Here is a 220,879-nt window from a genome sequence, read left to right on the forward strand (position 1 = left end):
CTGTTCCATGATCACCGCGGACAGCAGCAGTGCCGTGAGCGCCATGGTGCCGTTGAACGCCTGGAGCTTGACCATCACCTCCACCCGCGTCAGCCGGGCGAAGGGACCCACATGGTCCGTGGCGGCGAGCGTGGCCATGACCGAGGTGAAGAGCGCGCAGAGCATGCTGCCGGCCAGCTCGAAGCGGAGTGCCGCCCAGATCAGCAGCGGATAGACCAGGAAGAGCACGCTGACGGGGCTGCGGGTGGCGATCGGGACGACGGCCAGGCAGATGAGCGCGAGCCCGACGGCCTCCTTCCAGCGGGCCAGGTGCAGCGCCCGCTGCGCCCGGTGGAGCAGGAGCAGCACCGGGGTGACGATCAGGACGCCCATCGCGTCCCCGACCCACCAGGCCAGGAACACCGGCCAGAAGCTGCCCGCGTCCAGCCGGTCGCCGTAGACCAGGAGGCCCACGCCGATGCCGGAGCTGATCAGCATGGCGGTGAGGGCGCCCAGGAAGACCAGGGCGAGGCCGTCGCGTAAGCGGGCGAGGTCGGTGCGGAAGCCCACCTTGCGCAGCATGAGGCAGGCGCAGACGGGGGCGAGCGTGTTGCCGACGACGGTCACCAGTCCCAGGGGCCGCAGTGTGGTGATCGTCAGGAGGACGAGGAGGACGCCGAGGGAGATGCCGGGCCAGACCCGGAGTCCGAAGATCAGCAGACAGGCGACCGCCACGCCGGTGGGCGGCCAGATGGGGGTGAACACGGCGCCCTCGACCGTGAGCTGACGCATCAGTCCCAGGCGCCCGGCCCCGTAGTAGCAGACGGCGACCGCGAGCACCTGGACGGCGTAGAGCGCCGCCCGCCGCAGCTCCGATTCCGGGGTACCCACCACAGCAGCCATCAGACACCGCTCCGTCCGCCGCGGCGAGGTGAGGGGCCCGCCGTCCGGCCCTATGGCTGAATCCGGGGCGGTCCGGTGAGCAGTCCGTCGTGTCCCACGACGAGGACCGCCGCGTCGTCCTCGTGGCCGACCCGCTCGGCGCCCTTGATCACGGCGGAGGCGAGCGACCCGGCCTCCAGGCCGGCCACGGCGGCGATGCCGGCCAGCCGTACGACCTGGTCGAGGCCCTCGTCCACGGACATCGACGGTCCCTCCACCACGCCGTCGGTGAGCAGTACGAACACCCCGCCCTTGGTGAGCCGGTAGCGGGTGACCGGGTAGGTGACGCCCGCCGCGACGCCGAGCGGGGGTCCGCCCTCGTCCTCGGCTATGCCGGACCTTCCGTCCGCGGTGGCCCAGACGCAGGGGATGTGTCCGGCGCGGGCGCTCTCCAGGACGCCGGTGGCGGGGTCGAGCCGCATGAAGGTGCAGGTGGCGAAGAGGTCGCCGCCGAGGGAGAGCAGCAGGTCGTTGGTGCGGGCGAGGAGGTCGCCGGGTTCGCCGGTGACGGAGGCGAGGGCGCGCAGACCGACCCGCACCTGGCCCATGAAGGCGGTCGCCTCGATGTTGTGGCCCTGAACGTCGCCGATGGACAGGCCGATCCGTCCGTCGGGCAGGGTGAAGGCGTCGTACCAGTCGCCGCCGACGTTGAGGCCGTAGCAGGCGGGGGCGTAGCGGACGGCGAGCCGGAAGCCGTCCGCCACGGGCAGGTCGCGGGGCAGCATGCCGCGCTGGAGGGCGAGGGCCAGTTCGACGCGTGAGCGTTGCAGCTCCGCGCGCTCGCGCGCCTGGGCGGTCAGCGAACCGAGCCGGGCGAGCAGCTCGTCGCTTTCGTCCGGGGGGCGCTTGCGGGACACGGGGGGCCTTTCCGACGGCACGCTCGACTCTCGACAGACCTCCATGAAACTCGACAAACCCCGTGTTCACACCTGAAAGGACCGCGAGGAGAGCGGGGGCGCCCCCGGACGTCAGCCGCCCAGTGCCCGCATCACCACGTCCTTCGCCTCCTCCTGGACCCGGCGCAGATGGTCGGCGCCGAGGAACGACTCGCCGTAGATCTTGTAGACGTCCTCGGTGCCCGAGGGCCGGGCCGCGAACCAGGCGCTGTCGGTGGTCACCTTGATGCCGCCGATGGCCGCGCCGTTGCCGGGCGCCTCGGTGAGGACGCCGGTGACGGGCTCCCCGGCCAGGGTGTCGGCGGTGACCTGCGCGGGCGAGAGCCTGGCGAGGAGCGCCTTCTCCTCGCGGGTCGCGGGGGCGTCGATGCGGGCGTAGGCCGGTGAGCCGAACCGGTCGGTCAGCGCGGCGTAGTGCTGGGAGGGCGTCCTGCCGGTCACGGCGGTGATCTCGGAGGCGAGCAGCGCCAGGATGATGCCGTCCTTGTCGGTGGTCCACACGGAGCCGTCGCGGCGCAGGAAGGAGGCGCCGGCCGACTCCTCGCCGCCGAAGCCGAGGGAGCCGTCGACCAGGCCGTCCACGAACCACTTGAAGCCGACGGGCACCTCGACCAGCGGGCGGCCGAGGTCGGCGGCGACCCGGTCGATCATCGAGGAGGACACCAGCGTCTTGCCGACACCCGCCGCGGCCGGCCACTGCTCGCGGTGGCTGTAGAGGTAGGCGATGGCGGTGGCCAGGTAGTGGTTGGGGTTCATCAGGCCCCCGTCGGGGGTGACGATGCCGTGCCGGTCGGCGTCCGCGTCGTTGCCGGTGGCGATGTCGAAGCGGTCCCGGCGCTCGATGAGCGAGGCCATCGCGTACGGCGACGAGCAGTCCATGCGGATCTTGCCGTCCCAGTCGAGCGTCATGAACCGCCAGGTGGGGTCGGTGAGCGGGTTCACCACGGTCAGGTCGAGGCGGTGCTGCTCGGCGATCCGGCCCCAGTAGGCGACCGAGGCGCCGCCCAGCGGGTCGGCGCCGATACGGACGCCGGCGGATCGGATCGCGTCCAGGTCCAGGACGTTCGGGAGGTCGGTGACGTAGGCGCCGAGGAAGTCGTGGCGGCCGGTGGTGGTGGCGGTGAGCGCCCGGGTGTACGGCAGACGGCGGACGTCCTTGAGGCCGGCGGCGATCACGTCGTTCGCCCGGTCCTGGATCCAGGAGGTGGCGTCGGAGCCGGCCGGGCCGCCGCTGGGCGGGTTGTACTTGAAGCCGCCGTCGCGGGGCGGGTTGTGGGAGGGGGTGACGACGACGCCGTCCGCGAGGCCCGTCGTGCGGCCGCGGTTGTACGTGAGGATGGCGTGCGAGACGGCCGGGGTGGGGGTGTAGCCGTCGGCGCTGTCGAGGAGCACGGTGACGTCGTTGGCCGCGAACACCTCCAGGGCGGTGACCCGGGCGGGCTCGGACAGGGCGTGGCTGTCGGCGCCGAGGAAGAGCGGACCGTCGATGCCCTGGGCGGCGCGGTACTCGCAGATGGCCTGGCTGGTGGCGGCGATGTGGTCCTCGTTGAACGCGGCGTCGAGGGACGAGCCGCGGTGTCCCGAGGTGCCGAACGCGACGCGCTGCGCGGGGTCGGACGGGTCCGGGTGCAGGGCGTAGTACGCGGTGACCAGCCGGGCGACGTCGACGAGGTCCTCGGAGCCTGCCGTCCGGCCCGCTCGCTCGTGCTGCATGTGCCCGCTCCTCCGTGTCGGTTGACCCTTGGCTTGCGGGGTCCATCTTCCCCCGCCGGGCGGTCACACGGCAGAAGACGTCGGCGGATCGGCCCCACGGACCGTCGGATCGGTCGTCGGGTCGGGCAGCAGCAGGCGGAAGGTGCAGCCGTGGCCCGGGCTGTTGTCCAGTTCGAGGCGGCCGCCGTGGGCGGCGGCGATGGCGGCGGCGATGGCCAGTCCGAGGCCGGAGCCGGGTTCCGCCGGCTGTTCGCGCGGGGTCGCGCGGTAGAAGCGGTCGAAGACATGGGGTGCCTCGTCGGGCTTGATTCCGGCGCCGTCGTCGGCGACCTCGACGACGCAGACGGGTGTGCCGGGCGGCGGCGGAGGACCGCTGCCGAGGCACGTCCTCGTGGTGGTGCGCGTGGCGCCGACCCGGACGCGGATCCGGCTGTCGGCGGGCGTGTGGACACAGGCGTTGGACAGCAGATTGCCCAGGACCTGGGCGAGTTGATGCGGGTCGCCGGGTGTCTCTATGACGTCGAGACCGCGTTCGGGACCAGGAGGGCCAGGAGGGGCGGGAGGGCCAGGAGGGCCGGGAGGATGGGTCGCCAGGGGTTCCAGGCCGATGGCCCGGTCGGGGTGGCGTACCGCGGTGGTCGCGATGGCGTCGGCCGTCAGGGAGAGCAGGTCGACGGGTTCCCGGTGCGACACTGGGGTGTCGCCGAGCTTGGCGAGGAGGAACAGATCGTCGACGAGACGGCTCATGCGGTCGGCGTTGTGCGCGATCAGGGCGTGCGCCTCCTGCCGCCGCCGGTCCGACATACCGGTGTCCTCCAGGAGGAGTTCGGCGAAGCCCTGGATCGCGGTCAGCGGGGTGCGCAGTTCGTGGCCGGCGTCGGCCATGAAGTGGCGTAGCTGCGCCTCCGAGGTCTTGGTGCGGTGCAGGGCGGTGCGCAGACGGTCGAGCATGGTGTTCAGGGCCAGGCCGAGCCGGCCGACCTCGGTGTCCGGGTCCGTCACGGGGACGTTGAGTTCCAGCGCGCCCCGGGTGATGTGCTGGGCGGTGTGCTCGACACGGGTGAGCGGGCGCAGCCCGAGGCGGACGGCGCCGTTGCCCAGGACGACGACTCCCCCGGCGGCCGCGGCGCCGAGGGCGAGGCCGAGCCAGAGGAGCTTGGTGGTCGCGCCGTCCACCGTGTCCAGGGGGAGGGCGACGACGGTCCTCGTCCCGTCGGGCCCGGAGTGGGCGATCACCCGCCAGCCGGAGCCGTCGCCGTCGCCCTCGGCGGGAACGGTGCGCGGGCTCCCTTCCGGCAGGTCCAGGTCGGCAGCCTGCCCCGGCAGCCGGGGCCCGGGGCGGTCGTCGCCGCCCAGGGAAGCGGGCAGCAGCCGGCCGTCGTTGTCGTAGAAGTAGACGCGGTAGTCCGAGGGCAGGGCGCCGTCCGAGGCCGGCGGCGGCAGCGTTCCGTCGGCCGCGATGTCCTCGTAGACGCGGCTCGGCGGCCGGAAGTGGGAGAGCCGGTTGTCGACCTGGTCGGTGAGCCAGCCGCGCAGCACGGTGAGACCGGCGAGCTGGCACAGCAGGACGGCGCCCGTGGCGAGCAGCCCGGCGATGAGGACGAGACGGCTGCGCAGGGACCGCGGGCGCAGTCGGCGGGGCCAGGTCACCGGTCGGCCGTACGGGTCTCGTCCCGCGGCAGGCGCAGGCAGTACCCGACGCCGCGCACGGTGTGGATCAGCGCGGGTGGATCGCGGTCGACCTTGCGGCGCAGGTTCTTGATGTAGGTGTCCACGATGCGGGTGTCGCCGGAGAAGTCGTACCGCCAGACCTGCTGAAGGATCTCGGCCTTCTCCAGCACGTGTTCGGGGTGGGCCAGCAGACAGGCCAGGAGCCGGAACTCGGTCGGCGACAGCTTCAGCGGGCGGTCCGCGCGCCGTACGTCGTGCGTGGTCTCGTCCAGTGTGAGGTCGGCGTAGCGCAGGGGCGGGCGGCTGCCGGTGGTGGACGCCGGCGCGCTGCTGCGGCGCAGGATGGCACGGATGCGCAGCAGCACCTCCTGGACGTGGAACGGCTTGGTGACGTAGTCGTCGCCGCCGGAGCTGAGGCCGATGATGCGGTCCTCGACGCCGGTCCTGGCGGTGAGGAACAGCACCGGTGTGTAGACGCCCTGGGCGCGCAGGTCGCGGGTGAGCCGGAACCCGTCGGTGTCGGGCAGCATGACGTCCAGGACGATCAGGTGGGGACGGCGGTTGCCCGCCTCGAACATGGCCTCCTGACCGCTGGCGGCGCTCGCCACGGCGTAGCCGGCGGCGCTGAGCGCGGAGGTGAGCAGGGTGCGGATGCTGGCGTCGTCCTCCACGACCAGGACGGTGTATCCGGCGGCGGGCGGACGGGTGAGGCTGTGCGGGTCGATCACGTTCGGGCACCTCGGGGTACGGCGGGGCAGGTCACGGAAGCGCTGATCCGGCGTCCCGGGCCGCCGCCCTGTAGGGGGGCGGCCCGGGACGCCGGGTGTCAGCCGGTCACGTCCTTGTCCTCGGCCAGGGCCGCGGTGCGGTCGGTGACCGTCTTCGTGAGCCGGGTGACGGCGGTGTCCAGTTCCTCGGAGCCGGCTCCGTTGGAGCGTGCCTGCTCCGCGACGGCCTTCAGCTCCTTCGCCGCCGTACCCGAGCCGTAGAACTTCCGGTACAGCTCCCGGTACGCCTCCTTGTAGACGTCGTCGAAGGCGTCGGCCGCGAGGAACTTGGTCTTGAGGGCGTGCTGCATGGAGCCCCCGCCGCCACCTCCTCCTTGCCGGCCGCCGGGCATTCCCTCGGGCATGCCCTCGGGCGCACCCTCCGGCTGTCCTTCGGGGAATCCCTCCGGCGCTCCTTCGGGGAGCCCCTCCTGGCCGGCGCCCCCGCCCGGCATGCCGCCGCCGCCCATGCTGATCGAGTCGTCGGGCCCGGCCGTCGCGTCTCCGCTGAAGGTCAGGTTGTAGTCCCAGCCCAGGACGGAGAACTTCTTGGTGTCCAGGTCGTACCAGAGCAGGTAGTTCTTGCCGGGGCCCGCCATGTCGTCGAAGTTCAGCAGCAGGTTCTGCGCCGCGAGGTAGGCGGCCAGCGACTCGACGTCGACGTACTGGTCGAGATCGCGGGCGAACTCCTCGTCCGAGGCGCTGTCGACCCACTTGATGAGCTTCATCACCGGTTCGAGGTCCTGGCTGCCCTTCTTGTTGAGCTGCTTGAAGGAACTCTCGTACTCGGTGGGGTCGTCCCCGCGGTACTCGAACGAGCCGCTCGCCTTCGCCTTGTACAGCACGCCGTTGCCGTCGGCGACGTCGTCGGCGTAGTCGGTGTCGGGCGCCTCGACCATGAGCCGGGTGACGGCGGGGCGGTTGTTCACCTTCAGCTCGGTGAAGCCGTACCGCTCGGCCTTCTGCCCGCTCTTCTCGGTCAGGGACAGGGAGAGGGCCTCGTTGAGGGGCACTTGACCGTTGCTGCCGGGGCGCAGGGAGATCTCCCGCTCGCCCTGGTAGGCACGCCCCTCGACATACTCGTCGATCTTGACGAGCCAGGGCAGCTCCTCGGGCTTCTCGGCGGACAGGTTGTACTGCACCATCCCGCCCATGCCACCCATGCCACCAGCACCGCCGGCACCACCCGCGGCAGCGCCGCCCTGCGCGCCCTCCGGCAGTTCCCGGCCGCCGCCGAACCCGCCCTCACCACCCCCGGGCATGCCCCGCCCGCCGCCACGCAGGGACGACAGCGTGGAGTTGCCCTTGAGACGGATGCCGACGTCGTTGAGGTAGACGCCGTCGATGACGAGGTCGGCCTCGATGTAGTCCTTGGTGCCGTCCTCCTTGAACTCCTTCATCATCTTGTCGAAGTCGGTCTGCTGGTACGTGAGTTGGATCGAGTGCTCGGCCGAGGTGTCGTAAAGGTCCACCGTGCCCTCGACGTTCTCCGTGATGGCGTCCGCCTCGACCCGCGAGGACGACGTCACGTACGGGGAGATCCGCGCGTCGCCCAGGAACCAGACCATCGAGGCGAGCCCGACGCCCAGCGCCGCGGTCGGCCTCCAGTGCTGGCGCAGCCGGACGGGCAGCCGGTCCCGCAGCCGCCGCCCGCGCCGCACGGTGCCCTCGCCGCTCATCACAGGTCCGTCGTGTCGTAACCGGTCAGTACCGTCACCCGCTGGCCGGAGGTCCGTTCCTGCAACGCGCTGACCAGGTCGCCGGGTTCGGCGCCCTTCTTCAGGCGCACCGCGTAGAACACCTCGGTCAGTGCGCCGCCCCGGATCGTCTCGGTGCTCACCAGCTCGAACTCGCTGGTGTACTTGATCAGGACGTCACGGATCTGCGGGGTGTAGTCGTCCCCGGCCGGGACCTGGACCTTGACGACCTGCCGCTGGACGTTGAGGGCGAACCAGTTGAACTTGAACATCACCAGGACGACGGCGCAGATGACCACGGCACCGACCGCGGCCAGCGTGTAGAAGCGGGCGCCGCAGGCCATGCCGATCGCCATGGCGAGGAAGATGAAGCCGACGTCCCGGGTCTCCTTGACCGCGTTGCGGAAGCGGACCACGGACAACGCGCCGACCAGTGAGAAGGCCCGGGCCAGGTTGGAGCCGACGACCAGCATGATCAGGGCGACGATCATGCCGACGACGACCAGGGTCTGCACATAGGACTGGCTGTAGGAGACGTTGCGGTGCGTGTACCGGTACACGTAGCCGATCAGCGTGGACAGAATGAACGACAGCGCCATCGCCGCCACCACGTCGGCCACGCTGAACGTGCCGCTGAGTTCCTGTAGTTCGAAGTTCACTTGGCTCCTGCCTTCAACGACGCGTCGTGGCGCGCCGGCAGCCGCACCGGCTGCTGTTCCGTGGGGGTGGGTGGGGGGCAGTCCGACTCGTGGACGTGGAACACCGAGCGCGGGGCCAGGCCGAACGCCTCGATGGACTGAACGTACTTGGAGATCCGGACGAGGTTGAGGTTGCGCCGGGCGGCCAGGTCGGTGATCCAGTGCGGGGTGCGCTCGTTCACCTTGATCTCCATGACCGACATGTGCGGCGGGATCGTGAAGCGGTTCTCCGGCGTCTCGACGCCGAAGTGGAAGTCCCGGTCCCTGCCGCGGACGCGCCGGTCGAAGGTGACACGCAGACCGGTGTCCGCGTCCCGCCCGACGAGCGCCTCGCGCTGGTACCCGGTGACGGCGGTGGGCTGGAGGTCGAGCCGGACGACGAGTTCGAGCACCTCGTGGAGGAAGGCGCGCTCCTTCGCCGAGTGCTCCACCAGTTCCCGGCCGTCGCACAGCCGGCGGGCCGTGCCGTAAGGAAGGGTGATGCGGCGCTTCTGCGTGACCCGGTTGACCCGCTGTTTGATCTCCACGCAGACCGGTGAGTCGTCGGTGACGCCGTCGAGATCGCCGTAGTGGCGGATGCGCAGCTTGCGGCGGAACTTCAGGCCCTCGATCTTCTCCCAGTAGAAGCGGAGCTGAGGGGTGTCGTAGTACAGGCTCCACACGCCGTAGCCGCCGACCGGGCTGTGCAGGTCGCGGTCCATCCGTTCGGCCAGCTCGTCGCGGATGTCCGCGGCCTGCTCCACCGGGACCAGGTACTTCAGCTCGAACCGGTTGAACGCGTGCAGCCGGCTGGCCACATGCAGCGGTTCCTCGTCCTCCCGGTCCCCGCTCTCGTGTGCCCGGGCCTCGCGCGCCGCGACTGCCTTCGACAGGAACACCATGCGCCTCCTTGCTCGTACGTTGCGGTCCGACCGGCCTCGCACAGGCAACCAAGGGCGCATGAGGACGCCATGAGAATCACGGGTTGATTCCACGAGTCTTCGACACGACGCCCAGGTGAACGGAGAGCGACAGCCGAGGTGGACGGAGAGCGACGGGGGGTGGCCGGTCGCGCCGCGCGTGCGTCGCGCTAGTCTGGAGATCTGCGGCCGTGTGAGCGGCCGCGCGGCGGTGGGGCCCGCCGTACCCGAACCGCGGCACTGTCGCCGCCAACGGTCCCTGCTTGCGATGGAGTGCGCCCGGGCTGTGCCGTGGCGCCGTGCGAGTAGGAGACCCACGTGGCGGAGAAACGTTCCCCGGTGTTCGACGAGGCCACCGATCCCGATGTCGATCTGCATGTGGCCGCGCAGCGGCGCGAGGCCCGGCGCGGTCAGGGACCGGTCGTCGCGGCCGTGGCCGTCGGCGGTGCCGTCGGCGCGAGCGCCCGCTACGGAGCGGCCCTGCTGTGGCCCACCCCGGTGGACGCCTTCCCGTGGACCACGTTCTGGGTGAACGTCGTCGGCTGTGCCGTCATCGGTGTGTTCATGGTGGTCATCACCGACGTCTGGGCGGCGCACCGGCTGGTGCGGCCCTTCTTCGGCACCGGGGTCCTGGGCGGCTTCACCACGTTCTCCACCTACGCGGTGGACATCCAGCGGCTGGTCGACCACGGCCGGCCCGCCACCGGCCTGCTCTATCTGGCCGGCACCATGCTCGCGGCACTCGCGGCCGTGTGGACGGCGGCACATCTCACCCGCCGTGCGATCGAGTGGAGGCAGTCATGACGAGGCTGACCGGCACCGCCCTGCGGGTGACGATCTTCATCGGCGAGAACGACACCTGGCACCACAAGCCCCTGTTCTCCGAGATCGTGCACCGGGCGCACCGGGCGGGCCTCGCCGGGGCCAGCGTGTTCCGGGGCGTCGAGGGCTTCGGGGCGTCCTCGCTGATCCACACCAGCCGGATCCTGTCGCTGAGCGAGGACCTGCCCGTGGCGATCGTCATCGTCGACACCGAGGACAGGGTGCGCGCCTTCCTGCCCGAGCTGGACGAGCTGGTCGGCCAGGGGCTGGTGATCCTCGACGACTGCGAGGTCGTCCGCTATGTCGGCCGCGGGAAGCGGGAGGGTGCGTGAACTGGCTGCTCGTCGTGGCCGGCGCCGTCGTCGGTGCCCCGCTGCGCTATCTGACCGACCGCACCGTGCAGTCCCGGCACGACACCGTCTTCCCGTGGGGCACCTTCACCGTCAACGTGGTCGGCTGCCTCACGCTCGGCCTGATCACCGGCGCGGTCGCCGCGGGCGGGGTCTCCTCGGACGTCCAGCTCCTGATCGGTACGGGACTGTGCGGGGCGCTGACCACGTACTCCACCCTGTCCTACGAGACGCTGCGGCTCGCGGAGCAGGGGGCCCGGTTCTTCGCCGCGGCCAACGCCGTCGCGAGCATCGTCGCCGGGCTCGGGGCCGCCTTCACCGGAGCCGCGTTCGCGGAGGCGATCTGGACCTGAGCGCGGCGCCCGACGCTCCGGAGCCCGACCACCCTGGAAGCCGACGCCCCGCAGCCCGTCGCCCGTCAGCCCGTCCCGCCGCCCGGCGGCGCCGTGCTCTCCCGCAGCACCAGCCGGGTCGGGACAAGTGTCGTGCCGTGCTCCGGGTCGTCCTGGCGCATCTTGCGCAGCACGGCCTGGACGCACAGCCGGCCGACCTCGGCGAAGTCCTGGTGGACCGTGGTGAGCGGGGGCAGGAAGGAGCCGGACTCGGGTATGTCGTCGAAGCCGATGACGCTGACGTCCTGCGGCACCCGCCGTCCGCGTTCGTGCAGGGCGCGCAGCAGGCCGAGGGCCATCTGGTCGTTGGCGGCGAAGACGGCCGTGCAGTCGTCGTGGGCGGCGAGTTCGAGGCCGGCCCGGTAGCCGGACTCGGCGGACCAGTCGCCCCGGATCAGGGGCGGCGGGGTGCGGCCCGCCTCGGTGAGCGCGGCGCGCCAGGCGTCGGTGCGGCGCTGCGCGGCGAAGGAGTCCTCGGGCCCGCCCAGATGCCATACGGTCTCGTGGCCGAGGCCGAGCAGATGCTCGACGGCGGTCCGGCTGCCGCCGGCCTGGTCGGTGTCGACGACCGTGTAGTGGTCGCCGGCGTCGGAGTCGACGACCAGGACCTGGACGTAGGGCGGGAGCATGATGGTCGCGGCGTCCAGGAGGTGCACCTCCATGATGACGATGACCGCGTCGACGGCCAGCTCCTCGAGGCGGGTGAACGCGCCGCGCACCTCGTCCTGGGTGGGGACGGCGACCGGCAGCAGGGTCACGGCGTAGCCCTCGGCGGCGGCGGAGGTGGCGATGGCCTCCAGGGTGCGGACGTTGCCGGTGCTGGAGAGCGAGAAGGTGATCACGCCGATGGTGCGGAACTCGCCACGTTTGAGGGCGCGGGCGGCGCTGTTGGGGCGGTAGCCCAGCTCCTTCATGGCGGCGAGGACCTGTTCCCGGGTCTCCGCGTTCACGCCCGCGTAACCGTTGGAGACCCGCGAGACGGTCTGCGAGGAGACCCCCGCGAGCCGGGCCACGTCGGCCATGGAAGCGGTGGTCCGCGAGCGTCTCTTTCCCTTGGCCTGGGCTGTTTCAGCCATGTCCACCGGGCGTCCCCACCTCTCTGTCCGCGCTGTCCGGGCGGGTGTCACGGCACCGCGGACGACCCTTGACCACCGTCATCAGGGCAGTGTAGACATGCCGCCATCAGATGTTTACGTAAACATAACAGCTCGGTCCCGCTTCTTGCGTGACTGATGTTTGCGTAAACATCATGGGTGCGGCGCAGCGCTCGCCAGCAGAGCGCGGCACCGCCCGGTTCCAGGACTTCTCTAGCGAGGACCGACATGACGACGCTGCAACCGCCGGCCGCCGCCGAGCCGCGGCCCGCACCGCCTCCGGCGCGACGGGACCGCCGCTCGTGGACCGGATGGGGGTTCATCGGACCCTTCGTGGCCGTGTTCGCGCTGGTCTTCCTGGCCCCGATCGCGTACTCGGTCTATCTCAGCCTCTTCCGTGACCAGCTCATCGGCGGCACCACGTTCGTCGGCCTGGACAACTACACGCAGGCGCTGAAGGACGAGCGGTTCTGGGACTCCCTCGGCCGGGTCACCCTCTTCCTGCTGATCCAGGTGCCGATCATGCTCGGCATCGCCCTGCTGGCGGCCCTGGCGCTGGACAGCGGACGCCTCTACGGCAAGAGCTTCTTCCGCATCACGATCTTCCTGCCGTACGCGGTGCCCGCCGTGGTCGCCACCCTGATGTGGGGCTTCATGTACGGCACGAAGTACGGCCTGGTGGGCGACATCAACGGCGCCTTCGGGGTCACACTGCCCGACCCGCTCTCCCCCGACCTGGTGCTGGCCTCCATCGGCAACATCGTGACCTGGGAGTTCGCCGGCTACAACATGCTGATCTTCTACTCCGCGCTGCGGGTCGTGCCGCACTCGCTGTACGAGGCGGCGGAGATCGACGGCGCCGGGCAGTTCCGGGTGATCACCGCGATCAAGCTGCCCGCGATCCGGGGCGCCCTGGTCATCGCGACGATCTTCTCGATCATCGGCAGCTTCCAGCTCTTCAACGAGCCGAGCATCCTGCGTCCGCTGGCCCGCAACGCGATCACCACGGACTACACCCCCAACTTCTACACGTACTCGCTGTCGTTCAACGGCCAGCAGCACAACTACTCCGCGACGGTGGCGATCATCATGGGCCTGATCACGATGGTGATCGCCTACGTCGTGCAGCTTCGCGGCATGCGCAAGGGAGCGTGACCCGATGAGCACCCCACTCACCACCGCCTCCCCCGCCGCCCCGGCCGAACCCGCGGGCCCCGGCAGGCGCGCCCCGCGACTGCGCCGCCCGCGCGGCGGACACCACCCGGGCCGGCCGAAGCGCAGTGTGCTCCTGACGGTGCTGGCCTCCCTCGTGGTCCTCTACACCGTGGTCCCGCTGATCTGGCTGGCCGTCAACGCCACCAAGACCCAGTCGGGCCTGGCCGACTCCTCCGGCCTGTGGTTCGCCCGCGACTTCGCCCTCTGGGACAACATCCGCGAGACGTTCACCTACGACGACGGTGTGTTCACCCGCTGGCTCCTGAACACCCTGCTGTACGTGGTGCTCGGCGCCGGCGGCGCGACCCTCCTCGCGGTCCTGGGCGGCTACGCGCTGGCGAAGTTCGCCTTCCCCGGCAAGCGCGGGATCTTCGCCCTGGTCATCGGCGCCGTCGCCGTCCCCGGTACGGCGCTGGCGGTGCCCACCTTCCTGATGTTCAGCAAGATGGGCCTCACGGACACCCCGTGGGCGGTGATCATCCCCTCGCTGGTGTCGCCGTTCGGCCTCTATCTGATGTGGGTCTTCGCCACCGAGGCGATCCCCACGGAACTCCTGGAGGCCGCCCGGATCGACGGCGCGGGCGAGGCGCGCACCTTCTTCCGGGTCGCCCTGCCGCTGCTCGCCCCCGGCATCGTGACCGTGCTGCTGTTCACCACGGTCGCCACCTGGAACAACTACTTCCTGCCCCTGATCATGCTCAAGGACCCGGACTGGTACCCCCTGACCCTGGGTCTGAGCGCCTGGAACTCCCAGGCGGAGACCATCGGCGGCGACGTGATCTTCAACCTGGTGATCACCGGCTCGCTGCTCACCATCCTCCCGCTGATCGCCGCGTTCCTGCTGCTCCAGAAGTACTGGCAGTCGGGTCTGTCCGCGGGCAGCGTCAAGGAGTGATCCGGCGGCCCGGCCGCCCCCTCAGCCCCACGCTCGCGCACCACCCCCGCCCTCACCCGTCCCACCCCTGCCCTGTCCCACCCACGAAGAAGTGGAAGCATCCTCATGCGCAGAAAGACCGGCCGCCTGCTGCGCGGCCTCGCCCTCCTGTCGACCCTCGCCCTGGGCGCGACCGCCTGCGGCGGCTCGGACGACTCCTCGGACACCAAGGCGGTCTCCGCCGGGGACATCCAGGCGGCCCTGAAGAAGGGCGGCTCGGTCACGGTCTGGGCCTGGGAGCCCACGCTGAAGTCGGTCGCCGCGGACTTCCAGAAGAAGTACCCCAAGGTCAAGATCAACCTGGTCAGCGAGCGGTCCGGCGACAAGCACTACACCGCGCTGTCGAACGCCATCTCGGCCGGCAAGGGCGTGCCCGACGTCGCGCAGGTCGAGTACTTCGCGCTCGGCCAGTACGCCCTCACCAAGGGCCTGAGCGACCTCGCCCCCTACGGCGCCGACAAGCTCGCCTCCAAGTACACGCCGGGCCCGTGGAACGCGGTGACCGAGGGCGACAAGGTCTACGGCCTGCCGATGGACTCCGGCCCGATGGCGCTGTTCTACAACAAGAAGGTCTTCGACAAGTACGAGATCGCCGTCCCGACCACCTGGGACGAGTACCTGGAGGCCGCCCGCAAGCTCCACAAGGCCGACCCGAAGGTCTACATCGCCAACGACGCCGGTGACGCCGGCTTCACCACCAGCATGCTGTGGCAGGCCGGTTCGCGCCCCTACCAGGTCGACGGCACCAAGGTGAAGATCGACTTCTCGGACGCGGGAGCCACCAAGTTCGAGGCCGTCTGGCAGAAGCTGATCGACGAGAAGCTGCTGGCGCCGGTCAACGGCTGGACCGACGACTGGTACAAGGGCCTGGGCGACGGCACCATCGCCACCCTGGCCACCGGCGCCTGGATGCCCGCCAACTTCGTCACCGGTGTCCCGGACGCGGCCGGCGACTGGCGCGCGGCCGCGCTGCCGGCCTGGACCGCGGGCGAGAAGGCCGGCGCGGAGAACGGCGGCAGCTCGCTGGCGCTGCCCGCCCTGGGCAAGAACAAGGAACTGGCCTACGCGTTCGTCGAGTACGCCAACTCCGGCGACGGCGTCGCCACCCGTGTGAAGGAAGGCGCCTTCCCCGCCACCAAGGCCGAGCTGGAGTCCCCCGGCTTCCAGAGCACGAAGTTCGAGTACTTCGGCGGCCAGGAGGCGAACAAGATCTTCGCCGAGTCGGCCGCGAACGTCGCCGACGACTGGTCGTACCTGCCGTTCCAGCAGTACGCCAACTCGATCTTCAACGACACCGTCGGCAAGGCGTACGTCTCCGGCACCACCCTGGCCGACGGCCTCAAGGCATGGCAGGACGCCTCGGTGAAGTACGGCGAGGAGCAGGGCTTCACCATCGAGAAGTAGCGCTCCGCGCAGGACCGGCATCACACCGGGCGGCGCGGCACCCGGGCCGCGCCGCCCCACGGCACCACCTTCGGAAGGACCGCCATGATCTCCACCCTCCAGTCCCGCATGCTGCGCGGGGCGGACGGTGACCCCGCTCCGCGTCTGGCCTACGGCGCCGACTACAACCCCGAGCAGTGGCCCCGGGACGTGTGGGAGGAGGACGTCCGGCTGATGCGGGAGGCCGGCGTCACCATAGTCTCCGTGGGGATCTTCTCCTGGGCCCGGATCCAGCCGGGCCCGGACACCTGGGACTTCGGCTGGCTCGACGAGGTCATGGACCTGCTGCACGCGGGCGGGATCGGCGTCGACCTGGCCACCGCCACCGCCTCCCCGCCGCCGTGGCTGACCACCGCCCACCCCGAGATCCTCCCCGTCACCGCGAACGGCGAGACGCTCTGGCCGGGCGCCCGCCAGCACTGGCGGCCCACCTCCCCCGTCTTCCGCGAGCACGCCCTGCGCCTGGTCCGGAAGATCGCCGACCGCTACCGGGACCATCCGGCGCTCGTCGCCTGGCACGTCAACAACGAGCTGGGCTGCCACAACGTCTACGACCACTCCGACGACGCGGCCCGCGCCTTCCGCCTCTGGCTGCGCGCCCGCTACGGCACGCTCGACGCCCTCAACCACGCCTGGGGCACCGCGTTCTGGTCGCAGCGCTACAGCGACTGGGAGCAGATCCTGCCGCCCCGGCTGGCCGCCTCGCACCCCAACCCGACCCAGCAGCTCGACTTCAAGCGGTTCTCCTCGGACGCCCTCAAGGACCATCTGACCGCCGAGCGCGACATCCTGAAGGAGATCACGCCCGGGATCCCGGTCACCACGAACTTCATGGTGATGGGCAACACCAAGGGCATGAACTACCCGGACTGGGCGGGCGAGATCGACTTCGTCTCCAACGACCACTACGTCCACCCCGGCCCGCAGGACCGCGACGAGCTGTCCTTCTCCGCGAACCTCACCAGCGGGATCGCGTCGGGCAAGCCGTGGTTCCTGATGGAGCACTCCACCAGTGCCGTCAACTGGCAGTCCGTGAACGTCGCGAAGCGCCCCGGCGACCTGGCCCGCGACGCGCTGCTGCACGTGGCGCACGGCGCCGACGCCGTCTGCTACTTCCAGTGGCGGCAGTCGGCGGCGGGCGCCGAGAAGTACCACTCGGCGATGGTTCCGCACGCCGGCCCCGACAGCGAGGTCTTCCGCGCGGTCACCGACCTCGGCGCCACCCTCAAGTCCCTTGCCCCGGTGGCCGGTTCGGAACGGGAGAGCGCCGCCGTCGGCATCGTCTACGACTGGGACTCGTGGTGGGCCAGCGAGCAGGACTCGCACCCGACCGCGCTGCTGGAGTACCGGCAGGAGGCGCTCGACTGGTACTCGGCACTGCTCGCCCTCGGCGTCCGCGCCGACCTCGTCACCACCCGCGCCGACCTCTCCCGCCACCGGGTGCTGATCGCGCCCGTCCTGCACGTCGTGCCCGCCGGTCTCGCCAAGGACTTGACGTGCTACGTCGAGCAGGGCGGCCACCTGGTCACCACGTACTTCTCCGGGATCGTCGACGAGAACGACCATGTCTGGCTGGGCGGTTACCCGGGCGCCCTGCGGGAGCTGCTCGGCATCCGTGTCGAGGAGTTCGGGCCGCTGCTCGCCGAGGAGAGCGTGGAACTGGACGACGCCTCCACCGGCACCCTGTGGACCGACCGGATCACCCTCGCCGACCCCGACACCGAGGTTCTGGCGCACTACCGCACCGGCGTCCACGCGGGCCGTCCTGCGGTCACCCGCCGTTCCACGGGGGCCGGTTCGGCGTCGTACGTCTCCACGCGGCTCGGCGTCGACGGGCTGCGGGCGCTGCTGCCCCGGCTCCTGGAACCGGCCGGGGTGCGCAGCGAACTCCCCGAGGGCGTACGGGGATCGGTGGAGCTGACCGTGCGCGCCGGCGAGCGGGGACGGTTCCTGTTCCTGGTCAACCGCACCGACGGCACCGTGCCGGTGGCCGGTCTGGCGGGCGAGGTCCTGGCCGGCGGCACCGCGGGCGCGGACGGCGCGCTGGTTCTCGGCCCGCGCGAGGTCGCCGTGCTCCACCAGCCGGCGGAGCCCACGCCGTAGCCCTCGCCGGCCCTCAGTGGTCCCGGTGCTCCGCCCGTGTCGCGATCGTCGTGACGCGGGCGGAGTCGCGTGCGGCCGGGATCCGTTCGAGGACGCCGCCCGCGAAGACGTCGTACAGCGGCAGCGTCTCCAGATGGACATAGCCGATGTGGCAGTCGCAGACGGCGAGCGGGCAGGCGCGCGGGCGCAGCGCGGCCCGGTAGGAGCCGTCGTAGAGGTTGCCGAGTTCGGCGCGGACGAAGTGGCAGCGGCGGACGGTGCCCTCGCCGTCGACCGAGATCACGGACTCGCCGGTGCGGCAGGGCAGTCCGGCGCTGCGGTGCGGATGGCGGCTGTAGGGGAAGAGCGGGTCCAGGGCCGTCCAGGTGCCGGCCTCCGCGTCGGTGTAGGTGTGCCCCTCGGCGGCGTTGATCCACAGGTAGACGTGGCCGGGCAGCTCGGCGCGCAACCGGCGGGCCGCGTCGAGGTGTTCGGGCAGACCGACGACACCGACGCTGAAGCGGACACCCCGGTCGGCGAGGTCGCGGCACTTGCCGAGGAAGCGGTCGTACGGCGTCTGCCCCGGATGGTAGGTGCACCACAGGGCGAGGGTGTCGGGGTCGGCGCCGTCCAGCCAGTCGGTGCGGCAGCTCAGACTGGTCTGGACGGCCAGTCGGCGGATGTGCGGGAGGTGGGACAGCTCGGTGAGCGCGCGCCGGTACCAGGAGCGGACCAGGGCCTCGCCCCACGGCGTGAACAGGACCGAGAGACGGTCCCCGGTCTGCGCGGCCGCCCACCCGGCGAAGCGTTCGAGGGCGGCCCGGTCGGCGCGGAGCTGGGCGGTGGAGTCGCGGCGCTTGGCGAACGGGCAGTAGGGACAGTCGTAGTCGCAGGAGGCGAGCGGCCCGCGGTAGAGGAGGGTCAGGTCCATGGCGGGCCGGTCACTTCCGTTCGTAGGCGGCCATCAAGGCGCGCACGGCCGGGGAGAACAGCTCGGGGCCGATGGCGTCGGAGTGGGCGAGGCCCTCCGGGGTGAGGCGCAGGACCATCCCGTCACTGCCCGTGAGCCAGTCGTGGTCGGTCAGCCGGGCCAGTTCGGGGCCGAAGTCCTCGGCGGGGGTGGCGCCGAACCGGGCGCGGTAGTCCTCGACGGGGAGGCCGTCGGCCTGGAGCAGGGACTGCAACAGATGGCGGCGGCGCGCCTCGTGGGCGTCCATGGCGAAGCCGACCTCGGCGCGGGAGAAGTCGGCCGTGGTGACGTAGGTGTCGATGATGCCGCGGACCTCGTGCATGCCGACGGCGTAGTCGAAGGAGTAGTGCAGCCCGGCCGTGTAGGAGCGGGCGCCGCAGCCCAGGCCGATCATGCCGTCGGTCTGGCAGGCGTAGTCGTCGGCGCCCTGGGCGGGGGCGTCGGCGCGGCGGAACATACGCATCGACTGCTGGGTGTAGCCGTGCGCGAGGAGATGGTCGCGCCCCGCCCGGTACAGGCGCAGCCGCTGCTCGTCCCACGCCGGGTCGGGGCCGGGGCCGGTGTCGGGGTCCTGGCCGCGGCGGCCGAGGCCGGTGAGGGGGCGGACGTAGAGCGGGTAGAGGTACAGCTCCTCGGGCCGCCAGGCAAGCGCCGCGTCCAGCGACTGCCGCCAGGTGCGCTCGGTCTGGCCGTCGATGCCGTAGATGAGGTCGATGTTGAGGACCGGGATCCGCGCGTCGCGGACCCGGCCGAGGGCGGCCTCGACGTCGGCGCGCCGCTGCGGGCGTACGGCGGCCCGTGCCTCGCTGTCGACGAAGCTCTGGACGCCCAGGCTGAGCCGGGTGGCGCCCCGGTCGGCCAGGACGGTCAGCCGGTCGGCGGTCGCGGTGGCGGGCGACGCCTCCACGGACAGCGGGATCGCGCGCAGGTCGGCGCCCATACGGTGTTCGGCGATGTCACAGAGCCGCTCCAGTTCGGCGGCGGTGAGGAAGGTGGGGGTGCCGCCGCCGAACGCGGCCGTGGCGAACCGGACGTGGTCCGACTCCCCCAGCGCCTCCCGTACCTGGACGGCCTGGCGTTCCAGGGCGTCCAGGTAGGCGCCGGTCAGTCCGTCGGGGGCGCCTACGCGGGTGAAGAGGTTGCAGAAGCCGCAGCGCACCTCGCAGAACGGTATGTGCGCGTAGAGGGAGAGGGCGTCCTTGGGCTCGTCCGCCCACAGGCCGGCGAGCGCGGGGCGGTCCGGCAGCGGACGGTAGGCGGTCTTGTGCGGGTAGGCGTAGACGTAGTGCTGGTAGGGGCTGGTGCGTTGGGCGGTGGTCATCGGGCGGCCTCGGCGGGGTCCAGGAAGAAGTGGGCGTACGGCACGGTCCACACGCACTCGTGGCCGAGGCGATGGCCCGTGTAGCCGTCGTCGCCGTAGGCGGTGCCGTGGTCGGAGCAGACGATCGCGAAGCAGCGGCGCCTGCTGCTCATGGCGTCGAAGAGGCGGCCGATGTGCCGGTCGACGTACTCCAGGGCGGCGGCGTGCGTCTCCCGGCTGTCGCCGGCCTCGCGGGTCGCGCCGGGCAGGTGGAACCAGTTCGGCTGGTGCAGCGCGGAGACGTTGACGAAGAGGAACAGCCGCTGCTCGGCCGGGAGTTCGCCGATGACCTGCTCCGCGCGGGCGATCTGGTTCTCGAAGGAGTGGGGCGAGGTGACGCCGAACTCCGGTTCCCAGTGCGCCTCGTGGAACAGGCCGGGCAGCACCGAGCCCAGCGGGCCCTGCCGGTTGAAGAAGCCGACGCCGCCTATGCACACCGTGTGGTAGCCCTCCTTCGCGAGGCCGGAGACGAGGTCCGGGGTGTCGTACACGAAGGTGCCGTCGGCGGTGGACTCGCTGCCGGCGAAGCTCGCCGCGAAGAGCCGCGGGTGGGGGCCGGGGGCGGCCGGGGTCGGCAGGAAGCCCGCGAAGATCGCCTGGTGGGAGGCGTAGGTGAAGCTGCCCGGGGCGTGGCGCTTCTCCCAGCGGCCGTGCGGGAGCCGGCGGGCGAGGTGCGGGATGCGGCCCGCCTCGGCCAGTTCGACGGCCACGTCGTGGCGGAGGGTGTCGAGGGTGACGAGGAGGATGTCGTGACGGCCGACGACCTCGTTCATGTCGACCGGGTCGAGGGGCACGGGCATCTCGGGCTCAGGCATGGGGTGTTCCTGTTCTGTACTGGTCGTGCGCGCCGCGCTCGCGGCCGAGGTGCGCGCCGCGCAGCACCGCCGCCACCTGGGTGGCGTAGGTGTCCAGGCCCTCGGCCCCGCTGCCGGGCAGTCCGGTGAGCCGGGGCAGCAGATCGCCGAAGGCGTTGACCTCGCCGACGGCGGCGCCGCGCCAGCCGACGGCCGGGAGCAGGTCGACGCCGACGCAGAGGGTGCGCGGGAAGCAGGCGGCCGCCCGTTCGCAGATGCCGAGCAGGTCGCTCCAGCGGGCGCCGGCCGTCTCGACGGCGTGCCGGGCGGCGTCGAGGTCGCCCCGGCGGCCGCCGAGGTGGAGGTTGGTCAGGGGCGAGCGGCTGGTGCGCAGCACGGCGTGGGTCGCCCGGCCCGCCACGACGACGACCCTGAGGTCGGCGGCGCGGCCCTCCTGGGACGCCTTGGGCAGCCAGCGTTCGAGGTGCAGGCCGTCCGGGGCCAGCGCGTCGACGATGGCGGCGAGGTCGCTCTCGCGCTCGTAGCGGCGCACCTTGAGGGAGTTGTGCAGCCGGCCCTCGGGGGTGAGTTCCACGGAGGTGGTGGCCCGGATCCGGCCGCCGCCCGTCTCGACGGCGAGGACGCCCGACGCGGACGAGCCGTGCGCGGGCTTCACGAAGAGCCGGGGCAGCCGGTGCTCGCGCATCAGCGCCCGTACGTCGTCCCAGCCGCGCACCGGCGCGCCGGCCGGGCCCGAGGTGGGCGACTTGGGGACCGGGACCCCGGCCGTGTCCAGGACGGCGTGACAGAGCCGCTTGTCGAACAGCACGGCCAGGTCGTCGGGGTCGTCGAGGCGGACACCGCCGCGCAGTCCGCGCAGCGCGGCGGTGAAACCGGCGTACCAGCGGCCGGAGCCCTCGACCCGGGTGGGGTCGTCGGTGCCGCGCCAGGCGTGGTCCACGCGCGCGTTCTCCCCCGGGGAGTCGACGCGGAGGATCTCGTCGGGCGCGAACTCGGCGCCTCCCTCGCGCAGGACGTCCGTCCAGGCGACGACCCGCGGGGCGGGCAGCCCGGCCGCGCGGACGGCGTCGGCGAAGAGGGTGACGCGGCGGTTCTCGGGGTTGCCGACGACCGCGAACCTCGGCGGCCGGTGCGGGCCGTCGAAGGGCGGGGCAGCGGCGGGCGGTGCTGCGGGCATGTGCGGGGTGTTCACTCGCCCACGGCGACCCAGCGCCAGACCGTACCGTCGTCGTCCACGTCCTCGTCGACGCCGTCGCGGTCGACGTCGAGTTCGACGCCCGCCGGCTCCAGGGTGGCGCGCAGCCGGTCCAGCAGGGGCTCGCTGAGGTAGTGGTGGTGCAGGTCGAGCTTCTTGAGGTGGGTGAGGGGCTGGCCGCCGAGCAGCGCGGCGGCACCCTCGTCGGTCAGGACGCCCATGGACAGGTCCAGCACCTCGAGCCGGGCGACCACGGGCGCGGAGGCGACGGCGGCGGCGACGGCGTCCTGCATCTCGCTGTTGCGCAGCGCCAGATGACGCAGCTTCGGCAGCCGGCCGCCGGACAGCAGGGGCTCCAGGTCGGCGGCCTCGCTGTCGCCGCCGTACTCGGGGGTGCCGAGCCACAGGTCGAGGTGCTCCAGCGCGGGCAGGTCGCTGCCGCCGACCCCGCGCACGACGTCGGCGGGCAGGCCGCCGCTCTCCAGGACGAGGCGGCGCAGCGCGTCGTGCCGCACGGCGGACAGGCCCAGTCCCGTGCCGCCGCGCACACCCAGCTCCTCCAGCTCGGGGAAGCCTTCGAGGAGCGGGGTCACATCGGTCTGGTTGATCCAGGAGATCTCGCACTCCTCGGACTCCATGTCGCCGAGGAACAGCGCGCGCAGCGCCGGGAAACGGTCCTTGGCGGCCAGCAGGGCCTCGATCACGTCGGAGGGGTCGGTGTCGTACGCCTCGCCCCAGGCGCCCACGATCAGGGCCTTCACCCGGGTGGTGTCAACGGTGTCGCAGAAGCGGGCGAAGGCCGTCGTCCACTCCTCCTCGCCGTCGTAGACGTCGCTCGCGATCCGCCAGGCGCGGGAGTCGGCGGCGGGCAGGTCGTCCGTCTTCCCCTCGGGCCCCGGGAAGGTGTGGGCGGGCAGCCGGTACAGCGAGGTGAGGTGGATGGGGTAGGACATACGGCTGCTCCTGTGCGGAAGGGGTCTGCGATCCCCGATGTGCGATCCGTGACGTGCGATCCCTGACGCCCGCAGTTCTACCAACAGCCACTGACAACGCCGGTCGGCGGGGCGGTCTTCGGGGCGTTGTCAGTGCCGGGTCGTACGGTCGTCGTCATGGGGCCGGCGCGTTCGGTGCGTCCGGCGGTGAGGGGAGAGCCATGTACCGGCAGGGAGATGTGCTGATCGTGCCCGTGGCCGAGGAGGCGGTGCCGGCGCATGTGGCGCGGGCGCCGAAGGAGCGGCGGGACGGGCGGGGCCGGCTGGTGCTGGCGCTCGGCGAGGTCACGGGGCACGCCCACGCGGTGGTCGGTCCGGGTGATCTGGTGCGGGAGCCGGGGCCGTTCGGTCCGCTGCTGCTGCATGTGCCGCAGGGCGGGCGGGTGGTGCACGAGGAGCATGCCGCGATCACCCTGCCGAAGGGCTGGTACCGGGTGATCAGACAGCGGGAGTACGTCCCCGGGTCCGTACGGATCGTGGCGGACTGAGCGGCGGAATCGGGCAGCGGTCGGGATCAGGTGGAGAGCGAGGGGCAGGGCACGTGAACGGCACGGTGGATACGGGGAGTACGGCGGTGGCGGAGTCGTCCGACGAGCTGCGCGGGTGGCGGGAGTGGGCGTCGTCGACGGCTCCCGCGGACCGCGCGGCCGCCGAGGAGGGGATCCGCCGGGCGTACCGGCGGGCGGGGCTCGCGGAGCCGGAGCGGGTGGTGTGGGCCGGTTCGCCGCGTGCGGCGGTCGCCCTGGTGCGGGAGCTGACGGACGCGGGGCCCTGTGTGCGCGAGGCGGTCCGCAGCGCTCCCTGGGCGCGTGAGCGCGGCCGGCTGCACGCCGAACTGGGCGCGGCGGGCTGGTCGGCGCACTGGGCGGCGACGGGCGGCCGGCTGTGGGAGTCGGCGCAGTCGCTGGTGGACCGGATCCGCGCCGGGGTCGTCGCGGAGCTGGCGGGCCGGGAGACGGGTCCTGAGGCCGCGGCGGTCCGGCTGGTCCTGCTGGACGCGGTGCTCGGGCAGCACGACGCGCCGTGGCTCGCCGCGTTCGGCACACATGACGCCATGCCGGACGGGCCGTTGGACGGGCTGGCCGCGGTGTGCCGCAGCGCCGGCTGGTGGTGGCCGTTCGCCCGGGTGGCGGTGGTGTGCGAGCGGCCCGTTGCCCTGCACCGTGACGAGGCTGGGCGGCTGGACCACGGGGACGGTCCGGCGCTCGCCTATCCCGACGGGTTCGCGCTGTACGCGTGGCGTGGGATGCCGGTCCCGGCGGAGTTCCTCGCGGAGCTGCCGGCGCTCACGCCGGAGCGCATCCGCTCCGAGGAGAACGCGGAACTGCGCCGGGTCATGCTGGAGTACTACGGCTACGACCGCTATCTGGCGGACTCGGGCGCCCGCCCCGTCCACCGGGACGGGACGGGCACGCTGTGGCGGATCGACCTCGCGAACGACGAGGCGGTGGTGATGGTGGAGGTCCTCAACTCCACCCCGGAGCCGGACGGCACGCACCGCACGTACTGGCTGCGCGTGCCGCCGTCGACCCGTACGGCGAAAGAGGGAGTGGCATGGACGTTCGGTCTGGACGCGGACGCGTACGCGCCGGTGCGCGAGACCTGAGCCCGGCGGGCGCCCGCCCGGTCCGGTGGCTCAGCCGGCGGCGCGCGCCAGGACGTCGGTGATCTGGGCGCGGACGGTGTCCCGGGCCTGGGCGGGCAGTCCGCCCAGGTCGGTGCGCTCCAGCGCGGTCCAGGCCCGGTCCGCGTCGGGGTCGTACGGCGTGCTCTCGCTGAGCACCTCGTAGCCGTCGCGGACGGCCACCCTGAGCCGGCCGGGGCCGGTCCCCCCGGACTGCACGGCAGCAGCCACGACCAGCGGGGGCGGGCCGCCCGGGTCGCCCTCCAGTTTGGTGTAGCCGCTGGTCAGCGGGGTGTTCCAGCGCAGCCCCAGCAGGAGCTGCCGCTTGGCGACGACCTCCGACAGGTCCGCCTCGAAGACGCCGTCGGACTCCAGGACCGTCGCCCGCGCGTCCAGGACGAGCGCGGCGGGGAGCAGGTCGCGCAGGGTGCTGCCGACGATGTTGCCGCCGACCGTGGCCGTACGGCGCACCGCGCCCGTTCCCACCTGGGAGGCGGCCCGGTGCAGGGCCTCGGGCACGGTGGCGTCCACGCGGTGCAGGAGGACGGCCCCGCCGACCTCCTCGGGCCCGACGGCGGTGGCCTCGGGCAGATTGCGCAGGGAGACGGCCTGCTCGGGGAAGCCGTCCCGCTGCCAGGCGGCCCACACCAGCGTGGCCCCGCCGATCGGTACCGCCCCCTCCGCGAGACACCGCTGTGCTTCGGATATGGAGGTGGGAAGACGCAACTGCACGACAACCGACCTGCCTTCCCGGGTAGTTCGGGGCGGGGGGCCTGAAACACCCCGCCCGCATGATCACTGGCAGAACGGATTCTGCCCAGGCACGCGGGGGCGCATACAGGGCTCACGGCGGCACCTCGCACGACCTCAAAATGCGTTGCGGCGAAACCCCCTCCCCCCGGAGGCTGGGGCTCATGTCCTACGTCCTTCGCCCCGCCGGTCTCGCCGACGCGCCCGCCGTCACCGCTCTGCTCAACGAGATCGATGTGATCGAGATCGGCCGGCCCGAGACCGATCTGCACACCGTCGAGGCAGATCTGAAGCATCCCGAGACCGATCTCGACCGCGATTCCTGGCTGGCCTTCGACGGCGACCGGCTGGTGGCCTACGGGCTGCTGTGGGACGAGTCGGGCGGCGAGCGCATCGACATCGACCACTACGTGCTGCCCGACCGTCAGGACACGGGACTGGCCGTGCTGAAGGCGATGGAGGACCGGGCCCTGGAGAAGGCGCGGGAGAACGGCGCCGAGCGGGCCGTGGTCCATCTGCACCTCAACGTCCGCCCCACGCTGGACACTTCACTGCTCGGCGAGCGCGGCTGGTCGGCCGTGCGCCGCTATCACGTACTGCGCCGGGCGGTCGACGCCGACGCGGACCGGGCGCCGGAGCCGCTCCCCGGGGTGCGGCTGCGGCCCTGTGCCGACGAGGCGGACCGCAGGCGGGTGCACGCGCTGTACCAGGCGTCCTTCGCCGACCACTTCGACTTCCAGCCGCGCGCGTACGAGGCGTGGCTGCACGACCTGGACGCCGGGAAGCTGGACTGGTCGCTGGTGTGGATCGCCGAGACGGACGACCTCGGGGACGCCGGGTTCCTGATGGCCCGGGACGACCGCGAGGCGATGGGCTGGATCCGGGGCATCGGGGTGCTGCGCGAGGCCCGGGGCCGGGGGCTGGCCGGGCTCATGCTGCGGCACGCGTTCGCGGTGTTCGCCGCCCGCGGCCGGGACGTGGTCGGGCTGGGCGTGGACACCTCCAACGCGACCGGCGCGCCCCGGCTCTACGCCCGGCACGGGATGACGGTCCACTACGCCGTGGACACCTGGGAGGCCGTCCTGCGCTGACCGGGAACGCGAAGGGGACCCGCCGCCCGTGCCGGGCGGCGGGTCCCCTTCGCGATGTGTCAGCCGACGACCACGAGCAGGTCGCCGCCCTCCACCTGCTGGATCCGGTTGATGGCCAGACGGCTCACCCGGCCCCCGGCCGGGGCGGTGATGGTGGCCTCCATCTTCATCGCCTCGATGGTGGCCACGGTGGCGCCGGCCGCCACCTCGTCGCCCTCCGCGACGGCCAGGGTGACCACGCCCGCGAACGGGGCGGCGACATGGCCGGGGTTGGCGCGGTCGGCCTTCTCGGTCACCGGGACGTCCGAGGCCGCCGCCTTGTCACGGACCTGGATGGGCCGCAACTGGCCGTTCAGGGACGACATCACGGTCCGCATGCCGCGCTCGTCGGCCTCGCCGATCGCCTGGAGCTCGATCAGCAGCCGGACACCGGGCTCCAGATCGACGGCGTACTCCTTGCCCGGGCGCAGCCCGTAGAAGAAGTCCTTGCTGTCCAGCACGCTGGTGTCGCCGAACGCCTGGCGGTGCGTGTCGAAGTCGCGCGTCGGGCCGGGGAAGAGCAGCCGGTTGAGGGTGGTGCGGCGGGACTTCTCCAGGCCCTCGCGGTCCTCGGTGGTGAGGTCGTTGACGGGCTTGGCCTCGGCGCGGCCCTCCAGGGCCTTGCTGCGGAAGGGCTCCGGCCAGCCGCCGGGCGGGGTGCCCAGTTCGCCGCGGAGGAAGCCGATGACCGAGTCCGGGATGTCGTAGCGGGCGGGCGCGGCCTCGAAGTCCTCGGGGGAGACACCGGCGCCGACCAGGTGCAGGGCGAGGTCGCCGACCACCTTGGAGGACGGGGTGACCTTCACCAGGTGGCCGAGGATGCGGTCGGCGGCGGCGTACATGGCCTCGATGTCCTCGAAGCGGTCGCCGAGGCCGAGCGCGACGGCCTGGGTGCGCAGGTTGGAGAGCTGGCCGCCGGGGATCTCGTGGTGGTAGACGCGGCCGGTCGGGGCGGCGAGGCCCGCCTCGAAGGGCGCGTAGACGCGGCGGACGCCCTCCCAGTAGGGCTCCAGGTCGCCGACGGCCTGGAGGTCGAGGCCGGTGGGGCGCTCGGAGTGGTCGGTGGCGGCGACCAGCGCCGACAGCGAGGGCTGCGAGGTGGTGCCCGCCATGGAGGCCACCGCGCCGTCGACCGCGTCCGCGCCGGCCTGGATCGCGGCGAGGTAGGTGGCGAGCTGGCCGCCCGCGGTGTCGTGGGTGTGGAGGTGGACCGGCAGGTCGAACTCGCGGCGCAGCGCGGAGACCAGCTTCGCCGCGGCGGGGGCGCGCAGCAGGCCCGCCATGTCCTTGACGGCGAGGACATGGGCTCCGGCGTCGACGATCTGCTCGGCGAGCCGCAGGTAGTAGTCGAGCGTGTAGAGGCGCTCGTTCGGGTCGGACAGGTCGGAGGTGTAGCAGAGGGCGACCTCGGCGACCGCCGTGCCGGTCTCGCGTACGGCGTCGATGGCGGGGCGCATCTGGCCGACGTCGTTGAGGGCGTCGAAGATGCGGAAGATGTCGATGCCGGTGGCCGCGGCCTCCTGCACGAACGCGTCGGTGACCTCGGTCGGGTACGGGGTGTAGCCCACGGTGTTGCGGCCGCGCAGCAGCATCTGGAGGCAGATGTTGGGCACGGCCTCGCGCAGGGCGGCGAGCCGCTCCCAGGGGTCCTCGGCGAGGAAGCGCAGCGCGACGTCGTAGGTGGCGCCGCCCCAGCACTCCAGGGAGAGCAGTTCGGGCAGGGTGCGGGCGACCAGCGGGGCGGAGGCGAGGAGGTCCTTGGTGCGCACCCGGGTGGCGAGCAGCGACTGGTGGGCGTCGCGGAAGGTGGTGTCGGTGACGCCGAGGGTCGGCGACTCGCGCAGGGCGCGGGCGAAGCCCTCGGGGCCGAGCCGCACCAGCCGCTGCCGGGACCCGGCGGGCGGCTCGCCGGCGGGCAGCGCGGGCAGCTTGGCGGTGGGGTCGATCAGGTCGGGCCGTTCGCCGTGCGGCTTGTTGACGGTGACGTCGGCGAGGTAGGTGAGCAGCTTGGTGCCGCGGTCGGCGGAGTGCCGGGCGGTGAGCAGGTGCGGGCGCTGCTCGATGAACGAGGTGGTGACCCGCCCGGCCTGGAAGTCGGGGTCGTCCAGGACGGCCTGGAGGAACGGGATGTTGGTGGCCACGCCGCGGATGCGGAACTCGGCGACGGCACGCCGGGCGCGGCCGACCGCGGCCTGGAAGTCCCGGCCCCGGCAGGTCAGTTTGACCAGCATGGAGTCGAAGTGGGCGCTGATCTCCGTACCGGCGTGGGTGGTTCCGCCGTCGAGACGGATGCCGGAGCCGCCCGGGGAGCGGTAGGCGCTGATCCGGCCGGTGTCGGGGCGGAAGCCGTTGGCGGGGTCCTCGGTGGTGATCCGGCACTGGAGGGCGGCGCCGCGCAGGGTGACGGTGTCCTGGGAGAGGCCGAGGTCGGCGAGGGTCTCGCCGGAGGCGATCCGGAGCTGGGCCTGCACCAGGTCGACGTCGGTGACCTCCTCGGTGACCGTGTGCTCGACCTGGATGCGGGGGTTCATCTCGATGAAGACGTGGTTGCCGTCGGGGTCGAGGAGGAACTCGACGGTGCCCGCGTTGCGGTAGCCGATCTCGCGGGCGAAGCGGACGGCGTCGGCGCAGATGCGGTCGCGCAGCGCGGGGTCGAGGTTGGGCGCGGGCGCCAGCTCGATGACCTTCTGGTGGCGGCGCTGGAGGGAACAGTCGCGCTCGAAGAGATGGATGACGTTGCCCTCGCCGTCGGCGAGGATCTGCACCTCGATGTGGCGGGGGTCGACGACGGCCTTCTCCAGGAAGACGGTCGGGTCGCCGAAGGCGGACGCGGCCTCGCGGCTGGCCGCCTCGATGGACTCGCGCAGGACGGCCGGGTCCTCGACCCGGCGCATCCCGCGGCCGCCACCGCCGGCGACGGCCTTCACGAAGACCGGGAAGCCGATCTCCTCGGCGGCGCGCACCAGTTCGTCCACGTCGGTGGAGGGTGCGGACGAGCCGAGCACGGGCACCCCGGCGGCGCGGGCGGCGGCCACGGCGCTCGCCTTGTTGCCCGTCAGTTCGAGGGTACGGGCGTCCGGTCCGACGAAGGTGATGCCCGCCTCCTCGCAGGCGCGGGCGAGTTCGGGGTTCTCGGAGAGGAACCCGTAGCCGGGGTAGACGGCGTCGGCGCCGGCCCGGCGGGCGGCGCCGACGATCTCCTCGACGGAGAGGTAGGCGCGCACCGGATGGCCCGGTTCGCCGATCTCGTACGCCTCGTCGGCTTTCTGCCGGTGCAGCGAGTTGCGGTCCTCGTGCGGGAAGACGGCGACCGTGCGCGCGCCCAGCTCATAGCCGGCGCGGAACGCACGGATCGCGATCTCGCCACGGTTGGCGACCAGCACCTTGCGGAACATCCTGGACCCCTTCGGCCTGCGGGTGACGGGGTCCATCGTGGCGGTGAGTGACCGGGTTGGCCATGTGAGTCGGGCCACTCACCGCATGTCTCGCTCGTTTGGACCGTGATCTGAAAGGCTGCCGGGTCGGGGTCCGTGATCCGCCGACGACCGGTCAGGTCACGGAGGCGCTGAGGGTCAGGTCGCGGTGGCCGCCGCCGCGGCGCGGCCCGCCTGGCGTCCGGAGAACAGACAGCCGCCGAGGAACGTGCCCTCCAGGGACCGGTAGCCGTGGACCCCGCCGCCGCCGAAGCCGGCGACCTCCCCGGCCGCGTACAGGCCGGGCACGGGGTTCCCGGATCTGTCCAGGACCCGGCCGGAGAGGTCGGTCTGGAGGCCGCCGAGGGTTTTACGGGTGAGCACGTTGAGCCGTACGGCGATCAGGGGCCCGGCGCTCGAGTCCAGGATGCGGTGGGCGGAGGCGGTGCGGCTGAGCGAGTCACCGGTGTAGGCGAGGGCGTTGCGGATGCCCATGACCTGGACGTCCTTGGTGTAGGGGTTCTCGATCTCGCGGTCGCGGGCCTCGATCTGCCGTTTGAGGTCGGCCAGGTCGACGAGGTTCGTGCCGGTGAGCTTGTTCATGCCGGCGACGAGGTCGGTGAGGGTGGTCGCGACGACGAAGTCCTCCCCCTTGTTCTTGAACTTCTCGATCGGCTCCGGGGTCTGCCAGATCCGGGACAGGAGCTGCCAGACGTTCTTGTTGGTGAGGTCCGGGTTCTGTTCGGAGCCGGAGAGCGCGAACTCCTTGGCGATGATCTTCTGGGTGGTGACGAACCAGGAGTAGTCGTAGCCGGATTCGGTGATCGTCTTGAGGGTGTGGAGGGTGTCGTAGCCGGGGATGTCGGGGGTGTCGAACCGCTTGCCCTTCGCGTCGAACCACATCGAGGAGGGGCCGGGGAGGATGCGAATGCCGTGGCCGGGCCAGATCGGGTCGTAGTTCCTGAGGCCCTCGGTGTAGTGCCACATGCGGTCCGGGTTGACGATCCGGCCGCCCGCCCGCTCGGTGATGGCGAGCATCCTGCCGTCGACGTGCGCGGGCACTCCGGTGACCATGTACTTGGGCGGGGTGCCCATGCGGGCGGGCCAGTTCTGGCGGACGAGGTCGTGGTTGGCGCCGATGCCTCCGGAGGTGACCACGACGACGGGGGCGCGCAGTTCGAAGTCGCCGACGACCGTGCGGGAGCTGGGCTTGCCGCGGGCCGCGCTGCTGGGCTCCAGGATCGCGCCGCGTACACCGGTGACGACGCCGCCGGTGGTGACGATCTCGTCCACCCGGTGCCGGAACTTGAAGGTGACCTTGCCCGCGGCGACCGCGGCGCGCACCTTCTTCTCGAACGGCTCCACGACGGCGGGGCCGGTGCCCCAGGTGACGTGGAAGCGGGGCACCGAGTTGCCGTGCCCGGTGGCGAGGCCGCCGCCGCGCTCCGCCCAGCCGACGATCGGGAACCACTGCACGCCGAGCCCGGAGAGCCAGGACCGCTTCTCGCCGGACGCGAACTCCACGTACGCCTTGGCCCAGCGGCTCGCCCAGTAGTCCTGGCCGGACGGGTCGTCGACGCCCCGGTCGAAGCCGGCCGTGCCCTGCCAGTCCTGCCAGGCCAGGTCGTAGGTGTCCTTGATGCCCATCAGGCGCTGTTCGTCGGAGTTGACGAAGAACAGCCCGCCGAAGGACCAGAACGCCTGGCCGCCGAGGCTCGCCTCGGGTTCCTGGTCGAGGAGCAGTACCTTGCGGCCGGCGGCGGCGAGTTCGGCGGTGGCGACCAGGCCGGCGAGGCCGTGGCCGACGACGATCGCGTCGGCCTGCTGCGACTCGGCGCCGAAGGCGGGGAAGGCGTGGGCGGCGAGGGTCGCGCCCGCGAGGACTCCGCCGGTCACGGTCAGGGCGCGGCGGCGCGTGACACCGGAGGCGGCGTCGGGGTGGTCCATGGCGGCCCTCCTGGGCGAGGCGTGGGGCATGGGGGTGGCGTGCGCGAGGGGTGGGACATGCGTGGGGCATGGGTGGGGCACGGGGCGTGCGCGAGGGGTGTTCCTGTGACACCCCCGCTGTTACCGTCGGTAGCCCAACAGGTAACCAGGCCGACACGGCTCTGCGATAGTGCGCGGCAGCCAACGCGGCGCCCGCCTGCTTGTGGCCCGGCGACAGCGGCCGGGCGGGAGGGGGACCATGACGGTCGTTCACGGCCCGGAGCAGGTCACCGCGGTCCTGCGGGACATGGCCGGCGACCCGGACGTGTGCGGGGAACTGGTCCGGGTGGCCCGCAGCCGCTCCCCGGAACTGTCCCGGCTCACCGAGGAGGCGACGCGCTCGCACGTGACGGCGATGATCCGGGCGGCGGGCCCCTGGTTCGCCGCGCTGGAGCGGTCGGGTTCGGTCGAGGAGCAGGACTTCACCGCCGCGCTGCTGCTGGGCGCCGACCGGGCCGTGCAGGGGGTGCCGATGACCGCCGTCCTGCAAGGAGTGCAGGCGGCGCTCGCCCGCGCGGCCGAACTGGCGGTGGACCGCTGCCGGTCGGCGGGGGTGGCGGACGGCGTCCTGCTCTCCGTGGTGCTGCGGCTCCAGGAGTACGGCAACGCCGTCGAACGCCATGTGATCAACGGCTACCGCGCGGCCGAGCACGACTCCCCGCGCGCCCTGGACGCCGTACGGACCCGGCTGCTGCGTCAGGCACTGTTGGGGGAAGTGCCGCCGCGGGCCGAGGAGTTGGCGCGGGCCGGGGTGCGGGCGGACGCCGCCGGGCACCACCGCTGCCTCGCCGCGCTGCCGGCCGAGCGGCCGGCGCTGCGGTCGCCGCACGTGGTGACGGCGCTGATCGACGGCCGTCTCGCCGGACTGTGCCCGCGGCCGCCCTCGGGCGACGAGATCGACGCCGGGGCCCTGGTCGTGATCGCGCCCGCCGCTCCGCTGCCCGAACTGCCCGCGCTGTACCGGCTGTGCGCGCGTGCGGCCGCGCTGGGCGCGGAGCGGGGGCTGCGCGGGCTGTACGACGTCACGGACCTGGCCGGCCGGATCGCCCTGTCCGAACAGCCGTTACTGGCCTCGCTGGTGAGCCGCCGGCTGCTCGGCGCCCTGGATCCGGACAACGACTTCCACCGCCAACTCGCCCGCACCGCACTGACGTTCCTCGACAACGGGCGCCGGCTCGACCAGACGGCGGCGGCGCTGTTCACCCACCCCAACACCGTGCGCTACCGGCTGGGGCGGCTCCGGCAGATCACCTCGGCGTCCCTCACCGACGGCGACACCGGCCCGCTGGACACCCTGCACTGGTGGTGGGCGCTCACCTCCTGGCTGCACGCGGACGGCACCCCGCCCCCCGGCTGAGCAGGGCCGCGACGGTTAAGGTCATGGGTCCCCCGCCCTAGGCGGGGACTCGTACGCCGTCGTGGAGAACCGGGGGAACCGACCGTATGCCCACACCCGATCAGATCTGGAACGAGGCCGACCTGCCCACCCGCAGGCTCGCCGGGCTCGCCCTCAATCCGTCCGCTGCGGACGAGATCCTGCTGCGGCTGCTGGCCGACGCCCCGCTCGCGGTGCGGATGGTGCTCTGCCGGGACCGGGATCTGCCCGGGGCGGTGGCCGACGCGGCGATCGCGCACCCGGACCGCTACACCCGCAGCTTCCTCGCCCGCAATCCGCACATCGACCCGGCCGTGCGGGCGCGGCTGGTGGACGACCCGGACTGGTTCGTCCGCGCGCATCTCGCCGAAGGCCCGAGGACCGTCGACCCCGTCGGCCTGCGGCCGCTGCCGGACGAGACCGTCGTCCGCATGATCACCACCTACTCCGGGGACGACCTGGGCTTCAGCCTCCACGGGCAGATGTCCGCCGCACTGCGCCGGGCGCTGCCCACCCACCCGGTCGCCCGGCTGCGGGTGTGGGGCACCGGATCGTTCGGGTCGCTGCCCGCCGCGACGCGGGCCGCCCTGCTCGCCGACCCCGACGACGAGGTGCGGGAGTCGGCGCTGCGGCATCTGCGGCACGAGGACCCGGCGTGGGTGGAGAGCACCCTGCCCGCCCATCCGTCGCACGCGCGCACCGGGGCGCTGCTGCACGACGCCCTCAGCCGGGCCGTCGTGGACCGGGTCCTCACCGGTCCGGCCGGTCCTGACGAGCGGGCGATGATCGCGGGCAATCCGAGCCTGCCGGCCGACGTGGTGGTCCTGCTGGCCGGGGACGCCGACCCCGAGGTGCGGGAGCGGATCGCGCACCGCGCGGACCTCGGGCCCGCCGAACGACGGGCCCTGGCCGAGGACGCCGACCCGAGGGTGCGGCTCGCCGTGTCCGTCCATGCGGCGTGGAGCGAGGAGGAACGCGCCCGGATCGACTACACCGTCCCGCAGGACGAGCTGTTCCTCTACTGCCCGCCGCCCCTCACACCCCGGGATCCCGACGCGGTCCGTCGGGACGCGCTCTCCGCGCATCCGCTGCTGCGGCGCCGGGCGGCGCGGGACCACACCCTGCCCCCGGACCTGCTGGAGCGCCTGGCCGCCGACGACGACCTCGGCGTCCGCGTGCTGCTGGCGCAGAACCATCCCGCCGCCCCGCCTTCCCTGCTGCTGCGCGCCTTCCTCGAATACACCGGCCCCGGGCGGGAGGACCTGCTGCTGCGGCCGCGGTTCCCGGCCGACGGGTTGTCCGTGCACGCCGACGACGCGGACCCCGCCGTCCGCGCGCTGACCGCCCGGGATCCGGGGTGCGCGCCGGAGACCGCGGCGCGCCTCACCCGGGACCCGGACCCGTCCGTCCGCGCCGCCCTGACCCGCCACCCGAACCTGCCGCAGGACCGGCTCACCGAACTCCTGGACGACGAGGAACTGGCCCACCACGCCGCCGCCAACCCGGCGTTGACGGCGGACACCGTCCGACGGCTGATGTCGGATCTGCCGGTCAGCCCACGCTGAGCAGCTCCGCGAGACCCCGCGCCGGCCCCGGGGCCGGATAAGGAGTCCCGCCCCGCCGACGGCGGGGTCACGCCGTCCGCCAGTGCCGTCGCAGGGTGGGTCGCTGTGCCCGTCAGCCCACGCCCAGCAGTTCCGTAAGGTCCCGCGCGGTCGCCGGGTGCCGGGTGAGGAGGGCCGCACCGGTGACGGCGGGGCCCGCCGTCTGCCAGGTGCCGTCGCAGCCCAGCAGGTCCGCCAGCGCGTCGCAGGTCGCCGGGTGGGCGGCCGGCAGCGCGGCACCGGCCGCCCGGCCTGTCGGCTCCGGGCGCGCGCTCGGCTGTTGCGGGAGCCGCCACGGCGGCACCCAGGCGTCCAGTTCGGCGAGCCGGGCGGGGAAGACACGGCCGGCCTCGCGGATGAGGAGGGGGGCCAGTTCGGTGCCGCTCGCCCGCAGGGTGGTGATCAGGGTCGGCAGCCAGGGCAGCAGGACCGGGTCGGGCAGCCGGGCGAACGCGTTCGACACCGCCTCGACGACGAAGTCCGCGAGACCCGGCACCGGCTCCAGCGCGTGCACGAAACCGCTGAGATAGCGCGGGTAGGCGGGCACCACCAGCGGGTTGCCGAGCAGCTCGTCGCAGCGCTCGCGCAGCTCGGCCCGGGACAGGGTGCCCAGGTGCGTGCGCGCGGCCCACAGCAGCGCGATGCGGTCGGGCTCCTCCGGATGCGACTGGGCCAGGGCCAGTTCGAGCTGGGTGCGGTCGCAGCCGAGCGAGAGGGCGAGCCCCTCCATGCCGAACAGGAAGCCCAGCATGGCCGCGACCTGCCGCACGGTCGCGTCCTCGTCGGTGAACGCCGTCGGCAGCAGCGTGCAGTAGTGGGCGTAGCCGGTCTTGACGAACGACTCGATCCACGGCGGCAGCACCGGCTCGGCGGTGCGGTAGTGCGCGAGCAGCCGCCGGATGCGGCGCAGCACCTCGGGCGCGCCGTCCACGCTGCGTTCGCGCGCCAGCACGTCGAGGGCGTGGGTGCCCAGTTCGTCGGCGAGGCGGCGGCTGCGCAGATGCAGGATGGCGTCCTCGACGGCTTCGAGGACGACGGCCGCGGTGGCCTGCGGCGCGTACGCGGCGCGCCGCAGCCGCTGCTCCAGCACCTGTTCGATGCTGACGCCCTCGTAGCCGAGTTCGATCAGGGCGCGCTGGTGGGTGCCCAGGGCGAGGTCCCAGGACTCCTGGATGGGGCGTTCGCCGAGCCGCCGTTCACCCATGATGGGCCGGGCGGCGCCGTCGGGCATCAGCCGGCGCAGCATCCACAGGACGTCGGAGCAGCGCTCCAGTTCGGGCCGGGAGGCGATGTCGAGCAGGGCGCGCTGGACACCGCGCTGCTGGAGGCGCAGGCCGAGCGGCTCAAGGCGGTCGTGGACGTCGCGGGCCAGCGGCGGCAGCGCGTCGTAGCCGACCTGGCCGACGCGGTCGCCGCCCATCATGATCTCGACCAGCCGCCGCACGTCCCGCCGCCCCGGCACCCGGTCCTTCTCGATACAGGTGACGGCCGCGTCCTGGAAGTCGTACGGCGTCGGCTTGGCGCGCTCGCGCATCCCGGCCAGCAGGATCGACGTCTCGAAGACGGCGATGGCGTCGGCGGTGGAGGCGAGGTAGCCGTTGCGCCGGGCGGCGCGCACGATGTCCACGGACCAGCCGAGCAGTTCCGCCTCGTCCAGCCCGTCGAGGACGGGCGGGCGCTGGAGGAAGCCGGTGAGCCGGTCGGCGGCCGGTGCCTCGGCGGCGGGCAGCGCCCGGACGGGCTGCACCGCCTTGGCGGGCTTCTTCGTGCCGGCCTGTCCGGCGAGCCGGTACGGCTTGACGCGGGTCCGCTTGAGGTTCTTCTGCCATTCGGTCGCGGCGATGGACACCGAACCGGCGGCCAGGCCGAACTGGGCCTCGATCGCGGCGTGGCTGGACGGGATCAGCCCGTGCCGCCACTTGGTGCCGCTGGGCGGGCTGATGGTGAAGGTGTCGCTGCCGTGCACCCCGAACTCCTCGACGCGGCTGGCCGCGTGGAAGGCGCCGCACACGTACAGGCAGTCGGCGGGGTCGGTGCCGGTGGCGGCGAGGTGTTCGCGCATCCGGGTCCACATGTACCGCTCGCGGTCCTCGTCCACCTGCACGCGGTGCGTGTCGCCCGGGGCGAGCCGGCGGAACAGGCTGCCGATGAGCAGCATGACCTGACGGTAGGTGTCGTGGTCGCTGTCGCCGAGGGGGAGTTCGACGAACTGGTGCCACCACTCCGACCAGTGCCGGACCCGGCCGTGCCGCAGCAGGTGCTCCTCCAGTTCGGCGAAGCGGGGGCGCAGGTCGCCGATCTCCACGCCGACGGCGTCGCCGTGCAGGGCGCTCTCCTCGTCGGCGGGGGCCGTGTCGGGGCCGGTCTCGCCGTCCTCCGCCGGGACCGCCGGAAGGTTCTCCCGCCGCTTCTCCCACTGGAAGACATGGTCGGAGGACCGGTCGACCAGGACGAGTTCGACGCCCGGGGTGTCGAGGGCGTAGGCGATGGCCTGGTACTCGGCGGACGCCTCGGTGACCGGGGCGACCACGGACAGCGGCGTCCAGTCGGCCGGGAAGCCCTCGACCTCGCTGGCGAACGCCTGGACCGCCACCGGCAGCCGGCAGTTGCGCAGTTCGGTCAGGAGCGGGGCCATGTCCTCGCACAGCTCCAGGTACACCACCTTGGGCTGCTTCTCGCGCAGCCGGCGGGCCATCGCGATCGCGGAGGCCGGCGAGTGGTGGCAGACCGGGAAGATCTCCAGCGGTTCGCGGACGGCGCGCTCCACGTCGTCCACGATGCCCCGCAGGATGCCTTCCAGGGCGCCGGGTCCGTCGGCGAACGCCGTGGCCGCCTCGTGCAGTTGGCCGCGCAGGGCCTCGAAGGTGCCGCCGCTCATGACAGGGTCGCGATCGCGTCGCGGCCGCCCTCGAGGAACTCCGGCCAGGCGCCGCCCTCTTCCTTGCCGCGCGGCTCGACCACGCCGTGCAGGTACTTGTTGAGGATGGCGAGGTCCTCCGGCTCGCGGCGGGCCAGGGAGCCGACCAGGGAGGAGGCGAGGGTCCGGGCGGTGAGGGCGCGTTCGCCGAAGAAGTTGCTGTGCAGGATGGCGTCCTCCAGGACACCGATCTGCTCGGCGGTGGACAGGGCTGACTCCAGCTTCTCGTCGTCGCTGCCGGCCGCGGCGGCGGAGGCGCGCAGGTCGGCGAAGCTCTGGAGCAGCACGTCGAGCAGGGTCGGCGGCACGTCCAGTTCGATCTGGTGGCGGCGCAGCAGTTCCTCGGTGCGGAAGCGGACGATCTCCGCCTCGCTCTTCTTGTTCGTGATGACGGGGATGCGCACGAAGTTGAAGCGGCGCTTGAGCGCGGAGGACAGGTCGTTGACCCCGCGGTCCCGGCTGTTGGCGGTGGCGATCACGGAGAAGCCGGGCTTGGCGAAGACGATGTTCTCGCCGCCCGCGCCGTCGAGTTCGGGCACGGAGATGTACTTCTCGGAGAGGATCGAGATCAGCGCGTCCTGGACGTCACTGGTCGAGCGGGTCAGCTCCTCGAAACGGCCGATGGTGCCGGTCTCCATCGCGGTCATGATCGGCGAGGGGATCATCGACTCCCGCGACTGGCCCTTGGCGATCACCATGGACACGTTCCACGAGTACTTGATGTGGTCCTCGGTGGTGCCGGCCGTGCCCTGGACGACCTGGGTGGAGTTGCGGCAGATCGCGGCGGCGAGCAGTTCGGCGAGCCAGCTCTTGCCGGTGCCGGGGTCGCCGATCAGCAGCAGACCGCGGTCGGAGGCGAGGGTGACGATGGACCGCTCGACGAAGCTGCGGTCGCCGAACCACTTCTGGGCCACCTCCCGGTCGAGACCGTCGGCGCGCTCGGCCCCGAGGATGAAGAGGCGGACCATCTTCGGCGACAGCCGCCAGGAGAACGGCTTGGGGTTGTCGTCGATCGACTCCAGCCAGTCCAGTTCCTCGGCGTACTTGATCTCGGCGGGGGCGCGCAGCAGGTCGGACATGTCGGAACCTTTCTCGGAAGTTCAGAAGTTCACAAAGTCGGGGGGAAGTGCGGAGGGGGCGCGGCGCGTCAGCCGAGGAACGTCTTGAGTTCCTGGACGAGCTTGCGGATGTGACCGGAGAGCACCGGGGTGCCCTGGTCCTTGAAGCGCTCCCGGAACCACGGGTTGACGCTGCCGCGCCCGGAGCTGGTCACCGAGCCGACGGGGATGAACTTCACCCCGGAGCGGTGGAGGGCGGCCATGCTGTCGAACAGGGGCTGGCTCCGCCATTCGTAGAAGTCGGATATCCACACGACGACCGTGTTGCGCGGCTCGGCGATCTTCGGCTCGGCCAGCGCCATGGCGACCGTCCCGTCGGTGCCGCCGCCGAGCTGGGTGCGCAGCAGCGTCTCGAAGGGGTCATGCACCCAGGGGGTGAGGTCGAGGGCCTGCGTGTCGTACGCGATCAGGTGGACGTCAACCTTGGGCAGTCCGGCGAAGATCGACGCCAGGATGGTGCAGTTGACCATGGAGTCGACCATCGAGCCCGACTGGTCCACCACGACGATGAGCCGCTGCGGGGTCGTCTTGCGGGCGGTGTGCCGGTAGTAGAGGCGGTCGACGTAGAGCCGCTCCTCCTCCGGGCTGTAGTTGGTGAGGTTCTTCCAGATGGTGCGGTCGAGGTCGAGGTTGCGGAAGACGCGCTTGGGCGGGATCGAGCGGTCGATGGCGCCGACCGTGGCCTTCTCCACCTGGGTGCGCAGGACGTCGGCGACCTCGTCCACGAACCGCCGGATCAGGTCCTTGGCGTTGGCCAGGGCCACCCCGGAGAGGTTGTTCTTGTCGCGCAGGAGCTGTTCGACCAGCGACATGCTCGGGGTGAGCCGGGCCGCGAGCTGCGGATCGGCCAGCACCTCGCGCAGATGCATGCGCTTGACGAGGTCGGCCTCCAGGGCGCCCAGTTCGGGTCCGATCGCCGGGATCAGCCGGCTGAGGTCGGGGGTCCTGCCGCCGCCTCCGGTGCCGGTGGGGCCGACCCCGCCGGGCCCGCCGGGTCCGCGGCCGCCGCGCAGGTCGCCGGGGGCGCAGCCGAGGGCGCGCTCCAGCCAGCCGGCGTCGGACTGCCAGCGGGAGAGCTGCCCGGCGCTGACGGCTCCGCTGCCGGTCGAGAAGACGTTGAGCAGCACCTTGGAGACGAGCGCGGCACGACGCACCTCGGCGGCACCGGCGCGGGCGACCTCGGGGCCGGGGTCGGCCTCCGGGCCAGAGGGCTCGGAGTCCGCCTCCGCGCCAGAAGGCTCAGGGTCCGCTCCCGGGCCAGAAGGCTTGAGGTCCGCTTCCGGGCCAGAGGGGTCGGGGTCCGCTCCCGGGCCGGAAGGCTCGGAGTCCGCTCCCGGGCCGGAAGGCTCGGAGTCCGCTCCCGGGTCAGAGGGCTCCGGGTCGGCTTCCGTGACCATCAACCCGTCGAACTCCGCCGCCAGTTCCGGGTGGCGCTGGACGATCGAGTCGACCGACGCCTGCGGGTCCAGCAGGGCGGCCGGCAGGCCGATGTCCTCGACGACGGCGAGCCCCGCCCGCTCCAGCGCGGGCTCCTCCTCGGGGTCGAAGAGCCGGGCGAGGAGCCGCCAGTACAGCACCTGACGGCGGTTGTCGTGGGGCAGGGCCTCCACCTGGTCGTCACTCCGGTGTCCGCTCACTTCCGCAGCAGCCTTCCCGCGCGCTCCCGCAGGACGGTGACGGCGTCGGTGGCCGCCTTCTCCGCCCTGAGGCCGGCCTTGTCGGTGGTGCCGCCGGCCCACGCGCCCGCGTGCAGGGCGACGGGCTTGCGGCGTACGGTCGTCTCGACGGCGAGCGGCTGCACCCGGAACTCCCCGTCGTCCCAGCGCAGCAGGGCGATACAGGCACCGGAGGCGGCGACCGCCTCGGGGGTGAGGGGTCCGGCGGCCGGGATGCGGTCGGTGTCGACCGTGTACGGCTGTCCGGCGACCGTGAAGGTGAGGGTGTCGCCGTCCCGCCGGACCTCGTAGCCCTCCAGGAACACCGGCTCGGCGATGCGCGCGGGGTGGCGGTCCAGGGGGGCGACGGGCGGTGCGACGGCCGTGGCGAGGGCGACGCGGGCGGTGGCGAGGGCGTCGGCGGGCTCGCCCGCGCGGGCCAGCGTGTCGTCCCAGAGGAGGTCGCCCTCCTCGGTGAGGGGCATGCCGTCGAGGTCCACGGTCCGGCCCTCGCCGAGCGCCGCGAGCAGCGAGAGGTGCGGCCGCAGCAACTGCCAGACGCCCGCGGCCACGACGGTGTCCGGCTTCGGCACGGAGACGCTCGCGCGGACCAGCCGGGGCGCGGTGCCGTCGGCGGGTTCGAACACGGCGTGCACCTGGGCCTGCGCGGCGGTGGCGTGTTCGTGCAGGTCGACGCCGAGCGGCAGCAGCCGGCCGGTGGCGGGCACGGTGGCGGCCGGTTCGGCGGCGCCGGGGCAGGTCAGCAGCAGGGCACGGGCCCACAGGTCGCCCCAGCGGCGGGCCGGGATCCGGTCGAGGGCGGCGCCCGGGCAGGAGGCGGCCAGTTCGGCGGCGAACCCGTCGAGCAGCGTGGCCAGGCGGCGCAGTCCGGGCTGGGGCAGCAGGGCGGAGACGATCGGGGCGGCGCCGCCGACGAGTTCGTGGTCGATGCCCTGCCAGCCGGTGCGGGCGAGGTCGGAGAGCCAGGTGCGGGCCGCCGCCAGCAGGTTGACGGTCTGACGGTCACCGGCGGCCGTCGGTGCCGGTTCGCCGCGGGTGCGGCCGGTGGTCTCGTCCAGGACCGCCGTGAGCGCGTCGTGGGCGGCGCCCAGGAGGGCGGTGCGGCCGGCGGCGAGGGCGACGAAGTGGTCCTCACCGGCGGCACCGGCGCCGGCCTTCTCGGCGGCCTCGGCGACCACTCCCGCCAGCGGGCTGCCGGCCAGGGCGTCGGCGAGTTCCACCAGGTCGGCGGCGCGCTCGGGGCGGGGGCGCAGCAGCCCCGTGGCCAGCGCCCGGTCGAAGGCGTCCACCGCGGCGAGCGCCTCGTCGAGACCGTCCACGGGCGTGGCCGCCGTTTCCTCGCGCTCCCCCACAGGTGCCCCGGGCTCCGCCGCGCGGGTCGGCGGGAACCAGTGCATCTCCGGCAACGGCGTGGTGACCGGGGCGAGTTCGAGGTAGGCGAGGTGGCGCAGGAACCTGCTGAAGACGGGTGCGGCGAGTGTCTTGCCGTCCGCCTGCGGCGGCCGGCCGGCCGTCATGACGGCGGTGAGGGCCGCGGCGTCCGTGCCGGCTCCGGCGCCGGGCTCGACGCGCAGATAGCGGGCGACGCGATCACCGCCGTACTGGAGCACCGCCTCGGTGACCAGGGCGCGGATGTGGTTGCAGAACGAGCCGCGGGCGCCGCCGCAGGGGCGGTTGTTGTTGGTGCTGCACGCGAAGGCGTACGTGCCGGACGCGACCGACGAGACGTACACCCGCTCGATGTCCGAACCGCTGGAGACGACGCCCTGGAGGCGTCCGTCGGCCAGTTCGACGAAGGGGACCTTGGCGAGCTTGCGTGTCCGCGCGGGTGGCACCACCCGGGCCGTGCTCGACTTCTCCCAGTCCGACAACGCACCATCTCCTTCGCGGCGCAGGGCTGCGCACGCCGGATCGGCGCAGCACAGGGGGGTTGTCGCGGGCTGATCACCCCGACGCCGAAAAACCTACCGGCGACCACTGACAACGCCCTCTGGCGTCGGGCTCACGAAGGCCACGGACGTGGGCGGGAGGGTGTCTCCCGCCTCACCAAGGCCCCTCTGTCCCCAGCCCCCTGCGCTCAGCCCAGCGGCGAGCAGCCCCGGCGGGTGCGGGCGCGGCCGGCCGACCAGGCGCACAGCAGGACGACGCCGGTCGCCGCGGCCGCTCCGGTGAGGACGCCGCCGCGGGAGCGCCAGGCGAGGACGGAGCCGGTGGACAGGGCGGACAGCGCCGATCCGGCGCTCAGCCAGGACCCCACCGACACGGCGGACGCGGCGCTGCCCACCGAGCCGATCGACAGGAAGCTGCCCACGGATCCGACGGACAGGAACGAGCCCACCGAGGCGATCGACAGGGCCGAGTCCTTCGACCACAGCGAAAGCCAGGAACCGTCGGCGCCACCTCGCATCGTCATGCTTCGAGCCTACGCCGGGCCGGGCTCAGGTGCCGCTCTTCGGCCAGTCCCGGTAGGCGATCCGGGCCAGGTCACGCACCTCGCCGACCGTCCCCCACTCGTCGCGGCCCAGCCGGGCGAGCGGCTTCAGCCGGCGGATGTCGGGAAGGCCGTCCACGACCGCGTCCTCGCGCACGGCGGCGTGCACGACCTGCCCGAGGACCAGGGTGGAGTTCCCGATGCCGAGGGTGGAGTGCAGCCGGCACTCCAGGGCCACCGGCGAGGCGGCCACCCGGGGCGGCTTCACGCGCGCGGAGGGTTCCGGCTCGATGCCGACGGCCTCGAACTCGCCCTCGTGCGCCGGAAAGTCGGTGGCACTGGCATTGATCTGCTCGAACAGCGGTTCGGGCGCGAAGTTGACGACGAACTCGCCCGTCGCCTCGACGTTGCGCAGCGAGTCCTTGCGGCCGACCGACGTGAACTGCACGATCGGCGGGTCGGTGCACGCGACGGTGAAGAAGGAGTGCGGGGCGAGGTTGGCGGTCGTGCCGTCGGCGGCGAGGGTCGACACCCAGGCGATCGGCCGGGGGACGACGACGGCGGTCAGCAGCCGGTAGAAGGCTCCCGAACCCAGGGACTCGGGATCGTAGTCAACGCGCATACCGGCCATTCTCCACCCCGGGGCGGCACTGGAGACGAAGGTCACGAATTCATATCGGACATTTAACACGTCAATCTTCACACGGGCCACACACGTTCGTTAGTTTGACGCCAGGGCCGCACGACCGACTCCGGCGAACCCCGCCGACCGCGCGGCCTCCGCCGAGTCCATGGCACTCTTGTGTGCGGCCGGGTCCCGGAAGTGACCAGCACCCGGTGTGGACAGCACAACCGCCCGGCAGGGCAGGGAACTTGAGGCGTGCCCGAACCGCGGGCCGTCCGGGTCCACCGCCCCTCGGCCGGCGGAGCACGGAAGGAGTACGTCTTCCATGGCGACGGAGGTCGGCGAGCCTAGCCGGGCGGAGATCCAGCAGGCCGTCAGCGCGTTGTACGACCGGGCCGAGAGCGACACCGGGAAGTTCAACGCCACTCGCGCCAGGTCGAACGCGACCCGCAGGCCCGCCGGCGGCGCCCGGGGTTCCGGCGACGCCGCCACTGACTCCGTGGCCCGCCAGTGGTTCGACATGGTCCGCGACAACGTCGGCCCGACGCTCGCCGCCACCCTGCCCGCCGACCGGATGCCCGAGCGGCCCGCCCTGGCGGCCCGTCCGCCGCGGGAGGAGCGCCCGGCGGGCGGCGGCGGACCCCGTGAACTGGAAGCCGGACGCCGCCTCGAACTGGAGGCGCCCGAGCGGCGCGCACCCGAACTCCCCGGCGGGAGCGGAGCCGTCGCCGCGCTGCCCCCGGCCGCGCCCGCGGCCCTGCCCGCCGCCGCACCCAGCCCGTCCCGCCCGCCCCAGATGCCCGCGGGCCAACCCGGCGACACGGCCGAGCAGTTGGCGTACCGCGCGGAAGCCGCGGCGGCCTGGTCGGGCAACCCCTCCCCCGCCACCACCGGCACCGACCCGCTGACCGACACCGGCGGCATCCCCCAACTCACCGGCGGCGGCGCCCCGATGCCGAACTCCGTTGCCGCGGCGCCGACTTCGGAATACCTGACACAGGGCGGCTTCGGCACGCCGGCGGTCGCCATGACGGCACCGATGGCGGTCATCCCCTCCCCCACGCAGGCACAGGCTCCGCCGGCCGAGTACGCGACCCCGGCGGGCGGCGTCATGGCACCGACGGGCGGCTTCGCCACGGCGGCCGCCGGCTACCAGGGCGCCTCGGGCGAGTACGGCGCCCTCGCGGCCGGCATACCGACCCAGCCCGGCGGCATGGACGACATGCTGGGCGGCGGCCCGATGATCCCGGAATCCACGCTGATGTCCCCCGGGGCCGCCTCCACGGCACCGACGGCCGAGTACCTCACCCAGGGCGCGGGCTTCACGGTCCCCGTCACCGACTACGCGATGCCCGCGACGGCGGCGCCCGTCCCCGACTACGCGCCCTCGGCCATGACCGCACCGGTCACCGACTACGCCGCACCCCTCACCGACACCTTCGCGGCGCCCGCGCCCGCGCCCACGCCTTCACCCGCGCCCGAGTTCGGTGGCGCGCTGCCCGCCACCGGGTTCCCGCCGTCGGAGTTCGGCTACGCCTCCCCCGTGGTGGCGGCCTTCCTCCAGTCCACGGCGGCACCAGCACCCGCACCCGCGCCTCCGCTCGGCCAGCCGGACCCGCTCGGCATGCCCGTCACCGAATCCGGTCTCCCGTACCTGCCGTACGAGTACCCGGCACCCCAGCAGACCGCCGCCCCGGCACCACCGCCCCCTCCCATGCCCGCCCCGACACCGCCCCCCGCCCCAGCCGCACCCCCCGCCCCCACGGGCGCCACCTTCAGCGTCGGCGGCACCGCGTACCTCGGGAAGGCGGACAAGGCCCTCGCCTTCGCCCGCGCCCAGATCGGGCGGCCCTGCGTCTGGGGCGCCACCGGACCGGAGTCGTACGACCCCTCCGGCCTCAACCAGGCCGCCTGGCGGGCCGCCGGCGTCTCCCTGCCGCGCGCCACGCTCGACCAGGCCAAGGACTTCCCCCGGGTCGGTCTCGACGAACTGCGCCCCGGTGACCTGGTCTTCTTCCACGACGACCTCAGCCACACCGGCCTGGTCTCCGGCAGCGGCATGATGATCCACGCCCCGCGCCCCGGCGCGCCCATCAGCGAGGAACCGATCATGGCGGTCGGCGAGGGCACCCTGCGCGGCGCCGTACGCCCCTCCTGACACCCGCCCCGCCCCGCGCGTGTGTGGCCGAAAGCCGCGCATCGCCGGACCCGTCCCCCCGGTCACACTGGCGTCCGGTCCGTCGAACGGAAGGGTGGTCGGGGTGGGGGACGCTCAGGAGCGGTGGCGGCGCGGAGCGTCGCAGCGTGGTTCCGGCGGAGCCGGGGAGTGCCGAGGCCGGTGACATCTCGCGCACATGTTCCCGGCGACAGTGGGTGTTCGAGCTCTCTACAGTGAGCGCCATGCAGCTCCGGTACGCGTTTCGGCTCTCCCCGGATGCCGGTCAGCGCACCGCGCTGGCCAGGGCTTTCGGATGCGCCAGGGTGGTGTTCAACGATGCGGTCCGCGCCCGTGAGGACGCCCGCATGGCCGGGCAGCCGTTCCCGACGGCCGGTGAATTGTCCCGCAAGCTCATCACCGAGGCGAAGCGGACGGCCGGGCGGTCCTGGCTGAGTGAGGTCTCCGCGGTGGTGCTCCAGCAGTCCCTGCGGGACGCCGAGACCGCGTACCGCAACTTCTTCGCCTCCCTCAAGGGCACCCGCAAGGGACCGAAGCTGGGACCGCCACGGTTCAAGTCCCGTAAGGACCCTCGGCAGTCCGTCCGGTTCACCACCAACGCCCGCTGGAGCATCACCGGCAGCGGTCGGCTGAGCCTGCCGAAGATCGGCGCGGTGAAGGTGAAGTGGTCCCGCTCCCTGCCCTCCACCCCCACCTCCGTCACCGTCGTCAAGGACGCGGCCGGCAGGTATTTCGCCTCCTTCGTCATCGACACCGACCCTGCCGCTGACCAGGCACGGATGCCCGATACCGACCAGATCGTCGGCATCGATCTCGGCCTGGCTCACTTCGCCGTCCTGTCCGACGGCACGAAGATCTCCTCCCCGCGTTTTCTGCGGCGGGCGGAGAAGAAGCTGAAGATGGCCCAGCGGGAGCTGTCCCGCAAGCGGAAGGGATCGAAGAACCGTGCCAAGGCCCGTCTGAAGGTCGCCCGTGCCCACGCCAGAGTTGCTGATGCGCGCCGCGAGTTTCACCACCAGCTCTCCACCAGGCTGATCTCCGAGAACCAAGGGATCGCCGTGGAGGACCTGTCGGTGGCGGGGCTGGCCCGTACAAGACTGGCCAAGTCCGTGCACGACGCCGGTTGGGCATCCTTCATCAGCATGCTCGAATACAAAGCGGAACGATACGGGCGGACCCTGGTCAGGATCGGCCGGTTCGAGCCGACCTCCCAGACCTGCTCCACCTGCGGCACCGTAGACGGGCCCAAACCCCTCAACGTGAGGGAATGGACCTGTAGTGCCTGCGGCACCCTCCACGACCGGGACCACAATGCCGCGATCAACGTGAAGACGGCCGCCGGACTGGCGGTATCGGCCTGCGGAGCGTCGGTAAGACCGGGAGCGATCCCGGCACAGCGCGAAGAAACAGGAAGCCACGGATTCCCGACCGGAAACCGTGCCGCGTAGCGACACGGCACCCGGCCTGGAAGGCCAGAATCCTCGGGCTTCAGCACGAGGAGCAAGTCAAGAGATCAGGGACCTGACGGTGGTCCTGCCCACCGACGGGTGAGCCGGTCGACGGCGGCGGGCCGGGTCAGCGCAGGGCGGTGCTGCCGGAGCGCATCTGGGCGCGGCGGGCGTTGTTGTAGGCGCGCAGGAGGAGCTTGGAGACGGCGCACGGGGCGTTGTCGTAGTGGCACTGGCGGCAGGTGCGCAGGTGCTCCTCGTAGGCGACGCGGGCCTCGTGCAGGGCTTCCTCGGGCGAGGGCATAGGGATCCTCCGAAGGGTACGACGAATCGCGGCGGCCTTTGCTACTTGCGAGTAGGCCACCCATCAGACGGCAGCAGATCATGTTACTTACGGTAGTGGAAACTCGGATTCCGGCCGCCCGCGGAATCCGTCGTCCCGCGGGCGCCGCGCATCGGCGCACCGGTCCGTGCGCGCCAAGGACCGCACGGGGGACGCGTGATGTGGTGGAAAACCGAACTACGGAGGGACGCGGGCCGGCGGGGAGCGGTCGTTCCGGTGGCATCCGGAGAGTTGCGCTGCGTAGCGGAAGCGGCCGGGAGGCGGCGGTCGCGCGGTGGTCACCCGGCGGGTGAGGGCGCCGTTGTGAGAGGCCGTCAGGGATGCGAGGATGCGCGCGAGCCGAGGCCCGTCCGGTGCCTCGTCCCGTGTACGACCCCTGGAGGACCAGCGTGAACCACGAGGACGACGGCCCGCGGGCGGCGGCGGTGTTCGACGCGCTCGGCCCCGCCTACGAGAAGGCGTTCGCGCACTCCTCGGCCCACCACGCCTCCCTGGACCGGCTCCTGGGCCGGCTCGCGCCGGGCAGCCGGGTGCTGGACGTCGGCAGCGGGACCGGCCGGCCGACCGCGCAGACTCTGGTGTCCGCGGGCCACCGCGTGCTGGGCGTCGACGTCTCCCCGGTGATGGTGGAGCTGGCCTCCCGGCAGGTTCCCGGCGCCGAGTTCCGGCTCGCGGACGTGAGCGAACTCACGCTGGAGGACGGCTCGTTCGACGCGGTCTGCGTCTATTTCTCGCTGCTCCAGATGGACCGCCCCGGGCAGGCCGGGCTGATCGCCCGGCTCGCGCGGGCGCTCGCGCCGGGTGGCGCGCTGGTGCTCGCCACGGTGCCGCTGGACGTGGACGGCGTCGACGCCGTCTTCATGGGGCAGCCGGTGCGGGTGACGAGTTTCACGGCCGAGGACCTCCTCGGCGTGGTGCGGGACGCGGGCCTGACCGTACTGGCCGAGGAGAGCGTGCTGTTCACCCCCGACCACCCCGAGGCCGTGCCCGAGCCCCATCTCTTCCTGCACTGCGAGAAGCCGTAGCGGCACCCCGGGCCGTCGCCTAGACGTCGGCCCGCGACGCGAGCGCCACCACCAGTGCGGCGGATCCGGTGCCGAGGAGCGCCCCGGCGACCACGTCGCCCGGGTAGTGGACGCCCGTGTGCACCCGGGAGTAGCCGACCGCGCAGGCCAGCAGGCCCAGCGGGACGGCGGCGACCGGGAAGGCCGGGCCGACGGCGGCCGCGAAGGCGACGGCCGAGGCGGTGTGCCCGGAGGGGAAGGACGCGGAGTCCGGCATCGGCACATGGCGGCCCGGGAACGGCGAGTCCTCCGCGCGGTGCGGCCGGGGCCGGCGCACCAGCCGCTTGCCGAGCAGGTTGGCGGTGGCGGAGGCGACCCCGACGGCCGCGACGCCCATCGCCGCGGCCCGGCGCGGCCGGCGCCCGCACAGGGCGAGGCCCGCGGCGACCGCGAAGGAGATCTTGGAGTGGTCGGCGGCCGCGGAGAGCCGGCGCAGCGCGGTGTCCAGGGCGGGTGTCCTGGTGACCGTGACCGTCTCGTACAGGGCCTGGTCCATGGTGGCCAGGTCGCTGACGAGACTCAGCGCGGAGATCTTCTGGCGGCGGTCAGACATCGTAGGCATCCTTGATCGTACGGGGGTCGGGGCGGCCGAGCGCGAGGCGGACGATCCGCCGCCAGTCGACCGTGGGAGGCGCGTAGGCGGCGCCCGGGCGGTGCCGCGGCACCCGGACCCGCAGCGCGCCGGGGCGGACCGTGCACACCACGGGGGTGGGCAGGTCGAGGGCCTCGCCGTCCACGGCGACCGGCACGGTCTCCCGGTCGGCCTCGACGACCACGCGGCGGGCGGTGAGCGAGGTGATGCCGCTGGCCCGCTCGCCGAGCAGCGCCAGTTCGGCGGCCTGGGCGGCCCCCTCGACCCGGACGCCGATGACACCGAGCAGACCGGTCTCGAGGCGGGGCCGGCGGCCGCCGCCCAGCGGATCGGCGCGGGCGTAGGGGTTGTTGCTGACGAGGAGGGCCTGCGGGGCGTGGATCGAGGAGTCGTCGGCCCGGACGTCCAGGGTGGTGCCGGCCTGGCCCTGGAGCAGGTCGGGCAGGTGTTCCAGCGCGGTGGTGGCCTTGGCGTCGCGGTACTCGGGGCTCTGCACTATCTCCGCGTACGCCCCGAAGGAGACGGTGTTGACGAAGGCGCGGCCGCCGACGTCCCCGAGGTCGACGCGGAGTTCCACGCCGTGGGTGAGGGCGTCGAGGCTCAGCACCGGGTCGCTGCGGTCCAGGCCGAGGTCCATGGCGAAGTGGTTGCGGGTGCCGGCCGCGACGACCAGGAACGGCAGGTCGTGTTCGGCGGCCACGGCGGCCACCAGGGCCTGGGTGCCGTCGCCGCCCGCGACCCCGAGCAGGTCCGCGCCGTCGGCGACGGCCTGCCGGGCCTCGGCGACGGGGTCGGTGTGGCCGTCGTCGGTGCCGAGCAGCACCACGCGGGCGCCCAGCGCCTCCGCGCGTTCCACGAGGTGGTGCTTGACGACCTTGCCGCCGCCCGACTTCACGTTCATGATCAGCACCGGGCGGCGGGGCGGCAGCGCCTTGCGTCCGTGGTGGCCCTTGGGGCGGCGCACGGTGCGCAGGGCGGCGCGGGCGGCGGCGAGGGCGGCCGCCCAGAGCGCCAGCGCGCCCACCGCGACGACCCACAGGCCGGACGCGGCGTACAGCACCAGCACGGCGACCGGCGCGGTCACCGCGAGGAGGGCGCCCAGCAGCCGGGCGCCGCCGCGGTGCGCGAGCATCCACCACACGCCGGCCCCGGCGAGGCCCAGTCCGGCGAGCCCGACGAGCAGCACCAGCCAGCCGCCGGAGCCGGAGCCGCCCGCGACGACGGCGGCGCATCCGGCGACCATCAGCAGCGCGACCCGCGCCCAGAGCCGGGCGCGCGCGACGAGGTCATGACCGGTGCGTTCGTCCGGCCAGGGTCTCGTCGGAGCGGATCCGCGTGTCTCGTTCACCGTGCGTCCGCCATGCCCCGGGACTCCTCGTCGTGCGGTCGGTTGCTCGTCCTGCGGTTCGTCGTCGGTCAATTGTCCATGCCGCAGCAGCCTGATGTGCCGGCGGAGTCCCCGGGCACCTCCAGTCGGCAGAAGCAGGACGCCCGGACGGGTACGTCGGCCAGCGCGGCGGCGAACTTGAGCTGGTGGGCGACGATCCGGGCCTCGTCGTCCTTGCCCTGCCGGACCAGGCACTCGTGGAGTCCGTGCAGCGACCAGACGTTGCCGGGGTGCTGGGAGGGGCGCGGCAGGCTGTCGTCGAGGCCGAGGTCGGCGCGGTAGACCGCCTCGGCCTCCGCGATCCGGCCCTGCTCCAGCAGCAGGGCGCCGTAGGCGTGCCGGGTGGGCTGCATCCAGCCCCACGGCTCGTCGTAGGGCAGGGCGTCGTCCAGGGCGATCGAGCGCTCCAGGGCGGCGAAGGCGAGGTCGTGGTGGCCCTTGCGGTACTCCAGTTCGCCGTCCAGCATCGCGGCGGCGACGGCGAGGATGTCGTGGCAGGTGTTGTTGAACAGCATCCGGGTCTCCGGGACCCGGTCCACCGCCGCCCGGAACAGCGCGCGTTCGGCCTCGGCCTCCTCGACCCGGCCGGTGGCGGACAGGGCGACGCCGCGCGCGTAGTGGAAGAGGGCGGTCGTCATGCGGTACAGCCCGGGGTCCGCGGGGCGCGGCAGGGCGAGGATGTCCTGCCAGCGGCCGAAGCGGATCAGGACGTGGAAGCGCATCCCGAGGAAGGCTTCGAGCCAGTCGGCCATCGGCGGGCTCGGCACCCGCAGCAGCTCCTCGGGGATCGACTCCTCCAGCCGGTCCGCGGCCTCGAGGGCCGTCTCGTACCGGCCGAGGAACAGGGCGCCGTAGATCTTGAAGTGGTGGTTGTGCGACCGGTACAGCGTGTAGAAGTTCATCGCGCCGGCCCGCGCGAGGTACTTCTCGTCGGCGGCGATCGCCGCGGTGTTGTCGGTGACGACGCGCCGGTAGTCGCCGCAGAGCACGTCCAGATGGGACGGCATGTGCTGGAGGTGCCCGGCGTCGGGCACCAGGCCGCGCAGCCGGTCGGCGACCCGGAGGGCGGCCTCGGGGGTCGGGGACATCTCCATCAGGTGGATGTAGAAGTGCAGGATTCCGGGGTGCCGGGCGGCGGGGGCGGTGGCGAGCGCGCGGTCGAGGACGTCCTCGGCCTCCCGGGTGCGGGCGCCCTCGGCGGGCGCACCGGTGCGCAGGTCCCAGAGCTGCCAGGGGGTGAGGTTCATCAGCGCGTCGGCGTACAGCGCGGCCACGTCCAGATCGTCGGGGGCGAGGTCGTGGACGGCGCGCATGGCGTCGGCGTACGGCTCGTTCCACACCGAGCAGTCCTTCGCCGGGCCGGACTGCGGGTAGCGGGCGCGCAGGGCGCCGATCAGGGCGCGTTCGACGGGGGTGGCGTCGGCGGCCTTCTCGTGCGCCCGTTCCACGGCGGCGTGGGTGCGGGCGACGGTCCGGGTGAGGTCCTCCTCGTCGAAGAACTCCCAGGGCTTGTTGTAGTTGGGGCCGAGCGCGTAGGCGATGCCCCAGTGGGCCATCGCGCAGTCGGGGTCGGCGCGGACGGCGGCCTCGAAGCAGACGACGGCCTCCTCGTGGTGGAAGGCGTACGACCACACGAGGCCGCGGTCGAACCATCGCTGGGCCTCGGGCGAGGTGGTCGTCACGGGCCAGCCGTGGCTGCCGAGGTCGTAGGGGTACTCCGTGGATTGCATGGCTCTCCCGTCGTCGCGCGCGCTTCGAGCGACGTATACCGCGCGGGCCGGGTCCCTGGGGGGACTTGGCGGGCGGAGCACCCGTACGGGAGGCGGGCGGGACGCACGAAGGGGCCCGTCGGCACTGCTGCACAGTGCCGACGGGCCCCTCACCCGCATACGGGTCCTGCTGCGGGGTCAGTCCTTGCGGAAGGCCGTGCGGCGCAGGAGGACGAAGCCGCCGATCAGGAGCAGAGCGCCGGCCGCGGCGGGCCAGAGCTGGGCGCCCGTCTCGGCCAGGCTGCCCCCGACGGCCTGCGGCTGGGTCTGGGGCTGCGTCTGCGGGCCGGTGTCGTCCACGGGAGTGGTCGACCCCTGGTCGCCCTGGGCTTCCTGACCGCCCTGGTCGTCCTGGCCGGCCGGTGCGGCGGACTGCTCCGGGGGCGCGGTGGCGGCGTCGCCGACCTCGCCCTTGCCGCCGTTGCCGGCACCGGCGCCGGGCTTGGTGTCGGCCTTGGCCGACGCCTTCGGGGACGGCTTGTCGTAGATCTTCGGGTCCTGGGTCACGGGGGTGTCGCCACCGGCGTTGTCGTTGCCGGCGTTGTCGTTGCCGCCGTTGTTGTTCCCGTTGTCGTTGCCGCCGTTGTCATTGCCGCCGTCGGCCGGGGGCTCGGGGGACTGGGCGGGCGGGTTCTCGGCGCCGTTGTCGCCACCGGCGTTGCCGCCGTTGCCGCCGCCGTTGTTGTTCCCGCCGCCGTTGTTGTTCCCGTCGTCGCCGCCGCCGTTGCCGTTGTCGCCACCGCCGTTGTCGCCACCGCCGTTGTCACCGCCACCGGTGCCGGCGCCGCACGTGCGGCCCTCGTTGATGCAGGCGACCATCTCGCGCATCAGGTCCTCGCCGAAGACGTTGATGAAGTCGCCGTGGTCGGTGACCGGCTTGTGGAGCTGCTCGGGGAAGGAGTCCACCGCGAAGAGCGGAGTGGTCCGGCCGCCGTCGGCCAGGCTCGGCGCGTCGACGTCGTACACGATGCGCTGGACGAGCTGCGGGATGGCCTTGAAGCCGTTGGCGCAGCTTCCGTCGGCGGCGGCGAAGGCCACGTGGGTGCGGTGGTTGGCGCTGTCGATGTTCGAGCCGTCCCAGCAGCTCTGGAAGCGGAAGGTGCGCACCACGTCGCTGCCCTGCGGGCAGAGCGGGTACTTGTCCTTGACCTGCCGGTCCTCGAAGCCGGTGCAGCTCCAGGAGGCGTTGGCGTTGACCGGGCCGTTGACGAACGCCTTGGCGTCGCCGGTGATGATGCGCAGCAGCCGCGGCATCTCCGTGACCTTGGACTGCGCGTTGCCGACGAAGGTCATCGTGACGGCCTTGGGCGTGACGATCTCGCCGGCGTTGCCCTCGACGCCGCCGCCGGGGCTGTTCGCGTCCTTCTCCTGGGTGCCGTTCTGGAGACGGATGACGGGCCAGAAGTAGCTGGACTTGTCGTCCTGGTCCACGCAGGACGTCTGGGCGTTGGCCAGGTCCTCGTCCGAGGCGAAGGCGTCGTTGGACTGGTTGCCGACGTAGTCGTGGAAGTGGTGGGCGCCGTTGGTGACACCCGGGGCGACGATCACGTTGTCCGAGTTGAACAGGCCGTTCTCGTTGACGCCGCAGCTCGTGGCGAAGGTGCCGCGGGAGGGGCCGGAGGCCGGGTTCGCGCCCTGGCCGCCGGGCTGGACGGACTTGATGTCCACGTAGTCCGCGGCGACGGGACCGTTGCCGGCCTGACCGCCGTTGCCCTGCTGGCCGCCACCGTTCTGGCCCTGGTCCTGACCGCCCTGGCCGCCCTGCTGGCCGTCGTTCTGGCCCTGGCCCTGGTCGCCCTGGTCGCCCTGGTTCTGGCCGCCCTGGTCCTGACCGCCGCCGCCCTGCTCGCCGTTGCCCTGCTCGCCGGCCTGGTCGTCGGCCGTGCGCAGGGTGCAGGCGGCGAACTCCTCGAGGCCCTGCGGGCGGTCGCCGACACGGTCGATGGCGATCGAGATGCGCTCGATGGTCGCCGCGCGCTTCTCCTTCAGGGGGTTCATGACCGCGTTGTCGGCGAAGCCGGCGTCCTCGCGCACGGACTGGGCCGAGTCCTGGAGCTGGCGGTAGGCCGCGGCTATCTGCTGGTCCAGGTTGGCCAGTTCGCGGTCGACCTCCTCGCCGGCCTGCTGCGGCACATCGGTGAGCCGGGTGCCGACGTCGGGGCAGTCGATGGTGACGGAACCCGAGGTCCAGGGCTTTCCACCGTCGTCCTCCGTGGCGGAGGCGTAGACGTTGGCCGCCATGAGCCCGCCACCGCCGAGCATGAGCGCGACCGCCGCGAAGGTCGCGCGCCGTCCGCCCGTGGGGCGTCTGCGCCTGTTGTGTACCAAGGGTTGCTCCTACGCGTCGTGGTCGGCGGCGGACAATAAATCCCCCCGGTCCCATACGCGGCCCGGTGCGGAAGTGTTCAACCGTCCCGGAAATTCATAGCAACATCTCAGATCGCGCCTCTCACCTGGGTACATGGAGCCGCACCCGGAGCCACTCCCGCAACAGGCGTCGCAGACGCACCCCCTGACCGTGCAGCAGCCCGAGGGCGACGGCGGCGGCCACGGCGATCAGATGCTCGCGTCCGGCGAGGTTGGGTCTGACGACGGACTCCACGAGCATCGAGCCACCGGTGAGCGTGAACAGTACGGGGGCCCGGCGCAGGACCGCCAGATAGGTGAAGAGGCCGACGACCGCGGCGGACGGCCCGGTGTCCAGCACCTGCCCCGCCTCGGGCGGCAGCCCGAACCCCCACCCGTCCGGTCCGGCCGCGAGCATGAGCCGCACCGTGAGGGTGCCGGCGAGCGTGGCGGCGTAGGCGACGGCGAGGGTCCTGGCGCGTCCGAGGGTCAGCTCGGCGAGCGCGAAGGCGAGGAAGAGCTGCGCGATACCGCCCCACACGGGCAGATCGAGCGCGGGCACGTAGAGCGAGACGGGAGTCCGCAACAAGGCCACCCACAACGGCAGATCCCCCTGCACCCCACCGAGCGTCCGCACGACCTCGGCCCCACCGGGCCGCTGGGCGAGGGCATGGAAGAAGACGACACCCCCACAGGCCACGAACGCCAGCACCAGCCCCCCGGGCCCCCGCCGCCGCAACCTCCGCAACGGATCGACGACGATCCCCTCCCACTCCCCCCACACCACCCGCCGGACGAACCGAAGCCCACGCCACCGCCGCGCTCCCCCCGGGGCCGCGGCCTCCACCACGACAAGCTCGTCCCCGTCCGCCCGCTCCACCTCCGGACTCACGACACTCACGGCTACCCCCACACTCCTCTCACCGACCCACCCGCCCCGCCCCGGCACGGCCCACCGACAAAGACGCGAAGACGCCCCGCGAGGATCACTGACGCGCCCTACCACCCGGTAACCACCACTCCCCTCCCCTCGGTTAAAGTTCCCCGCCGGTACCGAAGCCGGCTGGGGTCATGTCACGAGGGGGAGATTCAGGTGCGTGCAGGGGTGGGGAACGTGGGGCGGGGGCTCGTCGTCCTCGGGATGGTGGCGGGGCTGGCCGCCGTCGCCGGGTGCTCGGGTGGGGAGAGCGGGGGATCCGAGAGTGTGGGGGCCTCGGCGAGTCCCACCGTCGGTGTCGCGAAGCGTGGGGCGTCGGTCGGGGCGGACGGGTCGGCGTGTGAGCTGCCCGTCACCTTCGACACCGCCGAGTTCTGGAAGCCGAAGGCGGTCGACGCGGCGGCGGCGACGGAGGAGGGCGGTGACCTGGGGGAGCTGGCGGACGCGTTCCTGCGGCAGGGGCCCGTCACCGTGGCCTGTGAGATCGACGCCAAGCCCGCCGGGAAGATCGGCTTCCTGCGGGTGTACACCGGCGAGGCGGGCGACGCCGAGCCGCGCGCGGTGCTGGAGGAGTTCGTGGCCGCCGCCGAGGATGTGAGCGGAGCCGAGTACCGGTCGGTCGAGGCCGGCGAGGTCGACGCCGTCGAGGTCGAGTATCAGACCACGAGCGAGCTGCTGGAGGAGACGAAGAAGGAGCGCGCCCTCGCGGTCGGGACGCCGGACGGGACCGTGATCCTGCACCTGGGCGGCATGGACACGCAGGAGCACGAGGCGATGCTCCCGGCGTACGAGCTGGCCAGGAGCACCCTGCGCGTCTCCGGCTGAGGCTCCCGCGCGGGCCGGTGCGCGGCGCCGTTCGGCGGCCCGCGGGATGCAGACCGGCCCCGGTGTGGCGCATTCTTGCTGTGTCGCCCACGCGGCGGCACGGACGAGGTAGGGCCGATGACTGGGAGCGCCGGGGACGACGAGCTGAGGCCGCCGGGACCGCCGCCCGCGCTGCTGACCGGGGCCGCGGTGGACGCCCTGCGGGCCGGGAACGGCCGCGCCGGGGGCGTCTACCTGCGCTCGGGCACGCCCGGCGTCCTGCGTCTCGCGGTCGTCACGGGGCTGCCCGGGCTGCTGTTCAGGCCGTGGTGGCGGGTGCATGTGGACCGGCCGTTCCCGGTGGCCGACGTGCACCGCACCGGCACCCCGGTGGTGCTGGCGAACGCCACGGACGCGATGCGCCGCTATCCGCAGTTCGCGGCGGGCCTGCCGTTCCAGTTCGCCGCGCTGAACGTCCCGGTGGTGGCGGAGGGCGTGTCCTTCGGTGTGATGACGGCGCTGCGCGACGCGGTGGCGGACGCCGGGGAGGTGCTGGCCGAGCGCGAGCGGCTCGCCGAGGCGGCGAACGCCCTGGCGAAGGCCCTGCTGCGGCTGGAGACCGAAGGCGGGGGCGAGGGCGGGGGCGGGGGCGGGGGCACGTTCTGGGACGACGAGCCGCTGTGCGTGCGGCCGCCGGCCACCGCCTCCCCGCCGGGCCGGGTGGGCCGGTTCTCCTGGGATCCGGCGAGCGACACGGTCCTCGCCGACGACCAGGCGCGGGCCCTGTTCGGGCTGCCGCCCGGCGCGCTGCCGCACACCCTGGACGCGCTGGCGCGGGCCGTGGACCCGGCCGACGCGCACCGGCTGCCCGACCTGCTGCACCGTACCGCCGAGGGCCGGCCGCCGACCGTGCCGATCGAGGTGCGCAGCGCGGCGGGCGGGCTGCGGCTGCTGGAGCTGTGGCCGGCCTCCGACGGCGCCCCGGGGGCCGTCACCGGCGTCCTGCTCGATCCGGGGCCCGGCGCGCTCGCCGACGGGGCCGCCGACCTCCTCCCGGAGGGCGTGTTCTGCCTCGACCGGCTCGGGCTGGTCGTCTACGCCAACGCGCGGGCCGCCGAGCTGCTGGGCGTGGAGCGCGCCCGGCTGGTGGGCCGTCCGCTGTGGGACGCGGTGCCGTGGCTGAGCCAGCCGGCCTGCGAGGAGCATCTGCGGGGCGCCCTGCTGTCGCCGGAGCCGGTGCACTTCCATGTGCGCCGGCCGGGCGGCGAGCCGGGCCCCTTCGAGGGCGACTGGCTGAGCATGGCCGTCTACCCCGGCGCCGACCTGCTCACCTGTACGGCGGTCCCGGCGACCCGGATGCCGGACGACTCGGCCCCCGCGCCCGAGGACTCCGGGGCGCCGCCCGCCGAGGACACCTCGACGGCCCCGCTGTACCGGCCCATCCTGCTGGCGATCGCGCTGACCGAGGCAGTGACCGCCCGGCAGGTGTCCGAAGTGGTGATGCAGGAGCTGCTGCCCGCGTTCGGCGGCCGCCGGCTCGCCATCTACCTGCTCCAGGAACGGCATCTGTACCTGGCCTGGGAGAGCGGCTTCCCGGAGGGCTTCCTCGCCCCGTTCGAGGGCGTCGGCCTCGACGCGCACCTGCCGGGCGTGGAGACGCTGACGACGGGCCGCCCGCTGTTCTTCGACTCCATGGAGGAGCTGGCGGCCGCCTATCCGGGGATACGTCTCGACGCGACCGTGGGCGCCCGCGCCTTCCTGCCGCTGATCGCCTCGGGCCGCCCGGTCGGTTCGTGCATCCTCGGCTTCGACCGCCCGCGCAGCTTCAGCTCCGAGGAGCGCACGGTCCTGACCGCGCTCGCCGGGCTGATCGCCCACGCGATGGAGAAGGCCCAGCGCTACGACACCGAGGCCGCCCTCGCCCGCGGACTCCAGCAGGCCCTGCTGCCGCGCCGGCTGTCGCAGCACGCGCGCGTGGAGACCGCCGGACGGTATCTGCCGGGCACCGAGGGCATGGACGTCGGCGGCGACTGGTACGACGTCGTGGGCGCCGGCGACGGCCTCGCGCTGGTGATCGGGGACGTCCAGGGACACGGCGTGCAGGCGGCCGCCACGATGGGCCAACTGCGCAGCGCGGTCCGGGCCTTCGCGCTCGGCGACCACCCGCCCGAGCAGGTCATGAGCGGCACGAACCGGCTCCTCATCGACCTGGACCCCGGCCAGTTCGCGAGCTGCTGCTACGTCCGTCTCGACCCCGTCACCGGCCGGGCCAGGGCCGCCCGCGCGGGCCATCTCCCGCCGCTGCTGCGCCACCCCGACGGCCGTACGGACGTCGTCGAGCTGCCCGGCGGGGTGGTCCTCGGCGTCGACGCGCGCGCCCACTACCCGGTGACCGAGCTGGTCCTCGAACCGGGGGCGATCCTGGCGCTCTACACGGACGGGCTGGTCGAGCGGCCCGGGCACGACATCGACGACGGGATCGCCGTCCTGCGCGCGGCCCTCGCGGAGGCCGGGTCGCGCCCGGCAGGACCGCTCGCCGACGTCGCGGACCGGCTCACCGTGACGGCCCGGCATCTCGTGGACCGGCCCGACGACATCGCCCTGCTGCTCGCCACCCGTCCCGAGGACCCGGAAGATCGTCCGCGGACCGGGTGACGGCGCGTTCCGTGACCGTCGGTGACGCCCCTCGCCTCACCAGGCCAAGCAGTGTAGACATGGCACATGGTCCGACTCCTGGGGCGCTCGGACGCCCAGCCGGCCCGTCGACCCCGGGGCCCGCGGGTCCTGCGTACGTCAGAGTCCGCGCTGGGCGGACGCAGTCTCGCCGCGCAGGTGTTCGTCCTCCAGGTCGTGATCGTGCTGCTGGTCGTGGTGGCCGCGGTGGTGGCCCTGCTGCTCCAGGTGCGGCACGACAGCGCCCAGGAGGCCCGCAGGCGTTCGGTGGCCGTCGCCCAGACCTTCGCGAACTCGCCGGGGATCGTCGCCGCGCTGCGCAGCCCCGATCCCACGGCGGTGCTCCAGCCGTCGGCCGAGGCCGCCCGCAAGGCGTCCGACATGGACTTCATCGTCGTACTGAACACCGACGGCATCCGCTACACGCACCCCAAGCCGGACCGGATCGGCAAGCAGTTCGTCGGGAACTACCAGCCGGCGCTGCGCGGCGAGACGGTCGTCGAGGAGGTCGACGGGACGATCGGGCGGCTGGTGCAGGCCGTCGTACCGGTGAAGGCGCCGGACGGCACGGTCGTCGGGATGGTGTCGTCCGGCATCACCACCGAGCACGTCGGCGGGAACGCGGACCGTCAGCTCCCGCTGGTCCTGGCCAGCGCCGCCGTGGCGCTGATCCTGGCGACCGCGAGCACCGCGCTGGTCAGCCGCCGGCTGCTGCGCCAGACGCACGGCCTGGGCCCGCGCGAGATGACGCGGATGTACGAGCACCACGACGCGGTGCTGCACGCGGTGCGCGAAGGGGTGATCATCGTCGGCGGGGACGGCGATCTGCTGCTCGCCAACGACGAGGCGCACCGGCTGCTCGATCTGCCGCCGGACGCCGAGCGCCGGCAGGTCCTCGACCTCGGTCTGGATCCGGGGACGGCGGAGCTGCTGGCGTCCGGGCGGATCGTCACGGACGAGGTGCATCTCGTCGGGGACCGGCTGCTGGCGATCAACCAGCGGCCCACCGACCTGGCGGACGGCCCGGCCGGCAGCGTCGCCACCCTGCGCGACTCCACCGAGCTGCGCGCCCTGTCCGGGCGGGCGGAGGCGGCCCGCGAGCGGCTGGACCTGCTGTACGCGGCCGGGGTCGGCATCGGCACCAGCCTGGACGTGACGCGGACCGCGGAGGAGCTGACGGAGCTGGCGGTGCCGCGGTTCGCGGACTTCACGACCGTCGACCTGTTCGACGCCGTGCTGGACGGCGAGGAGCCGGAGGCGCGGGGCGCGCTGCGGCGCACGGCGGTGGGCGGGATCCGCAAGGGCGCGCCGCTGTACGCGGTGGGTGAGAGCATCCGGTTCGTGCCCAGCTCGCCGCAGGCGCGCAGTCTGGCCGGATCGCGGCCGGTGCTGGAGGCGCGGCTGGCGGAGGCGCCGGGCTGGCGGGCCCAGGACCTGGAGCGCACCGAGCAGGTCGTGGAGTTCGGCATCCACTCGCTGATCACGGTGCCGGTGCGGGCCGGGGCGCTGGTGCTGGGCGTGGTGAGCTTCTGGCGTTCGGAGCGGCCGGACCCGTTCGACCCGGACGAGGTGGTGCTCGCGGAGGAGCTGGTGGCGCGGGCCGCCGTCTCCATCGACAACGCGCGCCGCTTCACCCGCGAGCACGGCATGGCCGTCACGCTCCAGCGCAGTCTGCTGCCGCGCACGCTGCCCGAGCAGAACGCGCTGGACATCGCCTACCGGTATCTGCCGGCGCAGGCGGGGGTCGGCGGCGACTGGTTCGACGTGCTGCCGCTGTCCGGGGCGCGGGTGGCGCTGGTCGTCGGGGACGTGGTGGGGCACGGGCTGCACGCGGCGGCGACGATGGGCCGGCTGCGCACCGCCGTCCACAACTTCTCCGCGCTGGACCTCGCGCCGGAGGAGCTGCTCGGTCTGGTGGACGAGCTGGTGGCCCGCATCGACCAGGACGAGGAGGCCGACGGCACCAGCGCGCCGGTCTCCGGGGCCACCTGCCTTTACGCGATCTACGACCCGGTCTCGCGGCGCTGCACGATCGCCCGGGCCGGTCATCCGCCGCCGGCGCTGGTGCATCCCGACGGGCGGGTCGAGTATCCGGACGTACCGGCCGGGCCGCCGCTGGGGCTCGGCGGACTGCCGTTCGAGACGGCGGAGCTGGAGCTGCCCGAGGGCAGCCGGCTGGTGCTGTACACGGACGGGCTGGTGGAGGACCGGCAGCGGGACATCGACACCGGCCTCGATCTGCTGCGGGCCGCGCTGGAGCGCGGGGCGGACGGCACTCCGGACCAGATCTGCCGGACCGTGCTGGAGGCCATGCTGCCGGCCCGGCCCAACGACGACATCGCCCTGATCGTGGCCCGCACCCGCGGGCTGGGCACGGACCGGGTCGCCGAGTGGGACGTGCCGATGGATCCGGCGGCGGTGGGCGTGGTGCGGTCCGCGGTGGTGCGGCAGCTCGACCTGTGGGGCCTGGAGGAGCTGTCCTTCACCACGGAGCTGATCCTGAGCGAGCTGGTCACCAACGCGATCCGGTACGGCGCGGCCCCGGTGCGGGTACGGCTGCTGCGGGACCGGACGCTGATCTGCGAGGTCGCGGACAGCAGCAACACCTCGCCGCATCTGCGGTACGCGGCGATGACGGACGAGGGCGGGCGCGGACTGTTCCTGGTGGCGCAGCTCACGGACCGCTGGGGGACCCGGTACACCCCGACCGGAAAGATCATCTGGGCGGAACAGCCGCTGCCCTGACGGGAGTCGGGCGAGGGCGCGACCGGAGCCTGCGGGCACCTTCGAGTCATACATCACGCTTATGAGTTCATAGACCGGACCCGCGTACCGGGTAAGGCATGCCTTAGTTTAGGCTTCCCTCGAGTCGATCTGTCGCCGCTCGAAGGGAAACTGATCATGCCCCGCCCCCTGCGGGTAGCCATCGTCGGAGCCGGCCCCGCCGGGATCTACGCCGCCGACGCGCTGCTCAAGTCCGATGTGGCCGCCGACCCCGGTGTCTCCATCGACCTCTTCGAGCGGATGCCGGCCCCGTTCGGACTGATCCGTTACGGCGTGGCTCCGGACCACCCCCGGATCAAGGGCATCATCACCGCCCTGCACCAGGTGCTCGACAAGCCGCAGATCCGTCTCTTCGGCAACGTCGACTACCCGACCGACATCAGCCTCGACGATCTGCGCGCCTTCTACGACGCCGTGATCTTCTCGACCGGTGCGACGGCCGACCGCGAGCTGCCGATCCCGGGCGTCGAGCTGGACGGCTCGTACGGCGCCGCGGACTTCGTGTCCTGGTACGACGGCCACCCGGACGTGCCGCGCACCTGGCCGCTGGAGGCCGAGAAGGTCGCCGTCCTCGGCGTCGGCAACGTGGCGCTCGACGTGGCCCGCATCCTGGCCAAGACGGCCGACGAGCTGCTCCCCACGGAGATCCCGCCGAACGTCCACGACGGCCTGAAGGCCAACAAGGCCGTGGAGATCCACGTCTTCGGCCGCCGGGGCCCGGCCCAGGCGAAGTTCTCCCCGATGGAGCTGCGCGAGCTGGACCACTCCCCCACCATCGAGGTCATCGTCGACCCCGAGGACATCGACTACGACGACGGCTCGATCGCCACCCGGCGCGGCAACAAGCAGGCCGACATGGTCGCCAAGACGCTGGAGAACTGGGCGATCCGCGACATCGGCGAGCGCCCGCACAAGCTGTTCCTGCACTTCTTCGAGTCGCCGACGGAGATCCTCGGCGAGGACGGCAAGGTCGTCGGCCTGCGCACCGAGCGCACCGCCCTGGACGGCACCGGCAACGTCAAGGGCACCGGCGAGTTCAAGGACTGGGACCTCGGCGCGGTCTACCGCGCGGTCGGCTACCTCTCCGAGAAGCTGCCCAAGCTGCCCTGGGACATCGAGTCGGGCACGGTTCCCGACGAGGGCGGCCGGGTCATCCAGGAGAGCGGCACCCACCTCCAGTCCGTGTACGTCACCGGCTGGATCCGGCGCGGCCCGGTCGGCCTCATCGGCCACACCAAGGGCGACGCCAACGAGACGGTCTCCAACCTGCTGGACGACCACGCGAACGGCCGGCTCCAGACGCCGTCCGCGCCGGAGCCGGAGGCCGTGGAGGCGTTCCTCGCCGACCGCGAGATCCGGTACACCACGTGGGAGGGCTGGTACAAGCTCGACGCCGCGGAGAAGGCGCTGGGCGAGCCGCAGGGACGTGAGCGCGTGAAGCTCGTCGAGCGTGAGGACATGCTGCGGGAGAGCGGGGCGTAGGCGCTTCGCGTGAGTGACGTGGGGGCGCGTACCTTCGGGGCGCGCCCTCCGTGTACGGGCCGCTTGTGGGCCGTGCGGGGGCCGTGTGCGGGCGGTGCGTGGGCCGGGGCCCAATTCGCTTGCGGCGTACGGACGTTGCGGCTGATCCGCTGGTCAGGACAGTGATCGGCTGTTAGCGTCCCGGAGTGTTCACCCTCCACGAACCTCCCCTGTTCACCCGGCTGCGCGACGCGCGCCGGGTGCTCGTCGCCGGTGCGGGCGGCGGCTTCGACGTGTACGCGGGCCTGCCGCTGGCGCTCGCGCTGCGGGCGGCGGGCAAGGACGTCCACCTCGCCAACCTCTCCTTCGCCGAGCTGTACGGGCTGCCCGCCGAGGTCTGGCTCGAACCCGATGTCGCGGCCGTCCGCCCGGACACCCCGGCCCGCGGCGACTACTTCCCCGAACACACCCTGGCCACCTGGCTCGACGGGCACGGTCTGCCCGCCACGGTGTACGCCTTCCCGCGCACCGGTGTGAAGCCCCTGCGCGACGCCTACCGCGCGCTCCTCGACCATGTGGGCGGGGTCGACGCGATCGTCCTGGTGGACGGCGGCACGGACATCCTGATGCGCGGCGACGAACACGGACTCGGCACCCCCGAGGAGGACATGGCCAGCCTGGCCGCCGTGCACGGCCTGGACGAGGTCCCGCACCGGCTGGTGGCGTGTCTGGGCTTCGGCGTGGACGCCCACCACGGCGTCAACCACGCGCTGGTCCTGGAGAACCTGGCCGCGCTGGACCGGGAGGGCGGCTATCTGGGCGCGTTCTCACTGCCGCGCGACAGCCGGGAGGGTGCCCTGTACCTCGACGCGGTGGCCCACGCCCAGACGTCCACGCCGGGCCGGCCGAGCATCGTCAACGGCTCCGTCGCCGCCGCCGTACGCGGGGAGTTCGGGGACGTACGGTTCACCGAGCGGACCAGGGACAGCGAGCTGTTCGTCAACCCGCTGATGAGCGTGTACTTCTGCGCCGACGCGCCCGCGCTGGCCCGCCGCAACCTGTACCTGGACCGCTTGGAGGACACCGTCCTGATGCGGCAGATCAGCTCCCGCATCGAGGACTTCCGCGACGGCCTCCCGGTGCTCCGGCAGCCGCGCGCCTACCCGCACTGACGGCGACCGCGACGGCAGGGTCAACGCGGCCCAGGTACTGAGGGTGTCCTGGGGGTGTCCGCCAGGAGGGGCACAGCGCGCAGGGTCCGCCGGGCCGTGGGCATGGCGGGGCCCGGCCACGGGCATGCTGTGAACGAGGTCACTTCCGGCGGGCCGAGCCGGAACCGTTCCCGGACTCGTCGCCCTCCCCCCACGAAGGACATGTGCTTTGGCTCTTACGTACCCTGACGCCCCTTCAGCCCGTCGCCCCGGCCGTTGCTGGACGATCCGTGTCGTCGGGCACCGGGACCGTACGGCGTCGGTCACCTGTTCGTCGACGTGCGCGATGCCGCCGCGCTCCCGGGACCTCGCGGCGCTGCGCCGTTTCGCCGAGGCCCATGTCGCCGCGCACGCCAGAGCGGCCGCCGTGCACCATGACGCGGCGTGCTGGTGCCGCCGCCAGCAGTGCGCGCTGCACGACGGCACCCGGGTCAACTGCGCGGGCGGTGTGGTCCTCGTCCTGCGGCACGATCCGGCGGTGGGCCAGGTGTGGACGCTCACCGAGGTGTGCTCGGCGTGCGCCCCGCTGATGCCGCACGCGCGCGTGATGAGCCGCGCGGTACCGCCACCGGCGGCCCCCCGGGAGCCGTACGAGCGGCCGGCCGCCGCCTCCGACAGTGGCGCGCCGCGTCTCGTGCCGGGCGGCTTCAGCGCGCCGCCGGGCGGTACGGGCCAGGTCCCCGTCCCGGAGCGACGCGGCGGCGGCCGACGGCACGGAACGGCGAGACGGCGTGGTGGGCGTACGGCGCGGGGTGGCGCGGGGGCGTGAGGCACGGTGCCGTGAGGCACGGTGCGCCGGGGCTTGACGCGCGGCGCTTCGGGCGGTTCCTTTGTGCGGTCGCTTCGGTCAGTGTTCGCGGCGGGACTGCGGTGGTATCCGGACCGGCAGTGCGCCGAGCGTCGGACCACGGGTGGCGGCGGGCGCGGGCCGGTCGGCGAGGAGGGGTCTCTCCGGGAGGAGAGGCCGGTCGGTCGGAAAGCGGCCGGTGAGGAGGTCGGCTATCCGGCTGCCGCCGCGCCGCCCCTCCAGGTGCAGCCGGCCGACATTGACCCGGTCGTCGGCGACGAGCGTCAGTACGGCGGTCGGCCCTGCCGCGTAGGTGGCGATGTAGCCACCGGCCCCACGGACCAGCAGCTCACGGAAGCCTCCGCCTCCGGCGAGGTCGGTCATCCGCCGCCCGATGCCGAGCGCGGCCGCGGTGAGCGCGGCCAGCCCCTCCGGCTCGACGTCCGGCATGTCCCGCGCCAGGACCAGCCCGTCGGCACTGGCCGCCAGGACGCCCGTCACCTCGGGCATGCACGCGCGCAGTCGGCGCAGTTCCTTCAGAACCTCGGCCTCGACGGCCATGACCGTGTCCTTTCGGCGCGCGGGCGAGCGAGCGGTGGAGAGCGACGGAGACGGATCAAGTGCGGTACGGGAGAGGGGCTTTAGCGTGACACCGAGACTACGGAATGTGGTGGGGCGCGGCGAGGTTTTTGGCACATTCACCTGGAACATGCGGGGGTGGGCGCACAGGACCCCGTCTTGACGACCCGTCGCCACGCCCTGAACACTTACCGACCAGTCGGTTTGAAGGAGCGGATCGTGGTTGATGTCGACGAGTTGAGCATCCCCACGGCGGCGGGAGTGTTCGACGCGCTGGCGGCGGGCCCGCCCGAGGGCCGCCCGGTGCTCCTGCTGCACGGCTTCCCCCAGACGGGCCTGGCCTGGCAACGCCAACTGACGTCCCTGGCCGCGAAGGGCTACCGCGCGGTGGCCCCGAACCAGCGCGGCTACTCCCCGGGGGCCCGCCCACCGCACCCTTCCGACTACGACATCGACGCTTTGGTCGACGACGTCGTATCCATCACGGAGACGCTCGGCTGGACGACGTTCGACCTGGTCGGGCACGACTGGGGCGGGGCGGTGGCCTGGTGGACCGCGGACGCCCACCCCGGCCGCGTCCGCACGCTGACCGTCGTCTCGACCCCGCACCCCGGCGCCCTCGCCGTCGCCCTGCGCATCGACGAGGACCAGCGCACGCGGTCGCACTACATGCGGGACTGGCGCGAGACGCCCGCGACGGAGGACCGCCTCCTGGCCGACGACGCCCGTCTCCTGCGCACCCTCTACGCGAACAAGGTCCCTCGGGCCGCCGAGGACGCGTACGTCCGCCACCTGTCCCACCCGGGCGCCCTCACGGCGGCACTGAACTGGTACCGCGCCGGCCGCCCGTCCCACCCGATCGGCACCATCGACGTACCCACGCTGTACGTCTGGAGCACCCAGGACACGGCCTTCGGCCCGACGGCAGCCCAGGAAACGGGCCGCTGGGTCACGGCCCCGTACCGTTTCGAAACCCTCCCGGACACCACGCACTGGATCCCGGAGGAAGCCCCGGACGCCCTGAACCGCCTGCTCCTGGAACACCTCAACGGGGAGGGTGGGTAGGGATTTCACTCACCTGTAGCTCGGAGAACACGAGGGTCAGCGTGTGCGCGTTGGTCTCCATGCGCACCTCGTGAAAGTCGATCCCGAGCGCCTCCGACCACCGACGCGCCACGTCGGACACCGGCAGTACGGTGGCTCCTGGGTACAGACCGTGCCACTTCACACCCCACACGTATCCGTCGAGGTCGGCGGCGGTCTCATGCTCGATGAGCCGGTCGTCCAAGGACTCCCGCCAGATGCCCGGCGGCACGGACGTCTCACACCGGGCCTCGACGCAGTACCGGAAGAGATACCGCAGGTAGGCGGGCGCAATTCCGGTACGGGGATCAGCCGTTGCGTGGACGACGACCTCGTAGTCGCGCATGTAGTCGGTGTATCCGTGGTGCACGACGGCATGATCAAAGGCTTCGTCCAGCAACTGCTCAAGTACGGCGGTGTCCATGCCGCGTTTCTACCTGACCCCGCGACCGGCCAACGACGCGTGACCCGCACATGACTATCGTGTAGCCGACAGTTCCGGACGATCATGTGAGGTGCGCGCGTGGGCGAGGGGGGACGACTGCCCGCGCCCCTGCGGGACGACGGCCGACGTTGGAGCACGGTACTCGCCGAACGCAGTGTCCTGGGCGTCGTACACAACATCGCCTCTGCCACGCGGTTGCTGGATGTGCTGTCGGTTTTCGAGGGCGATGAACGCGTGCAGGTCTTCTTCTCCTGCACGGAATCCTCGGCACTCGATGAGGGGACGAGGGAATTCCTCTCGTCACGAGGGGCGATCACCCTTCCGTGGGACCAGGCTGTCTCCCTTCCCTTCGATATCGCGATTTCGACGAGTCGGGGCGGAGACCTGCACAAGATACCGTTTCCGCTTATATTCACCCCTCATGGCGCCGGGTATAATAAACAATTGAGCCGGGAGCCGGGAGCCGGGAGCCGGGAGCCGGGAGCCGGGAGCCGGGAGCCGGGAGCCGGGAGCTTTTGGGCTGACCGATGAGTGGTTGATGCATGAGGGGCGGCTCATTCCCTCGGCGATCGTGCTGTCCCACACCGAGCAACTCGCCCGCCTGGCCGAGGGTTGCCCCACGGCCCTGCCCATCGCCCACGTCGCCGGCGACCCCTGCCTCGACCAACTCCACGCGGGCACCGCCTTCCGCGAGACCTTCCGGCGGGCGCTCGGCCTGCTGCCGGGCCAGCGTCTGGTCGTCGTCTCGTCCACCTGGGGCCGCGACTCCGTCATGGGCTCCCCGCAGACCGATGTCCTGAGAAGAACCCTCGCCGAACTACCCGCCGACGAATTCCGCGTAATGGCGGCCATACACCCCAATGCCTGGTACGGACACGGAGCCTGGCAAATACACACCTGGCTCGCCCCACTCACCGAGGCGGGCCTCATTCTCCCGCCCCCGGAAACAGAATTCTGGAAAGCGGCCCTCTGCGCGGCAGATTTCCTGATCGGCGACCACGGATCACTGACGATCTACGGAGTAGCCCTCAAAATCCCGACCCTTCTCGGCTCATTCCGCGATTCCGTGGTCGCCCCCGATTCCCCCATGCACCGCCTGGGAGAACTCCTCCCCCGCCTCACCCACACCCGCCCCCTCCCCACCCAACTCACCCTGGCCGCAGACACCCAACGGGACGCCCCGGAACTGCACGCCCTCAGACGGAGCGTCACCTCGGAACCCGGCAGATCGGCCACCCTGATCCGCCGCCTCCTCTACACCTGGCTGAACCTCCCGGAACCGTCCCACCCGGCCGCGACCCGAGCGATCCCCCGGCCCTCACCGTCGTCCACCCGCAACCCCCGCCTACCGCACCTGCCGGCCACGCTCACCACGGCAACGACAACCGACACCGGCACGACACCGTCCATCTCCCTACGCCGCTTCCCCGGCGCTCTCCAACGCACCACGGAAGGCCCTCACCTCACCGGCGCCCACCTGACCGCGGACCCGGACGACCCGGACCCCCGCTGGCCGAGATCAGCCGACGTACTCCTGCTGCCCCGCGAGAGATACCCCCACCCCGAGACAGTGAAGTGGTCCGCCTTCACACCCCGATTCCCCGGATGCTCACTGCTCGCGGTGGAAGAGGCGGACCACGGCTGCACGGCACTGCTCCCCGACGACACACGGCTCCAGGCCCGTTGGGTCGATCCCCCGGCCTGGGTGTCGTTCGGCACAGCGGCCTCGGCCGTCCACGCGTGGCTGGAGACCTCCCCCACGCGCACCCGACTCCGCATGACGGTCCGCGCGGGCGACCACCTACCGTCGGCCCTACTGGAGGTCTCCCCCGTCGTCTGACAGGGCCAGCCGTGCCCGCGCCTCCTCCGCACGACCGCTGCGCACCTCGGTGAACAGCGTCCGCGCCCGCTCCCAGTCGGCCACGGCGCGACCGTCGTCCCCGAGACTCCGAGAGACGTCACCCCTCAACAGGTGAGCCGTCGCGAGCACGTACGCCGCGTCGGCCTTGGCCAGTCGGAGATCGCCGACCCCAAAGCGAGGACGGCTTCTCGGGGTTGCTCACACGCGACCCGATCCTGCGCGTATCTCATCCACGACTTCCCGATGTTGAGGGCGATGTCCTTGCCCTGCCCGAGAGCGGCGAAGCCCTCCCGCGCCTCCCGCAGGGTGCGTTCGGCGTCGTCGTGGCGCCCCAGGGCCGTAAAGGCGGGAGCCCGGTGATAGGCGAGAAGGGCCAGGCCACGAGGATGGGTGACACCGTCGAGCGCCGCCTCCGCCTGCTGGAAACGGTCGAGCGCATACCGCGGACGCCTGAGCTTCTGTTCGAGAAGTCCGAGGCCCTCCATCACGCTCGACTCCGTGCGCCGTTCCCCTTCGCTCCGGCCGGGAGTTCCGGACCGTACGAGACCGAGCGCCGCGTCGAACTGCTCGCGCGCCCGGCGCGGATCGTCCTCCTCGACGCTCCACCGGTCCAGGTACGCGAAGCCGAGCTGATAGTGCATCCGGGCCGTCGCCAGCCGGTCACCGCACGCCTGAGCGCCCGCGAGCCCGACCCGGTGCGACTCGATCCACTCCGCGTGGCTCGCCGTCCGCAGATAGAACGTCCACAGCCCCTGACACATCCGCCACGCCTCGGCATGCAGCCCGCTGTCCTGGGCGAGATGCACGGCGGCGAGCAACCCCGCACGCCGACGGGCGAGTTCGCGCTCGGTGTCCGCACTCCCTCCCGCCGGTTGCACGGCGGACGCGTAGACGCCCATCGGGTCGTGCCGCCAACGCGAGGACAGCGCGGCCTCACCGGACTCCGCTGTACGGAGGTAGTACCGGACGATCCGCTCGCACACGACCGCGCGCTCCGCCTCGTCCTCATCCCTCTCCGCGACGGTCGCGGCGTGGTCGTGGACGAGCGGGTGCAGACGGTACGTGTCCACGCCCTCCCGCTCGACGAGCCGTGCCGAGATCAGCGCGTGCAGGGCACGCCTGGTGGCCGTGGGCTGCCGGTCCGTCGTGAGGGCGAACACGGTGTCGATCTGGAAGTCGACCCGCGCCAGGATGCCGAGACGCCGGTAGAGCAGGGCGGCCTCGGCGGTGAGACGGTCGTAGGTGGCATCGAGCGCGCTGGGCAGATCGTGCGCGTCGTCCATGGTCAGCAACTCCTGCCGCGAACGCCGGTCCGTGAGCAGCACGGTGATGTCCTCGAGTACCCCCGGCACAGGCGACTTCAACTGCCCTGCGATGAGCCGCACCGCGAGCGGCAGCCCGCCCAACTGCTGCACGACAGGCCGAAGTCGATCCGGGTGTTCGGTACTGCGGCTGACTTTGACGAGGAGTTCGAGGGCGTGCTCGTCCTTCAGCGGCTCCACGACGACGAGTTCGAAGTCCAGCACCGACTCCAGCGCGGCCGGCGCCTGCTGCCCGGTCATCAGCAGAACACTCTGGGGCGAGTCGGGGAGCAGAGGCCGAACCTGCGCGAGCCTGGTGACGTTCTCCAACAGAACGACCATCGGCCGCTGACGCAATTGCCGCCGCACCTCGGCCGCCTTGTGCTCCACATCGGCGGGACGGTCCTCCCTCGGCACCCCCAACTGATCCAACCAGCGCTCCAGAACCGCGGCGAGATCGGCCGGACGCCCCCGCTCGTCGGACCCCAGGTCGGCATGCAGCACATCCCCCGGCAGGGCGCCCTGATGAGACTGGAGCCAGTGACGCGCGGTGGTGCGCTTGCCCACGCCCGGCAGGCCGGACAGATACATGGCGGTCATACTGCGCGCGGCGGTGCAGCGGGCCCAGTAGTCGTTCATCGCCTGAAGTACGGCGGAGTTGTTGACGTAGTGCAGGATGTTGGCGAAGGCGACCGGCGCGGGGCTCCGCTCAACAACCTCCCCCACAACGGCACGCACCCGAGCGGCAGCCTCGGGATCCCGCTCCAGCAACTCCTGAAACCGCCGCACCCATTCCTCTTCGACGCCGGCTTCCGCGTCCTCGTCCCCGCTACGCCGCGCGTCGAGCAACTCCCGCCGCAGCCCCTCCAACTCGTCCTCCCTCCCCAACAGAGAGGCGAACCGCTTCTTACCCCACCCCCACAAGTCCTGTAGAGCCAGTCCAGTGAGGCTGCTGACACACATGACGGCCAACGCCATCATCTCGGCTTCCACACACTCCCCCGTCCCGGTCGCCCATCCACACCGAGCACCACCGTAGAGATCACGCGCGCCCCATGACACACGATCAGAGAAGGAACGACCGAATCAAGCCGCCGACTTCGCATGCGATGGACGTCCCGGCGCTGGTCAGGTGCCCTCGAGATCAGCGACAACGGGGCGCCTTCGGGCCGGTCGTCACGTGTGTTCCGGGGCTCCTTCGATCAGAGCGGAGCGGTGGTGAGGCGTCCGGCTAGAGGTTGTAGCCGCCTGATGCCTCGATGTTCTGGGCCGTCACCCAGCGGCTGTCGTCGGAGAGCAGGGTGGCGATCAGGGCGCCGATGTCGTCGGGTTCGCCGACGCGGGCGAGGGCGGTGCGGGCGGCGAGGAGGGGGACGACCTCGGGGTGGCGGGTGAAGGCGTCGTCGGCGAGGCGGGTGCGGGTCGGGCCAGGAGAGACCGAGTTGACGCGGATGCCGCGGGCGCTGAACTCCTTGGCCATGTAACGGGTCAGCACGTCCAGGCCGCCCTTCATCGACGCGTAGACCGAGTAGCCGGGCTCCAGGCCGCCCGACGTCGAGTTGCTGCTCGTGTTGACGATGGCGCCGCCGTCCGCCATCAGGGGCAGGAGCCGCTGGGTCAGGAAGTACGGCCCCTTGAGCAGAACGCGCATGAGCGCGTCGAAGGTGTCCTCCGTGGTGTCGGCGATCGACGACGTCCGTACGAAGCCGGCGTTGTTGACCAGGTGGTCGAACGTGTCGCGCCCCCAGGTGGTGCGCAGCACGTCGGCGACCGTGTCGCGGAAGGCGTCGAAGCCGGCCGTGTCGCCCAGGTCGAGGGGCAGCGCGACGGCCGTGCCGCCCTCCTTCTCGATGGCGGCGACCGTCTCCAGCCCGCCCTCCCGGTTGGAGCCGTAGGTCAGGATGACCCCGGTTCCGCGCCGGGCGATCTCGATCGCGGCGCCCTGTCCGATGCCGGAGCTGGCGCCCGTGACGACGGCGATCTTCATGATGTTCCTCCCGGAGAGTGGATCCGTATGTGCGAACTTCCTCCATTCAAGCCGCCTGAACTGCGGATATGTTAGAACGATGCTCGCCGGCACTTGCACGATCCTCTCGAATCCGGGAGTCGTCGCACGCGACCGTGCTGCACTGTCCGTATGCCTCTGGACGAGCTGCGCACCCTGCTGGACCGGCACGCCCGGCCCGACTGCACGACCGCCGTCGACGGCGTCCTCATCTCGAAGGTCGATCGGTCGGATCCACCGGCGCCCTCCATGTCCGGCACGGTCCTGGCGGTCATCGCCCAGGGCGCCAAACGGCTCGCGCTGGGCGACCGGGTGTTCGAGTACGGGGCCGGGCAGTATCTGGTCGCGTCCGTCGATCTGCCCGTCACCGGGCAGTTCCTCCGGGCCGAACCCGAGCGGCCCGCGCTGGGGTTCGGGCTGACGCTCGAACCGTCCGCCGTCGCCGAGCTGCTGATCGAGGCGGGGCCGGGGGCCGGGGCCGCTCCGCGCGGAGGTGCGGGCGCGTCGCCCGGGATCGCGGTCAGCGACGCCCCCGCAGCGCTGCTGGACGCCGTGGTCCGGCTGTTGCGTCTGCTCGACGAGCCGCGCGACCGGCCCGTCCTGGCCCCGATGATCAAGCGCGAGATCCTGTGGCGGCTGATCACCGGTGAGCAGGGTGCCACGGTCCGCCAACTCGGCCTCGCCGACAGCGGTCTGAGCCATGTCTCCCGGGCCGTGCGCTGGATCCGCGAGCACTACGCGCAGCCGTTCCGGGTCGAGGACGTGGCGCGGCTTTCCGGGATGAGCGTGTCGGCCTTCTACCGCAACTTCCAGACGGTGACGGCGATGAGCCCCATCCAGTTCCAGAAGCAGATCCGGCTCCAGGAGGCCCGGCTGCTGCTGGCCACGCGGCCGGGGGACGTCACCGGGGTCGGGCAGCGGGTCGGGTACGACAACCCGTCGCAGTTCAGCCGCGAGTACCGGCGGCAGTTCGGTGTTCCGCCCAGTCAGGACGCCGTTCGACTGCGGCGGGCCGCGGGTGGGATTTCCTGAGGCCGGGGCGGTGTGAGCAGGGCTCGCCCCGACGCCAATGGTGGGCGGGCCCTGCCGTGCGTTCGATTGTGGGGGGAAGCGGGTGGCGGGTACATGTGTGCGGGGTGTCCTGCCGTGGTGAAGCGGTCACACCCCGTGTGCGGCGACCGCGCCGACAGTTGTGCGGGGTCAGGACGCGTGCGGGGGCGGGCTGCGGGGAAGGCACCCCTCTGCCGGGGACCCTCGGCACCCGCCGAGTGACCCGGCACACCGGGACCCTCACGCCCGGACCCGCCTGGTCACGCACACCCCGCGGCGCGCGATACTGGGACATACGCCCATCGCCCCGCCCGTCTTCCACCGAACGGACCCATGCTCATCTCCGCGACCGTCCCGCCCCCGTCTCCCGCCACGGTCTGGCTCGGCCGTGGCCGTCACACCGGTCCCGCCGCCCCGGACGTCCTGCGCGGGCACCTCCAGGAACTCAAGGACGCCGGGACGCTCCTCGACTTCGTCGAGCTGCCCGACGCCGACACGCCCGAGGGGGAGCTGGCCTTCGAGGCGCGGTGGCTGCTGCCGGAGGACATCACCGTCCGGGCCCGGCTGAACCTCGCGGAATGGTCCGGCCGGGGGCAGGAGTGGACGCTGGCCGCCGAGGCCGAGCGGGCCTGGGACGCGCGATGGCCGTCGCCCGTCACCATGTTCTGGCCCTGGGACACGGACTCCGCCTGGGGTCACGAGACCGACACCGGACTGCGCTTCCTCGACACCAACCCCCTCCCCGCCGACGACAAGGAACTGCGCCGCACCCTGCGGGGCGCCCTGCGCGACACCTGGACCATCACGCTCGTCGTCCACGAGGCGATGACCCCCGACGAACGCGGCCGCCGTTCCCTCGTCCCGCTGCTCCCGCCCGGCCTCCACCACCGCGTGGTGGAACTACGCGCCGCACCGCACCAGTTGCGTACGGTGAACTGGGCGCTCAAGGAATCTGGCGTGGAAGTGCCGCGCGGCGGCGCGCTCGTGCTGCCCGCCTCCCCGGCCCTCGACGGCTACGACCCCGACGACTTCTCCGTCCGCAGCGTGTTCCTCGACGGCAGTCACCCCACCGAAGTGCTCGACGCGGTACGGCGGTTCGCGGCCCTGCCCCGGCCGCTCCCGGAGGGCGGCGAGGACGCGCTCACCCTGCTGCGGGAGCAGTGGCGGCTGCTGACCCCGGATGAGGAACTCGCCCGGGCCCGTGAGCTGATCGCCATGTACAAGGAGGCCCTGGAGGCGATGACGCAGTCCCGGGACCTGTACCGGGAGGCCGCCGAACAGGCCCACGAGGCGCTCACCTACTACCGCGAGGCCGCCGCCGAGGCCGGGGACCCGGTTCCGAGCCGGCCGCAGTCCAAGCGGGGCGGCTCGCCCTTCCAGCCGTTCCAGCAGTTGGGCCGCACCCTGGAGCGCTTCAAGGAGTCCACCAAGGGCAAGGGGCTCATCCCCGTCGTCCCCGGTCCGGCCAAGAGTTCCCAGGAGCCGGCCGACATCGAAGCGGCTACTGAAGCCGCTCCGGACGCGACCGCCTCCTCCGACGCCACCAGCCGCTAGGGCTGGTCTGACGCGGCAGCCGGGCCGCCGACGAAAGGTTTCGGCGGCGGCCCGGCCCGGACCGTGAGCGGACGTCAGTCCGTCGCACCCGCCTCGGGCACCAGCCCCCCGTCGCGCGGCTCGGCGTCCCGGTCACGCCGGTCACCGAACACCGGGACCAGCAGCACACACAGCGCCGTCAGCGCCGCGCACACCGCCGTCGCCGCCCCCGCCCACGGCGGGGCGAGGGCCGCCTCCGGCAGCCCGGCCAGGGCCGCCACGCGACCGGACAGGAGCTGCGCCGCCAGCAGGGCGAGCGGCACCAGCACCCCCGCCACGGCCGCCGCCGTCCGCAGCGGCGCCTGCCCGCGGGGCAGTGGCACCGCCGCCAGCAGGCACAGCACCGACAGTGCCCAGGCGATCACGAGGGCGGTGAGCGGGACGCCGTCCGGGTGCACCGGGATGTGAGAGATCCCACAGACGGTCAGGGCCGATGCCGCCGTCCACCTCGTCGCCCGAGCCGGCTCGTCGGAACGGCCGGGTCGTGACGCGCCGATGTCGGCGGCCGTCGGCGGCGGGCCCATCGGCCGACGCCCCGCCTCCTCCCTCTCCCTCTCCGTCTCCCTCTCCCTCGTCAGCCGTCCGACGAGTTCCGCGACCTCCTCCACCGGACGGTGTTCGGCCGCGGCGCGGATCATGTGGCCGGTGTGGTCCGCGGGGTGCGGTGCGCGGGAGAGGACGGTCACCAGGCGGGACACGTCCTCCAGGGAGCGGGTGGTGCCGGCGGCGCGCAGGACGCCGGCCGCCGCATCCGTGCACTCCTCGGACTGTTCGAGCATGGTGATGAGCCGGGCGACGTCCTCCAGCGGCCGGTGGGCCGCGGCGGCGTGCAGCAGGCCGTCCACGGGGTCGGGGTACGGGGTGGCGGCCGCCGTGGGCGTGCCGGGGAGGGGCGGAACGGCTCGGGCCGTGGCCGGGTGAGTGGAGCCGGTGGGACGGGTGGTACCGGTGGAGCGGGTGATCATTCTGTGCTCTCTCTGAAGGCTGCGGTCGCCCCTGCGCCCCCGAGGTGCGACACGCGATGTGACGTGACCATTACTACGGGCACAGGGCACCCCCCGCCACTCGGCCGGAGCGCACGTGTGAGGGGGCGCGTACCGACCGGCGTGCGCCTCGCTCACGCGTACGATGCGGTAATCCCGGCGGAAGCGGGAGTTCGGGGGCCCAAAGCGGGGAAACCGACAACGGGGAGCACAACACCGTCGGACGACCCCGCAGCGGAAGGAGAGGGCACGTGGACACGACCACCACGCTCGTCGTCATCGGCGCCGCGCTGGCCGCGGCCCTGCTCGGCGGGGCCGTGCTGGTGCTGGTGCGGCTGGTCCGGGCCCGCCAGAACCTGCGGCGGGCCGGGCTCCCCACCGGGCCGCGCTGGATCTTCTGGGGCGCGGTCGCCTATTTCGTCCTCCCGGCCGATGTACTGCCCGATCCGGTGTACCTCGACGACATCGGAGTCCTGCTGCTCGCCCTGCGCTCGATGCGCCGTACCCCCGGGCGCGCGGAGTCCCTCAACTGACCTCAACCGAGCTCAACTCACGTTCGCTGAAGTCGTTTTCACGCTCCAACCGGTACATCTCCCCTGCTCCGAGCCCTGCTTGGGTCCGAACTCGACCGTGATCACGGAGAGTAAGGAAACCAATCACCCGTTCGATCCGTATTAATGACTGAAGGTCGCACCAAGGCAGCGGGCCCGAGTGACGTCGCACAGCGGCACCGCTTGATCGAGGCAGTACCGACGAGGGAGAGAACATGCAACCGTTCGCGCTCAACTACGCACGCCCCGCGGCGGAGTTGGAGTTCGCCACGCCGTACGCGTACGACCCCGGAATGCAGTTGAACGTGCTCCTCGACGGCCGGGTCGCCGCTCGCGACCACGCCCTGCTCAGAGAACTGGGGACGACCACCTCGACGGCGGGGTCCAAGACCCACTTCGACGACTGACCACGGGTCGCGAACATGACCGTGCTCATCCTGACCTGTGAAGAAGACGTCACGGCGGACATGGTGGTCGTGCACCTGAACGCCGCGGGCGTCCCGGTCGTCCGGCTCGATCCGGCGGATCTGACCGGCACCGTCGCCCTCTCCGGGGAGTACGTCCACGGTGCCTTCCGGGGCCATCTGTCGTCCGCAGGGCGGCTGGTGAGCCTCGACGGGCTGCGGTCCGTCTGGGTTCGCCGGCCGGGCACCGCGGCGGCCCGGGCGGCCGAGCCGTCCCCGTGGCTCACGGAGGAGTCCTCACAGGCGCTGTACGGCATGCTCCGGGGCACCGGGGCACGCTGGATGAACCATCCCGACGCGGCCGTGCGGGCCCGGCACAAGCCGTGGCAGCTACGGCTGGCGCAGCTCAGCGGGCTGCCCGTGCCCGCCACGCTCATCACGTCGTTCCCGCAGGCGGCGCGGGACTTCGCCGAACGCTTCCCGGACCTGGTGGTCAAGCCGGTGTCCGGGGCCCATCCGCAGGATCCGCCGCGCGCGGTGCCCACCACCCGGGTCCCGCCGGGCGCCGACTTCGCCGCCGTGGCCTACGGTCCGACGCTGCTCCAGCGCCGGGTGGCCAAGCGGGCCGACATCCGGCTCACGGCGGTGGGGGACCGTCTGCTCGCGGCCCGCAAGGAGACCGTGCCGGGCGGTGACCCGGAGGTGGTGGACGTACGGTTCGCGCCCTCGGCCACGCCCTGGCAGCCGGCCGAGATCGCGCCCCGGCTGGCGGAGGCGGTGCGCACGTATCTGCGGGAGGCGCAACTGTCCTACGGCGCCTTCGACTTCGCGGAGGACGCCGACGGGACCTGGTGGTTCCTGGAGTGCAACCAGTCGGGGCAGTTCGGGTTCGTGGAAGTGGACACGGGCCAGCCGATCGCCCGCACCATCGCGGAGTGGCTGTCGGGGCCGCCACCCGCGCGGCGGGACTTCCGGCGGGCCGACCACTGCGGCACCGTGGCCCCCTGAACCCGCCCCGGACATACCGGACTCGACAGCGCACCGGCGCCGGCCGAAGCCCGAGGGAAAGGCTTCGGCCGGCGCCGGATCAGGTCTCTCACACGGCCAGGGACAGCCCCGGGCCGGCCGTCGTGACCGCACCCGCCGGCGCGAGCAGCGCGTCGGCGGCGGCGACCGCCTCCCCGACGTCGGACGTCCCCATCAGCACGCACAGCGTGTACGTCACGTCCTGGAGTTCACGGGCCGTCTCCGGCCGTTCCCCCTCGGACTGAGCGATCCTCAGCGTCGCGTACCGGGTCAGCAACGTCCTGGCGACCTTCGGGTCCGGAACGATCACGGGCGCCCCTCTCTACGGTTGTTGCGCAGCGTGTGCCCGGACCTGGGCGCTTCATGCACGCCGGGCGGAGATGTCACCCGCCGGGGGCATGATCCCGCCATCGGCGCCGTCACCGTGCGCGACACGACGTACGACGGTGCGTGACACATGACCGTAACGGTGTGTCACGCGACCTGTCCGCTGTGCAGTTCCGTGTACGGGCCGCCGCGGCGCAGGAGTTCGTCGTGGGTGCCGGTCTCCAGGATGCGGCCCTCGCCCATCACCACGATGCGGTCCGCGCCGCGCACGGTGGACAGCCGGTGGGCGACGACGAAGGTGGTGCGGCCGTGCAGCAGTCGGGCGAGCGCCTGTTGGACGAGTGCCTCCGAACGGGTGTCCAGGGCGGAGGTCGCCTCGTCGAGGACGAGCACCTTGGGGTCGCGGATCAGGGCGCGGGCGATGGCGAGCCGTTGTTTCTGCCCGCCGGACAGCCGGGCGCCGCGGTCGCCGACGAGGGTGTCGAGGCCCTGCGGCAACCGTTCGACGAACTCCAGCGCGTTGGCGTCCCGCAGGGCGGCGCGGACCGCCTCGTCGTCGGCCTCGTCCTCCTTGCCGTAGACGACGTTCTCGCGGATCGTGCCGTCGAAGAGGATCGACTCCTGGGGGACGACCGACACGAACCGGCGGTAGGTGCGCAGGTCGAGGGTGCTCATGTCGGTGCCGTCGAGGAGGAGCCGTCCGGTGGTCGGCCGGATGAAGCCGATGACGAGGTTGAGGACGGTGGACTTGCCCGCGCCGGACGCGCCGACCAGGGCGATGGTCTCGCCGGGGGCGACGGTCAGGGTGAAGTCGCGGACGGCGGGCCGGTCTTCGTCGTAGGCGTGGCCGACGTCCTCGAAGGTGACGGCGCCGCGCAGGGTGGTGACCTCGGACTTGCCCTCGTTGTCCTCCAGTTCGGGGGCCTGGAGGACCTCGCCGACCGAGCGGACCGACTCCAGCCCCTTGGCGATGACGGGGGCGAGGCCGGTGAGGGTGGTGGTGGAGTTGGTGAGGGTGGTGAGGAAGGCGCTGAGCATCACGACGTCGCCGGCGGTGACACCCCAGACGCCGTAGTACGAGATCAGCGCGGCGCCGGCGAGGACGAGCACGCCGATCACGTTGAGCAGGACCCAGGCCAGCGAGCCGACCCGGCCGTTGAGGAGGTCGAGGCGCATGCCGGAGGTGAGCAGCCGGCTCAGGGTGCCGTCCATCCGGCGCAGGGCCTTGCCCTCCAGGCCGTGGGCGCGGGTGACCGGGATGAGCCGGGTCATCTCGGTGACGCGGGAGGAGAGGGTCTCCACCTCGTGGCGGAAGTTCTCGTTGTGGGCGCGCAGTCGGGCCCGGAGGCGGTCCACGAGGAGGGCGGCGGCGGGGACGACGAGCAGGAAGACGGGCACGAACTCGGGGGTGCGGACGGCGATGATGACAAGGCCGCCGGTGAGCACGGTGATCGCGCCGAGGCCCTGTTCGGCGGTCTGCTGGACCATCTGCTCGACGGTCTCGACGTCCCGCACCACCTTGGCCTGGAGGACTCCGGCGCTGACCCGGGAGTGGTAGCCGATGGACAACTGCTGCATCCGGGTGCACAGGGCGGAGCGCAGCGCGGTGCCCATGCGGCGGACGCTGCCGTAGAGGAGGCGGACGTAGAGCAGGTGCAGGGGGTAGTTGACGAGCAGGATGAACAGGATGACGGCGGTGCTGGTCCACAGCCGGTCGACCGGCTGGTGCTGGACGACGGTGTCGATGATGGACGCGGTGATCAGCGGCAGCAGCCAGATGGGGCTGTGCTTGACCGTGAAGACGACGACCGCGGCGGCCAGGCTGCGGCGGTCGGCGCGGAGGAGGTAGGCGAGAGTGCGGATCGGGTGCTCGCCGCGGTAGCGGTGGTCGAGCGGTCGTTCGTACGACGACGCCATGGGCGGCGGTCCTCCTGAGGGTGTCGCAGGTCGGCAAGCGCTTGCGCCCCACCAGCCTGGCCCCGGCGCCATCGGGGGTCCAATACACAGGAGTGAACGCATTCAGCAGTGCGGCCGCTGAATCGCGAGAGGGGCGTGCCGCGGCACGCCCCTCTCCCCCGTTCATGTGCGATCGGTCAGCCGCGGCCCGCCAAGTAGTCGGCGACGCCCGGTGCTTGGTGCGCGTCCTCCACGCCCACCAGACCGCCGACCGCCTTCGCGTCCGGCTTGAGGATGTACGACGCGAGGGCGGCCGGCTCGGAGACGTCGGAGAAGTCCTGCGGGGAACCGAGGCCGGTGTCGGCGTTCTTCGTGGCGCGGTGCGCCTTGACCACGTCCTCGCGGGCGAGGCTGCCGTCCGCGCACGCCTTCTTCAGGTCGCCGCCGAGGAGTTGGGCCGCGTTGTAGCCGGAGAGCACGCCGGAGTCGACCGGGGAGTCCGGGTACTTCTTGCCGTACGCCGCCACCATCTTCCGCACGCCGGGCAGGTCCGAGCTGACCGCGGGCGCGGCGCTGACCACGTGGAGCAGGGCGGTGAGGGCGGGTGCGGCGGGGGTCTTCATGAGCTGGGGCGCGAAGCCGGGGGCGCTGCTGACCACGGGGACGCGCAGTCCGCGGGAGGCGGCGACGCCGACCAGGGAGGCCGTCTGGGCCGGTCCTGCGCTGATCAGGACGGCCTTGACGCCGGCCTTGCGGAGCGCCGACACCTGTGCGGACAGGTCCGTGTCGGTGGCCTTGATCTTCTGTCCGACGACCTTCATGCCGGCCTGCTTCGCCGCCCAGGTCGAGCCCTCCAGGGCGTTGGCGCCGTAGTCGCCCTCGAAGTAGACATGGCCGATCGTGTCGCCCTTGGCGAGGCCCTTGGTGCGGATGAGGAAGTCGACGGCGGCGATCATGTCGACGTCGTAGGTGGTGCCCATGACCTGTACGGAGTCCTTGCCGAGCAGGGAGGCCGCCCATGCCTGCGGGAAGGTCAGCAGATGGTCGCGTTCGATGTCGTCGAGGAGGGCGGCGACCACCGGCGATCCGATGACCTGGGGCAGCGCGACGACGTCCGGGGAGACGTCGGCGTACGCGGTGACCGCCTTCTGCACGTCGTAGCCGTGGTCCTTGACGACGATCTCGACGGTGCGGCCGCAGATCCCGCCGTCGGCGTTGGTCTCGTCGGCCCACATCTGCTGGGCCTGGACGATGGACTTGCCGAGGGTGGCGTAGGGGCCGGTGAGGTCGGTGAGGGCGCCGAGCCTGATGGACTTCTCGGTGACTCCGGGGCCGGACTTGACGCCGTCGGCGCCCGCCGAGCCGCCCTTCCCGTCGGCCTTGGAGCTGCATCCGGTGGCCGCGGCCAGCAGGACGGCGAGGGAGGCGGCGAGGACGGCGGCGGACGGGGTGCGGTGTCTGTGGTGCGTGCGCTTCACGGGGTGGGCTCCTTGGCTCGGGCGGCGGTGGCCGAAGTGGGGTCGATGGGAGGGGACTTCGGGCTACGGGTGCGTGCGGCGGGCCACGGCCGGGCGCGGATCCGGGCGCGGGCGCGGCGGACCAGGCCGTGCAGTCCGTCGGGGGCGTACAGCAGGACCAGGACGATGGCCGCGCCGTAGAGGTAGCGGGCGGCCTCGGTCGGGCCGACGCCGCCGTCGGTGGTGCCGGGGGCGGCCACCAGGGGCAGTTGGTCGGCGTAGCGGGTCATCAGCAGGGGCAGCGCGGTGACGAACACGGCGCCCGCGGTGGCCCCGGCGACCGAGCCGAGGCCGCCGATGACGATCATCGCGAGGTAGTCGACGGAGAGGGTGAGGCCGAAGTAGTCGGGGACGACCCGGCGGAAGGCCAGCGCGAGCAACACCCCCGCAAGGCCCGCGTACATGGAGGACACGACGAAGGCCGCCGAGCGGTAGCGGGCGACGTCGACGCCGAGCACCGAGGCCGCGGTCTCGCTGTCGCGCAGGGCGGTCAGGGCGCGCCCGGGGCGGCCGCGCAGGATGCCGCGCGCGGTCCACCAGGTGCCGGCCAGCAGGGCGAGGCCGAGGTACCACAGCCGTTCCTCGGCGCCGAACGGCACGCCCAGCACGAGGAGTTCGGATCCGTCGCCGCCGAACGAGAAGCCGCCCAGGGTCAGCGGGGGCACCGAGCGGCCGTTGAAGCCGCCGGTGACGGAGTCCGCGGTGAGCAGCACGTGGTGGCCGAGGAAGACCAGCGCGAGGGTGGCGACGCCCAGGTAGATGCCCCGCACCCGGCCGGCGACCGGGCTGAACAGTCCGCCGGCCGCGCCGGCCAGCAGCACCGCGAGGAACGCGGCGAGCGCGGGCGGCAGCGCGGGACCGGGGTCGCCGGCCAGCCAGGTGTAGCCGTAGGCGCCCACGGCGAGGAAGAAGGCGTGGCCCAGGGAGAGTTGGCCCGCGGTGCCGGCGAGCAGTCCGAGGCCGACGGCGCCGATGGCGGCGGCCATCGCGAACAGGCCGACCCGCAGCCAGAACGCGTCCAGGTAGAAGGGCGGCGCGCACAGCAGCAGCGCGGCCAGGAGCGCCGTGACGCCCTTGGGGATCCGGTCAGACACGGGCCGCTCCCTTCGCTCCGAACAGTCCGGTGGGCCGTACCAGGAGGACGGCGACCATCACGGCGTAGGGCGCGACGTCGCCGAACCCCTCGCCGAGCACGTGCAGTTCGGACTGGTAGCCGGCCGCGAGCGCCTCGGTGAGGCCGATGAGCAGGCTGCCCGCGAGGGCGCCGGGCGGGGACGCGAGGCCGCCGAGGATGGCCGCCGGGAACGCCTTCAGGGCGATCTGGCCGGTGGTGCGTTCCAGTCCGGGGGCGGGGAACGCGGCGAGGAACACGGCCGCCAGGGCGGCGAGCGCGCCGGCCAGGCACCAGGCGAGGGTGCGCACCCGGCTCAGCCGGACGCCCATCAGGGCCGCCGCCTCGGTGTCCTCGGCGGCCGCCCGCAGGGCGAGACCCCAGGAGGTGTACCGGAACAGGGCGAAGACGGCGGCGATGGCGACGGCGGAGACGACGATCGCGGCGATCCGGCTGTCGGCGACGGTCACCGGCCCCAGCCGGGTCACCGCGTCGCCCCAGGGGTCGCCCAGCGAGAGCAGGTCCCCGCCGATGCGCCGGGACAGGTCGGTCAGCAGGACGATGTCCACGCCGATGGTGACGATGGTCTGGACGTGGGCGGCCCGGGGGTCGGGGTCGCCGCGCTGGAGCAGCAGCCGGTCCAGCGCGCCGGCCAGGGCCGCGGTGGCGAGGACGGCCAGGGCGAGGGCACCGGCGAAGCCGAGGTCGTCGTGGAGGACGGCGACCAGGTAGCCGCCGAACAACAGCAGGGAGCCCTGGGCGAAGTTGAGCACGCCGGACGCCTTGAAGACGACGACGAAGCCGAGCGCGACCAGGGCGTAGACCGCGCCGAGGGCGAGGCCGGCCAGGACGCTGTCGAGGAGGGCGGTCATACGGGGTCCTCTCCGGGGGCGGTGGTCCGGCCGGGGGCCGTGAACTCGCCCGGGGCGCCGGTCTCGCCGGGGGTGCCGAGGTAGGCGCGGAGCACCTCGGGGTGGTGGCGGATCTCGTCGGGGGTGCCGTGGGCGACGGTGCGGCCGAAGTCGAGGACGGTGACCTCGTCGGCGATCCGCATCACCAGGCCCATGTCGTGCTCCACCAGCAGGACGGTCAGGCCGAGTTGGGTGCGGACCGTGCCGATCACCTCGGCGGTGCGGTCGCGTTCGGCGCCGTTCATGCCGGCCACCGGTTCGTCGAGCAGCAGCACGCGTGGCTCCAGGCAGAGGGCGCGGGCGAACTCGACGCGCTTGCGGTCGCCGTACGACAGGAGGGCGACGGGTGTGTCGAAGTGGGCGCCCAGGCCGGTGAGTTCGGCGATCTCACGGGTCCGCTCCCGGTGTTCGCGCTGTTCGCGGACCGCGCCGGGCAGCCGGAGCGCGCTGGCGGCGAACCCTGCGCGGGTGAGGGCGTGCCGGCCGAGCATGAGGTTGTCGGCGACGGTGCCCTCGGTGGTGACGATGTTCTGGAAGGTGCGGGCCACCCCGAGCGCGGCGACCTTGTGCGGGGCGAGGCCGGTCAGTTCGGTGTCGCCGAGCCGGACCCGCCCCGACTCCGGGCGGTACAGGCCCGACAGGACGTTGAAACAGGTGGACTTCCCGGCACCGTTGGGCCCGATCAGGGCGTGCACGGAGCCCGGGGCGACGGTGAACGAGACGGCGCCGAGGGCGGTCAGGCCCGCGAACCGTACGGTGACGTCCTCGAAGCGGAGTTCTGGCGGCGGTGCCGGGAGGTTCACGCGGCCCCCTGGTCGCCGGCCGTGCCGCCGAGGTAGAGCCGGCGCACCTCGTCGGTGCGGGCGAGTTCGTCGGCGGGACCGGACAGCCGCACCTCCCCCACCTCCAGCACATGGGCGTGGTCGGCGAGGGAGAGGGCCATGCCCGCGTTCTGCTCGACCAGCAGGACGGCCGTGCCCTGCTCGTTGATCTCGCGGATCACCTCGGCGATCCGGAACACCATGCGCGGGGCGAGGCCGAGCGAGGGCTCGTCGAGCAGCAGCAGCCGGGGCGCGGCCATCAGGGCGCGGCCGATGGCCAGCATCTGCTGCTCGCCGCCGGAGAGCAGTCCGGCGGCCTGCCGGCCGCGTTCGGCGAGCACCGGGAAGAGGGTGTACACCCGGTCCCGGGCCTCACGGACCTGCTCGGGGGCGCGGCGGCCGAGCCCGAGGCCGCCGCTGCGCAGGTTCTCCTCGACGGTCAGACCGGCGAACACCCTTCTTCCCTCGGGGACTTGGACGACCCCGGCGCGGACGGCGGCGACCGGGTCACGGCCGTCCAGGGCGGTGTCGCCGTAGCGGATCAGACCGGCGGTGACGGTGCCGCGGTGCAGACGCAGGGTGCCGGACACCGCCCGCAGCAGGGTGGTCTTGCCGGCGCCGTTGGCGCCGAGGAGGGCCACCACCGCGCCGTGCGGGACGGTCAGGGACACGGAACGCAGGGCTTCCTGGGCGCGGCCGTACGTGACGTCGAGCCGCTCGACGTGCAGCGCGGGCCGCTCCTGCGGGGGTGCTTCGGGCATCGCGGCTCCTCGGATCCGTACCGGCGGCGGCACGTGTGTCGGGGGAAGGGGGAGCCACGACAGCACGGCGGGCGAGGGGCGGTACAGGCGAGGAGGCGGGCTCGCTGCGCGGAACCAACGGGAGGTCGGAGGGGTTGTGCGGGTGCCCAGGGGGTGGCCCGGGGGCGGCCCGCGGTGTCTCAGGCGGTGCCGCGCAGGCCCCGGGACGTCAGCGCGAGGCTGATCTCGACCACGTCCGCGGGGCGGGACAGTGAGCGGCCCGTCAACTGCTCGTAGCGGCGCAGCCGGTTGAGGACCGTGTTGCGGTGGCAGTGCAGCCGCTCACCGGCCCGCTGGGCGGAGCCGTCGCAGGCCAGCCAGGTGGCGAGGGTGTCGAGCAGGACGGCCTCGTCGGCGGGTTCGAGGGCGCCGAGCGGGCCGAGGACGCGGTCGGCGAGGGCGCTGCCCAGTTCGGGGGCGGAGACCACCAGCGCGGCCGGCAGGTGCTCGGTCAGCCGTATCGTGCCGCCGCCCCGCGGGCACAGGCCGAGCGCGAGGTCCGCGAGCCGGCGGGCGTCGCCGACGGCGGCCAGCCCGGTCACGGCCGTGCCGACGCCGGTACGGGTGCCGCCGTGGGCGGGGGCCGGACCGCCGTCCGCGCCGGCGTCCCGCCCGGGGTCCGGGTCGTCGTCGCCGAGCAGCACGATGCCGTAGTCCACCTCCACGCCCGTGTGCCAGTACACGCGTGTACCGCGGCCGTAGGCGGCCCGGACCGCGGCGGTGTCGGCGGGGCAGCCGCCCGTGACGGCGACGACGGCGTACCGGCCCTGTTCGGGCAGGTCGAGGGCGTGAGCCGTCTCCGGCAGGTCGGCGATGCGGCTGGTGCCGTCGAGCAGGGCGGCGGCCAGCAGTCGCAGCCGGTTCTCGCGCCGCCAGGCGAGCTGCCGTTCGACCTGGCGGTAGGCGTCGGCGACGAGGGTGCAGTGCTCGTCGACGAAGTTCCACACGTCGGCGGCGACATGCACCAGCAGCCGTACGTCCTCCGGGGCGGTCCGGGAGGTCTCCTCGACCAGGCCCTGCCAGACCAGCGAGCCGCCCAGCCGGAACGCGTGCAGCAGGGCGTCCAGCGGCAGGCCCTGTTCCGCGCGGTTCGCGCCGATCTTCCACGAGCACCGGCGGGCCGCGTCCCGGTGGCCGCGCGGGTCGAGGAGCGAGGACACGCTGTGCCGCAGGGACCGGTGCACCTCCTGCCAGGTCGCGCTCGGATCGCTCGCCACGGCCGCGCGGTAGGCGGGCTCCTCGTCCTGGAGCGCGGCGACCAGCCGGTCGGTGAGGTCGGGCAGGTCCGCCAGGAGCACCCGGGCGGCCCGGTGCAGGACCTGGAGGGCGTCGGCGTCGATCAGCGACCGGACCCGCTGCGGGCGCGGCCGGTGCGCGGGCACGGCCGACGGGGCCGGTGCGGGGCGGGCCACGGTCCGTGACCGTAGGGCGTACTGCATCGCGGTCTCCCCCCGGGGCGGGTTGCGTGCCTGCCGGCTCGTCCTGCCCCGAAGGATGGCATACCGTCCGGTCGGTCCCTAGGGGTGTGCACGGTCGATTTCGGTGTGCCCGCCGCTCGTGCCTATCTCAGTGCCGGTGCCGTCCGGGGGTGGCTGGGCGCGTTCGACCAGCCGGGCCAGCTCGACGCGGGAGCGCACGCCGAGCGCCGCGAACGTCTTCCGCAGGTGGTAGTCGACCGTGCGGGTGCTGACCGACAGGGCCAGCGCGACCTCCCGGTTCGTGGCGCCCTCGGCGACCCAGCGGGCGATCCGGAGCTGCTGCGGGGTCAGCCCGGACAGTCCCGGCGCCGTCCCGGTCCGGGCGCCCGCGGAGACGCCGAGGGCGCGCAGTTCGGCTCGCGCCTGCTCGGCCCAGGCGCGGGCGCCGCAGCGTTCGAAGCCCACGAGGGCGGCCCCCAGCCGGTCGCGCGCCTCACGCAGCCGGCGTCTGCGCCGCAGCCATTTGCCGTACGACAGCTCCGTACGCGCCCGTTCGAAGTCGCCGTCGGCCCGGTCGTGCAGGCCGAGCGCGGACCGGTAGAGGGCGTCGGTCCGGTCCGGCGGGGCCAGCAGGGCACGGCAGCGCAGGAGTTGGGCGGGGGCCTGCGGATCGGCCCCGAATCCGGCCCAACGGGCGAACTCCTCGATGACGGCGACGACTTCGGCGGCCTCGCCACCCTCTCGCTGACGGCCGTCCCCTCGCTCGCGGCCTCCCCCTTGGCCGCCATCGTCCCGCCGGTCGCCTCCGTCGGCCCGGCCCGCCGAGACCGTGGCCTCCACATAGCAGGGCACCGCCGACATCCACACCGCGAAGTGCCCGCGCCGCGGCCCCGGACGTACCAGGGGGCCGAGCCGGTCGGCGGCCTCCCGGGGCCGCCCGTGCCCGAGGTCGGCCCGGGCCGTCGCCCACTCCGCCAGGGTCGCCGCCTGTACGAGCCCGTGCCGTCGGGCGACGGCCAGCGCGGCACGCGCGTGTACGGCGACCTCGGCGAGGCCGCTGTCGACGGAGGCGGCCAGGGCGAGCGCGGCGTGGTGGTGGGCGGCGGTGTTGCGCCGTCCCGTCCGGTGCGCGGCGCGCAGCCCTTCCTCCGCGTGGGTCCTGGCCACGGCGTGCCGTCCGGCGCGCAGTTCGGTGTAGGCGAGGTACTCGCGGGCCAGGGCGGCGACACCGCCGCCGGTCCCGTGATCGGCGGCCAGAGCGCGCGTCCCGGCCCGCCGGGCGGCCGGCAGGTCGCCGAGCATCAGGGCCGCGGCGGCGGCGCGCAGGGAGGTCTCGGGGACGTCCGGCAGCTCTCCGGTCTCCGTGTCCGCCACCAGCCGCCCGAGCCGCCGGGCCGCCGCCGGGAATCGCCCTTCGAGCAGGGCGCGCAGACCGTGGGCGTAGTCGGCGGCGGACGGCACGGCGTCACGCCCGGCCGGATCCTCACCCCGCGGCAGGGCCTGGAGGCAGCCCGCGGCGTCGCCCGCCGCCCATGCCGCGTCCGCCGCCGCCAGGGCCGCCGTCCGGGCCGGCCGTGGGTCGTCCGCGCCGGCCAGCAGTCGGGCGGCCAGGAGCAGGGAGGCGCGGGCCTCGTCGACCGGGCCGTCGTGCAGGATCGTGGTGCCGCGGGCCAGTTCGATTCGGCCGCGCAGGGCCCGGGGCACGGCGTGGTCGCGGGCCGCGTCGAGCAGCCGCCGGGCCCGGTGGGCGCGTCCGGCGAGCAGGGCGTGTTCGGCCGCCGCCGTGTACCACTCGGCCCGCCGGGTGGGGTCCGCCGCGAGTTCGGCCGCGCGGGTGTAGGCCGCGCAGCGCGGGCCGTGCGGGCCGGGGCCGGCGGCGGCTTCGGCGAGGGCGTCCGCCGTCCCCGGCGGGGGCGTCGCCGAGGCGCGGGCCCGGTGCAGCAGGGCGCCGAGTCCCTGGGAACCCTCCGCCTCCAGCGCCTCGGCCAGCGCGCGGTGGGCGGCGCGGCGCCGCTCGGGCGGGGCGCTCTCGTAGACGGCGCGGCGCACCAGGTCGCTGTGGAACCGGAGGGTCCCGTCGGTCGAGGCGAGCACTTCGGGCACCGGGACGGCGGTCCGCGCGTCCCGCAGCACGAGGCGGGCGTCGGCCCGCTCCTCCTCCCCGTCCAGGTCCGTCAGGGCCGCCGCGACCCTCAGCACCAGGTCGCGCTGGGCGTCGGTCAGCCCCGTCAGGCAGCCGCCCGCGAGGCCGGTCAGCGAAGCGGCGTCGGCCGGCGGGCGCGGTGCGCGCCGGTGTCCCCGGAGCTGGGCGGGCGTGAGCCGCCGGGCCATGGCCAGCAGCAGGGCCGGGTTGCCGTCGGCGGCGTCCACCAGATCGTCCCGTACGGCCGGGTCGGCGTCGCCGCCCGTGACCTCGTCCAGCAGCGCGGCCGCCTCCGCAGGGGTGAGCGGGTCGAGGCGGATCACCGGCAGTCCGGCGAACTCCGGGTCGACCGGGCGGTGTCCGGCCACGCTCAGCAGCAGGCTCACCCGGGCGGTGCCGCGCAGGCGCCGCGCCGCCTGGCCGAGCACGGCGCGGGAGGGCGCGTCCCACAGATGGGCGTCGTCCACGCACACCAGCAGGGGCGCGTGCGCCGCGGCGGCGTGGAGCGCGTCGAGCAGCACGGCAGGACCGGTCCCGTCCGCCGCCTCCACGGCCCGCAGCAGGGCGCGCAGTCCGGCGTCCGGTACGGCGAGGTCGGCCGCCACCGACACGGCGGCACCGGCCCGGTGCGCCCGGGCCGCTCGCGCCAGGAACGTCGTCCGCCCGCAGCCGGGTTCACCGGTCACCACCCGTGCGGGAGCCGTGATCGTCTGTCCGGTCATGTCCACGACGCTACGGACGGGCCCGGGGAGCCGGAAGCCGTGCGTCCGGCCCCGGTTCCGGCCGTCCCGGGGCTGTCACCTGGGGGTTCGCCGGGGCCGGGAGCCCGGCGCCTTGTGCGGGTGCCCAGCGGCCATGGCCGCGCCGCGTGCACGGGCACAGGGGCGGGCAGGCGGCGGACGAGGACGTACGGCGTCCCGGGGGTCACCCTGGAGGTGCAGCACCGACTCAGCGCCCCCGCCCCGAGGAGACCGCGACGTGTCGTCCCGCACCCGGAATCTGGAGATCGCGCTCCGGCAGGCCGTCGCCGACGGGCTGCTCGGGGAGGAACGGCCGGTGGCCGGCTTCGTCGACGTGCGGGGCGTACGGGACAGCGTGGCCGGGCTGCACGCGGCGTTCGCGGGGGTGCCGGACGTGCTGCACGCCTTCGCGGCGAAGGCGTGCCCGCTGGTGCCGGTGCTGCGGCTGCTCGCGGACGCGGGGACGGGCTGCGAGGTGGCGAGCCCCGGGGAGACCCGGCTGGCGCTGGACGCGGGGTTCGCGCCGGAGAGGATCGTGCTGGACTCCCCGGCGAAGACCCGCGCGGAGATCCGGGAGGCGCTCGCCCTCGGCATCGCGCTGAACGCGGACAACCTCGCCGAGCTGGAGCGGATCGACGCCCTGCGCCCGGCCGGCTCCGCGTCCGTCGTCGGGCTGCGGGTCAATCCGCAGGTGGGCGAGGGCTCGATCGGCGCGATGAGCACCGCGACCCCGCACTCCAAGTTCGGCGTGGCGCTGCGGGACGAGGGCGCCCGGGACCGGATCGTCGACGCCTTCGCCCGCCGCCCCTGGCTGACCCGGCTGCACGCGCACGTCGGCTCGCAGGGCTGCCCGCTGCCCCTGATCGCCGAGGGGCTCGCGACGCTCCACGGACTCGCCCAGGAGATCGACACGCGTCTCGGGCGGCGCCGGGTGACCAGCCTCGACCTGGGCGGCGGACTGCCGGTGAACTTCGCCGACGACACGGTCACCCCGACCTACGACGACTACGTGGCCGCCCTCACCGCGGCCGAGCCGGCCCTGCTGGACGGCCGCTACCAGGTGGTCACCGAGTTCGGCCGCTCGCTGCTGGCGAAGAACGGCTTCACCGCGGCGGTCGTCGAGTACGTCAAGGACGCCGGGGGCCGCCGGGTGGCGCTCACCCACGCCGGCGCCCAGGTCGCCACCCGCACGGTGTTCATGCCGGAGTCCTGGCCGCTGCGGGTGTCGGCGTACGGCCCCGACGGCACGCCCAAGCGCGGGCCCAGGGTGCCGCAGGACATCGCGGGGCCGCTCTGCTTCGGCGGGGACGTCGTGGCGCACGCACGCCCGCTGCCGGAACTCGCCGAGGGCGATCTGGTCGTCCTGCACGACACCGGCGCCTACTACTTCTCGGCGCCCTGGGCCTACAACAGCCTGCCCCGGCCCGCCGTGTACGGCTTCCTGGCCGAGGACGACGGCAGCGCCTCCTTCGCCACGGTGCGGGCCGCGCAGTCGGTGCGGGAGGTGTCCGAGGAGAGCGGGCTGGCACAGGCGGACGCCCTGCTGACGGGGTTCACCGCTCCCCCGCCGCCTTGAGCCGCTCTCCCGCCGCCCTGAGCCGCTCCCCCGCCGCCCTGAGCCGCTCCCCCGCCGCCCTGAGCGGGGGTACCGGCGGGCGCGCCCGGTGTGCGAGGCTCGGCCCGATCGACATCGTCCCGCGACGGCACAAGTCCCCCCACGCCAAGGAGAGTCCCCGGCATGCGCATCGGTCTGCTCGGAACCGGCCCCTGGGCCCGGATGGTCCACGCCCCCGTCCTCGCCGCGCACGAGGGCCTCGACCTCGCCGGTGTGTGGGGCCGCCGCCCGGAGGCCGCGAAGGAGCTGGCGGACCTGCACGGCACCCGGGCCTACGACGACGTCGACGCGCTGTTCGCCGAGGTGGACGCGGTGGCCGTCGCGCTGCCGCCGGACGTGCAGGCGGAGCTGGCGGTGCGGGCGGCCCGGGCGGGCTGCCATCTGCTGCTGGACAAGCCGATCGCGACCACGCCGGAGGGCGGCCGTGCGGTGGTGCGGGCGGCCGAGGAGGCGGGGGTCGCGTCGGTCGTCTTCTTCACCACCCGTTTCGTACCGGAGGCCGCCGCGTGGATCGCCGAGCAGACGGCCGTCGGCGGCTGGTTCACGGCGCACGCCCAGTGGCTGGGGTCGGTGTTCGTCAGCGGCAGCGACTCCCCCTTCGCCACGCCGTGGCGCGGGGAGAAGGGCGCGCTGTGGGACGTCGGCCCGCACGCCCTGTCCGTGCTGCTGCCGGTCCTCGGCGACGTCCGCCGGGTGACGGCGGCCGCCCCGGGACCCGGCGACACCGTCCATGTGGTCCTGGACCACACCGGCGGCGCCTCCAGCACGGTGACGCTGAGCCTGACGGCGCCGCCCGCGGCGTCGGGCGCGGGCGTGGAGCTGCGCGGCGCGGCCGGGACGGCCCGGCTGCCCTCGGGCGGCCCGGACGCGTTCGCCGCCCTCACCCGGGCCGCCGACGCCCTGCGCACCGCCGCCGCGACCGGGCGCCCCGACCCGTGCGACGCCGCCTTCGGTCTGCGCGTCACCGAGATCCTCACCGACGCCCAGACCCTGCTGGACGCCGGCCGCCCCTGACTCAGCCCTCCTCGAACGGTTCGTCGCTCCACCGGAACCACGCCTGGTCGCCCTGGACGTGCAGCAGGAACTCGGCGACGGGACCGCTCGGCGACACCAGTCTCACGCGCCGCCGCACCTCGTCGTAGGCACGCTCCCACTCCTGCCAGTCGTACCCCTCCGCCTCCAGGCCGGCCTCCAGCAGGGCCAGCTCCCGGGCGAAGTAGGGTGCGACGGCGGCGAACCCCGGGCCGGGGCCGAACCGGCCCGACAGCCACGGGAAGTCGGCGTCGTCGATCCTGATCTCCCCCACCCGCTCCTCGCCGTCCGCGCCGCGCACCTGCCAGATCTCCCCGTCGCGTCCCATCGCGCCCCCGTCTCCCTCCGTCACGGTCCTCACCCCGCGTCCCAGGATGGCACCCGGGTCTGACAACGCGGCCGGGGCAGGGTCCGGGCGGGCGTCACCCCGGGAAGCCGTCCCGGCGTGCGCCGGTCCGTGGCGGGGTGGAGCGTGGGGGTGTGGCAGGAGCGGCGGAAACGGACAGGGAGCGACGGGGCTGGTTGCGGGGCGCGCCCCCGCCGCGGTGGGTGCGGGCGCTGCCGCTGCTGCTGATCGTCGGGGTGTGCGTGGCGACGCTGATCAGCCCCGATCCGCTGGACATCGGCTTCCTGCTGGGCGCGATCCCGCCGCTCGCGGTCCTGTCGTACGGTCCGCTGGCGACCGCGCTGCTGGGCACGACCGTGATCGTGATGCTCAACGTGCCGGCGTTGCAGCTCGACCGGCCGGGCCGCACCGACGTCCTGACGGTGGGCTTCGTCGCGGTGCTGAGCGTGTTCGTGGCGTTCGTGCGCAGCCGCCGGGACGTGCAGCTCGACACCGAGCGCACCATCGCGGAGGCGGCGCAGCGTGCCGTGGTGCCGCCGGTGCCGGAGCGGGTCGGCGCGGTGCGCTGCGCGGGGCTGTACCGGGCGGCGGAGCGCGGCACGCTGGTGGGCGGCGACTTCTTCGACGTACGGGAGAGCCCGTACGGGGTGCGGGCGGTGCTGGGGGACGTGCGCGGGCACGGGCTGGCGGCGATCGCCACGGTGGCGTCGCTGATGGGCGCGTTCCGGGAGGCGGTGCTCGACCGGCCGACGCTGGAGGACGTGGCGGCCCGGCTGGACCGGCGGCTGACGGTGGACTCGGCGCGGAGCCCGGACACGGAGCTGTTCGCGACGGCCGTCCTGCTGGAGTTCGCGCCGGGCGCGGACCGGGTGCGGATCGTGGTGTGCGGGCATCCGCCGCCGCTGCTCCTGCGCGACGGTACGGCGGCGGAGGTGCCCGCGGTGCCGTGGACGCCGCTGGGTCTCGGTCTGCCGGGGGCGGCCCCGGCGACCGGTCTCGACGTGCCGCTGCGGCCCGGGGACCGGGTGTTCCTCGCCTCGGACGGGGTGTGGGAGGCGAGGAACGCGGCCGGTGCCTTCTATCCGCTGCCGGAGCGGCTGCCTGCGCTGGCCGAGGACGCGGGCCCGGCGGTGACGGCCGACCGGGTGTGGGCGGACGTGCTGCGGCACTGTCCCGCGGTCCGGGACGACGTCACGATGCTCGTCCTGGCGCCGGGGCGTCCGGAGGCGGAGGCGGCCCCGGAGACTCGGTGAGCTTCTCGTCGTCGCCCTCCGCATCGATGTGCGGCAGGATCCGGTCCAGCCACCGGGGTGTCCACCAGGCGTGCGGGCCGAGCAGGGTGAGCACGGCGGGCACCATCAGCAGCCGCACGACGGTGGCGTCGATGAGGACACTGACCGCGAGGCCGAGCCCCAGCATCTTGACCACGATGTTGTCGCTGATGATGAACGCCGCGAACACGCTCACCATGATCAGGGCGGCGCAGGTGATGACCCGGGCGGTGATCTCCAGGGCGTGGGCGACGGACCCCTTGGCGTCGCCGGTGCGCACCCATGCCTCGTGGACGCGGGAGAGCAGGAAGATCTCGTAGTCCATGCTCAGGCCGAAGATGATCGCGAACATCATCATCGGTACATAGCTCTCGATGGGCACCTTGCCGTTGACGCCGAGCGCGGGCCCGCCCCAGCCCCACTGGAAGACGGCGACGACGACGCCGTACGAGGCCGTGATCGACAGGACGTTGAGGACGGCGGCCTTGACGGCGACCAGCAGGCCGCGGAAGACGGCGAGGATGATCAGGAAGGCGAGGGCGACGACGACGCCGATGATCAGCGGCAGCCGTTCGGCGACGATGTCGCGGAAGTCGACCTGGGCTGCGGTGGTGCCGGTGACGTACCCCTTGGCGTCGTAGCCGGAGACGGCGGCGGGGAGGGTGTCGTCGACGAGCCGGTTGGTCAGATCGGTGGTGGTGGCGCTCTGCGGGGACTGCTGCGAGTAGACGGTGGCGAGCAGCACGTCGCCGTCCTGGGTGGGCGTCAGCGGGGTGACCGTGGCCGCGCCGGACACCGCGTTCAGGGTCTTCTGGGCCTGGTCGGAGAGGTCGGAGCGTTTGTCGGAGGGGACGGACGTCTGGTCGATGACGACGGTGAGGGGCCCGTTGGAGCCGGGACCGAAGGCGTCGGTCATCAGGTCGTAGGCGCGCCGGTCGGTGAAGGACGTCGGGTCGGCGCCGTCGCCGATGTGGCCGAGCTGGATGGAGAAGACCGGGATGGCGAGGATCGCGATGACGGCGATCCCGCCGCCGAGGAACTGCCAGGGGCGGCGTTCGACGCGGCGGGCGTAGGTGTGCCAGGTGCCGTGCGCGGGGGCGCCCGGTTCGGCGTCGGTCTCGGCGACGGGCTTGCGCACGTGGTAGCGGTCGATCCGGCGGCCGATCAGCCCGAGGAACGCGGGGACAAGGGTGAGGGCGCCGACGACGGCGGTGACCACCGTGACGGCGGCGGCGACACCGAGCTTGCCGATGAAGGACACCCCGGACGCGTACAGACCGGCCAGGGCGATGATCACGGTGGTGCCGGAGACGAGGACGGCGCGGCCGCTGGTGGTGTTGGCGTGTCCGGCCGCCGCGACGGGGTCGGCGCCGTTCATGAGGTTCTGCCGGTGCCGGGTGATCTGGAAGAGGGCGTAGTCGATGCCGACGCCCAGACCGATCATGGTGGCGAGGGTCGGTGAGACGGTCGCGAAGGTGAAGGCGGCGGCGAGCAGACCGAGCAGCCCCAGTCCGCAGATCACGCTGATCAGCGCGGTGACCAGGGGCAGTACGGCGGCGATGACACTGCCGAAGCCGATCAGCAGCACGATGATGGCGACCGCGAAGCCGATGAGTTCGCTGACCCGGTCGTCCGGGGCGGGCCGGGCGAGTTCACCGAGCGAGCCGCCGTACTCGACGTCGGCGCCGGCGGCCCGCAGCGGCTGGACGGCGTCGTCCACGCCGTCGAGGTAGGCGTCGCCGAGGGTGGACGGCTGCACGTCGAAGCGGACCGTGATGTAGGCCGTCTTGCCGTCGCCGGAGACCGGGCCGACCTTGGTGGAGCTCTGCGAGAGCGGGTTCTGCGCCGAGAGCACATGGGGGAGCTTCTGGAGGCTGGCGACCGTCGTGGACATCGGGGAGGCGAGCCCGCTCACGGCGTCGTCGTCGTGCAGGACGATCTGGCTGCTGTAGCCGCCGGCCTGCGGATCGTGCTTCTCGAGCACGTCCAGGCCCTTCGTGGACTGCACGTCCGAGAGCTGGAAGTTGTCCTCGTACTCCCCGCCGAACTGGCGGTCGAGCACCTGAACGGCGACCAGCGCGACCAGCCAGGCGGCGATGACGACGACGAAGTGGCGGGCGCACCAGGCGCCGAGCCGCCTGAGTCCCCCGCCTCGCGGTTCCCCGGCACCGGTGGGTTCCATGTTCTGGGCCTTCTGTGCCGCGCGTCGTCCGCGCTGTCCGTTCGGGCGTCCCGGGCAAGCCGGTTGTGCCCTGAGTAAGCCCATTACACGCCCCGCCGATCATCCCGGCATCTCGACGGAACGCCCCCTTCCGGATGCACGCTCCGCCGTCAGGATGAATGGTGTTAGTGGACCCGTTGACCGCACCGGGCCCGTGCAGCCCTTCGGACGCGAGGAGCGGACACCATGCCCACGTCACAGCCCGGCGACTCCCAGCCCTCCCGGGAACGCGCCACCCCGGACAACCTGCTCCACACCCGCACCGGCACCGAGGTGTCGCCCGAGGACATGGTCCTGGCCACCGGCCGGGACATCACCCCCCGCAATCTCGCCTGGGCCAAGCGCAAGCTCGACGAGGAGGGGCCGGCGGCGATCGAGAAGCTGCTGCCCTGACCCACCGGCCCGGGGCCGCCGTACCGACGGCCGGGCGGCCGCGCCGTGCCCTGCCACGGGCGGCCGCCCCGCCGTTCGCCCATTCCTTGCCCGTTCACCCTTTCGCCCCGGGCCCCGGCACTGACAGACTCCGGAGGATGCCCGACTTCGACATGCTCGTCCTCGGTTCAGGTCCCGGCGGTCAGAAGGCCGCCATCGCCGCGGCCAAACTGGGTCGCCGAGCCGCCGTCATCGACCGCCCCGACATGGTGGGCGGGGTCTCCCTGCACACCGGCACCATCCCCTCCAAGACCCTGCGCGAGGCGGTGCTCTATCTCACCGGACTCACCCAGCGCGATCTGTACGGGCAGAGCTACCGGCTGAAGGAGGACATCACCGTCGCCGATCTGACCGCGCGCACCCAGCACGTGGTCGGCCGCGAGACCGATGTCATCCGCAGCCAACTGTCCCGCAACAACGTCCAGTTGTTCTCCGGCACCGGCCGGTTCGTCGATCCGCACACCGTCGCCCTGCGCGAGGCGGGCGGGCAGGAGCGGCGGATCAGCGCCGAGCACGTGGTGATCGCCACCGGGACCCGGCCGGCGCGGCCGGACAGCGTGGAGTTCGACGGCCGGACCATCCTCGACTCCGACAACGTGCTCACCGTCGAGCGGGTGCCCCGGTCCATGGTCATCGTGGGTGCCGGAGTGATCGGCATGGAGTACGCCTCGATGTTCGCCGCGCTCGGCAGCAAGGTCACGGTCGTCGAGAAGCGGGCCGGGATGCTCGACATGTGCGACGTCGAGGTCATCGAGTCGCTCAAGTACCATCTGCGGGACCTGGCGGTGACCTTCCGGTTCGGGGAGACCGTCGCCGCCGTGGAGCGGCATCCGCGGGGCACGCTGACCGTGCTGGCCAGCGGCAAGAAGATCCCGGCGGACGCGGTGATGTACTCGGCGGGCCGGCAGGGGCTAACCGACGAACTCGACCTGGAGAAGGCCGGGTTGGCCGCCGATCCGCGGGGCCGGATCGAGGTCGACGAGCACTACCGCACCGCGGTCCCGCACATCTACGCCGTGGGGGACGTCATCGGCTTCCCGGCGCTCGCGGCGACCTCGATGGAGCAGGGCAGGGCGGCCGCGTACCACGCCTGCGGGGAGCCGGTGGCGCGGATGCACCACCTCCAGCCCATCGGCATCTACACCATCCCCGAGATCAGCTTCGTGGGCCGCACGGAGGACCAACTCACCGAGGACAGCGTGCCGTTCGAGGTGGGCATCGCCCGCTACCGGGAGCTGGCGCGCGGTCAGATCATCGGCGACGCGCACGGGATGCTGAAGCTGCTGGTCTCCCCCGTCGACCGGACGCTGCTCGGGGTGCACTGCTTCGGCTCCGGCGCGACCGAGCTGATCCACATCGGCCAGTCGGTGATGGGCTGCGGCGGAACCGTCGACTATCTGGTGGACGCCGTCTTCAACTACCCGACGCTGGCGGAGTCGTACAAGGTCGCGGCGCTGGACGCCACCAACCGGCTGCGGCAGCTCGACCGGATCGGCGACTGACGAAGCCCCCTCGCCCGCACCGGCAAGTGCCGTGCCCGTCACGGCACTTGCCGGTCCTGTCGGACGCGTCACGTTACCCGCAAGTCAATCTTGAAACCTCAAGTGTGCGGGCTATCATCACTCGCGACTGGGTGTGACCGTCCGCCGACGCTGTGGTGGCCGGTGTCTCCACCGCGTTCGCCCGACCGGCGCTTTCGCGGGCCGTGTGCACGACGGAAAGCAGCGCAGGCATGAGCAAGGGCACCGGACGCGGGCTCCAGGCGAACGCCCTCGGAACCTTCGACACCGTGGTGATGGCCGTCGCGGGCAGCGCCCCGGCGTACTCCGTCGCCGCCACGACGGCGGTCCTGTTCGGTGCCGTGGGACCGGCCGGTCCGGCGGCGCTGCTGTACTGCGCGCTGCCGATGGCCGGCATCGCGATGGCCTACAGCCGGCTCGGCCGGATCGACGTCAACGCGGGGGCGGGCTACTCGTGGGTGGGGCGCACGCTCCACCCCTTCCTGGGCTTCCTCAGCGGATGGGCGCTGGTCGTCTCGGCCACCCTCTTCATGGTCGCGGGATCGCTTCCGGCCGGGGCGATGACCCTGGCCCTCTTCGACGCGGAGCTGGCCGGCCACACGGCGCTGTCGACGGCGGTGGGCGCCGGCTGGTTCGTCCTGATGCTGGCGGTGGTGCTGGGCGGGGCCCGGCTCACCGTGCGCGCCCAGATCCTCATGTCCGGCGTCGAGTTGGCGATCCTCGCCCTGTTCGCGCTGCTCGCGCTCTTCCACACCGGCGGCCGCGGGCAGCCGTTCGAGTGGTCCTGGCTCGGCCTCGGACACTTCGACGGGGTGGCCGGGTTCGCCTCGGGCGCGCTGGTGGCCGCGTTCTACTTCTGGGGGTGGGACGTCACCGGCAACCTCAGCGAGGAGACCCGCGACAGCCGCCGCACCGCCGGGCTCGCGGGACTGCTCGGACTGGGCATCGTCTTCCTGCTGTTCGAGGTGTTCACCATCGCGGTCGGCGTGATCCTCAGCGGGCCCGAGATCAGCGCGAACGGCGCCGACGTGCTGGCGGCGCTCGGCGAGGCGGTGTGGCCGGGGACCGGCGGGAAGCTGCTGACGGTCGCCGTGATGCTGTCCACCATCGCCACCCTGGAGACCACGCTCATCCAGGTCACCCGCTCCCTGTTCGCGATGGGCCGGGACCGTACGATGCCGGCCGCGCTGGGCCGGGTGCACCGCACCTGGAACACCCCGTGGGTGGCGATCGTGGTGGTCGGCGGGGTCGCGCTGGTGATGTTCGTGGCCTCCAACGCGCTGGGCTCGGTCGGCGACATCCTCGCCGACGCGATCGCGGCGATCGGCCTCCAGATCTCCGTCTACTACGGCCTGGCGGGGCTGGCCGCGGTCGTCGCCTACCGCAGGACCCTGCTGAGGTCCCCGGCCGACTTCGTCCTCGGCGGGCTGTGGCCGCTGTTCGGCTCGGTCTTTATGTTCTGGATCCTCTTCGAGTCGCTGGGCGAGCTGGAGCCGGCGGCGGTCGCCATCGGGCTCGGCGGGCTCGCCGTGGGGCTGGTGCCGATGCTCTGGTACTGGCGGCGGGGCAGCGACTACTACCGGCCCGCCCGGCTGGACGCCTCGCGCACCGTCGAGGCGGACTGTGTGCCCGTACGGCACCCGGCGGGCACGGCGACGGGCCACGAGGGCCCGCCGACCGACTTCTGAGGGGGAGCGTGAGGGCGCGCAACCGTTTCGTTCCCGGCTTCGACCCCGACTGCGGGGACGCGGCCCTGTCCTCCGTCCGCCACGACATCGTGATCGGCCGCTGGCAGGGGGTGCGCGATCTGCTGCGGACGACCGGCGCGGACTGGCTCGCCCGCGGGCACCGGGTGCGGCAGCTCGCCCAGGCGTGCGCGGGCAGTTCGACGGTGGAGACCTGGCTGGCCGCGGAACCGCACAGCGCGGACGCGCTGGTGCTGCGCGCCGCCACCGAGACGGTCCGGGCGTTCCACCTGGCCATCGCCGCGGGCCGGGGCGTGCCGATCGACCAGCGGCGCGTCGACGCGGCGGTGGCGGCCTGTCTGTCGGCGACCGAGTCCTATCTCGACGACCCGACGCCGTGGATCTCCCTGATCTCCGTGGCCCGGCTCTATCCGGCCGGGGTGCGGCGGCAGGAACTGGCGCGCTGGTGGGACGAGTTGCACCGGCGCGACCCGTACAGCATGGAGGGGCATCTCCAGGTGCTGCACTACTACTCCGCGCGCTGGCACGGCTCGCACGGCCTGATGTACGACTTCGCGCGGGACGCGGCCGGGGTGGCGCCCCGGGGCTGTCCGCTGCCGGTGCTGGTGCAGTACGCGCGCGTGGAGGAGTACCGGTACGCCGTCGACACCACCGCCGGGCGCTCCGCGACCGTGGGGCTCGGCCAGCACTGGACCGACGACGCCGCGGCGAGCGACGTACGCCGCACCTGGGAGCGGTGGTTCACCGGCCGGGTCCGCGGCACCGTCGCCCCCGGCGCGCTGCGCGACTGCAACTATCTCGCCCACGCCGCGTGTTCGGCCCGCGCCGAGGACATCGCGGGCCCGCTCCTCACCCACCTCGGCACCCGCTTCACCCGCACGCCCTGGTCCTGCACCGGCGACCCCGCCCAGCAGATCACGCGCTGGCGCAAGGAGTACGTCCGCCGCTGACGTCCGTCACCTCATGACCGCCCCCGCCCCGGCGCCGGTGCGATGTGCAGCCGCAGCATCGGGGAGCGGTGGACCGCCCAGTCGCGGGCGTACGCGGGCGGGGTGCCGTCCGGGCGGGTGAGGGCGGCGGTGGGGATACGGCGGGCCGTGCCGCGGACGGTGGCCTCCGTGGCGTTGGCGTTGTGGCCGCGGACGGCGGCGGAGGAGCAGCCGGCGTAGTAGGCGACGGGGATGGCGTCGGCGCCGGTGAGGAGACAGGGCGGGCGGACGCCGAGACGGTGCAGTTGGGCGGCGGCCCGGGCCCAGTCGCGGTGGTGGGCGGTGGTGCGGTCCACGGTGCGGTCCAGGACCGCGTACTGCACGGCGAGATGTCCGGCGACGGCGAGCGCGGTGAGGGCCGCGACGACCGGGCGCGGGCGGCCGTCCGGACGGGTGACCAGGTGGAGCAGGGCGTCGGCGACCGGGATCGCGAGGAGGGCGTAGACGGGCAGCAGGAAGCGCGGCGCCGCGTAGCCGATCATGAACAGATAGGGGACGGCGGCGGTCGTGGCGCAGGCCAGCGGGAGCAGGGTGGGCGCGGTGCGGCGGGCGCGGACCGCGATCACCAGGCCGAGGGCGGCGACCAGCGGCAGCACGAACCACCAGGCCATGATCACCGGGTGGGGCAGGGAGCCGGTGCAGGGGCGGCACAGGGTGCGGCCGACCAGGCCGCGCAGTTGGTCGTCGACGGCGAGGTTCCAGCCGAGGCCGCCCTGGATGCGGGACGCCTCGGACAGCCGCCGGCCCAGGCCGCCGTGGGCGATGTACGCCTCGATCACCCACTGGACGCCGCCCGCGGCGAGGCCCGCCAGCAGGAGCAGCCCGAGGCCGCGGTGGCGCAGGGCGGCGAGGACGAGGAGGGGCAGCGCCAGCCAGACGGCGTCGGTGGGCCGCATCCACGCCATCAGCGCGGCGCCGGCGGCGAGGCCCGCGAGGGCGGCCGGGTCGCGGCTGCCGGCACGGGCGCGCAGGAAGCAGCCGACGCAGACGAGTCCGCCGAGGGCGACCCAGAGGTTGGGCATCGCCTGGGGGCCGTAGAAGAGGGTCACCCACAGGGAGGCGAAGAAGGCGCCGGCGACGGTCAGGACGCGGTCGGGGAAGAGGGGGCGCCAGATCCGCAGGGCGAGGTAGAGGCCGGTGCCGGAGAGGAGGGCGAGGTAGATCCTCAGCAGTTCCGTCGACGTCGACCAGGAGACGACCGGTGCCGTGAGGAGGGAGACGCCCCGGGCGCGGGGGGCGCTGAAGAAGGCGGGGGGTGCCTGGGCGGCGTACTGGCTGACGTACACCGTCTCGTCCCAGCCGAGGCCGAGGCCGGGGCGGACCAGGAGGAGCTGGGCGAGGGTGAACGCGGCGGCCACGACGGCGAGCGGCAGGGCGCAGCGCTCGCGCCAGGTGGTGCCGGACGCGTGCGCCGGGGTGCCTCGCCGGCCGCCGACGAGCAGGGCGTTCGCGCCGTTGGACATGACCCACCCCTTGCCCGGGATCAGCGGAGAGAGAAAGCACGGAGAAGCACGGAGAGAAAGCGGGGCGAAACGTAAGAAAATCTTTAAAACACGGTCAAGCTAGCCCACTTGCGCGCCGGGCGCGGGGCCGGATACGCCCACCCGGGTCAGCGGCCGGGCTGGGACACTCGGCGGTGTGCTGACTTTCGACGACCTGTGCCATCGCGCCCGCTCCCTCGTCCGGGACGGCGGCCCGCGCGTCCTGCTCGGCATCGCGGGCAGTCCGGGCGCCGGGAAGACGACCCTCGCCGAACGCCTCGTCCGCGCCCTGGAAGGGGAGCGCGGCGAGGGGGCGTGGGCTGCGCACGTGCCGATGGACGGCTTCCATCTGGCCGACGCCGAACTCGACCGGCTCGGCCGCCGCGACCGCAAGGGCGCCCCCGACACCTTCGACGCGGCCGGGTACGCGGCCCTGCTGCGCCGGCTGCGCGAGGAGGGCGACGGCGAGGACATCGTGTACGCGCCCGGTTTCGAACGGGAGCTGGAGCAGCCGCTCGCGGGCGCGCTCCCGGTGCCGCCGACGGCCCGGCTGATCGTCACGGAGGGCAACTACCTCCTCCTCGGCACGGGCGCGTGGACGCGGGTACGGGCCGCGCTGGACGAGGTCTGGTTCTGCGAGACCGACGAGGAGGAACGGCTCCGCCGCCTGATCGCCCGCCACGAACGCTTCGGCAAGGCCCACACCGAGGCGGTGGCCTGGACACACGGCACCGACCGACGCAACGCCGCCCTGGTGGCGTCCACCCGGGAGCGGGCGGATCTGGTGGTGCGGGTGGGGTGACGGCGGGCCGTTCGCGGGCCGTTCGAGCGCGTCGGGATGAACTCCTGCGCGCCTCGCGCCGTACCCGTGTGCACAGATGGCGGTTCGGGGGCGCGATCATGGTGTACCGGCGGTAACTGCAAGCGGGACGGCGGTTGCCGGGCTTTCGGGCACGGTGGCCGGGACGGGCCGTGAGCTATGTTGAGCTGCGTGGGAGACAAAGGAGGCGCACCGGTGCCATCGCCCCAGCAGGCACGCGCACAGGCATCCGCCATCACCTCGGGAAAGACCGCGCCGGAGGCGGAGGTGTCCCCGACCTCCCGGTTGCGGGCCCTCTTCGACGGGCCTCATCTGTCCCCGGGGCAACGGCGCATCGCCCAGTATCTGATCGAGAACATCACCGAGGCGGCGTTCCTGTCGATCACCGACCTCGCCGATCGCGTGGGGGTGAGCCAGCCCTCGGTGACCCGGTTCGCCGCGGCCGTCGGGTTCAGCGGGTACCCCGCGCTGCGCGAGCGGCTCCAGTCGATCGCGCTCGGCACCCTGGCGGGCGGCCCGGCGACGGCCGAGGTGAACCGGAGCAACGAGCTCCAGGCGGCGGTGGACGCGGAGATCGAGAACCTGGAGAACCTGCGGCGCGACTTCGCCGACCCGGACCAGGTCATCGACATCGGCCGCAAGCTGTCGCAGTCGACACCGCTGACCATCCTGGGCCTGCGGATCTCGGTCTCGCTCGCGGAGTACTTCGCGTACGCGGCCCGGCGGGTCCATCCGGACGTACGGCTGGTGACGCGCGGCGGCAGCGTGGCCTACGACGCGCTGCTCCAGTCCCGCGAGGCGGGCGGCACCTGGGTGCTGGCGTTCTCGATGCCGCGGCACGCGACGGAGACCCTGACCGCGGTCCGGGTGGCCCGCAGCGCCGGACTGAAGGTCGCCCTGATCACCGATCTGGCGCTGGGTCCGGTGGCCGACGAGGCCGACGTCACCTTCGCCACCGGTACGGGCTCCCGGCTGGTCTTCGACTCGTACGCGGCCCCCGGGATGATGGCCGCCGCGGTGCTCCAGGCCATGACGGACGCCGGCCCCGAACGCACCCAGGCGCGGCTCGAGGAGTACGAGCAGATCGCCGAGCAGCACCAGTTCTTCCTGCGCGACTGACCCGCGACCGACCCACCCCCCTCCCTGAAAAGCGACACAGGGATCATTGCGGCCAAATCGCGCATGAATGTTTTCATACTCCTTGCAAAGCAGACGGCATATATAAATACTGCGTACGCCGCACCCGCCCAGCAGGGCACCCGGTACGAGCGCCCGAAGCCGCCGTCCCCTACCCGCGTCGGCGCCCAGGGCACTCGGGGCTCTCCTGGCGAGAGCACCGTGGCGGCCCCGGTCATCCCCTGGACCGGGGCCGCCCCGAACTGTCGGACCACCCGTCCCGACGCCACCCTCCCGGAAGCGATGATCATGACCCTGACGACGACGACTCGCATCAGCCCGGACTGGCCGTGCCAGGTCAAGAACCCGGGGAGCTACGACTGGGAGCGCTCGGCCGCCAAGTGGCTGCGCGAACTGGTCCCCGCGCGCTACGCGAGCTACCCGGCGCTGCTGCGCCACCCCGTGCTGCTCGCCCGGCACGCGCAGCTCCAGGTGCAGCAGGAGGTCCGGGTGGCCCGTACCGCCCTCCAGACCGCCCGCGCCGATCTGCCCCGCCTGGGCATGCCCGAGTCGGTCATCGAGCACACGATCAAGCTCTACGCCGCCGAGGTCATGCAGCTCCAGCACATCGCCCGCAGCGTCCGCGCGGTCACCCAGGCGCTGGTGGAGCACGGCACCACCCGCTGAACCGCGCCTTCCGTCCCGGGTGTCCTCCCCGCCGGGGAGGCTGGTCGAAGGCCCTGATCACCGCGGCACGCCTGTGCCATGCTCAGGGCGTGACGACAGAACCCGCCCCGCCCGCGGGCTCCGGCGCCGCGACCGACCTGGCCGCGCTGGCCCGGGTCGTGGCGCGCCAGCGCGCCGAACTGGACCGGATGCAGGACCTGGCGGCCACCTCCGCCGTCCTGGAGCGGGCCACGGGTGTGGTCATGGCACGGCTCGGCTGTTCCGCGGACGCGGCACAGGAGGAGCTGCGCCGCCGTGCGTCGAGCGCCGGCCACACCCTGCTGGAGGAGTGCTGGATCGCACTCGGCGGGGTGACCGCGCCCGACCGTTCCGCCCCCGGGTCACCGGGGGCCGCGGCCCTGCCCCGGCCGCAGCCGGTGCCCGCCGAGGAGTCCGACGCCCTCGGTCATCTGGCCCGGGCGCTGGCCCGCGTCGGCTCCCCGCAGGACCTGGCCCGCTGTCTGCTGGACCGGCTCGCCGCGGACACCGGCACCGACGCCGTCATGATCTACGTCCGGCTGCCCGTCGGCGGACTGGAACTGGTCGGGCACGCCGGGATCGACGACACCCTCGCCGACCGCTGGAGCCGGGTGCCGCCGCTGGCCGGAGTGCCTCCGCTGGACGCCCTCGACGCGGGACGGCCGTGCTGGCTGGAGGACCCGGCGACCGACCGGGCCCGCCATCCGCGCACCGCGGACGACGCCGCGGAATGGCACTCGCGCGCCTGGCTGCCCGTGGCCGCCGGGGAACCCGCCGAGGCCGTCCTCGGCGTCCTGCGCCGCACCGCAGGACCCTTCCCGCCGCACGTACGGGAACGGCTGCTGGCGGTGGCCCGGCTGTGCGCCGGCCCGCTGCGCGGTGTCGGACCCCTGCGGGAGGCCGAACCCGCCCCCGGCGCCGCCGCGGACGCCGTGCAGAGCGTGTTCGACCGGATGCCGGTCGCCGCGGTGCTGCTCACCCCGCTGCGCTCCCCCGCGGGCGAGGTCGAGGACTTCCGGATCACCGCCGCGACCGCCGGCACCCGTGACACCGCCGGCCGGCACGGCCGCGACCTGATCGGCCTGCGCTTCCTGGAGTGCTGGCCGGACACCACCGACGAACCGCTGTGGCGGGGCTGTCTGGAGGCGCTGTCCGGCGCCGAGCCCTTCGAGAGCGAGCCGTTCGCCCGGCAGCAGACGGTCGCCGGGGTCAGCGAACTGTCCACCTACTCGGCCCGCGCCGCCCGGCTGGGCGACGCGCTGGTGGTGAGCTGGGTCCGGCACGACCCCTCCGACCGGCAGGAGCAGCGGCTCGCCGACCTCCAGCGGCTGGGCGACCTCGGCTGGGCGCACTGGAACCTCGTCACCGGCGAGGCCGCCTGGTCCGCCCAGGCGTTCGCCGTCCTCGGCCGCGATCCGGCCCGCGGCGCCCTTCCGCTCGCCCGGCTGCCCCGGCTCGCCCTGCCCGAGGACGGCCCGGCGCTGACCCGCGCGGTCGACGAGCTGACCCGGCACGGCCGGGCGTGCGACGTGCCGTTCCGGCTCGCCGCGCCGGGCGGGGTACGGCATCTGCGGGCGGTCGCCGAGGCGGTGACGGACGGCCGGGGTGTCCCCGTCGAGGTGCACGGCTTCGTCCAGGACGTCACCGCGCAGCGCAGCACGGAACTCGCGCTGGTCGCCACCGAGCGCGCGGTCCTCACCCAGCGCGGGGCGCTCCGGGCGGAGCGCACGCTGGCCGCCCGGCTCCAGGACGCGCTGCTGCCGCTGCCCAAGGAACCGGTCCGGCTGGCCGGGCTGCGGGTCGACGTCGTCTATCTGCCCGCGCAGTCCGGGCTCAACGTGGGCGGCGACTGGTTCAGCGCCATCGAACTGCCGGACGGCGACGCCCTGTTCGTGGTGGGCGACGTCGCCGGGCACGGCATGGACGCGGTCGCCGCGATGGCCCTGCTGAGATTCACCGCCAAGGGGATGGTCATCACGGGCTCCACGTTGACGGGCGCGCTCAGCCGGCTCAACGCCCTGCTGCTGCACTCCCGGGACCCGCACGGCACGGCGACCATGGTGCTGGCCCGCTACCGCCCCGCCGACCGGCGGCTGGTGTGGGCCCAGGCCGGCCATCCCCCGCCCCTGCTGGTGCGCGACGGCACGGCCCGCTATCTCGACCGGCCCGGGGGCATGCTGCTCGGCGCGAGCGACACCCCGCGCTACACGGAGGCGGAGTGCGTGCTGCGCCCCGGCGACCGGCTGCTGCTGTACACCGACGGGCTGGTGGAACGGCCCTCGGAGAGCATCGACCGGGGCCTGGACCGGCTGGCCGCCGCCGCGGCCGGACCCGCCCCGCTGGGACGGCTGCTCGGCCCGCTGCTGGACCCCGAGGGACGGGACGACGTGTGCGTCCTGGACATCCAGGTGCCCGAGGACGCCTGAGGGCGGGGCGGGTTCAGTCGTCGCGGTGCCGCCAGTACCAGAGCGCCCCGACGACGAGGGCCAGCAGGAAGGCGACGGGCAGCACCAGGCCCGGGAGGCGGGAGACGTTCATACGGGCGGCTTTCGGCTCGGCGGACCGACGCGCCTGATCGCACCCCGACCCGCCGAGCATTGTGACACGCGCCACATTGCCGCTCGGTCCACTTTTCCGATGCGTTACGCGTCATCCGGTGGCGGTGCGCGCCTCCAGTGCCTCCCGGGTGTCGTCGCCGTAGACGCCGTCCTCGTCGCCCCGTATGCCGTACCAGAGCTGGAAGCGCGCCACCGCCTCGGTGAGGACGGTGTCGTACCGGCCGTCGGTGCCGCCGCCGTCGTACACGTTCGGGATGCGCAGCAGCCGCTGCTGGAGGTCGGTGACCTCCGGGCCGCTGTCGCCCTCGCGGAGGGTGCCCGCGCCGTCCGGGTCGGGGCCGGTGCCGGGTGCGGGGGCGGCCGGGCTCGGGGCGGTCGGCGTGGGGGCCGGGGCGGCGGCCGCCTCGCCGTCGCGGCCGGGCAGCAGGAGGGCGCAGGCGAAGCCGACGAGCGCCGCCGCGGCGACGGCGACGACCACGGCGGCCCGGCGCAGCCCCGCACCCGATGCGGCGGCCGGCAGCCGGCCCGGCACGGCCGGGTGCGGCGCCGGGACGCGCGGGCGGCTCATCTGCCGCGTGGCGCCCGCCTCACCGGGCGGCGACGGTGCGGGCACGCCCCGGGTGCGGCGGCCGTCGGCGCGCCGGAACGTCGCGCCCGTCCTGAGGTGGCGGCCGGCGGCCGGCGCGGGGGCGCCGTCCGTGCCGAAGAAGTCCGTCCCGCCCGCCGGTACGGCGGGCAGTTCCTCGGTCGCCTCGTCGGAGCCGGCCGCCCGGTCCCCCACGGGCACGGCCTCGTAGGAGCCGGTGTCCTCGGTCAGCTCGCGGAAGAGTTCCGCGAGGGCGTCGGTGTTGCGGGGCCGCAGGACCCGGATGGGTTCCAGGACCGGTCGTTCGTCGGGCTCTTGCCCCGGTTCGGCCGGTGTCGGCACGCTGCTTCTCCCTCCGTCCGTTCCCCCGGAGAGATACGGGCGGCGGGGCGGCGGGGTTCAGGCGGCCAGGAACCCGTGCAGGGAGCGGCAGGTCGCGGCGACGAACGCGTCCCGCCCGGCGTCGTCGAGGATGTCCAGGGAGAGATACGGGTTGAGGTCCTCCAGCTCCACCAGGAGCAGTTCGCCGTCCGGCGCCCGGCAGGCGTCCACCCGCTGGATGCCGTGCCCGAGGTCGTTCCACTCGATGAAACGGCCGGCGAACTCCAGGTCCGCCACGGTCGGTTCGTACGGCCGGAGCTGCCAGCGGCGCTCCGGGTCCGGGGCGTACAGGGCGTACTGGAAGTCGTGGTCGACGTAGTAGAAGGAGACCTCGTAGGAGAACTCCACCCGGGGCTGGATCAGGACCGTCCCGTCGGCGAGGCCGGGCAGCCGGTCGGCGGTGACGAACTCCAGCCCTATCGAGTCGGCGCCCAGCTTGGGCTTCACGGCGTAGCGGTCCGCCGCGGGGAGGCGGTGCAGGTCCTCGGCGCGGTCCACCGTCGGGATGACCGGGTAGCCGGCCCCGGTGAGATCGAGGAGGTACTGCTTGCCGGCCATGTCGGCCTTCCCGGTGAGCGGGTTGTAGACCCGCGTCCCGCTGCTCAGCGCACGCTCGCGGAACGCCCGGTAGGCGTCGGCGTACGCCAGGACGGGGCCGCTGTTGCGGACCACGACCGCGTCGAAGCCGTCCATCAGCCGGGCCGCGTCGAGCGGATGGCACAGGGCGAGGTCGAACTCGGCGCGCAGCCGGGCGGTGAGCGCGATGTCCTCGTCGCAGTAGCGGCGCCCGCGGGCCGGGTACGCCAGGTCCGTGACATAGAGGAGGCGGGGACGGGCGGCGGCGGACATGCGGGGCTCCTCGGACCGGGTGTGACGTGCGGAAAGGTTACGTCGGGGCCCTGGGCCCGCCGCGCCGGGGCCTGCCCTCCGTACAATTTGAGGCCGAACGACCGTCGAACGACCGCCGAACGACCACCGGGGTGCCGTGCCCCGGCGCCATGCGAAGGAGCCGCCCGTGCCCGGCCAGCGTTCCATCACCGAAGCCGAGCGGCTCGCGTCGGAGAAGCTCGGCGGCGCCCCGATCCGCCGGGAGCAGATGGCGGCCGTGGCGAACATCTACCGGGCCGCCTCCGCGGTGCGCCAGCATCTGGAGAACTCGGTGCTGCGCGGCTCCGACCTCACCTGGACGGCGTTCGTGGTGCTGTGGGTCGTCTGGATCTGGGGCGAGTCGGAGACCCGGCACGTGGCGGAGGAGGCCGGGATCTCCAAGGGCACGCTGACCGGCGTGGCGCGCACCCTCCAGACCCGGGGGCTGCTGCGCCGGGCGGACCATCCGACCGACGGCCGGCTGGTGCTGCTGAGCCTCACCGACGAGGGCGAGGAGCTGATGGGGCGGCTGTTCCCCCGCTTCAACGAGGAGGAGGCGTTCGTGACCGGGCGCCTGGACGCCGAGGAGTGCCGGGGGCTCGCCGAGGCGCTGCGGCGGGTCGTGCTCCAGGTGGAGGAGGACGGCGAGGAGCGCCGCCGCGCCCTGCTGGACGGCGCCGATCCCACGCCCCGGCGCAGCGGCCGGCGGCCCCGGGCCTGAGCGAGGGCGGGAAGGACGCGGGAAAGAAGGGGGACGGTCGGGTCGTACGATGGAACGACCGTCGTTCTCTCCCGAACCCGAAGGGCTCGTCCACCCGTGACCACCGCAACGCTTCTCGACGGCAAGGCCGCCGCGGCCGACATCAAGAACGAACTGGCCCTGCGGGTGGAGGCGCTCAAGGAGCGCGGTGTCCACCCGGGGCTGGGCACGATCCTCGTCGGCGACGACCCGGGCAGCCGTTCCTACGTGGGCGGCAAGCACCGGGACTGCGCGCAGGTCGGCATCGCCTCGATCCGGGTGGAGCTGCCCGCCGACGCCTCCCAGGCCGATGTGGAGGCGGCCGTGCTGCGGCTGAACGCCGACCCGGCCTGCACCGGTTTCATCGTGCAGCTCCCGCTGCCCGCCCATATCGACACGCACGCGGTGCTGGAGCTGATCGACCCGGTCAAGGACGCCGACGGACTCCACCCGACGAACCTCGGCCGGCTGGTGCTGGGCATTCCGGCGCCGCTGCCCTGCACCCCGCGCGGCATCATCGACCTGCTGCGCCGCAACCGGGTGGAGATCACCGGCCAGCAGTTCTGTGTCATCGGCTGCGGGGTGACCGTGGGCCGTCCGCTGGGGCTGATGCTGACCCGCGCCACCGAGCACGCCACCGTCACGCTGTGCCACGAGGCCACGCAGGACACGGCCGCGCACGCCCGGGAGGCGGACGTGGTGGTGGCCGCGGCCGGGGTGGCGCACCTGGTGCGGCCGGACTGGATCAAGCCGGGCGCGACCGTGCTCTCGGTCGGTCTGACCCGCACGGTGGAGGGCGTCCTCGGGGACGTCCACCCGGACGTCGGTGACGTGGCCGGTTCCTTCGCGCCGCCGATCGGCGGGGTGGGCCCGATGACCCGGGCGATGCTGCTGACCAACGTGGTCGAGGCCGCCGAGCGGATCTGACGTCACCGGCGGGCGGCGGCCACCAGGGCGTCGAACAGCCCCTGCTGGGCGGGGTCCTGGCGGGCGGTGTCCTCCGGGTGCCACTGCACGGCCGTGAACCAGCCGCGCGCCGCCGGGAGTCCGAGCGCCTCGACGGTGCCGTCCTCGGCGGTGGCGGTGACGGTGAGTCCGGTGCCGGGGCGGTCGACGCGCTGGTGGTGGTAGCAGGAGACGTCCGCCTTCTCCTGGCCGACGGCCGCCGCGAGCGGGGTGCCGGACGTGATGCGCACGGGGTGCGTGCGGTGCCGGTGGTCGAGCCCCGGACCGCCCATGTCCTGCTCCAGGGTGCCGCCGAGCGCCACGTTGACGACCTGGAGACCGCGGCAGATCGCCAGCAGCGGCAGCCCCGCGGCCAGGGCGGCGCGGGCCGCGGCGAGGTCGAAGGCGTCCTGGTGGTCGTCGACGTCGTAGACGGCGGCATGGGTGCCGGGAGCGCCGTAGCGGTGCGGGGCCAGGTCGCCGCCGCCGGGGAGCAGCAGGGCGTCGAAGCGGGCGAGGCGGGCGGCGGCGCCGTCCGGGTCGGCGGGGTGGAGGGTCACGGGTTCGCCGCCGGCCCGCCAGACCGCCTCGGCGAGGGCGCGGGCGGTGACCTCGGCGGCGTACCGCAGGGCCGAGGTGGTGGCGGAGAACCGGGCGGGGATCGCGACGAGCGGCCGTGGGGGTTTGCGGGGCGTGGTCACAACTGGATCCAGGTGGTCTTCAGTTCGGTGTACTTCTCCAGGGCGTGGGCGGACTTGTCGCGGCCGTTGCCGGACTGCTTCATCCCGCCGAAGGGCACGGTGAGGTCGCCCTCCTCGTAGCAGTTGACCCAGACCGTGCCGGCCCGGAGCGCGCGGGCGACCCGGTGGGCGGTGGACAGGTCGGCGGTCCACAGGCCGGCCGCGAGGCCGTACTCGGTGGCGTTGGCGAGCCGTACCGCCTCGTCGAGGTCGTCGAAGGCGAGCACGGACAGGACCGGGCCGAAGATCTCCTCGCGGGCGAGCCGGCTGCCGGGTCCTACCCGGTCGAAGACCGTGGGTTCCAGATAGCTGCCGCCGCTGTCGGCGAGGGTGCGGGCGCCGCCGGTGAGCAGCCGGGCGCCCTCGGCGAGACCGGTGTCGATGTGGTCCCGCACCCGGCGCAGATGGCTTTCGCCGACCAGGGCGCCCATCTCGGTGGCGGGGTCGAGCGGGTCGCCGACGCGGACCTCGCGGGCCCGGCGCACGACGGCGTCGGTGACGCGTTCGGCGATCGAGGAGTGCACGAGGAGCCGGGAGGGCGCGGTGCACATCTCGCCCTGGTTGAAGAAGATCCCCCAGGCGGCGGTGGCGGCGGCGCGGTCCAGGTCGGGGGCGTCCGGCAGCACGATGTTGGGTGATTTGCCGCCGAGTTCGAGCCAGACCCGCTTGAGGTTGGAGTCGGCGGCGTAGCGCAGGAAGTGGCGGCCGACGGGGGTGGAGCCGGTGAAGGCGAGGACGTCGACGTCCGGGTGGAGGCCGAGTGCGCGGCCGGCGGTCGGGCCGTCGCCGGTGACGACGTTGAGGGCGCCCGGGGGCAGCCCGGCCTCGGTGCCGATCCGGGCGAGCAGGAGCGCGGAGAGCGGGGAGGACTCGGAGGGTTTCAGGACGACCGTGCAGCCGGCGGCGAGCGCGGGGGCGACCTTCCAGGCGGCCAGGGTGAGCGGGAAGTTCCAGGGGACGACGGCGCCGACCACACCGGCGGGTTCGCGGGTGACGAGGGCGAGGGCGTCGGGTGCGGTGCGCGGGGCCTCGTCGGTGAGCTTGTCGGCGAGTTGGCCGTAGTAACGGAAGGTGGCGATCGCGGCGCGCAGTTCGATGTCGTGGGCGTCGGTGAAGGGCTTGCCCATCTCCAGGGTGATGGTGAGGGCGAGCCGTTCGCGCCGCTCCTCCAGCAGGTCGGCCATGCGGAGCAGGACGCGGCCGCGGTCGGCGGGGGCCAGCCGGGGCCAGGGTCCGCCGTCGAAGGCGCGGCGGGCGGCGGCCACGGCGTGGTCGACCTCGGCCTCGCCGGCGTCGGCGACCCGGGTGAGGGTCTGTCCGTCGCGGGGGGAGACGACGGCGAAGGAGGGACCGGCGCCGGGTTCGTCGGCGCCGTCGATGTGATGGTGGGCGGGGAACTCCAACTCCTTGGCGCGGTGCAGGAGTTCGTCGTGGGTGAGGGCCGGCATGAGTGTCCTTCGGGGTGTGCGGGGGCCCGCCGGGGAGCGGGCCCCCGCGCGGGGTGCGTCAGCGGGCGCGGACCAGTCGGGCGGCCGTGGCGCCGAGCAGCAGGACGGCGGGGACGGCGAGCACGAGCCAGGTGGCGGTGGTGCTGTCGCCGCCGATGAGGGTGGTGAAGTTGGCGAGGACCACCCAGATCACGGCGGCGATGCCGAGGGCACCCAGGGCGGGGGCGATCAGGGTGTTCCAGGGCCGGGTGTCGAGGCGTTCGCGGCGGAAGAAGACGATCACGGAGACCGAGGTCAGGAAGTACAGCAGCATGCAGGCGAGGACGCCGACGCCGCTGAACCAGGAGAAGAGGGTGAGCACCGGGTCCTTGCCGGTGACGGCGAACGGCACGACCAGGACGGCGGCGATCGCGGTCTGGACGAGCCCGGCGGCCCAGGGGGCGTGCCGGGAGTTGACGGCGCGCAGCCGGGCGGGCAGCAGGCCCTCGCGGCTGAGGGAGAACAGATAGCGGTTGGCGGAGTTGTGGAAGGCGAGGATGCCGGCGAAGAGCGAGGTGGCGAGCAGCACCGGCAGCACGTCGTTGACCCAGCCGCCGAACTGGTCGGCGATGGGGCCGAAGACGAAGACCGTGGAGTCGCCGCCGGCCAGGGCGTCACCGGCCGCCGCGGTGGCCTTCGAGGGGCCGTAGGAGGAGATCAGCATCCAGGAGGTGAAGGCGAAGAAGCCGGTGACGACCGCGACCGAGAGATAGGTGGCGCGGGGGACGGTCCGGTGCGGCTCGCGGGCCTCCTCGCCGTAGATCGCGGTGGCCTCGAAGCCGAACATGGAGGCGACGGCGAACATCAGGGCCACGCCCGGGGCGCCCTGGAGGGCGGCGCCCGGGGAGAAGGTGTCGGTGAAGGCGAGGCCCTCGGGGCCGCCGCCCTTGACCAGGGTGACCAGGGCGAAGACCAGCAGGATGCTGAACTCGGCCAGCACGAACACGGCGAGCACCTTGGCGCCCAGTTCGATCCCGGCGGCGCCGAGGATCTGGACGGCGGCCATGGTGACCAGGGACCACACCCACCAGGCGACGTGGACGCCCGCGTAGTGCTCGACCAGACCGGCGACGGTGAAGCCGTAGAGGCCGTACATCGCGGCCTGGACCGTGCAGTAGGCGAAGAGGGCGACGGCGGCGCTGCCGCTGCCCGCGGTCCGGCCGAGGCCCTTGCCGATGTAGGTGTAGAAGGCGCCCGCGTTCACGACGTGCCGGCCCATGGCCACGAATCCCACCGAGAACAGCAGGATCACCGCGCCGGCCAGGGCGTAGGCGGCGGGGGCGCCGGGGCCGTTGCCGACGGCGACCGCGATGGGGACCGCGCCGGCGATGCCGGTCAGCGGCGCCTGGGCGGACAGGACGAAGAAGAGGATGCCCAGGACACCCAGGGCGTTGCGTTTGAGGGTCGCCGCGGGGCGGGCGGCCTCCGCGGTCGGCGGAGCTGTGTCGACCGTCTGACTGTCCACTCGGATCACCTGCTGGGAGGAAGGGAGAGGTTTCGTTTAGAGCCAAACGAGTTGCCCTATGGTGGGCCGGAACTATCCATCTGACAAGGGGGTGGAGACGGCGAATTCGCGGCGGGGATGCCAGGGACGACGGACCCCCCGCCGCGGGACGCGACGGGGGGCCGGAGGCGGGTGCTCAGCCGTCGTCCCCGGGCGGGCGTCCGACCGGATGCCGCAGAAGGGTGTGCAGTTCGGCGAGGGCCGCCTCGGTCTGCGCACGGTCGCCGATCCCGGTGAGCTGGTGCAGCACGAGCCCGTCGAGCGCGGCGAACACCAGCCGGTTGAAGGCCGGGCTCGCGCCCTGCGGCAGGATGCGGTCCAGCTCCCGCTGGGAGGCGCCGAAGTACTCGTCGTACAGGGCCCGGACCTGGGTCAGCAGCTCGGGCCTGCGGCGCGCCTCCAGCAGCAGTTCGTACTGGTACGCCTGGCCGTCGGGGTCGCCCTCCACCATGTCCGTGAGCCCGGCGACGAAGTCCTCGGGGCGTCCGGTGCCGGACTCCAGGAGACTGCTGCTGAGGCTGGTGCGCACCGCGTACGCGAGGGACTCCTCGATCAGCGCGTCGCGCGAGCCGAAGTGGTGCACGACCAGGCCGTGGGTGACCCCGGCCTCCTCCGCGACGGCCCGGTAGGTCAGGTGCCGCAGCCCGCGCCGCGCCACCACCCGCACCGCCGCCTCCAGCAGCGCCTCGCGGCCCTCCCCGTACCCGACCCGTTTGCGGCCGCGGGGGCGCGGACGCGGGCGGGGGGCCGACGGGGTCTCGGCGGGTTCACTCATGACGGCGACCCTACCGGCCGCCGGCCGGAGCACCGCGGGGCCGGTCGGGGCACCGCGGGGCCGGCCGTCGTCGCCGGTCCCGGTCAGTTCCGGCGCGGCGGGCGGATGCCGCGGAACTCCCAGTCGCCGCCGAGGGCGGTGGAGAGGACCTCCTCGGACTCGGTGGGCTGGGCGCCGACGTCGGTACGGATCGCGGTGGGGCCGGTCACGATGTGGTTGGTGAGCCGGCCGAGGCCCTCCACCTCGACCTCCACGACGTCCCCCGGCCGCACCGGGCGGGAGTTGGCGGGGGTGCCGGAGAGCAGCACGTCACCGGGGTGCAGGGTGATGGTGCGGGCGATGTCGGCGACGAGGTAGTGCATGTCCCACTGCATCTCGTCGGTCGAACCGTCCTGCACCACCTCGCCGTTGACGTACGTCTTCAGGCTCTTGCCGCGGAAGTCCCAGTCGGTGACGAGGCCGGGGCCGAGCGGGCCGAGGGTGTCGGAGCCCTTCACCCGGAGCATCGAACCGGCGTCGGTGTCCCGGAAGTCGTGCAGGCCGTAGTCGTTGGCGATCGTGTAGCCCGCGATGTGGTCTCCCGCCTCGGCCGGGGAGATGTTGCGTGCCGTCCGCCCGATGACGATGGCCACCTCCCCCTCGTAGTTGAGCCACTTGCAGCCCTCGGGGCGGACGACGGCGCCCTTGTGGGAGTTGAGGGAGGAGGTGGGCTTGTGGAAGTACGTCGGGGTGCCGGGCAGGGTGATCCCGAACTCCTCCACACGGCTTCGGTGGTTGAGGTGGACGGCGATGATCTTGGAGGGTACGACCGGGGGCAGGTGCCGGGCCTCCTCGGTCCTGACGCGGCGGCCGTCCCCGGCGACGAGTTCGTCCCCCTCGACGGTGACCTGGACGGCGGCGCCGTCCAGGAGGATGCGGCGGTACTCGGGCATGGCGGCTTCCTAGGGACGTCGGTGCGGGTGGTGGGGTGCTGCGGCCGCGGGTGTTCCCGTGCCGGTCCAGCCGTCGGCCGGGCGGTCGAACCAGAGATGGACCTGACCGGTGCCGATCGAGTTCTCGTAGTCGCCGTACTGGCGGGCGCGGGCGACGCAGTCCCCCTCACCGAGGGCGCCGGCCATCATCAGGTAGTGGAAGAACTTCGCCTCGGGCCGGTACCTCCAGAACTCCTCCATGGTGTCGAGGACCTTGTCGTGCCGGCCCTCCTTGAACCAGGCGATGCGCTCCAGGTCGGCTTCCCGGGCCTCGGGGGTGAAGATGTGCGCCGGGTCGCTGGACTCGTGGTCGCGCAGTTCGCGCAGCGGCCAGAAGGTGTGCGACAGGGCGCCCGAGGCGATGATCAGCACCCGGCGGCCGGGGGTGGCGGCGATGCCGTCGGCGAGGGCCCGGCCGAGCCGCAGATGGTCCTCGGCGTCGCCGGTCTGGCACACCCCGACGGTCACCCACCGTTTGTCGGGCAGGCCCTCGCCGAGGAACTTCCACAGGTTGATCGTGGCGTAGTAAACGGGCAGGTAGGCGTCGTCGATCGCGGTGATCCAGGTGCCGTGCCGGTCGGCGAACTCCGCGATGTTGTGCGCGAGTTCGGGGTCCCCGGGATAGTCGTAGGGCATCCGGCTCATACCGCGCGGCAGTTCCTCGGAGGTGAAGAGGCCGGCCCTGCGGTCCTGGGCGGTGACGACGAACTCGACGGTGGTCGCCCAGTGCGAATCGAGGACGACGACGGTGTCGTAGTCGTCGCGTTCGAAGACCTCCCGGCGCAGCTCGCGCAGTCCGGTGACGAGGGTGATCTCCTTGCCGTCGTTCAGCTCCCGGCGGGTCTCCTCGGGCAGCACGATGGTGGGGACGTGGGCGAGCAGGCCCGCCCCGACGATCTCACCCATGGTCGTTCCAGCCCTTCGGCGCGGTGACGGTGTTCTTCAGGTCGCAGTAGAAGTCGAAGCTCCAGGTGCCGCCCTCCCGGCCGACCCCGGAGTGCCGGGAGCCGCCGAAGGGGGCCCTGAGGTCCCGGACGAAGAAGCAGTTGACCCAGACGGTGCCGGCGGTGAGCCGCCCGGTGACCCGGTCGGCGCGCTCGCGGTCGCCGGTGACGAGCGTGGCGGCGAGTCCGAAGCGGGTGTCGTCGGCGAGCCGTACGGCCTCGTCCTCGTCGGCGAAAGTCTGGAGCGTGAGGACGGGTCCGAAAACCTCCTCCTGCACGATCTCGGAGTCCTGGGCGACCCCGGTGAGCAGGGTCGGCGCGTAGTACCGCTCGTCCACGCGGTGACCGCCGACGACGGCACGGGCCCCGGCCTCCACCGCACGGCGCACGAACCCGTCGATCTTCTCCAACTGGCGGGGGTGGATGGTGGGCCCGATGTCGGTGGCCTCCTCGCGCGGGTCGCCCTGCACCAGCGCGCCCGCCTTCTGGGCGAATCGGCGGGTGAACTCCTCGGCGACCGTCTCCTCGACGAGGATCCGGGTGGCCGCGAGGCACACCTGGCCGGCGTTGTCGTACTGCTCCACCGCGAGGTCGACGGCGAGGTCCAGATCGGCGTCCGCGAACACCAACAGCGGTGATTTGCCGCCGAGTTCGAGGCTGAGCGGGGTGAGGTGGGGGGCGGCCGAGGCCGCGATGCGGCGGGCCGTGGGGACCGAGCCCGTGAAGCTGATGCGCCGGACGTCCGGGTGCGAGGTGAGGGCGTCGCCGATCTCGGAGCCGTAGCCCTGGACGACGTTCAGCACTCCGGCGGGCAGTCCCGCCTCGGCGGCGATGTCGGCGAGCAGCGAGGCGGTCAGCGGGGACCACTCGGCGGGCTTGAGGACGACCGTGTTCCCGGCGGCGAGGGCCGGTGCGATCTTCCAGGTGGCCAGCATCAGCGGCGCGTTCCACGGGGTGATCAGCACGCAGGGTCCTGCCGGGTCCCAGGAGACGTGGTTGGTGTGGCCGCGGGTCTCGAAGTCCTCGTGGTCCAGGGTGAGCGACCGGTCGGCGAAGAAGCGGAAGTTGTGCGCCACGCGCGGCATGACACCGCGGCGGTGGGAGCGGAGCAGGGCGCCGTTGTCGGTGGTCTCGACGATCGCCAGCTCTTCGAGCCGCTTCTCGACCCCGTCGGCGATCGCGTGCAGGATCCGGGCGCGTTCGGCGCGGGGGGTGGCGGCCCAGGCGGGGAAGGCGGCCTTGGCGGCGGCCACGGCGGCGGCGGCCTCGGCGGGGGTGCCGCGCGCGATCTCGCCGAGGGCGCGGCCGTCGACGGGCGAGACGTCGGTGAACGTGCCGGCGGAGGCGACGCGTTCGCCGCCGATCCAGTGCCGGGGGTCGACGGCGACGCCGGCCACCGTCAGGGTGTGCTCGGTCATGTCGGGACTCCAAGTCCTCTGATGGATACGGTGGTCGGGGTCACTCGGCGTCGGAGGTTCCGGACTCCAGAAGACGTCCGCCGTCCCAGACGACGCCGACCTGCCGGTAGTAGGCGGCGATCGGTTCGCGGATCTCCAGTCGGGCCAGCTCCTCGGTGGGCGCCTCGAACAGCTCCAGGTCCGCGTCGCCGGTCCAGGGCTGTCCGCCTTCGAAGGAGGCGGCGCCCGTCTCGATCAGTTCGTCGAGCGCGAGGCCCTTGCCCTTCTCGACGGAGGGCAGCCAGCGGTGGTGGGCCATGGGGTGACCGTTCACGAACCCATTGGTCCCGGAGGGCTCCCGCAGGGTGACCACGGCCTGGGCGAGGCGCCGGTCGGCGGCGGCGAGGGTGGCGCCGAAGCGGGCGCCGGCCTCGATGCGCGGGGCCGGACCGTAGGGGTGCGGCCGGGTCTGGTGGAGGGAGCCGAGCTTCTTCGGATAGCCCTGGTGCAGACCGCGCGCGATCGCGAAGTCCTTGTCGACCCAGATGTACACGCACCGCGAGTAGGTCCGGCCCCGGTAGGAGCAGCGGACGACCGCGAACGCCTCCTTGTACTGGGCGCGGACGGGGTCGAGGAGTTCCTCCCCGGTCGCCGAGCAGGACTGCCAGTCGGCCCAGATCAGCGCGACCGCGCCCGGGTCCTCGTCCGCCAACTCCAGCGGCGCGGGCAGGAGTTCACGCACGCGCGCGGGGTCCGTGCGGTACTCGACGGTGAGCAGGTCGCCGGAGTAGCGCCACGGCGGGGCGGGGATCAGGGACGAGGCGCCGCTCGCCGTCTTGGGGTGGAAGTAACCACGGACGGTGGTCATGTCGAATGCTCCTTGCGCGGTGAGGACGGGGTGCGTCACGCCGTGACGGCGGGCCGCGCCAGCAGCGCGGGGCGGTGGCGGGCGGCGGCCGACGCGGCGCCGGGGCCGCCGAGGGCGACGACGCCGACCAGCAGGCCGTCGCGGTGGTAGCCGACGACGAGGTCGCCGTCGCCGTCGGGCGTGCCGTCCAGGACCCGCACGTCGTCGGCGCCGTAGGAGGGCGCGCCGAAGGACTGGAGGCGGAAATCGTGCTGGTCGCTCCAGAAGGTGGGCAGCGGCGCGAACGGCGCCGGCTCCTCCCCCGTGCCGTGCAGATGCGCGACGAGCGTCCGGGCGGCCTGCTTGGCGGTGTCGCCGGGGATGGACCAGTGCTCGACCCGGCGGGGTACGCCGTCGTAGCGGGCGTTGGGGAAGCGGGCCACGTCGCCGACCGCGACGGCCTCGGGGCGGCCCCCGGCGCGCAGCAGGGCGTCGGTGCGGACGCCGTCGGTGAGGTCGAGGCCGTTGCCGTCGAGCCACTCGGTGTTGGCGACCGAGCCGACCGACTCGACCACGACGTCCGCCGCGAGGACCCGCCCGTCGGACAGCTCCACGCCGGTGACGCGGTCCTCGCCGGTGAATCCGGCGACGCCGGTGCCGAGGGCGAAGCGCACCCCGCGTGCCTCGTGGCGGCGGAGCAGGGCGCGGCCGAGGAGCGGGCCGAGGGGGCCGGTCATGGGCAGCGGCAGCGGGTCGACGACGGTCACCTCGCGGACGCCGAGCGCGACGGCGGTCGCGGCGACCTCGCAGCCGATGAAGCCGGCGCCCACCACGACCACCCGGGCGCCGGGCCGGGTGAGGGCCTCGCGCAGGCCCCGGGCGTCGTCGAGGGTGCGGACGGTGTGCCGGCCGGACAGCGGTCCGGGGCAGGTCAGCCGGCGGGGGCGCATACCGGTGGCGACGACGAGTCCGTCGTACGAGAGGGAGGTGCCGTCGTCGAGGACGACGGTGCGCTCGGGGAGCCGGGCGGTGACCGCGCGACGGCCGAGGAGCCAGGCGGCGTCGGCGACGGCGGGGCGGGGGCGGAAGGCGAGGGACGCGAAGGGCGCCTTGCCGGCCAGGACCTCCTTGGAGAGGGGCGGCCGGTTGTAGGGCATGTGGGGTTCGTCCCCGACGAGGGTGATCGCGCCGGTCCAGCCCGCCGCGCGGAGCTGTTCGGCGGCGCGCAGGCCGGCCATGGAGGCGCCGACGACCAGGACGCGTCCGGTGCTCTCGGATGCGGTCACGGCGTCAGTCCTCGATCCGGATGGCCTGGAGCGGGCAGACGTCGGCGGCTTCCTCGACCTCGTCGCGCAGGGCGTCGTCGGGGTCGGGGACGTAGAGCAGCCGGCCGTCGGCGTCCAGCGAGAAGACGTCCGGGGAGGCGAAGACGCACTGGCCGTGGTCCTGGCACTTGTTCATGTCGACGACGACCTTCATGGCCGGTCCTCCTGGGGGACGGGGGCGAAGGGGGAGGTGAGGGAGGGGATCGGGGCCCGGCCGCGGACGGCCGGGCCCCCGCCAAAGGTGTGCGGCGACCGCGGCGCGGGGCCGCACACCCAACTCGTTTGGCTTCAAACAACGTAGGGACGCGCCTCACCCTGGTCAAGACCTATCCACATGGATAAATTATTGGTCCGCACCCCTTGCGGAGCCCCCGGCCCGTGCCTAGCGTCTGTGCTCGTACAACGGCCCCGGCCGCCGTCCCTCCCGGACCGCGCGGCCCGTCCGGCGCCGTTCCCACCCCGCACGCCACCCGCCTCCCCGGCTGCCCTCCGGCGCCCCGGAGGTGCCCCGCCGTCCCCCGAGGAGACACCGGTGAGCGCTCAAGATCCCGGCCAGAACACCGCGCAGGACCCGGCGGCGGTCCGCCGTCGCATGGAGCGGCTCGCCGCCGACGGCATCGACGTCGTCCGGGTGACGTATCCCGATCTGATCGGCACCGAGCGGGCCCGCGACGTGCTGCTCGAAGAGCTGCCCCGGGCCGTCGAGCACGGCCTCGCCTTCTGCCGGGCCGTCTACCACACCACCCCGCAGGGCGATGTGGTGCCGGTGGCCGGCGGCCTGGACGCGGGCCTGCCCGACATCTGCGTCCGCCCGGACCTGTCCACCCTGACCGCCCTGCCCTGGGAACCCGGGGTCGCCACCTGTCTCGCCGAAGTGACCGACCCGGCCACCGGCGCCCCGGCCCCCGAGTCGCCCCGCGACCTGCTCCGTTCCGTCCTGGACCGCTGTCACGAGCACGGACTGCGGCCGGTCGTCGGCCCCGAGCTGGAGTACTTCCTGTGCGAGCCGGACCCGGCCGGCGGCTGGCGCCGCTACGGCGCCGTCCCCGGAGTCGTCTACACGGCCGGGCTGCGCGCCGACCCCGACAACCATCTGCTGCGCACCCTCCGCCAGGTCCGCGGCCTGGACATCGGGGTGCTCAGCGGCAACCACGAGTTCGACGGCGGGCAGTTCGAGATCAACCTGCTGCACTCCGAGGCGCTCTCCGCCGCCGACCGGGCGTTCCGCTTCAAGGCCGCGATCAAGGAACTGGCCCGCCGGGAGGGCCGGCTCGCCACCTTCATGGCCAAGCCCTTCAACGACGCGGGCGGCTCCGGCTTCCATCTGCATCTGTCGGGCACGGACCCGGACGGGCGCAACGTCTTCGCCGACCCGGCGGCGCCGCACGGACTGTCCGCCACCGCCCGGCACGCCGTGGCCGGTGTCCTCGCGCACGCCCCGGCCCTGGCCGCGCTCGCCAACCCCACCGTCAACTCCTACAAACGGTTCGGCCCCGACACGCTCGCGCCCTGGCTCGTCGACTGGGGCCTGGACAACCGCAGCGCGATGGTCCGCGTCCCGCCGGAGCGCGGCGCGGGCGCCCGCCTGGAGCTGCGGCTCGGCGACGCCGGCGCCAACCCCTATCTGCTGACCGCGGGCGCCGTCGCCGCCGCGCTCCTCGGCGTCCTGGCCGGCGAGGAGCCGCCCGCCCCGCTGGAGGGCTACGGCTACGACCCGAGCGCCGCCGCCCTCCTGCCCACCAGCCTGTCCGCCGCCCTCGACGCCTTCGAGGCGGACACCGCCCTGACCGGCCTCCTCGGCAAGGACTTCGCCACCGCGTTCCTCAGCTACAAGCGGGACGAGGTGGAACGCTTCCAACGGCACGTCACCGACTGGGAGTTCACCGAGTACGGCTACCACCTGTGACGACGACCGGGAGACCCGCCACCATGACCGCCTCCGCCCATCTGCCTTCCGCCCCCGCCGCCCCTTCCGCCCCTTCCGTCCGGGAGGCGCTCCAAGAACCGCTGCCGCTCGCGGAGGTGGACCTCGCCGACCTCGACCGCTTCACCGACGGGATCACCCCCTGGCGGATGTTCCACACCCTGCGCCACGAGGACCCGGTGCACTGGCAGCCCGAGGAGGCGCCCAACTCCGGCTTCTGGGCGGTGACCCGGCACGCCGACATCGCCCGCGTGGACCGCGACGCGGAGACCTTCACCTCCACCCGGTTCGTCAACCTGGAGGAGGTCGACGACGACCAGATCAAGAAGCGCGCCTCCATCCTGGAGCTGGACGGCGTCCGCCACCGCGCCCTGCGCAGCGTCATCCAGCGGCAGTTCGGCGCGGGCGTCATCAACAGCTACACCGACTTCCTGCGCGGTCTGACGGCCAGGACCCTGGACACGGCGCTGGCCAAGGGCCGTTTCGACTTCGTCGCCGACGTCTCCGCCGACTTCCCCATCAACGTCCTCGCCCGGCTGCTCGACGTCCCGCCGGAGGACAACCAGCGGCTGATCGACTGGGGCAACCGGATCATCGGCAACACCGACCCCGACTACGCGGACGTGCTGCTGCACAGCGCGGAGAGCGAGCGGTACCGCGATCTGCCGTTCCGCTCCCCCGCCTCGCTGGAGGTCTTCGAGTACGGCCGCGACCTGGCCCGGCGGCGACGCGGCGGCGCGGGCACCGACCTGGTGTCCAGGCTGGTCAACACCACCCCGCGCGACGGCGTCCCGCTGTCCGCGCAGGACTTCGACAACTACTTCCTGCTGCTGGTGGTGGCCGGCAACGAGACCACCCGGCACACCATCTCCCACTCGATGCTGGCGCTCCTCCAGCACCCCGAGCAGCTCGCCCGGCTGCGCGACGACCCCTCGCTGATCCCGGCGGCGGTCGAGGAGTTCCTGCGCTGGGCCTCCCCCGTCTACCACTTCCGCCGTACGGCCACGCGGGACGTGGAGCTGGGCGGCAAGCGGATCAGGGAGGGCGACAAGGTCGTCATGTGGTACGCCTCCGGCAACCGTGACGAGGAGGTCTTCGGCGACCCGTACGCCTTCGACGTCACCCGGGAGAACAACGACCACGTGACCTTCGGCAAGGGCAGTCCGCATCTGTGCCTGGGCAATCTGCTGGCCCGCACCGAGATCCGGATCATGTTCGAGGAGCTGATCCCCCGGCTCGCGGACATCCGGCTGACCGGCGAGGTGCCGCGGGTGCGCTCCAACTTCGTCAACGGCATCAAGAAGCTGCCCGTCGAGGTGACCCTGGCCTGATCACGACACGGGGTACTCGGTTCCCTCGGAGCAGGGAACCGAGTGCCGTTCCGCGTGTAACGTTCCGGGCATGAGCAGCACCACCAGCAGACCCGAGGCCGCGAAACCGCCGATGCGGGAGGCCCTGGTCGCGGCGGCCTTCCAGCTCTTCCTGGAGCGGGGCTACGAGCAGACCACCGTCGACGACATCGTGGCCCTCGCGGGTGTCGGCCGGCGCTCCTTCTTCCGCTACTTCCCCTCCAAGGAGGACGTGGTCTTCCCCGACCACGAGCGGTGCCTGGCCGACATGACCGCGTTCCTCGCGGCGAGCGAGCCGGACCACGAGCCGGTGCGGCGGGTCTGCGACGCCGCCCGGCTGGTGATGCTGATGTACGCCGAGAACCCGTCCTTCTCCGTGCAGCGCTACCGGCTCACCAAGCGGGTGCCGGGGCTGCGGGCGTACGAACTGTCGGTGGTGTGGCGCTACGAGCGGGCGCTCGCCGCCTATCTGCGGGACCGGTTCGCCGGGACGCCGGACGGCGATCTGCGGGCCGACGTGATCGCCGCGGCCACGGTGGCCGCGCACAACAACGCGCTGCGCTCCTGGCTGTGGTCCGACGGCCAGGGCGACGCGGCCGAGGCGGTGGACCACGCGCTGGGGTCCGTGCGGACGGCGTTCGGCGCGGCACCGGAACCCTCGGCGGACGCTCCGGCGGGTGCTACGGCGAGCGCTCCGGCGGGCACTCGGGCGGGCGTGGCCCCCGGGCTGCCGCTGGTGACCGCCCTGCCGGACGAGGACGACGTCGTCGTGGTCGTCTCCCGGCGCGGAGCACCCCTGTGGCGTGTGGTGCAGGAGATCGAGACGACCCTCGCCCGGAAGTGAGCGGCGGGACGCGCATCTGAGCGATCCCCGCAATTTAGGGGTACCCAGTGCCTTTACGCATGGCACTGAGTGCCATACGCTGCACGTGTGCGCGGCGGCACGGTGAGCCGCGCATGTGCGTGCACGGGTGAGCCGCGCCCGTGGCATTCCGGCCCAGCGCAGGGAGTTGACCAGCGTGTACCACCACTCAGGAAGCGCCGTTCAGCAGACGTCCGGTTCCGCGGCGGGCGTGCTCGACCGCCAGGCCCCGGACACGGACACGATCCTCTTCCAACGCTGCACCTGGTGCGGCACCGCCATGTACCACCGGCTGCTCTGCCCGGTGTGCCAGGGCAGCGATCTGCGCACCGAGCGCAGCGAGGGCGTCGGGACGGTCCGCCACGCCACCGTGGTGCACCGCAACACCCCCTCCGCCCGCAATGTGTCCCTGGTCGAGATGGCCGAGGGGTTCGTGGTGCGCGGCCGGGTGATGGGCCCCCTCATCGGCATCCACAGCGGCGACCGTGTGCGCCTGTCCACCGTCAAGGACCCGGTGCGGGGCGAGCCGGTCTTCCAGCTCGTCGACGAGCCGTTCCGGGGCTGGCACTGACTCAGGTCGCCCGCGTGACCTGATTTCCTCCCTGCCGGGACGGTCCCCGGCGGCACAGGCAACCCACGGGTCCCGTTTCGCTTCCTCCGGGGAGTGAGGGGCTCCCGGTTCGGACGGGGTCCCCGCGCTCCCTGTGTGAGGAGGGGACCCTTGATCCATGCCCGGCGAACAGGTGTCACCGCCGTTGCCGCGCTCGCGGCCCTGGCGGTGTCACCGGTACCGGCCCTGGCCCAACAGCCGCCCGCGCCCCGGGTGTCGGCGACGGCGTCGTACGACGGCGGTCTGCCGGCGGGCTGGCGGCTCACCGGTGACGGCGACACGCGCACCCTGGTCTGGCGGTCGGCCGCACCCGTGCCCATCGGGGACTCGCGCGTCGAGTTCCACGCGGCGGGCCGGCTGCTCGGCACACCCCGGCCGGCCGCGGACGGGCACACGTTCCGGCTCACCCTGGACCGGGACACGCCACTGACGGACCTTCAGGTGCGGTCCGGCAGCAGACGGTTGGACGCCCCGGACGACAACTCGGGCAGCGGCAGGCGGAATGCGCTGTCGTCGGCCCGGCCCGCCGCCCCCGCCCCGGCCCCCGCCAACCCGGTCGACCCCGGCAAGCCCGGCGCGTACCGCACGGTCAGCGGCTCGTACGCCCTCGACCCGGTGAAGCTGCCCGGCTTCCCCCAGCCGGTCGAGATGCAGGCCGTGGTGGTCGCGCCCAAGGGCGCCACCGGCAAGCGGCCGCTCGCGCTGTTCCTGCACGGCCGGCACGGCACCTGCTACCAGCCCGGCACCGACGACGTGACCGGCGACTGGCCCTGCCCCGCCGGAATGAAGGCGATCCCGAGCCACAAGGGCTACCTCCAGGACCAGAAGCTCCTGGCCTCGCAGGGCTATGTCACCGTCTCCGTCTCGGCGAACGGCATCAACGGCCAGGACTGGAACGCGGAGGACGGCGGCGCCCAGGCCCGCTCCTCGCTGGTGCGGCAGCACCTGGCCCGCTGGGCGGGCTGGGCCGCGAACCCGGCCGGCGCACCCTCCGTCGTACGCGAGGCGCCGAAGGCCGACCTCTCGCGGGTGCTGCTCGTGGGCCACTCGCGCGGCGGCGAGGGCGTCAACCGCGCGGCCCTGGACAGCCTCTACCCGCCGCCCGCGGCCCAGGACGGCTACCGCGGCCCGGTCCGCTGGAAAATCCGCGGCACCGTGCTCGTCGGACCGACGATCTTCGGCCACAATCCGGTGGCCGACGTCCCGTCCGTGTCGGTCCTGCCCGGCTGCGACGGCGACGTGTCCGACCTGGAGGGCGAGGTCTTCGTCGACGGCACCCGCGGGGTGAGCCGCGGCACCGCCCTGCACAGCGCGGTGTACATGGTCGGCGCCAACCACAACTTCTTCAACTCCGAGTGGACGCCGGGCCTTTCGGCGGCGCCGTCCTTCGACGACTTCTGGGACGACGGCCAGGGCGACCGGGACCCGGTGTGCTCCCCCGGCACCCGCACCCGGCTGACCGCCGCGCAGCAGCACCGCGCCGGCGCCACCTACATAGCCGCGGCGGCCCGCCTGTTCGTCGCCGGTGACGACCGGGTCCGCCCCCTCCTCGACGGCACGGGCCGCCGCGCCCCCTCCGCCGATCCGGCCCGCGTCCTGACCCACGCGGTCGGCGCCCGCCGCACCGGCGGCTTCCTCCAGGCGGCCGGGGTGAAGGTGACCGGCGGCCGGGTGTGCTGGGCGGACCCCAAGCCGGCGAAGGCGTGTCTGAACGCGGAGACCGACGGCAGGTCACCGCACTTCGGCTGGTGGGCCCTTGACCGGGACACCGGTGTCAACGCGGTCGCCCTGAAGTGGTCCGCGCCGGGCCGGCCGACGAAGATCACCTCGAAGGCGCCCCTCTCCCTCACCGGTTCCAAGAGCCTGGCGCTGCGGGTGTTCGTGCCGCCGAACACCACCGGCACCACGCTGGACGTGACCGTCACCGACACCGCCGGACGGCGCGCGAAGCTCGGGCGGGTGACGGCCGACGGACTGCCGGGCTCGGAGCGCACCGCGTCCTACTGGGCGCGTGAACTGCGTGTCCCGCTGACCGCCGCCACCCGCGCCGGGCTCGACCTCAAGCGGGTCAAGTCCCTTGAGCTGACCCCGCGTTCGGGGTCCGGGCGGGCCTGGTTCATGGACGCCTGGGGCTGGGCGCCGGGCACCCCGGCGGTCAAGGCGGCGGCGCTGCCGCGCGTCGACATCGGGCGCCTCACGGTCAAGGAGGGCGACTCCGGCACCCGCACCTACCGGGTCCCGGTGACGGTGTCCGGCCACGGCAAGGGCACGGTGCGCTTCTACGTCGTGAACCCGGAGACCGGCGCGGCGCGGGAGAAGGTCGTCACCGTGCGGCCCGGGGCCCGGCCGATCGACGTCCCGGTCGTGGTGAAGGGCGACACGCGCTTCGGCCACGGCAAGCAGCAGGACCTGCTGGTGAAGGCCGTGCGCGGCGCGGTCGTCGGCTCCGCCCAGGGCGGGGTCACGGCGGAGGAGGACGATCCGGCGCCGAAGGTCACGCTGACGCCGGTCGCCGACAAGGTGACCGAGGGGAAGCCGCTGATCTGGCGGATCTCGCTGTCCAAGGCGGCCGACGTGGAGATCTGGCAGCCGGTGCGGGTGCTGGCGCCCGCCGAGGGCGCGGAGCTGTCCACGAAGGACGTGGACCCGCGGTGGTTCACGGACACCTCGGGTGAGTCGCCCGATCCGGAGCGCCCGCTGTCCGGGGCGGGCCTGTGGGTGTGGCTGACCGTCCCGGCCGGGGCCACGGGCGTGGACGTCTCCGTGCCGACGGTGCGGGACCAGGTGGCCGAGCCGGCCGAGTCGCTGCGGCTCGCGCTCACCGACGAGGAGGGCGAGCCGCTGCCGGACCACCCGCCGCTGACGGGGACGGTCACGGACGTGCCGTAGCACCCGGCCGGCAGCGCGCAGGGGGCGTGGACCACTCGGTCCGCGCCCCCGTCGCGTTCACAGCGTGACGCGGATGCCGACCGTCCCGTCCAGACCCCGGCGCAGGCGGCTGCCGAGGAGGGTGAGACGGCCCGTGATGCCGTACTTGCGGGCGATCAGGGTGCGGTAGCGGGCGGTGGTCGCCGCGTCGCAGATCTCGGCGGTGGCCGGGATCTGCTCGCCCGTGAGGTTGCCGCGCAGATCGCAGGGGCCGACGAGGACCTCGCCGCGGGCCCTGATGCGCTTCACCTTCCAGGAGTCGGCGGCGGACCAGGCACCCAGCGCGTCACCGTCGCGGACCACCCACACGGGCGTGGCCACCGCGGATCCGTTCTTCCGATAGCTCGTGATCAGCAGGTACTTGCCCGCCGCCAGCCGGTCGAGCGCCGTGTCATCCATGACGGCAGTCTAGGCAGTGTCCCGCCGGGGTTCACCGGACGTGCCGGGTGGGAACGGGACAGTCGTGGAAGCGGCGTGCGACGAGTCCGGGTCCGACGGGGAGAATCTCACCGGCGGGAACACCGACGTGTTCGCGCACGCCAGTGTGGTGCTGCCGCAGGAGTCGGCGGCGGGGTACATCCGGGAGATACGGCGCCGGATCCGCTCGCCCGCCGAGGAGTACAAGGCGAACCATCTGCTGCGGGAGAAGCACCGGGCGGTGCTGGAGTGGCTGCTCGAACCGTCCGGGCCGCTGTACGGGCACGCCCATGTCCATCTGGTGGAGAAGGCGTTCTTCCTGGTGGACCGCACCGCGGACCTGCTGCTCGCCGATCCCGGCGCGGCGGCGCCCCTCTACACGGAGGGCCGCGCGACCCTCTCGCCCGCGGAGTGGCGGGAGTTCCTCGCGGCGGCGAACGGGATGCTGTGGGTGCGCTCGGGCAGCTCTCCCGGAGAGCCGGAGGAACCGGTCGAGGCGTTCTTCGGCACGGTCGCCGCCCTGCGGCGGGCGTACCCGGGCACGCCGGTGGCGGACGTGCTGGAGCGGTTCGGGGAGGGGCGGTCGCGGGCCCGCGACCGTCGGACGGCGATCCTGGCCGGACGGCCGCCGGTGGTCCCGGCGCTCAATCCGCTGCCGTCGTCGATCCTGTCCACGGCCGCGCACTGGAGCCGCGGCGGCCGGCCGGTCCGGCTCGCGCACGACCGGCAGAACATGCTCACCCCGGAGCGGATCGCCTGGATCGAGGAGGCGGCGCGGCGGGAGGGCATCGGGCTCACCGGGCTGCGTCTGGTGGTCGCGGGGGCGGACGCGCGCGTGCAGTTGGCCGACTTCCTGGCCGGGATCGCCCGCAGGTTCGCCTCCGACGAGCTGAACGGCACCGGCGACCCGGAACTGACCGCGCTGCTGCGTCCCTACACCGGGGAAACGGCCGTGTGGGGCGACCCCGGGAGCGGGGCGCGGCTCGGCACGGCACCGGTTTCGGCCAAGGAAGGGCGCGCGGGCGGCGAGGTGACGGGACCCGCCGCGCGGACCGGTTCGGCGCTCTAGATTTCTGGTCCACCGACTGGTCCACCGACTGGTCCACCGACCCCTTCCGCCCTCTCAGGAGCCCTCCATGACCGACACCCCGCCGGCCGCCGCCGGGGACGACCGGGACCCGTACCGCCGGATCGACACCACCCAGCCGCACACCGCCCGGATCTGGAACTACTGGCTCGGCGGCAAGGACCACTACGAGGTCGACCGGCTGACCGGCGACCGGATCAGGGAACTGCACCCGGGCATCGGGGCGTACGCCCGCGCCGACCGGCTCTTCCTGGGCCGGGCCGTGGAACACCTGGTGACGGAGGCCGGGTTACGGCAGTTCCTCGACATCGGCACCGGGCTGCCCAGCGCGGACAACACGCACGAGGTGGCGCAGCGGCTCGCCCCGGACGCCCGGGTGGTGTACGTCGACAACGACCCGCTGGTCCTGGCGCACGCGCGCGCCCTGCTGGCCGGTACCCCCGAGGGCCGTACCGACTATCTGGACGAGGATCTGCGCAACGTCGACTCGATCCTGCGGCACGCGGCGAAGACCCTGGACCTCAGCGAGCCGGTGGCGCTGATGCTGCTGGGGGTGGTCATCTTCATCGGCCCGGACGAGGACCCGTACGCGCTGGTGCGGGCGCTGCTCGACCGGCTGCCGTCGGGCAGTCATCTGGTGCTCTCGCACACCGTGACCAGCCCGGCGATGCCGGACGTCGACGAGGCGGTGCGGTTCTGGAACGAGCACGGCACGCCGAAGCTCACCCAGCGCACGCCCGAGGAGGTCGCGCGCTTCTTCGACGGTCTCGAACTGCTGGAGCCGGGGGTGGTGTCCTGCTCGCGCTGGCGCCCCGAGGAGACGGGTCAACTCCCGGAGGAGGTCGCGATGTTCGGCGCGGTGGCCCGTAAACCGTGAAGGTTCCGCGGGCATCGAGGCGATCGGCCGCGGGGTGAACGCGCGGGCGCCCCGGCACGTATGGAGTTGAGGGCACTCGACGACCGGAGGGCCTCCGCGGTGTCGACGCCGCGCGTTCGGGGTTTCGGGAGCCATACATGAGGCATGTACGACGACGGATCGTCAGGCGAGTGACACGGCTGGCGGCCGTCGGCGGACTCCTCCTGGGAGGGACCATGGTCACGCAGGCGGCCATGGCGAGCGAACCGCCCGCCGCCGGGGCGAGGACGCTCGGTACCTCGGAGGACTCGGTGGTGACGAATCCGGGGGCCGAACTGGTCGAGGAGCTGGGCGCGTCGAAGACGGCCGGCACCTGGATCGGCGACGACGGCAAGCCGGTGGTCGCGGTCACGGACGAGGACAGCGCCGCCGCCGTGCGCGAGGCCGGGGCGGAGGCGAAGGTCGTCGGGCACAGCATGAACGAGCTGAAGGCGGCCACCGAGGCGCTGCGTTCGGCGCCGACGGTGCCGGGCACCGCGTGGGTGCTGGACTACCGGACCAATGAGGTGGTCGTGCAGGGCGACACCACGGTGTCGGCCTCCGACTGGTCCCGGATGAGCGAGACCGCGGCGGACATCGGCAGCTTCGTGCGGATGGAGCGCACGAAGGGCACCTTCACCACCCGTCTCAACGGCGCCCTGCCGATCCTGTCGACGGCCGGGCGCTGTTCGGCGGGCTTCAACGTGACCAACGGCTCGAACGACTTCATCCTCACCGCCGGGCACTGCGGGCCCGACGGTTCCACCTGGTTCGCGGACAACCAGGGCAAGCAGGAGGTGGGCACCTCGCTCAACTCCACGTTCCCCGTCAGTGACTTCTCCCTCGTGCAGTACGCCGGCGGCAAGGCGGGCGCCGGGGCCGACATCGTGGCGATCGGCAACGGCGAGGGGGTGCGGATCACGGGCACCGGCGACGCGGCCGTCGGTCAGCGGGTGTTCCGCAGCGGCAGCACCAGCGGGCTGCGCGACGGCGAGGTCACCGGTCTCGACGCGACGGTCAACTACCCGGAGGGCACGGTCAGCGGGCTCATCGAGACGACGGTGTGCGCCGAACCCGGTGACAGCGGCGGCCCGATGTTCTCGGAGGGCATCGCGCTCGGTATCACCTCGGGCGGCAGCGGCGACTGCACGACCGGCGGGACGACGTTCTTCCAGCCCGTGACGCGGGCGCTGGAGCAGCTCGGTGTGCAGCTCATCGTGGCCGCCCCGTCGGACGGCGCGGCGCAGGGCGGCGGGGCCGCGGCCGGGGACGGACCCGAGCCGTCGGTGTCGTCCACGGAGGCGGCGGCCGCCCCGGGTTCCGCGTCGCCCGGCTCGACCACTCCGGTGGGCGGCGGTGCCGGGCTGGACCTGGCGGCGCGGCTGACCGATCCGCGCACGATCGGACCGGGCCTGCTGGTCATCGCGGGCAGTCTGGTGGCGCTGGTCGCGACCCGGTACATCCGCGCGGAACAGGACCGCAGGGCTTACCGGGACTACTACTCGGCGACCTGGGGATAGCCGGACCCGGGAGGGGCGAGAGGCGGACAACGAAAAGGGCACCCGGTGAGGGTGCCCGCTTTCGACGGAGGACGAAGGTCCTCGGGGAGTGTCAGGCGGCGTTCTCCTGCTGGGGGGCCGAGGCCCACTCCAGGACGAGTCGCTGGTACTCCTCGCGCTGCTCGACGCTCAGTATCCCGCCCGACCGGAGCCACAGGGCCCGGATCTCCTCGTTGACCTCCGCGGCCGATCGCTCGGAGAGGGATTCAACAGTGGTGGACATGGTGTGAATCTTACGACGGCAGAGGTGAAGGCCCCGTGAGTAAGCGGGGACAAGGCGGACATACGGGACCGTGTCGCTGATCACGTCCATCTGGCAGGGGCGGCCGGTGAGTTCGCTCACAGCGGCCGGCCGCCCCGGGACGCGCGCCGCCCGTCAGGTGCCCGGCTTACGGCCGTAGACGAAGACGTCGTCGCCGTTCTTCAGCAGCGACCAGTACTTCTTGGCGGACGTCTTGGTCATGTTGACGCAGCCGTGCGAGCCCGGCGGGTTCCACATGCTGACGCCCACCGAGTGGAACGCCTGCCCGCCGTCGAAGAACTGGCTGTACGGCATGGGCACGTTGTAGATGCTGGACACGTGGTCGATGTTGCGCCAGTAGATCTTCTTGAGGCCGGTGCGGGTCTCGTACCCGTTGCGGCCGGTGCGCACCGGGACGGGCCCGTACACGAGCCGGCTGCCGTCCTGGATCCAACTGATCTGGAGCGTGAGGTTCACACAGGCGATGCGGCCCTTGTTGGTCGGGCACTTGCCGGCCTTGTTGGGCTTGGTGCCCACCGCCTTCTGCTTGTTCATGAGATCCATCACACCCCAGGTGACCGGCCCGGCGTAGCCGATGTTCGGGGTGATGCCGTGCTTGTTCTGGAACGCCTGGATGGCCTTGCAGTCGGCGCTCGACTGCTTGCCGTCCACCGGCCGGCCGAGGAACTTCTCGACCTTCTTCTGGTACGGGCCGGCCGAGGTGGTACAGCTCGCGGCCTGCGCCGGCGCCGCGCCCAGTGCGAGCGTCAGCGGTGCCAGCAGCCCCGTCACCCCGAGCACGACGGCCCCTCGTCTGCGTATGTCCCCCATGTCCAGCCCTCTTTCCGGCGCGATTGTGGCGATCTCCTCCTGGTAGACCGTCATGCTCGCGCATCGGTTGTAGGACCGCCCAGGCTGTGACGAAACGGTGAACTTCCGACGGACCGTCCGGTCCGGTCCGCGGTGATCGACACGCTGGATATCGTGCCGTCATGTCGGCGTTCATACAGCAACTCCCCGCGCTCATCGGTGTCGTGATCGGCGCCCTCGGCTCGTATCTGGCGATCGTGCGCAGCGACGGGGCCCGGTTCCGGCGGGAGACGGCGGCGCGCTGGGAGGAGCGCAGGCTCGCGGTGTACGCCGACTACGCGCGGGCGCTGAAGAAATCGGTGAACCTCACCTACCGCGTCGCCTCCCACCTCGGCAACGACCCGCACCCGCATCCGCTGTCCCCGGCGGCGGCCGAACCGCTGCTGGCGGAGGCGACCGACGGACGCGACCCGGCCGGCGAGGCGCTGATCATGCTGGGCAGCCGGGAGGTGGTGGAGCGGGCGCGGGTGTGGGTGACCGCGGTGATGGACATGGAACGCTTCATGCGCGAGGGGACCCGCGACCCGGAGGGCTGGCAGGCGCTGCTGGAACGGCAGCGGGCCGGCCGTGAGGGCTACTACACCGCCGTACGCGCGGATCTCGCGCTGCCGCCGGGGCACCCGGCGCGCTGGCCGACCCGGGTGGAGCCCGACGACGCCTGAGCGTCAGCGGTAGCCGGTGGTGTCGGCCGGGCGGCCCGGGTCCTGGACCTCGACCATGTACCGCCAGGCGTCCGGGCGGCTGCCGTCGAGGTCGGTGAAGCCGTACACCGGGGCGAGGCCGCCGCTGGAGAGGGACTGTCCGTTGAGCCGGGCCACCTCGGGGTCGGCGGCGAGCGCGGCGACGGCCCGGCCGACGTAGCGCGGGGTCTCCGAGATGGCGAAGTGCGGTTCGTTCCCGAGGGCGTCGCGCCAGTTGTCCTCGCGGACGCCGAACGCCTCCAGCATCATCTCCGAGCGCATCCAGCCCGGGGTCAGGGCAACGGCGGTGGCGCCGCGCGGGCCGATCTCGTGGGCGAGGGCGAAGGCCATCCGCAGCACGGACGCCTTGGCGAGGTCGTAGAAGAAGTTCACGCGATAGGTGTCGCGGTTGTAGGCGGCGGTGCCGTCGGTCATCTCGACGACCAGTCCGCCGGGCCGGCGCAGCAGCAGCGGCAGGGCGTGGTGGCTGGTGATCGCGTGGGTCTCGACGGCCAGGCGCAGCAGCCTGAGGCCGTTGTCGAGGTCGTGCTCCCACACCGGGGTGTCCCACTGGAAGAGTTTCTCGCCGCCCCAGACGTCGTTGACGAGGACGTCGAGCCGGCCCTGCTCGGTGTCGATCCGCTCGACCAGCGCGCGCACCCGGGCGGGGTCGAGATGGTCGGTGGGGACGGCGATGCCGTGGCCGCCGGCCTCGGTGACCAGGTCGGCGGTGTCCTCGATGGTCTCGGGTCGGTCGTACTCGGAGCGGTGCTCGCGGGTGGTGCGGCCGGTGACGTAGACGGTGGCGCCGGCCGCGCCCAGTTCCACGGCGATGCCCCGTCCCGCGCCGCGGGTCGCCCCCGCGACCAGTGCGACCTTGCCCTCCAGCGGACCCGGCATGTCCGGCCTCCCTCTCCCTCACGGGTGTTCCCTCACGAGTGGTGTCACTGCGAGGGTGCCGGGGAAACCGGACATCTCCTGTCGTCTTTGCCGCGGGGGTCACCCGGACGGTCGGCCGGATGGCTCCGTGCCGTCAGTGGCCGCGGTCGATCCACTCCTGGAGGTGCGGGGCCTCCGCGCCGATGGTGGTGGGGTCGCCGTGGCCGGTGAGCACCTTCGTCTCGGGCGGCAGGGACAGCAGCCGGTCCCGGATCGAGGTGATGATCGTCGGGAAGTGGGAGTAGGAGCGGCCGGTGGCGCCGGGGCCGCCCTGGAAGAGGGTGTCGCCGGTGAACAGCACGCCGAGCCCGGGGTCGTACAGACAGACCGCGCCGGGCGCGTGCCCGGGGGTGTGCAGGACGGTCAGATCGGCTCCGGCGGCCTCGATGACCTGCCCGTCGGCCAGATGGGCGTCGGGTTCGCGGCCGGGGTGGGTGAGCTTCCACAGCGGCAGGTCGTCGGGGTGCAGCCAGATGGTCGCGCCGGTGAGGTCGGCGAGGGCGGGGGCCGCGTCGATGTGGTCGTTGTGGGCGTGGGTGCACACGATGGCGGTGAGCCGGCGGTCGCCCACTGCCTCGGCGATGGCGGCGGCGTCATGGGCGGCGTCGATGACGATCGCCTCGTGGTCGTCGCCGACGATCCAGACGTTGTTGTCGACGTCCCAGGTGCCGCCGTCGAGGCTGAACTGCCCGGAGGTGACGAGGCGTTCGATGCGCGCGGTCATCACAGCACCACCACCGAGCGCAGCACGTCACCGTGGTGCATCCGCTCGAACGCCTTCTCCACCTCGTCCAGTCCGATGGTCTCGGTGACGAACGCGCCGAGATCCAGGCGGCCCTGGAGATGCAGGTCGATCAGCATGGGGAAGTCACGGGAGGGCAGACAGTCGCCGTACCAGGAGGACTTGAGGGCGCCGCCGCGTCCGAACACGTCCAGCAGCGGCAGTTCGAGCTTCATCTCGGGGGTGGGCACACCGACCAGGACGACCGTGCCGGCCAAGTCCCGGGCGTAGAACGCCTGCTGGTAGGTCTCGGGACGTCCTACGGCCTCGATGACGACGTCCGCGCCGAAGCCGCCGGTCAGTTCCCGGATCGCCTCGACGGGGTCGGTGTCCTTGGAGTTGACCGTGTGGGTGGCGCCCATGGTGCGGGCGGTGGCGAGCTTGCGGTCGTCGATGTCCACGGCGATGATCTTCGCGGCGCCGGCCAGGTTCGAGCCCGCGATCGCCGCGTCGCCGACGCCGCCGCAGCCGATCACCGCGACCGTGTCGCCGCGGCCGACGTTGCCGGTGTTGATGGCGGCGCCGATGCCGGCCATCACCCCGCAGCCCAGCAGACCGGCCACGGCCGCCGACACCGACGGGTCCACCTTGGTGCACTGGCCGGCCGCCACCAGGGTCTTCTCCGCGAACGCGCCGATGCCCAGCGCCGGGGAGAGTTCGGTGCCGTCGGTGAGCGTCATGCGCTGGGTGGCGTTGTGGGTGTCGAAGCAGTACCAGGGCCGTCCGCGCAGACAGGCGCGGCACTGTCCGCACACCGCACGCCAGTTGAGGATCACGAAGTCCCCGGGCGCCACGTCGGTGACGCCCTCGCCGACGCTCTCCACCACACCGGCCGCCTCATGGCCGAGCAGGAAGGGGAAGTCGTCGTTGATGCCGCCCTGCTTGTAGTGCAGATCGGTGTGACAGACCCCGCACGCCTGGATCTTCACCACGGCTTCGCCGGGGCCGGGATCGGGGATCACGATGGTCTCGACCCGCACCGGTTCGTTCTTGCCCGGCGCGATCACTCCGCGTACTTCCTGCGGCATGGTGCCTGCCCTTTCCTCGACGGTCGAAGTCCCCTGTCCGACCCTACGCGCGCCCGATCGATCAGGACACGGGACGGGCCGCCGGACCGCCGGACGCCCGCCAACACGGCGGTGGGGAGGCCGGGTTCGTACGTCCCGCGCCGAGCCGTCCGCAGGGGTGGAGAACGCGCGCGGGGCCGCCGTCCGGTGGTCCGGGCGGCGGCCCCGCGTGCGGTGTGCGCTCAGGTCTGGACGGCGGGCAGCAGGCCCGTGACCGGGGCGGCGAGATCGGTGACCTGGTGCAGTTCGTTCAGCCTGCTGAGCTGCTGGACGTTCTTCACTTCGGAGACCTGCCGGGAGACCTTCGGCAGTTGGCCCCGGCTCTCCGGCGGGAGCTGGCTCGCGCTGAGCGCGTCCAGGGCGGCGATCGGGTTCAGCTTGCCGGCGTCCGGGGCTTCGGCCGCGTTCGCCATGGGCGCGGCGAGACCGGTGAACCCGGCGGCGAGCGCGGCGGCGGCGACGATGCGTCGAGGGGAGATCATGACTGGGGCAACGGCGGCGGCGCCCCGCCGGACACGGGTGCGGTGCCGGGCTCACCCGTGAGGACGACGCCGCGGCTGCGCTTGCCGAGCCCGGTGCGGCGGAGGAGTCTCGAAGGTGAGGGCCGGGCGGTCCGGCTCCTTCGGTCCGCGGCCCTTCCGGGAGGTCACCATGGGCACCGCCGCAGGCTCCGCCTTCGACAGCGACACCCTGCGCAGGGGCGTCGAAGGGCAGACCGCGAACGTACTGCTGTCGCTCTACGCGGACGACGCCGAACTGCGCGTCGTCGACCAGAACACCCAGCCCAGCCATCCGCGGGTGCTGCGCGGCCGGGACGAGATCGCCGAGATGCTGGAGGACGTCTACAGCCGGGACATGTCCCACACGCTGGAGGAGTGCGTCGTCCAGGGCGACCGTGCCGCGTTCAGCGAGTCGTGCCGCTACGCGGACGGGGTGCGGGTCCTCTCCGAGTCGATGGTCACCCTGCGCGACGGCAAGATCGTCGAGCAGACGATGATCCAGGCATGGGACGCGTAGGAGGGAGGTTCGCAGGGGTCCGGTTCAGTTCCCGGCTGACCTGGGACGTCTCGTTCCGGGCCGGTCTCGGGCGGCGCCGCGCGCCCCGGCCCCTGCTGTCGGGCGCGGCGGCCCGGCGCGTGTCCGTGGCCCTGCTGCGCACCGCGCTGGAGGCGGCGCGCGCCCGCCCGCTGCCCCCTCCCCCACGGCCGCGCACGGTCCGGACACGGCGCCCCCGGCGGCGCTGAGCGGGCCGCGTGGCCGTGCGGCGGGCCATACTGTCCGTCGTGCGAGTGGCGGTCATCACGGCGGGCTCCCGGGGCGATGTCGCCCCCTTCACCGGACTCGGGCACGCGCTCGTGCGCGCGGGCCACGAGGTCACCCTGGTCACGCACGGACGGTTCGCGCCGCTCGTGGCGGGCTCGGGGGTGGCCTTCCACCCCCTCCCGGTCGATCCGCGCGCCGAACTGGAGTCGGTGCGCGGCCGGGGCCTGCACCGCAGCACGACCGGCGCGGGCAAGCTGCTGCGGGTGGTGCGGATCGCCCGGGCACGGGTGGGCGAGCTGGCCGACGAGGTCCTGGCGGCGGCGCGCGGCAGCGAGGTGCTGCTGGTGTCCGCGTCGGTGGGGCCGCTCGGCCGTACGATCGCCGAAGGGCTCGGGCTCCCGGTGATCGAACTCCCGCTCCAACCGGTCGCACCCACGCGGGAGTTCGGGCCGCCGCTGCTCGGGGGCGGCTCCTTCGGCGGACCCGCCAACCGGCTCGCCGGGCATGGTGTGGAGTGGGCCGTCGACCGTGTCTTCGCCCCCGCCCTGCCGGCGCTGCGCTGCCGGCTCGGCCTGCCGCCCGGCCGCCCCCGCACCCCGCCTGCGGGACCGGTGCTGCACGGTTTCAGCCCCCTCGTCGTCCCCCGGCCGCGCGACTGGCGGCCGGACCTCGACATCACCGGCTACTGGTGGCCGTACGACGGTGAGCGCCGACTGCCGCCGCATGTACGGGAGTTCCTGGACGCGGGGCCCGCCCCGGTCTTCGTGGGCCTGGGCAGCGCGACCGTGCCGGATCCGGCGGGGCTCAGCCGGCTGGTCGTCGGGGCGCTGCGGCGGGCCGGGCTGCGCGGGGTGATCCAGCGCGGCTGGAGCGGCCTCGCGGCCGACGGCGACGACATGCTGACCGTCGGCGAGGTCCCGCACGCGCTGCTCTTCCCGGAGACGGCCGCGGTGGTCCACCACTGCGGCGCGGGCACGACGGCCGCCGGACTGCGGGCCGGGGTGCCCGCCGTGCCGGTACCGGTCCAGTTCGACGAGAGCTTCTGGGCCCACCGCCTGCTCACCCTCGGCGTGGCCCCGACCGTCCTCCCCACCCGCCGCCTCACGGCGGAGAACCTGGCGGCGGCCCTCACCCGCGCCACGGGCGACCCGCGATTCCGTGCGCGGGCCCGGGAGTTGGGCGCCCGGGTGCGCGAGGAGGACGGAACGGGGCGGGTGGTGGAGGCGGTCGGGCGGCTGGCCTGAGCGGTGGCCTAGGCGAACTTCTGGTTCACCCAGGACGCCAGTTCGGTGCGGGCGGCGGCCAGCAGGGTCGCCGAGGGGGCCGTCGCGCCGTTGGTGATCAGGGCGTAGTGCACGGTGCCCTGGCCGGTGGTCGTGAGCAGGAGGCGTCGGCTGCCCGTGCCGCCCGGTTCGGGAGCCGCGGCGATCGGGGTGGTGGGGGTGTACGCCGGCGGACCGTGGGCCGTGCCGAGGTCGGAGACGACCGTCGTGGTGGCCGTCGGGAAGGACGCGGGGAGGTGCAGTTCGGTGGGTGCCGTGCCGGTGCCGGACCGCCAGACCAGCAGCCCGTACTGTCCGGAGCCGACCAGTGCGGCCACGTTGGGCAGGGCGGCGGGCACCGGGTTCCAGGTGAGGGTGGTGGAGCCGTCGCGGGAGCGGTCCTCGTAGGTGAAGGCGAGGGCGGTGCCCGAGGTGGCGCTCGGGTAGATCCGGTCGAGGAGCCGCGCGTCCTGACGGAGTGTCACCGTGCCGTTGTCGTCCAGGCGTACGGCGGAGAGGTCCTCGTCGTTCCAGGCGTCCCCGGCGGTGAGGACCTTGTCGGGGTTGCCGTTCATCAGCTCGTGATGACGGCCGTGGTAGATGTCCCACTGCCACTGCGCACCGGAGAGGACCGGTCCGGAGGCGGCCGGGGTGGTCCACCAACTCGCGCCCTTCACACGGGAGTCGAGCGCCTGGTACATCGCCTTCAGCACGGTGGGCGCCTTGTCGGAGACGAGGCCGGACAGCGGGTGCCCGAACTCGCTGACGAGCGCCGCGGTCCCGGCCGTCGACACGCGGTCGCGCAGGGTGCCGAAGTCGGTCATGTACTGGCCGTCGGCCGCCTTGCCGGGCATCAGGATCGCGGAGATGGCCTTCTGGTCGTAGAAGTGGGTGCTGAGGACGTATCGGGAGCCTAGGGTGCCCGCATCGAGGAGGCCGCCCTCCTGTTTCTGGGAGGCGATGTTGGCGTTCCAGAACAGGTTCGGTTCGACAAGGGCGGGCTTGTCCTGCCAGCCCGCCGCGTCCATCCGGGCCCGGAACCGCACATAGAAGGGCCACAGCAGATCGCGTTCCCAAGTACGGCTGGTCTGGCCGGAGTCGTAGGTGCCGGCGTACGGCTCGTTGTAGGGGTCGAAGCCGAGGACGCCCGCGAACTGCTCGGCGGTGAGGTGCTGCCGGATGTAGGTCATCGTGCGCTCGGCCATGGTGAGGAAGGAGTCCTGGAGGCCGTGGGCGTTGTGCCAGAAGTCGTACTGGGCGGCCTTCACCGCGCCGTTCTGGGTGATGTTCTGGCCCCAGAAGAAGCAGATCCCGCACGACTCCCGGGGGTAACCGCCCAGGTCCACGGCCCACTTGGGCGCGCCGTCGCCGGTGTACCAGCTTCCGGAGTTGAACAGGTACCGGGAGTACAGGTCCTGGTGGAAGTCGGGGTGGACCCGGACGCCCGCGTCGAGGAAGGCTCGGATCTGGTCGGTGGCGGCGGCCAGATAGGCGGTGTCGATCTGGCCGCGCACCGGCTCGGCGTAGGCCCAGGAGAGCAGGAAGCGGGCGGAGTTGCCGCCGCCGAGGGCGCGCAGGGCGGTGGCCGACTTCCTGGCGTCGGCGACCGAGGCGAAGGGCAGGCCCTTGTTCTCGTCGAGTTTGGTCTCGCCGGAGACGTTGTAGCCGCGCAGGACGACCTCGCGGCCGTGTCCGTCGACGAAGCGGCCGTTCGCGACGGTGAGCGCCGTGCCGTCGAACGGCAGGGAGTCGGGGAGGGCGGCGGCACCGGCGGCGGGGGTGCCCGCCGCCGTGAGGAAGCCGCAGAGTCCGCAGAGGACCACCAGAACAGCGAGCAGACGTGCTCGGATATTCGGCATGTCCACTACATTCCGGCGGCTTCCGGACACCGTCAATAGCTTCTGACTCATGAGTAAGTTGATGATCAGTCAGATCTGTTGCCCGGTTCGCCGTCTCAACCGCCCACCCGGCCCGTCACGTTCAGCAGGTACTCCTTGCGGTCCAGCGGATTGCGGTCCGTGCGCGGCCGTTCCGGCACCGCGCCGCCCGCCACCGGTGCGTAGTGGTCGAAGGCGCTCTCCCACTCCCCCTCGCCCCGGGTCAGTCCGGGGATCCGCTGCTCCAGCGCGTGCGCCCGCGCGGCCGGCACCACCCCCTCCAGACACACCGCGACCCCTCGGTCCGGGTCGTGTCCGGTACGGCGTCCAGCGCGGCCAGCACCGGCAGCAGCGCGCCGAGCGTGTCCGCGGGGGCCTCCAGCCGGAAGCGGTGCATCGGCTCGTGCACCCGGGTGCCCGCTTGGCGCAGCGCGTCGACGAGTACCAGCGGGGTCAGACCGCGGAAGTCGTAGCCGGTGCTGGACATGCTCTTGTCGAAGCCCTGGTGGGCGTGGCTCTGCCGGGGCCAGTAGCCCGAGTGGGTCATGGTGACCGCGCAGTCGGTGACCCGCCAGCCGTGCAGCCCCTGGGCGAGGGTCTCGCGCACGGTGTCCTCGACCGCCTTGAAGAACGCGTACGGCATCGCGCCCAGCTCCACCTCCAGGCCGAAGGTCACCCCGGTGCCGGGCGGCGCGGGCTCCACCCGCAGACCGACGGTGGCGAGGAAGGGGTGATCGCCCTTCTTGATGAACTCGGCCGCCGCCCCGGTCCCGGCCGGGCGCTCCAGACAGAGCGGTGTCGTCTCCCGGAAGGTGACCGCGAGACCGTGCTCGTCGGCCAGGGTCGCCTGGAGGACCTCCTTCTGCACCTCGCCGTAGAGCGACACGGACGTCTCGGCGCGGACCTCGTCGTGGCGCAGGCCGATCAGCGGATCCTGTTCGGCGAGCCGGGTCAGGGCCAGGTGCAGGGCGCGGCGGTCGGTGCCGGGGCCCGGTACGACGACCGTCTCCAGGGTCGGCGGCGCGAAGAAGCGGCCGTGTCCGGGCCTTGGCGTGCCGAGGCTGTCGCCGACCCGGGCGTCGGTCAGGCCCCACAGGCGGGCGATCCGGCCGGCGGGCACCGCCTCGGCGCGCGTGTCCGTGCCGTCGCCGAAGACGCTGACCGCGGTGACCTTGCTCCGCGCGTCGTCGGCGCCGATCCGGTCGCGTACCCGCAGGGTGCCGGAGAAGAGCCGGGCGTAGGCGATCTTCTCGCCGGCCGGGCCGCGCTCCACCTTGAAGACGGTGCCGGACAGCGGGCCGTCGGGGTCACCGGCGGCCGGGGGCAGCAACTCCTTGATCCCGGCGACGAGTTCGGGCACCCCGGCACCGGTCGCGGCGGACCCGGCGTACACCGGGTGGACGACGCCCCGGTGGGCCTGGGCGCGCAGGGCGGCGCGCACCCGGGCGGGCGTGAGGGTGCCGTCGACGTACGCGGCGAGGAGGGTGTCGTCGTGGTCGGCGAGGACGTCGGGGGCCGGGTCTGCGGGTGTGAAGGCGGCGGCCGGTGTCCCGGGTGCCGTGACGGTGCCCATGGCGACGACCGGTACCGCGAGCCGTTCGGTCAGCTCCCGCAGGACGGCCTCGGGGCGGGCGCCGCGCCGGTCGGTCTTGTTGACGAAGACCAGGGTGGGGATGCCCAGCCGGCGCAGGGTCCGCATGAGGACGCGGGTCTGGGCCTGGACGCCCTCCACGGCCGACACGACCAGGACCGCGCCGTCGAGCACGCCGAGGACGCGCTCCACCTCGGCGATGAAGTCCGGGTGGCCGGGGGTGTCGATGAGGTTGACGGTGATGCCGTCGACCGGGAAGGAGACGACGGCGGCCTTGATGGTGATGCCGCGCCGCCGCTCCAGCGCGAGGGTGTCGGTCCGGGTGCTGCCGGCGTCGACACTGCCGAGTTCGTCGATGACCCCGGCGTGGTGCAGCAGCCGTTCCGTCAGGCTGGTCTTACCGGCGTCGACGTGCGCGAGGATCCCGAGGTTGAGCAGATGCACGAGGTGTCATGTCCTTGGAGAGAGGGATGGTTCCTTCCTGCTGGGTGGACATGGACGTCGCTCGCATCTCGGCTCCTGTGCGGTGGGGTCGGTGGTACCCGCGCAGTGCAGCAGAACGGCGCGGGGCGCGGCAACGGATTAACGTTCAAGCATGCGCGAGATTCTTCCGGCGCTGTCCGGGTGGTACGCGGCCGGTGCGCCGTTCGGGCTCGCCACCGTGGTCGCCGTCAGCCGCAGCGCGCCGCGCGAGCCGGGTGCGGCGATGGCGGTGGGACCGGACGACGCGGTGGTGGGCAGCGTGTCCGGCGGCTGCGTGGAGGGCGCGGTGTTCGAACTGGCCCGGGAGGTGGTGGCGAGCGGCCGGGCCCGCCTCGAGACCTTCGGCTACAGCGACGCGGACGCCTTCGCCGTGGGGCTGACCTGCGGCGGCGAGATCACCGTCCTGGTGCGGGCGGTCGACCCGGCGCGGGACGCCGTCCTCGGCGAGGTCGCCGACGCGGTGGCCGCGCACGAGCCGGTGATCGTGGCCACGGTGACCGACGGGCCCGCGCCGCGCGGCGCCACGCTCGCCGTCCGGCCGGACCGGACCGTCGGCACGCTCGGCACGGCGGGCCTGGACGCGGCGGTCACCGCCGACGCACGCGGCGGACTCGCCCTCGGGGCGACCGGGCTGCGCCACTACGGGCCGCGCGGGCAGCGCCGCGAGGACTCCGTCACGGTGTTCCTGCACTCGTTCGCACCGCCGCCGCGGATGCTGGTGTTCGGGGCGATCGACTACGCGGCCGCCGTGGCCGGGATCGGCGCCTTCCTCGGCTACCGGGTCACGGTGTGCGACGCCCGCCCGGTCTTCGCGACGCCCCGGCGCTTCCCGGACGGCGTGGAGGTCGTCGTGGACTGGCCGCACCGCTATCTGCGCGGCACGGACACCGACGCCCGCACGGTGATCTGCGTCCTCACCCACGACCCGAAGTTCGACGTACCGCTGCTGGAGGAGGCGCTGCGCCGCCCGGCCGCGTACATCGGGGCGATGGGCAGCCGCCGCACCCACGAGGACCGGCACCGACGCCTGACCGAGGCCGGCCTCACCACCCCCGAACTGTCCCGCCTCCGCTCCCCGATCGGCCTCGACCTCGGCGCCCGCACCCCGGAGGAGGTCGCCGTCTCCGTGGCGGCCGAGATCATCGCCCTGCGCTGGAACGGCACGGGGGCGCCCCTCTCCACGACGACGGGCACGATCCACACCGAACGACACCAGAACTGACCGGGTCCCCGGCCCCGGTGCCGAGGTCAGCCACACGCCCGCAGCCGACCCCGAACCGGCACAGGGCCTCATCCCGACGCCCGAACCGGCCCGGCCCGGCGCCGGCGACCGGCGGCGCCGCGCGCCAGCAGCCCGGCCTGAACCGACGCAGGACCACGTCCCCACGTCCCCACCGACCCGCGCCGGTCGGTCCCGTGGCGTCGGCCGGTGCAGGACCGCGGCCGGGCACCGGAACCAGTCCGAGCCGATGCCGGTCCGGGGGCCGCAGGGCGCACCCGGTGCAAGACCGCCCCCGGCACCCCAACCCCGCCGAACCCGGCTCCCGTCACCCGCGTCGCGGCAGCCGGTGCAGGGTCACATCCGTCAGGTGGCCATCCGTGATCGTCGCCGTGAGGTACGTGCAGTGGGGCTGGCGGCGGCGGTCGGTCGGGGAGCCGGGGTTGAGGAGGCGGAGGCCGCCGGGGGCCGTCGTGTCCCAGGGGATGTGGCTGTGGCCGAAGACCAGGACGTCCACGCCGGGAAAGTCCGCCGCGCAGCGTGCCTCCCGGCCGCGGGCGGGGCCCGTCTCGTGGACGACCGCGAAACGCAGGCCGCCCAGGTCGGCGTGGGCCACCTCGGGGAGCCGGGACCGCAGCTCGGGGCCGTCGTTGTTGCCGTACACGGCGACCAGGCGGCGGCTGCGGCTCTCCAGCAGGTCGAGGGTGGCGGTGTCGACCCAGTCACCGGCGTGGAACACCACATCCGCGCGGGGGATCTCGTCGAGCAGCGGGGCGGGCAGCGCCCTGGCGCGGCGCGGGAGGTGGGTGTCGGACATGAGGAGCAGTCGCACGCGACCAGGCTATGCGCATCCCCTCCCCCGGCCGGGCGAACCGGGCCCGACGGGTCCGGGCCGTGAACGGTCGGCGAAGTCCGGGGTGCGGCGCGGAACAGAACAGGTGGGCCCCGTTCCGCGGGGTTAGCATCGGGCCACGCGCCCGTCCCACGGCGAGAACAGAGGGGGCCAGGAGCCCGATGCCGGTCAAGGTCAGCGTCATCGTCCCCGTCTACAACCCCGGCCGCTACATCGAGGACTGCATCACCTCGCTGCTCGGGCAGTCGCTGCCGCCCGACGCCTACGAGGTGATCTTCGTCGACGACGGTTCCACCGACGCCACCCCGGCCCGGCTCGACGCCCTCGCCGCCGGGGACCCCCGGGTGACGGTGATCCACCAGGAGAACTCCGGCTGGTCGGGCAAGCCGCGCAACGTCGGCATCGACGCCGCGCGCGGCGAGTACGTGATGTTCGTCGACAACGACGACCACCTCGGCCCCGAGGCTTTGGAGCGGATGTACGACTACGGCGTCGCGAACGACGCGGACGTGGTCGTCGGCAAGATGGCCGGCCGGGGCCGCGGCGTGCCGGTGGAGCTGTTCCGGACCGACCGGCCGCACGCCACCGTGGAGAACGCGCCGCTCATCGACAGCCTCACCCCGCACAAGATGGTCCGCCGCGCGTTCCTGGAACGCACCGGGCTCCGCTTCCCCGAGGGGCGGCGGCGCCTGGAGGACCACGTCTTCGTCACCGAGGCGTACCTGCGCGCGAGCAACGTCTCCGTGCTCAGCCACTACGTCTGCTACTACCACGTGCGGCGCGACGACGCCGCGAACGCCGGCTTCCAGCGCTTCGACCCGGTCGGCTACTTCAAGAACCTGCGCGAGGCCCTCGACGTCGTCGAGAAGTACACCGAGCCCGGCCCGCTGCGCGACAAGCTGTTCCGCCGCTGGTTGCGGGTGGAGATGGTGGAGCGGCTGCGCGGCCGGCGCTTCCTGAACCTGCCGGAGGACTACCGCAGGGAGCTGTTCGACGAGATCCACGCCGTCGTCACCGAACGCTTCGGCCCCGGTGTCCCCGCTCCCCTCCAGCCCACCCAGCGGGTGGTCGCCGCGCTGGTCGCCGAAGGCCGCTACGACGACACGGTGGCGTTCGCGGAGTGGGAGGCGGGGGTCGCGCTCACCGTCGAGCCGGAGTCCGTGCGCTGGCAGGGCGGCCTGCTGCGGATCGCGTTCGCCGCCGAACTCACCCACGAGGGCCGTCCGATGACGTTCCCGTCCGCCGGGGGCTCCCCGCCGTGGCCGCCGCACGACGTCGCCGAGGCGGTGCGCTGGCTCGGCGAGGACGTCGTCGTCCGGTTCGGCCGCGCCCGGCCGGATCTGCTGCTGCGCGAACGCGCCAGCGCCGCCCAGTACTTCCAGCCGGGAGAGGTGGTCCGGGAGACCGTCCCGGTGGGCGACGGCAGCCGGGTGCGGCTGGTGCTGCGCGGTACGGCGGCCGTGGACCCCGGCGCCCGCGAGGTGCTGCCCGCCGACGGGCTGTGGGACGCTTACGTGCGGGTGGGCATCGGCGGCTGGACGAAGGAACTGCGGCTCGGCCCCGCCCCGCGTCACGACGTGTCCGTCCCGCCCGCCGGGGTGGTCGCGGGCCGGGTGGTGCTGCCGTACTGGACCGAGCGGCACGGCTCGCTCGCGCTGGACGTCGGCCGGGCGGGCAAGCGGCTCGGGCTGGGGCGGCTCACGCCCGCCGACGTCACGGTGGACGGCGACCGGCTGGGCGTGGACCTGCCGCTGTACGTGCCCGCCCCGGCGGAGGCGGTGCTGCGGCTGACCGGCCCCGGCGCCCATGACGTACCGGCCGTGCTCACCGCCGGCGGCCGACTGGAGGCCGTCCTGCCCACCGCCGCCCTCACCGGACGGACCTGGCGGGCGTCCCTGTGCCTCACGCCGGGCGCCCGGGAGGGCGAGGCGGACCGCTTCCATCCGCTGCCGTTCGCGCTGCGGGCCGGCGCCGACCGGGTGCGCGCTGTCCCGGCGCACCGGCCCGGCGGGGTGCGCCGACTCGTCCGCCGGACGCGGCGCGCCCTGCACCGGATCGTCGGCAGGATCACCGCGCGCCCGGGGTGAGCGACGGCGCCTTCGCCAGCAAAAAGGGCGGGAGGCGTCCGGGCTGCCGCCGTCGTACGCCTCCCGCCCCTCATGCCGTACCGGCTCAGCCGCCGACGGCGATCCGCTCCAGCGCCGCGCGCAGCGGCTCCCAGCCGCGCGAGCGGCTCAGGCCGAGGTTGCGGGCGCGGACCAGCGGGCGCCACAGGCCGGCGTCGAGGAGGACCTCCGGCGGGACCGCGCGGACCCGGTCGAGGACGGACTCGGGGACCTTCTGCGGGTCCGGCACGTCGTACTCGGCGATGATCTCGTCGTACTTCTGGGAGAGCACCCGGTTGCGCGGGTCGGCGCCGAAGACCACCAGTTGGCCGGTGGGCTGGGTGTCGACCAGGACGGTGACGAGGTCGGGCCGGTAGCGGTTGAGGATCTCGCCGACCTTGTAGACGTCGCCGGTCCAGGCGGTGGTGTGCCGCTCGCGGGCCGCCTCGTCGACGGTGCGCGGCAGCATGTCGTCCAGGACGATCACGCTCGACCAGTCGGCGTGCCGCTCGACGTTGACGAAGTCGCGCAGCGCGTACTCGAAGAGGTGCATGCCGTCGATGAAGGCGAGGTCGAGGGTGGTGCGCCGCCAGTGTCCGAGCGGATGGCGGCCGCGCCGCAGATTGCGCCAGGGGTGGCGGCCGCCCCTGAGGTGGGCGAGCGGGTCGGCGCGGGCGAAGAAGTCGTCGCTGGTGGCCCTGACCAGGTGGACGTCGCAGCGCAGCTCCGAGGTCACCTTGAAGGCGGGGTCCACGGCGATGCTGGGGACCCGGGACAGCCGCAGGCTGCGGCCGTCGTTGACCCCGATCTCCAGGTAGTTGCGGTTGGCGGTGGCCTTGTGCAGGGCGCGCAGGAAGTCGTGGCGTTTCACGCGGCTTCTCCTCGGGTCTCCTCGCGGATGAGGGGCAGTGCTTCGAGCAGGGCGGTGCGCCAGTCGCGGGGCGGCGGCAGGCCCGTCTCCCGCCAGCGGGCGTGGGCGAGGACGCTGTACGCCGGGCGGGGCGCGGGCCGCCGGAAGGCGTCGGAGGTGGTGGGGCGGATCCGGCCGGGGTCGGCGCCGATGCCGCGGAACACCTCGCGGGCCAGGTCGTACCAGGTGGCCTCGCCGGCGGCGGTGGCGTGGAAGACGCCGTGCGCGGTTCGCCCGACGTGCGGGCCGAGGTCGGCGAGGCGGGCGGCGACGTCGGCGCTCCAGGTGGGCTGGCCGCGCTGGTCGTCGACGACGTCGAGGGTGTCGCGGCGGGCTTCCAGGTCGAGCATGGTGCGGACGAAGCTGGTGCCGTGGACGCCGTAGAGCCAGGCGGTGCGCACCACGGCGGAGGCGTCCGGGAGTTCGGTGCGGACGGCCCGCTCGCCGGCGAGTTTGGTGCGGCCGTAGGCGGAGCGGGGCGCGGGCGGATGGTCCTCGGGGTAGGGGGCGGTGCGGGCGGCGCCGTCGAAGACGTAGTCGGTGGAGACGTGCAGCAGCCGGGCGCCGTGCTCGGCGCAGGCGCGGGCCAGCAGCCGGGGGCCCTCGCCGTTGACGGCCAGGGCGCGTGGCTCGTCGGTCTCGGCGTCGTCGACGGCGGTGTAGGCGGCGCAGTTGACGACCAGGTCGGGGCGGTGCGCGGCGAAGGCGTGCGCGACGGACTCGGGGCGGGTGACGTCGAGGGCGGCGCGGCCGAGTCCGGTCACGTCGGCGCCGCGGCGGGCCAGTTCGGCGACGGTGTCGCGGCCGAGCATGCCGCCGGCGCCGGTGACGAGCCAGCGGGTCATGGGCGCGCTCCCCGTTTGAGGGGTTCCCACCAGTCGCGGTGGTCCCGGTACCAGGCGACGGTGTCGGCGAGGCCGGCCGTGAAGTCGTGGCGGGGCCGGTAGCCGAGTTCGGTGCGGGCCTTGCTCCAGTCGACGCTGTAGCGCAGGTCGTGGCCCTTGCGGTCGGGGACGTGGTCGACCCGGTCCCAGCCGGCCCCGCAGGCGTCGAGGAGCAGTCCGGTCAGTTCGCGGTTGCTCAGTTCGGTGCCGCCGCCGATGTTGTAGACCTGCCCGGCGCGGCCCCGGGTGCGGACCAGGTCGAGGCCCTGGCAGTGGTCCTCGACGTGCAGCCAGTCGCGGACGTTGCGGCCGTCGCCGTAGAGCGGGACCCGCCCGCCGTCGAGGAGGTTGGTCACGAAGAGCGGGATCACCTTCTCGGGGAACTGGTGGGGCCCGTAGTTGTTGGAGCAGCGGGTGACGCGGACGTCCAGGCCGTGGGTGCGGTGGTGGGCGAGCGCGATGAGGTCGGAGGACGCCTTGGACGCGGAGTACGGCGAGTTGGGCGCGAGCGGACGGTCCTCGGTCCAGGAGCCGGTCTCGATGGAGCCGTAGACCTCGTCCGTCGACACGTGCACGAACGGCCCGACGCCGTGCCGCAGGGCGGCGTCCAGCAGGGTCTGGGTGCCGAGCACATTGGTGCGCACGAACGTGCCGGCGCCGTCGATGGAGCGGTCCACATGGGACTCGGCGGCGAAGTGCACGATCTGATCGGCGGCGGCGACCACCTTGTCCACGAGGTCGGCGTCGCAGACGTCCCCCTGCACGAACTCCAGCCGGGGATGCCCGATCGGCAGGTTGGTGAGCGTGCCCGCGTAGGTGAGCTTGTCCAGCACGGTGACGTCGAGGTCCCCGCCCTCGGCGAGCAGCCCGCGCACATAGGCGGACCCGATGAATCCGGCGGCCCCGGTGACGAGGAGGTTCATGTGTGGATCTGCACCTTGCTGTGGTCGCCCAGGACGAGGCAGTGGGCGCTGGGGACGCCGGGGGCGGGGGTGACCTCGACGTGGCGGCCGATGAGGGAGTTCTCGATGCGGCCGACGCCGTCGATGGAGGAGTCGCGCAGGACGATGGAGAACTCCAGCTCGCTGTCGGTGATGCGGCAGTTCTCGGCGACGGAGGTGAAGGGGCCGACGTAGGAGTCCCGGACCTCGGTGCCGGCGCCGATCACGACGGGGCCGACCAGCCGGGAGTTGACGACGGTCGCGCCGGCCTCGACGATCACCCGGCCGACGGTCTCGGAGGCGTCGTCCACACGGCCGTCGATCCGGCGGTCGAGGCTCTCCAGGACGGTCCGGTTGACCTCCAGCATGTCGACGACGTTGCCGGTGTCCTTCCAGTAGCCCTTGATGATCGTGGAGCGGACGTCGGCGCCCTGGTCGATCAGGTGCTGGATGGCGTGGGTGATCTCCAGCTCGCCGCGGAAGGAGGGCCGTACGGCGCGGACGGCCTCGTGGATCGCGGGGGTGAAGAGGTAGACGCCGACGAGCGCGAGGTCGCTCTTGGGCGTGCGGGGCTTCTCCTCCAGGCCCACGACCTGTCCGGCGGCGTCGAGTTCGGCGACGCCGAAGGCGCGGGGGTCGGGGACGCGGGTGAGCAGGATCTGGGCGTCGGGGCGGGTGCGGCGGAACTCGTCGACGAGGTCCGTGATGCCACCGACGATGAAGTTGTCGCCGAGGTACATCACGAAGTCGTCGTCGCCGAGCCAGTCGCGGGCGATCAGGACGGCGTGCGCGAGGCCGAGGGGCCGTTCCTGGGGGATGTAGGTGATGTCCAGGCCGAAGCGGGAGCCGTCGCCGACGGCTTCGCGGATCTCGTCGGCCGTGTCGCCGACGATCACCCCGACCTCGGTGACGCCCGCGGCGGCGATGGATTCGAGGCCGTAGAAGAGGACGGCCTTGTTGGCGACAGGGACGAGCTGTTTGGCCGAGGTGTGGGTGATCGGCCTCAGCCGGGTCCCGGCACCACCGGACAGCACGAGAGCCTTCATCTGCCTCACCCTAGCCCTGGATGTCCGGATCGGATCGCTCATTCATCGGTTCGCCCGATTGTCGCCTGATTGTCGGAAAGCGGCGAGTCCTGCCGCGTTCTCAGTACGCGAGCTGGAGTTCGCACCACACCTGCTTGCCGCCGCTGACCGGGACCGTGCCCCAGGCGTCGGACATCGCCTCCACGAGCAGGATGCCGCGCCCGCCGGTGGACTCCCAGCCCAGATGGGTGGGTTTGACGGGCGTGCGCGGGGAGGTGTCGGTGACGGCGATCCGCAGCCGCCGGTGAATCAGGGTGAGGTCCAGCCTGACCCGGCCGTCGGTGTGCACGAGCGCGTTGGTGACCAGCTCGGAGACGACCAGCAGCGCGGTGTCCATCGCCTCCGCGGGCACCCCCCAGGCCCGCAGGGAGCGCTTGGTGAAACGGCGGGCGTGCCGGGCCGCCTCGGGCACCCGCCACACCGTCCAGCCCTCCCGCAGCGGCCGGACGGCCATACCGTCGTAGCGCATCAGGAGCAGCGCCACGTCGTCGCCGCGGTGGGCGTTGCCGAGCAGCGCGTCGGCGACGAGGCCCAGGTGGGCGGGGTCGGAGACGGACAGTTCGTGGGCGAGCCGGTCCAGGCCGGTGTCGATGTCCAGTTCGGCGGACTCCACCAGCCCGTCGGTGGTCAGCGCGATCACCGTGCCGGGCAGCAGCCGCAGCGGGGTCATCGGGAACTCGGCCCGGTCCAGCACGCCCAGCGGGGGGCCGCCGTCGGCCTCGGCGATGTCGGTTGCGCCGTCCGGGTGGCGCAGCACGGGCGGCGGGTGTCCGGCGCGCACGCACCAGGCGGTGCCGGCCTCCATGTCGACGTCGACGTAGCAGCAGGTGGCGAAGAGGTCGGTCTCCAGCTCCATGAGGAGCCGGTTGGCGTGGGCGACGACCACGTCCGGCGGATGGCCCTCGGCGGCGTAGGCGCGCAGCGCGGTGCGCATCTGGCCCATCAGGGTGGCGGCGCCCGCGCTGTGCCCCTGGACGTCCCCGATGACCAGGGCCACATGGTGGTCGGGCAGCGGGATGACGTCGTACCAGTCGCCGCCGACCTCCAGGCCCGCGGTGGCCGGCAGGTAGCGGGCCACGGCGACCCCGCCGGGCAGCTTGGGCAGCCGGCGCGGCAGGAGCTGGCGCTGGAGCATGGCGACGAGTTCGTGCTCGGCGTCGAAGGCGTGGGCACGTGTCAGCGCCTGTCCGGCGAGTCCGGCGGACGCGGTGAGCAGGGCGCGTTCGTCGGGGCCGAAGTCGTGCGGGGTGTCCCAGCCGATCAGACAGGCGCCGGCCATCCGGCCCACGCCGGGCAGCGGCAGCACGGCGAGCCCGCCGGGGCCGACCTCGGCGAGGGCGGGCTCCAGGTCGGCGGAGCCGGCCGGCCAGATCCGGGCCCGGCCGTCGCGCAGCGCGCCGGCGAGGGTGGGCATGGCGCGCACGGGCGCGTCGGGCCACTCGGTGCGCCACTCCGACTGCCACAGCTCGGGCCAGGACTCCGGGGCGGGCGGGTCGAGGACGGTGACGACGAGCTGGTCGTTCTCCAGCTCGGCCAGTGCGATCCGGTCGGCGCGCAGCGGTTTGCGCAGCGCGGCGACGACGGCCTGTCCGACGTCACGGACGGTGCCGGCGGTGGCGAGCGCGGCGGCCAGCTTCTGCACCCGGGCGACGTCGGTGACCTCGGGGCGCAGGGCGGAGGCGTCGGCGACGGTGCCGGCCAGCCGGACCGGGCGGCCCTCCCCGCCGGGCAGCAGCCGGCCGCGCAGCCGCAGCCAGCGGGGCGGGCCGTCGGGCCGCAGCACCCGGAACTCCAGCTCGCGTTCGCCGATCGACATGTGGCCGGCCTCGACCACCGACATCAGGGACGGCAGGTCCTCGGGGACGGTGAGCCCGAGCAGGGTCTCCACCCGCCCGTCGAACGCCTCCCGCTCCAGCCCGAACAGATCGAGGAGGTCGTCGCCGACCTCCACCCGGCCGGAGTCCATGGCGAGGGAGAAGGCGTTGCCGTGCGGTGTCCCGCTGTCGGCCGCGCCGGGCCCGGCGGGGGGTCCCGCGGTCCGGGCGAGGGCCTCCGCGACGAGCGTGAGGGCGGTGCGGTCGTCGGGGCCGAAGCCGGCGGGGCGCTCCCCCAGGGCGAGCAGACAGCCGCCGGTTCCGGGCACGGGCAGGACGGCGAGATGGACGTCCTGTACGGGCATCCGCCGCGCGTCGGGGAAGCCTGCCAGTTCGGCGGGGCCCAGCCACAGGGGGTGTCCGGTGCGGTGCGCTTCGGCGAGCGGGGAGAGGCCGTCGACGGGGTAGCCCTCGCGCAGCCCGTACAGGGTGCGCGGCACGCCGGCCGACTCGGCGAGGCAGAGGGTCCGTCCGTCGTCGCCTTGCAGGTATACGGCGGCGAGGGCGGCGCCCGAGAAGACCAGTGCCTGTTCGAGGACGCGGCGCGTCCGCTCGGGGGTGGCGGAGGCGGCGGTGACGGTCTTCAGGGCGATCTCGGCGCGCGGCGGTGCGGAATCGCTCCGCGTCGCACCTGTATCCGCATCGACCACGTCCGTCATTACAGCGCGGTTGGCGAGGTGACGCAGCCCCTGTGACGTCGCTTCGCGGGGACGGACCGGGGTTTGTACGGGTCGCGGCCGGGTGCGGGTCCGGTGGGGGCCGGTCGCGCAGTTCCCCGCGCCCCTGGGGGGTTGGGGTGGGCGCCGGTGAGGAGGGGCCGTGCGGTCGGAAGCGGGTGCGGGTCCGTGGGGGCTGGTCGCGCAGTTCCCCGCGCCCCTTCCGGGCGCGATCCTCGTGTTCTTCAGGTGCGCGGTGGGCGTGTAGGGGGCAGATTTGGGTTCGGGGGTCGTGCGGCCTGGTGAGGAGGTGGTCGCCGTGGTCGATGCGCGGGACGCGGCCGCCGCCGTTCGGCCACCGATCCGGGAGCCGCTGCTGTCGTTGGCGCTGACCGCGATGATGGACGCCGTCGGGGCGCACTCGGGTGCCGTGTATCTGCGGCCCGGTGACGAGCCGCTGCTGGAGATGGCGGTGATGGCGGGGCTGCCCCGGTCGTTCGCGGCGCCCTGGGAGCGGGTGGGGCTGAGCGCGCCGATCCCGGTGGCGGACGCGGTGCGCGAGCGGCGGCTGGTGTGGGTGGGCGGGCAGGAGGAGATGGCCCGGCGCTATCCGCGGATCGCGGTCGTGCTGCCGTATCCCTTCGCGCTCGCCGCCGTACCGCTGGCGACGGCCGAACGGGTGTACGGCGCCGTCTTCGTGACCTGGCCCGGCTCGCGCCCGCCGGAGCTGACCGAGCGGGAGCGCCGGGAGCTGACCTCGGCCTGCGACCGGCTCGCGGCGCGGCTGGAGCGGGCGGCGCAGGAGAACCGGACCGTGCGCGCCGAGTCCGATCTGCTGGACGCGGGGTCGGTGGGCGGTGCCGCCCGCACCCTGGGCCCGGTGGAGGCGGCGCGGATGGTGGCCCGGCTGCCGTACGGGCTGTGCTCGCTGGATCTGGGCGGACGGGTGGGGTTCGTCAACGCGGCCGCGGCGGAGATGCTCGGCGTCCCGGCCACCAAGCTGCTCGGCACCCAGTTGTGGGCGTCGGTGCCCTGGCTGAACGACCCGTCCTACGAGGAGCGCTACCGGGCAGCGCTGATCAGCCAGGACGCGGTGTCGTTCGTGGCGCTGCGGCCGCCCTCGGACTGGCTGTCGTTCCGGCTGTATCCGAGCATCACCGGGATCAGTGTGCGGATCTCCCGGGCCCGGGCGGTGACGGAGAACAGACCGTCGGGCCCGCGGTCGGGGGACGCGCCGACCCGGCTGGTGTCGATGTCGCAGGCGCTGAGCCTGGCGGGGGCGCTCACGGAGACGGTGAGCGTGCAGGACGTGGTGGGGCTGGTCGCGGACGAGATCGCGCCGGCCGTGGGCAGCCAGGCGCTGGCGCTGCTGGGGGCGCGGGCCGGGCGGCTGCACGTGCTGGGGCATCACGGGTATCCCGATCCGCGGGTGGTGCGGCGGTTCGACGGGATGCCGTTGTCCTCGCAGACGCCGGGCGCGCACACCGTCGTCCACGGGGTGCCCGCGTTCTTCGAGTCACGACGGCAGCTCGAACATCTGTACCCGGCCCGGCAGGAGAGCCCCGACGGGTTCGCGTCCTGGGCGTTCCTGCCGCTGATCGCCTCCGGCCGCCCGGTGGGCGCCTGTGTGCTGGCGTACGCCACCCCGCATCTGTTCTCCACCCATGAGCGGGCGGTGCTCACCAGCCTGGCGGGCCTGATCGCGCAGGCGCTGGACCGTGCCCTGCTCTACGACGCCAAGCACCAGCTCGCGCACGGGCTCCAGGCGGCCCTGCTGCCGCCCTCGCTGCCCGCACTGCCCGGCATCGAGGCGACGGCCCGCTATCTGCCGGCCACCCGGGGCATGGAGATCGGCGGCGACTTCTACGACCTGGTGCCCTCCCGTCCGCTGCCCGCCGCGGTGATCGGGGACGTGCAGGGGCACAATGTGACGGCGGCCGGGCTGATGGGGCAGATCCGTACCGCCGTGCGCGCGTACACGACGGTCGGGCAGGAGCCGGGGGAGGTCATGCGCAGCACCAACCGGCTGCTGATCGACCTGGGCTCGGACCGGTTCGCCAGTTGTCTGTATCTGCGCCTGGATCCGGAGCGGCACCGGGCGGTCATGGCCCGCGCGGGTCATCCGCCGCCGCTGCTGCGCCGGGCGGACGGCCGGGTGCGGGTCCTGGACCTGGCGGGCGGGCCGCCGCTGGGCATCGTGCCGACGGCCACCTATCCGACGACGGAGGTGGACCTGTCGCCGGGCAGTGTCCTCGCCCTCTACACCGACGGGCTGATCGAGTCGCCGGGGGTGGACATCGAGGAGGCGATCGCCGAACTGGGGCGGCGGCTCGGCGAGGCCGGGGACCGTCCGCTGGAGGAGGTGGCCGACGAGCTGGTGGGCCACTACGCGACGGCCGAGGAGCGCATCGACGACGTGGCGCTGCTGTTGCTGCGGGCGGCGGGAGAAGCGGTGGGAGAACCGGTGGGAGAAGACGGCTGACCGCAGACGGAAGTCCGGCCCTCCCGCCGGAGGGCCGGACCGTCACTGGGTGTCCGGGTCAGTGCCCGCCCGTACCGGCGCCGTTGCCGCCGCGTGCCTTGCCGTGGCCGCCGCCGTTGCCGCCCGCGTCACCGGCCTGCTGGTCGTCCGCACCGGCCTGGTCGTCGGCGCCGGCCTCCTGGCCCGCGCCCGCCTCCTGGCCCGCGCCGGCCTCTTCACCGGCACCGGCGCCCTGGTCCGCGCCCGCACCTGCTCCGGCCTCCTCGCCGCCGACCTGGTCGTCGGCACCGAGGCCGCCGCCCGCGCCACCGTCGCCGAGGGTCGCGCCGACCGCCTGGAGGGCGGTGGTCACCGGCTGGAAGAACGTCTCGCCGCCCACGGTGCAGTCACCGCTGCCGCCGGAGGTCAGACCGATCGCCAGACCGTCCTGGGTGAACAGGGAGCCGCCGCTGTCGCCGGGCTCGGCGCACACGTTGGTCTGGATGAGTCCGGTGACCGTGCCCTCGGGGTAGTTCACGGTGGCGTCGAGGCCGAGCACCTGGCCGTCGGACAGCCCGGTGGTGCTGCCCATCCGGAAGACCTGGGTGCCCACGGTCGCGTCGGCGGCCCCGCTGATCTGCACCGTCTGCTGGCCGAGGTTGACCTCGCTGGGCGCCTGGGTGTTGGGGTCGTCGTACTTCACGAGTGCGAAGTCGCCGTCGCCGGGGAAGGTCGCCTGGTCGACGGTGGCGATCGGCGCGCCGTTCTGCGCGTCGGACCACTGCTCGGCCGCGACGCCGCAGTGACCGGCCGTCAGGAAGGCCGGGGAGCCGTCGCCCGCGGTCACGTTGAAGCCGAGGGAACAGCGCGCCCCGCCGGCGAAGATGGCGTCGCCGCCGGAGGCGAAGGTCTTGAAGGTGCCGGCCGACTTCTTGATGGTCGCCACGCCCGAGCCGAGGCTCTGGACGGTGGACTCCAGGCGGTCCCACTTGCCGCCGGTGACCGTGGAGTCGGCGGTGACCAGGATCTGGTTCGTGCGCGGATCGACGGCCCACGAGGTGCCGGGTATGGTCGCGCGGGCCTTGAGGGTCTGGGCCGCGGTCTTCAGCTCGGCCGTGCTGTTCTCGACCTCACGGACCTTGGCGCCGGCCTTCTGGGCCTGCACGATGACGTTGTTCTTGTCGCCGGAGACGTCGATCACGTTGACCACGAGCTGCTGCTGCGCGGCGTCGTAGTACGAACCGGCGAAGGCGTCGCCGAGCAGTTCCTGGAGCCGGGAGGCGAGATCCGAGGCGTCGCCCGCCTTGAGGGTCTTCACCGCGGTGGTGTCGCCCGAGCCGTCCTGCGAGGCATTGGCGTGGGGAAGCAGGAATGCCGCCGCTCCGAGCGCCGCCACACCGCCGACCGCGATCACGGCCTTGCGCTTCGAAACTCGCTTGTGACTCAAAAAACTCGACCTCCTGGGGGGCGGGGTCCGGCTGCCGGCGTTCGGCAGCCCCGTCGTACAGCGGCGCCTGGTTGGCCATAGGTACGCGGGGGGCGGGTGATGCGTTCATCGCGATTGCCAACTTCCTTTGCGGGTCCGGGAATCCGCCGGTTCGACCGGGGTGTGTCCGGGTGGTGACGGTCCGTCGACATCTGCGAGCGGAATCCCGGCTTCAGGGAATCTGCACATGGATTGCCCAAGCGGGTCACGGGGCGCGGCGGTTCTGCACAACCGGGGGGGTGTCCCGAGGGCCGGCGGGCCGGGAGTGTCCGATTCGCGGCCCCGCTCCCCGCACCGGTGCCGGCCGTTACCGGCAAAGCTGTGGAGAAGTGGCCGACATCGGGTGCGCGCGTCTGCACGGTTTCCCGCGTCTGTGCCGCAAGTGCCCAGGTGAGGAGGGTGCGCGGGTGGCTGCGCGCGCCGCGGACCTGCTTTGATCCATCGCACCGCGGGAAGCCGGGGGCGTCCGGGAACGGGCGCTCAGGGCCCGCGGTTCGCGGCCGTCTGTCCCCAGAGGGGGCCGCTCCCCCCTTGTAGAGATTTCCATGTGAAGGGAAGTTCCCCATGACCTCCATCCCCCAGGTCGAGACCGCCGAGATCGCCGACGCCGAGCTGGACAACGTCTCCGGCGGTCTGTCCCTCAACGCCCTGGGTGCCGTCACCGGCCTGGTGGACGGCGTCGCCCCGGTCTCCGGCCTGGTCGACACGGCCGTCGGCACGGTCGAGGGCGTCACCGGCCTGAGCACCGCCCCGGTCACCAACCTGGTCGCCGGTCTCTGACCGCACCCGTGTGACCTTCCGGGTCCCGGAGCCGGTGTCCGGCTCCGGGACCCGTCGGCGTGCCCCTTCCCATCGCCCCACCCGTTCCCATCGCCCCATCCGTTCCCTTCGCCCCATCCCCGAGAGAAGCCCGTGCAGTTCCGCCAACAGGCCCTCGCCAGACTCCAGTCGCCGGAGGAGCTCGACCTTCCGGTGCGTTTCGCACGCCCGCAGGGCTGGCTGGTGCTGTCCGTGACGGTGGTCGTCATGGCGGCCGCGTCCGTATGGGCGGTGACCGGTTCGGTCTCCTCCACGGTGGACGCGCCGGCCGTCCTCACCCACGGCGAGGGCAGCTACATCCTCCAGAGCCCGGCGGCCGGCCAGGTCACCGCCGTCCTCGCGAAGGAGGGCGAACGACTGCCCGCGAACGCGCCCGTGCTGAAGGTGCGCACGGCCGACGGCGAGACGGTGGTCCGCACGGTCGCCTCCGGCCGGATCACGGCACTGGCCGCCACCCTCGGCCAGATCATCTCCACCGGCGCGAACGTCGCCGCCGTGGAGAAGGTCGCCGACGCCGACGACCCGCTGTACGCCACGGTGTACGTGCCGGCGCAGCACGCCGCGTCGGTGGCGGAGGGCGCGGCGGTCGACCTGACCGTGCAGACCGTGCCGTCGCAGGAGTACGGCGTGCTGCGCGGCCATGTGAAGTCGGTGGACCGCACCGCCCAGTCGGCGCAGCGGATCGCCGCGTTCCTCGGCGACAGCGGGCTCGGCGAGCAGTTCACGAAGGACGGCCGGCCGGTGGCCGTCCTGGTCCGCCTCGATCCCTCGCCGTCGACGAAGAGCGGCTACCGCTGGTCCTCGAAGGACGGGCCGCCCCACCGGCTGACCTCCATGACCCTGGCCTCCGGTGCGATCCGGGTGGCCGCGCAGCGCCCGGTCGACTGGCTGCTGCCATGACCACCGACCGACAGGACCGCCGCAGCCGTCCCGCCCGAGGCGACCGACGCGGCCGGCGCCGGGCCGCGCCGCCCCGCCGCACGGCCGTCCCCCGGAGCCGGGTGAAGACGGTCCGGACGCCCACCGTGCTCCAGATGGAGGCCGTCGAGTGCGGCGCGGCCTCGCTCGCCATGGTCCTCGCCCACTACGGCCGGCACGTCCCGCTGGAGGAGCTGCGCATCGCGTGCGGTGTCTCGCGGGACGGCTCTCGCGCCGGCAACCTCCTGAAGGCCGCGCGCGGTTACGGGCTGACGGCCAAGGGCATGCAGATGGACCTGGCCGCGCTCGCCGCGGTGAAGTCGCCCGCGATCCTGTTCTGGGAGTTCAACCACTACGTCGTCTACGACGGGATGGGCCGCCGCTTCGGACGCCGCGGGGTGTTCGTCAACGACCCCGGCAAGGGGCGGCGGTTCGTGCCGATGGAGGACTTCGACGGCAGCTTCACCGGGGTGGTCCTGGTGCTGGAACCCGGTGAGGGTTTCGAGCGCGGCGGCCGCCGCCCCGGGGTGCTGGGCGCGCTGCCGGCCCGGCTGCGCGGCACCGCGGGCACCCTGCCGGCCGCCGTGCTGGCGAGTCTGCTGCTGGTCGTGGTGGGCGCCGCGGTGCCGGCGCTGAGCCGGACCTGGATCGACACGTATCTGATCGGTGGTCAGACCTCGCTGCTGGGCACGCTGTTCGCGGCGATGGGCGCCTGCGTCCTGCTGTCCCTGGTGCTGACCTGGCTCCAGCAGGCCAATCTGCACCACGGCCGGATCGTCTCCTCGACGCTCTCCAGCGCCCGCTTCCTGCGGCATCTGCTGCGGCTGCCGGTGACCTTCTTCTCCCAGCGCAGCCCCGCCGATCTGGTCCAGCGTCTCCAGTCCAACGACGCGGTGGCCGAGACCCTGGCCCGGGATCTGGCGGCGGCGGGCGTGGACGCGGTCGTCGTCGTCCTGTACGCGGTGCTCCTCTACACCTACGACCCCCAACTGACGTTCGTGGGCGTCGGGGTGGCGCTGCTGAACGTGGTCGCCATGCGGGTCGTCGTACGGATGCGGGCGACGCGCACGGCGAAGCTGCGGGCCGACTCGGCGCGGCTCACCAACACGGCTTATACCGGGCTCCAGTTGATCGAGACGATGAAGGCGACCGGCGGTGAGGACGCCTACTTCCGCAAGTGGGCGGGGCAGCACGCGACGACGCTGGAGGAGCAGCAGCGGCTCGGGGTGCCGAGCGCCTGGCTGGGGGTGGTGGCGCCGACGCTGGCCTCGCTCAACAGCGCGCTGATCCTGTGGATCGGCGGGGTGCGGGCGATCGAGGGCGGTATCTCGGTGGGTCTGCTGGTCGCGTTCCAGGCGCTGGTCACCCGGTTCACGGCGCCGCTGACCCGGCTGAACGGGGTGGCGGGGCGGATCCAGGACTTCGCGGCGGACGTGGCGCGGCTGAAGGACGTGGAGAACTTCCGCGCCGATCCGCTCTACGACCGCCCGGCAGGTGCCGACGGCTCGACGCGCCGGCTGCGCGGTCTGGTGGAGCTGGTGGACGTCACGTTCGGGTACAGCCCGCTGGACAAGCCGCTGCTGTCCGGTTTCGACCTGACGGTCGGTCCGGGGCAGCAGGTGGCGCTGGTGGGCGGCTCGGGCAGCGGCAAGTCGACCGTGTCACGGCTGATCTCGGGCCTGTACGCGCCCTGGGAGGGGGTGATCCGGATCGACGGGCGGCGGCTGGACGACATTCCGCGCGGGGCGCTGGCCGCCTCCGTCTCCTTCGTCGACCAGGAGGTGTTCCTCTTCGAGGGCACGGTCCGCGACAACGTGGCGCTGTGGGATCCGTCCGTGCCGGACGAGGCGGTCGTGGCCGCGCTGCGCGACGCGGCCCTGTACGACGTGGTGACGCGGCGTCCGGGCGGGATCCACAGCCGGGTCGAGCAGGACGGGCGGAACTTCTCCGGCGGCCAGCGCCAGCGGCTGGAGATCGCGCGGGCGCTGGTGCGCCGGCCGAGCATCCTGGTGCTGGACGAGGTGACGAGCGCGCTGGACGCGGAGACGGAACGGGTCGTCATGGACAACCTGCGGCGGCGCGGCTGCGCCTGTGTGGTGATCGCGCACCGGCTGAGCACGGTCCGCGACAGCGACGAGATCGTCGTCCTCCAGCACGGCACGGTGGTCGAACGCGGGCGGCACGACGACCTCGTGGCGCGCGGCGGGGCGTACGCGGCGCTGGTCGGGGAGCGGTGAGATGACCGGCGTACGGCAGCAGGGCGACCAGGTGCTCGCCGCGCTCGGGCAGTCGGGCGTGCGCGTCGACTGCGCGGGCCTCGCCCGGCTCGATCTGGCGGGCCCCCAGGTGCTGTGGCTGGTGGTGTCCGGGGCGCTGGACCTGTTCGCGGTGGACGTCGCCGAGCAGGGGCACTGGCATCATCTGGGCCGGCTGGAGGCGGGCGCCCTGCTGCTCGGCCCGGTCGCCGGCGCCCGGCACACACTGGTGGCCCGCCCGTCCCGCGACTGCGTGGTGCACCGCATCGGCCTGCGCGAGCTGTACCGGCAGGCGGACACCGGGACATGGGGCGGCCAGGACATGTACGAGGCGTACGACGCTCATGGCGCACCGCAGCACGTCCCGCCGGTGTCGAGCCCGCTGGAGTACGCGCTCGCGCTCGGTGTGGGCCGCGCCCTGTCCGTGCTGTTCCAGGCGCCGACGGCCACCGGCGAGGGCGGCGCGGCGGAGCTGACCGACGACGACGTGTTCTGGATGCCGGTGCCGCCGGGCAGCGTGCGGTACGGGTCGCTGTACGGTCCGGAGGCGGCCGCCGATCTGCTGATGGACCCGGCGGTGTGGCAGAGCATGGTCGACCAGCAGTACCGGCTGCTGACCACGCTGGACCGGTGGATCGAGCAGATCGAGCGGACCCACGAGACACGGACCGCCGCCGGGATCGAGGCCGGTGAGGCGGTCCGGGCCCGGGCCGACCGCACGCTCCTCGCGTCCATCGGCCGCACGGCGGGGCCGCGTTCCGGCCGGACGACCGCCGCCGACGCGGACGCCACGTTCGCCGCGTGCCGGCTGGCGGCGCGGGCGGCCGGGATCGCCCTCGTCGAGCCGGCCCGCGGCGGGGCGGACGGCGACCGGCCGGACGACCGGCTGGACCCGGTCGAGCGGATCGCCGTGGCCTCCCGGGTCCGCACCCGGGCGGTGCGGCTCGACGGACGCTGGTGGCGCGACGACGTGGGTCCGCTGGTCGGCCACCGGGTCCTCTCCGGGACGCCGGTCGCACTGCTGTGGCGGCGCGGCGGCTATGTGTGCGTCCATCCGTCGACGGGGCGGGAGACGCCCGTCGAGAAGGCCAACGCGGCGGAGTTCGAGCCGCGGGCCGTCATGTTCTACCGGCCGCTGCCCGAGCGGCGGCTCGGTCCGCTCGGGCTGCTGCGGTTCAGTGTGCGGGGCACCGGCGGTGACCTGGCCCATCTGCTGCTGAGCGGTCTGGTGACGGTGGCGATCGGGGCGCTGGTGCCGGTCGCCACCGGAAAGGTGCTCGGCGAGTACGTGCCGAGAGCCCAGGAGGGGCTGATCGCGCAGGTGTGCGTGGCGGTGCTGGTCGGCGCGCTGGTGGCGGCGGTGTTCACGCTGCTCCAGAATCTGACGATCCTGCGTCTGGAGGGGCGGATCGAGGCGACCCTGCAACCGGCCGTGTGGGACCGGCTGCTGAGACTGCCGACGGCCTTCTTCGCCGAGCGCTCGACGGGCGAACTGGCGAGCGCGGCCATGGGGATCAGTGCGATCCGGCGGCTCCTCGCGGGCCTCGGTCCCTCGGTGGCGCAGTCGGTGACGGTCGGTGCGATGAACCTGGGGCTGCTGCTCTGGTACAGCGTGCCGCTGGCGCTGGCCGCGGTGGGGATGCTGGTCGTCGTGGCGGCCGTGTTCCTGGGGCTCGGGCTGTGGCAGGTGCGCTGGCAGCGGCGGCTGGTGGTGCTCTCCAACAAGCTGAACAACCAGGCGTTCCAGACCCTGCGCGGGCTGCCGAAGCTGCGGGTGGCGGCCGCCGAGAACTACGCCTACGCGGCCTGGGCCGAGGAGTTCGCGCGCAGCCGGGAGCTCCAGCAGCGGCTGGGCCGGATCAAGAACCTCAGCACGGTGCTGGGCGCGGTCCATCTGCCGCTGTGCTCGCTGCTGATGTTCATGCTGCTGTCCGGTCCGGCGCGGGGCGCGCTGTCGGCGGCGGACTTCCTCACCTTCCACACGTCGGTGACGATGCTGCTGACCGCGGTCACCTCGCTGACCGGTGCGTTCGTGGCGGCGGTGGCGGCGCTGCCGCTGTTCGAGGAGATCCGGCCGGTCCTGGAGGCGGCGCCCGAGGTGCGCGCGGCGAGCACCCGCCCGGGTCCGCTGTCGGGTGCGCTGGAGGCCCGCCGGCTGTCGTTCCGCTACTCCGACGACGGACCGCTCGTCCTGGACGACGTCTCCTTCGCGGTGCGGCCGGGCGAGTTCACGGCCGTCGTCGGCCCGAGCGGCTGCGGCAAGTCGACCCTGCTCCGACTGCTGATCGGCTTCGACCGCCCCGCGTCGGGCAGTGTGCTCTACGACGGCCAGGACCTGGCCGCGCTGGACCTGGCGGCGGTGCGCCGGCAGTGCGGGGTGGTGCTCCAGCACGCCCAGCCGTTCACCGGCTCGATCATGGACGTGATCTCCGGGACGGGTTCGTATCCGCCGGAGGAGGTGATGGCGGCCGCCGAACTGGCGGGGCTCGCACGGGACATCGAGCGGATGCCGATGGGACTGCACACGATCGTCGCCGGCAGCGGTTCGGTCTCCGGGGGCCAGCGTCAGCGGCTGATGATCGCGCAGGCGCTGATCCGCCGGCCGCGCATCCTGTTCCTCGACGAGGCGACCAGCGCGCTGGACAACGACACCCAGCGCACGGTCATCGAGAGCACCCGCAAGCTGAACGCCACCCGCGTCGTCATCGCGCACCGGCTGTCCACGGTCATGGACGCCGACCGGGTGATCGTCATGGAGAACGGCAGAATCGTCGAACAGGGCCCCCCGGCCGCACTGCTCGCCGACCCGGACGGGCGGCTGCGGGAGCTGGTGCGGCGGCAGTTGGCGTGACGGAGGCGGCGGTCGACGTGCGGGCCGCGGACGCGAGAAGGCCGCCGTCCGGGGTGGACGGCGGCTCTTCCCGCGACCGGGGAGGGAAGCCTCCGCCGGCGGGAGGCACGACGCCCGGGGAGAGGCGTCGGGACCCGGCGGGTTCCCCGGTGCCCGGGACGAAATGACCCCAGGGGCCGGACGGCGGCCCCACTCCGCCTCTTCCGGCCCCTGGGTACGAGATCGCGGTCGCCCCGTGTTCAGTGGCTCGCACTCCCCACGTCACGAGCCTGTCGCGGCGTCCACGGGGGGTACGCGATCCCGGTCTCAGAACGCGAAGAGCGTGCTCACGGCAGCGTTCTTCACGCATTCGTTGGCGAAGGTGCGCTCGAAGGAGACGCGCTTGCCCTGCCACACTCCGTCGACGGTGACGACGACGGGGTCGTACTGCTTGGTACACACCCTGCCGCTCGTGCTCCCCGCCAGCAGCTCCAGGTCGCCTCCCGCCGCGCGCAGTTCGGCACAGGCCAGGGCCGGTGCCGGGTGGGTGCCGGAGGCACCGGGCGCACAGTTCAGGGTGACGGCACGAGCCGCGTTGACGGTGGCGGCGCTCTCGCCGTGGCCCATGGTGAGCACCAGGGCCGACGGGGCGTAGAGCGAGGCCGGTGCTGCGGCCGGGGCGGCGAGCGCGGACCCGGTGAGGGGTCCGCAGACGGCGGCGGCCGTGAGGCCGAGAGTCGCTGCCCAGCGCGCGGTGTTCCGCATTGTGTGCATCCTTCCGCTCGATTCGGGGGGTGCCGGCCGATGCGATCGGCGTCGGATCCGGCGAGCGCCACTCTGCCGAGTCCGGCGCCGAAACTCACATCGACCCCACGCGTTTCAGTAACATTGCGTATTCAAACAGTGGCGTGAAGTCACAGAATTCGAACGTTCCAACGCCGAAAGCAAGGGCTTCCGGAGCCGCGAAGTCGGCCACTTGGCCGGTTTTCATAGCTTGCTTAATCGGCCTGAAACATTCCGCTCGGATCGCGATTCGCCCTGCGAACTTTGCTGCAACGCCACAACGCCGGGACGATTCATCCATCCGGGCCGCGAAAAATGGATGATCCGCCTGCTGGTCGAGGGCTTGTCATGACCCGTACGGTCGGCGGACCCCGTCCCCGGACGGCGTCCGCCCGCACCGCCCACCCGGCGGCGGCGCCGGCCGTCCGCGTTCCACCCGCGCCACCCCGCGCTCCACCGTCGAACACCCGCTGCTGGAGCCTGCCTTGACCGCACCTATCCCCTCCCCCGTCACGTCTCCCCCGGCCCTCACCGAGGTCGAGAGCCACGGCGTGGACCGCATCCCCGACGCCGAGCGCACCGCGACCCCGTTCGACCTGTTCCGGCTGGCCTTCGGCGGGGCGAACACCTTCTCCACCTGCGTCCTCGGGGCCTTCCCGATCCTCTTCGGCCTGTCCTTCTGGCAGGGCCTGGCCGCCACCCTCCTCGGGGTCGTCGTCGGCGCCCTGATCCTGTGTCCGATGGCGGTCTTCGGACCGGTCAACGGCACCAACAACGCCGTCTCCTCCTCCGCGCACCTGGGCGTGCACGGCCGGATCGTCGGCTCCTTCCTCTCCCTGCTGACCGCCGTCGCGTTCTTCTCCATCTCGGTGTGGAGCTCCGGAGACGCGCTGGTCGGCGGCGCCCACCGGCTCTTCGGCCTGCCGCGCGGCGACCTCACCTACGCCGTCGCCTACGCCCTGTTCGCCGCGCTGGTGCTCGCGGTCTGCGTCTACGGCTTCCGGTTCATGCTGTTCGTCAACAAGATCGCGGTGACCTCGGCGACCGTGCTGTTCCTGGTCGGCGCGATCGCGTTCGCCGGGGACTTCGACGCCTCCTACGCCGGCGTCTTCACCGACTCGGCGGACGCGGCGACCCGTTCACTGTTCTGGCCGTCGTTCATCGGCGCGGCCCTGATCGTGCTGTCCAACCCGGTGTCGTTCGGGGCGTTCCTCGGCGACTGGTCGCGCTACATCCCGGCCGACACCCCGCGCCGCCGGGTGATCGGCGCCGCGTTCCTCTCCCAGCTCGCGACGCTGCTGCCGTTCCTCTTCGGGCTGGGCACGGCGAGCATCATCGCCGCGCGGGCCCCCGAGTACGTCGACCCGGCCGCCCCCGACTTCGTGGGCGGGCTGCTCGCGATCTCGCCCGGCTGGTTCTTCCTGCCGGTGTGTCTGCTCGCCCTGATCGGCGGCATGTCCACCGGCACGACCTCGCTGTACGGCACGGGCCTCGACTTCTCCTCGGTGTTCCCCCGGCTGTCCCGGGTCCGGGCCACGGTGCTGGTCGGCGTGGTGTCGATCGGCTTCATCTTCGTCGGCCGGTTCGCCCTGGACCTCGTCCAGTCGATCTCCACCTTCGCCACCATGATCATCACGTGTACGACGCCCTGGATGGTCGTCATGATGCTGGGCTTCCTCTCCCGGCGCGGCTGGTACGACCCGGAGGCACTCCAGGTCTTCAACCGCCGTCAGCGGGGCGGGCGTTACTGGTTCGCGCACGGCTGGAACTGGCGCGGTATGACCGCCTGGTGGGTGTCGGCGCTGCTCGGGGTGCTGTTCACCAACATCCCGGGCCAGTTCGTGGGCCCGCTCGGCGATCTCGCGAACGGCGTCGACATCGGCCTGCCGCTGTCCCTGGCCGTCGCCGCCGTGCTCTACCTGGCCCTGCTGCGGCTCTTCCCCGAACCCCGCGCGGTGTACGGCCCCGAGGGCGCCCGGCTGGCCAGGACGGTGGACGTACCGGTACGGCCCATCACGGGACCAGGTGCGGAGGGCGAGGAGCGATCGGAGGAGGGGCCGGAGGAGGGGGCGTTGTCAGACCCCTCCTCCACGTTGCCCGCGTGACGCATTTCGTGCTGAGTGCCGGGCGCGTGGGCGTGGGACGAGGCGGCGGCCGAGCTGCACGCGCCGGGGACCACGCCCGTCCGGTCACCCTGAGCGGCCTCGCCGAGAAGCACGCGCTCCCGGCGGGGCCGCGCACCCATGCCGAGAACGTCGTCGCTGAGGTGGAGCGCCTCGGCGCGCGGGACGTGGTGCTGGTGGGCCACAGCTACTCCGACCATCCGGTCGGACAGGTGGCGGAGCGGATCGGGGACCGGGTGGGACGGGTGGCGTACGTCGACGCGAGCGTCCCCTTCGACGGGGAGGACTCCCTGTCGGGCCGGCCCGGCGACCCGGTCCGCGCCGCGATCGAGGAGCACGGCGGGCTGTGGCCGGTCCCGGCCGCGGAGGAGTTCGCGGGGCAGGGACTCACGGACGCGCACATCGCCCGGTTCCTGGCCAAGGGCACCCCGCACCCGGGCGCCACGCTCACCGCCGGCCGAACTGAAGGGCTCGCCGGGTGACGTGCCCGCCACGTACGTCAAGTGCCTCCTGGACAGGGACGTTCCGCCGCCCGCGGTGGCCGGCCCGGTCGAGGGCGGCCGGTGGGAGCTGGTGGAAGTGGACACCGGCCACTGGCCGATGTTCTCGCAGCCGCGCGTACCGGCCCGCGTCCTGCACGAGTCGGCCGCCGCGGACTGAGCCCTCGGACCGAGCCACCGGGCCGAGCCGCGGGCCGAGCCACCGGACGAAGTCCCCGGCCGGAGCCCCTGACCGGAGGCCCTGAACGGAGGCCCTGAACGGACCCCGCCCGCCCCTCCTCCACCCCCGCTACCGGCGGGTATCGTCGCCGTGCACGCGGGCTCGACGACGAGAGGCGGGACGGGCGGATGGCCAAGCACTGGGCGGACTTCCAGTACGAGATCTATCTGAACGGCATGACGGGCGCGGTCCCCCGGCTGCCCACCGATCTGACCCGGCTGGAGGAACTGACCGAGCGGCGGCTCGGGCCGGGTCCGGTCGGCTACGTGGCGGGCAGCGCGGGCGACGGCAGCACGGCCCGCGCCAACCGGCGGGCCCTGGAGCGCCGCCGGATCGTGCCGCGGATGCTGCGGGACGTGCACGAGCGGGACCTGTCGGTGGAGGTGCTGGGCCGGGCGCTGCCCGCCCCGCTGGCGCTGGCGCCGGTCGGGGTGCTGTCGATCATGCATCCGGAGGCGGAGCGGGCGGCCGCGCGGGCCGCCGCCGCGCAGGGCGTGCCGTTCGTCCTCTCCTCCGCCTCCAGCACCCCGATGGAGGAGGTGGCCGAGGCCATGGGGGACGCCGAGCGCTGGTTCCAGCTCTACTGGTCCAAGGACCGCGAGGTGACCCGGAGTTTCCTGGACCGGGCGCGGGCGAGCGGCTTCTCGGTGCTGGTGGTCACCCTGGACACCCCGCTCCTCGCATGGCGGCCGCGCGATCTCGACCAGGCGTATCTGCCGTTCCTGCACGGCGTCGGCACCGCCAACTACTTCTCCGACCCGGCGTTCCGGGCGGGTCTGGCCAAGCCGGTGCACGAGGATCCGAACGCCGCCGTGCTGCACTTCACGAGCCTGTTCGCGGACCCCGGGAAGACCTGGCCGGACCTGGCGTTCCTGCGCGAGCACTGGGACGGTCCGATCGTCCTGAAGGGCGTCCTGCACCCGGACGACGCCCGGCTGGCCGCCGACGCCGGGATGGACGGCGTGGTGGTGTCCAACCACGGCGGCCGGCAGGTGGCCGGTTCGGTCGCCGCCGCCGACGCGCTGCCCCGGGTGGCACAGGCGGTCGGCGACCGGCTGACCGTGCTGTTCGACAGCGGCATCCGCACCGGCGACGACGTGTTCAAGGCCCTCGCGCTGGGCGCCCGCGCCGTGCTGCTGGGCCGCCCGTACGTCTACGGCCTCGGTCTGGACGGACAGCCCGGCGTCGAGCACGTGATCCGCTGTCTGCTGGCCGAACTGGACCTCACCCTCGCCCTGTCCGGCCACGCGAGCCCGACGACGGTCGGACCGCACGACCTGGAGACAGCGGAAGGGTGACGGCGCCTCAAGCCGGGCGACCGGACCAGGCGTCTCAGGCCGTGTCGTCCGGGAATCCCGCCGGGTGCGCCGCCGGCGGGGTGACCGCCAGTGAGCCGGGTGTGGCGGAGACGGCCTCGGTGGCCCAGCGTTGCGAGGGCGAACGGTCGCGGACCTTCACCACCACGTCGGCGCCCGGCTCCTCACCGGCCGGCGCGAGCGCCAGGGCGTCGTCCCAGCGGGGCAGCAACTCGCCCTGGGCGGTGAGGTCGTAGCGCACGTCGTCGGCGCGCGGGTCGCCGGTGTCGGCGCAGTCGCCCAGGATGACGACCCCGGCGTCCGCGTGCGCGTCCACGCACAGGCCGGGGTCGGCGACACTGCTCAGCATGCCGTCGTCGGAGTACGACCACTGCTGGGTGGCCTCGCCCGAGCATGCGGCGAGCTGGACGGCGGCCCCGGCGGCCGGCTCGCCCTGGACGTCGAGACAGAGGTCGGTGCCGATGTTGCGCAGGGTGGTCCGGCCCGACGCGGTGGGCAGTTGCGCGGGGTTGGTGGGCGAGCCGGTGGCGGCCCGGGAGTCGGTGCCGGGGGCGGCCCCGCTGGTGGCGGCGGCCGGGTCGGCGCCGCCGTCGTCGGACCACACGCCGGCCGCGAGCAGGGTGGTGAGCAGCCCGGCCGAGGCGAGGCCGACACCGGTGAACAGGGCGCGCGGCGAACGCGTCCCGCCGGACGCCCCGCGGCGGGGCGCGGACAGACGCGAGAGCAGGGAGGAGCGCCGGCCGCGGGTGCCGCCGCCGCCCCGGTGCCGGGCGGAGCCGCGCAGCCGTACCGACTGCTGCTTGTCGCGGCCGGGGCGGGTGTCGTGGTAGCGGCGGGCGCCCCAGCCGAGCACGGCCTCGGTGAGCAGGACGCCCAAACCGTTCTCGAAATGGCCGAGTTGTTCGGCGGCGGCCCGGCAGTAGCGGCATTCGTCGAGGTGCGAGCGGACGTCGGGGAGGAGGTCTCCGCCGCGCCGGATGGGGACGTCGAGGAGCCGGTTGTAGAAGCGGCAGTCCTTGCTGGGGGCGAGTTCGCGGTGGGCGCGCACCAGGCCCTCGCGGAGCTTGTCCCGGGCCTGTTCGAGGGTGCCGGAGGCGGTCTCGTAGTCCAGGCCGAGCAGTCCGGCGGCGACGGTGAGCTCCTCGGCCTCGGCCTCCACGTGCCACAGGACGCAGCGGGCGACCGCGGGCAGGCCCTGGAAGGAGCGTTCGGCGAGGACGCGGTTGTCGGGGATCAGCGACTTCGAGGTGCGCATGCCGCGGGCGCCGGCCGGCTTGGTCAGCACCGGCAGGACGTCGGAGATGCCGGGGTCGGCGGCCCACAGCCGGGCCATGTCCCGTACGGTCACCAGGAGTCGGGGGCGCAGCGCGGTGCCGGGCTCGCCGAGCTTCACCCGGTCGAAGACCTGGTGGAAGGCGGCCGCGGTGAGCATGTTGGACACGTTCCCGCCGGACGCGAGGCAGATGACCGCGTACTCGTGCACCGGCCGCCAGTGCCGGGCGATCAGCAGCGCGGTGGACTGGGCCACTTCGCTGTCCGTGCCGCCGCGTATCCCCGCGGCGAGCGACTCGTCGGATTCGCCGGGAGCCCCGCCTGGCGGCGGGTAGGGGGGACGAGGAGGCTGGGGGGTGGGCACTGAGGGTTTCCTTTGGTACGTACCTGGTCGACGCGACGGGGAGCGCGAAACTCGACTCCGCCGGCGAACGCGGAGATCCCGCTTTCACCCCCCGCCCCACGCGTCACCCTCGCACAACTGAGTCGTACGCAACAAGGCGCGAGGACAAGCGGGCCCTTGTTGAAAGAAAGTCGACAGACGGGACCGTCGGCATGCCCCTCGGCACCCCTTTCCTCCGCTCTTGCGCCCCGTGTGAAACGCGCGCACCTGCCGGGCCCTCGCGCACCTTCCCGCGCGCGGTGCCGCGTAGTGGACTGGAACCGGCCACTTCCTCGGAAGGCCCCGCGCGGGACGGCGGCTCTCCCGCGCGCCATGGCCGCCGGCCCTGCTCCTCCCGCCCTCGGCCGGCGGCCCACGAGGCTTCAGGAGTGGCCGTGGGGTGTCAGATCTGCCAGGACCGCAGCCGGTCCGCGGCGCCGTAGACGTCCGTCTTGCCGTCGATCAGGTCCCGGGTGAGGTCGACGAGGGCGCCGTAGGGCGGGTCGATGCCGACGCCGCTGACGAACATGTAGGCCACCGCCGTCGCGCAGGCGAAGCGGGCGTTGGCCGCGGGCAGGGGTCTGAGCAGGGCGAGCGTGTGCAGGAGCGCGGTGGCCCGCCAGGCCGGGTCGGCGTTCACACCGAGCCGGGGCGGGTCGACCCGGTGCCGGGCGACGGCGGCGACCAGTGCCGAGAAGTCGTCGATGGCGGGCTGCTCCGGCAGCACCTCCTCGTGGCGCCGGAGCAGCCACGGCACGTCGATGTGGAGGACGGCTGCCATCGGTCAGACGACCCGCCCGGTGCCCCTGGCGGAGGGTTCGTCGTCGGGGAAGGCGGCCGCGAACTCGTCGGCGTGGGCCGTGAAGAACGTCCGAAACGCTTCGGCGCCCTCCTGGAGCGCCCGGTGCCGCGCGATGTCCGCGGCGGCGGCCTGCCGGACGAGCGTCTTCATCGAGATGCCGCGTTCCTTGGCGATCCGCCGCAGGTCCTCCAGCTCGCGATCGCTGAACTCCACATTGAGGGCTGGCATGCCCCTCACGGTAGCGCCCGGGTACTCGGCCGTAAATGTCCCCAGGTCAGCGGGGCGCCGCTGCGGTACCGGCACACGGCGGCGCGGTTCTCGCGGCGCGGACGGGACCGGGGAGGTCACCCTGACGGCCGGCCCGGACCGGACGGACGGACCGGATGTCGTCGATTTGACTTCCGCTCCCCGGGCTATGGCCCGGGGATTCCTACCACGGTCGGCCGACCGTCTCGGTGGGTTCCTGCTTCACCGCGCTGGGCCGGTACGAGTACCGGTCTTACCTGCGCTCCACAGGCTGACACCGCCAGTCCGGCGGCCTTGGCGACGTTGACCGCCGCGTTGATGTCCCGGTCGAGGACGGCCCCGCAAGCTCCGCATTCCCACACGCGAATGTGCAAGGGTTTGGGGCCGTCCTTGACGCCACACTGCGAGCAGACCTGGGAGGTCGGCTCGAACCGGCCGATGCGGAGGAAGCTGCGGCCGAACTTCGCGGCCTTGTACTCCAGCATCGTCACGAACGCGGACCATCCCGCGTCGTGGACGGACTTGGCCAGGCGCGTACGAGCGAGCCCTTTCACCGCCAGGTCCTCAACGGCAATCGCTTGGCTGTCGCGAATGATCCTCGTCGAGAGCTGGTGGTGGAACTCGCGCCGCGCGTCGGCCACCCGCGCGTGAGCGCGAGCGACCTCGATGCGGGCCTTGTCCCTGTTCCTCGATCCCTTGGCCTTGCGGGACAGCCTGCGCTGTTCCCTCTTGAGTTTCTTCTCGGCCCGGCGCAGGAAGCGCGGGGTGTCGATCTTCGTGCCGTCGGAGAGGACCGCGAAGTGCCCGAGACCCAGGTCGATGCCGACGGCGGCTGCCACGCCGGGCAGCGTCTCGGAATCGGTCTCCACGACGAAAGACGCGAAGTATCTCCCGGCAGCGTCTTTGATCACGGTCACCGTGGACGGCACGCAGGGGAGGCTGCGGGACCACTTGACCCGCACGTCGCCGATCTTCGGCAAAGACAGGTCCCCGCCGGCCGTGATCTTCCATCGGGCGTTCGCAGTGAACCGTACGGCCTGCCGATTGTCCTTGCGGGATTTGAACCGGGGCGCCCCCAGACGCGGGCGCTTGCCCTTGAGGCCGTCGAAGAAGTTCCGGTAGGCGGTGTCCAGGTCCCGGAGGGACTGCTGGAGGACGACGGCGGACACCTCGCCGAGCCATGCGCGCTCTTCGGTGAGCTTCGCCTGGGTGATCAGCAGTTTGGACAGGTCCCCGGCCTTCGGGAACGCCTCGCCTGCGGCGCGGGCGGTCTCGCGGGCGCGAAGCCCATCGTTGTAGACCACCCGCGCACACCCGAACGCCCTGGCCAACGCCGAGCGCTGAGGACCGTTCGGATACAGACGGAAGCTGTACCTCAACTGCACACCGCTGACCCTACAACGGTTGACTTATGGCTGGATATCAGAACATCTGCACTGGCCGACCGCCTCAAGGGCGTCGGCCCCTCGCAGGCTCCGCCAGGAGTATCCGGCTCCACTGCCGATCGTGAAGCAGTACACCGAGAAGCAGAGCCGGCCCGTCCGAGCCGAGATCGACGGTGCGGAACCGTGCGCACAGCGCAAGTCGGAGCACTTCGATTGGATCCGGTAGCAGAACTGGCCCACGCGGCACCGGGGATCAGGCTCTGCACGTAGAGGTCCTGGATGCTGGAGTTGGGGCCGCACGCGAGGGTGCCGCCCGGCGGGGCCGGCAGCGCCGGGTCCAACTGGCGGGCGTACCAGCGGCTGTGCCGGTTGTGGGCCGCGACCTCGCCGTAGCCGGTGACGCAGGAGATCTTGAGGGGCTGTTCGCCGGTGGCGAGGTACACCTCGGCGGCGGCCCGGTAGAACTCGTCCGGGGCGTCGTCGTCGGGGTACGCGCCGCCGTCGGCAGGGTCGGCATACAGGTCCGGGTGGACGAGCGCGGCAGCCCAGGCCGTGCGGGCGGCGCTCAGCGCCCGGGCGGCGAACGCCTTGTCGTAGGGGCGGTAGAGACGGGCGGCCGTGGCGGCCAGGTCGAGGGCAGCCGTGGTGGTCGGCGGGTGGAGCACGACAATTCCATGGGAGCGCTCCCAAAGAAGGGTCGTCCGCTATGTTTGTCGCAGTCATGACACCCCGTCAACGGTCCGGACGACATCCACCCGGTCGCCGGACCACATGCCCCCGAACGGCCCTTGACGCCGCGCGGCACCCACGGTCCCCGCACCTGCGGGGGTTCCGGTCCGCCCGGCAGCCGGACGGACTAGGCTGGAACGGATGTGACAGCGCCCGTTCACTGTGAGTGTCCGCGATGGAGTGGCGACGATGACCCCCGAGTATCCCTTCGACGAGGCCGCGACGGCCCGGGTGGTCGTCGACGACACCGGCACGCTCGTCGACTGGAACGAGGGCGCGCACACCCTGCTCGGCTGGAGCCCGGCGGAGGTGGTCGGCCGCCCCGCGGGGGATCTCCTCGCCGACGGTCCGCTCCCGGTCCCGGTCATGGGCCGCTGGGACGGCACGGTCACCCTGCGCCACCGTGACGGCCGGGCCGTACCGGTGTGGCTGCTCGCCCACCGCCGGCCGCCGCACGACGACACCCCGGGCCGGTGGCTCGTCGTCGCCCCGCTGCCCGACGCCCCGCGTCCCGCCGACGACCTGCTCGCCACGGCCGCGCTGATGCAGTCCCCGTGCGCGATCGCCGTCTACGACGAACGGCTGCGGCTGGTGCGGATCAACGACGCGATGGCCCGGGCCATAGGTCTGCCCGAGGAGCGGGTGCGGGGGCTGCGGCCCTCCGAGATCGGCGGCCGGCCGCAGAGCGCCGACCTGGAGCGGCACATGCTGCGGGTGCTCGCCACCGGCCGCGCCCAGGACGTCCAGACGTACACCCGCAGCGGCGGCGAGGCGCAGCCGCACGCCTGGCTGGCCCGGCTGGCGCCGGTGACCGACGCCGAGGGCCGGGTGCGGGGCGTGTGTCTGTCCGCCCACGACTTCACCGACAACTACCTCGCCCGCGAACGGCTCCGCCTGGTCAACGAGGCGAGCGTGCGGATCGGCACGACCCTGGACGTCACCCGCACCGCGCAGGAGCTGGCGGACGTGTGCGTGCCCGCGCTCGCCGACTTCGTCAGCGTCGATCTGCTGGAGCCGCAGGACGGCGGGGAGCCCCCCACCCGGTTCTCGGCGCCCGTCGCGCTGCGCCGCTGCGCGCACCGCTCGATCACGCCCGGCGAGCCGGAGGCCGTGGCCAAGCCCGGCGAGGTGCAGGAGTATCCGGCCGGTTCCCCGCAGGCCGACTCGCTGCTCGCGGGCCGCACCACGGTCGGCTCGGTGCGGCAGGGCCGGCTCGACGACTGGCTGGCCCGGGACGCCTCGCGGCACGCGCGCGTGCGCGAGATCGGCATCCACTCCACGATGTCCGTGCCGATCCGGGCGCGCGGCACGACCCTCGGGGTGGCCGTCCTCACCCGGTTCCGGCGGCCGGACCCCTTCACCCCGGACGACGTGCTGCTCGCCGAGGAGATCACCGCCCGGGCCGCCGTCTGCATCGACAACGCGCGCCGGTTCTCCCGGGAGCGCGAGACGGCCCTCGCCCTCCAGCGCAGCCTGCTCCCGCGCACCCTGCCGCGCACCGCCGCCGTCGACGCGGCGTCCCGCTATCTGCCGGCCTCGCGGGCCGGGGTGGGCGGCGACTGGTTCGACGTCATCCCGCTGTCCGGGATGCGGGTCGCCATGGTCGTCGGCGACGTCGTGGGCAGCGGTGTGCAGGCGTCGGCCACGATGGGCCGGCTGCGGACCGCCGTGCGCACCCTCGCCGACATCGACCTCGCCCCCGACGAACTCCTCACCCACCTCGACGACCTGGTGGTCCGGCTCTCCGAGGAGGCGGCCGGCGGCGAGGGCGGCAGCCCGGGCGAGGTGGGCGCGAGCTGTCTGTACGCGGTGTACGACCCGGTGTCGCGGCGCTGCACGATGGCCGGGGCGGACCATCCCTCGCCGGTGCTGCTGCGGCCCGGCGGCGTGCCGCGCGAGGTCGATCTGCCGCCGGGCCCGCCGCTGGGCGTGGGCGGGCTGCCCTTCGAGTCGACCGAGCTGGAGCTGCCCGAGGGCAGTGTCCTCGCCTTCTACACCGACGGTCTGCTCGACTGCGGCGAGCGGGGACCGGCGGTCGGCAGGCGGCGGCTGACCGAGGCGCTCGCCGCGTTCTCCGGCTCCCTGGACGAGACCTGCGACCGGGTGCTGCACGCCCTGCTGCCGGTCGGCAACGCCGCCGACGACGTGGCCCTGCTGCTGGCCCGCACCCGGGGGCTGCCCGCCTCGCAGGTCGCCACCTGGGACATCCCCTCCGATCCGGCGCTGGTCGCGCCGATCCGCAAACAGGTCGTGGACCAGCTCGCGCGCTGGGAGCTGAGCGAGGCGTCGTTCACGACCGAGCTGGTGGTGAGCGAGCTGGTCACCAACGCCATCCGCTACGGCTCCCACCCCATCCGGCTGCGGCTGATCCACGACGCGGAGACCCTGATCTGCGAGGTGTCCGACACCAGCCACACCGCCCCGCATCTGCGCCGGGCGAAGACCTGGGACGAGGGCGGCCGCGGGCTGCTGCTGGTGGCCCAGCTCACCCAGCGCTGGGGCAGTCGGCACACCGGCGACGGCAAGACGATCTGGGCGGAGCTGACCCTGCTCGACCAGGAGTGAGCGCGCCGGTCACTTGGCAAGCGCTTTACGCCGGCGTGTTTACATGGACGGCACACCCTCACCCGTAGTCCTGGGGCGGGGCACGCCCTCACCCCGCCGCCCGGAGATCCACCCTGAACGCGCCGCTCGCCGAAACCCTGTCCGTCGCCCTGCTCGTCGCCTCGCTCGGCTGGGCGGTGCTGCGCCCCGCCGGACGCTCGGAGGCATGCGTCGCCGTCCCCGCGGCGGCCGCCCTCATCGCCCTCGGCGCGATCTCGCCGGAGCACGCGCTCGCCGAAGCGGAACGGCTCGGACCGGTGGTGGGGTTCCTCGCGGCGGTCCTGGTCCTCGCGCACCTGTGCGACGTCGAAGGGCTCTTCACCGCGTGCGGCGCCTGGATGGCCCGGCGGGCGGCGGGGCGCCCCCGCACCCTGCTCACCGCCGTGTTCGTGCTCGCCTCGGTGATCACGGCGGTCCTCAGTCTGGACGCCACGGTGGTGCTGCTCACGCCGGTGGTGTTCGCCACCGCCGCCCGGATGGGGGTGCGGGCGAAACCGCACGTCTACGCCTGCGCCCATCTGTCGAACACGGCCTCGCTGCTGCTGCCGGTGTCCAATCTGACCAACCTGCTGGCGTTCACGGCGAGCGGGCTGAGCTTCACCCGGTTCACCGCGCTGATGGCGCTGCCGTGGCTGGTCGCGATCAGCGTCGAGTACGCGGTGTTCCGGCGCTTCTTCGCCGCCGACCTGCCCGCCGCCGAGCCCGTCGAGGACACCGGCCCGGCGCCCGAGGTGCCGGTGTTCGCGCTGGTCACCGTGGGCTGCACGCTCGCCGGGTTCGTGGTGGCCTCGGCGGTCGGCGTCGAACCGGCGTGGGCGGCCTTCGCCGGGGCGCTGGTCATGGCGGTGCGGGCGCTGGCCCGGCGCCGGGTGACACCGGTGGCCGTCGCACGGTCGGCCGCGCCGGGGTTCCTGGCGTTCGTGCTCGCCCTCGGCATCGTCGTCCGCGCGGTCGTCGACAACGGCCTCGCCGACGCGCTGCGGCACGCCCTGCCCGGCGGCACGGGGCTGCTCGCCCTGCTCGCCGTCGCCGGGGTCGCCGCCGTCCTGGCCAACCTGATCAACAACCTGCCGGCGGTCCTGGTCCTGGTCCCGCTGGCCGCCCCGGCCGGCGCCGGGGCGGTGCTCGCGGTCCTGATCGGCGTGAACATCGGCCCCAACCTGACCTACGCCGGCTCCCTGGCCACCCTGCTGTGGCGCCGCGTCGTCCACGAACGCGCCCAACGGGTCGCGGTCACCGAGTTCACCCGCCTGGGCCTCCTCACGGTCCCGGCCACGCTGATCCCGGCGGTGGTGGCACTGTGGGTGTCGCTCCAGGTGGTGTGAGGGGGCCTCGGCGCGGCTGTCGCGATTGCTCGGCCTCCGAGGCCGGGGTCACAACCTCGACGCGCCCCTAGCGACGGCCCCCGTGCCGGCCGCGGCCGTCGCCGTAGTCGCCTCGGCCGTCGTCGTCCCCGCAGTCGCGGCGGTACGAGCATTCCGTGTCGTCGGTGGTGGTCGTGGCGGACGGGGTGGTGGTCGGGGTGGAGGGCGTGGGGGTGCTGGTCGGCCGGGGGGTGGGGGTCGTCGTGCCGGGGGTGGGGTCGGGGGTGCCGGTCTCGCCCCAGTTGACGAGTTGCATCCGGGCGTCGGACTGGGAGGTGTCGATCACCCAGCGCTGTTCGGGGCCGTCCTCGCGGTTCTTCAGGACGAGCGCGCCGGATCCGTCGGTGGCGGCGGGCGCCAGCGCCAGGTCCTGGCCCGAGCGGGGGACGAGCGTGCCCTGGAGGGTGAAGTCGTAGCGCAGGTCGCGGGTGTCCGTCCGGGCGGCGGCCGTGCAGGGGGCGAGCCGCACGGAGTAGCCGAGGCGGGAGTCCAGGCACAGACCGGTGTCGGCCGCGCTGCGCAGCAGCCCGTCGGTCTCGTACGACCACTGCTGGCCGAGCGCGCTGGAACAGGTGGCGAGTTCGGCCTCGGCGCCCTCGACGGCCCGGTCGCCGGCGATGCCGATGCAGAGCCCGGAGGAGACGTTGCGCAGTCCGCCGCGCAGGGTGCCCTGCGGGTTCTGGGGGTCCTGGGCGCCGATCCAGGACGGGTCGGCGGTGCCCGCGCCGGGGCTCTTCGCGGCCTTGCCGTCGGTCTGGGCGTCGGACCGCCCGTCCGCCTGGGTGTCGGTGTGGCCGGAGCCCTCGCCGGAACCGAGGGTGGCCCACAGCACGAGGGGCAGGACGACGAGCCCGCTCACGGTGAGGACGGCTGCGGCCAGATGGCGGCGCCGGGTGCGGCGGACCGCCTTCTGCACGGAGCGGCGGGACCCGGCCGGGGCGTCGCCCGCGGGGCCTGCGGCGGACCGCGCGGCGCTCCTGGAGACACCGGAGCCGGCGGCGGGGGCGGTGCGGGAACCACGGGCGGCGCGGGCCGGGCGCGCCGGGGCCGTGGGCAGGGGTGCGACGGGACCGGTCGGCAGGCCGGTCTCGTCGGTGAAGGGCTCGCCGGGCGCGGCGGTCGCCTCCCCCGCGGACGCCTCGGCGGTCGCCGCGGCCGCGGCCCTCGCCGCCAGGTACGCGTGGGCGGCCCAGCCGAGGACGCCCTCGGCCAGCGCGACCCCGAGCAGCCCCTCGAACTGGAGGAGCTGGTCGGCGGTGTGGGCGCAGTGCCGGCACCGCTCGGTGTGGGCGCGCAGATCGGCGTCGAGGTCGACACCGCCGCGCCGGCAGGTGACGTCCAGGAGCCGGTGGTAGCGGTGGCACTCCTCGTCGGTGGCCAGTTCGTTGTGGACCTGGAGCACCTCCTCGCGCAACCGGGCGCGGGCGCGCCGGAGTTCGACGCGGGCGCCGTCGTCGTCGAGGCCGAGCAGCGCGGCGGGTGCGGCCAGCGGTTCGGTCTCCACCTCGGTGTGCCACAGCAGACAGCGGGCGGACTGGGGCAGCCGCTGGAAGGCCCGGGACAGCATGCGCCGGTTGGCGGGCGGCAGCAGCCGGGCGGCGACCCGCTCGCCGTCGCCGTGGTCGGAGCGCAGCTCGGGGTGGAGCAGGTCGCGGCGGCCGTCGGCGTCCCATTCGGCGGCGAGCCGGCGGACGGTGACCAGGAGGTGGGGGCGCCAGGCGGCGGTGGGGCCGTCCTGGCGCAGGGTCGCGCCGAAGAGGCGGGTGAAGGCGGCGGTGGTGAGCATGCCCGCCGCGCGTTCCCCGTCCGTGCACAGCCGCGCGTAGGCGAAGGCCGCCTCCCAGTGCCGGTCGAGGAGTTCGCCGACGGGGTACGGGGCGGACGACGCTCCCGTCCACTGCTGTTTCAGCTCGGCGCCGAGCTGTTCGTCCGTCGCGTCCAGGCGGCGCGCCGAAGGGGAATTCGACATGCCTGCGTGATTCACGAGTGCATTCCTCCTGGGGGCATGCGTCATAGAAGTCCGGACCACGGAAAAGTCCAGACCAATAAATTTGCTTCGGTGAAGCGTGGGGGGTGCGGACGCCGAAGAGGGGCCTCGCGCGCACGGCGCGGGACACCACGACCCGTGCACGACACGGCACACCTTTGCACAGCCTGACCAAGCGGAACAAGAGATACCGTCGTTTCGTGCGCCGGGCGCGGCCACAATGGAATTGATGAGGCGTCAAAACGGGACGATATAAAGGGTGTTAGCGGGGGCGCTCGCGGCAGCGAACGCCGAACCGGTCAGTGTCCGGCGATCGGATGCGGGCTGTAGGGCTGCTCCAGCTCCGCCAACTCCTTTTCGCTCAGCTCCAGTTCCAGTGCGGCCACCGCGTCGTCGAGATGGTGGGGCTTGGCGGCGCCGACGATCGGCGCGGTGACCGTGCTCCGGCTGAGCAGCCAGGCGAGCGCCACCCGGGCGCGGGGGACGCCGCGTTCGGCCGCGATCCGGGAGACGGCGGCGACGATCGCGTGGTCGCCGTCCAGATAGAGACGGCCGCCGAAGTCGTCGGTCGCGCTGCGCTCGGTGACGGTGCCCCAGTCCCGGGTCAGCCGGCCGCGCGCCAGCGGGCTCCAGGGCAGCACGCCGACACCCTGGTCCGCGCAGAGCGGCAGCATCTCGCGCTCCTCCTCGCGGTAGAGGAGGTTGTAGTGGTTCTGCATGGAGACGAAACGCGTCCAGCCGTGCCGTTCGGCGGCGTGCTGCATCTTGGCGAACTGCCAGGCGTACATCGAACTGGCCCCGAGATAGCGGACCTTGCCCGCCTTCACCACGTCGTGCAGCGCCTCCATGGTCTCCTCGACCGGGGTGTACGGGTCGAAGCGGTGGATCTGATAGAGGTCGACGTGATCCGTGCCGAGCCGGCGCAGGCTGTTGTCCAGCTCGGACAGGATCGCCTTGCGGGACAGTCCCGCGCCGTTGGGCCCGGTCCGCATCCGGCTGTGCACCTTGGTGGCGAGGACGATCTCGTCGCGCCGGGCGAAGTCGCGCAGCGCCCTGCCGACGATCTCCTCGCTGGTGCCGTCGGAGTAGACGTTCGCGGTGTCGAAGAAGGTGACGCCGGCCTCCAGCGCCTGCCGGATCAGCGGGCGGGACGCCTCCTCGTCGAGGGTCCACTCGTGCACGCCCCGGTCGGGCAGACCGTAGGTCATGCAGCCCAGACAGATCCGCGACACGTCCAGACCCGTCGAGCCGAGCTTCACGTACTGCATCGTCACCGCTCCTGACGTACCAGGTCCAACGCCGGCTTCCACCCGAACTCCGTACCGTCCGCGCCGTCGTGGGGGGATCCGAAGCGTACGCCCATCCCGCGCAGCCGTATCAGGCTTTCCCGGTAGGCCGGGTGGGTGGCGAGGGCGGCGGAGACGCACGGCTGGACGCCGACCGGGACGCCCGTCGCCGTCACCTCGCACAGGGTGCCGAGCGCCAGGGTGTCGGCGATGCCGGCCGCCCATTTGTTGATCGTGTTGAAGGTGGCCGGGGCGACCACGACCGCGTCGGGGTCGGGGAAGGGACGGGGATCGTCCGGGCGCCGCCGGGCGGAGCGGATCGGGCGTCCGGTCAGCGCCTCCACGGCGGCGGTGTCGAAGAAGCCGTTCATGGCGTGCGGCGTCGCGATGACCCCGACCCGCCACCCCTGCTCGCGCGCGGCGCCGATGAGCGTGCCGACACCCGAGGCGACTCCGGCGGCGCAGACGACGACGTAGAGGAAGGGCCGTTGATCGTCCTGTTCGGTCATCCGCGCACCCTACTGAACGGGGCCGGGACGACGGGGTCTGGGCCGTGTGCAGTAGTCCGGGAGGCAGGGCGGGGCCGGTGACTCGAGGCTTGGCCTCCGGTAGGTCCGTCCGTCTCCCGGGAGCCCTGATGTCCATGTCCTCGCGCCCTGCCCCGCCGCGGCCGCGGCTGCGGGCGGTGACCGTCGTCGCCCTCTGTCTGGGGGCGCTGATCCCGGCGGTGGCCGTGTCCGGGCCGGCCGGTGCCGCGGCCGCGCCGCCGCCGGACGAACGCGCCCTCCAGCGCCGGCTCGCCGCCTTCGTGGCCGCGCCGGGCGGTCCGCCCGGGGCCATCGCGGTACTGCGGCGCGACAAGGAGACCCGGGTCGTGCGGGCGGGCGTGGCCGATCTCGCCACCGGGCGCGCGCCCCGCCCGGACGACCACATGCGGATCGCCAGCACCGCCAAGGCGTTCAGCGGCGCGGTGGCGCTGTCCCTGGTCGACCGGCACGCGCTGCGGCTGGACGACACGCTGCGCAAGCGGCTCCCCAAACTGCCGCGCGCCTGGGGCTCGGTGACGCTCCGTCAGCTTCTGAACCACACCAGCGGACTGCCGGACTACACCGAGTCGCCCGCGTTCCTGAAGGTGCTGACCGCCGACCCGCGCCACCGCTTCGACTCGCGCCGCCTGCTCGACTACGTGGCCGGCGAGCCGCTGCGGTTCCGGCCGGGCAGCCAATACCGGTACTCCAACTCCGACAACATCGCCGTCGCGCTGATGGCCGAGGCCGCCACCGGCACCCGGTACGAGGACCTGCTGCGCAAGCTCGTCTACCGGCCGCTGGACCTGCGGCACACCAGCCTGCCGCAGGGCTACCGGATGCCGGCGCCGTATCTGCACGGCTACGACGTGAGCCCGCCCGCCCCGCCCGAGGACGTCAGCGAGGTGCTGAGCGCCTCCGGCGTCTGGGCGTCCGGCGGGATCGTCTCCACGCCCGCCGACGCGACGCGTTTCGTGCGCGGGTACGTCGGCGGGGCGCTGTACGGCAAGCGGGTCGTCCGGGAGCAGCGGCGCTGGATCCAGGGCGCGTCGGAACCGGCGGGCCCCGGCCGCAACACCGCCGGGCTTGCCGTCTTCCGGTACCAGACGCGCTGCGGCACGGTCCTCGGGCACACCGGCAACTTCCCCGGCTACACCCAGCTCATGGCCGCCACCCCCGACGGCCGCCGCTCCCTGACGTTCTCCGTGACCTCCCAGATCAACAAGACCCTGGCCCCGGCCCGCCTGGCACGGCTGCGGGCCCTCCAGGAGGACTTCGTCTGCGCACTCCTGCGCGACGGCCGCTGAGCCGACGGCGCTGAGGCGACAGCCGCTCAGCCGACGGCCGCCGAGGCGACGGGCGATATTCGCTTGCCAGGGGTCCGGGCGGGCCCGCAGGATCCGGCCATGTTCATGAAGCACACCCTCCTGCCGCTGACGCCCGCCGACGCCCTTCCCGCGCGGCGACAGCAGCGGTCCGACGGCCGGCGGAGGCCCGATCCCTCGCACCCGTGACGGGCGCGCTCGTCGCGGGGCTGGTGGCCGGGTACGGCATCGCCGTCCCGGTCGGGGCCGTCGCGACCTACCTCGTCTCGCTGACCGCGCGGACCTCCCTGCGGACCGGGGTGTGCGCCGCCCTCGGGGTCGCCGCCGCCGACGGGCTGTACGCCCTGCTGGCCACCGTCGGCGGCTCGGCCGTGGCGGTCGCGCTGCGGCCCGTGCTGGTGCCGCTGCGCTGGGCCTCGGCCCTGGTCCTGCTGGCGCTGGCCGCCCGGGGCGCCCTGACCGCCGTACGCCGGTACCGGGCGCGGCGTCTCGCCGTGCGGGCGGTGCCGCCACCGCCGTCCGCGCGGCGGGCCTTTCTGAGTCTGCTCGGGATCACCCTGCTCAATCCGGCCACCGTGGTCTACTTCGCCGCCCTGGTCCTCGGCAGCGGGGCCTCCGGCGCCGTACGGCCCCTGGAACAGGGGGTGTTCGTGGTGGCCGCGTTCGCCGCGTCCGCGAGCTGGCAGGTGCTGGTCGCCGGGGGCGGGGCGCTGCTCGGGCGGGCCCTGACCGGTCACCGGGGGCGGCTGGTCACGGCGCTGGTGTCGAGCGCGGTGATGACCGTACTGGCGGTGGACATGGCGGTATGAGGGCCGTGCGGTGAAGAGGTGGCCGGGGCGCGGCCCGGTGCGGACGAATCCCGGGCGGGCCGTTGTTGAATCGAGGCGTCAGCCGACGCTACGAAGAGGACGGATAGCCATGCCGCTCGAAGGCGAGTACGAGCCGAGTCCGACCCAGTGGGTGCGTGAGCAGGTGGAGCTGTACGAGGGCTCCGGTGGCACCGAGGGGACGACCTTGCAGGACACGGGGCTGCCCGTCATCCTGCTGACCACGCGGGGCGCCCGCAGCGGGAAGATCCGCAAGACGCCGCTGATGCGGGTCGAGCACGACGGGGAGTACGCCCTGGTCGCCTCGAAGGGCGGGGCGCCCGAGCACCCGGTCTGGTACCACAACGTCAAGGCCGACCCCCATGTGGAGCTGCGGGACCGCACGGTCAAGCAGGACATGACGGCCCGTGAGGTCACCGGCGAGGAGAAGGAGCGGTGGTGGGAGCGGGCCGTCGCCGCGTTCCCGCCCTACGCCGAGTACCAGAAGAAGACGGATCGGGAGATTCCGGTCTTCGTGCTGACACCGGCGGCCGACTGACCTGGGCGGACGGCGCCCGGCGGCGGACGCGTAGAAAAATCTACCGCCGGGCGCGCATGAACCCTCCCTGACCGGGCACCGGTTTGTCAGGCCCCGCCGCGCTCCCCCGTCGCGGCGGGGCTTTCCGCTGCCCCGGCACCCCGGCCCGGGACTCCTACGGTGCGTACGCGGAGATCGGGGAACGCGGTGGGGAGGACAGGAGACGACCGCGAGCCACGGGAGGACCCATGAGCGGGGGAAACGCCTCGTACGGCCATCAGAAGTTCACCCGGTCCCGGAGCCGGTTCACCGACCGGATCACCGCGGACGGCCGGGACGGCCGGCCGGTGGAGGCGGGCCGCTACCGGCTGGTGGTCAGCCGGGCCTGTCCGTGGGCGAGCCGGGCCGTGATCTCACGGCGGCTGCTCGGGCTGGAGGACGCGCTGTCGATGGCGGTCGCCGACCCGATCCAGGACGACCGGAGCTGGCGCTTCACCCTCGACCCGGACGGCCGCGACCCGGTCCTCGGCATCCGCTACCTCGGCGAGGCGTACGAACGCCGGGAGCCCGGTCACCCGGGCGGGATCAGCGTCCCGGCGGTGGTCGACGTGGAGAGCGGACAGCTCGTGACCAACGACTACCAGCAGCTCACCCTCGACCTCGCCACCGAGTGGCGGGACCTGCACCGGCCCGGCGCGCCCGACCTCTACCCGGAGAAGCTGCGGGACGAGATCGACACGGTCATGGCCGAGGTGTACGAGGACGTCAACAACGGCGTGTACCGGGCCGGGTTCGCCGGCGGGCAGGACGAGTACGAGGCGGCCTGCGCGGGTGTCTTCCGGCGGCTGGAGCGGCTCGCGTCGCGGCTCGCCGGGCAGCGGTACCTGGTCGGTGCGACGATCACCGAGGCGGACATCCGGCTGTTCACCACGCTGGTCCGTTTCGACGCGGTGTACCACGGCCACTTCAAGTGCAACCGGTGGAAACTGGCGGAGAACCAAGTGCTGTGGGCGTACGCGCGGGATCTCTACCAGACGCCGGGCTTCGGCGACACGGTCGACTTCGACCACATCAAACGGCACTACCACCAGGTGCACACCGGGATCAACCCGACCCGGGTCGTCCCGCTCGGCCCCGACCTGTCCGGCTGGCTCGCCCCGCACGGACGGGAGACGCTGGGCGGACGGCCGTTCGGGGACGGGACGCCGCCGGGTCCGGTCCGCGCCGACGAGAGGGTCCCGGCACGGGGCCGGCCCTGAACAGTGAGGAGAGCCACGTGAGCAAGAAGAGCGCGAAGCGGAAACTGCCCCTCGTCTACCAGCCCGTCGGATTCCTCTTCGGCTGGGCGGGCGGCCTGCTGGCCGGCTACGCCTTCCGTACGGCCTGGCGGGCGCTGCGGCACGAGGACGACGCCCCGGACGCCCTGGACCGCGACCGCGGCTGGGGCGAGGTGATCCTCGCGGCGGCGGTCCAGGGCGCGATCTTCGCCGCGGCCCGCAGCGCGGCCGACCGCACGGGCGCGGTGGCCATCGAACGCCATACGGGGGTCTGGCCGGCGAAGGAGAAGGAGAAGGGGAAGAAGGGCCGGGACTGACGACGGCACGGGGCCGGTCCCGGCCGGGACCGGCCCCGTGGGAAGGGGCGGGCAGGCGGCGGGTCAGCCCAGCTTCGGCGCCGTGGACACGGTCCGGCGCAGGGTGAAGGAGTGCCCGGCCGGGTCGGAGAAGAGCCGCTCCTCGTAGGGCTCGGGCGCCGGCTTGGCCTCCAGGGGGCGGCCGCCCAGGCCGACGACACGGCGCTCGGCCTCGTCGAGGTCGTCGACGACGAACTCCAGATGGGCCTGGAGGGCGTTCTCGGGACGGGGCCAGCTCGGCGGGGTGGCGTTGCCGTCACGGCGGAAGGCCATCCGGGTGCCGTCGCCGCCCCGGATCTCCACCCGGTTGGCGCCGACCTCGGTCTCCTCCCCCTCCAGCAGCCCCTTGTAGAACTCGGCGAGCTTCTCGGGCTCCGCGCAGTCGAGCACCACCACACCCGCTGTCACCAGTGCCATGTCGTCCCTCCCGGGGGTTTCGCGGTCCGGGACGGCGGTCGCGGCCCCGGACCTTGCGGATACCCCGGTTTCGGGCGGTCACCGGCGCCGGCCGCGGTCACCGATGCCTGCCGCGGCCACGGGCGTCTCAGTCGGCCACCAGCCAGGTGCCGTCCCGCATCAGCTCGCGGTCCGGGAGTTCCTCGCGCGTCCGCCATGCCTGGACCCGGCGCGGGTGGACGTGGAAGTACAGATAGGGCTCGGGGAGTTCCCGGGGGTCGAAGCCGGTCTTGCCGGCGAAGATCTCGGCGTCCTCCTCGGGCAGTTCGGTGGGGTGGACGGCCGTGGCGGTGCCCTCGATCATCACGACGTCCGTGGTCACGCCGATACCGAGCCGTACCGCGCCGCCCGCCAGCAGATTGCGGCCGGTGGCACCCGCGGCCGGGGTCGCGAGGAGGAGGGTGGCGCCGTCCCAGACGAAGGACAGCGGCACGAGCCAGGGCACGGCGCCGTCCCCGCCGTCGTCGTCGGTGGGCGGCGCGGCCGTGGCGACCCACGCGTGGTCGTCGTGTTCGAGCCGGTGGAGCGTGTCGTGCTTGCGCTGCCGCGCGGGGCGGACCGGTGCTCGGGTCATGCTTCCAGTGTGGCCGTCAGCCGTCCGTCCGCGCGCCGACCGCCGCCAGTCGGGCCGCGGCCGCGTCGAGCAGCAGGTCGAGCGCGGCCGGGTAGGAGCTGTGCCGCATGGACTCCCGCAGATGGCGGGCGGTCGCCGCGACATGCGGGTGCGTGGCGGCGGGCAGCGTGCCGTACGTGGTCCGCCACACCTCGGCCTCCGCCTCCCGTGCCGCCTTCGGCAGGGCGACGTTCGCCGAGTCCAGGGCGCCGAAGGCGAGGGTCTGGTCCACGAAGGCGTGGTAGATCCGGACCGCCTCCGGGTCGGGGAACCCGGCCCCCCGCAGCACGCCGAGGATGGTCTCCACGGCCTGGATCTCATGGACCCGCCCGGTCACCCGGTAGGCGCTGAGGCTGGCCGCCCTGGGGTGCGCGAGGGCGCCCGCGTGCATCCGCAGGCCGAGTTCGCGCAGGTCGGCCAGCCAGTCGCCGGTGGGCCGCCAGGCGCGCAGGGTGCGGCCGATCAGCTCGTCGGCGATGGCGAGCATCAGGTCGTCGGTGTGCCGGAAGTACCGGTAGAGGCTGCTGGGGTCGGCGCCCAGGGCGCGGCCGAGGCGGCGCACGGAGAGCGCCTCGGCGCCGTGCTCCTCGATCAGCCGCAGCGCCGTGGCGACGATCAGTTCCTCGGAGAGCACGACGCCCTGTTTGGTGGGACGGCGGCGTCTGCGGGCGTCCGGTGCGACGACTCGCTCGGTCATGGGATCCCTCCGGTGCCTGGGGCCGGGAACACGGTCCGCATGGTCCGCACCTTACGACAACACCGTTGACCTGTTAAGTCCCCGGCCGGTTTCATCTGCGTTCACCGGGGCCGCTCCAGGGCCCCTCCGGTGCGAGCGGAGTACTGGCCATGACCGACAAGTCCTACGGCGTCGACCCTCCCGCGCGGCCCGTGCTGCGCAGGTCCCTCGGGGTGGTCGACGGGATCGCCATCGCCGCGTCCAGTACGGCGGCGACCACCAGCATCGGTATCGGTCTCGGGGTCACGGCCGGTGTGGTGGGACTGCATCTGCCCGCGATCATGCTGCTGGCGTTCCTGCCGGTGCTGGGCATCGCGGGGGCCTACAGCCGGCTCAACCGGGTGGAGCCGAACGCCGGCAACGGCTATGTGTGGGTGGGCCGTTCCCTCAATCCGTGGCTCGGCTTCATGGTGGGCTGGGTGAGCATCGTGGCGACGATCGCCTTCCTCGCGTACACCACGGCGGTGACCGGCTCGGCGCTGATCCAGCTCGCCGGTGACGCCGGGATCCACTCGCTCGGCGGGCTCGCGCTGGACCCGGGGTCCACCGCCCAGACGACCCTGCTGGGCCTCGCCGTGCTGCTCGCGGTGACCCTGACCGCCGTCACCGGTGTGCGCACGGCGGCCCGGCTCCAGACCTGGCTGCTGGTCTTCGAGTACGTCGTCCTGCTGGGCTTCTGCGGCTACGGCATCGTCACCGGACCGCACGCCTTCAGTCTGAGCTGGTTCGATCCGTTCGACATCCCCTCGGCGACGGCGCTGGCGCAGGGGCTGCTGCTGTCGGTGTTCTGTTACTGGGGTTTCGAGGCCGCGTTCACCGTCACCGAGGAGGTGCGCGATCCGCGCGACGCGTCCCGGGCGGGTCTGATCACGCTGGTCACGATGGTGCTGCTGTTCCTGCTCGGCTCGGTCGCCTTCCAGCGGGTGCTGTCCGAGGAGGAGCTGGCCGGGCACGGCGCGGAGGGCCTCGCGTACTTCGGCGAACGGCTCGCCTCGCAGCCGCTGGCCGCGCTGCCGCTGGTGGCGCTGATGTTCTCGGCGGTGGCCTCGCTCCAGGCGGGCGTCATCCCGACGGCGCGGGGCATGTTCGCGATGAGCCGGGACCGTACGCTCGGGCCGGTCTGGTCGCGGGTCAGCCCGCGCTACGGCACCCCGGCCGCCGGGACCGTGCTGATCGGGGCGCTGGCCGCGGCGGTGGCGGCGCTGGCCCTGGTGATCCCGCGCCTGGCCGACATGATCATGGCGACGGTGAACGCGGTCGGCATCATCGTCGCCCTGTCCTACGCGCTCACCGCGCTCGCGGCAGCGGTGCGTTTCCGGGGGCTGCTGCGGGAGGACTGGCGGCAGGGGCTGCGGGCGGTGGTGGCGCCCGTGCTGAGCGCGGTGACGCTGCTCTGTCTCGGCGGCTATCTCTGCTGGTCCTTCTACACCTCCACCGACCATCTGGAGATCAGCCCGGACAACGGCTGGTTCCTGCTGCTCACTCCCCTGGTGATGATCGCGTCCGGTCTGGTGGCCGCGGCGTGGGCCAAGTGGGTGCGCGGGTCCGCCTACTTCCGCACGGGCGCCGGCACCGACGCGGACGCGCCCCGGCTGCTGGCCACCCACTGACCCAGCCCCCCACCACGCACAAGGAACGGATCATGCACGCAGACCTGCTGTTCATCGGCGGCCCTGTCTTCACCCCCGACGGCGGGGAGAGCACCGACGGCGCGGCGCCTCCCGACGGCCGGGTGACCGCCGTGGCCGTCACCGGCGACCGGATCACCGCCGTCGGCGGTCCGGAGCTGCGCGAGCTGGCGGGGCCGCGCACGGAGGTCGTGGACCTCGCCGGACGGCTGCTGCTGCCGGGCTTCCAGGACGCGCACGTCCACCCGGTGCCGGCCGGGCTGGAACTCGCCCGGTGCGACCTGACGAGGGCGAGGACCGCGCGGGAGACCCTGGCCGCCGTCCGCGCCTACGCCGACGCGCATCCCGAACGGGAGTGGATCACCGGCGGCGGCTGGTCGATGGAGGCGTTCGAGGGCGGTACGCCGACCAGGGAACTCCTCGACTCCGTCGTGCCCGACCGGCCGGTCTATCTGCCCAACCGCGACCATCACGGCGCCTGGGTGAACTCGCGCGCGCTGGAGATCGCCGGCATCACCCGGGACACCCCCGACCCGGCCGACGGGCGGATCGAGCGGACCGCGTCCGGGGAGCCGGCCGGCACGCTCCAGGAGGGCGCGATGCAGCTCGTCGGCCGGCTCGCCCCGCCCGACACGGCGGCCGACCGGCTGGCCGCCCTGCTGCACGCCCAGCGCCGGCTGCACGCGCTCGGCGTCACGGCCTGGCAGGACGCGCTGATCGGCGTCTTCCCGGGGATGCCGGACCCGACGGACGCGTATCTGACGGCCGCGCGGGACGGATCGCTGACCGCGCGGGTCGTGGGCGCCCTGTGGTGGGACCGGACGCGCGGGGCCGAGCAGATACCGGAGCTGGTCGAGCTGCGGGCGCGGTCGGCGCACGGCCGGTTCCGGGCGGACAGCGTGAAGCTGATGCTGGACGGGGTCGCCGAGAACGGCACGGCCGCGCTGCTCGACCCGTATCTCGACGCGTGCGGCTGCGCCACCGCCAACCGGGGCACGAGTTTCGTCGACCCGGAGCAACTGCCCAAGTACGTGACCGAGTTGGACGCGCTCGGCTTCCAGTGCCACTTCCACGCGCTGGGCGACCGGGCCGTACGGGACGCGCTGGACGCCGTGGAGGCGGCGCGGGCGGCGAACGGGCCGAGCGACACCCGGCCGCATCTGGCGCACCTCCAGGTGGTGCATCCGGACGACGTGCCGCGGTTCGCGGCGCTCGGGGCGACGGCGAACATCCAGCCGCTGTGGGCGGCGCACGAACCGCAGATGGACGAGCTGACGATCCCCTTCCTCGGGGCGGAACGGGCGGGGTGGCAGTACCCGTTCGGGGCGCTGCTGCGCTCGGGGGCCCGGCTCGCGGCGGGCAGCGACTGGCCGGTCAGCAGCCCCGATCCGCTCCAGGGCGTCCATGTCGCGGTCAACCGGGTCGAACCCGGCGGCTCCCGGCCGGTGTTCCTGCCGCGGGAGCGGATCTCCCTGGGCCGGGCGCTGACGGCGTACACGGCGGGTTCGGCGTACGTGAACCGGCTCGACGACACCGGAGTGGTGCGGCCGGGCGCGCTGGCCGACCTGGTCGTCCTGGACCGGGACCCGTTCGCGGGACCGCCGGAGGCGATCGCGGAGACGGGGGTGGCACTGACGTACGTGGGCGGCGAGCGGGTGTACGCGGCGCCGGACGCGTGACCGGATCTCCGACCGGGCTGGACTTCTTGGACAGGTGTCCCGTTACGATGGACACCTGTCCAAGAAGTCGAGGGAGTCGGAGCCCATGGAGATCCTGGCGAACGTGCTCGTCGCGCTGGTGGCCGCGCTGCACGTCTACATCCTGGTGATGGAGATGTTCCTGTGGCAGCGGAGGCCGGGGATGTCCTTCCACGGCTTCGACGCCGAGATGGCCCGGCGGACCGCCCCGCTCGCCGCCAACCAGGGCCTCTACAACGGCTTCCTCGCGGCCGGTCTGGTGTGGGGACTGATCGCCGCCGACCCGACCGGGTTCCGCGCCCAGGTGTTCTTCCTGTCGTGCGTGATCGTCGCGGGCGTGTACGGCGGGCTCACCGCGAACCGGCGGATCCTGCTCGCCCAGGCCCTGCCCGGCGCGGTGGCGCTGGCCGCGGTCCTCGTCGCACGGTGACCCGCGCGGAGCCCGAGGACCCGCGGGCGGCACGCACCCGGGCGCGGCTGCGCGAGGCACTGCTCCAGGAGTGCGCGGAGCGGCCGTTGGCGGAGGTCGGCGTGGCCGCGCTGGTACGGCGGGCAGGGGTCGGCCGGGCCACGTTCTACGTGCACTACGCCGACCTGGAGGCCCTCGCGGTCGACGCCTGCGCGGACGTCGTACGCGAGGCGGTGGAGGCGCTGCACGCCTGGCGGGGCCGCCCGGACCCGGTGCGCGCACCGGCCGCGCTCCCCGCCTTCTTCGCCTCGCTCACCCCGCACCTGCCCCTGTACCGCACCCTGCTCCCGCCGGGCGGCGGCGGCCCCCTCGGCCAGGTCCTCTACCGCGACCTCCGCGCCTACAGCCTCCGCGAACGAGAACGCGCGGGCGCCCGCGACGCCCCCTTGATCGCCTCGGCGGTCGCCGCGACTTTCACAGCAGTCCTCGCGGACTGGCTCCACGAGGCCCTCCCGGGCACTCCGACGGAAATCGCCGACCAGGTGTGGCAACTACTGGTGGCGCTGCACGCCAGCCGCTGAGAGAGGGGGGCGGTGACGCGGCGGCACTGGAACGGCGGCCTGCGCGCGGTGCGCCACTCGGCCCTGCCGGGCACCCCGGCATGCGCCCGGGACAGGCGGCCGCTGACGCGCGGGGGGAGAGAGAACGGCGGCCTCCCAACCTGCCGGACGGTGACACCCGGGGGGGCGACGGGACAAGCGGCCCGCCCCGGGCGCCCCCGGCCCACGCCCGGGCCAACCGGGTTCCGCGCACGCCGGGACGCGTGGCACACGGCGCGACCACCGGTCGTCGCGGGCACCCACGCCGATACGCAGGACGAACGCCCCTGCCCGCGCACGCCTGCCGCCGACGCGAGTCACCAAGCGGTCCGCACGCAAGTGCCGCACACGGCGGGGCCCACCCTCCGACCGACGCCGCAGGCCCCGTCACCGGGTCGTCTGGAACGTTCTTCGGTACGTCTGTGGGGACACCCCGATCGCCGCGTGGAGGTGCTGGCGCAGGGACGCGGACGTGGCGAAGCCGGAGCGGGTGGCGAGTTCGTCGATGGGGAGGTCGGTGGACTCCAGCAGGTGGCGGGCGTGGGCGACGCGTTGCTGGATGAGCCAGCGGCCCGGGCTGAGGCCGACCTCGTGGTGGAAGCGGCGGGCGAAGGTGCGCAGGCTCATGCGGGCGTGCGCGGCCAGGTCGGTCAGGGTGAGCGGGTCGGCGAGGCGTTCCAGCGCCCAGGCGCGGGTGGCCGCCGTGCTCGCCGCGCCGGACTCGGGCACGGGCTGTTCGATGTACTGGGCCTGGCCGCCGTCCCGGAACGGCGGGACCACGCAGCGCCGGGCCACCCGGTTGGCGAGGTCGCTGCCGTGGTCCTCGCGGAGGAGGTGCAGACAGGCGTCCACCCCGGACGCGGCCCCCGCCGAGGTCAGCACCCCGCCGTCGTCGACGAACAGCACGCCGGGGTCCAGTTCGACCTGCGGGAAGAGCCGGCGGAAGCGGTCGGCGAACTGCCAGTGGGTGGTGGCGCGGCGCCCGTCGAGGAGACCGGCGGCGGCGAGCACGAAGGCGCCGGTGCAGATGGAGACCAGCCGGGCGCCGGGCCGGATCCTGGCGAGGGCGGCGCGGACGGGCTCCGGCAGCTCGGCCGTGACCCAGTCGGTGCCGGGGGCGATCACCACCGTGTCGGCGTCGTCCAGCGCCGCCGGGCCGTGTTCGACGCCCACCGTGAAGTCGGCGCTGGTGCGGACCGGGCGGCCGTCGACGGAGCAGGTCAGCACCTCGTAGCGGCCGTCGGCCGAGCCGAGGACCCGGCTCGGGATGCCCAGTTCGAAGGGGTAGACGCCGTCGAGGGCGAGGACGACCACACGATGGGGACGCCCTTCGGCCCGCCGCTCCACCCGCCCCACCCGCTGTTCCACCCGCCGTTCGTCTCGCATGGCAGAATCTTATCGAAGAATGGCAATCGTGCCATTTCCCGGGCGCCCCGGCCCCGGCAGGCTGGTCCGCATGACCACCGTGAACACCCAGATCCTCACCATGCGCGCCCTCACCCAGGACTCCCTCGGGGGACCCGAGGTCCTCACCCTCAGGGACGTCCCGCGGCCCGAACCCCGTACCAACCAGGTCCTCGTCCGCGTCCGCGCCGCCGGCCTCAACCCCACCGACTGGAAGCACCGCGCGACCGGCGGCCACCTGGGCGGCCCGCCGTTCGTCCTGGGCTGGGACCTCTCCGGCACCGTCGAGTCCGTCGGCATCGGCGTGGCCGAGTTCGCGCCCGGCGACGAGGTGTTCGGCATGCTGCCGTACCCGTACGGCCACGGCTCGCACGCCGAGTACGCCGTCGCCCCGGCCCGCGCCCTGTGGCACAAGCCGGCCGCCCTGGACCACGTACAGGCGGCCGCGCTGCCGCTGGTCTCGCTGACCGCCTGGCAGACCCTCACGGAGACCGCCGGACTCGAACCGGGACAGCGGATCCTGATCCACGCCGCCGCCGGCGGGGTCGGCCATGTGGCCGTGCAGATCGCCAAGGAGCGCGGCGCGTACGTCATCGGCACCGCGAGCGCCGGCAAGCACGGCTTCCTGCGCGAGCTGGGCGCCGACGAGGTGATCGACTACCGGGAGACCGACGTCACCGAGGCGGTCGAGGACGTCGACGTCGTCCTGGACACCCTCGGCGGCGACACGTCCGTGCGCTCGCTGCGGGTGCTGCGCAAGGGCGGGATCGTGGTGTCGATCCTGCCGGTCGGCACCCGCGAGTTCTACGACGAGGCCGAGCGGCTCGGCGTCCGGGCGGCCCGGACGGTGGTCGACGCCGACCGGTCCGGCATGCGCACGATCGCCGCGCTCGCCGAGGCGGGAACGCTGCGCGCCACCATCGCGGGCACCTTCCCGCTGGCGGACGCCGCCGAGGCGCACCGGCTCGGCGACACCGGCCGCACCACCGGGAAGCTGGTCCTGACGATGGACTGACCCCGGCCCGATCCGACCGCCTCCCCCCCTTCGCTCACGGCGTGAAAGAAAGGCGCAAACTGGTCGGCGACACGGCCTCATTTCGAAGACATATGTCAATCGAACATGCTGGAATTCACTCCACCGGGGGTACCTTGCTGGAGCGGGGAACTGCTGTGCACACCCCCGCCGTTGGAGGCTCCCGACCGGTGGAGCGGGTTGGAGGCGATGTCGTCGTGCAGCAGGAACCCGCCACGGACGCTCCGCACCGCGACACCCCGCATCTACGGGTCCACCAGGACCGCGGGTACACGGTGCTGGAGTTCCGCGGCGAGATCGACATCGTCGCGGCGACAGAGATCACCGCGCGGCTCGACGACGCCACCAAGGGCCCGGCCCCGCGGGTCGTGATCGACCTGACCCGGATCGAGTTCTTCGACTGCTCCGGGCTGCGTCTGCTGTACCGGGCCCGCGGCCGGGTCCTGGACCGGGGCGGGCGGCTGCGTCTGGTCTGCACCCACCCGCTGACCCTGCGCATCCTGCGGACGACCGGTCTGTCCCGGCTGCTGCCGCCCCAGGCGTCGCTGGACGCGGCCCTGGGCAGACCCGGGGCCGCGTCCGGCACGTTATGACGGCGCCCCGAGGCGCCTACTCGACGATCCGGGTGACCTGACCGGCCCCGACCGTCCGCCCGCCCTCCCGGATGGCGAACTTCAGCCCCTCCTCCATCGCGATCGGCTGGATCAGCTCCACCGTCATGGTGGTGTTGTCGCCCGGCATGACCATCTCGGTGCCCTCGGGCAGGGTCACCACCCCCGTCACATCGGTGGTGCGGAAGTAGAACTGCGGACGGTAGTTCTGGAAGAAGGGCGTGTGCCGGCCGCCCTCGTCCTTGGACAGGATGTACGCCCGTGCCTCGAACCGGGTGTGCGGGGTGACCGAGCCCGGCTTGATCACCACCTGCCCGCGCTCCACCTCCTCCCGCTTGATCCCGCGCAGCAGCAGTCCGACGTTCTCCCCGGCCCGCCCCTCGTCGAGCAGCTTGCGGAACATCTCGACGCCGGTGACCGTGGTCCGGGTCGCGCGCTCACGGATGCCGACGATCTCGACCTCGCTGTGCACCCGGAGCGTGCCGCGCTCGATCCGGCCGGTGACGACCGTGCCGCGTCCGGTGATGGTGAAGACGTCCTCGATCGGCATCAGGAACGGCCGGTCCACGTCCCGCTGCGGCTCGGGCACCGCACGGTCGACGGCGTCCAGCAGCTCCAGCACCGACCGCGTCCACCGCGGGTCGCCCTCCAGGGCGCGCAGCGCGGAGACCCGTACGACCGGGACGTCGTCGCCCGGGAAGTCGTACTCGAAGAGCAGCTCGCGCACCTCCAGTTCGACCAGTTCCAGGATCTCCTCGTCGTCGACCATGTCGGTCTTGTTGAGCGCGACGACGATGTACGGCACCCCGACCTGGCGGGCCAGCAGGACGTGCTCCTTGGTCTGCGGCATCGGCCCGTCGGTGCCGGCGACGACGAGGATCGCGCCGTCCATCTGGGCCGCGCCGGTGATCATGTTCTTGATGTAGTCGGCGTGGCCGGGGCAGTCGACGTGCGCGTAGTGCCGGCGTTCCGTCTGGTACTCCACATGGGCGATGGAGATGGTGATGCCGCGCTGCCGTTCCTCGGGCGCCTTGTCGATCTGGTCGAACGGGGTGAAGGGGTTGAGGTCCGGATACTTGTCGTGCAGCACCTTGGTGATGGCTGCCGTGAGGGTCGTCTTGCCGTGGTCGATGTGCCCGATGGTGCCGATGTTGACGTGTGGTTTGGTCCGCTCGAACTTCGCCTTCGCCACTGCGAGCCCTCCCTGGTCCCCTGGGTGACGACGTGCGCGCTGCCGCTCCTTCCTGTCTATTCGCTGCGCGTCGCGTCGAACAGGGCGCTGACGGACTCGCCGTTGTGGATCCGGCGCACGGCCTCCGCGAGGGCCGGGGCGATGGACAGGATCCGCAGTTTGTCGGTGTGCTCCTCGACCGGTACCGGCACGGTGTTGGTGCACACGATCTCCAGCACGTCCGGCTGCTCGCTGAGCCGTTTGAGGGCGCCGCTCGCGAACAGCCCGTGCGTGCACGCCACTCGGATCGGTCCGGCCCCCGACTCCCGCAGCCGGGCGAGGAGTTCGATGACCGTGCTGCCCTTGGCTATCTCGTCGTCCAGGACGATCACGTCCCGTCCGGCGACCTCGCCGATCACGGCGCTGATGGTGACCCGGTCGTCGGCGAAACGCTGTTTGGCGCCGGCCGCGACCTGGGCGCCGATCATCCGGGCGAAGGCGGCGGCCTCCTTGGCGTTGCCGAGGTCGGGCGAGACGACGGTGGTGCGGCTGAGGTCGTAGCGGCGGAAGTGGGCGGCCAGCTCGCGGCGGGCGTGCAGATGGTCGACCGGCACCGAGAAGAAGCCGTGCACCTGCGGAGAGTGCAGGGTCATGGTCAGGACGCGGTGCACCCCGGCCGCCGCCAGCAGATCGGCGACCAGGCGTCCGCCGAGGGAGATCCGGGGCGCGTCCTTCTTGTCGGAGCGGGCGTAGGAGTAGTGCGGCATGACGACCGTGATCCGGCCCGCCGAGGCCCCGCGGGCCGCGTCGCACATCATCAGCAGTTCGACGAGGTGTTCCTGCACCGGCCGGACCAGGGGCTGCACCAGGAAGACGTCCCGTTCCCGGCAGTTGGCCTGGAGCTGCACCTCCAGACAGTCGTTGGCGAACCGGCTGACGCGCGTGGGGCTCAGGGGCACACCGAGATGGGCACAGACCTCGGCGGCCAGCTCGGGGTGGGCACTGCCGCTGAACACGGAGATGTCTCGCACGATCGGCTCCTCGCTGACCATGTCCGGCTGGAGACGGGATCTCCCATGCTACGGACCACCCGCGGACCGCCCCACCCGAAGCCGGTGCGGTCGAATCGGCCGATCGGGTGATACGGCCGATGCCGTACGGCTGTCACAGGTTCTCAACAAGCCGGTCTGGTACCGGGGATCGGTGGGAATCCGCTTCCTAGGAAGGAGGGCCGTCACCATGACGACTCCCACAACGACTCCCAGCAAGAGCCGTCCCGCCCGTCTGCCCGCGCGCCTGCCCGGCTGGGCCAAGGTGCTCACCGCGGTCGTGGTCGTGCTCGTCGTGATGTTCGCCGGGATCAGGCTCAGCCTGCTGCCCGGCCTGCGCGACTTCTTCGGCACGGAGACGCATGACCGTTCGGGCCCCGCGCTGCTCAAGTCCATCCAGGACATGAGCCGTTACGACGCCGCGTCCGGCAACTTCCAGGTCGTCGTGGACCTGGAGAAGGACGCCAAGTACCTGCCCGACGCACTGCGCGGCACCCGCACCCTCTATGTCGGCGCGGGCACCGTGGACGCCTATGTGGACCTCGGCAAGGTCGGCGAGGGCGACGTGAAGGTCGATGAGGACCGCACGACGGCCACGCTGCACCTGCCGCACGCCCGCCTCGGCACCCCCGCCCTGGACCCCGACCGCTCCTACGCGGTCTCCAAGCAGCGCGGCCTCTTCGACCGTATCGGCGATCTGTTCTCGGACAACCCGAACGGCGAACAGGCCGTGCAGAAACTCGCCGTGGCGCACATCGGGGACGCGGCGAAGGAGAGCGAGCTGACCGCCCGCGCCGAGACCAACACCACCGACATGCTGGAGGGGTTGCTGCACTCCCTCGGCTTCACGAAGGTCACGGTGTCGTACGGCACCTAGGACCCGCATCGCCCGGCGGAACGCGGGTATCCGGGCACCGACGCGGGCCGGACGAGGACTGGAGGACGATCGCATGGCCAGGGAAGCGGCAAGTCCACGCACCACCGGACCGGACACCACCGGTCCTCGTACGGAGGCGCCGCTCCCGCTCCCCCTGCGGCTGCTGGCGATGCTCTTCGCGTTCGCCTTCATGGTGGGGTTCGCGGTCGTCCTGGCCCGGCTCACCCTGGAGCCGTCGCCCGCCTCCGAGGCGCTGGTGCACTCCAACCTGCGGCCGGGCGACTCGCTGCGCGCCTACGTCGAGCGGTACACGGTGCGCGACGCGGTCAAGCAGCTCGGCGGGAACGTGCTCCTCGGGGTGCCGTTCGGCATCCTGGTGCCGGTCGTCGCACCCCGGGCGCGCGGCCTGCTGAGCGTGCTGCTGCTGACCGCGTCGGTGATGCTCCTCGTGGAGTTCGCCCAGGGCGCGCTGGTCACCGGGCGCGCCTTCGACATCGACGACGTCATCCTCAACACGGCGGGCGCGCTGCTCGGTTGGCTGCTGCTCGGCCGCCGGGTCGGCCGCGCGGTGCACGCCCGCAGGCCGCGCCGGGCGGCCGGGAACAAGCGGGCCTAGCGGGGCTTCCAGGTGTAGCGGTCGCCGCCCACCCAGCGCACGACGTCCGGATCGTCGAGGTCGTGGACGGTGATGCCGAACGCGGCGGCCGTCTCCAGGACGTCGGTGACGGCCGTCGCCGCACCGACCACTTCACCGTCGATCTCCACGATCCGGAACGGCGGCGTGCCCGGCTGCACCCCGAGCACCATGATCCGTGGATTGGAGATGTGAGGGCTCGCGACTTCGGTCATGTATTAGAGGGTAAAGCGGAATCACGGAATCTTCCGGGGCGGACCATGGCATTCCGTGACATGCGGGCCGGACCGACCTGGGGAACCCTGGAGCCAGAAGGGTGGAGCCAGGAGGTGGAGCCAGGAGATGGCGATGGACCCCGTCGAGGCCCTGGACCGGATCGCCTTCCTTCTCGAACGGTCCCTGGCGCCGACGTACCGCGTACGGGCCTTCCGTACGGCGTCCAGGGTGCTGTCGGCGCTGCCCGACGGCGAGATCGGCGACCGGGCGGCGGCCGGGACGCTGGAGTCGCTCAAGGGGGTCGGCCCGAAGACCGCGCAGGTGGTGCGGGAGGCGCTGGCCGGAGAGGTGCCGTCCTATCTCGGCAAGCTGGAGGCGGAGGAGGGGCGTCCGCTCACGGAGGACGGGGCCGGCGAGGGGCTGCGGGCGCTGCTGCGCGGGGACTGCCATCTGCACTCCGACTGGTCGGACGGCGGCAGCCCGATCGACGAGATGGGCCGCGCCGCGGCCGCCCTCGGCCACGAGTGGGCCGTACTGACCGACCACTCCCCCCGGCTGACGGTGGCCCGCGGACTCTCCCCGGAACGGCTGCGCCGCCAACTGGACGTGATCGAGGAGCTGAACGCGACCTGGGCGCCGTTCCGGCTGCTCACCGGCATCGAGTGCGACATCCTCGACGACGGCTCCCTCGACCAGGAGCCGGAACTGCTGGAGCGGCTCGACGTGGTCGTCGTCTCCGTCCACTCCAAGCTGCGGATGGACGCCCCCGCGATGACCCGGCGCATGGTGAACGCCGTCCGCGATCCGCACGCGGACATCCTCGGCCACTGCACCGGACGGCTGGTGGGCGGGCGGGGGCGGCCGGAGTCGCGGTTCGACGCGGACGCGGTGTTCGCGGCCTGCGCCGAGGCCGGTACGGCGGTGGAGATCAACAGCCGGCCCGAACGGCTCGACCCGCCGCGCCGGCTGCTGCGCGAGGCCGTCGACGCGGGCGTCCTGTTCTCGGTGGACACCGACGCGCACGCGCCCGGCCAACTGGACTGGCAGATCCTCGGCTGCGCGCGGGCCGAGGAGTGCGAGGTGCCCGCGGAACGGGTGGTGACGACCTGGCCGGTGGAACGGCTCCTGGAGTGGTCCCGCGCGTGACGCCGCTCAGCCGGGCGGTTCGTCCGGCACGGGCTGGTCGGGGTGAACGCCGGACGCGTGCGGCGCGCCACGCCGCCCGGTGCCCGCCTCGTCGGTGTCGGGGGTGTCCGGGCCGGCCGCATCAGGCTCCGCGTCGGCGTCCGGTTCCGTCGGGTCGGACTCGTCGATGTCCCACGGGTCGTCGCCCGCCCCGGCCTGCTGATCCGGCAGATCACGCGGCACCGGCGCCCCCTGCTCGCCGGGCCCCTCGTCGCGATGGTCGGTCACGACCCGCTCCTTCCCGCTGCTACTGAGACGAAGCGAGTACCACCCCCGCACGGGGCGAAACGTCAGTGCGGCCCGCGGCGCACCGGGCAGCACCGGGCCCGAGCCGGCCGGCTCCACGGTGACCTCCTCGGCCGGGTGACGCAGGCCGTCCGCGCACCTCCCCCGCGACCCGCGAAACGTCAGTGCGGCCGGCGACAGAACCGCCGCATCCGCGGTGACCGCATCGGAGCCCGGCCGGCCCGGCGACACGGTGACCTTCCCGGCGGGGTCACGCACACGCCTACGCGCACCTCCCCGCGACCGGCCCCCACCTCAGTGCGGCGCCCGTTCCTCCAGCGCCGTGCGCCAGGCCGGCTCCGGGCCCGCCGGGAGGGGTTCGGGGCGGCGGCCGCCTCGGGTGAAGAAGTCGGCCAGCGGGAGGATCGCCGCGCCGACGGTGACCGCGTCGGGGCCCAGGCGGCCCAGTTCCACGGTGACCTTCTCCGCCGGGTGGCGCAGGGCGTAGGCGGTGGCGTGGCGGCGTACGGCGGACAGGAAGCGCACGCCGAGTTCCAGGCCAGCCCAGCCGCCGATGAGGATGCGCTCGGGCTGGAAGAGGTTGATCAGGTCGGAGAGGCCCGCGCCGAGGTACTCGGCCGTCTCGTCCAGGAGCGTGAGCGCCACCGCGTCCGGCTCGCCGCCGTCGGCCGGGTGGGCGGCGGCGAGCATCGCGCTGAGCGCGGTCTCCTCGTCGGTGCCCCGGGGCGGGCGTCCGCCCTCCTCCCGCCAGCGGTCGAGAAGCGCCTCCGCGCCCGCGTACGCCTCCAGGCAGCCGAGCGAGCCGCAGCGGCAGCGCCGCCCGCGCACCCGTACCGTCAGATGCCCCCATTCGACGGCCCGCCCCTGCTCCACGTCCGGGGTGACGATGCTCGCGCCGACACCGGAGCCGAAGAGGACGACGACGGCGTTACGGGCGCCGCGGCCGCCGCCGAACCACATCTCGGCCTGGCCGAGGGTCTTGGCGCCGTTGTCGATGAAGTACGGCACGGTGGCGGGCAGCGGGGAGTTCTCGCGCAGCAGGGCCTCCAGCGGGACCGCGTCCCAGCCGATGGTCTGGCCGTGCACGACGGCGCCCCGGTCGGGCGTGTGCTCGATGATGCCGGGGACGCCGATCCCGACGCCCAGCAGCCGCTCGGGGGGGATGTCCGCGGCCGCCAGGACCTCGGCGACGCCCTCGCGGATGTGGCCGACGATGCCTTCGACCTCGTACCGCCGCTGCTCCAACGGCTTTTCCACGCGGGCGAGTTCGGTGAGGGTGAGGTCGAACAGCTCGATCCGCACCCGGGTCTCGCCGACGTCCACGCCGATCATGTGGCCGCTGCCCGGTGCGACCCGGAGCAGGATCCTGGGGCGGCCGCCGTCGGAGTCGACGCTGCCGGCCTCCTCCACCAGCCCGTCGGCGACCAGATCGGCGACGACATTGCTGATCGACCCCGAGCTGAGCCCGGTGGCCGGCCCCAGCTCGAACCGGCTGAGGGGTCCGTCGAAGTAGAGCCGTTGCAGTACGGCCGTACGGTTGGCCCGCCTGAGATCGCGTACCGTGCGCCCGTTCCGCCCCGTCATGTCGCTCCCTTCGCACCCTGCCCGACCTGCAACATACCGCTGCGGGCGGGCTCGGCGCGAGATTCCTCCAACCCTTAGTTCACGATGTGAGCTAAGCGACCCCGGGCGACCCGGCGCGAGGACCCCGGGGGTGCGGCCCCGGTACAGCGTACGGAAGACGTCCGGCGCATCCGGGGCGTTCCACGAACATCGCCCGCCGCGGGCGGACTTGGCGATCAGAGCGGCGCCCGGCCGGGAGCGCGAAATTCACTGGCCGACCCGGCCTGCGGCTACCTACCCTAGGTGAAAACCTAGAGGCTCTAGGTACATCGTGAACCGTGAACGGAGACCGACATGAAGCCCCTCACCGAGCAGGACATCCGCAGCTCCTTCGTCAACTGCTCCAAGGGCGAGGCCAAGCGGCTGCCGGTCCCCCGTGATCTGGACGACCGGCCCTGGGACGACCTGGACTTCCTCGGCTGGCGCGATCCGGGCGCGCCCGACCGCGGCTACCTGGTGACCGAGCGGGAGGACCGGCTCGTGGGCGTGACGCTGCGGTTGCCGCCCTCGCGGCACGGCTCCCCGCACCGCAGCATGTGCTCGCTGTGTCTGACCGTCCACCCCGGCGGCGGGGTCTCCCTGATGACCGCCCGCAAGACCGGCGCGGCGGGCCGCGAGGGCAACTCCGTCGGTCTGTACATGTGCGCCGATCTCGCCTGCTCCCTCTACGTGCGCGGGGTGAAGGTCCCGGACCGGGGCGGCCGCTTCGAGGAGAGCCTCACCCGGGCGGAGCAGATCGCGCGCACGACGGGCAACCTGGCCGCGTTCCTGGACACGCTGTACGCATGATGCTTCAGGAGAAACGTTCGAGCACCGTGGGGAGGGGGAACGGAACTGGGGATGCGAGATGTACGTGAGCGGGCGGCACGGATCGTTCGGCGCCGTAGGGAACCCGTGGTCGTCCAGGCCGTGCGGTCCACCGCCGCGGCGACGGTCGCCTATGTGGTGGCGCTCTATCTGAGCACCGAACCGGCGCCGCTCACCGCGCCCCTGACCGCGCTCCTGGTCGTCCAGGTCACCCTGTACGCCACCCTCACCAACAGCATCCGCCGGGTGAACGCGGTGGTGGCCGGCGTGCTGGTCGCCATCGCCTTCAGTCTGCTGGTGGGTCTGACCTGGTGGAGCCTGGCGCTGCTGATCATGGCGTCGCTGGCCGTGGGCCATCTGGTGCGGGTCGACGAGTACGTGCCCGAGGTGGCGATCAGCGCCATGCTGGTGCTCGGCGTGACCTCGGTCGGGGACACCGCCTGGGCGCGGGTCCTGGAGACCCTGATCGGGGCCGTCGTCGGGCTGAGCTGCAATCTGCTGCTGCCACCACCCGTGTGGGTGGAGGCGGCGGGCGAGTCGATCGAGGGGCTGGCCCGCCGGGTCCGGCTGCTGATGCTGCACGTCGGGGAGCAGGCCGCCGGACGCCCCGCGTTCGAGCAGGCGGCCGCCCGACTGCACGAGGCGCGCCGCCTCGACCACGACATCGTGGAGGTGGACACGGCGCTGCGGCAGGCCGAGGACAGTCTGCGGCTCAACCCGCGGGTCCGTGAGGGGCTGCTGCACCGGGTGGTGCTGCGCACCGGTCTGGACACGCTGGAGATCTGCACGGTCGTGCTGCGGGTGCTGACCCGCACCCTCACCGACCTCGCCAAGGAGCGCGAACCCGAGCCGCTGTTCGCGCCCGCGATCGGCGAGGCGCTGGAGCAGTTGCTGTCGGAGATCGCGGACGCCGTGGTCAGCTTCGCGGTGCTGGTCACCACCCAGGTCAGCCTGAACGCGGACGCCGCCGAGGCCCGGCTCACCGCGGAGCTGCGCCAGGCCGCCACCACCCGCGACAAGCTGGCCCAGCTCCTCATGGAGCGGGTCCAGCACGACGTCCGTGAGTGGCAGCTCCACGGCGCGGTGCTCGCGGAGGTCAACCGCATGATCGACGAGCTGGACACCGAGCACCGCACCCGCCGTCTGCTGGAGGAACTGGACCGGGTCTCCAGCGAGCAGCGCGAGCGGATGCCGACCCTGTACCGGATGCGCGAACGCGTCACGCTCCCCGGCCCCTTCCGCCGCCGGAACCGGTAAGGACCTGGCGGGGGCGTTTCGCGGGGGCGTTCGTGGCGGCGCTTTTGCGTTCCGCGGCAGGAGCACGACAAGGTGGCTGTCACGGGCGGGACGCGGGACGACCTGAGGTGCGTGCGCAGATGGGCGGGCAGATGGGCAGCGGGACGGACGAGGCGGGCGGCGGCTGGAGCAGGCGGCGGCTGGTGGGCTTGCTCGGCGGTGCGGCCGCGTCGGCGGCGCTGGCCGGGTGCGCCGAGGACGCCGGAAGCCGTGGGTCCGGAAGCGGCGGCTCCGGCGGCGGCTCGGAAAGCGGTGCCGGGAGTGCCGTACCCGAGGCGCGGGAGACGGCCGGGTCGGCCGCGCCCGGGTCCGGGTCCTCCGCGTCCCCTTCCGGCCCGCGCCCTCTCTACCTCGGCACCTACACCTCGGCCGAGGGCGGCGGGCGCGGCATCGGGGTCGCGTCCTACGACCCGGTGTCGGGGCGGATCACCGGCGGCGGGACGATCACGGGGGTGCCGGACCCGTCGTATCTCGCGGTGCACCCGGACGGCGGCACGCTGTACGCGGCGAACGAGCGGGCGCGGGGCGCGGTGACCGCCGTACGGCTCTCGGACCGCACGGTGCTGGGCAGCCGGGCGACCGGCGGGGCCCACACCTGTCATGTGTCCGTGCATCCGGGCGGGCGCTGGCTGCTGAGCGCCGACTACGGTTCGGGGACGGTGGCCGTGCATCCGATCGACGCCTCGGGGGCGCTGGGCGAGCGCACCGACCAGGTCACGCACCGGCGTCCCGCACCCGGTCCGGGGCAGCAGGGGCCGCACGCGCACCAGATCGTCACCGCGCCGGACGGCGGCCATGTACTCGCCGTCGACCTGGGCACGGACACGGTCTACAGCTACCGGCTCGACGAGCGGAACGGCACCCTCACCGAGGTCGCGCGGGCGGGGACCCGGGCGGGCGCGGGGCCGCGCCATCTGGCCTTCCATCCCGGGGGCCGGTACGCGTATCTCGCGAACGAGTCGGACGACACCGTCGCGGTGTGCGGCTACGACGCCGCCACCGGCCGTCTCACGATCGGCGCACCGCAGTCCACGGGCGCGAAGGCCGCGACCAACTATCCGGCGCAGTTCGCGGTCACCCCGGACGGGGCGCACGCGTTCCTGGCGAACCGGGGCGACGACACGCTCGCCCGGTACGCGGTGGAGGCCGACGGGGCGCGGCTGCGGCTGGCCGGCACGGTGCCGGTGGCCGGGGACTTCCCGCGGCAGATCGCGCTCTCCCCGGACGGCGGTCTGCTGTTCGCCGCGAACCAGCGCTCGGGCACGGTCGGTGTGTTCCGGGTGGACGCGGCGAGCGGTGAACTGCGGCTCACGGGCGAGCCGTTCGCGTCACCCGTCGCCGTCTGTGCGGTGCCGCTGTAGGGCGCGCGGGCAGGCGGCCGCGCTCGCCTGGGTGAGCAGGACGTGCATGCGCTCGGTGAGCTGGCCGACGTCGTCGGCGGGCGCGTGGAAGGGCAGGCGTACGTCGCCGTGGGCGCGGGCGCGTTCGATGCGCAGCGTCAGTCCGTGCCGGTCGACGGCGAGCGGCTGGACGCGGACCGCGCCGTGCAGGCTGTCGCGCTGGACGAGCCGGGTGAGCCGCTCGACGGCGTCGGGGTGGGAGTCGGCAAGATGGGTGAGGAGCTGGGCCTCGGCGGTGGCGAGCGGGTCGGGGGTGGCGTCCGCGAACTCGTCGAGGGAGACGACCACGGCACCGGTCGGCTGTTTCAGCACGACACGGGTGGCGTGGAAGGCGAGGTGGCCGTCCTCGGGGGTGAACCAGCCGGCCAGCCAGAGCCGGGCGCGGATACGGTTGCGGACGGGGACGGGTGCGACGTCGGCGAACTCCAGCACGGCGGACGGCTCCCCGCGGGGCGCGCAGATCGCGGCCGTGAGCAGCGAGCTGTCCTCGGGGACGTGCAGGATGACCCTGCCGTCCTCGTCGACCGTGTGCGCGCCGACGAACTCCTCGCGGCCGCCGTCCGCGGTCACCGCGCAGGACCACGAGGCGGCCAGCACCGAGCGGGCCCGTTCGGCCGCGCCGGGCACGGCCGTCCAGCTAGGGCTGTCACCCATCCCAGAACCTCCTTAGGTAAGCCTTGCCTAACCTATCGGAGATCGCGTCCGGCGCCAACCGTCGTGATGAGGATTGAGCGGGTCTTCGGTCGGGCCTCGCGTCACGCGGACGGTGAGACGACCCCCAGCAGCGCCCGCGCGCACAGGTCGCGCACCTGCTCCCGGCTCAGATCCGAGCCGCGCAGCCACTCCAGGCAGACCGCCGTGGTGAACGCCAGCCAGCCGCGCACCGCGAGCCGGACCTCGGGCCGCCGGCCGAAGAGCGGGCCGAACTCGGGGTCGGCGGCGAGGGCCGCGAGGATCTGCCGCTCCTGGGCCGCGAGCGCCCGCCGGTAGACGCGGCGCACGCTCTGGTCGCCGGCCGCGTCCGCGCGGTGGAAGGCGCGGTAGCCGTGGGCGTGGGTCTCGACGTACGCGAGATAGGTGTCGAGGCCGGTGGCGAGCTGGTCGCGGACCGGGACGCCGGGGACCGCCGCCGTCATGCGCAGCATGCGCTCGCTCTCGCGCTCCACGACGGCCGCGAAGAAGTCCCGCTTGGTCGGGAAGTAGTGGTACAGCAGCCCGCGGGAGACCCCGGCGATCTCGGCGACCTGCTCGATCCAGACCTCGTCGTACGGACTCTCGGAGAACAACCGGGCGCCGACCGCGAGGAGTTGCTCCCTGCGTTCCCCCGTGCTGAGTCGGCGCCGGGGGCGCTCGGTGCGCTCCCCCTGGTTCGCGGCCATGCGCGCACTCTACTTGACGTCCACTTGACGCCGGTTCGGCGCCGGGACCACACTGAACGCGTTATTGAACTCGCGTACAACACGCTCAACCTGCCGCTGGATCAAGGGAGATCGCGTCATGGCGGACACGGCGACGAGGACCGGGGGCACAGCCGGGGACGCGTCCGGGGGCGCGTCGGGAGGCACTTCGGGAGGCGCTTCGGGGGGTCCGCTGCCCAAGGGGTTCCGCAGCGCCGAGCAGGGCTGGCCCGAGCTGAAGCGCATCCCGCATCCGCCGCGCCGGATCCCGCTGCTCGGCGATCTGCTCGGCGCGAGCCGGCACACCCCGCTCCAGGACACCCTGCGCTACGCCTGGCAGCTCGGGCCGATCTTCCGGCGCAAGGCGTTCCACCGGGAGTTCGTCTTCGTGTGGGGCCATTCGCTGGCCGCGGACCTGGCCGACGAGTCGCGGTTCGCCAAGCACGTCGGGCTCGGCATCGCCAATCTGCGGCCCGTCGTCGGGGACGCGCTGTTCACGGCGTACAACCACGAGCCCAACTGGCAGACGGCGCACGACGTCCTCGCGCCCGGGTTCAGCCGGGAGGCCATGGCGGCCTACCACCCGATGATGCTCGACGTGGCGGCGCGGCTCACCGGCCACTGGGACCGGGAGCTGGCGGCGGGGCGGACCGTCGACGTGCCCGGGGACATGACCAAGCTGACCCTGGAGACGATCGCCCGCACCGGCTTCGGGCACGACTTCGGCTCATTCGAACGCGACCGGCTCCATCCTTTCGTGACGGCGATGGTGGGCACGCTGACGTACGCGCAGCGCCTGAACAGCGTGCCGACCCCGGCGCTGCTGCGGCGCGCGGGGCGTCGCAACGACGCGGACATCGCGTATCTCCACAGCACGGTCGACGAGTTGGTGCGGGCACGCGCAGGAGGTGGGGGCGGCGGCGGGCAGGGCGATCTGCTCGACCGGATGCTCGACACCGTCCACCCCGGCACCGGGGAGCGGCTGTCCGCGGAGAACGTCCGCCGGCAGGTGATCACCTTCCTGGTGGCGGGCCACGAGACCACCTCGGGCGCCCTCTCCTTCGCGCTGCACTACCTCGCCCTGCACCCCGAGATCGCGGCCCGCGCCCGCGCCGAGGTGGACCGGGTCTGGGGCGACGCGGAGGTGCCCGGGTACGAGCAGGTGGCCAAGCTGCGTTATGTCCGCCGGGTGCTCGACGAGGCGCTGCGGCTGTGGCCGACGGCGCCCGCGTTCGCCCGGGAGGCCCGCGAGGACACGGTGCTCGCCGGGGAGCATCCGATGCGGCGGGGTGCGTGGGCGCTGGTGCTGACGTCGATGCTGCACCGCGACCCCGAGGTGTGGGGCCCTGACGCGGACCGCTTCGACCCGGACCGCTTCGAGGCACCGGCCGTCCGCGCGCGGGCGGCCCACACCTACAAGCCGTTCGGCACGGGTGCCCGGGCCTGCATCGGCCGCCAGTTCGCCCTCCACGAGGCCACCCTGGTCCTGGCCCTGCTCCTACGCCGCTACGACCTCCACCCCGACCCGACGTACCACCTGCGCGTCACGGAGCGCCTGACGTTGATGCCGGAGGGCCTGCGCCTCGGCCTGAGCCACCGCACGACACGGAGGGCGACGGCGGGTGTGACTGAACGGCACGAGGACCCGTCAGCTCCGGGCTGCCCAGTGCACAGGCCGGCTGACTGACCCCGGCAGCCGGGTGCCGCCGTTCCCCCGGGCGGCGTTGACCTGCGGCTGGGTCAGGAAGAACGCGCCGGTCAGATCGGCGTCGGTGAGATCGGCATCGCGCAGATCAGCGCCGATGAGATCCGCGCCGCGCAGATCGGCGCCGGAGAGATCGGCGGCGATGAGCAGGGCGCCACGCAGGCTCGCCCCGCGCAGGTCGGCGCCTTGGAGCCGGACGCCCATGAGGTCGGCGCCGCGCCGATCCTTCCCCCGGCCACCCCGGACGAGCTCGCTGGCACGCAGCAACAAGGCACTGACATCGGCATGATGGCCGGACACATCGAGCGCGACCAACTCCTCGGCCCCGAGCCGGACCAGCTCCTCCGTCCGCTCCAGAGCAAGACGCAGCTCACCGTGAACAGGCCGGGCGGCGGGCAGGTCGAGGGCCTCGCTCAGAGACCAGAGCAGCTCGTGCAGCCGCCGCACGACGGGAAACACGTCGAACATCAACCGGCCCCCGGGCCGCCCGCCGAAGGTCTCCTGCGACACCCGCTGCCCCGCCCCGAAGCAGTCGTAGACGGCACAACCGACGAACCCGGACTCCCGCAACCGCGTATGAATCCCACACCGGTGCCCCTCCCCCAGATTCGGACAGGGCGTCCCGGCCGGCTTGTCGAGCGCGAAGTCCGCGGACCGGGCAAAGGGCAGGGCAACACAACACAGCCCGAAGCAACGGCCACAGTCTCCTTGCAGCGCGCCTCGGTCGGATATCTGAGCGGACATCCCTCCAGCGTACTGAGCTGCGGGCGGGGGGATTTCACTTCGGATCAGTGCAGTTGCTCGATCGCACGGAGGATCAGGCGGCGTGCGTCGGCTCCGTAGACCGCCATGGCGCGCAACTCCTCGAAGGCTCTGAGGTATTGCTCGATCTCGGACGGCTGATTGATCCGTACTCGGGCGGACACCAGTTCCACGGAGACCAGCTTGTCGTCGTACATGTGGAAGGTCTCGCGCGGCCATTGGGCGCGCAGCGGTGAGGACGCGGGGATGATGCCGAGGGACACCGCCGGGAGAGCGCCCGCCGTGAGGAGGTAGCCGAGCTGCGCCGCCATCGCGTCGGCGTCGGCCATCTGGCAAGAGAGGACGGACTCCTCGATGAGCAGGACGAAGCGGCGACCGGGTTCGTGGATGACGCGGGACCGTTCGACGCGGGCGCGGGCCGCATCGGCGCTGTCGTCGACGGGCAGTTCGCGAAAGCGGGCGGCCGAGGCGAGGACACCGGCCGCGTAGCCCTCAGTTTGCAGGAGACCAGGGACCAGGGTCGATGAGTACACCCGGAAGAGCTGAGTCGTACGGAAGAGCTTGCCGGTGTTCTGCTGTAGCTCCGTCAGACCCCGGCGGATCTGGTGGCGCCACTCCCTGTACATCGACTCGGCGTTCACCGACTGCACGATGATGTCCTGCGCCTGGGCCTCGGCCCCGGTGGCCGCGCACCACTGGCGGATGTCCTTTGCCGTGGGGCCGGTGACCGCGTTCTCGATACGGGACGTCTTGGAGTGGTGCCAGTCGCACCGGTCGGCCAGCTCTACGATCGTCAGTCCCGCCTCCCTGCGGAGGTCGCGCAGCCGTCCCGCGACGGCCTCGCGTGCGGCCCGAGCTGAAGAGGATGCGGAGACTGGCATGAGCTGGCGTACTCCTGCTAGTGGATCTCGTACCGGTCGTGCGCGACGGCCTTGGCCCACACCTCGTCGAGCACGGTCGCGCACAGCTTCGGGGCAGCGGGATCGTCGGAGGCTTCCTTGCCGACTGAAGGAATGACGTGGTCGTCGAACAGCCAGAAGTCCTTGCCAGGCAGCGCAATGTCAGAAGCACGCCGACGAGGAAGCCACCGAACCTGTTCACCGGCCGCGGCGTTGGGGAAGGTGCCGTCGGAGAGGAACCGGGTGTAGTCGCTGCCGGGCTCGGACACGATGCAGGCCCGACGTACCGCGATCCCACGGCCCACGGTCCCCTTGGATGAGGCCCGGCCAGGGCCCACCAGGCCGCCCGGTCCGCCGGATCGTGGCGGATTCCCGCCCGCCGGTCGACGGCTTGGCCGTCCCGCATCTCCAGGTGGACGGTCGACCGCTCACAGCGAGCCATCAGCTCATTGAACGGTGGTGCGCTCGACGGCATCGCATGCCTCCCTGATCGTCGGTGCCATCCGTGCGGGGAAACGGATCACGGCCTCGTGCTCCGGGACGCCGACAGCATGGCCGGGTGCCTCGAACGCGGCGCATTCGGCTTCGAGTTCGGGGGCCGCCTTCCATCCCTTCAAGGGGATCTCGTGCTTCTCGTACTCGTCACCGGTGTTCGGATCGATCCCGATGAACTGTAGTGCCGCGGCTGTCTCCTCCCCCTGTGCTGTGCGGATTTCTGCAACAACGCCGCCTCGCAGAAACACCCTGTCGAGGGGGCGCTCTCGCGCCAACATGCCTTGGGAAAGACATGCCTTGCACAGATCTGCACATCCCTGGCCGTCCCTCACCGAGCGCTCCTAGCGTCATGCCGAGCAGCAGCAGTTACGTACAGCGGAGGCACGCTCATGAGCACGCACACCCACCAGAGATCCCTACCTGCCGTCGAGCACTGGCTGCTCTCGACCCTCGCCGATACCCGTGGGCGGGACGTCGCGCGTTGGCAGTGGCGGGAGTTGGGGGCCGCCATGTTGCCCCTGGGCGGGGTGTTCTCCGTCGTGCGGTTGCCCGCACGGCTGGTGCATGCCGTGGCGGGGAGCAGTGCCGCCGGTGATGTCGATGCGTTTCTTGATCAGGCGCTCGGCGGCGGGCCCGTCATCAGCGTGTTGCACGGCGGGGCACGGTACTACGCCCTCGTACCGGCTAGCGTGCCCCGGACCTGGCGGGACGCCGCCGAGGAGTGGCAGGCCGTCGAGGTCGACTGTCTCGGTCGAGGGGCCTATCTGGGCGTGCCGCCGCCGGCCCACGTGGAGTTTGACGCCGAGACCTGGGCGTCCTACTGGGCCGTGCCCGTCGCCGCCCCCGGCGAGTTGTGCTCGCCGCTCGCCGTCGCGCGGGTCATCGCCGCCGGCACGCATCTGACGGCGTGCGGTTAGCGCGGGAAAACCTCGAAGGCCACCGCCGGGCGGCCTCCGTAACGCTCCCCCACCGAACTGGCCACCCCGGTAAGGAAGTTGCGGGCGTACGTCTCGGGGTCCTCATCGGTCAACGCCTCGATGTAGGTGCGGTGTTCGAGGAGGGACGCGATCGCTCGGTCGAGGCCCGCCGTCGCGTCCACCGCGTGGGTGGGGGTCGTCGAACCCGCCACCGCGACCCAGCGGACGCCGTTCCAGGGTTCGAGGCCCTGGTCCGTCAGGTCGGGGAAGATCCAGCGGTTGCCCGCGTCGCCCGCCGCGTCGAGGGTGGCGCGGCCCACGGCGACATGGTCGGGGGTGTTCCAGGCGACGCCGCCCCAGGTGTCGCGGTGGTTGAGGGTGATCACGAGTTCCGGTCGGTGTCTGCGGATCGCCGCGGTGATGTCCCGGCGCAGGTCGGGGCCGTAGACGACGACACCGTCCGCGTGGTCGAGGAACTCCACCGTCGACACGCCGACCACCGCCGCACTCGCCCGCTGCTCCCGCTCGCGCAGCGCCCCGCACGCGGACGGCGGCACCGTGTCGATGCCCGCCTCGCCGCGGGTCGCCAGTACGTAGGCGACCTCGCGGCCGGCGTCGGTCCAGACGGCGACGGCCGCGGAGCAGCCGTACTCCAGGTCGTCCGGGTGGGCCACGACGGCCAGGGCCCGCCGCCAGTCCTCGGGCATGGGAGAGAGCTGGGGGTTCGTCGGCTCGGTCATGCCAGCAGGGTAGGCGTGGCGGGCGTCCGGCGCCCTCTCAGGCCTCGTCTCGGGTGAGGGACAGGAGGCGGTCCAGGACACGGGGGCCGCCCGCGCGGACGCCGTCGTGCTCGTACTCGTCGGTGACCCAGGTCCGCAGGCCCCGGATGGCGCGCGCCGTGCGCAGCGAGTGCGCGGTGTCGACGTACAGGTCGTCGTGGTAGACGGCGGCCGCGACCGGGACCTCGTTGGCGGCGAGGCGGGCCGGGTCGTAGAGCGGGGGCCAGTCGGTGCGGGCGGCGAGGAGTTCGGCGGTCTCGCGGAGCGGGCGCAGGGCGGGGTCGGTCTCGAACATCCAGGGGTGAATCGTTTCCCCAGTGAGGAGGAGAGGTCCGTCCCCGGTGAGGGTCTTCTCCGCGTCGAACTGCGGGAACTCGGCCCGTACCCGCTCCGCCGACCAGGCGGTGGGGCGGGCGTCCTGGCCGTAGATCGCCTCGTGGACGAGGGCGTACAGGGGGTGCCCTGCGTACGAGAGGAGGCCCTGGATCTCCTCCTGGAAGGCGTCGGACAGCTCCGGGCCGTGCGGAGTGGGGACGAAGGCGTCCTCCAGGAGGTGGTGCAGCCGGTGGCTGCCGTCGCCGCCGCCGAGCAGGATGCCGACGGTCTGGAACGCCTCGACGGTGAGCCGGTAGCCGTTGGGCAGCGTGACCTCGTGCCGGAGCAGATGGTCGGCGATCGCGCGGACCCGCTCGACGTCCTGCGGGTAGCGGGCGTAGTGCGCGGCGGTCTTGCGCTCCATGCGCGGGTAGGCGGCGCGGTAGACGTCGTCGGCGTGGGCGTCGAGGGAGGGCAGACCGCCGGTGATCAGGGCGGCGGCGAGGCCCTCGGGGGCGGTGGAGAGGTAGTGGACGGTGCAGAAGCCGCCGAAGCTCTGGCCGAGGACGGTCCAGGGGGCGCCGCCGGTGACCTCGCGGCGGATCAGCTCGCAGTCCCTGACGATCGAGTCGGCGCGAAAGTGCGTGAGGTAGTCGGCCTGCTCGGCGGGGCCGCCGCGCAGCGGGAGCGTCTGGCGGTTGGCGGGCGTGGAGTGGCCGGTGCCGCGCTGGTCCAGGAGGAGGACGCGGAACTCCTTCAGCGCGCGGCCGAGCCAGGCGGGCCTGCCGACGAACCGGTTGGCGCCGAAGCCGGGGCCGCCCTGGAGGTAGAGCAGCCAGGGCAGGTCCTGCCCCGCCTTGTCGCTGGCGACGACCTCACGGGCGTAGAGGCCGATCGTCTCCCCGGCCGGGTCGCTGTGGTCGAGGGGCACGGTGAACCGGCGGTCGGTGAGGACGACGCCGGGCTGGCGGTAGCTGAGAGACAACAGGGGGCTCCTGGGACGCTCGGGATGCGGGCCGCGTCCCAGTTCAGCACATGTCGGGGCGGCCGCGACGGCCGGGGGACCACGGCGGCCTACTGAACGGCGGATCAGCGTCCGGCACCGCCGGGGCCCCGCGTCACCGCGCCGCGAGGCTGGAGCGCCGCACCACCAGTTCCGGCTGGAGCACCACCCGGCGGTGCTCGTGCCGGCCCGCGCCGTCCTCCGTCTCCTCCAGCAGGAGTTCCGCGGCGAGGGCGCCCATGGTGACGGCGGGCTGGCGCACCGAGGTCAGCGGTACGGCCGCGGCGGCGGCGAACTCGATGTCGTCGTAGCCGACGATGGCCAGGTCGTCGGGGACGCCGACGCCGGCCGCGTACATCGCCTGGAGGACGCCGAGGGCGAGCAGGTCGTTGGCGCAGAACACGGCGGTGGGCCGGTCGGCGAGGCCGAGCAGCCGGGCGCCGGCGTCCCGGCCGGCCGCCACGTCGAGCCGCTCGGTGGGCAGCTCGCGCAGGCACTCGGGGCCGAGCCCGGCCTCGGCGAGCGCGTTCAGCGCGCCGGTACGGCGGTCGCGGACCTGGTTGAACCCGGGCGGGCCGCTGACGTAGGCGAGGGATCGGTGCCCGGCGTCGATCAGATGCCGGACGGCGAGCGCGCCGCCCGCCACGTCGTCCACGGACACCGAGCACTCGGTGGTGCCCTCGGCGACCCGGTCGACCAGCACGAACGGGATGCCGTGCCGCCGGAAGGAGTCGATGTTGCGGCCGGTGGCGTCGGCCGGGGTGAGGAGCACGCCGCGCACCCGCTGCTCGGCGAAGAGGGAGAGGTACTCGGCCTCCTCGCCGACGCTCTCGGCGCTGTTGCAGACCATCACACCGAGCCCCGCCTTCCGCGCGGCGCGCTCGGCGCCGCGGGCCACGTCCACGAAGAAGGGGTTGCCCATGTCGAGGACGAGCAGGCCCATGATCCGGGAGCGGCCGGCGCGCAGTTGGCGCGCGGACTCGCTGCGGACGTAGCCGAGCCGGTCGATCGCGGACAGCACCCGGGCGCGGGTCTCCGTGGCGACGGTGTCCGGGCGGTTGATGACGTTGGAGACCGTGCCGACGGAGACTCCGGCGGCACGGGCGACGTCCTTGATTCCCACCGACTGGGCCATCAGGCGGGGACCTCCAGGTGAGCGGGGTACGGCGGGACGGCCTTCACATTACCGTCACGCCGCCCGCGTGCCGTCGGCGTCATACGGGCAGCGCGAAGTCGACGACACGGAGTGCCGAGGGGGTCGTCCCGCTCGACTTCTCCTGGTACATGAACGACAGCGTGTTGTCGGCCCTGATCCTCGTCTCGTCGATCACGACCTCGCCGAAGGCGTTCAGTCCGCCGCCGTCGAAGAGGAGTGTCCAGTCGGTGTGACCGGACGCCTTGGAGGCGCCGGCGATCCGTCCGAAGGGGAGGACGGCGTACGCGTTGTCGTAGCGGTCCAGGACCAGCTTGGTGCGCTGGCTGGAGTTCAGGGGCACCGGGATTTCCGTCTTCTGCCAGGTGCCGGAGGCGTTCCTGCGGACGTGGAAGGCGCGGCCGTTCGCGGTGCGGTCGGTGACGTAGTGGGTGGTGCACTGGCCGAAGCGGCCCGGTACGTAGCTGATGATCGCGTGCGGCCGGCCGGCCGAGTCGGTGGCCTGGCTCTCCTGGTTCATCAGGGAGTGGTCGGGGTTGAGGGCGTCGACCACCAGGCCGGAGTCGGTGACGGCGACCTTGTCGGAGCCGCCGGTGGTGCCGACGACCGTGCCCGCTGCATTGCGCCAGGTGCGGCCGCGGTCGTCGGAGTACACATAGCCGGTGTCGTGGTTGGTGATGCCGCCGCCGTTGCACATCACGGCGCCGTTCTGCTCGCGCCAGGTGAAGAACGCGTGCAGCCGCCCGTTGACGTCGTAGTCGATGCCGTGCAGATACATGTTGCGGGCGGTGGACGAGCCGTGCTCGCTGCTGTAGGTGCCGGTGGAGGCGGACCATTCGCCGAGGGCGGTCCAGGCCGAACCGTCGTACTCCGCGAGGCCGTTGCGGCCGTTGCCGGACACCCCGGCCCGGTAGCTGAGCTGGAGCCGGCCCTCGGGGGTGGCGATGAACTGGGGGTAGGTGAACTGGCTGGTGAGGGTGAGGCCGTCGAGGGTGGACACGGGGGTGCCGAAGCGGGCGGCGGTCCAGCTCAGGCCGCTGGGGTTGTCCAGCAGCCCGGCGACGGACCTGACGTAGGTGAAGCCGTCGCTGTGGGAGTCCATGTTGAGGTGGAGGCGGCCGTCGATCGCCGAGACGCCCATGGAGATGACGTTGTGGGAGTCGTCGTAGCGCAGGGTGTGGCCGACGGCGACGGTCGACCAGGTGCCGGCGCCGAGGGTGCGGCGGCCGACGACGGCGTTGCGGTCGGCGGTGTACCAGGCGGCGTACTGGTGGCCCTTGTAGGTCAACAGGCCGTTCTTCTGGAAGGAGTTGTTGTTGACCAGGCCGTCGTAGGACACGAAGTACAGGGCCCGGGTGTCCAGGGTGGTGGTGCCGGTGCGGGTGACCGAGGGGCCGGGGTCGGCGGCGCGGGCGGTGCCGGTGCTGAGCACCGGGGTCACCACGGCACCGGCGAGGGCGGCGCCCAGCAGCGTGCGTCGGTTCATCACGGGGACTCCGTCGTCGGGGCGGGCACGGGGGTTCGAGGAAGGGTGTGCCGGGGGTCGTCAGGCGAGGTGGAACACCTCGGTGAGCGGTCTCATGGCGTCGTCGGGCCGGGCGCCGTCCAGTGACTCGAAGAACGGCGCCATCTCCGCCTGCCAGCGGGCGTTGACGTCGGTCGCTTCCATCCCGGCGCGGGCGGCCTCGAAGTCATCGGTCTCCAGATAGCCGACCAGCAGACCGTCCTCCCGCAGGAAGAGCGAGTAGTTGCGCCAGCCGGTGGCCTTCAGTGCTGCGAGCATCTCGGGCCACACGGCGGCGTGCCGCTCGCGGTACTCGTCGAGGCGGTCCGCCCTGACCTTGAGCAGGAAGCACACGCGTTGCATCAACGCCCCTTGTGACATCAGAAGTTGAACTGGTCGATGTTCTTCGCGTCGAACACGGTCGGCTTGCCGAGGCTGATCACGCCGTCCTCGCCGATGGTGTACGAGCCCATGTCGCCGGCGGTGAAGGTCTCGCCCTCCTTGCCGGTGATCTGGCCGGAGACCAGTGCGACGGAGGTACGGGCGGCCAGTTCGCCGAGCTTGGCGGGGTCCCACAGCTCGAACGCTTCGACGGTGCCGTTCTTGACGTAGGTGCGCATGTCGTTGGGGGTGCCGAGGCCGGTCAGCTTGACCTTGCCCTTGTACTTGGAGCCCGACAGGTACTGGGCGGCGGCCTTGATGCCGACGGTGGTCGGGGAGATGATCCCCTTCAGGTCCGGGTACTCCTGGAGCAGGCCCTGGGTCTGCTGGAAGGACTGCTGGGCGTCGTCGTTGCCGTACGCGACCTTGACCAGCTTGATGTCCTTGTACTTGGGGTCCTTGAGTTCGTCCTTCATGAACTCGATCCAGGTGTTCTGGTTGGTCGCGGTCTGCGCGGCGGACAGGATCGCGATCTCGCCCTTGTAGCCGATCTGTTCGGCGAGGAGTTGCACCTCGGTGCGGCCCAGGTCCTCGGCGGACGCCTGGGAGACGAAGGCGTTGCGGCACTCGGGCTTGGTGTCGGAGTCGTAGGTGACGACCTTGATGCCGCCGCTCATGGCCTGCTTGAGCGCGGTGCACAGGGCGCCCGGGTCCTGCGCGGACACGGCGATCGCGTCGACCTGCTGCTGGGTGAGTGTGTTGACGTAACTCACCTGTCCGGAGGTGTCGGTCGCGCTGGAGGGTCCCACCTCCTTGTAGCTGGAGCCCAGTTCCTTGAGCGCGGCCTCGCCGCCCTTGTCGGCGGAGGTGAAGTAGGGGTTGTTGACCTGCTTGGGCAGGAAGCCGACGGTCAGGCCCTTCTTCAGTGCGGCGTTCGGGTCGGCCTTGCCGGTGGCGGCCGCCGGGCCGCCCTCGCTCTTGACGTCCTCCTTGGTGGTGCCGCCGCAGGCGGTGGCGGCGAGCGCGAGCGAGGAGACGACGGCGAGGGCCGCACAGGCACGCCGAAGGGATGACTTGCGCATGGAAGATCCTTCTGGGAGAGGGGAGTTGGTGGTGCGGATGGGTGGGGGCCCGGGGTTCGCCTAGCCGGTGGAGCGGGCCGCGGCGCGGGCGACGGAGATCTGCCGGGCGACCCGGGGGCCGAGCACGGAGACGACGAGCAGCACACCGGTGACGACGATCTGGGACTGCGCGGAGACGCTGAGCAGACTCATCACGTTCTGGAGGGCGCCCAGCAGGAACACGCCCGCGATCGCGCCGCCGAGAGTGCCCTTGCCGCCGTCGAAGTCGATACCGCCGAGCAACACCGCGGCGACGACGGAGAGTTCGAGGCCGGTGGCGTTGTCGTAGCGGGCGCTGGCGTAGTGCAGCGCCCAGAAGATCCCGGTGAGCGAGGCCATCAGGCCCGTCACCGTGAACAGGATCAGCTTGTGCCGTCTGACGCGGATGCCGGCGAACCGGGCGGCCTCCTCGCCGGCGCCGATCGCGAAGAGCGAGCGGCCGAACGGGGTGGCGTGCAGGGCGACGACGGCGATCGCGAGCAGGACGAGGAAAGGCAGGAACGCCTGGGGCAGGAAGCTGTCGCCGACCCGTCCCGCGGCGAACTCCAGGTACTGCGTGGGGAAGTCGGTGACCGCGTCGGAGCCCAGCACGATCTGTGCGATGCCCCGGTAGGCGGCGAGGGTGCCGATGGTGACGGCGAGGGACGGCAGCCCGAGGCGGGTCACGAGCAGGCCGTTGACCAGTCCGCAGACCACGCCGAGCAGCAGACAGATGGGGATGATCGACTCGATGGTCATGCCCTGGTTCCACAGGGCGCCCATGACCGCGCCGGACAGTCCGGCGGTGGAGGCGACGGAGAGGTCGATCTCGCCGGAGACCACGAGGAGGGTCATCGGCAGCGCGATCAGCGCGATCGGCAGGGTGTTGCCGATCAGGAACGACAGGTTGAGGGCGTTGCCGAAGCCGTCCACGAAGGTGAAGGAGAACAGCAGCAGCACGATCAGGAGAGCGCCGACGACGGTGTCCCAGCGGATCACGCGGTGCACAAGGGATCCGGACTCAGGCACGGGCCTCCCCCTTCTTCTCTACGACGGGCTCAGCGGCGGGTTCTGCGGCGGACTCAACGGCAGGCCCAACGCCTGTCCGCGCCGAAGCCGGCCTCCTCTTGCGGGCGTTCAGGGCGTTCAGCGCGGCGGCCACCCGCAGCGCCACGATCCGGTCGACCGCGATCGCGAGCAGGAGCAGCACGCCGTTGATGGCGAGCACCCACACCGAGCTGACGCCCAGCGCGGGAAGGACGCTGTTGATCGAGGTGAGCAGCAGCGCGCCGAGGGCGGCGCCGTAGACGCTGCCGGAGCCGCCGGTGAAGACGACACCGCCGACCACCACCGCGCTGACGACGGTGAGTTCGTAGCCGGTGCCGGTCCCGGAGTCGACGTTGCCGAACCGGGCCAGGTACAGGACGCCGGCGAGTCCGGCGAGGCCGCCGCAGAAGGTGTAGGCGGCGAGGATCCGCTTGCGCACCGGGATACCGGCGAGGCGTGCGGCCTCGGGGTTGGATCCGAGGGCGTACAACTCGCGCCCGCTGCCGTAGTGCTTGAGGTAGTAGGCGGTGGCGACGAGGACGGCGAGGGCGATCAGTGCGAGGTAGGGCACGGCGGACAGGCCGCCGGAGCCGAAGTCGACGAATCCGGCGGGCAGATCGGCCGCGGTGATCTGCCGGGAGCCGACCCAGATGGAGTCGATGCCCCGGATGATGTAGAGCG

Annotated in this window: 189 protein-coding genes and 3 pseudogenes (1 of these 192 cut by a window edge); 85 read left to right on the forward strand and 107 right to left on the reverse strand. The window is 73.1% G+C overall.

Annotated elements, in window-relative coordinates; translation table 11 throughout:
* The 8 genes from G6W55_RS01880 to G6W55_RS01915 all read right to left on the reverse strand — a co-directional run.
* Positions 1 to 882, reverse strand: the 5' portion of a protein-coding gene (locus G6W55_RS01880; protein ID WP_175518992.1) for an MASE1 domain-containing protein. 123 nt of this gene lie to the left of the window's left edge; 882 of the gene's 1,005 nt are visible here — the first part of the coding sequence; the start codon lies at positions 880 to 882; its stop codon lies off the left edge, out of view.
* Positions 883 to 932: 50 nt separating this feature from the next.
* Complete coding sequence (locus G6W55_RS01885) at positions 933 to 1,778, reverse strand: PP2C family protein-serine/threonine phosphatase (RefSeq protein ID WP_175518993.1); 846 nt, start codon at positions 1,776 to 1,778, stop codon at positions 933 to 935.
* Between the two features lie 111 nt (positions 1,779 to 1,889).
* Positions 1,890 to 3,530, reverse strand: a complete 1,641-nt coding sequence (gene pgm / locus G6W55_RS01890; protein WP_175518994.1) for a phosphoglucomutase (alpha-D-glucose-1,6-bisphosphate-dependent) — start codon at positions 3,528 to 3,530, stop codon at positions 1,890 to 1,892.
* Between the two features lie 63 nt (positions 3,531 to 3,593).
* Complete coding sequence (locus tag G6W55_RS01895; RefSeq protein ID WP_309243598.1) at positions 3,594 to 5,180, reverse strand: HAMP domain-containing sensor histidine kinase; 1,587 nt, start codon at positions 5,178 to 5,180, stop codon at positions 3,594 to 3,596.
* A complete protein-coding gene (locus G6W55_RS01900; RefSeq protein WP_175518995.1) occupies positions 5,177 to 5,929 on the reverse strand; it encodes a response regulator transcription factor in 753 nt (250 codons plus the stop codon). The genes G6W55_RS01895 and G6W55_RS01900 overlap by 4 nt, the downstream gene beginning before the upstream one ends.
* Before the next feature lie 98 nt (positions 5,930 to 6,027).
* Complete coding sequence (locus G6W55_RS01905; protein ID WP_175518996.1) at positions 6,028 to 7,647, reverse strand: CotH kinase family protein; 1,620 nt, start codon at positions 7,645 to 7,647, stop codon at positions 6,028 to 6,030.
* Complete coding sequence (locus tag G6W55_RS01910; RefSeq protein ID WP_175518997.1) at positions 7,647 to 8,324, reverse strand: DUF4956 domain-containing protein; 678 nt, start codon at positions 8,322 to 8,324, stop codon at positions 7,647 to 7,649. Before G6W55_RS01910 ends, G6W55_RS01905 begins: the two co-directional genes overlap by 1 nt.
* Positions 8,321 to 9,244 carry a polyphosphate polymerase domain-containing protein gene (locus G6W55_RS01915; protein WP_175518998.1) on the reverse strand — a complete coding sequence of 308 codons (924 nt, stop codon included), beginning with the start codon at positions 9,242 to 9,244 and terminating at the stop codon, positions 8,321 to 8,323. Before G6W55_RS01915 ends, G6W55_RS01910 begins: the two co-directional genes overlap by 4 nt.
* Positions 9,245 to 9,601: 357 nt before the next feature.
* Between G6W55_RS01915 and crcB (G6W55_RS01920) the strand changes: the two genes are divergently transcribed.
* The 3 genes from crcB (G6W55_RS01920) to crcB (G6W55_RS01930) are packed head-to-tail and all read left to right on the forward strand — an operon-like array spanning position 9,602 to position 10,787.
* Positions 9,602 to 10,066 (forward strand): fluoride efflux transporter CrcB, encoded by a 465-nt coding sequence (gene crcB / locus G6W55_RS01920; protein ID WP_175519172.1) that lies wholly within the window; start codon positions 9,602 to 9,604, stop codon positions 10,064 to 10,066.
* Complete coding sequence (locus G6W55_RS01925; protein WP_175518999.1) at positions 10,063 to 10,416, forward strand: DUF190 domain-containing protein; 354 nt, start codon at positions 10,063 to 10,065, stop codon at positions 10,414 to 10,416. Before crcB (G6W55_RS01920) ends, G6W55_RS01925 begins: the two co-directional genes overlap by 4 nt.
* Positions 10,413 to 10,787: a fluoride efflux transporter CrcB gene (crcB, locus tag G6W55_RS01930; protein ID WP_175519000.1), complete on the forward strand. Its 375-nt coding sequence runs from the start codon at positions 10,413 to 10,415 to the stop codon at positions 10,785 to 10,787. Before G6W55_RS01925 ends, crcB (G6W55_RS01930) begins: the two co-directional genes overlap by 4 nt.
* 65 nt (positions 10,788 to 10,852) lie before the next feature.
* On the opposite strand, the gene G6W55_RS01935 is transcribed toward crcB (G6W55_RS01930), so the two are convergent.
* A complete protein-coding gene (locus tag G6W55_RS01935) occupies positions 10,853 to 11,902 on the reverse strand; it encodes a LacI family DNA-binding transcriptional regulator (RefSeq protein ID WP_244368736.1) in 1,050 nt (349 codons plus the stop codon).
* A gap of 246 nt (positions 11,903 to 12,148) precedes the next feature.
* Here G6W55_RS01935 and G6W55_RS01940 point away from each other — a divergent pair, with 246 nt between their 5' ends.
* The 4 genes from G6W55_RS01940 (at position 12,149) to G6W55_RS01955 (ending at position 17,615) form a co-directional block, all read left to right on the forward strand.
* A complete protein-coding gene (locus G6W55_RS01940; RefSeq protein ID WP_175519002.1) occupies positions 12,149 to 13,075 on the forward strand; it encodes a carbohydrate ABC transporter permease in 927 nt (308 codons plus the stop codon).
* 4 nt (positions 13,076 to 13,079) lie between these two features.
* A complete protein-coding gene (locus tag G6W55_RS01945) occupies positions 13,080 to 14,030 on the forward strand; it encodes a carbohydrate ABC transporter permease (protein WP_175519003.1) in 951 nt (316 codons plus the stop codon).
* A 105-nt stretch (positions 14,031 to 14,135) separates the two neighbouring features.
* Positions 14,136 to 15,473 carry a sugar ABC transporter substrate-binding protein gene (locus G6W55_RS01950; RefSeq protein WP_175519004.1) on the forward strand — a complete coding sequence of 446 codons (1,338 nt, stop codon included), beginning with the start codon at positions 14,136 to 14,138 and terminating at the stop codon, positions 15,471 to 15,473.
* 84 nt (positions 15,474 to 15,557) lie between these two features.
* Positions 15,558 to 17,615, forward strand: a complete 2,058-nt coding sequence (locus tag G6W55_RS01955) for a beta-galactosidase (RefSeq protein ID WP_175519005.1) — start codon at positions 15,558 to 15,560, stop codon at positions 17,613 to 17,615.
* A 13-nt stretch (positions 17,616 to 17,628) separates the two neighbouring features.
* Here the strand turns inward: G6W55_RS01955 and G6W55_RS01960 are convergent, their stop codons facing one another.
* The 5 genes from G6W55_RS01960 to G6W55_RS01980 are packed head-to-tail and all read right to left on the reverse strand — an operon-like array spanning position 17,629 to position 22,887.
* On the reverse strand, positions 17,629 to 18,525 hold the full coding sequence (locus G6W55_RS01960; RefSeq protein ID WP_175519006.1) for an STM4011 family radical SAM protein: 897 nt from the start codon (positions 18,523 to 18,525) through the stop codon (positions 17,629 to 17,631).
* 10 nt (positions 18,526 to 18,535) lie between these two features.
* Positions 18,536 to 19,885: an STM4012 family radical SAM protein gene (locus G6W55_RS01965; RefSeq protein ID WP_175519007.1), complete on the reverse strand. Its 1,350-nt coding sequence runs from the start codon at positions 19,883 to 19,885 to the stop codon at positions 18,536 to 18,538.
* Positions 19,882 to 20,697: an STM4013/SEN3800 family hydrolase gene (locus G6W55_RS01970; RefSeq protein ID WP_175519173.1), complete on the reverse strand. Its 816-nt coding sequence runs from the start codon at positions 20,695 to 20,697 to the stop codon at positions 19,882 to 19,884. The genes G6W55_RS01965 and G6W55_RS01970 overlap by 4 nt, the downstream gene beginning before the upstream one ends.
* A gap of 34 nt (positions 20,698 to 20,731) precedes the next feature.
* Positions 20,732 to 21,916, reverse strand: coding sequence for an STM4014 family protein (locus tag G6W55_RS01975; RefSeq protein WP_175519008.1), 1,185 nt, complete (start codon positions 21,914 to 21,916; stop codon positions 20,732 to 20,734).
* 11 nt (positions 21,917 to 21,927) lie between these two features.
* The gene (locus G6W55_RS01980) at positions 21,928 to 22,887 is read right to left on the reverse strand and encodes an STM4015 family protein (RefSeq protein ID WP_175519009.1); all 960 of its coding nucleotides are present in this window, start codon (positions 22,885 to 22,887) and stop codon (positions 21,928 to 21,930) included.
* A 200-nt stretch (positions 22,888 to 23,087) separates the two neighbouring features.
* Here G6W55_RS01980 and G6W55_RS01985 point away from each other — a divergent pair, with 200 nt between their 5' ends.
* Together G6W55_RS01985 and G6W55_RS01990 are read left to right on the forward strand one after the other, a co-directional pair.
* Positions 23,088 to 23,414, forward strand: coding sequence for a hypothetical protein (locus tag G6W55_RS01985; RefSeq protein ID WP_030783179.1), 327 nt, complete (start codon positions 23,088 to 23,090; stop codon positions 23,412 to 23,414).
* 86 nt (positions 23,415 to 23,500) lie between these two features.
* The gene (locus G6W55_RS01990) at positions 23,501 to 24,532 is read left to right on the forward strand and encodes a DUF6745 domain-containing protein (protein WP_309243599.1); all 1,032 of its coding nucleotides are present in this window, start codon (positions 23,501 to 23,503) and stop codon (positions 24,530 to 24,532) included.
* A gap of 30 nt (positions 24,533 to 24,562) precedes the next feature.
* Here G6W55_RS01990 and G6W55_RS01995 read toward each other — a convergent pair whose 3' ends face one another.
* Entirely contained in the window at positions 24,563 to 25,282 is a 720-nt protein-coding gene (locus G6W55_RS01995; RefSeq protein WP_175519010.1) for an FAD binding domain-containing protein, read from the reverse strand.
* A 182-nt stretch (positions 25,283 to 25,464) separates the two neighbouring features.
* Here G6W55_RS01995 and G6W55_RS02000 point away from each other — a divergent pair, with 182 nt between their 5' ends.
* Complete coding sequence (locus tag G6W55_RS02000) at positions 25,465 to 26,391, forward strand: GNAT family N-acetyltransferase (RefSeq protein ID WP_175519011.1); 927 nt, start codon at positions 25,465 to 25,467, stop codon at positions 26,389 to 26,391.
* 59 nt (positions 26,392 to 26,450) lie between these two features.
* On the opposite strand, the gene G6W55_RS02005 is transcribed toward G6W55_RS02000, so the two are convergent.
* Positions 26,451 to 29,825 (reverse strand): pyruvate carboxylase, encoded by a 3,375-nt coding sequence (locus G6W55_RS02005; protein ID WP_175519012.1) that lies wholly within the window; start codon positions 29,823 to 29,825, stop codon positions 26,451 to 26,453.
* 177 nt (positions 29,826 to 30,002) lie between these two features.
* Positions 30,003 to 31,790, reverse strand: a complete 1,788-nt coding sequence (locus tag G6W55_RS02010) for an FAD-binding dehydrogenase (protein ID WP_175519013.1) — start codon at positions 31,788 to 31,790, stop codon at positions 30,003 to 30,005.
* A 238-nt stretch (positions 31,791 to 32,028) separates the two neighbouring features.
* On the opposite strand from G6W55_RS02010, the gene G6W55_RS02015 reads away from it, so the two are divergent.
* Together G6W55_RS02015 and G6W55_RS02020 are read left to right on the forward strand one after the other, a co-directional pair.
* On the forward strand, positions 32,029 to 33,186 hold the full coding sequence (locus tag G6W55_RS02015; RefSeq protein ID WP_175519014.1) for a CdaR family transcriptional regulator: 1,158 nt from the start codon (positions 32,029 to 32,031) through the stop codon (positions 33,184 to 33,186).
* An 86-nt stretch (positions 33,187 to 33,272) separates the two neighbouring features.
* Entirely contained in the window at positions 33,273 to 34,769 is a 1,497-nt protein-coding gene (locus tag G6W55_RS02020) for a hypothetical protein (RefSeq protein ID WP_175519015.1), read from the forward strand.
* 112 nt (positions 34,770 to 34,881) lie between these two features.
* On the opposite strand, the gene G6W55_RS02025 is transcribed toward G6W55_RS02020, so the two are convergent.
* The 7 genes and pseudogenes from G6W55_RS02025 to G6W55_RS02050 all read right to left on the reverse strand — a co-directional run bounded on the left by G6W55_RS02025 (position 34,882) and on the right by G6W55_RS02050 (position 43,572).
* The gene (locus G6W55_RS02025) at positions 34,882 to 37,686 is read right to left on the reverse strand and encodes a DUF5682 family protein (RefSeq protein WP_175519016.1); all 2,805 of its coding nucleotides are present in this window, start codon (positions 37,684 to 37,686) and stop codon (positions 34,882 to 34,884) included.
* The gene (locus tag G6W55_RS02030; protein ID WP_030783201.1) at positions 37,683 to 38,804 is read right to left on the reverse strand and encodes an AAA family ATPase; all 1,122 of its coding nucleotides are present in this window, start codon (positions 38,802 to 38,804) and stop codon (positions 37,683 to 37,685) included. Before G6W55_RS02030 ends, G6W55_RS02025 begins: the two co-directional genes overlap by 4 nt.
* Positions 38,805 to 38,872: 68 nt before the next feature.
* On the reverse strand, positions 38,873 to 40,480 hold the full coding sequence (locus tag G6W55_RS02035) for a VWA domain-containing protein (protein ID WP_175519017.1): 1,608 nt from the start codon (positions 40,478 to 40,480) through the stop codon (positions 38,873 to 38,875).
* Complete coding sequence (locus G6W55_RS02040; protein WP_254876086.1) at positions 40,477 to 41,916, reverse strand: hypothetical protein; 1,440 nt, start codon at positions 41,914 to 41,916, stop codon at positions 40,477 to 40,479. Before G6W55_RS02040 ends, G6W55_RS02035 begins: the two co-directional genes overlap by 4 nt.
* Positions 41,890 to 42,390 (reverse strand): annotated as a pseudogene (locus G6W55_RS38455) (hypothetical protein); the annotation flags it as partial. The gene G6W55_RS02040 and the pseudogene G6W55_RS38455, both read right to left, overlap by 27 nt.
* Before the next feature lie 206 nt (positions 42,391 to 42,596).
* Complete coding sequence (locus G6W55_RS02045) at positions 42,597 to 42,932, reverse strand: hypothetical protein (protein WP_254876049.1); 336 nt, start codon at positions 42,930 to 42,932, stop codon at positions 42,597 to 42,599.
* A gap of 25 nt (positions 42,933 to 42,957) precedes the next feature.
* Positions 42,958 to 43,572 (reverse strand): flavin reductase family protein, encoded by a 615-nt coding sequence (locus G6W55_RS02050; protein ID WP_175519019.1) that lies wholly within the window; start codon positions 43,570 to 43,572, stop codon positions 42,958 to 42,960.
* A gap of 328 nt (positions 43,573 to 43,900) precedes the next feature.
* On the opposite strand from G6W55_RS02050, the gene G6W55_RS38460 reads away from it, so the two are divergent.
* The gene (locus G6W55_RS38460; protein ID WP_254876050.1) at positions 43,901 to 45,733 is read left to right on the forward strand and encodes an NlpC/P60 family protein; all 1,833 of its coding nucleotides are present in this window, start codon (positions 43,901 to 43,903) and stop codon (positions 45,731 to 45,733) included.
* A gap of 242 nt (positions 45,734 to 45,975) precedes the next feature.
* The gene (locus G6W55_RS02060; protein ID WP_175519020.1) at positions 45,976 to 47,199 is read left to right on the forward strand and encodes an RNA-guided endonuclease TnpB family protein; all 1,224 of its coding nucleotides are present in this window, start codon (positions 45,976 to 45,978) and stop codon (positions 47,197 to 47,199) included.
* A 127-nt stretch (positions 47,200 to 47,326) separates the two neighbouring features.
* On the opposite strand, the gene G6W55_RS02065 is transcribed toward G6W55_RS02060, so the two are convergent.
* A complete protein-coding gene (locus G6W55_RS02065; protein ID WP_167797308.1) occupies positions 47,327 to 47,503 on the reverse strand; it encodes a hypothetical protein in 177 nt (58 codons plus the stop codon).
* Positions 47,504 to 47,931: 428 nt separating this feature from the next.
* Between G6W55_RS02065 and G6W55_RS02070 the strand changes: the two genes are divergently transcribed.
* Positions 47,932 to 48,567: a class I SAM-dependent methyltransferase gene (locus G6W55_RS02070; protein ID WP_309243600.1), complete on the forward strand. Its 636-nt coding sequence runs from the start codon at positions 47,932 to 47,934 to the stop codon at positions 48,565 to 48,567.
* Between the two features lie 19 nt (positions 48,568 to 48,586).
* On the opposite strand, the gene G6W55_RS02075 is transcribed toward G6W55_RS02070, so the two are convergent.
* From G6W55_RS02075 to G6W55_RS02095, 5 genes are all read right to left on the reverse strand, one after another.
* Entirely contained in the window at positions 48,587 to 49,159 is a 573-nt protein-coding gene (locus tag G6W55_RS02075) for a phosphatase PAP2 family protein (protein WP_175519022.1), read from the reverse strand.
* Entirely contained in the window at positions 49,152 to 50,441 is a 1,290-nt protein-coding gene (locus G6W55_RS02080; protein WP_175519177.1) for a diacylglycerol kinase family protein, read from the reverse strand. Before G6W55_RS02080 ends, G6W55_RS02075 begins: the two co-directional genes overlap by 8 nt.
* Positions 50,442 to 50,614: 173 nt before the next feature.
* Complete coding sequence (locus tag G6W55_RS02085; RefSeq protein WP_175519023.1) at positions 50,615 to 52,315, reverse strand: hypothetical protein; 1,701 nt, start codon at positions 52,313 to 52,315, stop codon at positions 50,615 to 50,617.
* 177 nt (positions 52,316 to 52,492) lie between these two features.
* The gene (locus G6W55_RS02090) at positions 52,493 to 54,595 is read right to left on the reverse strand and encodes a DUF1996 domain-containing protein (protein WP_175519178.1); all 2,103 of its coding nucleotides are present in this window, start codon (positions 54,593 to 54,595) and stop codon (positions 52,493 to 52,495) included.
* 208 nt (positions 54,596 to 54,803) lie between these two features.
* Positions 54,804 to 55,601, reverse strand: coding sequence for a hypothetical protein (locus tag G6W55_RS02095; protein WP_375372415.1), 798 nt, complete (start codon positions 55,599 to 55,601; stop codon positions 54,804 to 54,806).
* A gap of 192 nt (positions 55,602 to 55,793) precedes the next feature.
* On the opposite strand from G6W55_RS02095, the gene G6W55_RS02100 reads away from it, so the two are divergent.
* The 6 genes from G6W55_RS02100 (at position 55,794) to G6W55_RS38465 (ending at position 65,339) form a co-directional block, all read left to right on the forward strand.
* Positions 55,794 to 56,462 (forward strand): lipoprotein, encoded by a 669-nt coding sequence (locus G6W55_RS02100; RefSeq protein ID WP_309243601.1) that lies wholly within the window; start codon positions 55,794 to 55,796, stop codon positions 56,460 to 56,462.
* Positions 56,463 to 56,579: 117 nt separating this feature from the next.
* Positions 56,580 to 59,096 (forward strand): SpoIIE family protein phosphatase, encoded by a 2,517-nt coding sequence (locus G6W55_RS02105; protein WP_175519024.1) that lies wholly within the window; start codon positions 56,580 to 56,582, stop codon positions 59,094 to 59,096.
* Between the two features lie 66 nt (positions 59,097 to 59,162).
* On the forward strand, positions 59,163 to 61,859 hold the full coding sequence (locus G6W55_RS02110) for a SpoIIE family protein phosphatase/ATP-binding protein (RefSeq protein ID WP_175519025.1): 2,697 nt from the start codon (positions 59,163 to 59,165) through the stop codon (positions 61,857 to 61,859).
* A gap of 156 nt (positions 61,860 to 62,015) precedes the next feature.
* Positions 62,016 to 63,380, forward strand: coding sequence for an FAD-dependent oxidoreductase (locus tag G6W55_RS02115; RefSeq protein ID WP_175519026.1), 1,365 nt, complete (start codon positions 62,016 to 62,018; stop codon positions 63,378 to 63,380).
* A gap of 185 nt (positions 63,381 to 63,565) precedes the next feature.
* Positions 63,566 to 64,531 carry a DUF1152 domain-containing protein gene (locus G6W55_RS02120; RefSeq protein ID WP_175519027.1) on the forward strand — a complete coding sequence of 322 codons (966 nt, stop codon included), beginning with the start codon at positions 63,566 to 63,568 and terminating at the stop codon, positions 64,529 to 64,531.
* Positions 64,532 to 64,856: 325 nt separating this feature from the next.
* The gene (locus G6W55_RS38465) at positions 64,857 to 65,339 is read left to right on the forward strand and encodes a hypothetical protein (protein ID WP_254876051.1); all 483 of its coding nucleotides are present in this window, start codon (positions 64,857 to 64,859) and stop codon (positions 65,337 to 65,339) included.
* A 78-nt stretch (positions 65,340 to 65,417) separates the two neighbouring features.
* Here G6W55_RS38465 and G6W55_RS02130 read toward each other — a convergent pair whose 3' ends face one another.
* The gene (locus tag G6W55_RS02130; protein ID WP_175519028.1) at positions 65,418 to 65,918 is read right to left on the reverse strand and encodes a roadblock/LC7 domain-containing protein; all 501 of its coding nucleotides are present in this window, start codon (positions 65,916 to 65,918) and stop codon (positions 65,418 to 65,420) included.
* Positions 65,919 to 66,155: 237 nt separating this feature from the next.
* On the opposite strand from G6W55_RS02130, the gene G6W55_RS02135 reads away from it, so the two are divergent.
* A complete protein-coding gene (locus G6W55_RS02135; RefSeq protein WP_309243602.1) occupies positions 66,156 to 67,001 on the forward strand; it encodes an alpha/beta hydrolase in 846 nt (281 codons plus the stop codon).
* Here the strand turns inward: G6W55_RS02135 and G6W55_RS02140 are convergent.
* Positions 66,982 to 67,443, reverse strand: a complete 462-nt coding sequence (locus G6W55_RS02140; RefSeq protein ID WP_175519029.1) for a hypothetical protein — start codon at positions 67,441 to 67,443, stop codon at positions 66,982 to 66,984. The two genes, G6W55_RS02135 and G6W55_RS02140, sit on opposite strands and share 20 nt — an antisense overlap.
* A 559-nt stretch (positions 67,444 to 68,002) precedes the next feature.
* On the opposite strand from G6W55_RS02140, the gene G6W55_RS02145 reads away from it, so the two are divergent.
* Positions 68,003 to 69,304: a hypothetical protein gene (locus G6W55_RS02145; protein WP_175519030.1), complete on the forward strand. Its 1,302-nt coding sequence runs from the start codon at positions 68,003 to 68,005 to the stop codon at positions 69,302 to 69,304.
* 125 nt (positions 69,305 to 69,429) lie between these two features.
* Here G6W55_RS02145 and G6W55_RS02150 read toward each other — a convergent pair whose 3' ends face one another.
* Positions 69,430 to 71,514, reverse strand: coding sequence for an NB-ARC domain-containing protein (locus G6W55_RS02150; protein ID WP_175519031.1), 2,085 nt, complete (start codon positions 71,512 to 71,514; stop codon positions 69,430 to 69,432).
* 343 nt (positions 71,515 to 71,857) lie between these two features.
* Positions 71,858 to 72,613, reverse strand: coding sequence for an SDR family NAD(P)-dependent oxidoreductase (locus tag G6W55_RS02155; protein ID WP_175519032.1), 756 nt, complete (start codon positions 72,611 to 72,613; stop codon positions 71,858 to 71,860).
* A 150-nt stretch (positions 72,614 to 72,763) separates the two neighbouring features.
* Between G6W55_RS02155 and G6W55_RS02160 the strand changes: the two genes are divergently transcribed.
* Complete coding sequence (locus G6W55_RS02160) at positions 72,764 to 73,663, forward strand: AraC family transcriptional regulator (RefSeq protein WP_175519033.1); 900 nt, start codon at positions 72,764 to 72,766, stop codon at positions 73,661 to 73,663.
* 351 nt (positions 73,664 to 74,014) lie between these two features.
* A complete protein-coding gene (locus tag G6W55_RS02165) occupies positions 74,015 to 75,235 on the forward strand; it encodes a hypothetical protein (protein ID WP_244368893.1) in 1,221 nt (406 codons plus the stop codon).
* A gap of 74 nt (positions 75,236 to 75,309) precedes the next feature.
* Here the strand turns inward: G6W55_RS02165 and G6W55_RS02170 are convergent, their stop codons facing one another.
* Positions 75,310 to 76,239 carry a hypothetical protein gene (locus G6W55_RS02170; protein WP_175519034.1) on the reverse strand — a complete coding sequence of 310 codons (930 nt, stop codon included), beginning with the start codon at positions 76,237 to 76,239 and terminating at the stop codon, positions 75,310 to 75,312.
* 269 nt (positions 76,240 to 76,508) lie between these two features.
* Here G6W55_RS02170 and G6W55_RS02175 point away from each other — a divergent pair, with 269 nt between their 5' ends.
* The 3 genes from G6W55_RS02175 (at position 76,509) to tgmB (ending at position 78,220) form a co-directional block, all read left to right on the forward strand.
* Entirely contained in the window at positions 76,509 to 76,790 is a 282-nt protein-coding gene (locus tag G6W55_RS02175; RefSeq protein ID WP_175519035.1) for a YkvA family protein, read from the forward strand.
* A gap of 233 nt (positions 76,791 to 77,023) precedes the next feature.
* The gene (gene tgmA / locus G6W55_RS02180) at positions 77,024 to 77,215 is read left to right on the forward strand and encodes a putative ATP-grasp-modified RiPP (RefSeq protein ID WP_030795856.1); all 192 of its coding nucleotides are present in this window, start codon (positions 77,024 to 77,026) and stop codon (positions 77,213 to 77,215) included.
* A gap of 15 nt (positions 77,216 to 77,230) precedes the next feature.
* Entirely contained in the window at positions 77,231 to 78,220 is a 990-nt protein-coding gene (gene tgmB, locus G6W55_RS02185) for an ATP-grasp ribosomal peptide maturase (protein WP_175519036.1), read from the forward strand.
* An 88-nt stretch (positions 78,221 to 78,308) separates the two neighbouring features.
* Here the strand turns inward: tgmB and G6W55_RS02190 are convergent, their stop codons facing one another.
* The 9 genes from G6W55_RS02190 to G6W55_RS02230 form a co-directional block, all read right to left on the reverse strand.
* A complete protein-coding gene (locus G6W55_RS02190) occupies positions 78,309 to 78,548 on the reverse strand; it encodes a DUF5133 domain-containing protein (protein WP_175519037.1) in 240 nt (79 codons plus the stop codon).
* A 164-nt stretch (positions 78,549 to 78,712) separates the two neighbouring features.
* Positions 78,713 to 80,482: an ABC transporter ATP-binding protein gene (locus G6W55_RS02195; protein WP_175519038.1), complete on the reverse strand. Its 1,770-nt coding sequence runs from the start codon at positions 80,480 to 80,482 to the stop codon at positions 78,713 to 78,715.
* 176 nt (positions 80,483 to 80,658) lie between these two features.
* Positions 80,659 to 81,939, reverse strand: coding sequence for an ABC transporter substrate-binding protein (locus tag G6W55_RS02200; protein WP_175519039.1), 1,281 nt, complete (start codon positions 81,937 to 81,939; stop codon positions 80,659 to 80,661).
* The gene (locus G6W55_RS02205) at positions 81,936 to 83,072 is read right to left on the reverse strand and encodes a branched-chain amino acid ABC transporter permease (protein WP_175519040.1); all 1,137 of its coding nucleotides are present in this window, start codon (positions 83,070 to 83,072) and stop codon (positions 81,936 to 81,938) included. The genes G6W55_RS02200 and G6W55_RS02205 overlap by 4 nt, the downstream gene beginning before the upstream one ends.
* A complete protein-coding gene (locus G6W55_RS02210; protein ID WP_175519041.1) occupies positions 83,065 to 83,961 on the reverse strand; it encodes a branched-chain amino acid ABC transporter permease in 897 nt (298 codons plus the stop codon). The genes G6W55_RS02205 and G6W55_RS02210 overlap by 8 nt, the downstream gene beginning before the upstream one ends.
* Positions 83,958 to 84,803 (reverse strand): ABC transporter ATP-binding protein, encoded by an 846-nt coding sequence (locus G6W55_RS02215; RefSeq protein ID WP_175519042.1) that lies wholly within the window; start codon positions 84,801 to 84,803, stop codon positions 83,958 to 83,960. The genes G6W55_RS02210 and G6W55_RS02215 overlap by 4 nt, the downstream gene beginning before the upstream one ends.
* Positions 84,800 to 85,582 (reverse strand): ABC transporter ATP-binding protein, encoded by a 783-nt coding sequence (locus tag G6W55_RS02220; RefSeq protein ID WP_030795847.1) that lies wholly within the window; start codon positions 85,580 to 85,582, stop codon positions 84,800 to 84,802. The genes G6W55_RS02215 and G6W55_RS02220 overlap by 4 nt, the downstream gene beginning before the upstream one ends.
* Before the next feature lie 179 nt (positions 85,583 to 85,761).
* Entirely contained in the window at positions 85,762 to 87,060 is a 1,299-nt protein-coding gene (locus tag G6W55_RS02225) for a helix-turn-helix domain-containing protein (RefSeq protein ID WP_175519043.1), read from the reverse strand.
* Positions 87,061 to 87,138: 78 nt separating this feature from the next.
* Complete coding sequence (locus G6W55_RS02230; protein ID WP_175519044.1) at positions 87,139 to 89,904, reverse strand: helix-turn-helix transcriptional regulator; 2,766 nt, start codon at positions 89,902 to 89,904, stop codon at positions 87,139 to 87,141.
* Between the two features lie 133 nt (positions 89,905 to 90,037).
* On the opposite strand from G6W55_RS02230, the gene G6W55_RS02235 reads away from it, so the two are divergent.
* Positions 90,038 to 91,498: a diaminopimelate decarboxylase gene (locus tag G6W55_RS02235; protein ID WP_175519045.1), complete on the forward strand. Its 1,461-nt coding sequence runs from the start codon at positions 90,038 to 90,040 to the stop codon at positions 91,496 to 91,498.
* Positions 91,499 to 91,660: 162 nt separating this feature from the next.
* Positions 91,661 to 92,551 carry a Gfo/Idh/MocA family protein gene (locus G6W55_RS02240; RefSeq protein ID WP_175519046.1) on the forward strand — a complete coding sequence of 297 codons (891 nt, stop codon included), beginning with the start codon at positions 91,661 to 91,663 and terminating at the stop codon, positions 92,549 to 92,551.
* Position 92,552: 1 nt separating this feature from the next.
* Here the strand turns inward: G6W55_RS02240 and G6W55_RS02245 are convergent, their stop codons facing one another.
* A complete protein-coding gene (locus G6W55_RS02245) occupies positions 92,553 to 92,897 on the reverse strand; it encodes a hypothetical protein (protein WP_175519047.1) in 345 nt (114 codons plus the stop codon).
* Positions 92,898 to 93,091: 194 nt separating this feature from the next.
* Between G6W55_RS02245 and G6W55_RS02250 the strand changes: the two genes are divergently transcribed.
* Positions 93,092 to 94,168 carry a PP2C family protein-serine/threonine phosphatase gene (locus G6W55_RS02250; RefSeq protein ID WP_217686382.1) on the forward strand — a complete coding sequence of 359 codons (1,077 nt, stop codon included), beginning with the start codon at positions 93,092 to 93,094 and terminating at the stop codon, positions 94,166 to 94,168.
* Here G6W55_RS02250 and G6W55_RS02255 read toward each other — a convergent pair.
* The gene (locus G6W55_RS02255; protein ID WP_175519049.1) at positions 94,107 to 96,368 is read right to left on the reverse strand and encodes an MMPL family transporter; all 2,262 of its coding nucleotides are present in this window, start codon (positions 96,366 to 96,368) and stop codon (positions 94,107 to 94,109) included. The genes G6W55_RS02250 and G6W55_RS02255 overlap by 62 nt on opposite strands.
* A gap of 225 nt (positions 96,369 to 96,593) precedes the next feature.
* On the opposite strand from G6W55_RS02255, the gene G6W55_RS02260 reads away from it, so the two are divergent.
* From G6W55_RS02260 to G6W55_RS02275, 4 genes are all read left to right on the forward strand, one after another.
* Complete coding sequence (locus G6W55_RS02260) at positions 96,594 to 96,800, forward strand: hypothetical protein (RefSeq protein WP_030795836.1); 207 nt, start codon at positions 96,594 to 96,596, stop codon at positions 96,798 to 96,800.
* Positions 96,801 to 96,937: 137 nt separating this feature from the next.
* Positions 96,938 to 98,341, forward strand: a complete 1,404-nt coding sequence (gene sthA, locus G6W55_RS02265; RefSeq protein ID WP_175519050.1) for a Si-specific NAD(P)(+) transhydrogenase — start codon at positions 96,938 to 96,940, stop codon at positions 98,339 to 98,341.
* 230 nt (positions 98,342 to 98,571) lie between these two features.
* On the forward strand, positions 98,572 to 100,047 hold the full coding sequence (locus G6W55_RS02270; RefSeq protein WP_175519051.1) for an APC family permease: 1,476 nt from the start codon (positions 98,572 to 98,574) through the stop codon (positions 100,045 to 100,047).
* 8 nt (positions 100,048 to 100,055) lie between these two features.
* A complete protein-coding gene (locus G6W55_RS02275; protein WP_175519052.1) occupies positions 100,056 to 101,015 on the forward strand; it encodes a hypothetical protein in 960 nt (319 codons plus the stop codon).
* Between the two features lie 11 nt (positions 101,016 to 101,026).
* Here G6W55_RS02275 and G6W55_RS02280 read toward each other — a convergent pair whose 3' ends face one another.
* Positions 101,027 to 102,517, reverse strand: a complete 1,491-nt coding sequence (locus tag G6W55_RS02280; RefSeq protein ID WP_175519053.1) for a hypothetical protein — start codon at positions 102,515 to 102,517, stop codon at positions 101,027 to 101,029.
* A gap of 178 nt (positions 102,518 to 102,695) precedes the next feature.
* On the opposite strand from G6W55_RS02280, the gene G6W55_RS02285 reads away from it, so the two are divergent.
* The 4 genes from G6W55_RS02285 to G6W55_RS02300 all read left to right on the forward strand — a co-directional run bounded on the left by G6W55_RS02285 (position 102,696) and on the right by G6W55_RS02300 (position 107,602).
* Positions 102,696 to 103,337 (forward strand): nucleoside/nucleotide kinase family protein, encoded by a 642-nt coding sequence (locus G6W55_RS02285; RefSeq protein ID WP_175519182.1) that lies wholly within the window; start codon positions 102,696 to 102,698, stop codon positions 103,335 to 103,337.
* A gap of 213 nt (positions 103,338 to 103,550) precedes the next feature.
* Positions 103,551 to 104,474 (forward strand): MurR/RpiR family transcriptional regulator, encoded by a 924-nt coding sequence (locus G6W55_RS02290; protein WP_037876647.1) that lies wholly within the window; start codon positions 103,551 to 103,553, stop codon positions 104,472 to 104,474.
* Positions 104,475 to 104,774: 300 nt separating this feature from the next.
* The gene (locus G6W55_RS02295; RefSeq protein ID WP_175519054.1) at positions 104,775 to 105,158 is read left to right on the forward strand and encodes a hypothetical protein; all 384 of its coding nucleotides are present in this window, start codon (positions 104,775 to 104,777) and stop codon (positions 105,156 to 105,158) included.
* 89 nt (positions 105,159 to 105,247) lie between these two features.
* Positions 105,248 to 107,602 (forward strand): SpoIIE family protein phosphatase, encoded by a 2,355-nt coding sequence (locus G6W55_RS02300; protein WP_309243604.1) that lies wholly within the window; start codon positions 105,248 to 105,250, stop codon positions 107,600 to 107,602.
* A 223-nt stretch (positions 107,603 to 107,825) separates the two neighbouring features.
* On the opposite strand, the gene G6W55_RS38470 is transcribed toward G6W55_RS02300, so the two are convergent.
* Together G6W55_RS38470 and G6W55_RS02310 are read right to left on the reverse strand one after the other, a co-directional pair.
* Complete coding sequence (locus G6W55_RS38470) at positions 107,826 to 108,662, reverse strand: peptidoglycan-binding protein (RefSeq protein WP_175519055.1); 837 nt, start codon at positions 108,660 to 108,662, stop codon at positions 107,826 to 107,828.
* Positions 108,663 to 108,719: 57 nt separating this feature from the next.
* A complete protein-coding gene (locus G6W55_RS02310; protein WP_175519056.1) occupies positions 108,720 to 109,550 on the reverse strand; it encodes a hypothetical protein in 831 nt (276 codons plus the stop codon).
* 166 nt (positions 109,551 to 109,716) lie between these two features.
* Here G6W55_RS02310 and G6W55_RS02315 point away from each other — a divergent pair, with 166 nt between their 5' ends.
* Together G6W55_RS02315 and G6W55_RS02320 are read left to right on the forward strand one after the other, a co-directional pair.
* Positions 109,717 to 110,289, forward strand: a complete 573-nt coding sequence (locus G6W55_RS02315; RefSeq protein WP_175519057.1) for a MarR family transcriptional regulator — start codon at positions 109,717 to 109,719, stop codon at positions 110,287 to 110,289.
* A 96-nt stretch (positions 110,290 to 110,385) separates the two neighbouring features.
* On the forward strand, positions 110,386 to 111,234 hold the full coding sequence (locus tag G6W55_RS02320; protein ID WP_030795823.1) for a bifunctional methylenetetrahydrofolate dehydrogenase/methenyltetrahydrofolate cyclohydrolase: 849 nt from the start codon (positions 110,386 to 110,388) through the stop codon (positions 111,232 to 111,234).
* A gap of 2 nt (positions 111,235 to 111,236) precedes the next feature.
* On the opposite strand, the gene G6W55_RS02325 is transcribed toward G6W55_RS02320, so the two are convergent.
* From G6W55_RS02325 to G6W55_RS02370, 10 genes are all read right to left on the reverse strand, one after another.
* A complete protein-coding gene (locus G6W55_RS02325) occupies positions 111,237 to 111,953 on the reverse strand; it encodes a gamma-glutamyl-gamma-aminobutyrate hydrolase family protein (protein WP_309243605.1) in 717 nt (238 codons plus the stop codon).
* Positions 111,950 to 113,440, reverse strand: coding sequence for an aldehyde dehydrogenase (locus tag G6W55_RS02330; RefSeq protein ID WP_175519058.1), 1,491 nt, complete (start codon positions 113,438 to 113,440; stop codon positions 111,950 to 111,952). Before G6W55_RS02330 ends, G6W55_RS02325 begins: the two co-directional genes overlap by 4 nt.
* 58 nt (positions 113,441 to 113,498) lie before the next feature.
* A complete protein-coding gene (locus tag G6W55_RS02335; RefSeq protein WP_309243606.1) occupies positions 113,499 to 114,944 on the reverse strand; it encodes an APC family permease in 1,446 nt (481 codons plus the stop codon).
* 175 nt (positions 114,945 to 115,119) lie between these two features.
* Positions 115,120 to 115,758: a TetR/AcrR family transcriptional regulator gene (locus tag G6W55_RS02340; protein ID WP_175519060.1), complete on the reverse strand. Its 639-nt coding sequence runs from the start codon at positions 115,756 to 115,758 to the stop codon at positions 115,120 to 115,122.
* Positions 115,759 to 115,841: 83 nt separating this feature from the next.
* Positions 115,842 to 116,690, reverse strand: coding sequence for a fumarylacetoacetate hydrolase family protein (locus tag G6W55_RS02345; RefSeq protein WP_175519061.1), 849 nt, complete (start codon positions 116,688 to 116,690; stop codon positions 115,842 to 115,844).
* A 9-nt stretch (positions 116,691 to 116,699) separates the two neighbouring features.
* Positions 116,700 to 117,635: a 3,4-dihydroxyphenylacetate 2,3-dioxygenase gene (locus tag G6W55_RS02350; protein WP_175519062.1), complete on the reverse strand. Its 936-nt coding sequence runs from the start codon at positions 117,633 to 117,635 to the stop codon at positions 116,700 to 116,702.
* A complete protein-coding gene (locus G6W55_RS02355; RefSeq protein WP_175519063.1) occupies positions 117,628 to 119,091 on the reverse strand; it encodes an aldehyde dehydrogenase in 1,464 nt (487 codons plus the stop codon). Before G6W55_RS02355 ends, G6W55_RS02350 begins: the two co-directional genes overlap by 8 nt.
* 40 nt (positions 119,092 to 119,131) lie before the next feature.
* Positions 119,132 to 119,938, reverse strand: a complete 807-nt coding sequence (locus G6W55_RS02360) for an acetoacetate decarboxylase family protein (RefSeq protein ID WP_175519064.1) — start codon at positions 119,936 to 119,938, stop codon at positions 119,132 to 119,134.
* A 35-nt stretch (positions 119,939 to 119,973) separates the two neighbouring features.
* Positions 119,974 to 121,203 carry an FAD-dependent oxidoreductase gene (locus tag G6W55_RS02365; protein WP_309243607.1) on the reverse strand — a complete coding sequence of 410 codons (1,230 nt, stop codon included), beginning with the start codon at positions 121,201 to 121,203 and terminating at the stop codon, positions 119,974 to 119,976.
* Positions 121,204 to 121,207: 4 nt separating this feature from the next.
* Complete coding sequence (locus tag G6W55_RS02370) at positions 121,208 to 121,396, reverse strand: ferredoxin (RefSeq protein ID WP_078636283.1); 189 nt, start codon at positions 121,394 to 121,396, stop codon at positions 121,208 to 121,210.
* Between the two features lie 438 nt (positions 121,397 to 121,834).
* On the opposite strand from G6W55_RS02370, the gene G6W55_RS02375 reads away from it, so the two are divergent.
* The 5 genes from G6W55_RS02375 to G6W55_RS02395 all read left to right on the forward strand — a co-directional run bounded on the left by G6W55_RS02375 (position 121,835) and on the right by G6W55_RS02395 (position 128,876).
* Entirely contained in the window at positions 121,835 to 123,148 is a 1,314-nt protein-coding gene (locus G6W55_RS02375; protein ID WP_175519186.1) for a glutamine synthetase family protein, read from the forward strand.
* Between the two features lie 23 nt (positions 123,149 to 123,171).
* Positions 123,172 to 124,497 carry a cytochrome P450 gene (locus G6W55_RS02380; protein WP_175519065.1) on the forward strand — a complete coding sequence of 442 codons (1,326 nt, stop codon included), beginning with the start codon at positions 123,172 to 123,174 and terminating at the stop codon, positions 124,495 to 124,497.
* Between the two features lie 70 nt (positions 124,498 to 124,567).
* Positions 124,568 to 125,359: a TetR family transcriptional regulator gene (locus tag G6W55_RS02385; protein ID WP_175519066.1), complete on the forward strand. Its 792-nt coding sequence runs from the start codon at positions 124,568 to 124,570 to the stop codon at positions 125,357 to 125,359.
* A 175-nt stretch (positions 125,360 to 125,534) separates the two neighbouring features.
* Positions 125,535 to 125,948, forward strand: a complete 414-nt coding sequence (locus tag G6W55_RS02390; protein WP_078636280.1) for a Zn-ribbon domain-containing OB-fold protein — start codon at positions 125,535 to 125,537, stop codon at positions 125,946 to 125,948.
* Between the two features lie 150 nt (positions 125,949 to 126,098).
* Positions 126,099 to 128,876: a S9 family peptidase gene (locus tag G6W55_RS02395; RefSeq protein WP_175519067.1), complete on the forward strand. Its 2,778-nt coding sequence runs from the start codon at positions 126,099 to 126,101 to the stop codon at positions 128,874 to 128,876.
* Between the two features lie 57 nt (positions 128,877 to 128,933).
* Here the strand turns inward: G6W55_RS02395 and G6W55_RS02400 are convergent, their stop codons facing one another.
* Positions 128,934 to 129,314 carry a PPOX class F420-dependent oxidoreductase gene (locus G6W55_RS02400; protein WP_175519068.1) on the reverse strand — a complete coding sequence of 127 codons (381 nt, stop codon included), beginning with the start codon at positions 129,312 to 129,314 and terminating at the stop codon, positions 128,934 to 128,936.
* A 64-nt stretch (positions 129,315 to 129,378) separates the two neighbouring features.
* Between G6W55_RS02400 and G6W55_RS02405 the strand changes: the two genes are divergently transcribed.
* From G6W55_RS02405 to G6W55_RS02415, 3 genes are all read left to right on the forward strand, one after another.
* Positions 129,379 to 130,401 carry a hypothetical protein gene (locus G6W55_RS02405; protein ID WP_245177869.1) on the forward strand — a complete coding sequence of 341 codons (1,023 nt, stop codon included), beginning with the start codon at positions 129,379 to 129,381 and terminating at the stop codon, positions 130,399 to 130,401.
* Positions 130,402 to 130,468: 67 nt separating this feature from the next.
* The gene (locus tag G6W55_RS02410; RefSeq protein WP_175519069.1) at positions 130,469 to 131,296 is read left to right on the forward strand and encodes an SAM-dependent methyltransferase; all 828 of its coding nucleotides are present in this window, start codon (positions 130,469 to 130,471) and stop codon (positions 131,294 to 131,296) included.
* Positions 131,297 to 131,433: 137 nt separating this feature from the next.
* Positions 131,434 to 132,834: a S1 family peptidase gene (locus G6W55_RS02415; protein ID WP_175519070.1), complete on the forward strand. Its 1,401-nt coding sequence runs from the start codon at positions 131,434 to 131,436 to the stop codon at positions 132,832 to 132,834.
* A 91-nt stretch (positions 132,835 to 132,925) separates the two neighbouring features.
* Here the strand turns inward: G6W55_RS02415 and G6W55_RS02420 are convergent, their stop codons facing one another.
* Together G6W55_RS02420 and G6W55_RS02425 are read right to left on the reverse strand one after the other, a co-directional pair.
* Positions 132,926 to 133,096, reverse strand: a complete 171-nt coding sequence (locus G6W55_RS02420) for a hypothetical protein (protein WP_107419339.1) — start codon at positions 133,094 to 133,096, stop codon at positions 132,926 to 132,928.
* Positions 133,097 to 133,249: 153 nt separating this feature from the next.
* On the reverse strand, positions 133,250 to 133,945 hold the full coding sequence (locus tag G6W55_RS02425) for a L,D-transpeptidase (RefSeq protein WP_078636273.1): 696 nt from the start codon (positions 133,943 to 133,945) through the stop codon (positions 133,250 to 133,252).
* Between the two features lie 161 nt (positions 133,946 to 134,106).
* On the opposite strand from G6W55_RS02425, the gene G6W55_RS02430 reads away from it, so the two are divergent.
* A complete protein-coding gene (locus G6W55_RS02430; RefSeq protein WP_078636272.1) occupies positions 134,107 to 134,646 on the forward strand; it encodes a hypothetical protein in 540 nt (179 codons plus the stop codon).
* Between the two features lie 3 nt (positions 134,647 to 134,649).
* Here G6W55_RS02430 and G6W55_RS02435 read toward each other — a convergent pair whose 3' ends face one another.
* The 4 genes from G6W55_RS02435 to G6W55_RS02450 all read right to left on the reverse strand — a co-directional run bounded on the left by G6W55_RS02435 (position 134,650) and on the right by G6W55_RS02450 (position 137,933).
* The gene (locus tag G6W55_RS02435; protein WP_078636271.1) at positions 134,650 to 135,564 is read right to left on the reverse strand and encodes an SDR family oxidoreductase; all 915 of its coding nucleotides are present in this window, start codon (positions 135,562 to 135,564) and stop codon (positions 134,650 to 134,652) included.
* A 133-nt stretch (positions 135,565 to 135,697) separates the two neighbouring features.
* The gene (locus tag G6W55_RS02440) at positions 135,698 to 136,327 is read right to left on the reverse strand and encodes an MBL fold metallo-hydrolase (protein ID WP_175519071.1); all 630 of its coding nucleotides are present in this window, start codon (positions 136,325 to 136,327) and stop codon (positions 135,698 to 135,700) included.
* A complete protein-coding gene (locus tag G6W55_RS02445) occupies positions 136,327 to 137,412 on the reverse strand; it encodes an S-(hydroxymethyl)mycothiol dehydrogenase (protein WP_085206753.1) in 1,086 nt (361 codons plus the stop codon). Before G6W55_RS02445 ends, G6W55_RS02440 begins: the two co-directional genes overlap by 1 nt.
* 221 nt (positions 137,413 to 137,633) lie before the next feature.
* Positions 137,634 to 137,933, reverse strand: coding sequence for a hypothetical protein (locus G6W55_RS02450; RefSeq protein WP_030795790.1), 300 nt, complete (start codon positions 137,931 to 137,933; stop codon positions 137,634 to 137,636).
* Positions 137,934 to 138,102: 169 nt separating this feature from the next.
* Here G6W55_RS02450 and G6W55_RS02455 point away from each other — a divergent pair, with 169 nt between their 5' ends.
* Genes G6W55_RS02455 through G6W55_RS02465 form a run of 3 tightly spaced genes read left to right on the forward strand, consistent with a single transcriptional unit; the run spans position 138,103 to position 139,958 of the window.
* A complete protein-coding gene (locus tag G6W55_RS02455; protein WP_030795789.1) occupies positions 138,103 to 138,468 on the forward strand; it encodes a nuclear transport factor 2 family protein in 366 nt (121 codons plus the stop codon).
* Positions 138,456 to 138,695 carry a hypothetical protein gene (locus G6W55_RS02460; protein ID WP_175519072.1) on the forward strand — a complete coding sequence of 80 codons (240 nt, stop codon included), beginning with the start codon at positions 138,456 to 138,458 and terminating at the stop codon, positions 138,693 to 138,695. Before G6W55_RS02455 ends, G6W55_RS02460 begins: the two co-directional genes overlap by 13 nt.
* 54 nt (positions 138,696 to 138,749) lie before the next feature.
* Positions 138,750 to 139,958 (forward strand): glycosyltransferase, encoded by a 1,209-nt coding sequence (locus G6W55_RS02465; protein WP_175519187.1) that lies wholly within the window; start codon positions 138,750 to 138,752, stop codon positions 139,956 to 139,958.
* Between the two features lie 8 nt (positions 139,959 to 139,966).
* On the opposite strand, the gene G6W55_RS02470 is transcribed toward G6W55_RS02465, so the two are convergent.
* Positions 139,967 to 141,835 (reverse strand): cellulase family glycosylhydrolase, encoded by a 1,869-nt coding sequence (locus tag G6W55_RS02470; protein WP_175519073.1) that lies wholly within the window; start codon positions 141,833 to 141,835, stop codon positions 139,967 to 139,969.
* Positions 141,836 to 141,930: 95 nt separating this feature from the next.
* Positions 141,931 to 143,888 (reverse strand): annotated as a pseudogene (locus G6W55_RS02475) (GTP-binding protein).
* Positions 143,889 to 144,039: 151 nt separating this feature from the next.
* On the opposite strand from G6W55_RS02475, the gene G6W55_RS02480 reads away from it, so the two are divergent.
* Positions 144,040 to 145,149 carry an XdhC family protein gene (locus G6W55_RS02480; RefSeq protein WP_175519074.1) on the forward strand — a complete coding sequence of 370 codons (1,110 nt, stop codon included), beginning with the start codon at positions 144,040 to 144,042 and terminating at the stop codon, positions 145,147 to 145,149.
* Between the two features lie 325 nt (positions 145,150 to 145,474).
* Here the strand turns inward: G6W55_RS02480 and G6W55_RS02485 are convergent, their stop codons facing one another.
* Positions 145,475 to 145,978 (reverse strand): metallophosphoesterase, encoded by a 504-nt coding sequence (locus G6W55_RS02485; RefSeq protein ID WP_175519075.1) that lies wholly within the window; start codon positions 145,976 to 145,978, stop codon positions 145,475 to 145,477.
* A gap of 182 nt (positions 145,979 to 146,160) precedes the next feature.
* Here G6W55_RS02485 and G6W55_RS02490 point away from each other — a divergent pair, with 182 nt between their 5' ends.
* Positions 146,161 to 148,086: a glycosyltransferase gene (locus G6W55_RS02490; RefSeq protein ID WP_175519076.1), complete on the forward strand. Its 1,926-nt coding sequence runs from the start codon at positions 146,161 to 146,163 to the stop codon at positions 148,084 to 148,086.
* Positions 148,087 to 148,171: 85 nt separating this feature from the next.
* On the opposite strand, the gene G6W55_RS02495 is transcribed toward G6W55_RS02490, so the two are convergent.
* The 5 genes from G6W55_RS02495 to G6W55_RS02515 all read right to left on the reverse strand — a co-directional run bounded on the left by G6W55_RS02495 (position 148,172) and on the right by G6W55_RS02515 (position 154,457).
* Entirely contained in the window at positions 148,172 to 148,975 is an 804-nt protein-coding gene (locus G6W55_RS02495) for a class I SAM-dependent methyltransferase (protein WP_175519077.1), read from the reverse strand.
* Complete coding sequence (gene rfbD, locus G6W55_RS02500; RefSeq protein WP_175519078.1) at positions 148,972 to 149,859, reverse strand: dTDP-4-dehydrorhamnose reductase; 888 nt, start codon at positions 149,857 to 149,859, stop codon at positions 148,972 to 148,974. Before rfbD ends, G6W55_RS02495 begins: the two co-directional genes overlap by 4 nt.
* Positions 149,856 to 150,821, reverse strand: coding sequence for a dTDP-glucose 4,6-dehydratase (gene rfbB / locus G6W55_RS02505; protein ID WP_175519079.1), 966 nt, complete (start codon positions 150,819 to 150,821; stop codon positions 149,856 to 149,858). Before rfbB ends, rfbD begins: the two co-directional genes overlap by 4 nt.
* The gene (locus G6W55_RS02510; protein ID WP_175519080.1) at positions 150,818 to 151,885 is read right to left on the reverse strand and encodes a glucose-1-phosphate thymidylyltransferase; all 1,068 of its coding nucleotides are present in this window, start codon (positions 151,883 to 151,885) and stop codon (positions 150,818 to 150,820) included. Before G6W55_RS02510 ends, rfbB begins: the two co-directional genes overlap by 4 nt.
* A 100-nt stretch (positions 151,886 to 151,985) precedes the next feature.
* Positions 151,986 to 154,457 carry a SpoIIE family protein phosphatase gene (locus G6W55_RS02515; RefSeq protein ID WP_175519081.1) on the reverse strand — a complete coding sequence of 824 codons (2,472 nt, stop codon included), beginning with the start codon at positions 154,455 to 154,457 and terminating at the stop codon, positions 151,986 to 151,988.
* Between the two features lie 307 nt (positions 154,458 to 154,764).
* Between G6W55_RS02515 and G6W55_RS02520 the strand changes: the two genes are divergently transcribed.
* Positions 154,765 to 156,936 carry a SpoIIE family protein phosphatase gene (locus G6W55_RS02520; RefSeq protein ID WP_375372420.1) on the forward strand — a complete coding sequence of 724 codons (2,172 nt, stop codon included), beginning with the start codon at positions 154,765 to 154,767 and terminating at the stop codon, positions 156,934 to 156,936.
* 58 nt (positions 156,937 to 156,994) lie between these two features.
* Here the strand turns inward: G6W55_RS02520 and G6W55_RS02525 are convergent, their stop codons facing one another.
* Entirely contained in the window at positions 156,995 to 158,362 is a 1,368-nt protein-coding gene (locus G6W55_RS02525; RefSeq protein ID WP_175519083.1) for a S1 family peptidase, read from the reverse strand.
* Between the two features lie 603 nt (positions 158,363 to 158,965).
* On the opposite strand from G6W55_RS02525, the gene G6W55_RS02530 reads away from it, so the two are divergent.
* From G6W55_RS02530 to G6W55_RS02545, 4 genes are all read left to right on the forward strand, one after another.
* Complete coding sequence (locus G6W55_RS02530; RefSeq protein ID WP_030795773.1) at positions 158,966 to 159,181, forward strand: hypothetical protein; 216 nt, start codon at positions 158,966 to 158,968, stop codon at positions 159,179 to 159,181.
* Between the two features lie 132 nt (positions 159,182 to 159,313).
* Entirely contained in the window at positions 159,314 to 160,120 is an 807-nt protein-coding gene (locus G6W55_RS02535; protein ID WP_175519084.1) for an HlyD family efflux transporter periplasmic adaptor subunit, read from the forward strand.
* Entirely contained in the window at positions 160,117 to 162,375 is a 2,259-nt protein-coding gene (locus G6W55_RS02540) for an NHLP family bacteriocin export ABC transporter peptidase/permease/ATPase subunit (RefSeq protein ID WP_175519085.1), read from the forward strand. Before G6W55_RS02535 ends, G6W55_RS02540 begins: the two co-directional genes overlap by 4 nt.
* A 1-nt stretch (position 162,376) precedes the next feature.
* Positions 162,377 to 165,244 (forward strand): NHLP bacteriocin export ABC transporter permease/ATPase subunit, encoded by a 2,868-nt coding sequence (locus tag G6W55_RS02545; RefSeq protein ID WP_175519086.1) that lies wholly within the window; start codon positions 162,377 to 162,379, stop codon positions 165,242 to 165,244.
* A gap of 306 nt (positions 165,245 to 165,550) precedes the next feature.
* On the opposite strand, the gene G6W55_RS02550 is transcribed toward G6W55_RS02545, so the two are convergent.
* Positions 165,551 to 165,988, reverse strand: a complete 438-nt coding sequence (locus G6W55_RS02550; protein ID WP_175519087.1) for a protease inhibitor — start codon at positions 165,986 to 165,988, stop codon at positions 165,551 to 165,553.
* Positions 165,989 to 166,491: 503 nt separating this feature from the next.
* Here G6W55_RS02550 and G6W55_RS02555 point away from each other — a divergent pair.
* From G6W55_RS02555 to G6W55_RS02565, 4 genes are all read left to right on the forward strand, one after another.
* Positions 166,492 to 168,111 (forward strand): cytosine permease, encoded by a 1,620-nt coding sequence (locus G6W55_RS02555; protein ID WP_175519088.1) that lies wholly within the window; start codon positions 166,492 to 166,494, stop codon positions 168,109 to 168,111.
* Positions 168,108 to 168,611 (forward strand): alpha/beta hydrolase, encoded by a 504-nt coding sequence (locus G6W55_RS02560; protein ID WP_309243608.1) that lies wholly within the window; start codon positions 168,108 to 168,110, stop codon positions 168,609 to 168,611. The genes G6W55_RS02555 and G6W55_RS02560 overlap by 4 nt, the downstream gene beginning before the upstream one ends.
* Before the next feature lies 1 nt (position 168,612).
* On the forward strand, positions 168,613 to 168,789 hold the full coding sequence (locus G6W55_RS39365; RefSeq protein WP_309243609.1) for a hypothetical protein: 177 nt from the start codon (positions 168,613 to 168,615) through the stop codon (positions 168,787 to 168,789).
* Positions 168,790 to 168,977: 188 nt separating this feature from the next.
* Entirely contained in the window at positions 168,978 to 170,147 is a 1,170-nt protein-coding gene (locus tag G6W55_RS02565; RefSeq protein WP_175519089.1) for a lactate 2-monooxygenase, read from the forward strand.
* Between the two features lie 34 nt (positions 170,148 to 170,181).
* Here G6W55_RS02565 and G6W55_RS02570 read toward each other — a convergent pair whose 3' ends face one another.
* The 5 genes and pseudogenes from G6W55_RS02570 to G6W55_RS02590 form a co-directional block, all read right to left on the reverse strand.
* Positions 170,182 to 171,801, reverse strand: a complete 1,620-nt coding sequence (locus G6W55_RS02570; protein WP_175519090.1) for an RICIN domain-containing protein — start codon at positions 171,799 to 171,801, stop codon at positions 170,182 to 170,184.
* 421 nt (positions 171,802 to 172,222) lie between these two features.
* Entirely contained in the window at positions 172,223 to 172,600 is a 378-nt protein-coding gene (locus G6W55_RS02575; RefSeq protein WP_175519091.1) for a toxin Doc, read from the reverse strand.
* Between the two features lie 3 nt (positions 172,601 to 172,603).
* Positions 172,604 to 172,849 (reverse strand): hypothetical protein, encoded by a 246-nt coding sequence (locus G6W55_RS02580; protein ID WP_085206769.1) that lies wholly within the window; start codon positions 172,847 to 172,849, stop codon positions 172,604 to 172,606.
* A 185-nt stretch (positions 172,850 to 173,034) separates the two neighbouring features.
* Positions 173,035 to 174,252: an RNA-guided endonuclease TnpB family protein gene (locus tag G6W55_RS02585; RefSeq protein WP_175519092.1), complete on the reverse strand. Its 1,218-nt coding sequence runs from the start codon at positions 174,250 to 174,252 to the stop codon at positions 173,035 to 173,037.
* 222 nt (positions 174,253 to 174,474) lie between these two features.
* A pseudogene (locus G6W55_RS02590) lies at positions 174,475 to 174,914 on the reverse strand (glycoside hydrolase family 9 protein); the annotation flags it as partial.
* A gap of 256 nt (positions 174,915 to 175,170) precedes the next feature.
* On the opposite strand from G6W55_RS02590, the gene G6W55_RS02595 reads away from it, so the two are divergent.
* Entirely contained in the window at positions 175,171 to 177,546 is a 2,376-nt protein-coding gene (locus G6W55_RS02595; RefSeq protein ID WP_175519093.1) for a SpoIIE family protein phosphatase, read from the forward strand.
* 113 nt (positions 177,547 to 177,659) lie between these two features.
* Complete coding sequence (locus G6W55_RS02600) at positions 177,660 to 178,910, forward strand: SLC13 family permease (protein WP_175519188.1); 1,251 nt, start codon at positions 177,660 to 177,662, stop codon at positions 178,908 to 178,910.
* Positions 178,911 to 178,977: 67 nt separating this feature from the next.
* Here G6W55_RS02600 and G6W55_RS02605 read toward each other — a convergent pair whose 3' ends face one another.
* The 3 genes from G6W55_RS02605 to G6W55_RS02615 all read right to left on the reverse strand — a co-directional run bounded on the left by G6W55_RS02605 (position 178,978) and on the right by G6W55_RS02615 (position 182,731).
* A complete protein-coding gene (locus tag G6W55_RS02605; protein WP_254876052.1) occupies positions 178,978 to 180,918 on the reverse strand; it encodes an RICIN domain-containing protein in 1,941 nt (646 codons plus the stop codon).
* 317 nt (positions 180,919 to 181,235) lie between these two features.
* Positions 181,236 to 182,204: an aldo/keto reductase gene (locus tag G6W55_RS02610; protein WP_175519095.1), complete on the reverse strand. Its 969-nt coding sequence runs from the start codon at positions 182,202 to 182,204 to the stop codon at positions 181,236 to 181,238.
* Positions 182,205 to 182,206: 2 nt separating this feature from the next.
* The gene (locus G6W55_RS02615) at positions 182,207 to 182,731 is read right to left on the reverse strand and encodes a flavoprotein (RefSeq protein WP_175519096.1); all 525 of its coding nucleotides are present in this window, start codon (positions 182,729 to 182,731) and stop codon (positions 182,207 to 182,209) included.
* 128 nt (positions 182,732 to 182,859) lie between these two features.
* Here G6W55_RS02615 and G6W55_RS02620 point away from each other — a divergent pair, with 128 nt between their 5' ends.
* The 5 genes from G6W55_RS02620 (at position 182,860) to G6W55_RS02640 (ending at position 187,012) form a co-directional block, all read left to right on the forward strand.
* Positions 182,860 to 184,056 carry a serine hydrolase domain-containing protein gene (locus G6W55_RS02620; RefSeq protein WP_375372416.1) on the forward strand — a complete coding sequence of 399 codons (1,197 nt, stop codon included), beginning with the start codon at positions 182,860 to 182,862 and terminating at the stop codon, positions 184,054 to 184,056.
* Positions 184,057 to 184,259: 203 nt separating this feature from the next.
* A complete protein-coding gene (locus G6W55_RS02625; RefSeq protein ID WP_175519098.1) occupies positions 184,260 to 184,883 on the forward strand; it encodes a LysE family transporter in 624 nt (207 codons plus the stop codon).
* A 109-nt stretch (positions 184,884 to 184,992) separates the two neighbouring features.
* Positions 184,993 to 185,439, forward strand: a complete 447-nt coding sequence (locus G6W55_RS02630) for a nitroreductase family deazaflavin-dependent oxidoreductase (RefSeq protein WP_175519099.1) — start codon at positions 184,993 to 184,995, stop codon at positions 185,437 to 185,439.
* Between the two features lie 227 nt (positions 185,440 to 185,666).
* Positions 185,667 to 186,677 carry a glutathione S-transferase family protein gene (locus tag G6W55_RS02635; RefSeq protein ID WP_175519100.1) on the forward strand — a complete coding sequence of 337 codons (1,011 nt, stop codon included), beginning with the start codon at positions 185,667 to 185,669 and terminating at the stop codon, positions 186,675 to 186,677.
* Positions 186,678 to 186,694: 17 nt separating this feature from the next.
* Positions 186,695 to 187,012 (forward strand): DUF4235 domain-containing protein, encoded by a 318-nt coding sequence (locus G6W55_RS02640; RefSeq protein ID WP_175519101.1) that lies wholly within the window; start codon positions 186,695 to 186,697, stop codon positions 187,010 to 187,012.
* Positions 187,013 to 187,075: 63 nt separating this feature from the next.
* On the opposite strand, the gene G6W55_RS02645 is transcribed toward G6W55_RS02640, so the two are convergent.
* The 3 genes from G6W55_RS02645 to G6W55_RS02655 all read right to left on the reverse strand — a co-directional run bounded on the left by G6W55_RS02645 (position 187,076) and on the right by G6W55_RS02655 (position 188,817).
* Positions 187,076 to 187,468 carry a VOC family protein gene (locus G6W55_RS02645; RefSeq protein ID WP_175519102.1) on the reverse strand — a complete coding sequence of 131 codons (393 nt, stop codon included), beginning with the start codon at positions 187,466 to 187,468 and terminating at the stop codon, positions 187,076 to 187,078.
* A 127-nt stretch (positions 187,469 to 187,595) separates the two neighbouring features.
* On the reverse strand, positions 187,596 to 188,081 hold the full coding sequence (locus G6W55_RS02650; protein ID WP_175519103.1) for a pyridoxamine 5'-phosphate oxidase family protein: 486 nt from the start codon (positions 188,079 to 188,081) through the stop codon (positions 187,596 to 187,598).
* Positions 188,082 to 188,097: 16 nt separating this feature from the next.
* Complete coding sequence (locus G6W55_RS02655; protein WP_175519104.1) at positions 188,098 to 188,817, reverse strand: TetR/AcrR family transcriptional regulator; 720 nt, start codon at positions 188,815 to 188,817, stop codon at positions 188,098 to 188,100.
* Between the two features lie 149 nt (positions 188,818 to 188,966).
* Between G6W55_RS02655 and G6W55_RS02660 the strand changes: the two genes are divergently transcribed.
* The 4 genes from G6W55_RS02660 (at position 188,967) to G6W55_RS02675 (ending at position 193,171) form a co-directional block, all read left to right on the forward strand.
* Positions 188,967 to 190,466 (forward strand): APC family permease, encoded by a 1,500-nt coding sequence (locus G6W55_RS02660; protein ID WP_175519105.1) that lies wholly within the window; start codon positions 188,967 to 188,969, stop codon positions 190,464 to 190,466.
* Between the two features lie 32 nt (positions 190,467 to 190,498).
* Entirely contained in the window at positions 190,499 to 192,163 is a 1,665-nt protein-coding gene (locus tag G6W55_RS02665; RefSeq protein WP_175519106.1) for an amidohydrolase, read from the forward strand.
* A gap of 85 nt (positions 192,164 to 192,248) precedes the next feature.
* Positions 192,249 to 192,611 carry a DUF1304 domain-containing protein gene (locus G6W55_RS02670; RefSeq protein WP_175519107.1) on the forward strand — a complete coding sequence of 121 codons (363 nt, stop codon included), beginning with the start codon at positions 192,249 to 192,251 and terminating at the stop codon, positions 192,609 to 192,611.
* A complete protein-coding gene (locus G6W55_RS02675; RefSeq protein ID WP_175519108.1) occupies positions 192,608 to 193,171 on the forward strand; it encodes a TetR family transcriptional regulator in 564 nt (187 codons plus the stop codon). The genes G6W55_RS02670 and G6W55_RS02675 overlap by 4 nt, the downstream gene beginning before the upstream one ends.
* A gap of 405 nt (positions 193,172 to 193,576) precedes the next feature.
* Here the strand turns inward: G6W55_RS02675 and G6W55_RS02680 are convergent, their stop codons facing one another.
* On the reverse strand, positions 193,577 to 194,575 hold the full coding sequence (locus G6W55_RS02680; protein ID WP_175519109.1) for a helix-turn-helix domain-containing protein: 999 nt from the start codon (positions 194,573 to 194,575) through the stop codon (positions 193,577 to 193,579).
* 70 nt (positions 194,576 to 194,645) lie between these two features.
* Here G6W55_RS02680 and G6W55_RS02685 point away from each other — a divergent pair, with 70 nt between their 5' ends.
* Positions 194,646 to 195,608 carry an NADP-dependent oxidoreductase gene (locus tag G6W55_RS02685; RefSeq protein ID WP_175519110.1) on the forward strand — a complete coding sequence of 321 codons (963 nt, stop codon included), beginning with the start codon at positions 194,646 to 194,648 and terminating at the stop codon, positions 195,606 to 195,608.
* Positions 195,609 to 195,823: 215 nt separating this feature from the next.
* Complete coding sequence (locus G6W55_RS02690) at positions 195,824 to 196,219, forward strand: anti-sigma factor antagonist (RefSeq protein WP_309243610.1); 396 nt, start codon at positions 195,824 to 195,826, stop codon at positions 196,217 to 196,219.
* A gap of 16 nt (positions 196,220 to 196,235) precedes the next feature.
* Here G6W55_RS02690 and tuf read toward each other — a convergent pair whose 3' ends face one another.
* Both tuf and G6W55_RS02700 read right to left on the reverse strand, forming a co-directional pair.
* Positions 196,236 to 197,429: an elongation factor Tu gene (gene tuf, locus G6W55_RS02695; protein WP_175519112.1), complete on the reverse strand. Its 1,194-nt coding sequence runs from the start codon at positions 197,427 to 197,429 to the stop codon at positions 196,236 to 196,238.
* Between the two features lie 56 nt (positions 197,430 to 197,485).
* The gene (locus G6W55_RS02700) at positions 197,486 to 198,439 is read right to left on the reverse strand and encodes a ribose-phosphate pyrophosphokinase (protein ID WP_175519113.1); all 954 of its coding nucleotides are present in this window, start codon (positions 198,437 to 198,439) and stop codon (positions 197,486 to 197,488) included.
* A 208-nt stretch (positions 198,440 to 198,647) separates the two neighbouring features.
* On the opposite strand from G6W55_RS02700, the gene G6W55_RS02705 reads away from it, so the two are divergent.
* Together G6W55_RS02705 and G6W55_RS02710 are read left to right on the forward strand one after the other, a co-directional pair.
* The gene (locus G6W55_RS02705) at positions 198,648 to 199,334 is read left to right on the forward strand and encodes a DUF4230 domain-containing protein (protein ID WP_175519114.1); all 687 of its coding nucleotides are present in this window, start codon (positions 198,648 to 198,650) and stop codon (positions 199,332 to 199,334) included.
* A gap of 73 nt (positions 199,335 to 199,407) precedes the next feature.
* The gene (locus G6W55_RS02710; protein ID WP_175519115.1) at positions 199,408 to 199,950 is read left to right on the forward strand and encodes a VanZ family protein; all 543 of its coding nucleotides are present in this window, start codon (positions 199,408 to 199,410) and stop codon (positions 199,948 to 199,950) included.
* Here the strand turns inward: G6W55_RS02710 and G6W55_RS02715 are convergent.
* Positions 199,947 to 200,183 carry a hypothetical protein gene (locus G6W55_RS02715; RefSeq protein ID WP_030791829.1) on the reverse strand — a complete coding sequence of 79 codons (237 nt, stop codon included), beginning with the start codon at positions 200,181 to 200,183 and terminating at the stop codon, positions 199,947 to 199,949. The two genes, G6W55_RS02710 and G6W55_RS02715, sit on opposite strands and share 4 nt — an antisense overlap.
* A gap of 133 nt (positions 200,184 to 200,316) precedes the next feature.
* Between G6W55_RS02715 and G6W55_RS02720 the strand changes: the two genes are divergently transcribed.
* Positions 200,317 to 201,330 carry a PHP domain-containing protein gene (locus tag G6W55_RS02720; protein ID WP_175519189.1) on the forward strand — a complete coding sequence of 338 codons (1,014 nt, stop codon included), beginning with the start codon at positions 200,317 to 200,319 and terminating at the stop codon, positions 201,328 to 201,330.
* Between the two features lie 6 nt (positions 201,331 to 201,336).
* On the opposite strand, the gene G6W55_RS02725 is transcribed toward G6W55_RS02720, so the two are convergent.
* Both G6W55_RS02725 and G6W55_RS02730 read right to left on the reverse strand, forming a co-directional pair.
* Positions 201,337 to 201,597 carry a hypothetical protein gene (locus G6W55_RS02725; RefSeq protein ID WP_175519116.1) on the reverse strand — a complete coding sequence of 87 codons (261 nt, stop codon included), beginning with the start codon at positions 201,595 to 201,597 and terminating at the stop codon, positions 201,337 to 201,339.
* Between the two features lie 312 nt (positions 201,598 to 201,909).
* A complete protein-coding gene (locus tag G6W55_RS02730) occupies positions 201,910 to 203,199 on the reverse strand; it encodes an ROK family transcriptional regulator (protein WP_175519117.1) in 1,290 nt (429 codons plus the stop codon).
* Positions 203,200 to 203,532: 333 nt separating this feature from the next.
* On the opposite strand from G6W55_RS02730, the gene G6W55_RS02735 reads away from it, so the two are divergent.
* From G6W55_RS02735 to G6W55_RS02745, 3 genes are all read left to right on the forward strand, one after another.
* A complete protein-coding gene (locus G6W55_RS02735; RefSeq protein WP_175519118.1) occupies positions 203,533 to 204,027 on the forward strand; it encodes an FBP domain-containing protein in 495 nt (164 codons plus the stop codon).
* A 51-nt stretch (positions 204,028 to 204,078) separates the two neighbouring features.
* Complete coding sequence (locus tag G6W55_RS02740; RefSeq protein ID WP_175519119.1) at positions 204,079 to 205,302, forward strand: aromatic acid exporter family protein; 1,224 nt, start codon at positions 204,079 to 204,081, stop codon at positions 205,300 to 205,302.
* 119 nt (positions 205,303 to 205,421) lie between these two features.
* On the forward strand, positions 205,422 to 206,702 hold the full coding sequence (locus tag G6W55_RS02745) for a lactonase family protein (protein WP_254876053.1): 1,281 nt from the start codon (positions 205,422 to 205,424) through the stop codon (positions 206,700 to 206,702).
* On the opposite strand, the gene G6W55_RS02750 is transcribed toward G6W55_RS02745, so the two are convergent.
* Positions 206,670 to 207,395 carry a DUF2470 domain-containing protein gene (locus G6W55_RS02750; protein WP_175519120.1) on the reverse strand — a complete coding sequence of 242 codons (726 nt, stop codon included), beginning with the start codon at positions 207,393 to 207,395 and terminating at the stop codon, positions 206,670 to 206,672. The genes G6W55_RS02745 and G6W55_RS02750 overlap by 33 nt on opposite strands.
* Before the next feature lie 101 nt (positions 207,396 to 207,496).
* On the reverse strand, positions 207,497 to 208,120 hold the full coding sequence (locus G6W55_RS02755; RefSeq protein ID WP_030791806.1) for a TetR/AcrR family transcriptional regulator: 624 nt from the start codon (positions 208,118 to 208,120) through the stop codon (positions 207,497 to 207,499).
* Positions 208,121 to 208,238: 118 nt separating this feature from the next.
* On the opposite strand from G6W55_RS02755, the gene G6W55_RS02760 reads away from it, so the two are divergent.
* Complete coding sequence (locus G6W55_RS02760; RefSeq protein ID WP_175519121.1) at positions 208,239 to 209,825, forward strand: cytochrome P450; 1,587 nt, start codon at positions 208,239 to 208,241, stop codon at positions 209,823 to 209,825.
* Here the strand turns inward: G6W55_RS02760 and G6W55_RS02765 are convergent.
* From G6W55_RS02765 to G6W55_RS02780, 4 genes are all read right to left on the reverse strand, one after another.
* On the reverse strand, positions 209,787 to 210,587 hold the full coding sequence (locus tag G6W55_RS02765; protein WP_175519122.1) for a pentapeptide repeat-containing protein: 801 nt from the start codon (positions 210,585 to 210,587) through the stop codon (positions 209,787 to 209,789). The two genes, G6W55_RS02760 and G6W55_RS02765, sit on opposite strands and share 39 nt — an antisense overlap.
* 44 nt (positions 210,588 to 210,631) lie before the next feature.
* Positions 210,632 to 211,486 carry a Scr1 family TA system antitoxin-like transcriptional regulator gene (locus G6W55_RS02770; RefSeq protein ID WP_175519123.1) on the reverse strand — a complete coding sequence of 285 codons (855 nt, stop codon included), beginning with the start codon at positions 211,484 to 211,486 and terminating at the stop codon, positions 210,632 to 210,634.
* A 17-nt stretch (positions 211,487 to 211,503) separates the two neighbouring features.
* Positions 211,504 to 211,809, reverse strand: a complete 306-nt coding sequence (locus tag G6W55_RS39510; protein ID WP_375372417.1) for a DUF6879 family protein — start codon at positions 211,807 to 211,809, stop codon at positions 211,504 to 211,506.
* A 141-nt stretch (positions 211,810 to 211,950) separates the two neighbouring features.
* Entirely contained in the window at positions 211,951 to 212,217 is a 267-nt protein-coding gene (locus G6W55_RS02780; protein WP_175519191.1) for a hypothetical protein, read from the reverse strand.
* Positions 212,218 to 212,388: 171 nt separating this feature from the next.
* Between G6W55_RS02780 and G6W55_RS02785 the strand changes: the two genes are divergently transcribed.
* Positions 212,389 to 212,916 (forward strand): hypothetical protein, encoded by a 528-nt coding sequence (locus tag G6W55_RS02785; RefSeq protein ID WP_175519124.1) that lies wholly within the window; start codon positions 212,389 to 212,391, stop codon positions 212,914 to 212,916.
* Here the strand turns inward: G6W55_RS02785 and G6W55_RS02790 are convergent.
* From G6W55_RS02790 to G6W55_RS02825, 8 genes are all read right to left on the reverse strand, one after another.
* Complete coding sequence (locus G6W55_RS02790; RefSeq protein ID WP_175519125.1) at positions 212,913 to 213,656, reverse strand: PIG-L deacetylase family protein; 744 nt, start codon at positions 213,654 to 213,656, stop codon at positions 212,913 to 212,915. The genes G6W55_RS02785 and G6W55_RS02790 overlap by 4 nt on opposite strands.
* Positions 213,657 to 213,693: 37 nt before the next feature.
* Positions 213,694 to 214,995: an alpha/beta fold hydrolase gene (locus G6W55_RS02795; protein ID WP_175519126.1), complete on the reverse strand. Its 1,302-nt coding sequence runs from the start codon at positions 214,993 to 214,995 to the stop codon at positions 213,694 to 213,696.
* A 133-nt stretch (positions 214,996 to 215,128) separates the two neighbouring features.
* Complete coding sequence (locus G6W55_RS02800; protein ID WP_030791782.1) at positions 215,129 to 216,148, reverse strand: LacI family DNA-binding transcriptional regulator; 1,020 nt, start codon at positions 216,146 to 216,148, stop codon at positions 215,129 to 215,131.
* Between the two features lie 79 nt (positions 216,149 to 216,227).
* The gene (locus G6W55_RS02805) at positions 216,228 to 217,652 is read right to left on the reverse strand and encodes a BNR repeat-containing protein (RefSeq protein WP_175519127.1); all 1,425 of its coding nucleotides are present in this window, start codon (positions 217,650 to 217,652) and stop codon (positions 216,228 to 216,230) included.
* 60 nt (positions 217,653 to 217,712) lie between these two features.
* Positions 217,713 to 218,033: an L-rhamnose mutarotase gene (locus G6W55_RS02810; RefSeq protein WP_175519128.1), complete on the reverse strand. Its 321-nt coding sequence runs from the start codon at positions 218,031 to 218,033 to the stop codon at positions 217,713 to 217,715.
* 17 nt (positions 218,034 to 218,050) lie between these two features.
* Positions 218,051 to 219,133 (reverse strand): rhamnose ABC transporter substrate-binding protein, encoded by a 1,083-nt coding sequence (gene rhaS, locus G6W55_RS02815; RefSeq protein WP_175519129.1) that lies wholly within the window; start codon positions 219,131 to 219,133, stop codon positions 218,051 to 218,053.
* Positions 219,134 to 219,193: 60 nt separating this feature from the next.
* Positions 219,194 to 220,180 carry an ABC transporter permease gene (locus tag G6W55_RS02820; protein WP_175519130.1) on the reverse strand — a complete coding sequence of 329 codons (987 nt, stop codon included), beginning with the start codon at positions 220,178 to 220,180 and terminating at the stop codon, positions 219,194 to 219,196.
* Positions 220,173 to 220,879, reverse strand: a 707-nt coding sequence (locus tag G6W55_RS02825) for an ABC transporter permease (RefSeq protein ID WP_254876054.1), incomplete at its 5' end; no start/stop codon positions are given. The genes G6W55_RS02820 and G6W55_RS02825, both read right to left, overlap by 8 nt.

Source organism: Streptomyces sp. CAI-85 (genome assembly GCF_013363615.1).
Taxonomy (GTDB): domain Bacteria; phylum Actinomycetota; class Actinomycetes; order Streptomycetales; family Streptomycetaceae; genus Streptomyces; species Streptomyces antibioticus_B.

Coding starts and splice junctions, on each gene's coding strand:
- pgm (WP_175518994.1), bottom strand. CDS start 3,530: ATGCAGCACGAGCGAGCGGGCCGGACGGCAGGCTCCGAGGACCTCGTC.
- G6W55_RS01905 (WP_175518996.1), bottom strand. CDS start 7,647: ATGAGCGGCGAGGGCACCGTGCGGCGCGGGCGGCGGCTGCGGGACCGG.
- G6W55_RS01915 (WP_175518998.1), bottom strand. CDS start 9,244: ATGGTGTTCCTGTCGAAGGCAGTCGCGGCGCGCGAGGCCCGGGCACAC.
- G6W55_RS01925 (WP_175518999.1), top strand. CDS start 10,063: ATGACGAGGCTGACCGGCACCGCCCTGCGGGTGACGATCTTCATCGGC.
- G6W55_RS01935 (WP_244368736.1), bottom strand. CDS start 11,902: ATGGCTGAAACAGCCCAGGCCAAGGGAAAGAGACGCTCGCGGACCACC.
- G6W55_RS01940 (WP_175519002.1), top strand. CDS start 12,149: ATGACGACGCTGCAACCGCCGGCCGCCGCCGAGCCGCGGCCCGCACCG.
- G6W55_RS01945 (WP_175519003.1), top strand. CDS start 13,080: ATGAGCACCCCACTCACCACCGCCTCCCCCGCCGCCCCGGCCGAACCC.
- G6W55_RS01950 (WP_175519004.1), top strand. CDS start 14,136: ATGCGCAGAAAGACCGGCCGCCTGCTGCGCGGCCTCGCCCTCCTGTCG.
- G6W55_RS01955 (WP_175519005.1), top strand. CDS start 15,558: ATGATCTCCACCCTCCAGTCCCGCATGCTGCGCGGGGCGGACGGTGAC.
- G6W55_RS01960 (WP_175519006.1), bottom strand. CDS start 18,525: ATGGACCTGACCCTCCTCTACCGCGGGCCGCTCGCCTCCTGCGACTAC.
- G6W55_RS01965 (WP_175519007.1), bottom strand. CDS start 19,885: ATGACCACCGCCCAACGCACCAGCCCCTACCAGCACTACGTCTACGCC.
- G6W55_RS01970 (WP_175519173.1), bottom strand. CDS start 20,697: ATGAACGAGGTCGTCGGCCGTCACGACATCCTCCTCGTCACCCTCGAC.
- G6W55_RS01975 (WP_175519008.1), bottom strand. CDS start 21,916: ATGCCCGCAGCACCGCCCGCCGCTGCCCCGCCCTTCGACGGCCCGCAC.
- G6W55_RS01980 (WP_175519009.1), bottom strand. CDS start 22,887: ATGTCCTACCCCATCCACCTCACCTCGCTGTACCGGCTGCCCGCCCAC.
- G6W55_RS01985 (WP_030783179.1), top strand. CDS start 23,088: ATGTACCGGCAGGGAGATGTGCTGATCGTGCCCGTGGCCGAGGAGGCG.
- G6W55_RS02000 (WP_175519011.1), top strand. CDS start 25,465: ATGTCCTACGTCCTTCGCCCCGCCGGTCTCGCCGACGCGCCCGCCGTC.
- G6W55_RS02005 (WP_175519012.1), bottom strand. CDS start 29,825: ATGTTCCGCAAGGTGCTGGTCGCCAACCGTGGCGAGATCGCGATCCGT.
- G6W55_RS02010 (WP_175519013.1), bottom strand. CDS start 31,790: ATGGACCACCCCGACGCCGCCTCCGGTGTCACGCGCCGCCGCGCCCTG.
- G6W55_RS02015 (WP_175519014.1), top strand. CDS start 32,029: ATGACGGTCGTTCACGGCCCGGAGCAGGTCACCGCGGTCCTGCGGGAC.
- G6W55_RS02020 (WP_175519015.1), top strand. CDS start 33,273: ATGCCCACACCCGATCAGATCTGGAACGAGGCCGACCTGCCCACCCGC.
- G6W55_RS02025 (WP_175519016.1), bottom strand. CDS start 37,686: ATGAGCGGCGGCACCTTCGAGGCCCTGCGCGGCCAACTGCACGAGGCG.
- G6W55_RS02030 (WP_030783201.1), bottom strand. CDS start 38,804: ATGTCCGACCTGCTGCGCGCCCCCGCCGAGATCAAGTACGCCGAGGAA.
- G6W55_RS02040 (WP_254876086.1), bottom strand. CDS start 41,916: ATGCACTGGTTCCCGCCGACCCGCGCGGCGGAGCCCGGGGCACCTGTG.
- G6W55_RS02045 (WP_254876049.1), bottom strand. CDS start 42,932: ATGACGATGCGAGGTGGCGCCGACGGTTCCTGGCTTTCGCTGTGGTCG.
- G6W55_RS02050 (WP_175519019.1), bottom strand. CDS start 43,572: ATGCGCGTTGACTACGATCCCGAGTCCCTGGGTTCGGGAGCCTTCTAC.
- G6W55_RS38460 (WP_254876050.1), top strand. CDS start 43,901: ATGGCGACGGAGGTCGGCGAGCCTAGCCGGGCGGAGATCCAGCAGGCC.
- G6W55_RS02060 (WP_175519020.1), top strand. CDS start 45,976: ATGCAGCTCCGGTACGCGTTTCGGCTCTCCCCGGATGCCGGTCAGCGC.
- G6W55_RS02065 (WP_167797308.1), bottom strand. CDS start 47,503: ATGCCCTCGCCCGAGGAAGCCCTGCACGAGGCCCGCGTCGCCTACGAG.
- G6W55_RS02075 (WP_175519022.1), bottom strand. CDS start 49,159: ATGTCTGACCGCCGCCAGAAGATCTCCGCGCTGAGTCTCGTCAGCGAC.
- G6W55_RS02080 (WP_175519177.1), bottom strand. CDS start 50,441: ATGGTCGCCGGATGCGCCGCCGTCGTCGCGGGCGGCTCCGGCTCCGGC.
- G6W55_RS02085 (WP_175519023.1), bottom strand. CDS start 52,315: ATGCAATCCACGGAGTACCCCTACGACCTCGGCAGCCACGGCTGGCCC.
- G6W55_RS02090 (WP_175519178.1), bottom strand. CDS start 54,595: ATGGCGGCCAACGTCTACGCCTCCGCCACGGAGGACGACGGTGGAAAG.
- G6W55_RS02105 (WP_175519024.1), top strand. CDS start 56,580: ATGACTGGGAGCGCCGGGGACGACGAGCTGAGGCCGCCGGGACCGCCG.
- G6W55_RS02110 (WP_175519025.1), top strand. CDS start 59,163: ATGGTCCGACTCCTGGGGCGCTCGGACGCCCAGCCGGCCCGTCGACCC.
- G6W55_RS02115 (WP_175519026.1), top strand. CDS start 62,016: ATGCCCCGCCCCCTGCGGGTAGCCATCGTCGGAGCCGGCCCCGCCGGG.
- G6W55_RS38465 (WP_254876051.1), top strand. CDS start 64,857: ATGCCGCCGCGCTCCCGGGACCTCGCGGCGCTGCGCCGTTTCGCCGAG.
- G6W55_RS02130 (WP_175519028.1), bottom strand. CDS start 65,918: ATGGCCGTCGAGGCCGAGGTTCTGAAGGAACTGCGCCGACTGCGCGCG.
- G6W55_RS02140 (WP_175519029.1), bottom strand. CDS start 67,443: ATGGACACCGCCGTACTTGAGCAGTTGCTGGACGAAGCCTTTGATCAT.
- G6W55_RS02145 (WP_175519030.1), top strand. CDS start 68,003: ATGCATGAGGGGCGGCTCATTCCCTCGGCGATCGTGCTGTCCCACACC.
- G6W55_RS02155 (WP_175519032.1), bottom strand. CDS start 72,613: ATGAAGATCGCCGTCGTCACGGGCGCCAGCTCCGGCATCGGACAGGGC.
- G6W55_RS02160 (WP_175519033.1), top strand. CDS start 72,764: ATGCCTCTGGACGAGCTGCGCACCCTGCTGGACCGGCACGCCCGGCCC.
- G6W55_RS02165 (WP_244368893.1), top strand. CDS start 74,015: ATGCTCATCTCCGCGACCGTCCCGCCCCCGTCTCCCGCCACGGTCTGG.
- G6W55_RS02170 (WP_175519034.1), bottom strand. CDS start 76,239: ATGATCACCCGCTCCACCGGTACCACCCGTCCCACCGGCTCCACTCAC.
- tgmA (WP_030795856.1), top strand. CDS start 77,024: ATGCAACCGTTCGCGCTCAACTACGCACGCCCCGCGGCGGAGTTGGAG.
- tgmB (WP_175519036.1), top strand. CDS start 77,231: ATGACCGTGCTCATCCTGACCTGTGAAGAAGACGTCACGGCGGACATG.
- G6W55_RS02195 (WP_175519038.1), bottom strand. CDS start 80,482: ATGGCGTCGTCGTACGAACGACCGCTCGACCACCGCTACCGCGGCGAG.
- G6W55_RS02210 (WP_175519041.1), bottom strand. CDS start 83,961: ATGACCGCCCTCCTCGACAGCGTCCTGGCCGGCCTCGCCCTCGGCGCG.
- G6W55_RS02220 (WP_030795847.1), bottom strand. CDS start 85,582: ATGCCCGAAGCACCCCCGCAGGAGCGGCCCGCGCTGCACGTCGAGCGG.
- G6W55_RS02225 (WP_175519043.1), bottom strand. CDS start 87,060: ATGCAGTACGCCCTACGGTCACGGACCGTGGCCCGCCCCGCACCGGCC.
- G6W55_RS02230 (WP_175519044.1), bottom strand. CDS start 89,904: ATGACCGGACAGACGATCACGGCTCCCGCACGGGTGGTGACCGGTGAA.
- G6W55_RS02235 (WP_175519045.1), top strand. CDS start 90,038: ATGGCCGCGCCGCGTGCACGGGCACAGGGGCGGGCAGGCGGCGGACGA.
- G6W55_RS02240 (WP_175519046.1), top strand. CDS start 91,661: ATGCGCATCGGTCTGCTCGGAACCGGCCCCTGGGCCCGGATGGTCCAC.
- G6W55_RS02245 (WP_175519047.1), bottom strand. CDS start 92,897: ATGGGACGCGACGGGGAGATCTGGCAGGTGCGCGGCGCGGACGGCGAG.
- G6W55_RS02255 (WP_175519049.1), bottom strand. CDS start 96,368: ATGGAACCCACCGGTGCCGGGGAACCGCGAGGCGGGGGACTCAGGCGG.
- G6W55_RS02260 (WP_030795836.1), top strand. CDS start 96,594: ATGCCCACGTCACAGCCCGGCGACTCCCAGCCCTCCCGGGAACGCGCC.
- sthA (WP_175519050.1), top strand. CDS start 96,938: ATGCCCGACTTCGACATGCTCGTCCTCGGTTCAGGTCCCGGCGGTCAG.
- G6W55_RS02270 (WP_175519051.1), top strand. CDS start 98,572: ATGAGCAAGGGCACCGGACGCGGGCTCCAGGCGAACGCCCTCGGAACC.
- G6W55_RS02280 (WP_175519053.1), bottom strand. CDS start 102,517: ATGTCCAACGGCGCGAACGCCCTGCTCGTCGGCGGCCGGCGAGGCACC.
- G6W55_RS02295 (WP_175519054.1), top strand. CDS start 104,775: ATGATCATGACCCTGACGACGACGACTCGCATCAGCCCGGACTGGCCG.
- G6W55_RS02310 (WP_175519056.1), bottom strand. CDS start 109,550: ATGTCCGCCGCCGCCCGTCCCCGCCTCCTCTATGTCACGGACCTGGCG.
- G6W55_RS02330 (WP_175519058.1), bottom strand. CDS start 113,440: ATGCCGGCCCTCACCCACGACGAACTCCTGCACCGCGCCAAGGAGTTG.
- G6W55_RS02340 (WP_175519060.1), bottom strand. CDS start 115,758: ATGAGTGAACCCGCCGAGACCCCGTCGGCCCCCCGCCCGCGTCCGCGC.
- G6W55_RS02345 (WP_175519061.1), bottom strand. CDS start 116,690: ATGCCCGAGTACCGCCGCATCCTCCTGGACGGCGCCGCCGTCCAGGTC.
- G6W55_RS02350 (WP_175519062.1), bottom strand. CDS start 117,635: ATGGGTGAGATCGTCGGGGCGGGCCTGCTCGCCCACGTCCCCACCATC.
- G6W55_RS02355 (WP_175519063.1), bottom strand. CDS start 119,091: ATGACCGAGCACACCCTGACGGTGGCCGGCGTCGCCGTCGACCCCCGG.
- G6W55_RS02360 (WP_175519064.1), bottom strand. CDS start 119,938: ATGACCACCGTCCGTGGTTACTTCCACCCCAAGACGGCGAGCGGCGCC.
- G6W55_RS02370 (WP_078636283.1), bottom strand. CDS start 121,396: ATGAAGGTCGTCGTCGACATGAACAAGTGCCAGGACCACGGCCAGTGC.
- G6W55_RS02375 (WP_175519186.1), top strand. CDS start 121,835: ATGGAGCGGCTCGCCGCCGACGGCATCGACGTCGTCCGGGTGACGTAT.
- G6W55_RS02380 (WP_175519065.1), top strand. CDS start 123,172: ATGACCGCCTCCGCCCATCTGCCTTCCGCCCCCGCCGCCCCTTCCGCC.
- G6W55_RS02385 (WP_175519066.1), top strand. CDS start 124,568: ATGAGCAGCACCACCAGCAGACCCGAGGCCGCGAAACCGCCGATGCGG.
- G6W55_RS02400 (WP_175519068.1), bottom strand. CDS start 129,314: ATGGATGACACGGCGCTCGACCGGCTGGCGGCGGGCAAGTACCTGCTG.
- G6W55_RS02410 (WP_175519069.1), top strand. CDS start 130,469: ATGACCGACACCCCGCCGGCCGCCGCCGGGGACGACCGGGACCCGTAC.
- G6W55_RS02415 (WP_175519070.1), top strand. CDS start 131,434: ATGAGGCATGTACGACGACGGATCGTCAGGCGAGTGACACGGCTGGCG.
- G6W55_RS02420 (WP_107419339.1), bottom strand. CDS start 133,096: ATGTCCACCACTGTTGAATCCCTCTCCGAGCGATCGGCCGCGGAGGTC.
- G6W55_RS02425 (WP_078636273.1), bottom strand. CDS start 133,945: ATGGGGGACATACGCAGACGAGGGGCCGTCGTGCTCGGGGTGACGGGG.
- G6W55_RS02430 (WP_078636272.1), top strand. CDS start 134,107: ATGTCGGCGTTCATACAGCAACTCCCCGCGCTCATCGGTGTCGTGATC.
- G6W55_RS02435 (WP_078636271.1), bottom strand. CDS start 135,564: ATGCCGGGTCCGCTGGAGGGCAAGGTCGCACTGGTCGCGGGGGCGACC.
- G6W55_RS02440 (WP_175519071.1), bottom strand. CDS start 136,327: ATGACCGCGCGCATCGAACGCCTCGTCACCTCCGGGCAGTTCAGCCTC.
- G6W55_RS02445 (WP_085206753.1), bottom strand. CDS start 137,412: ATGCCGCAGGAAGTACGCGGAGTGATCGCGCCGGGCAAGAACGAACCG.
- G6W55_RS02450 (WP_030795790.1), bottom strand. CDS start 137,933: ATGATCTCCCCTCGACGCATCGTCGCCGCCGCCGCGCTCGCCGCCGGG.
- G6W55_RS02455 (WP_030795789.1), top strand. CDS start 138,103: ATGGGCACCGCCGCAGGCTCCGCCTTCGACAGCGACACCCTGCGCAGG.
- G6W55_RS02460 (WP_175519072.1), top strand. CDS start 138,456: ATGGGACGCGTAGGAGGGAGGTTCGCAGGGGTCCGGTTCAGTTCCCGG.
- G6W55_RS02470 (WP_175519073.1), bottom strand. CDS start 141,835: ATGCCGAATATCCGAGCACGTCTGCTCGCTGTTCTGGTGGTCCTCTGC.
- G6W55_RS02480 (WP_175519074.1), top strand. CDS start 144,040: ATGCGCGAGATTCTTCCGGCGCTGTCCGGGTGGTACGCGGCCGGTGCG.
- G6W55_RS02490 (WP_175519076.1), top strand. CDS start 146,161: ATGCCGGTCAAGGTCAGCGTCATCGTCCCCGTCTACAACCCCGGCCGC.
- rfbD (WP_175519078.1), bottom strand. CDS start 149,859: ATGACCCGCTGGCTCGTCACCGGCGCCGGCGGCATGCTCGGCCGCGAC.
- rfbB (WP_175519079.1), bottom strand. CDS start 150,821: ATGAACCTCCTCGTCACCGGGGCCGCCGGATTCATCGGGTCCGCCTAT.
- G6W55_RS02510 (WP_175519080.1), bottom strand. CDS start 151,885: ATGAAGGCTCTCGTGCTGTCCGGTGGTGCCGGGACCCGGCTGAGGCCG.
- G6W55_RS02515 (WP_175519081.1), bottom strand. CDS start 154,457: ATGACGGACGTGGTCGATGCGGATACAGGTGCGACGCGGAGCGATTCC.
- G6W55_RS02530 (WP_030795773.1), top strand. CDS start 158,966: ATGACCTCCATCCCCCAGGTCGAGACCGCCGAGATCGCCGACGCCGAG.
- G6W55_RS02540 (WP_175519085.1), top strand. CDS start 160,117: ATGACCACCGACCGACAGGACCGCCGCAGCCGTCCCGCCCGAGGCGAC.
- G6W55_RS02545 (WP_175519086.1), top strand. CDS start 162,377: ATGACCGGCGTACGGCAGCAGGGCGACCAGGTGCTCGCCGCGCTCGGG.
- G6W55_RS02550 (WP_175519087.1), bottom strand. CDS start 165,988: ATGCGGAACACCGCGCGCTGGGCAGCGACTCTCGGCCTCACGGCCGCC.
- G6W55_RS02565 (WP_175519089.1), top strand. CDS start 168,978: ATGGCCAAGCACTGGGCGGACTTCCAGTACGAGATCTATCTGAACGGC.
- G6W55_RS02575 (WP_175519091.1), bottom strand. CDS start 172,600: ATGGCAGCCGTCCTCCACATCGACGTGCCGTGGCTGCTCCGGCGCCAC.
- G6W55_RS02580 (WP_085206769.1), bottom strand. CDS start 172,849: ATGCCAGCCCTCAATGTGGAGTTCAGCGATCGCGAGCTGGAGGACCTG.
- G6W55_RS02595 (WP_175519093.1), top strand. CDS start 175,171: ATGACCCCCGAGTATCCCTTCGACGAGGCCGCGACGGCCCGGGTGGTC.
- G6W55_RS02605 (WP_254876052.1), bottom strand. CDS start 180,918: ATGTCGAATTCCCCTTCGGCGCGCCGCCTGGACGCGACGGACGAACAG.
- G6W55_RS02610 (WP_175519095.1), bottom strand. CDS start 182,204: ATGCAGTACGTGAAGCTCGGCTCGACGGGTCTGGACGTGTCGCGGATC.
- G6W55_RS02615 (WP_175519096.1), bottom strand. CDS start 182,731: ATGACCGAACAGGACGATCAACGGCCCTTCCTCTACGTCGTCGTCTGC.
- G6W55_RS02620 (WP_375372416.1), top strand. CDS start 182,860: ATGTCCATGTCCTCGCGCCCTGCCCCGCCGCGGCCGCGGCTGCGGGCG.
- G6W55_RS02630 (WP_175519099.1), top strand. CDS start 184,993: ATGCCGCTCGAAGGCGAGTACGAGCCGAGTCCGACCCAGTGGGTGCGT.
- G6W55_RS02635 (WP_175519100.1), top strand. CDS start 185,667: ATGAGCGGGGGAAACGCCTCGTACGGCCATCAGAAGTTCACCCGGTCC.
- G6W55_RS02645 (WP_175519102.1), bottom strand. CDS start 187,468: ATGGCACTGGTGACAGCGGGTGTGGTGGTGCTCGACTGCGCGGAGCCC.
- G6W55_RS02650 (WP_175519103.1), bottom strand. CDS start 188,081: ATGACCCGAGCACCGGTCCGCCCCGCGCGGCAGCGCAAGCACGACACG.
- G6W55_RS02655 (WP_175519104.1), bottom strand. CDS start 188,817: ATGACCGAGCGAGTCGTCGCACCGGACGCCCGCAGACGCCGCCGTCCC.
- G6W55_RS02660 (WP_175519105.1), top strand. CDS start 188,967: ATGACCGACAAGTCCTACGGCGTCGACCCTCCCGCGCGGCCCGTGCTG.
- G6W55_RS02665 (WP_175519106.1), top strand. CDS start 190,499: ATGCACGCAGACCTGCTGTTCATCGGCGGCCCTGTCTTCACCCCCGAC.
- G6W55_RS02670 (WP_175519107.1), top strand. CDS start 192,249: ATGGAGATCCTGGCGAACGTGCTCGTCGCGCTGGTGGCCGCGCTGCAC.
- G6W55_RS02680 (WP_175519109.1), bottom strand. CDS start 194,575: ATGCGAGACGAACGGCGGGTGGAACAGCGGGTGGGGCGGGTGGAGCGG.
- G6W55_RS02685 (WP_175519110.1), top strand. CDS start 194,646: ATGACCACCGTGAACACCCAGATCCTCACCATGCGCGCCCTCACCCAG.
- G6W55_RS02705 (WP_175519114.1), top strand. CDS start 198,648: ATGACGACTCCCACAACGACTCCCAGCAAGAGCCGTCCCGCCCGTCTG.
- G6W55_RS02710 (WP_175519115.1), top strand. CDS start 199,408: ATGGCCAGGGAAGCGGCAAGTCCACGCACCACCGGACCGGACACCACC.
- G6W55_RS02715 (WP_030791829.1), bottom strand. CDS start 200,183: ATGACCGAAGTCGCGAGCCCTCACATCTCCAATCCACGGATCATGGTG.
- G6W55_RS02720 (WP_175519189.1), top strand. CDS start 200,317: ATGGACCCCGTCGAGGCCCTGGACCGGATCGCCTTCCTTCTCGAACGG.
- G6W55_RS02730 (WP_175519117.1), bottom strand. CDS start 203,199: ATGACGGGGCGGAACGGGCGCACGGTACGCGATCTCAGGCGGGCCAAC.
- G6W55_RS02735 (WP_175519118.1), top strand. CDS start 203,533: ATGAAGCCCCTCACCGAGCAGGACATCCGCAGCTCCTTCGTCAACTGC.
- G6W55_RS02740 (WP_175519119.1), top strand. CDS start 204,079: ATGCGAGATGTACGTGAGCGGGCGGCACGGATCGTTCGGCGCCGTAGG.
- G6W55_RS02745 (WP_254876053.1), top strand. CDS start 205,422: ATGGGCGGGCAGATGGGCAGCGGGACGGACGAGGCGGGCGGCGGCTGG.
- G6W55_RS02750 (WP_175519120.1), bottom strand. CDS start 207,395: ATGGGTGACAGCCCTAGCTGGACGGCCGTGCCCGGCGCGGCCGAACGG.
- G6W55_RS02755 (WP_030791806.1), bottom strand. CDS start 208,120: ATGGCCGCGAACCAGGGGGAGCGCACCGAGCGCCCCCGGCGCCGACTC.
- G6W55_RS02760 (WP_175519121.1), top strand. CDS start 208,239: ATGGCGGACACGGCGACGAGGACCGGGGGCACAGCCGGGGACGCGTCC.
- G6W55_RS02765 (WP_175519122.1), bottom strand. CDS start 210,587: ATGTCCGCTCAGATATCCGACCGAGGCGCGCTGCAAGGAGACTGTGGC.
- G6W55_RS02770 (WP_175519123.1), bottom strand. CDS start 211,486: ATGCCAGTCTCCGCATCCTCTTCAGCTCGGGCCGCACGCGAGGCCGTC.
- G6W55_RS02785 (WP_175519124.1), top strand. CDS start 212,389: ATGAGCACGCACACCCACCAGAGATCCCTACCTGCCGTCGAGCACTGG.
- G6W55_RS02790 (WP_175519125.1), bottom strand. CDS start 213,656: ATGACCGAGCCGACGAACCCCCAGCTCTCTCCCATGCCCGAGGACTGG.
- G6W55_RS02800 (WP_030791782.1), bottom strand. CDS start 216,148: ATGGCCCAGTCGGTGGGAATCAAGGACGTCGCCCGTGCCGCCGGAGTC.
- G6W55_RS02805 (WP_175519127.1), bottom strand. CDS start 217,652: ATGAACCGACGCACGCTGCTGGGCGCCGCCCTCGCCGGTGCCGTGGTG.
- G6W55_RS02810 (WP_175519128.1), bottom strand. CDS start 218,033: ATGCAACGCGTGTGCTTCCTGCTCAAGGTCAGGGCGGACCGCCTCGAC.
- rhaS (WP_175519129.1), bottom strand. CDS start 219,133: ATGCGCAAGTCATCCCTTCGGCGTGCCTGTGCGGCCCTCGCCGTCGTC.